Origin of the sequence: Treponema sp. J25, assembly GCF_004343725.1 — a bacterium.
GTDB lineage: Bacteria > Spirochaetota > Spirochaetia > Treponematales > Breznakiellaceae > J25.
In genome coordinates, this window is sequence record NZ_PTQW01000003.1 from 1 (window position 1) to 204,686 (window position 204,686).

The window sequence follows — 204,686 nt, forward strand, 5'->3', positions numbered from 1 at the left end:
GCGGTTTTTAGAGGTGCCCTTTAGTTTTAAATATATTTTATTAGTTCCTATAGCGAATGGAATTACCTATCTCCCTAATCGATGGTGGAAATCCTTTTTTACCGCGATTGTTGTATTATGTTTTATTTTTATTGATTATCAAATTATTTCTATAGGATTTTATACTTTTTCTATAGAAGACTATGTTCATTATTATTCTACTGTTACCACAGCTTATATTCTGGGATTGCGAAATATTTTGTTTTTTATCAGTGAAGCTTTGTTTATAATATTTATTGTTCTTGAATTGCAAAATGTTCTTGAGGAATCACAACGAATTAAAGCTTTGAATAAAGAATTAAAAGAAAACAAAGAGAAGCTTGAATTTGCAAACGTACAATTACAAAATTACGCTGAACGAATTGAAGAAATTGCAAAAATTAAGGAACGGAATCGTCTAGCGAGAGAAATACATGACACTATTGGTCATTATTTAACTGGTATTACATTAGGTCTTACTGCTACAGAAGAGCTAATAAAGCAAACACCTCAAAAAGTAATAGAACAGATCAAACGTTTAAAAGATTTGGCTCAGCAAGGACTTGTTGATATAAGGCGTTCATTAAAAGAGTTGCGACCAGATACATTGGAAAAGGGAACATTATCTTTTGCTATAAACAAACTTGTGAGTGAAATAAATGCAAATACTACTAAAAAGATCTGTCTTAGAATAAATGGTGAGTTGGATAGCCTTACACCTGCTTTAGATGAAACGATTTACCGTATTATTCAGGAAAGTATAACGAATGCAGTACGTCACGGAGAGGCTACTTATATTGAAGTAAAAATCGAAGTAGATGAGAAAGCTGTTCATCTTTCTATTATTGATGATGGCGTGGGAGCATCAGAGATAGAGGAAGGTTTTGGTTTCTACTATATGAGGCAACGTGTATTAGACCATAATGGATTTCTTGAGATTGAAACAGAGCCTGGAAAAGGTATGAGGTTATTTGTATACATTCCTCGTTCTGGAGTTCGCTATCATGATTAAAATTGGTATTGTAGATGACCAGGATATGGTCAGAGACAGTTTAAAAATCTTATTGTCAGCCCAGGAAGATTTTGACGTTGTAGGAATAGGTAAAGATGGCTATGATGCGTTAAGATTAGTTACAAACTTACATCCTGATGTTCTATTATTAGATATTCGTATGCCTATTATGGATGGAGTAGAAGCAACCGCTATGCTTAAAGCCCGTTCTCCTAGTACCTCTATAATCATTCTTACTACTTTTGATGATGATGAATATGTTCTTAATGCTATTTGTAATGGAGCCTCTGGCTATTTATTGAAAAGTGCTGCTATGGATGAACTTGCTAAAGCCATTAGAACTGTTTATGCTGGTGGTAGTCTTATGACTCCCGAAATTGCAACGAAAGCTTTCAGAATGTTTTCAGAAATTGCAAAAAAAAATACAAAGAAAGAGAAACTTGAAAATGATTATATATTACTACCTGAGAATTTGAATAGAACTGAATTAGATATAATAGGTAAAATAGGGAAAGGTTTCTCTAATAAAGAGATAGCTTATGCTCTATCTTTAAGTGAAGGAACAGTGCGTAATTATATCTCAAATATTTTACAGAAAACAGGTCTTCGAGATAGAACACAGATAGCTATATTTGCAGTGCGTCACCATATGGAATAATACTATGAAATTCAATAGTAAACGGGAAAAAATCTTTCTTTTATATTTTATGCTTTCCTCTATAATTTTTATTGTTTGTTATTTTATTTTTTTTACGTACCCGCTGCCATGAGCGCATCTGTACAAGATAAGGAGGTGTGGTAAGCTCGGTGGCGGAGGATACGAGCATGAAGCGATACACCGAGGGTGAGCGACGGGCCCTCCTCGCCGAATTAGGGGCAAGCGGGAAGAGCCTGCGGGAGTTTTGCACAGAGCGGGGCCTTAACCAGAGAACCGTCCAGCGATGGCAGCGGGAAGCGCGCCAGAACGCCGAGCAACATGGCCCGGGCGAACGGCCCGGTTTTCTGCCGGTACAGATAGCAGGCCAGACCAGTCCCCTTCGCTCGAGCGAAGGCGCTCGCTGGTCCTGGAGTAGTCCTGGAATCGAGCGGAAGGGGCCCTTTCCCCGACTCATCATTCAGGGAGGGACTGGGTGGGTGCTTGAGTGGCAGGGGCCGGTAGAACAGGGAGCGTTAGAAGCGGCCCTGCGGGCGGTGGTTGGGGTATGTGGCCAGAGGTAAGCCGGCTGCGGATATACCTCAGGAGCGGGCCGACGGACATGCGCAAGCAGGCCTACAGCCTTGCGGCGCTGGTGGAACAGGAATGGAAGGCACCGTTATTCAGCGGGGACCTGTTTCTCTTCTGCGGGAAGAGTAAGCGGGTCCTCAAGATATTGTACTGGGATCGGAACGGCTTTTGCCTGTGGACCAAACGGCTTGAACGGGGAACCTTCCCGTGGCCCCGGGGACAGAGTGCCACCGAGCCCGTGGTCCTGACCGCTCACCACACAACGCCGGAAGAAGGCCCCCGGGAGCGGGCGGCGACGGATTCGGGGAGACATTGAACGGGTAGAGGTGTTCCACGAGCTTGATGAGGCAGCTCGCGCCTGTCCGTGGTGTGCGAGGGAACGGCCGGTCATCGGGGAAGAGCGGAGCGAAGAGGTAGAGATTATCCCTGCGAAGGTGGTAGTGAAGGTGCATGTGCGGCGGAAGTACGGCCCCTGCACCTGCGACGACTTCATCGGCCACGACGAACCGGCCATTGTCAGCGCACCGGCGCCAGCGAAGATAGCGAAGGGGAGCCAGTATGCCAACAGCACGGCGGCGTTCATCATCGTGAGTAAGTATGTGGATGGGCTGCCGTTATATCGACAGGAAGGGGCGCTCCAGCGGCTCGGGCTTGAGCTGGGTCGGGGGACCATGGCCCGGATGATTCTGCGGGTGAGTGAGGAACTGGAGCCGCTGTGGCGGCGGATGAAGGAGGACCTGCGGTCGTCGCCGGTCCTGGGGATGGATGAGACGGTGACGCAGGTGCTGCATGAGCCAGAGCGGCCTGCGACAAGTCAATCCCGGATGTGGGTTGCCCGGGGCTTCAAAGAGGGGCCTGGGTCGACGGACCCACCTCGCCCCATCATCTGGTTTGAGTATGCCGACTCTCGTTCGGGGGATGTGGCGGCGTCTATCATCGGGAACTTCTCAGGGTACCTGCAGACCGACGGGTACAGTGGCTACAGCCGCATTGGCCGGCGGCCGGAAATTATTCATGTGGGCTGCTGGGCCCATATCCGGCGGGAGTTCTATCGGCTCGTGAGTGAGCAGGGGCCCACCTGCACCGCCGCCGAGATGGTACGCCTCATCCGAAGACTCTATCAGATTGAAAAGGATCTGCGTGCTCGTCTTGCTGCAGGGGAACTTTCCCGGGAGGTCTTTGTGGAGGAACGGAAGGCTGCGACTGCGCCGGTCTTTGAAGAGATTCGCTCGTGGCTTAACCACTGGGAAACGAAGGTCCCGCCCCATAGTCCCCTGGGGTCTGCCATCGCCTATGCCCTGGGGCAGTATCGCCGGGCGATTCGGTATGTGGACCACTGGCTGCTTACCCCCGACAACAACCCCGTAGAGAACGCCATTCGCCCCTTTGTGATTGGCCGCAAGAACTGGCTTTTTCATGACTCCGTGCATGGGGCCAAGGCCAGTGGACGGCTGTATTCCCTCATCGAGACCGCCAAAGCCAACGGCCACGAACCCTATCGCTACCTGTGTCACCTCTTCACTGAGTACGCCCGGGCCTCGGACAAAAGTGCCGCCCTCGACACCCTCCTGCCGTACACCCTCGCCCCGGCTCCTATTAATCAGCCCCAACGGAGTCATGGCAGCGGGTACTTTTCTGAGAATGAAATAGTGCTTTGGAATTCTATTTTTAATTCTGGTTTCTGAAGGATTGTAGGATTTCTTGAAAAAGTCAAATCCGTTAGAATTATTGATTCAAACTGGATACCGGGTTGTTTGCTGTTATCCATGTAAAAATTCCCTATGCAACGAGTTCTTTGTCTAGCAGAAAGAAGGAAGAAATTTGCTCAAAGTTTACTATTTCTTCAGACACAGACCAAAACACAAACCCTTCCTTTCTTGTTTGTGTGCTTGAAATATCCTCTATTGATTTACCGCAACAGGAGTCATGATCAAGAATAAAAAAATAATTATTAATATTCTTTTTCCATAGAATATTCATCTTGATATCCATAACTAATTCTTGATATTGATCAGAATAATAAACTGAGGCATTGTCAATTGCAACAAAATAACAATCTCCCTCAGGTTCATAAAAAATAGCAATCTTTACCTGAGGAAAATAGGTTTGTATCGTTTTTTCTATATCAATAGAAATAAAAAGGTTAGGATCTATCATAAAACAAATTCCTTCTTTCAAGGGATGACGGTAAGTACAGTGTTTAATTCTTGAAGAGATGCTTCCATTTCATCCCTACTAATCATTTTGTCCTTATAATCCGCTTTTATTCGTCGCTGGTATAAATTATCCCAGACATTTAATTTATAAATTTGATTCTTATTTCCTTCCATTAACTATGAGACACTCCACCAAGGCCCGTTGTATAGTACCATGGGAAAAAGGCTTTTCTGTAGCCTTAATTTTTTGTAAAAACTTCTCATAATCGAATTTTTTCTCTATCATATATGCTTTTGCCTTTTGAAAGGCCGCGTAATACGCCCGGCTTGCCCCGGCATTATATGCGCTTATTTCCTCCTTATAGCAGTACTCAGCTATTTGTTCATTTTCTTTAGCTTTCTGATAGAGACTCATAATACCTAGAAGTATTTATTTAAAATCTAATATTGTCAAGCATTTAGAAAAAGTTTTGGTACGAGTAACGCTATGAACCTTTCAATAATTCCCCCTTTTTATAAACATCCCGTAAAAAGTTTCTTTCTATATTCTAAAAACTCCCTATTCTTTTTTTCAACCTGTAAGCGACTTCCTTGGCTTTAGTTCTTATTTCCCCTTAAAAACGCGGAGTACTGCCTCATAATTGGGTTCCTGGGCTATTTCGGGAACCTGTTCGGTGTAGATGACCCGGTTCTCTTCATCGAGCACCACAATTGCCCGGGAAAGGAGCCCTGCCAGGGGCCCATCGATAATTTCTACCCCATAGGCCTTCCCAAAATCTCGGCTCCGCAGGTCCGATAGGGTGATAACTTGATCGATCCCTTCGGTACTGCAGAAGCGTTTTTGTGCAAAAGGTAAATCTCGACTAATGGTCAGGATGACCGTATTGGGAAATTGGGCTGCCTCTTGATTAAAGCGGCGGGCTGAAGCGGCACAAACCCCCGTATCAAGACTGGGAACGATGTTCAGGATTTTCTTTTTTCCTTTGAAATTATCCAGTCTTACATTCTGGAGTTCCCCGTTTACCAGGACAAAATCGGGGGCCCTGCTTCCTATGGCAGGAAGTTCCCCTATGGTATGAATGGGATTCCCTTTAAAGGTGATAGTAGCCATGTCTGCCTCCCTTCTGCGTGTTTACTTATAACATAGCCTTTTTTATGGTGGCTCGTCAAATCATTACTAAAATAGTCTTATTTATAAGCCCCTGTGTATAATGGAACCCCCGTGTATCCCGTGTATAAAGGATTTTTTATTGAAGAGAGGACCGAGGAATGGAGCCCCGTATTAACAAAAGAGGGATTTTACAACTTCTCGCTATAAAGAGAGGTCTTTTTACCAGGGATTCTGCTGGTTTTTTGTGGTACTTTCTGTTAATCTTTCCGATAGGTAGAGTATGAAGATAGAAAGCAAGTGTCATTTTTGTCCCCGCTGCGATGGTCAGGGCTGTATCAATGAACTTCCCGGGATGGGAGGGGTTGGTAATAACGAGAATTTTATTCTTAACTGTAGTTCCTGGCAAAAGTACTATCCCCTGGTAGAGGAGGATACACCGTCGGTACCTCTCAGACTTGCTCCCATGACGGGGGCAATGCAAAATGTGGGGTATGGGGAAGAGGCTCCCTTCTATGGGGACCTTATTGGAGTTGCCCTTGTGGCAGGACTTCGACTTTCCATCGGGGATGGCTACCCCGATGAAAAACTCCTTTCTGGCATAGGGGCCCTGCGCTCCTATGGGGTCAAGGGGGCGGTGTTCTGTAAACCCTATCCGAACCATCGGATTCTGGAACGGTTTGAATGGGCCCGGGATGTGGCGGAATACCTGGGGGTGGATATCGATTCCTATGCTATAAAAACCATGCGGGACCTGGTGCACCTGGAGCAAAAGGATGCCCGGTCTCTCCGGGAATTACAGCGGGCTGCCCATGTTCCCTTCGTGATTAAGGGAATTTTCAAAAAAGAAGATATCGACCTGGTGCGGGAACTGCGTCCCGATGTGGCCTTTATATCTAATCATGGAGGACGGGTAGAAACGGTACGGGGTTCTACGGTGGATTTCCTCGCAGTTTACGGAAAGGAACTTCGTCGTTATTGTGGGGCTCTCTGGGTCGATGGGGGAATCCGGTCTTACCGGGACCTGCAGGTAGCCCGAGTACTCGGTGCCGAGGAGGCCCTGATTGGGCGTCCGGCGGTGACTGCCCTATTAAAACAGGGTGTAGCGGGAGCCCCGGCGGTTCTCCAGGACATCCTGGAACCTCTGGAAGAAGAGGTCCCTTGCCTGGAACCTGAAATATATCGCTGATTGTATAAAAATACAAAAAAACGCATAAAAGCCTTATTAACGCCTCTTTTTATGCATAAATATTCTTGACACTGTATACATATTCTGGTACGTTGAAGTCATGATTCAGGATGAAGTACGACTCACGGCAGAGCTTGCCCAACTGGATATGACAGAAGAGGAACTCCGCCGGGCTCTGCCTGCCATCGAACAGATGCTTGCTTTTTTTGCCGCCATGGATACCTTCTCTCTTGCGGCCCCTCCTGAGGTTTCCCCAGCCAGAGAGGATGCATTGTCCCTTTTCCTCCATGCGAAGGACGCACTGCCGTATGCGGTGTGGAAGAATACCTATGATAACCACCATGCCCAGACCTCTCACACCGATGGGAGCCATCAAACAAGACGCCCCGTAAACCCCACACAGCTTGTGCAACTGGCGGGGGAAACGCGCCATTCTTTTATCGTGGTTCCCAATGTTTTATAAGCCAGGCTGATGAGTTTTCATACAGAAGGTGCGACGGTCCCGCTGGGGCCCGCCAAAGCCAGGTCTATCAGAGGGTTACAACAAAGAAAGGATTATTCCTATGGAACAGGATACATTTGATAGGTACTTTACCCAGTGGGAAGCTCGGATAGGGGCTTTTCTTGAACATCGTCCACCCGGTGAATGGGCCCCGGTTTTTAAAAATGGAGGGGGGTCTCAGGGAAATGTTTCTCCCGGGAGTTCAGAGGTGGAGGCCAGGGCTCCCCTTGCCGGCATACCCTTTGGGGTAAAGGATAATATCGCCGTCGAAGGCTTTCATCTTACCTGTGGTTCCCGCCTTCTAGAGCAGTACCGGGCCCCCTATACAGCGACGGCGGTGGAACGGCTTCTTCAGAAAGGGGCGGTGCCGGTGGGAAAAACTAACCTGGACGAGTTTGGCATGGGGTCTTCCACGGACAACTCGGCCCTCAAACAGACCAATAATCCCTGGGATACCCATCGTGTGGCGGGAGGTTCCTCGGGGGGCTCCGCGGCGGCCGTCGCGGCGGGGCTGGTCCCCTTTGCTCTTGGGTCTGATACGGGAGGGTCCGTCCGACAACCGGCGGCCTTCTGTGGGGTGGTGGGCCTTAAACCTACCTACGGCGCCGTTTCCCGTTATGGCCTTGTGGCCTACGCCTCAAGTCTCGAAGCCATAGGAATCCTGGCGGACACGGTGGACCGGGCCTTCCAGGTGTTTCAGGTGATTCGGGGACCCGATCCTCATGATATGACCACGATGGTAGGCAAAGGTCCTGAACAGGGGACAAGCCCTGCTCCGATGCATTTAATCGAGGATGGCCTTCCCCCTGTCCCGGCGCCAGAAAACCTTCGAATTGGGTATATCGATCCCTCATTGCTTGCCGAAACCTTAGCGAGGGCGGGGGAGAGTCTTGGAACAGGATCTATAGCTTCAGAAACAGAATTGTCCCTTCAGAACTTTCTGGAACAAGAGATAATCGAAGGTTTTGAAGAGACTATAGGCTTTTATCGATCTCTGGGCTATTCGGTGGAACCAGTGACTATCCCGAGTCTTTCCTACGCGGTGGCCGCCTATTATACCATTGCGACGGCTGAGGCGAGTGCTAACCTGGCCCGTTTTGATGGGATCCGCTACGGGATGCGACCTGGTCAGGATGTTCTTGTAGAAAGCCCGGAGGATCTTGTTCGTGCAAGCCGCCGTTCTGGGTTTGGGGACGAAGTGAAGCTGCGAATATTGGTGGGCACCTTTGTGCTCCGTTCGGGCTTTCAGGATCGGTATTATCACCGGGCCCAGGAAATTCGACAGCAAATTCGGAGGGAATTCGATGCGGTCCTTGCCCGGTATGGGGCAATTCTTTTGCCGGTGTTTCCCCGCCGGGCCTTTGGACGCAGTGAAGCGGGGCTTTCCTCTTTTGCCCAGAAGGTGGCCGATGTGTTTACCTGCGCGGCGAACCTGGCAGGTCTTCCTGCCCTGGCTTTCCCTGTTGGCGTCAAAGGAGGCCTCCCGGTAGGGATGCAATTTATGGGCGCTCCTTTTTCAGAGGAGATCCTCTGTGGGCTCGCAAAACTCTACGGTGATCGGCAGGGCTATCCCCACCCTGCGGGATATCAGTCCTTCTGGAGGTAAGCCATGTATCAATCCTTTATTGGGCTAGAAGTGCATATCCATCTTAAAACGGCCCGGAAGGTATTCTGTTCCTGTCGGGCCGCCTTTGGGGATGAACCAAATACCAATATCTGTCCCATCTGCACGGGACAACCGGGGGTGCTCCCCGAACTGAATCCTGAAGCGTTGTGGATGGGGGGCCTGGTTGCCCGGGCTCTGAATTGCCGTATTCCAAACCGGACCTGGTTTGAACGGAAGCAATATTTTTATCCCGATATGCCCAAAAACTATCAGATTTCCCAGTTTGCCTCTCCCCTCGGGCAGGAGGGGTACCTGGATATCGATGTGGGGGGAAAATCAAAACGAATTCGCATCAAGGAATGTCATCTTGAAGAAGATGCGGGCAAGATGATCCACGCGGGCAACGTGAGTCTTATCGATTATAACCGGGCAGGCACGGCCCTCCTGGAGATTGTTACCCAACCGGATATGGAAACGGGAGAAGAGGCGGAGGAATTCATTCAGAGTTTACGCCGCCTTGTTCGATACCTGGGGGTCTGTGATGGCAACATGGAAGAGGGGAGTCTCCGGGCCGATGCCAACGTGTCGGTGAATCGGCAGGGGGCCGGGCTCGGCAAAAAGGTGGAAATAAAGAACCTTAACTCATCCCGTTTTGTTCGCCTTGCCCTGGATTATGAAATTGAACGGCAAAAGGCTCTTCTGGAAGAAGGAAAGCCGGTACGTCAGGAAACCCGACTGTGGAACGAAAACCGGGATCAGACCGAACCCATGCGAAGTAAGGAGAATGCCCAGGATTACCGGTATTTCCCGGAACCGGATATTCCCCCCATCACCTTTGATGAAGAGTTTTACCGTTCCCTGGAGGACGCCCTGATAGAATCTCCCCGGGATCGGAGAATGCGGCTCCAAAAAGAGTGGGGGCTTTCTTTTGAGCAGGCCGATTTTATTACCCAGGAACGAGCCCTGGCAGAGTATTATGAGCAGGCGGTAGGGGCAATACAGGCCGTGTTTGATCCTTCAGGAGAAAAAAAGGGGACCATCCCTTTTGTACCCCCTCAAGAGGACCAGCCCCAGAGAAAAGGGGAAGTGGTACCATCGCCGGCGCTTACCACGGCAAATCTCGCCCGGCGGATCGCCCTCTGGCTTTCTAGCGACGTAAAGCGGATCATTAACCGGGACGGTGTTGCTGTGGAAGATTTATCACACTGGGCACTTACGCCGGCCCGGCTTGCCCAGCTGGTATACCTTGTGGCAGATGAAAAGGTCTCCACAAAGAACGCCAAGGAAACCCTGGAGTTGGTGGTCAAAGAAGATCGGGATCCCCTGGAGATTATTCAGGAAAAAGGATGGGAACGGATTAAGGATCGCAGCCGTATCCGCTCCTATGTGGAACAGGTCTTTACCCATGAGGGGGCTACGGTTCAGGATGCCCGGGATGCCCAAAGGGCGGAAAATCGCAAACGTTACGAGACCCTGGTGGCATACCTGGTAGGAAAGGTCCTGGCCGCCAGTGGGGGCCGCTGTGATGGTACCCTAACAAAAGAAGAGGTAGAACGGTGTTTGCAGGAGGATGGGTCATGCGTGTCTTAGCTCGGGATGTGGCGCAGTATGCCACATCGGATTCCCCTCAACCGATTATGCTGCAAGGCTGGATTCACCGGATCCGGGAATTGGGCGGAGTAAGTTTTATCATTCTGCGGGATCGATCTGGCCTGGTGCAACTGGTGGTGGAAGGAAAGACCGATTATACCCTTGAGTCGGTGATTCAGGTGGAAGGACTCCCCACGAGAAACGACAAAGCCCCCGGCGGAGTGGAAGTCCGGGTGCAGCACAGTACCCTCCTTTCCCGGGCTGAGCCAGACCTGCCCTTCCAGGTAAACGGCGATGTGACCAAAATGGGGCTTGATACCATCCTGGATAAGCGGGTTCTCTCGTTGCGAAACCCCCGGATTAGGGCGATCTTCAAAGTACAGGCCACCATCATCGAAGCCTTTTCTGAGTACCTCCGTTCCCAGGATTTTACCGAAATTAAAAGCAGCAAACTCATTGGGAGCGGCACCGAAGGAGGAACGGGGCTTTTTGAGGTAAACTATTTTGATAAAAAGGTGTACCTGGCCCAGTCCCCTCAATTTTATAAACAAACCATGGTTGCCGCCGGCCTTGAGCGGGTATTCGAGGTAGCCCCTGCCTACCGGGCGGAAAAACACGATACCCCCCGTCACCTGAATGAGTATGTTTCTATGGATGTGGAGATGGCCTTCATTACCAGTGAGCTTGACCTTATCGAGCTTGAACGGGGGCTTCTGGCCCACATCTTTGAACAGGTGGCACGAAAAAATGGACCAGAACTGGAACTCTGGAATGCCCGGGTCCCCGATCCCAACTTGGTGTTTAAGGCCCCCCTCATTGCCCATGACGATGCCCTCGCCCTGGCTTTTACCGAAGCCCAGCAGCATAACCAGGCCCTGCTCGAAGACGAAAAGGCCAGCGCCAAACTGGGCTTTTTCGAGGTAACCCCGGCGGTGGAACGGCTCCTCTGCGCCTGGGCGGGTCGGGAATACGGGATAGAACTGGTGTTTGTGAACCAGTTCCCCCGGAAACATCGGCCCTTCTATACCTATCCCCTGGATGCGACAAAAACCATGAGTTTTGATGCCCTTTTCCGGGGCCTTGAGATAACCACCGGCGGGCGCCGTCAGGAACAGTACCAGGCGCTCCTCGAGGTGTTGCCCCGTTTTGGGCTTACGGAAGAGGGTCTGCGGGATTATCTTGCTATTTTTAAGTACGGTTGCCCTCCCCATGGGGGGTTTGCCATCGGCTGTGAGCGGCTTACCCAAAAGATTTTGGGCCTTGCCAATGTAAAAGAGGCAAGCCTTTTCCCCCGGGATCGCAAGCGAGTAAGCCCCTGAGCCTGCCTGGTAAGTACGGAGCCTTCCCAGGGACGTAAAAACAGGATCCCGTTCTTTCTCTGTCGCTGAAAGAACGAGGCCTGTGGGTTCGTGTTTCCTCCTGTTAGAATATCGAGAATCTGGTCCTGTGCCCGATTTCGGGTACAGGGCTTGCTCGGGGACCCAAAAAGGCCTTTTTCGGCTTGTCAAAAAGGAAGGTTCTCCTCCATCATATCGGTATGAATAATAAAAATTGGGAAAGTTCCCCGGTAGAGCCGGATCTGGTGAATCGGATTTCCACATCCTATGGCATTGAAGCCTCCCTTGCGGCTCGGATTATCGAAGATGTCCTTTTGACATACAGTAAAACATTGGAAGAGTATATTCGTTCCCGCCATATTCAGCTGCAAAAGATGGGTTACAAGAATACTCAAATATATGCTATGATACAAAAGGAGGTTCAGGTTCGTCGCTTCGCCGCCGAACCGCTCAGCCTAAGGCAAATTCGCCGCTATATTTATGGCTAAGAGGGAGGGTATAAGATGCAAAACTTTGTCTTCGAAAATAGAACGAAAATTCTCTTTGGTCGGGGCATGGAACGCCAGGTGGGGGAAGAGGCCCGTCGCTTTGCTACGAAGATTCTGCTGCACCATTCGGGGGGACACGTGGTCCGTTCAGGTCTCCTGGACAAGGTAAAGGATTCCCTTAAGGCTGCGGGGGTCCAGTGGGTGGAACTGGGAGGGGTGCAGCCAAATCCCCGGCTTTCCCTGGTGTATGAGGGAATCCGGCTCTGTAGGAACGAGAAGGTAGGGCTGATCCTGGCGGTAGGGGGCGGTTCGGTGATTGACTCGGCTAAGGCTATCGCCGCCGGGGTTCCTTACGCAGGGGATGTGTGGGATTTTTATGATGGTAAGGGGAGTCCTGCTGAGGCATTGCCGGTGGCGACGGTGCTTACCATCCCCGCCGCGGGAAGTGAAGCAAGTCCGAGCTCGGTGATTACCGATGAACGGGGCCCCTGGAAACGGGGGCTTACCGCCGAATGCCTTAGGCCTGTTTTTTCAATTTTAAATCCAGAACTCACCTTTTCCCTGCCCCCCTATCAGACAGCCTGCGGCATTGTGGACATGCTGGCCCATATCATGGAGCGGTATTTTACCCGGGAAGACCATGTGGAACTGACGGACCGGCTCTGCGAGGCCACGATGAAAACCATCGTCCGGAATGCGCCGGTGGTCATCCATGACCCCACCAATTACCATGCCCGGGCGGAGATTATGTGGGCCGGGACGATAGCGCATAACGACCTTCTGGGTACTGGTAGAATAGGGGACTGGGCCACCCACATGATCGAGCATGAAATTTCGGCCCTCTATGACATTGCCCATGGGGCGGGCCTTGCCATCGTGTTCCCCGCCTGGATGGAATATAACCTCCTCGTGGATGTGCGGCGCTTTGCCCGTTTTGCAGAGGAAGTCTTTGGGGTAGATGGCCTGTTCTATGATCCTGAGCAGACAGCCCGACAGGGAATTCTGCGGCTCAAAGAATTTTACCGTTCCATAGGGCTTGCCCCCTCTTTGCGGGAAGCGGATATCCCCACCGATAAGATCCCTGAGATGGCCCGCAGAGCCGTGATCATGGGGCCCATCGGTGCGTACCGTCGGCTCGATGCCTCCGATGTGGAGGCAATCCTGCGCCTCGCTGCTCGGTGAGAAAAAGGGTCCCCGCGGTTTTACGCCCCGTGGTCCGCTGAAAATAACAGGGAGTCGATTGTGTGTCTTCCCTCCCGCTGAGAAGAAAGGTCTTGATAGGGCCATCACTGTTTTTGCGAGAGAGCGGCGGGGGAAGTCCTTACGCTAAAAATGGCAAGAGGAACGCCCTAGCGCAGTGGCTCCCCCGCGGGGGAAGAAAGGTCTACCCCGAAAAGGGTTTGAATGTTGTTTCGTATCTGGGCTGCGAGCTCTTCGGTGGCCATGCCGTGGATGAGGGCTGCTTCCTCATAGGTGGCATGAATCATCCCGGGGTGGCAGGCCTTCCCCCGGTACGGATGGGGCGCCAGATAGGGGCTATCCGTTTCAAGGAGCAGTCGGTTAAGTGGACAGGCCGCAAGGGCTTCCTGGAGGGGGCCCCTTTTTTTGTAGGTGAGATTCCCCGCAAAGGAGACAAAAAACCCGAGGTCCAGAAAAGAGGAAAGCTCCTCCTTTCCATAGGAAAAGCAGTGGATAACTCCCCGTACCCCTGGTACGGAGCGAAGGATTTCCGCGGTTTCTCTGGCGGCATCCCGGGAATGCACGATGACCGGTACATTATATTCCCGGGCCAGGTAAAGCTGGGCTTCGAATAACTGGTGTTCCTGCTTCCAGATCTGGGGATCCCGATTCCAGTGTCGGTCAAGACCGCATTCTCCGATGGCAATCAGGCGAGGCTTCGGGAATTCCTGGTGGGTTCCAACTGATCCAGGGGAATAAAGCACCCTATCTATGTCCTGTTTAAGGTGTTCTACCTGCTGAGACCAGGTACGGATTGCTTGTTCACCGGGCCAGATACCAGCGCTCAGGTATACTTGAGGATCGGCGGCAAATGCTTCCCACCGGGGAAGCAGGTCCCCTGGGTCGGTTCCCACATCGATGATGAAGGACGGAAAAGGATTCTCGGGGGAAGCCCCCCCCTCAGGAGCAGCATCCGACGATGGCTTTACCAGGGCCTCATATAGATCTGGATGTTTTGTCTTAAGAGCGTACAGGTGGGCGTGGGTATCATAGAAGTTCACCATACTTCTTGACCATAGCAGGTGCTCCTGCTATTATACAATAGTCTAATTCGCCGGGATGGTGGAATGGTAGACACCGGGGACTTAAAATCCCCTCCCCGCAAGGGGGTACGGGTTCAACTCCCGTTCCCGGCAGGAATATTTCTAAATAAAAAGTGGGAACCACCATTTCTCTGTATCCCGGTGGCCTTGAACAAAGAAACGCCGGGGAGACCTTGAGGAAAGGCTCCCTATTTTTTTAAAACGAACAAGCAGTCCCCGGGGGGACTAAAAAAGTAGCACAGGCTTGTTTCGAAGGACCTGGCGAAACGAGCCCGAAAGGTTGAAGGTCGATGAAGATTAAAAGTGCCCTTGCGTCTCTTTCGGTCCGGGTTTTATACGAATCTTTTAATGCGGAAATGCTGGTACGGATCGGTAAGCTCCTTATACCGGGCTATGACATCCATGCCCGTTCGGGGATCCCTGAGAATATTCCCATTACAGCCCAAACCGCCGCGTCCCAGCTTCTGAAAGATGTTCTGGTAGAAGGCCGGTATTTACAGTTGATTGAGCTTTTGCTCCGCATCAACCGGGAAGGTTTTATGGGGCGGGAGTATCCGGTTTGTTATCTCCGGGAACTCTTAAAGGGCATTGCCGCCGAGGGATACCTGTACGATAGTACCAGTGGGCTTTTTATGGAACGGGGAGAGGGCCAGATTACTCCCCACTGGGGACGTCTTATCGAAGGAGAAGAGCTCCAGTTTGTCCTTTTCCGGCTTGATATCGTGCAGAATTCCCTTATTGTTCGAGACAATCCCAAAGAACGGGTTGACCAGGCCTATGGGGAGCTTCGAGAGATCGTCCATAAGGCGGTGTATAAACGGATGGGCCGTGTCTGGGCCTGGGAAGGCGATGGGGCCATCGGGGCTTTTCTCTTTGGAAACAAACATACCGCGGCGGTCTGTGCAGCCATGGAAGTTCTCCACGAACTCTTTTTTTACAATCGCCTTTCTAATCCCCTGGATCGTCCCCTGCAGCTTCGTCTTGCGGTTCATGGGGGCCCCCTCAAATATTCTTTCTACAGTGATGAATTAAAGAGGAATGAGGTGATCCGGGAGATTGGAGAGATCGAAGCCTCCTGTGCAAAACCGGATACTCTGGTGGTTTCAGAAAATGTTTTTATGGATGTGGACCGGATTATCCAGGATCTTTTTGGTCCCCTTGCTTCCTGGAAGGGGTATAAGACCCGATCCTACAGTGTCCGGGTGGGGGAAAGCCGATGATTGTGTATGTGGCTACGGAAAAGGATAATTCCTGTCTTTCCATTAAAACCGCAAAGGGAGTAGAACTTCGTAGTGGGCCGGCACCGAATCATCAGACGGTAGATCTTTCGGGGGTAGATATCCTCTATTTTGATATCGAAAGTTATCCGCTGCCGGCGATTCGAAAAGTGCTTTCCCTGCTCCAGCGGAGGGAAATCACAATTCCCTGGGGTGTCCTTTGTAAAACCCAGCATGCAGAGGATCCGGCGCTGTTCTTTCAGGAAGGGGCCTGCGATTACCTTGGGCCATCCCTGGTGGTAGAAGAGGGCCTCTCGGTGCGACGCCTGAAGCGGGCCCTTTCGCTGGCAGCATACCTTTCGCGGGGAAAATATGCTGAGATCGAAGAAGAGGAAATGCCCGCTGCTTCAGGTAATGAAGGGGAACAAAAAAAATCCTCCCCTCCGTATCGCTTCCCTGGCTGGCAGAAGATACAGGTTGGCTGTACCTATCCCTTTTACCTTGTCTATGTAACCCTGGATCAACAGGATCATATAAAAGAAAGTCTCGGGGATAGCCGTTTCCAGGAATTGCGGAGCGCCCTCCATCGGTTGCTTACCCCCTTAGTTTCTCCTGTAGATGGCCTTCTGTGGATGCAGCGAAACTGCAGTTTCCTTTTCCTGGTGCCTTACGAAGAACGGCGAATCAGCCGTGTCATAGAACAACTGCTGCGATTCTTCCTCAATTTTCCCTTGATTACCTGCGAAGAACTCCACCTGGATAGGCCCGTAGGCCTTATCGCGGCTATCCATGGGGGGGAGCTTCCCTTTGCCCCTCCGGGGCAAACAGGAGCTGTCATTTCAGATGCGGTGAATTTTATCCATCATCTGGGGATGAAACGGGCCGAGGCAGGGCGTCTTACCCTTTCTGCGCCGGTGGTCTCTGCTATTCCGGCCACACTGGGCTCCCTTTTTGTGTCCGCCGGAACCTTCGAAGGGTATGCCCTTACTCAGTCGGTTCGTTTTTTCCCTGAAGGGAACAAGTAGGAAAGGCGGCCATTCCAAAAAGTAAATTGTTGGTTGTGTTCCTTACTCCAGGCGCCGGACCATTTTAAATAGGTCTTCCCGGGAAAGCCTTATCCAGATGGGCCGTCCATGGGGACAGCGGGGCTCCGGTAACTCCAGGGCGGCCGCTGCCAGGGCCTGAGCGGTACGGTCATCAAGAATTTCGCCATCCTGAATCGCCGAGTGACAGGCGAGAGTCGCAATCCATCGTTGAGTAAAGTTTTCCTTTTCCCCTGGCATGCTCAAAAGGTGCTCGATGGTCTTTTCAGGGGAAAGTTTCCAGCAAGAAGGAAGGGCTTCAAGGAGCCAGGTGCCGGGAGCTTCAGGGGTAATAACAAGGCCATAGTGGGCCAGTTCTTGCCGATGGGTCGTAAGAAAGGCGTCGACCGTTTCCGTGTCGGTGGTAAAGGGAAGGGGTACCAGGAGTTCCTGCGGCGGCGGAGGCCGGTCCTGCAGTTCATTGAAGAGGATCCGTTCGTGGGCCGCATGTTGGTCAATGAGGTAGAGGGTGTCGTCCTTTTCTACTATCAGAAAAAGATTGAATAGTTGGCCCAGGTAACGAAAATCTTCGCCGGAAAGGGCGGTTTTCTCCTGCTCCTTCCCCGGAAGGGGTGCAAAGGAGGAGGATCGAGCCAGGAACTGTTCAATCTGTTCAGCCCGTATGAAAGGGTCTCCTTTTCCTGTCCTGCCAGAGGAAAAGAACCTTTCTCCTCCTTCCTCCGGTTTCCCATGGCCAGAAAAACCGGAAGCATCAGTTTTTTCCGTAGACTGAACTGCCAAAAAAGAAGAAGGAGCCTTCTCCTTGTGGAAGGGAGGGCTGGCCTCAAAAAGGACCTGTTCCGCCGGGGCGCTCCCCGTTGTGGCGGCGGTTCCTCCCTGCACATACAGGACATGGCGTCCAAAGAAATCTTGGAGCGTCCGGGTAATCGTATGATGAATGGCCGCAGGGTCTTTAAAACGGACTTCCCGTTTGGCAGGATGGATATTGAAGTCCGCCAGGGCTGGATCGATGTCTATAAAAAGGGCTCCTACCGGATGGGTCCCGTTAGGGAAAAATCCCTGACAACCGTATTCCAGGGCCTGCAGGAGGGCATATTCTTGAATCCGCCGATGATTCGCAAAAACGAACTGATTCCGCCGATCCGAGCGATAGAGTTCCGGTCCGCCAATGATGATATGCACGGAAAAGCCATCTCCTGACCCATATACTTCGTGGAGAAAGGGTTTTTCCCGTTCGCTGAGGAGAATCTGGGAAAAGCGCTCCCGGTATCCTCCCACGGCGGGCAAGAGGGTCTTAAGGGCCCCTTCCTGCAGGAATCGGAATTCCCGTTCGGGGAAGGCCAGGGCCTTATCGCACCACACCTGGTAACAGAGCTGGGCCTCTGCCGGAGGGCGTTTCAGGAATTTTTTTCGGGCCGGAACGGTTTCGAACAGGGCCCGAACCCGGACGGTGGTCCCCCGATTCCGCTGGACAGGCCGGAGTATTGGTTCTTCCCGGGAACGGGTCAAGGGCCCAATTTCAAGTTGCCAGGCCCCGTTCCCATCGGAAGAGGTGATTTCCAGGCGGCTTACGGCGGCAATGGCCGCCAGGGCTTCTCCGCGGAATCCCAGGGTTGTGGTGTGCTCCAGGTCCTCAAGACTCTGGATTTTGCTTGTCGCATGGGGAAGCCAGCAGAGCTGGAGATCTTCCTTTACCATGCCTATGCCATCATCAATCACTTCGATGAGGTCCGATCCTCCACCGCTGATAGCCACATCGATCCGCTGGCTCTTTGCATCCAGAGCGTTGTCCATCAATTCCCGCACCACCGCTGCGGGCCGATCGATGACCTCCCCCGCCGCAATCCGCTGGGCTACTTCCGGAGCAAGGACGTGGATGGTGCTCCCTGAAGGGGCCCCTTTTTCTGGCTTGCTCATGAAAGTTCCTCGTCAAAGAGACCCAATTCTGGCTTTTCTTCTGCCGGGGCCTCCGGGTTATTCATGAGAATTTCGATGCGGCTTTCTATTCTGGCAAGCTCCTTTTCCAGGGAACGGGCCAGTTTTATCCCCTCCTCAAAGGCTTTTAACGCCTCGTCTAAGGGTACATCGGTTTTTCGGATCTTTTCTCCCAGCTGTTCTAGCTGTTTCAGTCGTTCCTCAAAGGATTTTCCTGTTTTACCTGCCATGGTTCCTCCTGTTGTAGACCCTCACCGTTCCTGCTCCGCCGGTGCTTCCATCCTTTCCGCCGTCCTGACGGTGGCGGTAATACGCCCTTCCAGGGGACGAATGGAAAGGGTGTCCCCCACGGCGACCTCTTCATGCTGGCGGATGACCTTGCCGGTCCGCTGATTGACCACCACCGAAAAACCCCGCTCCAGGATCCGCCGGGGATGGGCCGTTTCAAGGTAGTTCAGTTCCCGCTCAAGACGCTGACGGAACAGGCTAAGGCGTTCCTGCATGGCCAGGAGGAGCCCCTCTTTGGCATCGTCAAAACGCACGAGGCGGGGTTGCAGGATGCTGCGGAAGCGGAATTCCAGGTCCTCCAGCGAAAAGGGCCTCAAGAGCAACTTAATCCGTCCTAACCGTTCCTGCATGAGGCGGATAAGTTCGGCCCCCAGTTTTTGTACGTACCGCAGGGCCTCTTCCCGGTTGGCGCTCACCAGTTCGGCTGCCGCCGAAGGGGTAGGGGCCCGCACATCGGCGGCAAAATCGGAAAGGGCCCAGTCGATCTCATGGCCCACCGCGCTGATTACAGGGATATGAGAAGCCGCAATGGCCCGCACCACAATTTCCTCGGAAAAGGGAAGGAGGTCTTCCAGGGAGCCTCCCCCCCGACCCACGATGAGCACTTCTACCAGATCCCATTGATTGGCCTGTTCTATCCGTCGGGCAATGATAGGGGCTGCGTCGGTTCCCTGAACCGGTGTGGGAAAAATGATAATCCGGATTCCCCGGGCCCGACGCTGTAAAATATTCAGAATATCCCGGACCGCCGCACCAGTGGGGGAACTCACAATACCCACCGAAGACGGAAAAGTGGGAAGGGGCTTTTTCTTGGCGGGATCAAAGAGCCCCTCCGCGGCAAGGCGCCGTTTGCGCTCTTCCAACATGGCCAGGATGGCCCCCTCCCCACTGGCTTCTATCGTTTCGCAGATGATCTGATAGGTTCCCCGCTGGGGATACACCGAAAGGCTCCCCCGCACGCGGACCCTGAGACCATCTCGGAGCTCTATCTGGAGAGCCCGCTGACGGTTCTTAAAAAGGACGGCCTGGATCGCCGCCCCTTCGTCCTTAAGGGTAAAGTACATATGGCCCGTACTAGAAGGTCGGTAATTGGAAATTTCCCCTTCTACAATAACGAGGGGGAAAAAACCTTCCAGGCAGGCCCGGATCCGTTCGGTTAATTCCGAAACGGTCCACACCTGGGGGGAAAGGTTTTCTTCTGCTCCATAGCTCATGTCTTCCATTGGGCCTTCCTTGCTCACAAAGAGGGACCCTTCCCCATCGGGCATTTCTGGGGGAACTTTCCACCGGCCTTGTTCCATGGGGGTAGTATACTCCGGGCTTTGCCTATTGGACAATTCCTGATTTGCCGATACAGTAAGGGATATGAATGCCATTGCCATTCTTTTTGCGGGGAACATCACTCCCTATGCTTTTGAACCGTTAGAAAACCGAAACCAAGGGGAGAAGCCTGAAGAAAAAAAACTCCCCCCCGAGGGTTCTGAAAAACCGGGGACCTCCCTTGCCCCTTCTGTTCATGGTAACTCCTCTGTTTCGGCCCTGGAACAAACCCTCGAGCGGGTAAGCCGCTTTCCCTTTTGTGTGAAAATCGCCCTGCTCTGTAGAGAGGCGGATGTTTCTTCCATTCAAAAGGTCCTGAGCCGTTGCGACCTCCCTGTGCCGGTCACGGTACAAGCGGCAGCAACCTGGGACCTGGGATCCCTCTTAGATCAGATGATAGGGCTTTCCCAGGGGATGGATGCCCTCTATTATGCCTGGGCGGATACGCCCTTTATAGATCCCCAACTGGCGGCTTCCATGATTGAGCGGCACCGGAAATACCGGGCCGAATACACCAATAGCGATGGCTGGCCCTCTGGGCTGGCGCCGGAAATCATAGCTCCCGGGATACTCCCTGTACTGCGGGCCCTGTTAAAAGAGGAAAAACTCCCCGTCGAACGGGATAGCCTTTTCCTGGTGTTCCAGCGGGATATCAATGCCTTTGATATCGAAACGGAAATCTCGCCCGTAGACCTCCGGCCCTATCGGCTCAGCCTTTCGGCGGATACCAAACGCAATTATGTTTTGCTGCAGTCCCTGAGTGCGGCGGGACTTACCGGTGCAGCGGGAATAGAGGATCTGCTTATCAGAGAGGGGGAACACCTGCGGACCCTTCCTGCCTTTTACAGTATTCAGATTACCCGGCACTGTCCCCAGGAATGCCGCCTCTGCCCGTACCCCCGCCTGGGGAAGCGCCGGGGTGAGCCCATTACGGCTCAACATGAATCCATGGGACTGGAGCAGTTTACGGCCCTGCTAGACCGGATAGTTGCCTTTAGCGATGATGCGTATATCGATATTTCCTTATGGGGAGAGCCCGCCTCTCATCCTCAGATTAAAGACCTTATCCAGGCTATTTTGGATCGACCTTCCCTGAGTGGTATTATCGAAACCAGTGGTATTGGGTGGGATCCAGCTTTTTTCCCCTCCCTTCGTAGGCAACTGGAACAGGCCGCTCCGCGGCCCTTAGGAAGAAAGCCCCTGTATTTTATTCTTTCGTTGGATTCTCAGGACCCTGCCCGTTATCAGGAACTCCGGGGGCCTGGTTATGAGGAAGCCCAGGAACGGGCCCACCAGGTGCTGGAGCTTTTTCCTGAGGTTACCTACTTCCAGGCCCTTCGCATTCAGGGAAACGAGGATGATATCGAAAGGTTCTATCGGTATTGGAAAGATAAGGGGGGCCAGGTAATTATTCAAAAGTATGATTATTTTTGTGGGTACCTGGAACAAAAACGGGCAGGGGACATTTCTCCGTTGGTACGGCGGCCCTGTTGGCACCTTATGCGGGATATGCATATTTTGATAGATGGGGCGGTGCCGCTGTGTCGAGAAAGTATCGATCCTCCCCTGGTGCTGGGGAATGTGTTTCAAGAAGGTCTTGCAGAAATCTGGGAACGGGGAAATACCGTGTACCGACAACACCTTAAGGGATCCTATACGGGGATATGTAAGGACTGCGATGAGTACTATACCTACAACTTTTAACGACGAACCTCCACCCTATACCGTATTGGGGGGGCAGGAAATTCTTGAACGAACCGGGGTAAGCGCGGTGTTACTCCAGCGGGGGGGGCGCTACATTCGCCGCCTTGTGTTCCAGGAACTACAGGAAGCGGGTTTTGAACAGGTGGTCCTGCTCGAAAATTCCCGCGCTTCCCCTGAACTGGAAGAACTGCTCCATCGTTTCCCCTTTGTTCGCTGTGTCCTTCCCCAAAAAGAGCTTACTCTGGGAGAACAGATCAATCTTGCTGTCCGGGAAGTAAAAACGCCCCTCTTCCTTGTCCTGTGGAGCGATACCCATTTTTCCCAAAAAGGAGGGGCCCTGAGGATCGCTGAACGGTGGGCCCACCATTACCTGGTTCCGCGGGGAGAAGGTGAAACACCAGAGACACCTCTCTGTCTTGTTCCTCTTGTTCAGAATAATCGGTACGAGATTATTCCTACCGTCATGGTCCCCACTTTTTACAAGGGTCGCATCCATACCATTCCGGTGGTTCCTAAAAAGGAGGGAGTTCCGTCTCTTTTCCCTTTTGATGGGATAGGGGTGTATAATCGGGATGCCTTTGTTTCTCTGGGGGGCTATGATGGGACCATTCACAATCCCTACTGGCAGCTTATGGATTTTGGGTTTCGAGCCCATCTGTGGGGGGAGCGGATCCTTGCAACCCAAACGATCCGCATTCACTACGATCAGGATCCACCCACGGTGCATACGACCGCCCAAGATAGTTATCTGCGCTTTTATTTAAAGAATATCGCCCCCCAGTTTCGCAGCGATCATGCCCATCTTCCCTATAGCAGGCTTTTCGAATTCCTAGTAAAGAGCGGAAAAAGCCTTCGGGAAGGGTGGGAATTGTTTCGAGAAATTCGGCGGTGGGTTTTGCAGTATCGGTATCGATTCACCATGGATGCTCGATTTCTTATCAAGTCATGGGAAGAGGGGGTATGAAAAAATCACTTACCACGGGGCTTATCCTGCAGGCCCGCATCGATTCTTCCCGGTTGCCCCGAAAAGCCCTGTTAGATTTAGGGGACAAACCGCTTATCTTTCGGGTGATGGAAGCCCTCCTGCATGTGCCGGTGGAATATCATATTCTTGCCTGCCCTGCTGATGCGGTAGAAGCCTTTCGTCCCCTTGCAAAGGATGCGGGCTTTCACCTTTTTGTGGGAGATAAGGAAAATGTCCTATCCCGCTATGTGGGGGCTGCCCGGGCCTTTGATCTTGATATTATTGTGCGGGCCACAGGGGATAACCCCTTCGTGTTTAGCGATGGGGCTACGCGATTGCTGTATGAGACGATGCGCTGTGGGGCCGATTATGGGGCCTATGGAGGACTTCCCTATGGGGCTGGGGTAGAAGTTGTCCGGCGAGAGGCCCTGGAACGGGCCCTCCGGGAGGCAGAAACGGCCTATGATCGGGAACATGTCTGTCCCTATCTGTATACCCACCCGGAGTTTTTTTATCTTCACCGCCCGCTGGCTCCCCGCCTATGGCGCGATTCCCAGCTTCGCCTTACGGTGGATACCCAGGCCGATTATGAATGGGCCCGGATTCTCTATGAAGCCCTGTCTCAGGATCCTCTGGTGCAACAAAAAACGGAACTGCGGTATACGGGTAAGGTGATTCGCCGGGTTGCCCGGTTTTTAGATTCTGGAGATTCCTCCGCAGGGAAGTTCTCCCTATCTGATGCCTCGGTGCAAGGCGCTTGCGAAAACGGAGGGACGCCCTTTAAAAAGGCAGAATCGGCTCCTGAACTCCCCGAGGGACAAAGGTCTGGGGGCCTGGATAAACCGGTGGTTCCTTCTTCCGCAGGGCAGAGGGGGGCTTTATGAATGATGCGCCCTTGCCCCGGTTGCTGGTCGTTCCCACCCAGGAAAAAGGAAGGGGGGGAGGCCACCTTATGCGGTGTATCCAGGTAGTGGAGGACCTCCGAAAAAGGGGCCTTGAGGTCTATCTCTATGACGCTCCCTCGGAGGTTTCCTCTCTTGCTCCCCTGGATCCTTTTTCTACAACCTGGAGCGCCATCATTCTGGATAGGTTTCAGACAAAGAAAGCAGAACTTTCCTTTTGGCGCCAATGGGGGCCGGTAGTAGGGCTTGATGAGGGAGGGCCCTGCCGGGCTTCCTTCGATTATCTCATCGATATTATTCCGTCCCTGCCTCCCCGGATTCCGCCCAACCTCTTTTTCCCGCAGGCCCTCGGTGTTCCTGATATACGACGTTCCAACTGGCCTGAACAGGCTCCACCCTCTCTTCGGATGTTGGTAACCTTTGGGGCAGAGGACCCCCGGGCCCTTTCGGTGCCGGTGGCCCGTCTGCTTCTTGCATCCCGCTGGGGCTCGGTGACCATCGTAGTTGGTCCCCGGAATCGGCAAGGGGTAGAGAATATACGGCAGGAATTTCCCGATGGAAAGGTGGAAATTCTCTCTGCCCCGAATAACCTTAAGGAACTGCTTGCGGATTATGATCTCGTATTCACCCATTACGGCCTTACCGCCTATGAGACGCTCTTCGCCCGGGTGCCGGTGTTGCTTCTTAATCCTACCCCTTACCACCATCGCCTTGCCCGGTGGTATGGCTTTTATTCCCTGGGGGTAGGGAAAGGGGCCCTCCGTCGGTTGAACTCCCTGGTGCGGGTTTCAGAGAGAGGGCGCTTTTTCTCCCTCTTTTCTCAAAGTGAAAAGGGGCGCCCTTCTGTTTCGACCCCCTTTCCCCAATCTTTCTCGACAACGGAGGTCCCGGCGAGGGATGCCCTGTATCGTAAGGTGTGCACCGCTTCCCGAAGGGTTCTTGAGCGCTGTACAGCCCCTGCAGGTGAGGGACAAGCAGTTTCCTCTGAGGTTGCCCTTCCCGAAGCTGAGCCACCATCTCCCCGTTCCCTCGCCGATCTACTCAGCCGCTGGGTGTTCCCGGGAAAGGGGCGGTGCCCCCTCTGTGGTGGCCATCCTTCTCCAGGGGCCCGGGCACTGGCCCGCTTCCCCGATCGAACCTATTTCCGCTGTGCCTTCTGCGGTATGACCTACATGGTGCGTCCGCAATCTCCGGCGATTCACTACGATGGGGCCTACTTTGGGGAAGAATACAAAAAGCAGTATGGCAGGACCTATTTAGAAGATTTTCCGCATCTCAAAAACATGGCCCGGGCCCGTCTTAACCAGATTATCCTTCTTTTAGAGAGATCCCCGAGAAAAGTGGGGCTGGGAAAGGAGCCTCGGGAAGAGGCGACGATGGAGAAAACGAAGGGAGACGGGGGAAACCCGTCTCGAGGGAAGTCTGGGTCGGTCATCCCCTCAGAACAGCGTCCTAAAGGGCCCACCCTTCTTGATATTGGCTGCGCCTATGGGCCCTTCTTAGATGCGGCCCGGGAAGAGGGCTTTACCTGTTTTGGTATGGACCCCTCATCGGATGGTATTGACTATGTCCAGCACACCCTGGGTATCCCCGCGGCCCGGGCCTTTTTCCCCCAGGAGGATCCCCGTCGCCTCTTCGGTTGTCCCTCCTTTGATGTGATCACCCTCTGGTATGTGATAGAACATTTCCCCAATCTTAAGGAAGTACTTTCCCAGATCAACGCCTGTTTACCCATTGGGGGAGTGTTCGCCTTTTCAACCCCCTCCCTGTCGGGTATTTCGGGGCGTACCAACCTCTCTCGTTTTCTCGAAAGGAGCCCCGCCGACCACTGGACCCTCTGGGACCCCCGGGAAACGGCGGCCTTCCTTGCCCGTTTTGGGTTTAAACTGGTTACAATCCAGAGTACGGGACATCATCCGGAACGCTTCCCCTGGCTCGGACCGGTGGCGGAACAGTCCCTTCCGGGGGCGAAGAATGATAAGGGTGGGCGGGCAAGCTGGGTCTATCGATTCTTACTGAAGACGAGTCGGGTATTGCGTTTAGGGGATACCTTTGAAGCCTATGCGATTAAAATTCGACATCTTGATAACCGATGAGGAAAGGTAGCATGAAACAGGCACTTTTGATTCTTGGCGCGGGCATCCTGCAGGGCCCCGCCATTCGTCTTGCAAAGGAAGAAGGATTATACACAGTAGTGGTTGATGGAAACCCCCAGGCTCCCCTGGCAAGCCTGGCCGATCGATTTGAACCGATCGATTTGAAAGATAAGGAGAGGATCCTTGCCTTTGCCCAGAACATTCAGAAAACGATACCTCTGGCGGGGGTCATGACGGCGGGTACCGATTTTTCTGCTACCGTGGCCTACGTGGCAGAACACCTGGGACTACCGGGCATTCCATATGAGTGTGCTCTGGACGCAAGTGACAAAGAACGGATGCGACGGCGCTTTAAAGAGGCCGGGGTGCCTTCGCCGGACTTTGTGGCCCTTACGGAACTGCCTGCCGCCGATTGGGTTCCCCCCTTCGCTTTTCCCGTGGTGGTAAAACCGGTGGATAACATGGGTGCCCGGGGATGCCGCCGGGCCGATACGGTGACAGAATTGCATGAGGCTATAAGGGGTGCCTTTCCGTATTCCCGCAGTGGCCGGGTTATCGTAGAGGAATACATGGAAGGTCCCGAATATTCGGTGGATGCCATCGTGTATGAGGGCCGGATTACCATCTGTGGCGTGGCGGACCGGCATATTTTTTTTCCCCCCTACTTCATAGAAATGGGGCATACCATGCCTACCGATACGGACCCCGCCCTGGTAGAACAACTGATTGCCGTTTTTTCCCGGGGAGTCCGGGCCCTGGGGATTACCCATGGGGCCGCGAAGGGGGATGTAAAGCTCACACCCCGGGGGCCCATGATTGGGGAAATTGCGGCCCGCCTTTCGGGGGGCTATATGTCGGGCTGGACCTACCCCTACGCATCGGGGGTGGAACCCACCCGGGCGGCCATTCAGGTGGCTATTGGCAGGGCCCCAACGAATCTGGAGCCAAAGCGGTACTGGACCAGCGCGGAGCGGGCCTTTATCTCCATTCCCGGTACCATCCGGGAAATCCACGGCATCGATGCCGCCCGGGCGGTGCCGAATGTGCGGGATGTTTTCCCTCGGGTTGCTCCGGGAGATACGGTCCAGTTCCCTGAAAACAATGTTACCAAATGCGGCAATGTAATTTCTGTTGCTCCCGAACGATCTGAGGCCATAGTCGCTGCGGAGAGGGCGGTGCAGCAAATCCTTATTAGGCTCCGTTATCCTGATGAGAGAACCGAAGCCTTCTTGCAGGATATGGAAACAAGGAATCCAGGAGAAGTCTGCTTTCCTCCTGATGCCTATTCCCTTTCCCCGGATCTTCTCTCTGCTATCAAAAGATTACCCGATCCTTCTTCTCTCTGCCCCTCGCCGGAGGGAACCCTGAATCTTCTGGTTGTTCCCGGTCTGTTGGAGACCGCCGCCACTGATTATGTGGGCCGTTCGCTCCGGGAAGGTCTTGTGGCAGTGGAAGCCTTGACAGGCCTTCGTTTCCGTTTCCGATCATTTACCAATTTTGAGGGGGAAACCTCTGGGGCTCTGGGGAAGCAATTCTGGCTTTCCTTTGTGCGGGGAGGCTATCAAGGGGCAGTGTATTATCTGGATACTCTCCTAAAGTAGGGAGGAAGACCCCATGGGTATACCCGCGGATTACCGCAGCGAATGGTCAGGAAAAGGGATGAGCGTCACTATCCTTGTTTGTGTTTTTCTCTTGTTTGTCATTCCTCTTGCCGCTCAAGAATCTTTTCTTTCTCTTGAAGACACCCTCAGTCGTCTTTCTGCCACGTTTTACTATGACCCTTTAGGAGAAGTGGGGGTACTCGACGTAGCGGGCCATCGCTGTGTTTTCCCTCTGTGGGTTTCTCCGGATAGTCTTGTTGCTTCTCCCCTCGTTCCGGTTATTATCGATGGTGCGACGGTTTTTTATGCGGAAGCACCGGTCTTCCGGCAGGGTAAGCCCCAGTTCCCTTCCAGCTTTGTGGAAACCCTTCGGCAACGAATAGCCGAGCTTGAAGAAGAAGAAAAAAGCCGGTTTCGGATTGCGGCCATCGTTATCGACCCGGGACATGGGGGAAAAGACCCTGGTGCGGTAGGGGAACTTATGAAAAATGGAAAGAAGCTTACCCTCCGAGAAAAGGATATCACCCTTAGGGCGGGGAAGGAACTCTATGGGCTGTTAAAAAAGCAGTATCCCGATAAGCGAATCTTACTTACCCGGGATGAGGATGTGTATGTAAGCCTGGAAGATCGGGTAGCTATTGCCAATTCGGTTCCTTTAAAAGAGCATGAAGCCATAATGTATGTTTCGCTTCACCTGAACGCTTCTTTTAACAAGAATGCCCGGGGCTATGAAGTATGGTACCTTTCGCCTGAGTATCGAAGAAATCTCCTTGATCCCGATCGGTATGGGGATAATAAAGAGATCCTTCCCATTCTTAATGCCATGTTAGAGGAAGAATTCACCACCGAAAGTATTCTTATTGCGCAGGGCATCCATAAGCGTCTTACCGAGGAAGTGGGAGTGCTCCTCCCCTCTCGGGGCATAAAGGCGGCCGAATGGTTTGTGGTACGAAACACCCGCATGCCTGCCGTATTGGTAGAATTGGGCTTTATCACTAACCAACAGGACGCATCGTTGTTGTATGAACAGGAAAGCTTGTCGCGGTTTGTCAAAGCATTGTATAACGGTATTGTAGACTTTACCACTACGTTTGAACGTTCAGGAGGCTTTGTGAATCACAAATGAAGAACATAGATATCCCCACTATCCTTACAGAAAAATCCCGGCATTTTTTAAGGGATCCTCGAAAACGTCGTCTCTTATATATCGTAGTTCTTTTACTGATTGCGCTGTTAAGCATAGGATTTTCCGGAAGAGCCAGGTATCTCGTGGGAGGGTATGTCCCCCCCGGCAAAGAACGGTGGGAAATTCGCTTTATTCAGAAACAAGAAACGATGGAGGAAAATTTGCGTCGTTTTGTAGAAGAATCGCTGCTTGGGCTTCAGATTCCGGAAAGCAGTCCCATCTTTCATTCCGATACTCAACTTGAAACCGTAATGATTCGGGGCAAGAAGGCCTACATAGGCTTTTCCGCTCCTGCGGCGCTTCCTATTTCGTTTCCCCTCTCTTTTGAAAAGCGGGCCCGCTTTTTTTGTAGCTTGGTGCTGAAAAACTTCCCCTTTCTTGAAGAAATCAGCCTATTTATTTCTGGAAATGAGGTGTATACCACAAAAGTTAACGAAAAATTGAGAAAAAGAATTGACAAATAGAAAGCATCTCGTATACTTGTAAGTGTTTAGGTATAATGCCCGATTTTAATAAGGAGCTTTGAATGAAACGGACGTTCATTCTTGTTGCCATCGCGTTGTTTGTGGCGGGAGCCTTGAGTGCCGAGGAAGCCGTTCTTATCGACTTCTCTAAACTAGCGGCGGATATACTCCCTAACCAGGACAACGTACCCACCCAGAACCGTGCGACCATGATGGATTTCTCCAACGTGGCCGGCGGCAGCTTCACCGCGGAGCAGAAGAAGCTCATGAGGACCTCCCTGGCCCTTGCCAATTGGGATGTTATCCTTGCGTCTTCTTCTCGGACAGTTGCAAACGAGGCAAAAAGTTATGCCCTCGAGGCCCCCTCTAAACAGTTTGGAAAGGTAATGGGTGTGCGGATCCATTTCCCGCTTGCTCCCTTTAACTCCTGGGCCCGGATTCAGCCTCCCTTTGAAATTCCTGCGTTCGAGACTATGGCTCAGGTTGCCGATGATGGGACGGTCCAACAGCCCACTGAACAGGATAAGGCCAGCAAGGTAACCCGTTTTGAAAATGGCTATGGGGTGGTAAAGAATGTAGGGGTGATCAAGTCCCTGGCGGTAAATGTGTATGGACTTAATTTCCCCCATGCCTTGTCGGTAATCCTCATTGATTCAGATGGGAATGAGAAGATTATCCCCATGGGATATCTTAAGTTTGACGGATGGGGAGAGCTCCGCTGGGATAACCCGCAGTATGTGGAGAATGTCCGGAATCGGGAACTCCGCTTGTATCCTATTTATCCTAAGTCCACTCCCTTTGTGAAGTTTGGTGGCTTCCTTATTCAGCGGGATGGGGCCCATGAAGGGGGAGACTTCGTGGTATACTTCAAAGATGTCAAGATGATCTACGATAAGGCTGTCCTTGACACTGAACGGGATATCGATGACGAGGCCCTGTGGAACATTATCCGGGATCGAGAAAATGAACGGAAGACCATCGAGATGTCTCGATTCGGCCAGGCCCAGGTACTCCGCTATCTTGAAAGCCAGAAGAAGGCCACGGAGACCGGTTTTACTCCTTCTACAGGGACGAACCAGCAAAACCAATAAGATAGATAAAGCAGTATAAGGAGCGCAAAGAAGTATTTTCTGTGCGCTGACTGTGGAAAAGGCCCTCTTTCCCCAAAAGATTGGGAAGGGGGCCTTTTTTATGAATAGGCATTTTTCTCTCTTTCCGTAAGTGTCCCGTGAAAACATCAGGGGAAAAACCCCCTCAAGGGGTACTTTCTATTTGTTGCGAAGCTTTCAATTATCACATAGAATAGGAATTATGATGAAAACTCCTCCGGTTCTTTTGGAATGGGATACTCTCAAGGATAATTTTTTTCAATTTTATGAACAGCGGCGCCAGGTGACAAGGCTCCTTCAGGAACAATTGGAAGGGGCCTTCCTGCGCTTTTCTCCTCGCCCAACGGTTAAGTCTCGCACAAAGGATTTTGAAAGTTTCTATAAAAAGTATGTTCGGTTGATTCAAAATAATTCGGCCTCGTTGCCTAAGATTACCGACCTTATTGGATTGCGGATCGTATGTACTTTTATTGAAGACGTCCAACTTGTGGAAGATGTCATAAAAAAACTTTTTGTAATTCATGAAATTGAACGGAAGGGTTCCCAGTATTCTTTTAAAGAATTTGGCTATGAATCCACCCATGTGCTGATTCGAATTCCTGATACTCTGATCCAGGAGTATGGTCCCTTAGGATGCGATGTGGCGGAGATTCAAATTCGTACTATTTTACAGGACGCCTGGGCAGAGGTGGAACATGAGCTCGTGTATAAAGCTGAGTTTACCCCTTTTGATGAGCCGATGAAACGAAAGCTGGCAGCGGTGAATGCGAGTCTTTCTCTGGCGGACATTGTTTTCCAGGAAATAAGGGACTATCAGCGCCAATTGAATCGGGAGTTGGATAGGCGGCGAGAAAGTTTTTATAAAAAAGTAGAGGATGCAACGGATCGGGAAATTTTTAAACAAGAAGAAACGTCCGAACTAAAACCTTCGATGTGGTATTCTTTAGAAGGAAGCCGTTCGAGGGAATCTCTGGATGATCTCTTATTAGACGCCCTCTATGCCCATAACCAGGGAAATTTTGAGGAAGCGATCGCCCTCTATACCCGTATTATCGAAACCTCTCCTCCAGTTACGGTAGCCGCAGTAATCTATAAACATCGGGCGATGGCCTATTTTGCCGAGTCCCGGTACGAAGAGGCTATTCAAGACTTTAGTCGAGCCCTGGAACTGGACCCCAAGTCCTATAAGGCTGCCTATTTCCGGGGTATCGTATATGCGGTTCTGCAGCGGTTTACCGAAGCGATAGAAGATTACTCCCGATCCCTTGAGGTAAATCCCTATCAATTTTATGCCCTATATCGGCGATCCCAGGCGTATTATCACCTTGGAGATTATACCCAGGCCCTTTCGGATTGTGAGGCGGCACTCCGGATCCATCCGGATTCAGAAAAGGCCCAGCGGTTTCGTCAACTCCTGCTAAAAAAGATTGAAACCTAGGCTTGACAAAAAAAAGAATATCCGCTATATTCAGCAACGGACAGTGCGATGTAATACAGTGTAAAACAGTGTAGTTTATCGCAAATGTTCACGTCTCCTTCGTCTAGGGGTTAGGACAGCGGGTTTTCATCCCGCCAACAGGGGTTCGAATCCCCTAGGAGATGGCAGCTGCCCGATGATAGCTTGTTCTGTCATCGGGTTTTTTGTTTTAGGATAAGCGGTGTGCTTGTTTAAAAGCACCTTGCCCGGTAGCCAATTTCTTTGTCTACTGAGTAAGTTCCATACCACCGGAAACAAGAAAAAATAATCGGGAAATGGGCAGGGGTTCTGCCAGGAAAATCGGTGCGTTCAGAAAAAAGGTTCTCTCCTACCAGCATTCGTATTCTCCAAACCATGATCAGCGAAGCGGAGGGGAACGAAATTTTTGTGGCCGGCTATCGCGGAAAGGATGGCCTGGTGGAGCAACTCGAGCTTATTTCCCGGGGAAATGAAGCTTCTGTCTTAGCCCTTCTCGATCGCCTTGATGCGGAGGCGGATGTTCTTATTCACAATCACCCATCGGGAAATCTTACTCCCAGTGATAATGACCTGGTGATCACAGAACGGGTCGCTTCGCAGGGCCTTGGTTCCTATATTGTAGATAATGAGGTCCAGCGGGTGTATGTCATCGTAGAGCCCGTTGATAAAAGGGAAAAAAAACTCCTCGATCCCGATATGCTCTGTGGCGCCCTTCAAGAAGGAGGGGCTATTGCTCAATTCCTTTCTCCCTATGAACCACGGCAATCCCAGCTCGATTTGATGCGACTCGTTATCCAGGCCTTTAACACGGACCACCTGTTGGTCGCCGAGGCGGGTACGGGGGTGGGGAAGTCCTTCGCCTATCTTATCCCTGCCATTGCCTATGCAATTGTAAATAAAGAGCGGGTAGTTATTTCTACGGCCACGATAACGCTGCAGCATCAATTATACGAAAAGGATATCCCCCTCCTTACCAGGGCCTTTAAAAAACCCGTAAAGGCCGTGGTAATCAAAGGTCGGAACAACTACCTGTGCCTTCGGCGTCTTGCGGATATGCTTCAGGAGGGGGAATTAGAATTTGCAGGATCCCGGGATGAGATAGAGTCCATCCAGAAATGGGCGGAAACAACGGAAACGGGAAATAAGGCGGAACTTCCCTTCCTCCCTTCTGAAATGCTGTGGGGTCGTATCTGTTCCGAATCGGATCTCTGTAGTGGCCTTCGGTGTGCCTATCGGGATCGCTGTTTTGTGCTCCGTCTGAAACGGGAGGCCGCAACGGCCTTAATCCTGGTGGTTAACCATCATCTTTTGTTTGCGGATCTGGCGGCACGAAAAGAAGGGGCCAGCCTCGATGCCACGGTAGTGCTTCCTCCCTATCGACGCTTGGTGTTGGACGAGGCCCATACGATAGAACAGGGGGCTACGTCGTTCTTTTCTGAAAGCTTTAGCAAACTTACCCTTTTAAAATTGCTGAACCTTTTGTACACCAAGCGGCGGGCACAAAAAAAGGGCCTTGCCCTTCGGCTTGCGACGCACCTTGCGAATGGAGAATCCTGGCTCGAGGAACTTTCCCGTTTGGTGGGAAAGCTTCGGAAGCTGGGGGAAGAGGTGGAGAAAGCCGCTCGATCCCTGTTGGGAGTCGAGGGGACCTATCGCCTGGTGCCCCAGGACTACGAAAATTTTTCTCGTGCCGTGGGCGCTGATCTGGAGGCCCTAAAAAAGACGATTCTTCAACTGGTTGACCATATCCGTGAAGCCCTGGAGGACCAGACAACGGACGATGCAGAAGAAGCCCTGGTGTGGGAACTTCGGGGTATTCTGAGACGCCTTGTGAGTATCGGCGAATTGGTAGGGCGCTTTTTGCGGTATAGGGAAGAGGAAGAAGGGGTTTTTTATCTTGAATTGGGGGGAAACAAAGAAAAGGATAGCTGGGTTTCTTTTTGTGCAAGCCCCCTCGACCTTGCTCCAGTTTTGCAGGACGCTCTCTGGAGTCGTTTTCCCACCCTTGTGTCTGTTTCCGCTACCCTTACCATCGGCGGCTCTTTCCGATATTGGGAACGACGGGTGGGGCTTCAGGAAAAAGGGGAGGAGTCCGTCCTTCGGGGGATATTCCCTTCTCCCTTCCCGTATCAACAGAGGGTTCTCGTGGGAGTGCCTACTGATGCCCCCCTGCCGGATTCCGAAGAATATCACCCTTACCTTATTCGTACCATTGGGGCGCTTTTAAAAAGCTCTGGCGGTTCCGCCCTTATTCTTTTTACCTCCTATGCAACGCTTACGGCGGTTTACGAGGGGTTGCGTCCCCTTCTGGAACAAGAGGGGATCCCCCATATGAAACAGGGGGATGATGATCGCTCCCGTCTTTTGGCTCGTTTTATTGGGGAAACCCAGAGTGTTTTATTTGCCACCGATTCTTTCTGGGAAGGGATTGATGCTCCAGGGGAAACTCTCAGACTTTTGGTTATTACCCGTTTACCCTTTAAAACCCCGAACGACCCCCTCTTTCAGGCTCGAAGCGAATATATCGAGCAACGAGGGGGAAATGCCTTTATGGAATTGTCCCTCCCCGAAGCGGTAATGAAATTCAAACAGGGCTTTGGTCGGCTTATGCGTCGGTCCACCGATTATGGAGCAATTGTAGCCCTCGATGGCCGGCTGCTTAAAAAATCCTATGGCCGAATCTTTTTAAGTTCCCTGCCGGAAACAAAAACCTGCTTTGATCTTACCAGCGAAGTGATAAAAAGGGTGGGGGAATTCCTTGATCGATTCTAAGGTGCTCTTCTAATCTTGCTATTTCCTGCTAAAGTTTCCAGCCCCCATCATATACCTCATCACATAATGAAGGCGGAAACTTCCCTTTCCTTTTGGTCTAATCAATCCCTTACTGGTTTGTTTCTCCATGGCTATCAAAGATAGTTTTCCCCAGTCGGTACGCCGAGAGATCCGCCTGTTTTCTCTGAGTTTCCAGGGCTTCTTTTTCTCGCTCTAATTCGGGGAAAGAATACACAGGTTCGTGTTGCTTGTCTTCGAACTGCACTTCGGGAACACTATAGGTTCCCATTTCTTTGATAATCTTTTCGGTGGTTTCTTTAAGCCGCCGGGGAGCATATTCCTCCGTAGCAGGATGAATGTCGCTGGGGAGAACCCGGCGAGGATTCTCCCAGATTCTTAGATAGGTGGTTTTACGTAGATTCTCGGTTTTGATTTCTTCATTTTTTTCCTTTAGCCGTTGATAACGGACGAGAGGAATGAGATAAAAAAGAACGGAAAACACAAAGGGTACTATTCCCATGCCCCAGAACAGGATCGCCAGGGGATTGGTTCCAAGGCTGTACAAAAGGGCATAGGTAATCGTGTAAAGGTAAGAAAAGCCCCGAAGATGTTCCTGAACAGGAATGCCTACGATCAGGCTGTTCACAAGGAAATAGCCGCCAAACAGTACGTTTACCCCGTTGAGGATAGCAAACCATCGATTCATGGAGGGGGGATTCTTTGAAAAACTATGAAGCCGCTTAATAGGGGTGGTCAATCCACTGCTGTTTTTTTCTATCTGAAGGGTGTTCATAAGGAGTTCTTTAAATTGATAGACCAGTGTCCCCGCTTCGGTTACCTCGGGGGTCCCGCCAAACTGGGCGCAGTAACTTAAAATCTCCGCTTCTGCCTGCTGAGGCGGGCGGCCCGTGAGAATCATAAATTCGGGAAGGGAAATGATTCCCTTGTTAGCCTGAATGTAGGAGAGAACCGCCCGTTTTTCCCGGTTCTCCCAATCCATGTTGGGATCCCCATCGCCAAAAACAAAGGAAAACACCGCCTGATGAAGGGGCCGTCCCCGGGGACGAGGGGGCCGCCGGTCTATTCCGTAGGCCTGGTCAATAGAACGGGTGAGTTCCGAGTAAAACCAAATTCGTATGAAAAGATCGAGTACGTAGGAGATGGCGTAAAAACCACCTATCCCGTTTCCTCGACGGGAACTGGAACGCTCATCACTTGAACCGGATACGGAAATAACGGTGGAGGCAAGAAGGGCAAAAAGGGCGACCACCACAAACAGCACAAAGTAACCAACGAGCATCAGAAGGATCCACATTTTAAAAAGCCAGGTGCCTACCTGGATACTTATTTTTTTTACGCCCTTTAAAAAGGATCGAAGTCGCGCCCTGAGCCCCCGGTATTTGCTTACAAAACCTCTGGGGAAGGAATAGAGAATTTCCCCCGATTCAGTCACTTCGAGTCGACCTGAATACTCGTCTACTATTTGAGGTACCAGTTCTTTTACTTGTTCGAGGGGTAGGCCCGTTCGTGCCGTAAGATCCGCTACGGTACATCCTTTTTTGAATTTCTTGAAAGTCTCCACCAGTTGTTCATAGGCTTTTTTGTTGTTCCGGTCCCCTTTCATGCCTTTGCCTCCATTTTGGATGTTTCTTTACCCCAGAGCCTATTGTTCAACGAAAAACGTTCTTCGTGGATCCCTTTTAAGAGCATAGTGATCCTTTTCTATGATGAAATAAGAGCGCCCAGGGTGATGCTGGAAAAATAATCGTTCACCCGTCGGGTCGCCTCCGCCCAAATTTCGTAGGCCTTGCAGTCGTTAATATTGTGACAGACTCCCTGCTTTTTCTGGGTGCAGGGGGTTAATTCTAGGTTTTCGCCGGCGGCATCCAGAATTTCCCGAATGGTGATCTCCGTAAGGGGTTTAGAAAAACGGAAACCTCCCCCGGGACCTCGCACCGATTCTACCAGACCTGCTTTCCGTAGTTTAAAAAAAATTTGTTCCAGAAATACCGATGAAATTCCCTCTTCTTCGGAAAGACGGGTTATGGAAACGGCTTCCCCTTTCTGACTGAGCCGGGCGAGAGCGATGATAGCCCGAAGGGCATATCGTCCTCGGGTGGTGATTCTCATAGTAATTCCTCATCTTTTCGTGATTGGGGCGTTCTGTATACCTGACCGAATCAGAACACCTTTAGGATACCATAAAGTATTTTAAGAAATTACACAAGGGAGTAATCCTGGAATGGCTGGCATCCCTTTTTGCGCCCCCTCAGGCGAAGAATCTATAGTTGACAGGTGGGTAGGCGACATAGTATGCTCATCCTCATCGATTTTTATCTTGATGGATACTATTATACCGGTGTGCCGGTAAGGAGAAGAAACCTATGGGTCAGGTTAGTAAGAACGCCCGTACCACCAGCGCAACCCAGCGATTTTATTGTTCCTGTGGTGGAGAGATCAAAATGAAGACCATTTTCGAAAATGGGAAAGTAAAGAATGTGGCGGAATGTGAAAAGTGCAAGCGGGTGGAACGTCGTCCGTCTGATTTTAAATGAACCGTGTAAGAAGTGCCCCGCTGTACGGAGGGGCGCTTTCTGAAGAGAGCTTTTATTTATTGACATATATACATTTATTTGATATGCTCAAAGAGCGTGTTGTTTTTATTTCCAGTTCTAAGGTGTGAGGGGGAATCCTTTGGCAAGCAAGAGTACTTCAGCCGAAAAACGACATCGGCAAAGTGAGGAACGACGGCTCAGAAACAAGGCCGTTAAAAGCGCTGTTCGGACCAGTGTTAAAAAATTTGTAGCCGCAGTCCAGAAGAAAGACACTGCAGAGGCAGAGGTCCTTTTGAAAGAAATGGTTTCAAAAATCGATAAGGCTGCCCAGAAGGGAATTATTAAGAAAAATGCGGCGGCCCGAAAAAAAAGCCGGATGCAGAGATTGTTTAATACCCTCAAGAGCGCATAAGAGGGAAGGAAAAAGGGAGACTGTTCTGGGGCGGGAAAAAGAACAGTCTGGGTAAGAGAAACCGATGATCTGGAGGGACGATGGCCGACTATAAGGTTACCAAAGCGGATATCATTGAGTCTATTTTGGAAAAGACCGGTTTAAATAGAAAGGATATCCACCAGGTCATCGATCTTTTTGCTGAAGAGATAAAAAAGGCCCTTGTAGCGGGAAAGGTAGTGGAACTCCGGGGGTTTGGGACCTTTGAGATTCGGGTGCGCAAAGGACGAAAGAAGGCTCGGAACCCTAAAACAGGGGAGACCGTCTCTGTTTCTTCCCATGGGGTAGCGGCGTTCCGGGCCGGAAAAGAGCTAAAACGGGACGTCTGGCCTATTACGGCGCCCCTGTCTGCCCAGGGGGATGGTGGAGAGGGCCAGTGAAATTCCCTGGCTTGGTACAGTGGGGCCGTGGTGTTATCCATCATTTTTTATTGATGGGTAGTAGTGCCCTGTTGTTTACCGCCGCTTTCCCCAATAGTCTGTTTAAGGAAGGTCTTCCTCTCCTTGCCTTTGTAGCGTACATTCCTATCTTTATTCTCATTCAAGAGATTGCGCTCCCGGTGTCCGTCCTGTGGGGGGCGCTCTATGGCTACCTCAGTTACGCCTTGTTTAATTATTGGCTCAGTGTGTTTCACCCCCTGGCCGGAATTGTGGTAGGGGTAATTTATCTTACCTACTTTGCTATCCTCTTTCCCCTCCTAAAACTGAGTGAATATCTTTTCCCCAAAAAATATTATATTTTACAGTGGCTTTTGTGGCTTTCCTATGAGTACCTCCGGACCAAAGGTTTCTTAGGGTATGCCTATGGTATTACGGGGTACTCCCAGTGGAATATGGGCCCCCTGATTCAAATTGCCGATATCGGCGGTGTGTGGCTTGTTTCGGCCCTGGTAGTGTTCCCTTCAGTGTACCTGGCGGCCCTCTATGGACGATGGAACAAGGAACGGTCGGCCTTCAAAATAGGAAAAGACGTCGGGGCCGCTGTTGCTTGGGTGCTGGCCCTGATTGCAACCCTTGTATACGGATATATGCGTCCGCTAAATTATACAGGGGCCCCGGTTAAGCGACTAGCCCTTATTCAGCATAATGCGGATCCCTGGCGGGGAGGCCTTCCTGCCTATCGGCGGAATTTTGAAGTGCTGAAAAGGCTTTCTCTTGAGGCAATCCAGCAGGAGCCCTCCCTGGATCTGGTGGTCTGGTCAGAGACCGCCTTTGTGCCCCGTATTTACTGGCATACTACCTATCGAGATGACCCTGAATCGTATGTCCTGGTAAAGGAACTCCTTGATTTCCTGGCGACCCAGTCGGTTCCCTATGTGATTGGGAATGATGACGCGCGCCTTGAAGTCAATGAGGAAGGGCGCTGGGAACGGGTAGATTATAATGCGGTGATGCTCTTCGAAAAAGGGGAAGAGCAGGGAATCTATCGAAAAATTCACCTTGTTCCTTTTACAGAGCATTTTCCTTATAAAAAGCAACTGCCCTGGGTATACGAGGCCCTGCGTAATGCGGATACCCATTTCTGGAAAAAGGGAACCGAATACACCGTGTTTGAGAGTAGCGGTCTTCGGTTTGCTACCCCTATTTGTTTTGAGGATACCTTTGGATACCTTTCCCGCGAATTTGTTCGCCGCGGTGCAGAGATTATTGTAAACCTTACCAATGATGCCTGGGCCCATAGTCTTGCCTGCCAGATGCAACATGCCACCATGGCCGTTTTTCGGGCTGTTGAAAACCGACGAAGTGTGGTCCGGGCGACGGCCTCAGGGCAAACCTGTGCGATTGACCCCAATGGGAAAATTACCGCTATGGGAGAACCCTTTACGGAGACATACCTCATCGCGGCCGTACCCCTCGTATCGGAGGCCACGTTGTATACTGCCTGGGGAGATTGGGCGGCCTACCTTTTTGTAGGAGCCGCCCTGGGGGGGCTCTTACTGGGGCTGGTTCGGGAAGGTCATCGTTTCTTGACAAGTTCTTTTCGCCGTAGGAAAATAGAATCCTGAAGGTGTATACCAAGGTTGAGCAAGGAAGGAATAATCGATGGAAGCCAAGAAAAAGATCCTTATTGTAGATGATGAACAGATAAACCTCGAATTCTTTGATGTCATGCTTTCTAAACTGGGCTTTGTGGTGGAAAAAGCAGAGAACGGTGTGGAAGCCCTGGAGAAGGTTCGATCCTTTGGGCCGGATTTAATTCTGCTTGATAATATCATGCCGAAACTTTCTGGGTGGGAAGTAACAAAGCTTTTGAAGAAAGATCCCGAATATCATGCCTATAAAGACATTCCTATCATCATGTTTTCTGCAATGGACGATGTGAAAGACAAGGTAGAAGGCTTTGAACTGGGAGTAGATGATTATATAACCAAGCCCTATAACTTTTCGGAAGTGCTTGCCCGCATTCGGGCGGTGCTTCGGCATCGGGAGCTTTTTTCTCAAATTGCGGTTCGAGAATCGCGGCTTAGTTTAACCGAAACCATAAACGAAGAAATGAAAAAATTCCTTAAAAACTGTGAAGAATCGGTAAACCTCCTGGAACAGGCCGTGGATCAGTCCCATGGAGGCGCAAATGGGCTCGAACTGTTACAACAAACGGTGAAGAATGTTACTTCTAACTTTCGAACTAAACTTTTAGAGCTGGATGCGAAAATGCATGCTATTGAGAAACAACATGAACTTTTGCGAAAAAAGGAGATAGAAATCAATACGTTGGAGCACCAATTCCGCAAAAGTTTGCATGCCGATTAATGGGGTATATTCAATAAGGATGATGAGGGGAAAACCCCATCGGAGGGGCCTATGATAGACGAAAAGAAAAAGAAGGTTCTGGAACTTTTTGCAGAGGGTCGGAAGTTGTACAAATTGATGGAATTTTCAAAGGCCCTTTCGTATTTTGTGGAGGCCCTTAAGGTTGATCCTAATGATGGACCTTCGAAGGTGTACTACCTTCGTTGTAAGCATTATATAGAAAATCCGCCCCCTGAAGATTGGGATGGCGTATTTGTAATGACTACTAAATAAATAGGGCGCAAAATGATTAAAAACACCGAACGACAAAAAACTGAAACGGGAAAAACAAGCCTCAGTGAACGGGAAGAACAGGTTACCACCTTTGGAAAGGGGACCCGTTTTGCAGGGGTTCTTCGGTTTAAGAAGACCCTCTGTATTCAGGGGGCTTTTCAGGGAACCATAAAAGGGGAAGGGTCTCTTGTTATTGATAAAGATGCCCATGTAGAGGTGAATGAGTTATCCGTATCTTCTCTTATAGTGCGAGGATTTCTTAAAGGACGCATCTTTGCGGTTGATAAGGTGGATATGCTTCCAGGGGCTACCGTCATAGGGGATGTTACGACGGGGCGTCTTCGAATTGCGGACAATGTAAGCTTTGAGGGCCAGTGTATCATGACGGGTATTGATGAACAGCATCTGGAGATATTTTCCCGTCCCACCGAAGACATTAAGGCGGAACTGAAAAAATATGTTCCCCACCAGGAGGGGTAAATCGCCCGCCCATGAGTAGCTTGTTCCCAAGCAATACTGGTAAGTCCCCGATCATTGGAGCCCCTTTCTTTGGGGGTGCCTTTTGTACAAGGAGACTTGTTCGTAGCCTGGCGCGAAAGCTGGTGGATCATCGGTATACGATGGTTACCGCCGAGTCATGTACGGGAGGATTGCTTGCTTCAGTGTTAACGGAAGTTCCGGGGGCTTCCCGTTTCTTCTGGGGGGGCTATGTGTGTTATGCGGGGGACGCGAAGATATCCCAGTTGGGTGTAGAGAAGCGCCTCCTGGAAACATATGGGGCGGTCAGCAGGGAAGTTGCCGAAGCAATGGCCCGGGGCGCCCTTTCTCGGAGTGGAGCAACCCTGGCGGTGGCCATTACGGGTCTTGCGGGCCCTACGGGGGATGGGTCTGCTACCCCCATAGGAACGGTCTGGATTTCCTGTGCTCTGCGGGAAGGGTTAGTCCGTTCGAAGGACTATGTTTTTTCTGGCTCTCGAAATGCAATTCGCAAGCGGGCGATGCGCAGCGCTCTTTTCCAAATCCTTGACTTGCTACCTTGACAGTGAGGAGTATACGACATATACTATATTTATCCTTCCAGGTGTTGAAAAATCAAAACAGGCGAGTTCATGGGTGCATCCAGATCATAATGTATTGATATGTATGGTAATCCCTCGTTGGTGTTAGTAAATCCAGAACAATGTAGTTCTGTCTATGGAGAATGTGCATGGCTATAATCAGAAAAAAGAAAAAGGCTGAAACCCCATCTGAAGAAGGTCAGCAATTGCAGGAAGAGCTTGATCTCGGGGAATCTACAGAAAAGGAAGAAGGAAGGGAAGAAGAGAGGAATGACTTTTTGGTAGACCCTTCCGGGATATTCCCTTCTTCTCTGGAAACCACGGGAGAGCAAGAAACGTTTTCTTCTTTTTCAGAAGATCATCGGGGGGGAGACGAAGAAATCTCTCTGAGTTCTGAAGAAAATTCTTCTGGGGGCATACAAGAACGGGAATCCCCCGTCACTGCTTCGCCGGCAGATGAAATAATAAACGAAGGGGGAGAATCGGTCCCGCAGGCCCGAGTGGTTGTTCGCACCCGGGGCCGACGTCCCTATGACCGTAGCCAGGGGCGGAGTGCTGCTGTGGGAGGAAACGGCAATTGGAATAATGGTAATGGAAGCGCTTCTTCTGCCACGGGTTCCTCCGTAAGTGCCACCTCCCTTGAAGCTCCTGCGTTCCCTTCTTTTTATCAGCTGCCTATTACGATGCCGGATATTTATGGCAAACCCGAACCCCGGAGCGATCAGGATTCAGGAAAGCCCCGTCTTTCGATCAATGAGCTTACCCGTCTCAATATGAAGGACCTGCGGGAACTCGCGGCTTTCTACGGAATTAGTCACGAAGACATGGTGACATTAAAGAAGCAGGAAATAATCTTTTCGATTCTGAAGGCCCACACCGAACGGGGGGGAATCATTTATGCGTATGGGTCCCTGGAAATTTTACCCGATGGCTATGGATTCTTGCGGAGTCCCCAGAATTCATACCTCCCCGGGCCCGATGATATTTACATTAGCCCGAGTCAAATTCGGCTGTTTGCCCTTAAGACGGGAGACACCGTCTATGGCCAGATTCGCAGCCCCAAGGAAGGGGAACGGTTCTTTGCCATGCTTCGGGTGGAAACCGTAAACTATGATGATCCTTCGGTGGCCCAGAGCCGTATTCCCTTCGATAACCTTACGCCCCTCTATCCCAATCAAAAATTGAATCTTGAAACCACCCCCGAAGAAATTTCTACCCGGATTATTAACCTCTTCTGTCCCATCGGGAAGGGCCAGCGGGCCCTTATTGTGGCACCCCCCCGAACCGGTAAGACCATCATGATGCAAAAAATCGCCAATGCGATTACCCAGAACCACCCAGAGGTTTATCTCATTGTTTTACTTATCGATGAGCGGCCGGAAGAAGTTACCGATATGGAGCGGACCGTGCGGGCGGAGGTCATTTCTTCCACCTTTGATGAACAGGCGACCCGCCATGTGCAGGTGGCAGAGATGGTGCTAGAAAAGGCTAAGCGCCTGGTGGAACACAAAAAAGATGTGGTCATCCTGTTGGATTCTATTACCCGCCTTGCCCGAGCCTATAACCAGACCGTGCCTACGTCAGGTAAAATTCTTTCCGGTGGGGTTGACTCTAATGCTTTGCACAAACCGAAGCGCTTTTTTGGGGCCGCCCGAAACATCGAAGAAGGGGGGAGCCTCACCATCATTTCCACAGCCCTCATCGAAACAGGGAGCCGTATGGATGAGGTTATTTTTGAGGAGTTTAAAGGCACCGGTAATATGGAGATCAACCTGGACCGGCGGCTTTCGGATCGACGCCTCTTCCCTGCCATCAATATTAAAAAGAGTGGCACCCGAAAAGAGGAACTGCTCCTTACCGAAGAGGAACTCCAGAAGATCTGGGTGCTCCGGAAGGTTATCAATCCCATGGATGATATTGAGATCATCGAGCTCCTTATTGACAGAATGAAAAAAACTAAGAATAATGAGGCGTTCCTGCGGTCTATGAATACGGGGACTGCAGCCATAGATTAGTGAGTGTTGTGGAGGACCTATGAAAGAGGGTATTCACCCCAAGTATGAGTTGACCAAGATTACCTGTGCCTGTGGCAATGTGATCGAAACCCGTTCAACCGTTAAGAATATCAATGTGGAAATTTGCTCCGCCTGCCACCCCTTCTTTACGGGAAAGCAGAAATTGGTAGATACCGCCGGTCGTATTGAACGGTTCCGCAAGAAGTTCAATATTAAAGAATAACGTCCCTGTTCTTTGTATTGAAAAATTCCCCCATCCTTGAGTGAAAAAGAGTGGGTGGGGGAAAGATGCTCCTATCGTAAATCGTAAAAAAAGGCAAAAAGTATTTTTCCTTTGTGTTGAAAACGGCGGTCAGTGTTCTTCTGAGTTAGACGTAGCTCTTACCGTTTTTTGTTGGCCCTTTTTCGTTTCTAAAAGATATCGATGAAGGGGTTTTACCTTTAGGATTTCTCCGGCATAAAGAGGTAACAGCGGCGGGGGATTTTGCCGCGGAAGTCTTCATCAATCGTCGTAGTGGTAAGGTCTTTAATGTGTAGGCGAGGATGCCGCTGCAAAAGAGCTTCAGCCTTTAGCTGAAAGTGTCGGGCATTGGTTGAGAACCAGAGGACCCCGCCAGGTGCAAGAATATCAAGGCAGGTCGTAATAAGCGCAACGTGGTCCCGCCGAATATCCAGGACACCTTCCATTTTTTTTGAATTAGAAAAAGTTGGTGGATCCAGAATGATAAGGTCCCACTGAAGGCCCTGTTTCCGGGCTTCTTGTACAAACCGAAGTACATCTGCCCGAATAAGCCGGTGTCGCAGAGGGGGGGGCGGTGACGAGTTTCTCCCGGGGAAAGGAGCCCCATACCATCGTTCATAGGTTTCTACCGGCACGAAGGTCGCTTCAAGCTGATTAAGGGCGCAATTGTGCTGAGCCCACTCCAGGTAGTTCCTGGAGAGGTCCACCGAATCTACCGAAGCGGCCTGGCCTGCCAGGGCATACACAGAAAAGGCGCCGGTATAACAAAAGAGATTGAGCACCCGTTTCCCGCCGGCAATGGAACGAATAAAGGCGCGGCTTTTTCGATGATCCAGGAAAAGACCCGTATCAAGGTAATCTGAGAGGTTCACCTGAAAAAGAAGTCCCCCTTCTGTGACGGTTTGGGTGATGCCCTTTTCGGAGAAACGTTGATATTGTACTGCCCCTCCTCTTCGATTCTTAAGTCGTCGTCGTTGCCGGAGAAAGATATGGTCTTCGGGAATCTGCAAGGCCCGGGCAACACTTTCCTGCATATGCCTGAGCCACAGCGCTTCTTCCTGTTCATCCTTATGATAGGGTCGCTCGTACAGGGCTCCTGCAATCATACCATCATAGAAATCGAGTACCAGGGGAATCTCGGGGATGTCCCGATCATACAAGCGATAGGCGTTTGTCCCAATGCGGCTGGCCCATTTTCGCAGGTGTCGATATCGTTTGAGGATACGATTATAGAGAATTTCCTTTTGATACTCGATCTTATGAGGTGGGTCCCCTTTAGTGCTTTCACAGGAGGACACGCCGGCCTCGGGCGCTGTTCCCTGCTTTTCTTGCAGGGATGGAGGAGTTCTGGGGGGTATTCGTTCTTTGTGCACCGCTTTCCCTCAGAAAAAGGGCCTATTTTTTGGGCTGCATTTGGGCCATCTGAATCATCACGCAGAGCATGGCGTATCCGGAAGAAAGATCTTCCTTTTGAACGACCACGTTTTCTGGAACCTTCAGTTTTACATTGGTAAAATTCCAGATTGCCGTAATTCCCGCCTTTACCAGGATGTCCGTCGTTTCCTGGGCAAAAGCAGAAGGTACCGTAAGAATTGCCATTTTAACACCCAGGTTGCGGATCTGCATTTCCATGGTGCTCACGGGCATCACCGGGACTCCGTGAACGGAGGATCCGATTTTTTTAGGATCCTTGTCAAAGGCGGCAATGATATTAAGCCCATGGAATTGAAATTCCTGATATCCCAAGAGGGCAGAGCCCAGATTACCCACCCCTACGAGAACCGCATCTCGGATGGAATCCCAGCCTAGAAAGTGTTCAATTGCTGTAATAAGGGCATGAACGGGATACCCCTTCTTTGGTTTTCCTACAATACCTGTAATCGCCAGGTCCTTCCGTACCTGGATTGCTTCTAAATTGAGTTCCTCCGCAATCACGGTTCCAGAAATGTACTCAAGCCCGTCCCGTTGGGCCTGCCGGATGATATGAAGATAGGAAGGTAAGCGTCGAATCGAAGGTGTAGCCGGTATTTTTTGATTTCCCATACTGATGTCCTTATATGTCCTTAGTATTGAGTAGTATATCTAAAAATATCACCGTTGTAAATCGATAAAAAAGGGACAAATATGGTGTATGATGCAGATCGGGCAGGATGGTTTACGGGCAAAGCAACAGGAGCGGCCGTGTCGATTCAGGCCGTGACTTATGGGTATCCAGCGGTCAGGGGAAAAGTGTCGGGCCAGGTCCTGTTCTACCTGTTCAGCGGTTTTCCCCTTGCTCAGGCCAAGTCGCCGGCTTACCCGTAGTACATGGGTGTCCACAATAAGGGCCGGTACCCCATAACAGGTAGCGAGGATTACACTGGCGGTTTTGCGACCCACCCCCGGGAGGGCCGTAAGCTCTTCCATGGTGGCGGGGACCTTTCCCCCATGGTCGGCGACGATTTTCTGGGCAAGGGTTACCAGGTATCGAGCCTTGGTGTGATAAAAGCCCGTCGGTCGAATAAGATCCTCCAGTTCTGAAAGGGAAGCATCTGCAAGGTCCGCTGGACCTGGATACCGGGCAAAGAGCTGGGGGGTGATCCGATTAACCATTGCATCGGTACATTGGGCCGAGAGCACCGTAGCCACCAGGAGCTCAAAGGGATTCCTGAAATGGAGCAAGGGCCGGGTATCGGGGTACTGCTGGGTAAGAAGGTCGTATATCTCTTGTAATCGTTTTGCTTCTTGCATTATTATACCTTTCATACCAGGAAAATCGCTGATCCCGAGCGGTGGCAGTTTATCGAAGGAGGGCCTCTTTTTTGCTTGTCCTGAACGGTAGCCCGCCCGCCGAAGGGATCTTCCCTGGGGACTTGTGTATTATATAGTATAAATAATATATTGAAAAGAACCTGATCCCGTGGGTATCCATGGCAGGCTCTGATCGAATATGGAGGAGCGCGGTGTACAGAAGTGTGGATCCCAAAGTAGAATTCCCAAAATTGGAGGAAGAGGTCCTTAAATTCTGGGAAGAGCACGACATTTTTAAGAAGTCTATCGCTCAGCGAGAGGGGGCTGAAGAGTTTGTGTTTTACGATGGGCCCCCCTTCGCAACGGGGTTACCCCATTTTGGGCATTTTGTCCCGGGGACTATTAAGGATATTATTCCCCGCTATCAGACCATGAAGGGGAAGAAGGTAGAGCGCCGTTTTGGTTGGGACTGCCATGGCCTGCCGGTGGAAAACCTTATCGAAAAAGAACTGGGTCTTAATTCTAAAACCGATATCGAACGATATGGGGTGGCTAATTTTAATGAAGCCTGTCGGGCCTCGGTACTTCGGTATGTAAAGGAATGGCGTCGCATTGTAACCCGCCTGGGACGTTGGGTAGATTTCGACAATGACTATAAAACCATGGATCCCGATTATATGGAATCCATTTGGTGGGTTATGAAGACCCTGTGGGAACGGGGCCTCCTGTATGAGGGATACTACATTCTTCCCTATTGTCCCCGCTGTTCGACGGTCCTTTCAAACCATGAATTGAACCTGGGGGGCTATAAGGATGTACACGATCCGGCTATCACGGTACGGTTCAAGGTTACCGGCGCTGGATCAGGAACCGCCGCCGAAAAGGCGGGCTTGGGAAGCCTGGGAAAAGAGGGGGATACCTACCTTCTTGCCTGGACCACCACACCGTGGACCCTTCCTTCTAACCTGGCCCTGACGGTAGGACCGGATATCGAGTATGCTTTGGTCCAGGATGGGCAGGAGCGCTATATTCTTGCGGAGGCCCGCCTGGGAGCGTATTACAAAACCCCTGAGGAATATCGGGTTATCTGGAAAAAGAAGGGCTCTGAACTCGTGGGGCTTACCTACGAGCCCCTTTTCCCCTATTTTGTCAGTGCGGCGGAACAGAACGCCTTCCGGGTGTATCCCGGGGACTTTGTGTCTACCGAGGACGGTACGGGTATTGTGCATACCGCCCCTGGTTTTGGCGAGGATGACCAGCGGGTGCTTCAGGGAACGGGGGTGCCTACTATTTGCCCCGTCGATGCGGAGTGTCGTTTTACCGAGGATGTCAGCGATTACCGGGGACTCTTTGTTAAGGATGCGGATAAGGCGATTATTGAACGTTTGCGGGCAGAAGGAAAGCTTGTAAAGCGGGAGCAGATTCTCCACGCCTATCCCCACTGCTGGCGTTGTTCCAGCCCCCTCATTTACCGGGCCATCAGTTCCTGGTTTGTGAATGTCACCAAAATTAAGGACCGGATGCTCCGGGCAAATCAGCAAATTTACTGGGTGCCGGATCACATTAAGGATGGCCGGTTTGGCAAGTGGCTTGAGGGGGCCCGGGATTGGGCTATCAGTCGTAACCGCTATTGGGGAAATCCCCTGCCTATCTGGAAGTGTCCGGACTGTGGAACCACCATTTGCGTAGGGAGTCGGGAAGAACTGAAGCGCCTTTCAGGACAGGAGGTAACGGATCTCCACAAGCACTTTGTGGATAGTATTACCATTCCCTGTAGTTGTGGGGGAACCATGCGCCGGATCCCCGAAGTGCTGGACTGTTGGTTTGAATCGGGGGCCATGCCCTACGCCCAGAATCATTATCCCTTTGAAAACAAGGAATTCTTTGAGGCCCATTTCCCCGCAGACTTTATCAGCGAGGGGCTCGATCAAACCCGGGGATGGTTCTATACCCTGACGATTCTTGCGGCGGCCCTCTTTGATCGACCGGCCTTTAAAAACTGTGTGGTGAATGGTCTTGTGCTGGCATCGGATGGCAAGAAGATGTCTAAAAGCCTCCGGAATTATACGGACCCCATGGATGTGATTAACACTTTTGGGGCCGATGCGCTACGGCTCTTTTTGATGCATTCGGCGGTGGTAAAAGCCGAAGATCTCCGCTATTCCGATGAAGGGGTCCGGGAAGTCCTGAAGAGCATCCTTATTCCCCTGTGGAACTCCTACAGTTTCTTCGTGACCTACGCAAATATCGATGGTATCCATCCAACGGGGGCCCCCGAGAATCCTTCCAATCCTCTGGATCGCTGGATCCTTTCGGTTTCGGAGGGCCTTGTAGAAAAGGTGACGGCGGCCCTCGATGCCTACGATATGAATCGGGCCATCGATCCGATTGTTGAGTTTATCGATTTATTGAATAACTGGTACATCCGTCGGTCCCGGCGCCGCTTCTGGCGCAGCGAAAACGATCAGGATAAAACCGAAGCCTACGGAACCCTCTATCAGGTGCTCAAAACCTTTACGTTGGTGGCGGCTCCCTTCATTCCCTTTGTGACCGAGGCCATCTGGCAGAACCTTAAAACCGATGGGGACCCCCTGTCGGTGCACCTGGCGGACTTCCCGGTGTCTCAAAAGAGCCGGCGGGATCTTCAACTTGAATACCGGATGCAGGTGGTGCAACATGCGGTTTCCATGGGACGGGCCCTGCGCTACCAGTACAATATCAAGGTGCGGCAACCCCTGAAAACCGTAGAACTGGTGACCCGCAACCCGGAAGAAAAGAAGGTCCTCATTGAGATGGAAGAAATCATCCGGGAAGAGCTGAATGTGAAAACCGTGGTGTTCCGGGATAACGAAGAAGACCTGGTGGAATATCAGGCAAAACCAAACTTCCGGGTGCTGGGAAAAGAGCTTGGTAAGGACATGCAAATCGCGGCCCAGCGCATCAGTGCCTTAAGCCAGCGGGAAATTCAGAGTATCCTGGAAGGCTCGGTCCTTTCCCTGGATATTAATGGCCGGACCCTGGAACTTACGGCGGATAAACTGGACATTCGGCGCCTGGAAAAGGCAAATCTCCGGGTTCTTAACGAGGGAACCCTTACGGTGGCGCTGGATACGGAAATAACCGAAGAACTTGCCCAGGAGGGTGATATCCGGGACCTGGTCCGGGGGATCCAGAATTTGCGAAAAGAAAAGGGCCTTGAGGTTACCGATCGCATTCGTTTGTGGGTGCATGGTTCAGAGCGCCTGGAAAAGGCTTTTCGAGCCTTCCAGAGCTATGTAGCCCAGGAAACCCTGGCACTCGACAGTGTCTGGCAAGCCGTTCCTGGTATGACTGCCATTGAGGCCGGGGACGAAACCTGGCAGGTGGCCCTGGAAAAGGCCTAGGAGCATGAAAGGGCACTTCTTTTTTAAAAGATCAGACAGAGGGCGGGTGATTTCCCGGAACATCCTCTGGACGGTGGGGGCCCTCTGTGGAATCTTTGTGATTTCCTGTGCCACCATTCCCTCCCGCCCCCTTCCCGAAAAGGATCCCTTCGATGTGCTCCTGAACTCTCTCCTTGCTTTACCGCCGGGGGGGCAGTTCTATATGGGGGCCCGGATTGCGGATGCGGCAGGCCTGCGGACAGAAATAGAACGAACCCTTCCCGCTAACGAAAGCATCCGGCAGGGCTTGAAGGTGACGGAACAGATAAGCATGGTCCTGTATGCAGCCGGGGAGGGGCAAAGTGCATGGGTTGCCCTGTTAGAAGGGCGCTACCCCGCTTGGCAAATCAATTGGTCCCTCTGGTGGCATCCTGCATGGAAAAAACGCCGTTCTGCGGAAGGAATCCCCTTTTGGTATAATGCTCAAGAGGGCCTTTCCTTGCAGACAGAGGAGCATACCCTCCTGCTTTCCAATGCTCCTGAGGGGATCCCTTTTAGGGAACTTTTGAACAGGGTAAAGCCAGCGGGGACCTCCGCTCTTTCTATCGGTTCCCAATCTCCAGTACCGGCAAACGCCCCTTCTTCTTATCCCATGCCGGATAAGAAGGCTTTTTCATTTTTTTCTTCCCGTCAAAAGGGAAGGGTGATCCTCATTGGCTGGCTTAATGAACCGTTTCAGACCGTTGCCGCTTCTCTTGAAACCCTCTCGGTTCCTCTTTCCGTACCCATAGAACGGGTTTTCTGGGTACTCGAGGAAATACCCCCGGAGGGTACCGAGAAGGATAGCCCCTATTGCTTGTATCTTGCCCTGCAAACCCCCTCAGTGTCCCATGCACGGGCCCTTTCGGCCCTTCTGCGGCTGTCCCAGCGTTTTGCGGGGACCCTGCCTCTTCCCGGGGGGCCTGGACAGGATCCTCTTGCGCAGCTTCTGATGTCCCTCCTTTCAACAGGGAACATACAACAGGAAGAAACATCTCTTGTTATCGAAAGCAAACCTATTCCTTCGCAGGACATAGCTTTACTTTTTTCTCGCTTATTAGTATATTCTACTTCGAAAAAAACGATTCCATAAGGTAAAGGGGATAAAGCGATGCCAACCTATGAGTACGAATGCAAAAGCTGTGGTCATGTGTTTGAAGCTTTCCAGAATATGAGCGATGCCCCCTTACGGTCCTGTCCCCAATGTGGAAAGGACGTTCGTCGTCTTATCAATGGGGGCACGGGTATTATCTTTAAAGGCTCTGGTTTTTATGTAACCGATAACGGTAAAGGCAAGGGATCTCAAAAAAGCACCTCATCGGAGGCAAAAAAGGATTCCTGTACTTCCTGTGCTGCCGCTTCGGGTGGTGGTTGTGCTGCTGAGGCGGTATAGCCACATAAGGAGAAACAGAAGGGGACCATTCCTTTGGTACCCCCTAGGAACAGCGAAGGCCCTCTACACGGTAACGGTGCCCATCATATAAAAAGGTCCTACTTCCGAACAGTGAAAAGTTGAGGCGGAGGGCCCGTTTTTTATAGAGAGGAAAAAACGTGTCATACGAAAAAATTCCTCTTCTTCCTACAGACAGCGGAGAAGAGGATAGCTTGTTTCTTTCTCTGCTTCTGGATCCCCTCTATATTGAACTGGCCCGTTTGTTTCGGGAAAGGCCCTGGGGCCCCCTTAAAGGGGCAACCCTCTATTCGGTCAGTTCTATCCCTTCTCATATCGAGGCCCTTGCCGCCCTCTGGTATGTGTGGTTTGGAAGGCCCCATCAAACGGTGCTCCAGCGAGGAGATACCAGTTTCCAGGCTTTGTTTCTGTATGATCACTGGACTCTCCAGTGGACAGGCTCAATTTCAAAAGAAACGTTTTTCTCCGAGCCTATCCTGCAAGGGTCCTTTCTCTTTTCTTCTGCGATGGTAGAATTTCGCTATGGGAGTGAGCGCTGGATTGCGGTAAGTCCCGATGGAGAACAGGTGTATCATATTCCCCTGCCGGAAGCGCATCCTTCCCTGTACCTCTGGATGGATGCTCCGGGTGGAGTATCCCTTCCCGACGGGGCTCTAAAAAAAGCCGCCTGGGATTTTGCCCGGGATATGAAACGACGGTTACAGGTTTCCGCAGAACAAGGGGAGAAATTTCAGTGAAAAGAGGGGGGAACCAATGAAAGGAGGAGGAACTCGTCCCCGCTTTTTTTGTGAACACTGTGGCGAGGAGGTTCCCCGGAATGCCCGGGTCTGCCCCCATTGTGGTCGATTTTTTGTTCATGTCCGCTGTCCCCGCTGCGGTTTTGTTGGGGCAGAGGATCTCTTTAAAGAAGGCTGTCCCGTCTGTGGCTATTCGGCCTTACCTATTAATGAAAAGAGACGGGGAAAAGGCTGGTTGCCCTTTGTTCGTTCTTATACCTTTGGTTCTGAAGGCCCAGAGCCCCTTCCCTGGTGGGTGTATGGCTTAACCGTAGCGCTCTTGTTGATAAGTCTTACTATTTTTTTCTGTACCCTTTTTTAGTTCTTCCCTCCTCATCTAAGAACTTACAACTTTTCTCAGGTTCCGGTCTTTTTTGCCGATACTAGAAGTGGGAGGCCTGTCATGAAGATGAAAAAGACCCATAATCCCCACGAAGAGAAGGTGACCCTGTGTCTGCAGCTATTACGAGAAGAAGTCGCCTTAATAGAACGGATTTCTGCAACCCAGGAGATTCTCCGTAGTGCCCTGAGTAATCGGGAATTCGAAGATCTTCATGTCGTACTGGAACGATTACAAAACTATAACGAAGAATTTGTGGCCCTTGAAGAAAAACGAAATACCCTTTTTAAAGAATTGGCCCATGAATTAGAGGTTGATCCTCTTACAACTCCCTTTTATGGGATTGTTTGCCGACTTCCGGAACCAGAACGACGGGAAATTACCGATGCCTATCGGCAACTTAAGATTGGAACCCTTCGGGTGCGCCTTGCCAACGAGACCCTTCAGGACTATGTAACCTTTTCCCGTTCGCTGTTACAGGAAGTATTGCAGGTGGCATTCCCTGATCGGCGGGGTAAAATGTATACCCCCGATGGTAAAGAACGTCATCCGGAGATGCGAAGCCTTATTTTGAATAAAACCCTGTAGGGTAAGTACAACAAGGAGCCCCTCCATGCAGTCTACCTTTATGCCTATAGAAATCGGAAAGCGTTCCCTGGTAGCCCATCAGCAAGGATTAGCGACGGTGGGACACAACCTTTCGAATGCTTCTACCGAAGGCTATTCCCGTCAGCGGGTAGAATTTACCCCCTTTGAGCCCCTGTATCTTCCTGGGCTCAATCGGGAAGAAACGCCGGGCCAGATCGGTCAGGGTGTGGTGGTGGAACGGATCCTTCGAGCCCGGGATGAGCTTTTAGATAAGCGGATTGTGGCCCAGGGGAGTGGAGAGGGGTACTGGGAAACCCGGGATAAGTATATCCTCATGATGGAACGGCTTTACAACGAACCGGCGGATGTTTCCATCCGGGGACGGATGGACGCGTTCTGGGATGCCTGGCAGGAGCTTTCCCTCCATCCTGCCGATGCGGCCCCGCGCAAGGCGGTCCTGGAACGGGGGAAAACCCTTATCGATACGATCCGGGAGCGATATAAGGGGCTTAAGAATCTCCAGAACATGGCGGAAGAGGATATTCAGGGAACCGTTAAACGGATAAACGACCTTTCCCGGCAAATCGCAAAATTGAACGAAGAAATCCAGAAAATTCGGGCCCAGGGCGACAATCCCAATGATTTATATGATCGGCGGGACCTTTTGGTGGAAAAACTGTCTTCCCTTATCAACATTACTACTGATACGCGAGACCCCGATGAGTTTATCATCCATACAGCGGGCTTTGTGTTAGTCCAGGGTCGGATTGGTCGTCAGTTTGATCTTGTCAGCGGTATCGATACGGAGGGCTATTCCCGGGTAATCTGGAAAGAAACCGGAGAAGAGGCCCATTTTGAAAGCGGAAGTTTGGCGGCCCTTTTGGAGTTACGGGATAAAACCGTACGGGATGAAATCCAGAGCCTTGATACGATGACCATGAATTTTATCGACCTGGTGAACGACGCTCACCGGGCAGGGTATGGCATAAATGGAAAAACGGGCCTCGATTTCTTTACCGAACATCCCTTTGTTACCAATGTAAATGGCAATTACGATCGAAACGGCGATGGCCAGTATGATTCTACCTATATTTTCCGTATTACCGGAACCAATAAACTGGAAGAACGGGCCCAGATAGGCCTTGAAGGAACCATTACCCTGGCTGCGGCGGAAGGTACGGTGGACATCCCCTACTATCCTACCGATACGGTGGCCGATGTGGTGCAGCGTATTAATAACGCCGGGGCGGAAGTAGTTGCCCGCCTTGACCGGGAAGGACGTCTTACCCTTAAGGGGACTCCCGCGGCTAATCCCGCCAATCCTGATTTTGTGATTCGATATGTGGCGGATTCGGGCCGTTTCCTGGAAGGCTATGCGGGGATTCTCCAGAACCGGGGGCCGGAAGGGGCCTTCCGATGGGACCAGGCGAATGCGGTTACCGCCCTTCGGGGAGAGAGTGGTTCCTATGCGGTAGCCCCCATAGCTCATCCCTCAGGCTGGATAGAGGTGAATCAGGCTCTGGTAAAAGATCCCTTCTCCATTGCAAGCGGCTATGGAGAAAACGGTAAGCCCGCCAATCCGGGTAATGGGGAAGCGGCCCTGGAAATCGCTCGCCTGCGCAATACGGTGGTTATGGTGGGACGCCTCGGAACCTTCGATGACTATTTTGCCGATGCGGTGGCTCGGGTTGGATTATGGGGAGAACAAAGTGATCGGGCCCTGGAAATCCAGAACCGGATCATGAAACAGCTTAAGGATATGCGGGACTCCATTTCAGGGGTAAATATCGATGAGGAACTTTCTCAGATGATAAAATACCAGCATGGCTATGCCGCGGCGGCCCGTTTTATCAGCACCTTTAATGAAATGCTGGATACTATCATCAATCGACTGGGGGTGTGATAAACCATGAGACGCATTAGCACCGATATGCCCAACAACGATATGCAATTCTATCTTCGGCGGCACGAACAGGATCTTTCTACCTTGCAGACAAAGATGGCCACCCAGAAACGGATTAAGGAACTCCGGGAAGATCCCCTTGCGGCAAGCCATGCGGTCCGCTATGAATCGTACCTTACCCGCCTTAAGCGGTTTGAGCAAAATTCTCTTGCGTCGGTCGATCACTACAAGGTAGTAGATGGGCACCTTCGCCAGGCCGTGGATGTGCTCCAACGGATCAGGGAATTAGCGGTCCAGGGTGCCCATGGGGTGTACACTCAGGGGGATCTTAAAAACATAGCGGTGGAGGTAAATGAATTATTAAAGGAACTCGTGCAGGTGTCGAACGCCCTTGGACCGGATGGAAAACGGCTTTTTGCGGGGGATAAGGCCTTTACCGAGCCCTTCCGCATTGTGGAAGGGACTGCCCCCGGCGGAGGCGAGTCAATGATTGTTAGGGTAGAATATCAGGGGGCGGGGAGTAATCGGCGGGCGGAAATTGCGGAGAACACCACCATCAATCTTGATATTGGAGGGGGAGAAGCCTTCTGGGCTGAACGGATGCAAATTTTTTCTTCGTTCGATGCTACAGGATATCGGGCTCAGGCGGCGGGGGCCTTTTATGTGGATGGGTACCGGGTAGAAGTACAGCCCGGAGACACGGTTCATGCCATTGTGGCAAAGATCAACGAGTCCCCGGCGCCGGTAAAGGCCTACGTGGACCCGGTAACCCGGGGGCTTGCCCTTGAAGGAACTAATCCCCACCTCATTAGGCTGGAAGATGAGCAGGGATCCCGGATATTAAAAGATCTGGGCATTCTCCGGGATACGGCCGATCCGGGGGCTCCCAACTGGCATCCGGCCGCCCGGGTTTCGGGTGGTTCGGTGTTTGATATGGTGATCCGTTTGCGGGATGCCCTTCTTCAGGGAAATACCGATATGGTTGGAAGCCAGGGTATTGGGGGGATTGATCTGGCGCTGGATAATCTGGAAAGCCGCCTGGCGGAACTCGGCAGTCGTCAGGAACGGTCGGAGGTTACCTGGAAGCGCCTGAATGAGGAGATCCCCGATGTGACCGCTAACCTTGCCCGGGTTTCCTCCCTGGACTTTGCTCAGGCTGCGACGGAACTCAGCATGCTCGATTTTGTGCATAAGGCCACGTTGCAGACCGCCGCTAAGATTACACCCCCCACCTTGCTTGATTACTTACGATAGGAGTACCCATGAAAGTAGCAACAAAGGCCTATGGCCTGATTGATGTGGATGAACGACAGCGGATTACCTTCCCCGATGGCTTGTATGGGTTTGAAGGACTCAAGGAATACGTGCTCCTGGATGCGCAGCAGCAACCTTTTTACTGGCTCCAGTCCCTGGATAGTGAACAGGTGGCCTTTATTTTGATAGATCCCTTCTTGTTTCGGCCCGATTATGAACTGGATGTTTCCGATGAGGAACTCCTTGCCATTGGCCTTGCAAGACCCCAGGATGCCCTCGTCTTTGCTATCATCACCATCCCACCGACGGGCGCTCCTATGACGGCTAATCTGCAGGGACCCCTCGTAATAAACCGGGAGAATCATCTGGGAAAGCAGGTGGTGCTGACGGATCCTCGCTGGAAGACCAAGCACGATATTCTGGCAGAACTTGAGATGACGAGGAAGGCCCCATGCTGATTCTTTCACGAAAGGTTAACGAGAAAATCATGATCGGCACCGATATCTCTATTTCGGTGATCGAAATCCGGGGCGATCAGGTAAAACTGGGGGTGGAAGCCCCTGCTGCTGTCAAGGTGTATCGGCAGGAAGTGTTCGATGCGATCATGAGAGAAAACCGGGCGGCCGCCGAATCGGCTCCGGCCCTCCCCAATCTTCCCCTTACGAAGCCGGAAGATCCCAGGGGGGACAAAAACCATTCTTAAAGCGGTGGATCCTTGTTTTCTTCAAAGATACGATTAAACTCTTCGTGGATTGCATAAAACACGTCAAAAAGATGGGGATCAAAGTGTTTGCCCCGCCATTCAGCCATTTTTCTTACCGCCGTAAGGTGATCATAGGCCGGTTTGTAGGTCCGTTTCATGCGGAGGGCGTCATACACATCTGCGATGGTCACAATACGGGCCGCGAGGGGAATCATGGTCCCTTCCAACTGGAAGGGGTACCCCGTCCCATCCCAGCGTTCATGGTGATTCAGGGCAATGTCCCGGGCCATGGGATTGGGGTAGGTGGATAGAATAAAGGCGCCGTTCTTTGTGTGTTCCTTCATGATGGTCCACTCCCATTCTTCCAGGGGCCCTTCTTTGTTCAAAATATCGTCGGGGGTACCGATTTTCCCTACATCGTGCATGGAGGCTAAAAACCCAATATCTTCGATAAAATCCCGATCTACCTCTTCATAGCCTGGTTTATTATAGAGTTCCCGGGCAAGACGGCTTGAATAGTAATTTACCCGCATGATGTGCTTGCCGGTGTCATTGTCTTTTAATTTAGAAGCTTCAAGAAGACTTGCGTAAATACTCTGCAGAATTTTCTTGTTTTCTTCGGTTACATCGTCAAAGAGGATGATAAACTGTTCGGGTTCTTCTTTATTTAAAAGGGCAGGGAACAGGTACAGTTTTGTCTCCAAAGATCCCGCGTCCCGCCGTTTGGTTTTAACAAAACCCTTCCAAGAATAGCCCTGTTTGCCCGTTCTTATATGGAGAAGCATCTCTTTCATTGCTTCTATACCAAGGGCTTTCCCGAAAATATCAGTAAAATAATTTCCTACGAGGGTACAATAGTTGGTAAAAAGGTTTGCACAGGCCCGATTGGTAAAGAGGATGCGGAGTTCCTTATCTACGAGGAGCACGGGAAACATGCTATTGATAAAGGACCGCATACAGAGGGGGATGTTTCCTTCGGCGGGTATACCCGGGGACGGGCTCTCTTCTTCTTCAAGGAATGCTGTTTCTTCTACGGGTTCAAGCATCTCCTCCGCTTCTTCCGATAGGTCCTTCATGGTTTCCTTCCTTTGCCAGTTCCGCATCACTTTTTCTTAAGTACCGGGGGCCCTTCTGGGGATCATCCCCTCTAGGATTAAGTGTATAGCGCTTTTGAGCAATTTCCAGTAGTTCCCGGGCCTTTCCTTTTCGGGCCCCTGGGTCAAGATAACAATTTGTGCCCCCTATTATGTTTGCTTCTCCTTCATAAAAACGGGGGGCATCAGGGCCGGTAAAAAGATAGGGCTGTGGTGTACCCCTAAGGAGTTCTGCAAGATGGGATATCTCTATGTCCAGGTAGGCACTGATGGGGGTTCCCCCTTGATACAGGGCGGTAAAAACCGAGTGCTTTTTGGCGTCTATCAGGGGCACCACCGTTCCTGGCCAGTGTCGATGGGCCCATCCATAACAGTCCAAGGTAGGAATAGCTATGTAGGGAATCCCCAATGCCAGTGCAAAACCTTTTACAGTGGCAAAACCGATTCTGAGCCCGGTAAAAGAGCCGGGGCCCTCCATGCAGCAAAGGAGTTCTAAATCTTCCCGGGGGCACTGGGCCTGGGCCAGCAGGGCATCGACGAGGGGAATAAGACGCTCCGAATGGTGGAGCCCCCCATCAATTTCGGTATACCAGATACCTTTTGCTGTTTGAAGTGCCATCGATAAAATATCTGTCGCCGTGTCCAACGCCAGTATGTTCATAGGAGTTCCTTTATAATTACACCATAAAACGAGGATGGGTAAGGGTGAGTAGCCGGTCCGTTTCTCCTATAATGCTAATATCCACCGAGATTGCTTCTGCTGGCAGTACTTCCTGGATCCGCTCGGCCCACTCAATAATACAGATCCCGTTCCCGTACAGGTAGTCTTCTATTCCTATAGAAAACGCATCATCACTGCCGCGAAGACGATACGCATCAATATGGTAGATGGGCATATCCCCTTCATATTCATTTATGATGGTGTAGGTGGGACTCGTCACGGGTTCCTGCACATGCAGGGCCTCCGCAATTCCCCGCACAAGGGTGGTCTTGCCTACTCCGAGGCCTCCGTATAGTGCAAGCACCTCCCCCTGTGTAAGGCGTTCACCTATCCACCTTCCCCATTGGGTCATCTCTTCAGGGGTGTGCACAGTGACCCGAATCAGGGAAGGCCTCCTGTTTTATCGAGGTGACTGATATGATGCCGTAATTCGCGCAGCAGGGGAAGCAGTGGATATTCTACAGGTTCTATGATCCGTACCTGAATTTCCCGTTTCCCCAGGGGAGTATGTTCCACGGTGAATTCAATCGTCCGTTCGATGGGATTGTGTAACACCTCAAGCACCGCCGTGGCCTGAAAGGAACGGCGGTACAGAATAGGGTGTTCCTTTTTCTCTATATTCTTTATTTCCAGGACTTTCATACTCTATACATACTAAAAGAAAAGAGGGGCTTTTTCAATCCTGGTCGTACTCAAACACCATGGCATTGATGGTATTAAGGGTTTTTCGGGGAATTTTGACAAACTGAATATGCATTACCCCTCCCATGCTCATGGTCTTGTTGGTTCGTACAATTCTTCCTAGGGCCGCCAGGGTTTTTGCCTGGGGGTCTTCAAATTCTATTTTAAGGTACGCGCCGGCGGGAAGGGCCGCGACACTTTTTATGGCACAGCCCCCCGCAGAAACATTGATGATGGTTCCCAGGGAACGACGATCATCCACGATGGTTTTCTTTTCTATTTTTCTTCCTACCTTCCGTTCTTCCACCCGAACAAGAGAAAAGAAGCAGGAAATATACACATCCTTTCGTTTGTAACGACGATTGGGCAGGGCTTCTACGTGGTCTGAATGGGCAAGTTGGAGCCCTTTACCGCGGGGGGTGTCAACCGTATCGATAACCCGGCTTTCGAAACGATACCCCTGGCTCGAACGGGCGTAGAAGGAAAGGGTTACCTTGCTTCCCCGGGGGAATTTAATTGGTGTTCCTACCGCACTCCGGGGGTTTTCTACAAGGAGGTAGTCTCCTCGGGCGGTAATAATCCTCACGGGGTAACTTTCTCCCCGGGGAGAGACAATGGTAGCCGCCATATTATCAGAGAGTTTCCGGGTGCTCGAAATAACAAGCCGTTCTCCCCGGGCAGCTTCTACCCTGTTTCGGATGGCAAAGAGGAGGGCCTTTTGATATGATGCCATCTCCTCTGTTTCGGCGGTTTTTTCGATGTCCCGGTAGGCCTTCTTAAAAAGCCGATCAAGAATAGTAGTGTTCCCTAGAGTTGTTACGGGGTCTGTTATGGAGGCTCGCCTGAAAATCCATTCCAGGAGGGCCTCTTCTTCTCTATCTAATCCATAGGCGGCTGCAGCCCGATGGAGGGCCCAGCGGCTAAAGCGGCGGGGGGCAAGAGTACCACCACCTTTCCCTGTGCCGGTAGAAATTCCATTTTTCCAGATATTATATATCACCAAAATAATAATGAGCACTCCTACAACGGCTAAAAAGATGATGGCACTGCGGGGATCGGATTCTCTAAAGTACACCGATTGAAGAAGCATAGGCGCTTAACTATCCTCTGGCTCGTTTGCCACAAGATATGACCGGAGGGCGGTACACAGTTCACGCACCCGGGGAGCGATTTCATATTCCGCCAGATCCCCCGCAAGAATCGTGTCCTGGTTTCCATAGGCCTGAATAAAATTTTCTAAAAACGTATTTAATTCCTCTATAAAGGCAGGTAAAGCCTTTTCTCCAGTAATAAAAAGATAAAGATTTTGTTGTGGAGGGGTGTACAAATACGAAATCAGACGAAGACATCTTTCGTAGGTTAAACTGAAGTCATGAATTAACTGAGCAACTTCTTTATCTCGTCCGGTTTGAAAGAGGATCCCCACATTTTCAAGACGCGGGGTAAGTTCGGAGAGCTGAGTAAGACAGTCCTGGAGGAGTTTCTCCGCTTCAAGCAGTTCTGTTTCCCGTTCTGTAAGAAGTTCGAGGAGATACTCCCCCATGTGAGGAAGATCCCGAAGTACTTTCACCATATGGTGATATAAAACAGGTTCTTGTCCCTCAATAAGACGGGCTGCAGGGGAATGAATCCATTCCTTAGGATCCCATGTTCCTTGTTGTTCTTGCGCTTTTTCTAGTAATTGTCGGCTATAGCGAAATGCCTTATACAGAAGTTCTCGATTATTAGCTGTTTCTAGATCCAGGGTATGGACCTTTTCTAGCTCCATGGACCAGAGGGAATCAAGACTATCCGCTGTAAGAGAAGTCCCATTTACCCGTATACTGGTAAGGGTCGATCCCTGCATTTCAAAGGATAATTCAAGATTCTGGAGAAATGACCCTAGATTTTCTTCCGTTATATCCGGGACAAGTGTTGAAGTTTCACCATTAATCGTAATCTGCATATTCCCTTCCTTCAGTTTTCCTTATCGGTATACTTATCTGTTGGATTGATTATTAAGTTGCTCAAGAGAATTGGAGGTTTTTTGCATTTGCTGAAGAGCCCCTTCCATTTGACCATACTGGCGACGAAGACTTGCTTCTTTTGCGGCTAGTTGTTTATCCAGGGCTTCTATGCGTTTTTGTTCTTCGCTGATACGAGTGTCAAGGCCTGAGGTTTTAAGGGCGATAATACCGCCGGTCTGGACATACGGCTGGAGGAGCGCATTGAGTTGATAGGCAAATCCCGAATCGATTACCAGGTCCCCATCGGTATCATTGCCAAAGAGTTCTTTTACGGCGGGGAGCCGTTTTGCCAGGGCCTCATCCAGGGTCTTTTCGTCGATTTCCAGGTACCCCCGCAATCGGGCAGGGTCGTAACCCTGGCTACTACCGGCCTTTCGAGCGTCGGTGCTGATACCGATTTGGGCCAGTAGGGCCAGTTCCCGCTCAAGGGACGTGGGGTAACTCGAACTAATGAGCCGCTGAAGGGACGAACGGAGGGTGTTGATGGTAGAGTCTCCCTGGAGGGTCCCCAATTTCTTCTGCATCTCCTCTTGCTCGTCCTTTGAAAGATAGGTGAGTTCCTGGACAATCTTATCATCCGTGCGGGCAAGGACATTCAGTTCTGCCATAAGCCGGTTGTAGTTCCCAACCAGGGTAATAATCGCCTCTTTCGCAGTTTTTCTATCCGGTTCAATAGTGAGTTTTACCGGTTTATCGGAGACTCCCGTGAGGGTAACGGTAACCCCCGGGATAAGATCGTCTACGTCATTTTTGGGACGCCGTACTTCGATGCCGTCCATGGCAAGAATCGCATCCTGGGCAGTAGAGATGGCGTTTTTAGGACGGAGTCCTTCCCGGGCTTCGGGATTAAAGATCCGCAAATTTCTTATTGAAACATCCCGATGGGTGTTTTTATTCTGGATTTCCACTGCACTGATGGCTTTCCCTTCGCTAAAGTCCGTAAGGGGAATTTCCTGGCCTACAAAATCGGTGGAGTCTCGAATAGGAGGAAGGGTTTTTTTTGTCCCATCGGAAAAAACAAGGGTCACTACTGAAAGATCATCGACCCGCGGAGGAACCGGTGGGGGCGTCCACGGAGGAAGGTCCACCGTGGAAGGGTCGTTTTCAATGGTAATGCCCCCATAGGTGATACTCCCCGCGCCGGGGAACTGGGGCCCTGAAGGAGCTTCTTGAACGGTCGAATCCTTGTCCTCTTTTAAAGTGGTAGCAGTTTCATAGGCCAACACAAGCTTCTGGGTCGGTTGAATGGGCGGCGACAGGGTAAACACTTTACTTGTCCCTGCTGAAAAAAGCTGCGGAGTTTCAACGATAGTTCGACTTGCCGAATCGATTCGTTCGACCATTCCTGTGGCAAGGGCTAGTTTTTCACTGTCATCTTTAAAAGAGAGCCGATTGGTGGATCCCGTCACTTTTGATTCGATAAGCAGGGATCGGGTACCCGGTTCTACGGTAACCACATCGGCTCGGAGACGATCTTTCCCTCGCTTGGTGATCGCCTCGGCAAATTCCTTTAAACTCCCCCCCCTAAAAGTAAAACTAAAGGTTTCTTCTCCTATGGTAAACGTATAGGTTCCTTCCGGGATCCGATAGTTTTCCGGGAGAGGATTTGATAGAAAACGATCCGCCGCGGCAAGCTGCTTTACCGTAAACGTACGGGTCTGTTCTGACGCTTCCCGGCGGGCTGTCGCAGTGATAACCGCCGGATCCTGGGAATTAGCAACCCGTTCTGAGAAGGGATTCTGAAAAGAATAGAGGGTGCGGGCCGATTCTCGTACTGTCGAAATACGCCGACCCACATCCTGCCATATGGTTTTCTGAGTTTTGTAGTCTTCTATTGCCTTTTCGGCCCGAACCTTGGGAGCCCGTTCGATCTTCATGAGATCTTCGATGATCTTCTCCGTATCGAACTGGCTCTTTACTCCAGGAATATATATATCCGACATGGGTCCTTCTTAAGGCCCGTTTGAACTTACACGGTTTGATCAAACAAAATTCCTAGGGTTTCCTTGATCCGTTGATGTAGCCGCTGTAGTTCCTCGGGCGGAAGCTCCTTAATCACCTTATCGGTTTGCGCATCAATAACCTTTACAATCACTTCCTCGGTTTTATGGTCGATGACAAAACGGAGCTTCTTGTTAAAAGCCAGACTAATTTTTTCAAGTTCCTGGGCTGTTTCTTCTATTCTTTTTGTTGTTCCCGTGCTCCCCAGCAAGGCTGTGGTACTCGGTGGAACGGTTTCCTGTCCTTCCGTCCCGGTTGCATGGTGGGCCCCTATAAAGGACCCTCGTTCTTGCGGGAGACCTGCCAGGGGATATCCATATCCCACTGGGGTAATTGGTATACCCATAGGCACCTCCCTGTACTTTCTATGTAAGTAAAGAAAAAAGGGGAGGGCGCGAACTCCCCCTCCTTCCTCTCAAAAGGCGACGTCCAGATGTCTCTTGAAAGGGCTCTTTTTTCCTGTTAGCCGAGGAGCTGCAGGACCGACTGGGTCCTCATGTTAGCCTGGGCCAGCATAGCAGTTCCGGCCTGGGACAGGATCTGGTTCTTCGTATAGGTGACCATCTCACTGGCCATGTCTGCATCCCGGATACGAGATTCGGAGGCCTGCATGTTTTCTGCCGCAATGGCGACCCCTTTGGCGGCCATCTCAAAGCGGTTCTGATACGCACCAAGGTCGGCCCGTTGTTTGGAAACCTGCTTCAGGGCGTTATCCACAATACCGATGGCCTGGTTAGCGCTTTCGGGGGTAGCGATAGAGATAATCCCTTCTGCCCCTTGCGCATTCTGGAGTCCCAGAGCCTGGGCGGTCATGGTACCAATGTAGACCCGCTCATTCTGATCCATGTTGGCCCCAACCTGGAACTGCATGATCCGGTTGGTCGCAGAGTTGCGAGCAAAGGCTCCGGTGAGCATGTTCATTCCGTTGAATTGGGCATGGCTGGCGATGCGGTTTACTTCATCCACGAGCTGGGACACTTCCACCTGGATCTGCATGCGGTCTTCGTCAGTGTAGATACCGTTGGCTGATTGGACGGCCAATTCCCGCAGCCGATGGAGGATATCCTGGGTTTCCTGCAGGTAGCCTTCAGTGGTCTGGATAAAGGAAACGCCATTCTGAATGTTCCGTTCTGCCTGGTTAAGGCCCCGGATCTGGCTCCGCATCTTTTCAGATACTGCGAGGCCCGATGCATCGTCCCCCGCCCGATTAATCCGCTGGCCGGAACTGAGCTTTTCGATGCTTTTGGCTACTTCGCTCTGCGTTACGCCCAGCTGGCGGTTGGCATACATGGCACTGATGTTGTGATTAATGATCATATATGACCCTCCTTGAGATAGTACCGCCGGCTATCCTTCGCCGATGGTTGCCCCACGGGATCGCATATTCGGTTGGACCGTCGCGCCACGGCCCACCCTTACGCGATGGGTGGAACGGAAAGCCCGTCGCTCTTCTTACCTCCGCTGAGGATTTTTGCAACAGGCTACCCGTTCTATCCCGTAGTTCCAGGAGGGTATTTGTCAAAGATCTCGCCACTTCTGGCTTTAGGAGGGGACTCCCTAGGGAGTCCCTTCTTTTATGCTACCTTTAATAGTACTACGCTATTGCAGAAGTTGCAAGACCGATTGGGTCCGCTGATTGGCCTGGGCCAGCATGGCGGTTCCCGCCTGAGAGAGGATCTGGTTTTTCGTGTAGGAAACCATCTGGTTAGCCATATCGGTGTCCCGGATACGAGATTCGGCGGCCTGCAGGTTTTCGGCCCCAATATCGATTCCCCGGATGGCGTGTTCCAGACGGTTCTGGTAAGCCCCCAGATCTGCCCGCTGTTTGTTTACTTTCTTAAGAGCTTCATCCAGGGTACCGATAGAACGATTGGCCCCATCAGGTGTCTGCAGACTGATGATGGTTCCATCAGCGGCATTGCGGACCCCGAGCCCCGCAGCGGTCATGGTACCGATGTACACCCGTTCCCGTTGATCCATATTGGCACCAATGTGGAACCACATGGAGGCGGTAACCAGGTTTTCGCCGGTGGGGCGGGCAAAACGACCGGTGAGCATGTTCATTCCGTTGAACTGGGCGTGGCTGGCAATCCGGTCAATTTCGTCCACGAGTTGGGATACTTCCACCTGGATCTGCATGCGGTCTTCGTCGGTGTAGATCCCGTTGGCCGCCTGTACCGCCAGTTCCCGGAGCCGCTGGATGATGTCCTGAGTTTCCTGCAGATAGCCTTCGCTGGTCTGGATAAAGGAAATTCCATTCAGGGCATTGGTCGACGCCTGATTCAATCCTCTGATCTGGCTTCGCATCTTTTCAGATACAGCAAGCCCCGAGGCATCATCACCGGCCCGGTTAATCCGCAGCCCTGAAGAGAGCTTCTCCATGTCCTTGGCGATAGCCGTCTGGGTTACCCGCAGAGAGCGGTCCGCATACATGGCGCTCAGATTGTGGTTGATGATCATATCATCCTCCTTGAATATGATGTCCGGAAGCATCCATGCTTCCGGGTAGAGCCAAACACAAACAAAAGTCTAAAGTTTTATAGTCAACCTCCGATATTCAGAATAAGGGGGCCTCTATCTTTCTTCTGTCTTTTCTGCCCAGAAAAACCCCGTTCTTTGTATCGGCAAAAAAGAGTAAAAACTTTAGAGCTTTCTTTGAGAATTTCTGCGAAAAAAATGGATGTTTAGACTATAGATACGCCCCGGAGGAACGTTTTCTATTTTCCCCTGCGAGCTATGAGAAGTATACTTTCCCATCGCCAGAGAACAGGACCGTGGGTGGCAATGGCTTTGAGGGCATCCAGAATTCCCTGGAGGGCCTTTGGTGGGAGTCTCTGACCTATCCAGCGGCCCCAGCTGGAACGATCTACGTTAAACCAGGTTTCCAGATCCCGATCGGTAAGGAGCCGCTCTTCTTCGTGGAAATGGCTTTCTATCTGGAAGGAAAATCCTGCGGCACCACAACCTGTTTCGATTTCCCTCTGACCCCAGGAAAATTGTGTTTGGGCCCAGAAAGATGCTTCGGCATCAACAAAGGCCTCTTGTGCTGAATGTTCAAGGTTCGTTTCGCGCCATCGTTCTCGGTAGCGATCCAGAAGTTCGGCCAGCCGTTGTCCCCGGGAAGGCAGGGCCTGGATTATGACGATGGTTCCTCGGGGATCAAGAAGGTCCTTGGCGGCACGAAAATACTCGGTAAAGAAGTGCTCTATTTCCCAGCCCGCAGGGAGCTGGAGGGATCGCCAGAGATCCCGACCTATGAGGGCGTCAAAGGTGGCGCAGTCAAAGGTAGCCAGGGCTTCTTCTTTCGAAGGAAGTCGAGGGTAGGGAACGTTCGAGGCACCACCTCCGGAGATATCGACTTTCTCGGGGGCAATCACCAGTAGTCGGGGCTGCTCCTCTTCTCCAAAAAGGGACCCGTACTGGAGCAGCGCCTTTCGGGCTTCTTCACTGCGGACAATGCCTGCGGTAAGCCCTTCGGGGGTGCGGCGGTGGGCTTCCCAGAGGAGCAGCCCCGTGTCGGCGGCGGCCACCAGGACGCGGTGGTGCCGTTGGAGCGTAAGGTGGGAAAACAGGAGATCCCGCTCCTGGATAAGGGTACTGCTGTGGTCGGATTGGATCCGTTTGTACCACCCTTCCCGGTCCCTGGTGGCCGCCGCCCAGGAGAGCCCCTCTGGGGTGGCCCCATCAGGGGCGGCCTCCAGGGCCATGGCGGCCACCAGTTCCCGTCGAGAAAGCACCTGGTCCCGAATGGAAGCCTCATATCCACTGGAAGAGGGGGTGTAAAACACCCGGCCCTGGAGGCCCCGGGGAAGGTACTGCTGGGCCACCCAGTGGTCCCGATAGGCATGGGGATACAGGTATCCCTGGCCATGGCCGAAACCTTCTTTATCGCGGCTACCATCTTTTAAATGGGTGGGGACCTCCGCTTCCTGAGTTTCTACTTCTTTCAGGGCATCAAAGAATGCGAGGGCGCTGTTGCTCTTTGGGGCCGTGGCCAGATACAAAGCCGCCTGGGCAAGGGGAAAGTATCCTTCCGGAAGTCCTATCCGATCAAAGGCCTGGGCACAGGCGTTTACCACGGTGATAGCCTGAGGATCCGCGAGGCCCACGTCTTCACTGGCCAGGATGAGCATCCGACGAAAGATAAAGTCCGGGTCTTCTCCTGCCCGAACCATCCGGGCAAGCCAGTACAGGGCCGCATCGGGGTCGCTTCCCCGCAGGCTTTTGATGAAGGCACTAATGGTATCGAAATGGTAGTCCCCATCTTTATCATACAGGACTACCCGTCTCTGTATGCTCTGTTCTGCCGCGTCAAGGCTGATAAAAATCTCACTTCCCTCCGGTGGGGGCCAGGAGGGCGGGGTGGTTTCCACCGCTAATTCCAGGGCATTGAGGAGACTCCGGGCATCTCCGTTGGCAACCTCTACCAGGTGTTCCAGAGCCCCTTCTTCAAAACGGACCTGCCAGCGGCCGTAGCCCCGTTCCCGGTCCTGGAGGGCCCGCCGGGCCGCCTTCATGAGGTCTTCCTTTGTCAGGGGAAGAAGTTGAAACACCCGGCTCCGGCTTACCAGGGCCCGATTTACCTCGAAAAAGGGGTTTTCCGTGGTGGCCCCGATGAGAATCACCGTGCCATTTTCTACCCAGGGAAGCAGGGCATCCTGCTGGGCCTTGTTCCAGCGGTGTACCTCGTCCACAAAGAGGATGGTCCGCTGGCCGTAGAGCCGTCGCCGTTCATCCGCCCGGTCGATGGCGTCCCGCACATCCTTTACGCCGGAGAGAACCGCGTTCATGCTTTCAAAGGCGCTGCGGGTTGAATTGGCAATGACCCGAGCAAGGCTGGTTTTTCCTGTTCCGGGGGGGCCATAAAAAATAAGGGAAGAAAGCCGGTCCGCCTGAATGGCCCGGCGCAGGAGTCTTCCCGGCCCCACGATGTGATCCTGGCCGAGCACTTCGTCCAGGGTGCGGGGCCGCATCCGATCGGCCAGGGGGGCATTCGACTGTTGTTCCGCCGCGGCGGTGGCAAAAAAAAGGTCATCCATGGGTATATTCAGCCCTTTGGGCGATCCCCGGGAGCCCGGCTATTTACTCCTCCGTGGCTTTTAGGCCCCTCGGGGAGGGTTCCCCCGGGTTTCCTGGATATCTCGGCCCTGGGATGCGGCAGGAGGGCCTGTCACGCTCCCCTTCCGTCTTCCCCGATGAAGGGAACCGCTCCTTTATTGGGCTTCCTCTTTGTTCCAGGTTTGGTCACGGCAAGACCAGAGCCCATCAAGACTCGTAGAGGCAAAGAGCACACCATTTGCCCCATTGGGCCCCTGGTACAGGGCCGTAACCGCCTTCCGTCCCAGGGACTGTTCGTAGGTGTCGTTGTCGCTTACGGTAGTGGGGCTCCCCTCGCCAGGGCTCTTAAAGCTGATGCTGCTTGGCATGGCACCGCTTGAAAGGGTAAGCTCCAGGTACCCCCGGGTGTAGGAAGAGCTGGTATTCACAAAACCGACAAGAAGCAGGTCCGCGGTTGTGTCCGAGGGTGCATACCACAGAGCCAGGGCGCCGGTGAAAAGATAACTGCTATATGAGTACACCTGGCTAAAGGAACTACTATTGCCCACGAGGAGGTAGCCCCCCTCGTAGTCGTCGGTAGTGGCGGTGGCCACCACCTGGGACCCTACCAGAATAAGGCCATTCAGGTTGTAGTCGCTGTTGGTGCTCCCCGAGATGGGGTCATTCACCGAAGAAAGGTTCGAGGTGCTGTAGATCCCCGAGCCTGCAATAGCCAGGTAGTAGGTTGAAGAACCATCGTACACCGCCCCCACGAGGGTGCAGGTAGAAGCAAGGGACCCAAGGCCCGACACGGTGGTAAAGCTTCCTGAACCACTATAATACAGCACCCCGTAGTTCCCATTGCTGTTGTGGCCCCCCGCAAAGAGGTAGGATCCTGCTCCAAAGATGGTCTCCACCCGGCAGCCCGTGGTATTAGTAACTTCCGACCAGGTGCTCCCACTTAGCTGGTACACCGCGCTGGCACTGGTCCCTTCGCCGGACACCACAAGGGCGTACAGGGCGCTATTTGTAGCCGCCACGGCCCGGACGGTGCCCGCCGCCCCGGGCTGGCTTGCCATGAGGCTCCAGGTGGTTCCATCGTATTCCCACAGCCGTCCATTGGCTACATACAGTTTGTTAGATAATTCCACAATCCGGGAGGGGGTCCCTTTAATAATAGCCTCTTTCGGGGCGGTCTCCTTGGAAATTTCGTAAAAAATCGGGTTAAACTTGCAGGAGCCCAGGAATAGGCCCCCGAGGATCACCAGAAAAAGCGGTGTCCTCTGGAAGAGTCCCGGGGTTCTTCGTGGAACCCCGCCACTGCTTGCCAGTACGGGGGACTTTTCATGCCCCCAGGCCCCGGGGCAACGGGTATGTATTGATTCTTTATGGTACATCTTCTTGTGTCCCTTCCCCTGTGTGTTCCAGTTTGTATGTTTCATCTCCCGCTCCCTTAGAAATGATACCGCGCGGCCAGGTTGATGGTTAAGAAATTGCCGTAACTGTTTTTGCTGCTATCGCTTACCCATTGGGGCACCCACCAGTATTCGGCGGAAAGTCCAAAGGACCAATCGGAATTAAAACGCCAGAAGAGGGCCCCCGCCGGCTTTATAAATAGGCCGAAGTAGCCTTCGTCAAGATATCCCTGGTTGGCGGCTCCGATGGTAAGGGAAAGGGGAAATTCAAAGCGTCCAACCACCGGTTGATATCCTATGCGAAATCCAAAGGGAACGATGTAGAGCATGTTTTCGCCCAGGGTGGCCGCAAAGCTTCCTCCCAGTTCTCCTCCAATGAAAAGGGTGGGGGAAAGAAAATAGTTATAGCTCAAGTACCCTGTTCCGCCAAAACCTACCTTGTTGTCCAACAGTCCTTCGGGACCATAAAAAAAGAGAGGTACCGACAGCCCCGCGGCAATCACAAAGGTTTTATCGCCAGGGCTGTACCGTGTAGGGGTATAGCCTTTCCATTCCGATTCTATGGGGAGACTTCCTTCTTCTCCTGACCCTTCCTGATCGGCAGAACCGCCTCCACCTGCCTCCTGGGCCATGGTCATAGGAAGACCTACCATGATCCATACCAGGAAAAATCCTACCAATCGTTGCCAAGTGTACTTCATGGATCTCTGCTCCTTACGTATTTGCTTCGCATGTATCCTTTTTTTATTTTGATGATACCATTGGGCCGGACTTACTCCCGCACCCTCAGGTGGTTTTCGTCAATTTTAGAGCTTCTTTTCCCTCAAGGGAAATAACGATAGCTGTACTATATCCTGGATACCTCCTTTAGGCAATCGGGTAAAGAATTTCCCCCTTTCCTCAGCAATTGGGTCCCCCGCCTATCAAAAAAAACTCACAAAAACCCTTTCCTGCGATGAACAATGAAGAATACGGCCAGCCCTTTACCTTTGTTTCGATTTTTTCGGAAGGCCGGAACGAGAGAAGGGAGTACCACCTCCTTGTCCTTTACCCAGGCTGCCCAGGGGGGGCACTCCTTGTCCAGTTCCCCCCTGTTGTGATAGAACAAGCGTACACAAGCACTCGTTACAGGAGGAACCGATGGCCGCCCAGATTATTGATGGAAAAGAAATTGCCCGGAAGGTCCGGGAGCGTCTTATCCCCCGGGTGGCCAATCTCCAGCAGCAGGGGGTGGCGCCCTGCCTCGCGGTTATTCTTGTGGGTACCGATCCCGCGAGTGTTTCGTATGTTACCGCCAAAGAACGGGCCCTGGCAGAAGTAGGGATGACGAGCCGAGATATTCGGCTCCCCGCCGATACCACTGAGGAAGCCCTTCTTGAACATATCCGGGATTTGAATGGGGATCCGGCGGTGCATGGGATCCTGGTACAGCTTCCGCTCCCGTCCCATATCGATGAAGAACGGATTCTTATGGCTATCGATCCAGCTAAGGATGTGGATGGCTTTCATCCCCTCTCGGTGGGGAACATGGTGCTGGGGCGAAAGACCTTTTTGCCCTGTACCCCCCATGGGGTGCTAGTGTTGCTTCGGGAATTGGGAATACCCACAAAGGGGGCCCATGCGGTGGTAGTGGGCCGATCCAACATTGTGGGCCGTCCCCTGGCGAACCTGCTTTCGGGGAAGGATATCAACGCGACGGTCACGGTTTGCCATACGGGGACCCGGGATCTTGCCTCCTTTACCCGACAGGCGGATATCCTCATCGCCGCGGTGGGGCGTCCCCATCTCATAACCGCTGATATGGTAAAACCGGGCGCAGTGGTGATCGATGTGGGGGTAAATCGGGTTGAGGATCCCCAGAGTAAGAAGGGCTATCGCCTCGTGGGGGATGTGGATTTTGATGCGGTGCTTCAGGTGGCTTCGTACATTACTCCGGTGCCGGGGGGGGTAGGACCCATGACCATTGCGATGTTGCTCCAGAATGTCCTTGAGGCCGCCGAATCCCGGCTGGGGCCTGTTTGCCGGTGAAGCTTCCGGAGTGCAGATATAACACGGTAAGAAGTGCTGGGTCCCAGGGGATCGGTTCTAAAACAAAGGTTACCGCAGCTCTGGATGCGGCCCCGGTCCAGGGCGCTCTGGGAGGGCGAGGTATCTACAATGAAGGATGGAGTAATAGAAGGTTCCTGCCGTTGTACCATGATGGATGTCCAGAATCAGCCGGATGAACGGGATATTCCCCTGGCGAAGGTGGGCGTAAAGGGGGTTCGATACCCCATCACGGTTCTCGATCGGGAGCGGGGGGTGCAGCATACCACCGCCACGGTGGATCTCTTTGCGGATCTTCCCCGTCATTTTAAAGGAACCCACATGAGCCGCTTTATCGAGGTATTAGAACGCCATAAGGCGGATCTTTCCATGCCCCGGTTTCTCCAGCTATTGCGGGAAATTCGGCAGGATCTGGATGCAGAGGCGGCCTTTGGGAGTATCACCTTTCCCTACTTTATCGAAAAAAAAGCCCCTGTTTCGGGACTTCCCAGTTCCATGAGCTATGATTGTCGGTACGAAGGGTGGGTAAACTCAAAGGAAAAACATTTTACCGTGGCGGTATGGGTGCCCATAAGTACCGTGTGTCCCTGTTCCAGGGCCATCAGTGAACGGGGAGCCCATAACCAGCGGGGTATTGTCAAGGTAGAAGTAGAGTTGGGGCCCTTCTTCTGGATAGAAGACCTGGTGACCCTGGTGGAAGGGGCCGCTTCAAGCCCGGTGTATACCCTCCTGAAGCGGGAGGATGAAAAATATCTTACCGAACACGCCTATGATAACCCTAAGTTTGTTGAAGATGTGGTGCGAGATGTGTATATTGGTATCAGGAATCTCCAAAAATTTCCGCGCTTTTCGGTGGAGGCGGAAAATTTTGAGAGTATCCACAACCATAGTGCCTACGCGTATGTATCTTACGGGGGCAAAGGAGTAGACCATGAATGATATTGTTCCTACCAGAGAACTTGCAAAAGATGGTGTGGCTGCCATTGGGGGCATTGCTGGCGGTATTGGACTCCTTATTTTAGGAAGCCTTCCTTCAATTTTTGGTATTGTGGCAGGAGGCGTGGTGGGTCTTATCGGTCTCGGCGCCATGGGGTCCTCTGACCCGTCGGATAAACGGGCGGGATTGGTTGCCCTCTTAGCAGGAGGACTCACGGTGCTTTCTAAAGTGGGCATCTTCGCAGGCCTGGCGAATGGTTTTCTCGGTCTTGCTACGGTGGGCCTCCTGGGCATGGGAATCTGGAAGGCTATAAAATTCTACAAGGGGCTCAAGAGTCGGGCCTAAGCCAGAAAAATAAGAAAACGCCGCATAAGGATAGAAGTACAGGGTGACCTACTTTTTTGAAACCTACGGATGTCAGATGAATGTGGCCGAGTCGGCCGCCATGGAATTTGTACTCAAGGAACGGGGCTGGACACCCTCAGGGGATGCCGAAGAGGCAGACCTGGTGGTGATTAATACCTGTTCAGTTCGGGCAACCGCGGAAAAACGGGTGTTAGGGCGTTTAGCCCACTATCAGGCCCTGAAGAAAAAGCGGCCCTTTACCCTGATGGTAACGGGATGCATGGCCGAACGGTTGGGAGAAAAACTCAAGGAACGGGTTCCTGCCGTGGACTATGTAATGGGGCCGGCGTACCGTTCCCGCTTCCCTCTCATTTTGGAAGCGATAGAAAAGGGCACTCCCTTTGTAGAAACTGACGAGGCTCCCGTGTATCGATTCGCCTCTTCCCATCTAGAAGAGGGGGCCTTCCGCAGTTTTGTACCCATCATGCATGGGTGCAATAATTTTTGTTCCTACTGTATTGTACCCTACGTGCGGGGACGGGAAGTATCCCGGGACCCTGCCTCTATCCTGGAAGAAATTCGCCTCCTTGCGGATCGGGGAGTCCGGGAAATCACCCTTTTGGGGCAAAATGTCAATTCCTATCGCTGGGAAGGGCCCCTGTCGTTCCCTGAAGGGCCGTGGGAATTGCAGGTGTGGCGAGAGGGGCCCCTCACCTTTGCGGGGCTTTTGGAACTGATCGCCCAAACGATTGAGGGAACCCCTATTCGCTGGGTTCGTTTTCTCTCGAGCCACCCTAAGGATTTTTCGCCAGAGGTGATCCGGGTTCTGGCGGAACACCCCGTTTTTTGTCGTCACCTCCATTTGCCTGTTCAACATGGGTCGGATCGCATTCTTTCGGCCATGAATCGGCGGTATACTAAGGGACAATACCTCGATCTTGTGGCCCGTTTGCGAGAAGCCCTGCCAGGATTGAGCCTTTCCACGGATATTTTGATTGGATTCCCCGGCGAAACAGAGGAAGATCTGGAGGCTACCCTCGATCTTATGGAGAAGGTCCGTTTCCTGTATGCCTACATGTACCACTTTAATCCCCGGGAAGGAACCGCCGCGTATAGTTTGCCTAACCGGGTTCCAGAAGAGGTGAAACGGCAACGCCTTGCCCGGGTTATCGAACTCCAGAAACACCATACCCGGGAACAGCTTAAAAGTCGTTTAGGAAGCCCTGTTCGGGTACTTATAGAAGGAATTTCCCGAAAAAATGCCGATGAAGTATTAGGGAGAACCGAGCGGGACGAAATGGTCGTTGTTCCAGGGGATGCGAGTCTTATCGGAACCTTTGGCGAGGTAACCCTTTCCTCTTTGCGGGGAAATACGTTCCGGGCTAAGGAGTTTGTACCATGCCATGGCGATTAGTACGATGGGTGGCTTTTATTGGGGTGCTGGTACTCTTTATCGTTTTTAATATGGGGAACCTCTGTACGATTTCATTTGGGCTTGTTACCCTGCGGGAGGTGCCGGTGTACCTTCTTGTCTTAATAAGTTTTGGTCTCGGAATGGCCGCGGCCTTGCCCTCGGTGTTTGCCGCGTGGGCTCTGGTAAAGTATCAGAATAGTCAAAAAGCCCCAAAAGGGCGGCTTTCTAAAAAAAGAGGTGGCGGCCGGGGGGAAATTTCTACCGTGGCCCGGGAAGGGGATGCTCCCGTTGATGTACAGGGCCGGAGGGAAGAAGAGGATCCCCTTCGTTCGTACGGAATTGATTAGTGTTTTTTGAGGGACCGATGCACCTTTCCATGGTTCCAAGAAAAGACAGGTCCCACTTTTCCTCGGCGCTCTTCCTGTTTTGGGTGGGTATCGCCCTTTGTTCCCTGGATGCGCAGGAGGGGCAAAAAAAGGACCTGGGCTCAGAAACTGTTTCTTCGTCGTCCCTTCCAAAAGTAGAAAATGGGGTAACTTCCCTGTCTTCCCCTAAAGGAAACCAAAGTCTGGCGAATCGGATCCTGGAACTGCAACGCCAAAGCAAAGAGGGCTCCCTTTCTCAGCGACAGGATGCGCTTTTAGAACTGGCCCGGCTGTATTTTCTTGCGGGGAAGCTGGAAGAGGCGGCCCTGTTGTACGAAGAAACCGCCGCATTGAATGGTCCTGGCCGGGATGGAGCCCTCTTCGAGGCGGCCCGATCCCATCTTTTAATGGGGGAGACCCAAAAAAGTCGGGCCCTTCTCCTTAAAATTTCCACCACTGCGGGGGGGCTCTGGAATAAAGCCCAGCTGTTGTTGTTCCTTGGCGTTACCTTCGAATCAGGGGTTGTGGAAAAGGCTTCCCTTGAAAAACTTCTTGGGGATCCAAAACTTTCCGAATATGTTCCGTTTCTGTACTGGTGGTCCTGGTTTATTACCGGAGAGGAAGCGTATCAACGTCTCTTGGTTCAGCAGTATCCTGCCTCACTTTTTTGTACCTTGGCAGATCTTCCCCCTTCAAAGGGCGCTCCCGTAACACTTTTGCCCCGGGCCCTGTGGCTTTTGGGGTCCTCCGCGGCTTTCGCAAGTCAAAATACCCTTGGTGTTCCGATAGAGCTTACTTCATCGCAGGGAGAAATTCCTTCCCGTTCTTATGTCCAGGTGGGTCTTTTTAGCCGCGAGGCAAATGCCCGGGAATTACAGAATAAACTTCAGGGCAGGGGCTTCCCCACTGCCACTATTATTCTGAGGACGATCCAGAATGTACCCTATTGGTCGGTGGTCATTCCAGCAGCACAAGAGGATGTTTCAGCGGTGGTGTTAAAATTAAAAGATGCAGGATACGAGGCCTTTCCTGTCCAACTCCCGTAGTACCTTATTGTTCTATTTTTCTCAATCGCAGGGGGACGAGGTTCATGGTCTGGATTCCCTTACTGGAAAGCTGCACCCGGCTCAATACTAATATGGTCCCCGTTTTCCCTTCTTTCTGTCGTTCTACCTGGTAGACCACTCGAGGGGAAGACCCCGTTTTAGGGTGGAGTTCCAGGAGTTCCGTGGAACCATACTGGAAAAAGAGATATTTGCCTTCCTGGATTTCCTTCCCCTGGGGCCAGAGAAAAGTCCCATCGGCGTTAAAGTGCAGGGAGCCCTCGTTGCCTTCATATTTTTCAGAGACCCACGGTGAAAGGGGCTGGGGAGCTGCTTCTTCATGCTGAGATATTTTTCTGTCGGCGCCGGTCATTTTCTGGTATACTCCATCCCAGCTGTCGGCGACACCAATTTTTATTTTCACATCTTCATAGATCCGGAGGGTAATCGTATCCCCATTTTCAAGATTTACATCGATGAACCTTTTTAAGGTAGTAATAGAGATATTTTGACAGGTAATGTAAAGGCCATAGCGGGTAGGGGATGAATTGGTCCAACTGTATACTTCCTGGGTGCCCTCGGAGTAAAAGATGATTTCTCGACGTTCCGGGTCAAAGTATATGGAGCGTCGACCACTGGTGGCGGATTGTACCGAATACCATAGGCCCTGCAGGAAAGCCTCTACCTTCCCTGGTGTCCCATCCACAAGGTTGCGTAGTTGGCGTTGAACCACCGATTTTCGTTCAATTCGATTTGTCCCTACTCGGACGTACTGACCACTGGAGGGATCCCAGTTATAGATTACTTCGATTTGATCCAGAATATTACTCGATTCCAGGTCCCGGCTCAGGGTGGAAATAGGGAAGCTAGGAGCCCGGGTCAGCCCCATCTCATAGGCTTCGGTGCGTTCGGACTCTTTGATCACGATGGAACCATCCACTGCCAGTTCTGCGATTTTACTAAAAGCGACAGGGGAATTCTTCTCTTTTTTATGGAATACCGTGATGGTCTGTTCCCCCCGGTCGTTGAGTCCCGTTAGAATAGCACAGATGCTCCGATCTCCCAGGAGATCTTTCGTAAAAAGGCGGAGGGTTTGGGGCCTGGTAATGATCGTTGGACTAGACCAGACCTTTTCATAATTTCCGTTGGTTTCGTTAAAATCGATGTACATGAGGTACACCCGGTTTTCGGCATCCCCATTCTTCCGATACGCTACAAGCTGTTCTTCGCTCGGGTCCCCATCGAAATCCTGGGTAAGTACCGATAGGGGAAGTTCTGTAGGAGAGAGGGCTATTTTTACGTTATTGGAGTCTTCAAAGGCAAGTTGTTCCGTGTCTACCGTATTGGCACTGAGAAACTTTTCTGAATCGATGCGGGGGGTGATAACCTTCCCTGTCTGAGAAGGGGAAGGGCCGGATATCTCTTTTTCAGAACCGGTGAGAGCAAAAAATACTACCAGTGCCGCTGTAAAGGCAAAGAAAACCAGGATCACCGAGGTGCCACGGAAGTGTTTCATAAAAATGCCTGCCCATCTTGACAAGAACTATCCCTTAAAAAGGGGCAGTACCCTTTGTAGCACCTTTTGCCGGGTTTCTTCAAGATTATCGGAGCTCTTAAAACCCGCCGCATTTTTATGGCCCCCACCTCCGAATCCCTGGGCGATGCTTGCCACGTTGATAGCCCCTTTAGAACGGAAGGAACAGCGGATTACCCCATCCAGGTTTTGTTTGATAAAAATCGAAACTTCTATATCCCGACTTTTGAGGGGAAGGTTGATAAAATGTTCCGCATCTTCATAGGCGGCTCCCGTTTCCAGAAGATCCTCCTTGGTCATATATTGAAGGGCCACATGTCCATCTCCCTGAATTTCCAGGGTGGAAAGCACTTTTTTCTGGAGGAGGAGGGCCCCAATCGAAGCGGTTTCATATAGAGCCTGATACACCTCAGAAGGAACCGCCCCGGCCTCCACCAGAAAGAGGGCTGTTTTAAAAGTTCTGCTTGTGGTTTTAGGATAAATGAAGGAGCCTGTATCATATACGAGGCCCGCATAGGCCGCCATAGCCCCTACCCGAGAAATAGGAACGTTATAGAGACGCACGAGATCGGTGATGATTTCGCTTGTAGCAGCGGCATCGGTGTCGCTATATACCGGAAGCTGGGTAAGAGGGCTTGGTTCATGGTGGTCAATGATGAAAAAATTTTCCATTTTCTGGAAAAGAACTTCCTGAATGGGGCCTATGTTGTATTCGTCAGAGGTATCTACAATACAAACCCCTGTTTTTTCGGAAGGGAAGGGGGGTACCCCTTCCTTAAAAGCTTTGATATGACCCTCCGGATCCATGAAAAGGTACCGTTCAGGGATGGGATCTGAGTTAAGGATCCATACTTCTTTTTCCAGGGAACTCAGCAACTCCCGTAAAAGGAGTTCTGCCCCGAGCCCATCCGCATCGGGACTCGCATGGGTAGTAATAATAAAGTGGGAAAAGCGATGGATGAAGTCCTGTAACTGCTGTGTATCCGCTTCCATGATTAAACCTGTAATCCCCTTACGGTTGGTGCTGGCGAGACAAAAGGAACCGGGCATACTCCTGAGTGGCCTGACGGGCTTTCTCCCCCGTTTGTTCAGAAAGGATAACCAGTTTCCACCCCGGGTGATCTTCCACCACCGAGTATTGCAGGTACCTCTGGAGCTGAGCTTCGGTGCTATGAGTACGATTCCCGCCGCTGGTGCCCATAATCAGAATGGTAAACACCACATCATCTTCTCGTTGATAGTATTTTCGGAAGAACTGGCGACTTATTTCGAGGGCCGCCCGATAGTTAGCCTCTTCTGGCCGGGGCTGGATCGAATCGAGGAGATTGAAAATTTTGCTAAGATCCTCTTGAGAGGTAAGGGAAACTTCCCCGATTGATTGGGGGGATGCCGTAATAGGGGTTATGCCGATACGATCGCCAGGCACGCCGATTTCTTTAAGAAATCCTTTTAAGAACGCTATCATTGGGCCAAAGGAGTTTCCCATCGCTGGCGAGGTATCAATAAGGAACATGATGCGCACATTCTTTGTTCGGCTATCCTCCGCAAGAAGACGGATAGGAAAGAGTATCGAGAGGCAAAAAAGACCCCAAAAGCAGCCTGCAAAGGCCTTGTACCACCATTTTCTTCTCATATGCACCTACTATACCACAAATTTGCTTATAGTTTACACCAAAAAATAAAAAAACGCTTTACATTTTTCGAAGAATGTTGATAATCTAGTACATAAGGAATGTTACAACGGAATCACCGTTAATAAGGAGTCAGGATATGGGAGCCATTGACCTGCCCAAGAGCCCTAACGTGTTTCATCCGGAAAAGCCGAGTGCTGTCGGTTCACGGAACTCGCTGGCCCAGGAGTACCGGGACCAACAGAAAGAAGTGAACCAACTCCTCGAAGAGGAAACGAATAAAGTTCTCCATCACCTTCAGGCAAAGCTGCCGAAGGAGGTGCTCGAGCGGTTGGACGTGATGGGTGGTTTGAAGGAGAAGTTGTACAACTACTTCAACCAGAACTATCAGAACATGTTTAACCGGTACATCGTGACCGCCGAAGACGAGATGGTCAAGAAGATCCGGAATTATATCGACAAGGAAGAAACCAAGGTCCTTGCTCGATATACCCCCAAGGAAATTGCGGATCTCCTTGACCAGGTTGGTGGGGCCGACAAGTTCAACACCGGTGAAATTGAAAAATCCATCGTGAACATGTATGGTCACCTGCAGGGACACATCCAGCGGGGAGTGAACGACCTGGAAAACCTTACGAACAGCCTGTTGCGGCAAAAGACCGACGTAGGGGCCTTTATCCGGGGCGAAAATGCCTACTCGGTAGTAAAGTGCGCCTTCAAAGACAATATCACCAAGCCAAAGACGGTCTGCGATGTAAAGCTATCGGTGAACATCCTGGATTCGGAACTTATTAGCCCTATTTTCCACTATCAGGTCACCGTAGAGTACCTCATTAAGGATCTCCTTTCCAAACACATCATGGACTGCATCGATAAGGAGATCGAAAAACTCAAGGATGAACGGATCGATCAGGGGCTCGAGGAACTGTCGGATAGCGAGATCATTTTTGCCAAGATGAATAAGGTGGAAAATTACACCGATGATAAGGTAGATGATCCAAAGTCCAAACGCTACTCGATCATTGCCAAGTCCCTCATGGACCGGATCAACGACCTGCGGGCCGAAATCGATCCGGCAACCTTCGATCAGCTCAATATTCGGGAAAATCTGAAGAAGATCATCGACATGGAGAATATCCGGAACCGGGGCTTTAATACCGCGATCAACTCCATCACCTCTATTCTGGATACCTCCAAGATGGGCTATCAGTATATTGAAAACCTCAAGAATGCCCGGGAGCTTATTATTCGGGAATACGAAGATACGGATGTGGCGAACCTTCCCGATGAACGGTACCAGATCCGGCTGAAGTATTACGATAACGCCCAGCTGCAGGAAGAGCGCAAGGCCTACGATGTGCAGATTAAGAGCTTTGAGACCGAAGTGCAGCACCTCTGGGATGTGCTTGAGATGATCTATGAGGACTCCAAGTTCCTTACCCGGATTACGGACTTTAATGACCTCGCGGCCCTCTACAAGAAAAAGATTAAGCGGAAGATTAAGGACCGCACCGGGGATCCTCTCTATGAAGACATTGCCAAGGTGTGGGATGAAGTTTCCTTTATCAAACCCGGCGAGACCGAAGTAGAGCGGATGAACCGAACCTATCTCTACGAAAAAGACAAGATCCGGCATAAGCTGATCATGATGCGGGAAAAGATGAAGACCATGTATGGGTATCAGTATCCCATCCAGCGTCGGGTCATGGAAGAGCGGCTTAACTTCCTGGAAAAGGAATTTAACCGCTTTGATTACATGATTAATCCCTATCATATCCAGCCGGGTCTCTTGCTGGACGTGGATATCACCTCTATCAAGCGGAAAAAGGCAACCCTGGACGGGATGGCGAACGTCCTCAATGAATTCCTCCATGGGGTTTCTAAGGGCTTCCAGGATGCGGCCTTTGCTTCCTTCAGCCGCCGCCGGTCTACGGTACGGCAGGACATTGCCCAGTCCTTTGCAGAGTCTTCGAGCATTAAGGACGCGGTAGATCCGGGTAAAGCCTACCTGGATATGATCAATGCGGAGGAATCGAGCAGCGTGGTTTCTGCTCTGGCGGATTCGGCACCTGCTAAGACCACAGGACGTGGTCGCCCCGCAGCAAAAAAGGAAAGCGCCGCGGTGGTAGATAACACTGGTAAACGAGGACGTCCCCGGCGGAATGCCGAAAAGGGTGATATCCGGGAAGTTTAACCAGTGAATATAAAAATATTGGTGAAACTAATACAAATGGAGAAGTCCTCTGCTGAGGAACTTCTCTAGGAGAAAGAAAGGGAATGTAGAGTGCCAGAGAGGGTTATTTTACGTCCCCTTTTTTGTTAGTGGCCCCTATCCCTATAAGGGCGGAAAAGAATGAGCCGGCCTGCGGGTAAAAAGGGGCCTGTATTAAAAAAAATCCTGAGGAGGTCTTATGGAACAGGTCATGGAAGTTCTTTCAACAAGGGCTGGATTTAATCGGGTAGTGCGGCATATCAAGAGCACGATTTCCTTGGTGGATGCCCTCTCTCAAAAGCAAAACCTGGCGGATTACGTGTATGAACTGGGGACTAAAGGCGAAGAGGTAAGTTCCCAGAGGATAGCCCTGCTTTTGCGGATGCTCCTGGTGGATAAGCTGGGGTATGCCTACGGGGCAGTCAATCTTGAGGATGTTCCAGATTCGCTAAAGACATTGGGAGAGGAATTCCAGAAATGGAAGGCCGTAGACCTGGTGGTGGCCTATTATCATCCTGACATGGATCTCCTCGTGGCAAATCCAAAAGATGAAGATCAATTGCAGCAATTAGAGCCCCTTAAGAAACACGAGTTACTTGTGGTGTATGCGGGTAAATTTGAAAAGGGGTCCGATGAACTCTGTCAAAAAGCGGTAGAAGTTGCCTTGGGCCTTTTTCAAAAAAAGAAGATTGTAATTCCTGAAGCGCTCTATGTGGGCGAATTTGGTATTAAGAAAAAGACTTCTTCTATGCCAAAAGAAACGGCCAAAAAAGAGACGGCTCGGGCCAGCAGTACCCGTAAAAAGAAAGCAACGGAAGGCAAGAAAACGGTGGCCGCGTCTTCTCCCGCGAAAACCCCTGCGCCTGCTACCACCGGTGTGGGACGGCGAATGACTCCCCTCTATTCAGTGGTGGTACAGAACGAATTGTTCCATAATGGTAACGTGGAAGCATGGAAGCGTATCATCGAAAGTTATAAAACGAAGTACCCTGATCTTGAAGTATATATTTATTACGAAGGGGAGCGGATCGTAAATATCAATTCCCTTTTCAAATGGGGGAAGGTAAAACACGGCAGTACTATTCAATTTGCAGTAGCAGGAGAAAATATCCGGGATGTGGCAAAGCTGCAGCGGTACCTTATGCAGGGAGCAAGTCCCCAGTTTGAGGCTTTTCTGAAGGGGCCCGTGAGCACGGTGCTTAAACTTTTTTAAGGCAGGCGAGGACACACCATGGATAATATATATTTTTTTAGTGGTCAGGATAGGCTCCCCAAAACGGTGGATCGAGAACTCCTTGGTATTCGGGGCCGTCAGGCAGTAGAATTTGCGGAACTTGGTTTTCCTATTCTTCCGGGTTTCATTATTGATGCCCGGCTTGCAAGTAAATTGGAATCCGTTGATATTCAGCGGGATATAAAAAAATTACTGGATAAATGTGCTCTTTTCGTGGATAAAAAAATAGGAGATCCTGATAACCCTCTCCTTTTGAAAATTGTGGTTTCTTCGAACCTGGCTATCAGTAACTATCCAACCCTCCATAATTTTGGATTGGTTCGCTCGGTGATCGATGGCTTTGCCCGTTGGGTGGGGAATCAGTTTGCCGCCCATGAGGTTCTTTTCTTAGTCCGGGGCATGCTTAAGATCGAAGAATTACTGGCTATCGCAGAGAACGATACGACCCGCTTGCCTGATGTACAGATGCAACTGCGAAATGTGGAAGGAGAACTCAAGCAGGAGCATCCTGCTCGGGATGCCCTTTCGTATATGAACGAATATGCCCCCTATCTTCCCCTTGGTTTTTTTGACACCGCCGAAGACCAATTGATAAGTGCCCTGCGGCGTATTTCGCGGCTTCTTTCCAAGGATGAACAAAACGATAATGATACGGCCCTGATGGTACAGCCAATGGTGTACGGGAACTATGGCAAAGACTCCTGTTCGGGTTTTTTCTTTTCCCGCAACATTGTAACCGGAGAAAAGAAACTTCAGGGTGAATTCTATCGGGAAAAATTTAATGAAATTGGAGCCCAGGGGCAACCCATAGAAAAGATTGGGATAGATCATCTAAAACAGCTTGAGCAAATAGCCTGGACCCTGGAAGATCGCTTTAAAGAAATTCGTCAGGTCCGTTTTACCGTAGAAAAGGGGAAGCTCTGGCTTATCGAACAGCGACCGGTGGAACAAAAGTCTACCCAGGCGGATATTAAATTGTTGCTGGATCTGGCGAGCCGCAAAGTCGTGGATGAGGCCTACATTGTGAAGGCTATTCAGCCACCGCGGCTCAACGAAATTCTCCATCCGGTGATCGATTTTGCTTCGACCAAGGAACTGCCTAAATACACAGGTGGCATTTCCGGGGCCCCTGGGGCAGCAATTGGTCGGGTGTTTTTTAGTACCGAGGCGCTTCTTGAGGCCCATAAAGTGGCGCTCCAAAAAAATGAGGATGCCCGCTTTATTCTGGTAATGCCCGCTACCTTTGCGGATGATGTTAAGGCCATCGAGGTTGCGACGGGGGTGCTTTCCTGTGAAGGGGGCTATTCGGCCCATGCATCGGTGGTGGCCCGTCAGTACGGAAAGGTGTCGGTGGTGGCGCCGGAAATGAAAATCCGGGGGAAAAAAGCCACGCTGGGGGACCTTTCCTTTGGTGAAGGGGACTACATCACCCTGAATGTTCCCTATTATGGCGAACCATCGGTGTATTTAGGCAAAGCCTCCCTTATTGAACCGGATCCCAAAGAGTCGGGCCTGCTGGAATATATCCAAATTTGTAAGAAATTTGTAAAGCATTTCCATGTCCGGGCCAATGCGGATAGTCCCCGGGATGCGGCTTTGGCTTCTTCCTTTGGGGCCGAAGGGATTGGTTTGTGCCGGACTGAGCACATGTTCTTCCATAAGGATCGGATCAACGTATTCCGGGAGATGATCCTCTCGGATACACCGGCAGAACGGGCGGCGGCCCTTGAAAAATTGGAACCCATGCAGCGGGATGATTTTTATGGCATCTTTAAAGCCATGGCCGGTAAGGAGGTAACGATCCGCTTGCTGGATGCGCCGCTCCATGAATTCCTTCCCCATAACGATGAGGAACTTCAAGCCTTTATGGCATATCTCGAAAAAGCCCGGGGAAAGAAGCCCTCTAAGTCGGAACTCCTTGCCCGGATCGAAGCCCTTGCGGAATTTAACCCCATGCTCGGTCACCGGGGCTGCCGTATCGCCGTCTCTTATCCAGAAATTTACGCCATGCAGGTGCGGGCCATCTTCGAGGCGGCCTACAAACTCCGGGAAGAAAAAATCGATGTGCGGCCAGAAATCATGGTGCCGGTGGTGATGAACGCCTCGGAGGTTAAGCTCATCATTTTTGGGAAAAAGATTGAAGGGAAAAACTATCGCGGGATTGTGGAAATTGAAGAAGAACTGCGGAATCAGCGAGGACTGAAACCCCTTTCCTATCGGGTTGGTACCATGATTGAACTTCCCGCCGCCGCCCTCGGCGCAGGAGAGATTGCCCGGTATGCCCAGTTCTTTAGTTTTGGCACCAACGACCTTACCCAGACAACGCTGGGTATTTCCCGGGATGATTTTACCTCCTTTATGCCCGATTATACCCTGTTCGACCTTTTGGAAGGGAATCCCTTCAGTACCCTGGATCCCCGGGTAAAGGAACTGGTGGCCCTCGCGGTAGAGCGGGGTAAGATGACCCGGCCTGACCTGGTGTGTGGCCTTTGTGGTGAACATGGGGCAAACCCGGCCAATGTGCGGTTCTGTATGGAAGCGGGGCTTGACTATGTGTCCTGTTCCTCCTATTCGGTGCCGATTGCGCTTCTTGCGGTAGCCCAGGCAGAGCTTGAGCGGACTGCCGTAAAGGGCTAGCCTACGGGCTGACCAAAACCGGTGTGGAAAAAGATCCGCTTTTGCTTCATAAGGTAGGAAATCTGCGACCAGGCTTCCCTCTTCAAAGGGAGAGGGAATGCGGGTGATGGGTTGTGTGCTAGATAGATGAGCGGTGGCGCGCCATAGGTGTACCACCGCTATAATGGTAAACTCTTATATTCTATGAATTTGTTTCAGTCTTCATTTCAGTTGCAAAATATTCGGGCCCTGGCCCTGGACCTGGATGGGACCATTTTACATACCGATGCTTCATTAGGAATTTATACGAAGGAGACCCTACGGCTTTGTATTGAAAAGGGGATAACGCTTATTTTTTGCACCGGCCGTAGTCCTGAAGGGGCCGAAGCCTACCGGGCAGCCATCGGCGCCAGTGGCCCTATGGTCTTTTATAATGGGGCCTGTGTGGTAGATGTTCCTGCAGGGGAGGTGTTACAGACCACTCTTCTTGAAAAAGAGGTGGTTCTTGACTGCCTTTCTCTTGTTCGGAAAGAGAACCTTCATTTTCAGGTGTATACCCCTGATAACCGGCTGTACTATGAGAGGGATCGATCGGAAGCACGGGCGTATGAAAAACGGACCGGTGTGCATGGTACGGTAGTTGATATCGAGCACCTTTTTATTGCTCCGCATAGGGGCACCCCTCACGGAAGCTATTATCCCGGGGTTATCAAGGCCATGGTTATTGCTCCACCCGACCGGCTTTCGCTTGTGGAATGTTTTCTTGATGAACGGTATGGCCCCGCGGTTTATCATACCCGCAGCCATGATACGTACCTTGAAATTCTTTCTCCCGCCGTTTCAAAGGGGAAGGCCCTTGCCCGGGCCCTGGAACTCCGGGGGCTTACCAAAGAACAAACCCTCGCCTTTGGGGATGGCGAAAATGACCTTCCCCTCCTCGATGTGGCCGCCTGCCTTGTGGCCCCCGAAAATGCGGATCCCCGCCTTAAAGAGCGGGCCTGCCAGGTGGTGCCTTCCTGTGATGAAGAAGGCCCCGCCCGCTTTATTCGCCAATATGTGCTAAAGACGGAAACCTAGGGGCCCTTTTGCTTTTTAGGAATTAGAACAGGATAAGCTTTGCCCCGATGGTCCAGCGCAGGGGCATGAGGATGTCGTCGATGGAGGGGATGAGGTATTCTTGGCCTGCTTTTAAGGAGTCATAGTAATTAGCATCATATTTCCCTTTGAGCTGACTAAAGCTGGGCCGCACAAAGTTGAACTTGATAAAGAACCCTACTGGTTTAATATTCACACCCAATCCTGCTCCCATGGTAAGATAGGCCGAGGCCATAAGGGGATCGTCATCATCGATATAAGGATCTAGGGCTGAATAACTATTAAGTTGATTCTTGTAGTAGTAGTCATAGGCTACCATCCCTATTCCACCTTCTACAAAAGGATCAAGGAATGCGGCTCCTCCGAGGAAATGGTAAGAAAGGTACAAACATACATCGTAGGTGTAGAGGTCAAACAGGTGATCCTCGTACGTGCCGCTATAATTGTCATAATTATCATAGGTAGCTGGGGGCTGATAATTAAAGCTTAATCCCAATCCCCAGTTTTTACCCAGGATTTCCGCAAAGGCGCCAAAGAACACTCCCTGGCCATTGTTAAAATCCTCAAACACCTGTTTCAGGCTGGGCCAGTTTCCGCTGGCGTCCTTCTGGTAGTACTGGACTCCGCTTAACCCAAAGGTAATTTCCGCAAAGAGCCCCCCTGTTACCAAGGTAAGGATCGTCATTATAAGAATGGTCTTTTTCATGGTTCATTCCTCCATAATAAGGTTCCTTGATGAATAAGGAATCTAGATCCGTTCTCAAATATAGCGCAGGGGATAAAAAAACAAGAGGGGCTTTTACAGTTTTTACAAAGTTGTTTTCTCTCGCCATTTTTATTGAAAAATGTTTTTTCTCCTTATATACTTTGAAGGTAAGCTGTCTCAGGCGTACAAGGAAAGAAATCTTTTTAATTGGCGAGGTATGTATGAAGAATGTTCAAAGGCTTCTTGTTTTTTCTCTGGTAACAATCCTTGCGGCAAGCCTTTTTGCCCAGGCCATGGTCAATCTAACTATCGAGGCAAGCGAAGGCCCTGCCCAGGTCATTTTGAATGGAAAACTCTATGGAATGGCCAATCCCCGGCTTACCATCCGGGTGGCGCCGGGGATCTATGAACTAGTGGTCCGAAAATCGGGGCTCCCCGAATTCCGCCAGCGGATTACCGTCCCTGCCACAGGGCTGGTGGTACAGGCTCCCCTCGGGGCTCCTCAGACCTTGCCGCCTCCCCAAACGGCTCCCCAACCGATTAAACCCCTATACACCTTGTCGATACAGTCTAACGTAGCGGGTGCCCAGGTTTCGGTAAACGGAAGTAATCTGGGAAGCGCCCCTGTCCAGGCAAACGTAGAGGCGGGTACCTATCAGATTCAGGTTACCGCCAATGGATATGAGGTGTACCAGGCCAACATACAGGTTTCGGGGAATACGGTGGTAACGGCTAACCTGAAGCCCTTAAGTGGTCGGATTACCATTAGTGCCAACGTGAATGGCGCCGAGGTGTTCCTTAATGGGGTTCGCGCAGGGGTTACGCCCTTTACAACGGAACTTCCCTATGGGAGCTATAATCTTAAGGTGAGTGCACCGGGATATCAGGACTATACGGCAGGAATTGTTGTATCCGGTCCTCAGAACCTGGTGGTTTCTCTCATCCCCATGATGGGAACCATCCGGGTAAGCATCCCTGCCCCCTACCTGGTGCGGGATCATAAGAATCCCCTCTCCCTTATTGATCTGTATGTGGATGGGGTAAAACAGCGGGATCTTACCGTCCAGGTGGTGGCGGGGACCCGCAAGGTGACCCTCGTGACGGGGGTGATTACCTTTGAAACCACCCTCACGGTGGAGGCAGGACGGACCTATGTTCTAGAACCCACCTTTGGTTTTACGGTACGGCAACAGTAAAACCAAAAATGCCCCAAGGGCATAACGAGGAGAGGGTATGCTTGACTGGATAGTAGTAGGGACCTTCGCGATTCTGCGGAGCCTCATAGGATACAGTACCGGCTATGGGCAGCCTGAGTTTTCTTTTGCTTTTCTGATGTTGGCCCTTATTTCTTTTTTGGTAGTCCTGAGGGCAACCTTCTGGCCCAGCCAAAAGAAGCCGGGATGTTCTCCAAAGAATTCCGTCAACATACTCTCCCTTACTTCTCTTGGGGGGTGGGTGGCGCTCTCTTTTTTGTTTTTCATAGAATCCATCGTTCTTAAACAGGAAGTGCCCGCCGTGTGGGCCCTCCTTGTACTTGCCCCCCTTGTGGTAAGTCCCTGCGAAGCTTCGCCCCGGCCGCTCTTTGCGGCGACGCTTCCTGCCCTCTGTGCGGTGGCTGAGATGAGCGGCGCCTTTGTCGGCGGGGCCTTTCGAGTTACTTCGCTTTTTTCTCTTGTGGGGTCGGTGGGTATGGGGGCGCTTACCCGTTTCCAGGGACAAAAAAAGCGCCTTACCCTGGAAGAGGCCTTACGGGCACAAAAAGAACGGGAGCGGGCCCTGGTTTCTTTACGGGATGCGGAGGTGGAGGTGGCTGCCCGCATTCAGCGTTCCCTCCTTATCGATAGCATTGAAAAGGATTTTCAGGTTAAGGACATTCGGCTGGAAGCGATTACCGTAGCCTCCAATGCGGTGGACGGGGATTTTTATGGAATTATCCCTTACAGTTCCCGAAAACTGGATCTTTTGATTGGGGATGTGATGGGAAAGGGTATTCCCGCTGCACTGGTGGGGGCTGCCTTAAAAGGGGCGTTCTTGAGGAACGCCTTGCAGCTTATCGTGGCAAACCCCACTAAGCTTCCCGAACCGGCGGCCCTGGTAGAGGCGGTTCATCGGGCTTTAGTCGATCAATTGATGGATTTGGATAGCTTTGCCACCTTTCAATTTATTCGTTTTGATAGCAGCACCCACCTTTTAGAATTTGTAGACTGTGGACATACTCCTTTTATTCATTACGACAGGGCACTTGCAACCTGTTGGTTTGTTCAGGGCCTTAACCTGCCGATTGGGTTTACCCCTGAGCAGACCTATTGGCCCTTTGTTGTGCCGTTTTTACCGGGAGACCGGATTCTTTTTTATTCTGATGGGGTAAGCGAGGCAAGTAATGAGCGGCATCAGAGTTTCGGAGAACAGCGCCTTGCGGATATTGTGCAACAGAATGCGTTTCTTGACCCCCGGGAAATGGTGCGCCGCATCCTGAATACGGCGATGTTCTTTGCGTCCAACGAGGGGTTTAAGGATGATGTGACCCTCGTGGCGGTGGCCCTTGAACCGGATGAATCTTTTCATAGTTTCCGTTCTTCCCGGGAATTCTCTTGGGAAAGGGAAAGCATAAAGGGAGTAGAGAATTTTATTTTCCAGATTGCAAAGGAGCAGAACCTGAAAAAAATAACCATCCCTCTACAGGCCTTTGCAACCCATATGGTGAACCGTATATTGCAGGAGACAACGGCCTCTTCAAACGAAGAAAAGAAAGCTAACCTTCCTCAAAAAGAGAAAATTGGGCAGGAAGAACTGGAACCCCTGGAAGCAGATGAGAGCGAAGAGGCCCTTATTCCCTACGAGGGGCCGGAAGAAACGTCGGAAAAACTCGAACTTCGGGCTTACCGGGTAGAAATTATGGGCACTGCCCAGTGGGTGAATCTCCGTATCCTGTATTATGGCGCTCCGCTACCCTGGCAGCGAGGAATGGCTGGTCCCTTATTCTACCCTTCTCATGTCACCAAAGGAGAAGTTTCAAATCCCGCCGATCTTGTTTCCCAATCCCAGGAAAAAACGGGACAGACCGAGCGCTATCCTCTGGAAGGTCTTCGTTCCTGGATGGTGTGCTGGGGCATGGGGGGGCTTGCGATGGTACAGGGCCTATTTAAACGAGAATAGGGTTGTTTTTGGTACCCCTTTGACAAAGAACTGCAAAATATGCCATGCTTTCGCATGGACGCACGCAATATTTTTAGAAACCTTTCACCCATCGATCATCGGTATTCCATTTCTGAACAGGATGTTTTTGAAAAGCTCGTTCCCTGGCTTTCGGAAGAAGCCTCTATCCAGGCCTGCGTAAAGGCAGAACTGGCTTTGATCAAGGCCCATCTTTCCGTCCGGGGACAGGCCACGGCGGAACTTCTCTCTGCTTTGGAAAAAGCCGGAAAAGAGGTAGATCCAGAAGCGGTATACCAGGAAGAGGAAATCACCCACCATAACATTCGAGCCCTGGTGAACGTATTAAAACGGGAGGTGCCCTCGGAGGTGGCTCCCCTGGTACACCTGGGGGCTACCAGTGTGGATATCCTTGACACGGCCCTGGCGTATCGAATTAAGGGGGTAACCCAGGAAGTGGTGCTCCCCTTACTGGCAAAGTTGGAGCTTGCCCTTTGTGAACTCGCTGAACGGGAAGCCGAGACTCCCCAGGTCGGTCGAACCCATGGCCAACATGCGGTGCCAATTACCCTAGGCTTTGCCATGGCCGAGTATGTCTCCCGGCTTGGAAAATCAATTCTGGAAATAAAAAAACGGGTCGGGGATCTTAAGGGAAAACTTGCCGGAGCCGTCGGCGCCTACAACGCCACGAGTATGATCGTTCGGGATCCGGAAGAACTGGAGCGACGTTACCTTGCGGAGTTAGGCCTTGAACCCTCAGAGCATTCCACTCAACTGGTGGAACCTGAATACCTGTTGCGGCTGCTTCTGGAATTCAATGTGGCCTTTGGGATTATTGCGAATCTGGCGGATGATGTTCGGCACCTGCAGCGAAGCGAAATCGGAGAGTTGCGGGAGAATTTTGCGGGTACCCAGGTTGGTTCTAGTACGATGCCCCAAAAACGGAATCCCTGGAACTCGGAACATGTAAAAAGTTTATGGAAAGCCTTCTGTCCCCGGGTGCTTACCTTCTTTATGGATCAGATCAGCGAACACCAGCGGGATCTCACGAACTCTGCGAGCCAGCGCTTTATCGCCGACTATATTGCGGGGTTCTGTCAGGCCATACACCGGATGACGACGGTAATTCAAGGCCTCGGCGTGGATCGGGAGCGGCTCCTGTATAACCTGCGAGGGGGGGCGGCTCTTGGGGCCAGCGCGGAAAGTGAATGGGGCCGCAAAGGAGCAATTGTCGGTGGCGTTCTTGCAGAGCCAGCTTACATTCTGCTTGCGGAAAGTGGCGTTTCCGATGCCCACGAGGTAATCCGGAAAATCACGTTGCAGGCCGAGGAACAGGGGCTGAGCTTTGCCCAGGCCCTGGCAGAGCACCCCGAGGTGCTTCGCCGGATAGGAGAAAAAATGAAGGATCTGGGTCTCGTCGCTTCCGATGCGGAGGTGCTCGCTTTCTTTGAACAGCCGGAACGCTATTGTGGTCTTGCCTCCCGTAAGGCGAAGACCCTCGCCCAGAAGTATCGGTCCCTTATGGAATCGCTCTAAGAGGAGGAAGGAATCTATGTTTCAGGAAGCCTATTCATATGATGATGTGTTATTAGTCCCGGGATATTCGGAGGTACTTCCCCGGGAGTGTGATGTTCGTACTCGTCTCTGTGCGGATATTACCCTGAATGTGCCCATCATGTCCGCCGCCATGGATACGGTTACGGAGGAACGGCTGGCCATTGCAATCGCCCTGGAAGGGGGGACGGGAGTCATCCACCGGAACCTGAAACCGGAGGTCCAGGCGCAACAGGTGGCCAACGTGAAGCGCTTCCTCAATTGGATTATCGATGATCCCGTCACCGTGGAGGTGGGCACCAGTGTCCGGGATGTAAAGCGATTGATGGACGAGCGGCGGGTTTCAGGGATGCCTGTGCTGGATCGGGAGGGGCGTCTGGTCGGCATTATCACCGGACGGGACCTGCGGTTTTGTCGGGATGAATCGCTTCTTGTGGAACAGGTAATGACAAAAAACCCTGTGCTGGAAGAGGGCTCTCCTTCGGTAGCCAGTGCCCGGGAAAAATTTGATAAACACCGGATCGAAAAATTACCAGTTGTCGATAAGGATGGGAAGCTTACCGGTCTTATCACGGTAAAGGATATGGAAAAACATGAGCGTTATCCCCGGGCTGCTCTGGATAAGTACGGACGCCTGGTGGTGGGTGCCGCCGTGTCTCCCCAGGATTACGATGTACGGCTTCCCCTGCTTAAGGCTGCCCGGGTTGACTTTGTCGTCCTGGATACGGCCCACGGCGATTCTCGGTCAGTACTGGAAGCTATCCGGGCCATAAAAGAAAAGTACCAGCTTCCTGTCATTGGGGGCAACGTAGCAACCCGGGAAGGGACCCGCCACCTTATCGAAGCAGGGGCCGATGCGGTTAAGGTAGGCATCGGACCCGGCTCTATCTGTACCACCCGAATTGTGGCTGGCGTAGGGGTGCCCCAGTTTACGGCGGTGTGGGAATGTGCCGAGGAAGCGACGCCCTACAACATTCCTATTATCGCAGACGGAGGTATCAAATTTTCAGGGGATATCACCAAAGCTATTGCGGCGGGGGCGTCGGTGGTGATGATTGGAAACCTCTTTGCGGGCCTTAAGGAGGCCCCGGGCCGGGAAATCATCTATGATGGCCGGATTTATAAGGAATACCGGGGTATGGGAAGCCTGGGGGCCATTCAGGATGGTTCTGGCGATCGATACCAAATCGGAAAAGATGAAACCCCTGTTCCGGAGGGCATCGAAGGCCGGGTTCCCTACAAGGGGGAACTGCGGAATTTCCTGCATCAGCTTGTGGCGGGTCTTAAGAAAGGGATGGGGTACTGCGGCTGTGCCTCAATAGAAGAGTTGAAGAAATACAAGAAATTCGTTAAGATCACCGCCGCGGGCCTCCGGGAAAGTCATGCCCACGATGTTACCATCACCCAAGAGGCCCCCAACTATACCCGGTTATAAACCCACGTTCCTGCACCTCAGCCCTATTTCACAGGCCGGTATAGACCGGCAGGAGCCCAGGTGTAAGGACCGTTGGTTTGTGTCCCCGGTTTGTAATAACCGGGAACCATACCTCTGTAAGGAGTAGCCATGAACGTCGTGGTCATCGGAGCCCAATGGGGTGATGAAGGAAAGGGCAAAATGGTCGATTATCTTGCCCGGGAAGCCCAGATTATTATCCGTTATTCAGGTGGGGCAAATGCGGGGCATACCATCGTTATAGGAACCGAACAGTATGCGCTGCACCTTATTCCTTCGGGAATCCTGTATCCTGACAAAATTGTTATCCTGGGAGCAGGGATGGTCATCGACCCTACGGCACTCTTTGCAGAACTGGAGATGCTCAAGAGCCGGGGCATCGATACGTCGGGGCGGGTGTTCATTTCCGATCGGGCCCACCTGGTGTTGCCCCGGTACATCGAAATTGATAAACAACGGGATAAGGCCAGAAAAAAGCCGATTGGTACCACGGGACGGGGAATCGGTATCACCTATGCCATGAAGGCCGAACGGGATGGTATCCGCATCGCCGATCTGGATTGGAAAGAGAAGATGGATGAACTTGAAGAGGAAGATCGGAAGTTCCTTGCCCCCTATGTGGATGCCCTTAAAGCGATGGCCATCGATCTTCCTTCGTTTTTGGCCTCCCATAAAAACGCCCAGATCCTCTTTGAAGGTGCCCAGGGAACCCTCTTAGACCTTGACCTGGGAACCTATCCCTATGTTTCGAGCGGGATGTCCTGTGCGGCGGGGGCCGCCATTGGGGGGTGCGTTGGTCCTCGTGCTCTCGATAAGGTACTGGGGGTCTTTAAGGCCTATTCTACCCGGGTAGGAAATGGTCCCTTCCCGAGCGAATTCGATCCTCAATCGGAAGGGGAACTGGAACGTTTTGTTCGTGAAACGGGCCGGGAATACGGGGTTACCACCGGCCGACCCCGTCGGTGCGGTTATCTGGACCTGGTGGCCCTCCGGTATGCCTGCCGCACCAATTCCATCGATTCCCTTATCATGACTCACCTGGATGTGTACGACACCATGGAAGAAATAAAGGCCTGCGTGGCCTATCGGATAGGAGAAAAAGTGGTGGAAGATTTCCCCGCCTCTATCGAGGCCCTCAGTATGGCCAAGCCTATCCTCCGGAGTTTCCCGGGCTGGAAAAAATCCCTGAAATCGGTGCGAACCTATCGGGAACTTCCTGCCCAGGCTCGGGAATATATCGAATTTATCGAACGATATTGTGAAACCCCTGTCAGCATCGTTTCGGTGGGGTACGAACGGGAAGAAACCATTATCAGGACGAGTCCGTGGACAAAATAGTTATCCTTGATTTTGGAAGTCAAACAACCCAGCTCATTGGGCGACGTATTCGGGAGTGGGGGGTGTATACCGAAATTTACCCCGGCGATAGCCCCTTGACGGAAGAACTGTTGCATGAGTGCCGGGGTATCATCCTTTCGGGAAGCCCCTTTTCGGTGTACGAAAAAGATGCTCCCCGTCCCGATCCCCGGCTTTACTCCCTGGGGTTCCCCTTGCTGGGTATTTGTTATGGGCTTCAGCGGATGACCGCCGACTTGGGCGGCCGGGTAGAGGCCCTTCCAGAACGAGAATACGGGGCGGTGCGGGTAACCCTGGCATCCAATCTTGACTGGTCCGCTGTTCACCCGGCCGCCCGGGCGCTTCTTTCTCCCCTTATAGAATCCGGCACCTTCACCGCCTGGATGAGCCATGGAGACTCCCTTTCGAGCCTTGCCCCGGGTTTTGTGGAGCTTGCCACCAGTAGTCATGGGTTCCCCGCCATTGTGGCCCATGGGCAAAACCCCTGGTTTGGGTTTCAGTTCCATCCGGAAGTTACCCACTGTGAAAAGGGCTTTGAACTATTGCGTTCCTTTGCCCTCGAGGTCTGTGGGGCAAAACCCCAGTGGTCCATGGCCCAGTATGTGGAAGAGGTGCGGCAGAACCTGGCCCGCCGGGTCGGGAAAGAACCGGTGCTCCTCCTTATCTCTGGCGGGGTCGATTCTACCGTTGCGGGGGCCCTCCTGTTAAAAACCCTGGATCCTGGCCAGGTTCACCTGATGTACTTGGACACGGGACTCATGCGCAAGAACGAGACCACCGTGGTTCGGTCCAATCTGGAACGCCTTGGGGCGCAGCACCTTCATATCATTCATTGTGAGGATGAATTCCTTTCTGCCCTGGAGGGGCTCACGGATCCCGAAGAAAAGCGCCGGACCATTGGTGATTTGTTTATATCGATCCAGGAACGGGAGGTGGCCCGGTTAAAACTGCCGGATACCTATTTTCTTGCCCAGGGGACCTTGTACACCGATCTTATCGAAAGCGGTAAGGGGGTAGGGAAAAAGGCCCATGTCATAAAAAGCCATCACAATGTGCGTAGCCCCCTGGTGGAGGCAAAACGGGCGGCCGGTAAAATCATCGAACCCCTGGATCGCCTGTATAAGGACGAAGTACGGGCCCTGGGGCGTCTCTTAGGGGTAAGTGAAGATGTGGTGCGGCGTCATCCTTTCCCGGGACCGGGCCTGGCGGTCCGAATTCTGGGGGAAGTGACCCGCGAAAAATGCGATATTCTCCGAGAAGTGGACGCCATCTACATAGAGGAACTTAAAAAACGGGGACTCTACGATGCCATCTGGCAGGCCTTTGCGGTGTTACTTCCCATTCGATCCGTAGGGGTGGCGGGGGATGTGCGTAAGTATGGCTATGTGGTGGCCCTCAGGGCTATCACCAGCGAAGACGGCATGACCGCCGATGTCTTCCCCTTCCCGATGAAGGATCTGCTGGAGATTTCTACCCTTATTACCAACACCGTTCCGGCGGTGGGGCGGGTAACCTACGATATTTCTTCGAAACCCCCCGCCACCATAGAGTGGGAATGAGCATGGTCAGCAATACCCCCTTGCGAGACTAGATACGCCCCCTCGTTTCTTTGACAAAAAGGAACTGAGAATGCCAGAAGGGGCGCTTACGTGGAGGGACTCGTTTGCCTTTGTTCGTGAAGAGAAAGAAGTCCCTTGCCTCTTTGGGGGATGGGGGGCTTTTGTATGTATCTCCACGGCGCCCATTTTAAAACCTGGTCTATTCTTACCTCAAGTTCTCGGGTCTTCTACCAGGACCCCGCTCCAGGGGTTTTAAAAAAAGAAGCAGGAGATTGACAAGATATAGTTCTTTATCTATACTTTAGATGTTTTAGTAGATATAAAGAAGGGGCTTATGCGGTATCACTTTGGAGAAAAAATTCGGGCTGTCCGGGAGCGGCGATCCATGACGCTTAAGGATGTGGCCGATCGGGCGGGGGTGAGCGAGAGCCTGGTTTCCCAGATTGAACGGAACCGAGTTTCTCCTGCCATTGATACCCTCCTTGCCCTGGTGGATGCCCTCGATATCGACCTGGAATACCTGTTTTCCGATTTCCGTCGAGAACGGGCGGTCCATGTGGTACGGAGTAACGAGCGGGCCATCTTTACCCGACCCGGGGGGGTACGCTATGAACGGCTTGCCCAACTTGAAGGGGCTTCTCAGGGGATGGATGGGATTGAGGCCTACTGTATTACCCTGGAAGAAGGGGCTAAGACGGGTTCTAAAGAGTATGGTCACCGGGGCTTCGAATTGGGCATTATTCTCGAAGGCTCCGCGGATTTGACCATTGGGAACAAGGTGTACCATCTTGAAGCAGGGGATTCGGCGAGTTTTCGATCCGAAGCTCCCCATGTACTTGCCAATGTGGGAACCGGTGTTTTACGGGTTCTCTGGATTATCACTCCTCCGAAAGGAGAAATAGGAGCGTAGCCAATGAGCGGACAACCAAAAACGCTGGTTGAAAAGATATTCGATACCCATTTGATTGATAAGCCCTTTGGGGAAGCCTGGGTGCTTCGTCTGGATATGGTGTTCTGCCATGAGATTACCACACCGGTAGCCATTAATGATTTAGTAAGCCGGGGCATGGATCGGGTGTTTGATCCTACTCGGATAAAGGCGGTGATTGATCATGTGACGCCGGCGAAGGATTCAAAAACCGCCTTACAGGGCAAGATTCTCCGGGACTGGGCCCGCCGCCATGGTATTAAGGACTTTTTTGATGTGGGCCGTAATGGGGTCTGCCATGCCCTTTTCCCCGAAAAGGGCTTTGTTCGTCCTGGATACACCATTATCATGGGAGATAGCCATACCTGTACCCACGGGGCCTTTGGGGCCTTTGCGGCGGGCGTTGGGACTACCGACCTGGAAGTAGGTATTTTAAAAGGGGTTTGCGCCTTTAAACCTCCCCGGACCATGCGCATCAATTTGAATGGGAAGCTTGCCCCCGATGTAAGCGCCAAGGACGTGATTTTAACGGTAATTGCTACCATTGGTGTGGCGGGGGCCACCGATCGGGTAATGGAGTTTGGGGGGCCGGTTGTAGATGCCCTGAGCATGGAAGGCCGGATGACCCTCTGTAATATGGCGGTGGAGGCGGGGGCCACAAGCGGTATCTGCATGCCCGATATGACTACCGTAGAGTACCTCTGGCCATTTATCGGTCCCGAAGGAGAGGCCCGCTATGGTACGAAAGAAGAGGCCCTGGAGGACTTTAAAAAGTGGTGGTCCGATCCCGATGCTTCCTATGAGTCGGTTATAGATATCGATTGTTCTACGATTCGACCCCTTTCTACTGTGGGATATAAGCCCGACCAGGTGGTGCCAATCGAAAAGATGGAAAAGATTTGGGTTGATCAAGTATATATTGGGTCCTGTACTAATGGCCGTATCGAAGATCTTCGGGAGGCCGCCCGGGTCCTTAAGGGGCGAAAGATAGCGGATACCGTGCGGGGAATTGTGTCTCCCGCAACTCCGGCGGTGTATGCCCAGGCCTTGCAGGAGGGGATCATCCAGATTTTTATGGATGCGGGATTCTGTGTCACCAATCCTACCTGCGGGGCCTGTCTGGGAATGTCTAACGGGGTTCTCGCAGAAGGAGAGGTTTGCGCTTCTACCACCAATCGGAATTTTTATGGCCGCATGGGAAAGGGAGGCATGGTGCATCTCATGAGTCCTGCCAATGCGGCGGCCACGGCGATTGCGGGGTATATTACCACTCCAGAAGCGCTGGGTATAACGTCTAAGGTGTAAAAAGAACAGAGCATCCTGGTTTTTAGCGTTAGTAGATATTGAAGAGTATGGGAAGGAGTTAACCATGAAACAATTTGGTGGTCCCCTGTTGTTTTTAAATAGAAGCGATATCAATACGGATGAGATTATTCCCGCCAAGTACCTCACCGAAATTTCCAAAGAGGCCCTGAAGCCCTATTGCCTTGAGGATCTTAAACTGCCCGATTTTAATCCAAAAACCGATGTGCCGGGAAAAGCGGCTATCCTTACCCGGGCCAATTTTGGATGCGGGAGTAGCCGTGAACATGCCCCCTGGGCCCTTGAGGTAAACGGCATTAACGTGGTGGTGGCCGAAAGTTTTGCCCGTATTTTCCGTCAGAACATGTACAATTGTGGGCTGCTGGCCATCGAACTTCCTGCCAGTACTATTGAGGACCTTTTTAAAACCTTTTATGGCAAACCTACCACCCTGAAGGTTGATATAGAACAGGGCCGTCTTACCTTTCTTTCTGAGGGTGTTTCAAAAGAAGTTAGTTTTACCCTGAGCGATTTTGAACGGGCCCTGGTCAAGGCCGGTGGATGGGTCCAATTCGCGGCCGAGCGCTATTAAAAAGGTATTCCCGTAACCCACAGAGGCGACTGGAACTGCGGTCCCAGAGCAAAGAGGGCGAGCGTGTAAGAGGGAAAAGCCATTTTTTGCAGGAGGATGCCTATGTTTGCGACCATTGTGAACTGTGTAGCGGTATTGGTGGGAGCCCTGTTGGGACTTCTTATAGGACAACGGATTTCTGAATCCTATAAACGGGTGGTGTTCGATGGCATTGGTATTATTACCCTCGTAATAGGCCTTTCTATGGCCCTTCCCAGTCAGCGGATCGTATACCTTGCCCTCTCGCTGATTATCGGTGGCCTGCTTGGAACTGCCTGGGACGTGGATGGGGCCATTCTCCGATTAGGGCAACACCTTGAAAAATGGACATTGAAACGCCATCGTTCTAAAAATGGGGTATCCTCTTCTGATGCGGCCCCACCAGAGGGAAGCAAAGATTTTGGACATGCCTTTTTAAATGCCTCCGTCCTTTTTTGTGTGGGGGCTATGGCCCTGGTAGGCTCTTTTAAGGCCGGTACCGAGGGAGATTATACCCTTATCCTTACCAAGTCCGTCATGGATGGTTTCATGGCTATCCTAATGACGGCCGCTCTGGGAATTGGCGTTGCCTTTTCGGCCTTGCCAATCCTGGTATACCAGGGCCTTCTTACCTTACTTGCAGGCTCGGTGAAACCCTTTGTGAGTTCCCTCATGCTTTCGGAGTTAAGTGGAGTGGGTGGCGCCATGGTGATGATGATAGGGCTTAACTTGCTTTCTCTTAAGACCATAAAGACCGCTAACTTTTTACCGGCCCTCCTGGTAGTAGTGGGGCTGGTATTGTTAGATCCTCTGGTGATTCAGTTTGCCCATCTTGTGGGTATTGGTTGACAAATCCAGAATTCACCCTTACACTAGTAATGTCTGGGGCTTTCCAGACTCTAATAAGATAACCCTATAGGGGAGGTTTTATGGCTAAGGTAGAGCTTAAGGGTGTAAGCAAGGTCTACGAAGGCAATGTCCGCGCCGTAGACAATGCGAACATCACGGTAAACGACAAAGAATTTGTGGTCTTTGTTGGTCCCTCGGGATGCGGTAAATCAACGACACTCCGGATGATTGCAGGGTTGGAAGATATTACCGAAGGGGAACTGTACATCGATGGGGAACTGATGAACGATGTACCCCCCAAGGATCGGAATATTGCCATGGTATTCCAGAACTACGCCCTGTATCCCCACATGACCGTGTATGATAACATGGCATTTGGTTTACGGATTAAGAAGGTGGATAAGGCCGAAATCGATCGGCGGGTCCATGAAGCGGCTCGAATCCTGGACATCGAAAAGTTCCTGGATCGGAAACCGAAGGCCCTTTCTGGTGGTCAACGGCAACGTGTGGCGGTAGGACGGGCTATCGTTCGGAACCCGAAGGTCTTCCTTTTTGATGAGCCCCTTTCTAACCTGGATGCTAAGCTCCGGGTACAGATGCGGGCTGAGCTTTCGGATCTGCACCTTCGTCTGAATGCCACAATGATTTACGTTACCCACGACCAGGTAGAAGCCATGACCATGGCAAGCAAGATTGTGGTTATGAAGGATGGAAAGATCCAGCAGATTGGGTCCCCCCTCTATCTCTATAACCATCCTATTAACAAGTTTGTTGCGGGGTTCATTGGTTCGCCTCCTATGAACTTCCTCAGTGTGAAGGTGCTGGAAAAGAATGGTTCGATTATCCTTGATGAAGGGTCTTTCGAAGTAAAGCCGATGGACGAGCACGTGAAGTATCTTAAAAAATATGTGGGTAAAGAAATATTCTTTGGGATCCGCCCGGAGGATCTTACCTACGTGGAAAGCCCAGCAGCATCTAACAATATCCCCGTTAAAATAACGGTGGTAGAACCCCTGGGGGCGGATATTCATCTCTGGCTTACCACTAAGACCCAGCCCCTCGTAGCTCGCACCGAGCCCCATCATACCTTCCATGTAGGAGATCAGGTGAACTTTGTTCCCCATATGGAAAAGGCCCACTACTTTGATAAGGATACGGAACTTTCCATCTTGGCAGAAATTGAACAGGAGCCTCAGCAATAATAAAAGCCCGGGAAAAGGGTGCTTTTTATAGGAGAAGTAAGGGCTACCCCGAAGGGTAGCCCTTTTTGTTGATCCAGGGCTGATAAATCCATTCTTGTGAAAAACTTTGTTTTAAAAGGAGGGGGTTTTTTCCCCCCCCATTTTAAATTATAGAAAAAAATGGAAGAGAGGCCTTATCTTAAATCTGTTTAAACAAATGATGAATTTTTTGTAAAACACGTAAAAATAATTTGAATTCTTAATTTGAAGTGCTATATTTGTAGTACTATGAGCATGGACGCGGAACAACTACGAACCCATCGGATGGGGACAGAACGGTTTGAGGTTAAAAAGACAACAAAGAAAAAAATAGCTAATTCTTTACATGGAAATCAAAAAAAGAACAAGACCATAAAGGAAGCGGATCCCCTGGCCATGTACCTAAAACAAATTTCCCGTTATCCCCTGCTTTCTATGCAGGATGAGCAGATGATAGGGGAAAAAATTGTTACCCTGCGAAAAAAGATAGAAGACCTAGATCGCCAGTATGCAGGGGATCCTCAGAATGAAGCCTACCGAAAAGAACGGGCTACTCTAGAAGCTTCCTTACGGTCTTATAAAAACAAGATGATAAATTCAAACCTACGGCTGGTGGTTTCTATCGCCAAGAATTATCAGCACCGAGGGCTTTCTCTTCTCGATCTTATTGATGAAGGCAATATAGGTCTTATAGAGGCGGTGGAGCGCTTTGATTATACCCGGGGCTGTCGTTTTTCTACCTATGGAACCTGGTGGATCCGACAGGCTATTATTAAGAGTCTTGCCGACAAGGGACGGGTGATCCGCATCCCTATCCACATGCTGAATACGATCAAGAAGTGCTTTTATGTGGCAAAACAATTAACCCAGGACCTTGGGAGAGATCCCAGCGAAACGGAACTTTCCGAGTATATGGGGGTGTCGTCCCATAAGGTAAAGGAAATCATGGCCCTTTCTCAGGAAACTACCAGTTTGGATACCACCGTGGATGACGAAAACATTACCCGCCTCTCTGATCTTATCAAAGATGAAACCAATGAGGATCCCTTTGATACGGTATTTTCCATGGCCTTGCAGGAAACCCTGGAGGGGGTGCTGTCCCATCTTTCGGAGCGGGAAGTAAAGATTATAAAACTTCGTTTTGGCCTTACCGGGGAAGGGCCCCTTACCCTTGAAGAAACGGGAAAAATTTTAGGCATAACCCGAGAACGGGTACGACAGATCCAGGAAAAGGCTATTATGAAGCTCCGTAACCTTAAACAGTTAAACGATTTTGTTGAACGGGTATAGTCTTCGTCCGCTCTTTACAGTCGTTTGAGGCAGATAAGAAAGAGTTCCATGCAGAGGCGGGCGTCGTCTTCGGCCCGATGGGCCTCTTTTGCTACCAGGCCAAGACTGGCCGCGAGTTCCTGGAGGTTATAGCGACTCTGGTTGGGAAAAAGCTCCTTTGCAAGGATCCGGGTATCTACAATGGCATGGGGGAGCACTGTGTAAGGGGGATGCCACAGGGATCTTTTGGGAGCATCAGAGGAAAAGTCTGCGGGAGAAGGGGTGTTTTTCTCTTCCGGTGAGAATAAGAGCTCTTCCTGCGATGATCTTTGACGTTGCGCTTCCTGGGCAATTCGTTCTAATTCCCCTTGAATGAAGGAAACATCGAAGGGAGCATTGTGGGCTACCAGAATACCCCCTTCGATAAAACGAAGAAAATCAGGCAATACTTCTACTGCCGTGGGTTTCCCTTCCAGCATGGCATCGGTGATGCCGTTGACCTTGCCTGCTTCTTCGGGCATGGGAATGCCCGGGTAGATCAATGTGGAAAAGCGGGAGATAATTCCCCGTTCATCAAATTTTACGGCCCCGATTTCTACGATCCGATCTTGCTTTGGGTCTAATCCGGTGGTTTCGGTATCGAAGGCGATACAGACTTGCTTCCACCGGCCCTGCGTCTGGTCCAGTGAGGGGGAAAAAGCCTCCCCAGCTTTCGTTAGTTCTGGGGAAGCAAAAAGCTGCCCTTTGAGCCAATCGTAGGTGCCCACTAATTACCTATCACTTTTCGGATATCTGCTTCGATAGCCGCTAGTTTAGTTGTAACCGTCACCCGAGCGGCTTCAAGATTTCCATTTTCCACGGGAGCGCAGCAGCTGGCGTAAAATTTTATTTTGGGTTCGGTACCACTGGGTCTGGCACTGACGATAGTCCCATCTTCCAGGAAAAACTGAAGCACATTACTTTTGGGTAAGTCCACAGGGTCGGTTTTCCCCGGTTGATCCGGGTATTTCCATACCGATTCCTGAATATCCCGAACTTTACTCACCCGTATTCCTCCCAGGGTTTGGGGCGGATTCTTTCGATACTCTGCCATGATTCCTGCCATGATTGCAGGTCCCTGGGGGCCTTCAAAGTATTTGGAGATTCCGATTTCTTGCCAGTAGCCGTGTTCCCTGTAGAGTTCCTGGAGACGATCCAGCAGGCTTTTCCCTTTGCTGCGCCAGTAGAGGGTCATCTCCGCCGTAAGGGCCGCAGCGGAAACCCCATCTTTATCCCGGACCTCTGGCTCGATAAGGTATCCGTAACTTTCTTCGGTTCCAAAAACCACGGTGTATCCCTGGCCATCGGTTTCGGTTTTGCGCCAGATATCGGCAATCCATTTAAAACCGGTAAGACATTCAAAGCAAACGGCGCCGTAACTTTCGGCCACCCGTTTTTGCATTCCCGTGGTCACGATAGAATTGATCATGGCAGGTTTGGGCGGCATTTTCCCCAATTCTTTTAGGGAGAGGAAAATATAATCTGCTAACAGGGTACCTAATTGGTTTCCTGTTACCAGTACAAAACTCCCATTTTTGTCGGGAACCGCTATGCCAAGCCGGTCTGCATCAGGATCTGTGGCCATAACCACATCGGCCTTAACCTTTTTTCCCAACTCAAGGGCCATGGTAAGGGCCGCCGCTTCTTCGGGGTTAGGGTAGGCGACGGTGGGAAAATTCCCATCCGGTTCCCGTTGCTCAGGTACGGTGATCACCTGTAGACCAAGACTTCCCAGCACTGCTTCGACATGCAGGGCTCCCGTTCCATGGAGGGGAGTATACACAATTTTTACTTCCCTGGCTTTTTCTTTAATAAGCTGAGGCCGGAAGAGGTGACGCCGTATCATATCCTGATAAGGCTCATCTATTTCTTTGTCAATTATGGAGATGAGTCCTTGAGAAAGGGCTTCGTCTTTATCGAGTTCCCGAATGGTGGTCACCTGGTTTACTTCGTTGATGATCCCCACGTCATGGGGGGGGATAACCTGAGCCCCGTCATTCCAGTAGGCCTTATATCCATTATATTGGGGGGGGTTGTGGCTCGCGGTGATCACCACCCCTGTATCACAATGGAGGGTGCGGATTGCGAAGGAAAGTTCCGGTGTAGGACGAAGGGAAGAAAAAACGTAGGTTTTTATGGCATTCCCCGCAAGAACACAGGCGGTTGCCTCGGCAAACTCTTTAGAGTAGCGCCGACTGTCATAGGCGATAACCGCCGAAAGTTTCCCTGCCCGGTGTTTTTCAGGGAACGTTTTGATAAGGTAGTTTGCAAGCCCCTGGGTAGCCCGTTTTACCACATAGGAATTCATCCGATTAAATCCACCGCCGATGATACCCCGCAGTCCTCCGGTTCCAAACTCAAGATCCCGATAAAACCGGTCTTCCAGCTCTTTCCAGTCTTCTCTTTTTAAAAGATCCTCTACTTCTTGCCGAAAGCGGCTGTCCTGTTCCTCTTGAAGATAGCGGTGGGCCTTCTTTTTTATTTCTTCCTTATCCATAGAATTCCTCCGTTTCCAGTTGGGTAGTAGTATAAAAGGAAAAGGGCAGGGGACGCAAGCCATGGGAACCACCTTTTTATTTTCAGAATATTTATTACAAAATAGGGTTTTTTGTTAAAGAACGGCTTGCATAAGAATCGATATTTTTGGTACTGTAAAACTGAATATCCGAATATTGGAGGCCCTATGACAATACTAGAGATGTTCGAGCAAAGTGGGATCCTTACCCTGCTCGGCATGGGAGTGGTGTTTGGCTTCCTGGTTATCCTTGTTCTTTTTATGAATCTCGTAGCCTGGATTATCCGGCTTCTTGGATGGGATAAGGACGAACAGGAATCCAGTGGTTCGACTGCAGCAGGCGCTGCTTCTTCGGCGGCCGGTGGGGCCGCGGTCGTAGCTGCGATTACCGCTGCGGTGAATGAATATCGTAAAACACATCAATAGTACAAGGAGTTTTGTATGGCAAAGGTTCAATTAACAGATTTAGTACTGCGGGATGCCCATCAATCATTGCTTGCTACCCGGATGACCACTGCAGACATGGTCCCGGCCCTTCCTATGCTGGATAAGGTAGGCTATTTTGCCCTGGAAGGATGGGGTGGAGCCACCTTTGATGCCTGTATTCGTTTCTTAAATGAAGATCCCTGGGAGCGATTGCGGCAGCTCAAAAAGGGACTTCCCAATACTAAAATCATGATGCTCCTTCGGGGACAAAACCTGCTTGGCTATCGTCACTATGCGGACGATGTGGTTAGTAAGTTTGTAGAGGCTGCCGCAAAGAACGGGGTGGATGTGTTCCGGATCTTTGATGCCGTAAATGATCCTCGAAACTTTAAGGCTGCTACCGAGGCGGCTAAGAAAACCGGTAAGCATGTCCAGGCTGCCATATCCTATGCTACTACCCCCTTCCATACTATCCAGTCCTATGTAGATCTGGCAAAACAACTTGCCGACGAAGGAGTAGACTCCCTCTGTATTAAAGATATGGCGGGTCTCTTGAAGCCCTACGATGCCTATGACCTCGTAAAGGCTATCAAGAAAGCCGTGGACTTACCTATTGAAATACACTCCCATGCTACCACGGGTATGTCGGTGGCTACCCTTACCAAGGCTGCCGAAGCAGGGGCAGAAATCCTTGATACGGTAATCTCATCCCTTGCTATGGGAACGAGCCACAGTCCTACCGAAACCATGGTAGAAATATTCAAGGGGACCCCCTACGATACGGGGCTCGATACGAACCTGCTCCTCGAAATTGCGGCCTATTTCCGGGAAGTCCGGAAAAATTATAAGAAATTTGAATCCAGTTTCCTTGGGGCTGATACGCGGATCCTGGTATCTCAGGTACCGGGGGGTATGCTCTCGAATCTGGAGAGCCAGCTCAAAGAACAGGGCGCTTCCGATAAGATCGATGAGGTGCTCAAGGAAATTGCGGTGGTGCAGAAAGATTTTGGCTATCCACCCCTTGTAACTCCTACGAGCCAGATTGTGGGTACCCAGGCGGTCTTTAACGTGCTTTTCGGTCGGTATAATAAGCTTACCGCCGAATCGATCGATCTTTTGGTGGGGCGCTATGGAAAATGTCCTGCACCGAAGAATCCTGAGGTTGTTAAGAAGGCCCTGGAAGCGGCAAAACTGGATAAGGAAATCACCCACCGGCCTGCTGACGATATCCCCAATGAATTTTCTAAATTGGAAGAAGAAACAAAGAAAATCCTGGGGACTTCTACGGTGTCGGTGGAAGACGTCCTTACCTATGCGATGTTCCCCAAAATTGCCCCCGATTTCTTTAAGAAACGCGATCAAGGACCGGTTAAATTTACAGCCGAACCTGAAGCGCCCAAGGTTCCTGCGGCAGCGGCCACCGCGGCAGGACAGGCTGCTAAGTATGTGGTCAATGTAAACGGTGCGGACTATACGGTCATTGTTCGGCCAGAGGGAACCCTCGCGGTAAGTCCTGCTCCTACGGCTGCCGCTGCCCCCGCTCCTGTTGCTGCTCCTTCCGGTGGTCAGGTTATCGAGGCTCCCGTGGCGGGAACTATCATTAAACATGTGGCCAATGAAGGTTCTACGGTAAGTGCCGGCCAGACCATCATGATCATTGAATCTATGAAGATGGAACTGGAAATTAAGTCTACCGGTAGTGGTGCGATCCATTTCCTGGTAGGTCCGGGTACTCAGGTAGCAGCCCATCAGCCAGTGGCAGAACTGAAATAAGGAGAATACGTCGATGCCAGTACTAGCACAGAAAAAAGCCGCCTGGGTGACGAAGGTTGTTCTGGTGATGCTCACCGTCGCCTTTGTATTCTCTTTTATGGGGCGGGTTGTTGCCCAGGCTGCCGAAGGTCAGAGCACTGAAGTGGTAGCGGGTGATGCAGCCGCTTCTTCTGGTGGAAATTCCCAGCCTGCTTCTTTCCATAATCCGGCCGGTATTATTCGGGGAAGCGAAAACATAAAGAAGATTTCCATCGCTGAGTTTGCCAGGAATATTCTGGAGACGACGGGGCTGTATGCGTTTTTTGTAGATTCAAAACAGAAGACAACCCCCGCGGGCGACCCAATAACGGTCTGGGGCTGGGAAGAGCTCTTGATGATTATTGTGGGTTTCGTGATTATCTACCTGGGGGCTGCGAAAGGTTTTGAGCCCCTCCTCTTGATTCCTATCGGTTTCGGGACTGTCTTTGTCAACATTCCCCTGGCAGGAATGGGAGATGCTCCCCATGGCTTCCTCCATATTATTTATGAGTCGGGGGTAGGAAACGAGTTTTTCCCCCTTATCATCTTTATGGGAATTGGGGCCCTTACCGATTTTGGTCCGCTTATCGCAAATCCCAAGACTGCCCTTCTTGGAGCGGCCGCTCAGTTTGGGGTATTTGCAACCCTCTTTGGAGTTACCGCATTTAACTTTATTCCCGGCTTTGATTTCAACCTGAAAGAGGCCTGTGCCATCGGTATTATTGGAGGTGCCGATGGTCCGACCACTATTTACATTGCAACAAAACTTGCACCGCATCTTCTTGCTACGGTGGCCGTTGCGGCCTATTCGTATATGGCACTGGTGCCGGTTATCCAGCCTCCTATCATGAAGGCCCTTACCACAGAACACGAACGAAAGATCAGAATGAAACAATTGCGCCATGTGTCAAAGATAGAAAAGATACTTTTCCCCATCTCGGTATTTGTTCTTTCTATTCTCCTTATTCCATCGGCGGCTCCCCTTATTGGTTGTCTCATGTTTGGAAACTTTATTCGGGAAATTGGGGTGGTGGAACGGCTTTCGAAGACCCTTCAGAATGAATTGCTCAACATTGTTTCCATTTTCCTTTCCCTTGGGGTTGGCAGTCAGATGACTCCCGAAAAATTCCTTAATCCAGCTTCTCTCTCTATTGTATTCCTCGGGCTTTTTGCCTTCGCTATTGCTACAGCGGCGGGAATCCTGGTGGCTAAATTTATGAATCTTTTCCTTAAGGAAAAGATTAATCCCCTTATTGGTTCTGCAGGAGTTTCAGCGGTGCCTATGGCAGCCCGGGTTTCTAACAAGGTTGGGCTTGAAGCGGATCCAGGGAACTTCCTTATCATGCATGCTATGGGCCCCAATGTGGCAGGTGTTATCGGTACGGCCATTACTGCCGGGGTTATGATTGCGGTCTACGGCGGCTGATAACCTACTGAGGAATTGCATATAAGGTGAAGCAAAGGCCATCCCATTATAAAGGGGTGGCCTTTTGTTTTTCAAAAGCGGGTATGGAAAAGGGATAAACGAAAAATATTTAGGTATCAACTGAGATTTTCGTTATGGTGACAAAAGGGGCTTTTTTGCTCTATAGTAGGTTCATGGCAGAAAAACTTCCAAAGCCAGCGTGGATTCGACTTAAAACCAGTGAGGGTCCGCACTGGCACAGGGTAAGAGACACGGTGGAACGCTATGGGCTCCACACGGTGTGTGAAGCGGCCCTTTGTCCAAATCGGGGTACCTGTTGGGGATGTGGCACTGCCACGTTCATGATCCTTGGTTCGGTATGTACGCGGGCCTGTCGTTTTTGTGCGGTCCCTCATGGCAAAAAAGGAGAGCCCCTTCGTTCTGATGAGCCAGAAGCTTTAGCTGAGGCAGTGGTCCAGCTCCAGCTTCGCTATGTGGTGCTTACGTCTGTAGATAGGGACGATCTCCCTGATAGGGGGGCTTCCCACTATGCTTCCTGTATTAGGGCAGTTAAAAAAAGAAATCCCTCAGTTGTGATAGAAGTTCTCATCCCTGATTATCAACAAGAAGAATTAGAGGATATTATCGCCGCAGGACCAGAGGTCGTTGCTCACAATATCGAGACGGTGCCCTCTTTGCAGGGCGTACGGGATAAACGGGCGAGTTATGAAAAGAGCTGTGCCACTCTAAAGATCGCAAAGGACATGGGTGCTTCCTGTACAAAAACAAGCATACTCCTTGGATTGGGAGAGGAACGAGAAGAAGTTCTCTATACGATGAAAGCCCTACGGGCCCTGGGGGTAGATATCCTTGTGCTTGGACAGTATCTCCAGCCAACGGGGCAGCAGATTCCGGTGATCCGTTATGTAGAACCGGGGGAATTTGAGGAATATCGAAGGTGGGCTTTAGAAATGGGCTTTTCTGCGGTGGTTGCAAGCCCCCTTGCTCGGACTAGTTATCAGGCCCTTGAAGTGTGGCGAACAACAAAGTTAGAGAAAGAGGCTGGTTTGTTTTCACAAAAAATAAGCCAGGTATGAGGTAAGACCGAACTTCTAGGGGGCACCTTACAGAGGCAGGATGTTCATGATTTTTTCTTTTGTGGGGAAAAAAGAGAATACAAAATTGATTCGAGGTACCGTCGAGCTTACCTTAGATGGATGTATCAAACATATCCAGATACGGGGAGATTTTTTTATCTATCCCGAAGATGCTCTGGAATATATAGAAAAATCACTTGAGGGCAGTTCCCTTTCTGACGTAGCACGACGATTTTCTTGGGCCCTCGAAGAATGTGGTGCTGAAGCCCTTGGTATTAACGGAGAGGCTCTTCAGATAATTTTACAGGAAGCCTTCCATTCTCAGGATAAGCCGGCTAAGGAGGGTCGATAGTGTCCTATCAGTTTCGTCTTATTATAGATACCCTGCACGATGCATTTTACAACATGGGAATGGATCTCGCTCTTTTAGAATCGGTAGGGCAAAGAAAAACGCTTCCTACCCTCCGATTGTATGGCTGGAAACCCCAGGCGGTCTCTATCGGCTATTTTCAGGGAATCGAAGAAGAAGTGGATATCCCGGCCTGTGAATCTCGGGGAATTTCGGTGGTCCGACGGTTAACCGGCGGTGGGGCCGTCTTTCATGATCAAGAGGTTACCTACAGTATTGTGATTCCCCTTGATCATCCCTTAGCTTCTTATTCTATTCAAGAGTCATACGCTGTTTTGTGCCAGGGAATCATAAAAGCTTTAGAAAAATTGAATATACGAGCCACCTTCGTTCCTATCAATGATATCGTATGTGAAGGAAAAAAGATTTCAGGCAATGCTCAGACCCGAAAAGAAGGTGGCCTATTACAGCACGGGACATTACTTCTTTCTGTCAATGTGGACCTTATGTTCGAATTACTGAAGGTCCCTCAGGAGAAAGCCCGGGGACGGCATATCCAGGAAGTAAAAGAACGGGTTACCGCTTTGGATGTCCTTTTAGGAAGGCCTGTTTCTTTCAGAGAAGCCCAGGAAGTCTTAACAGAAGGATTTGCGGAGGCCCTTAATCTGCAATTTAAACAGGAAGAGCCACAACAAAATGAAATCGAAGAGGCTTACGAACTGGCAAGAACCTTTTTTTCTAGTTCGGAATGGAATTTTAAGCGCCGATAATAAGGTTGATAATTAAGATGGAAGGACTATGAAAAAAACTCAATTTATTTTTTTCTTCCCTTTATTAGTTGGACTTTCGGTGTATCTCGAGAGTCAGACACCAGGCAAAAGGGTCCAGAGTCCTTCTGGTGGAGCTTCTTCTTCTCAGAATGCAGGGGCGCAGAAAACAGTTTTTCCCTTTTTTTTCCTTTACTCTTTCGGTATTACCCCTTCTGAATGGAATCCCCTCTGGCCCGCCCTTTTGCCTCCCGATAGCTTAACGGCTAATAGTCAAGAGCGGTCTTATCTACAGATCACCATTACCGGAAAAGATCTAGAATACCAACTCCGTTTTGGAAAAGATGGGAAACCACTGAAAATTCCCTTTTTTTATGGTGAGTCTTCTCAGTATCTTCAATTTAAATGGGATAGTCAGGGAAATCTTGAAAAACTTTCTCTGAGTTCGAATTCAGGAAAAGAGGAAACCCTGTACCAGGTTATTCAACGGGAGGGAGAAAAAATAGCGGAACTTGTGTATCAGAAAGAAGGGGAAATTTTTTTCATTTATCTTACAATACGTTCTGAAGAAGTCGAGGAAGTCTGGTATACGCCAGAAGGGGATCCTCATATTGTTTTCCGTTTTCTTGGCCCGGCAGGCCTTATCTATAAAATTGAACAAACCTCAGAAGAGGGTACAACAGATTTTCTTGTTCGGGAATATACCAGTTTCTTAAAACCCTCCTTTGAAGCATGGAAGGATACAACCTACGAGGTCCTGTATGCTAAGGAAAATCCCCGCTATGTTCGCATGAAGGCCTTGCAAAACGGTGCTTCTGGGGAAGTGCAAAATCCACCTGGTGGGATGCCTCTTGTGGAGGAGCAGAAAAAAAGCAAGGAAGAACAGTGGTGGTATCAATATGATGAGCGGGGGAGACTGGTACGGCTCGTATATCCTGACAGGGAGTATCGCTATGAATATGAAGATGACCGAAAGGGGCTGTGGGTCCGCTGTAGGATTACGCCCTATATTCCCCGTTTGGGAGGTATGGTTCCCTTACAGCCCATTGAATTGACCCGGGTGATAAGCTACGGCAAGGAGTAACACATCATTATGCAAGATGCTACAAGTTGGCGAGACGTATTATATACAAAAACCTTTGAAGCGGAAATTCGGGGCCTTGAGCGTCGGCGGGCCTATGATCCTTCCTGTTCTATTGAAGATTTACGGGCTACCCTGCAACACCTCTACCATATGGAAGGGGCCGACTGGGGAGGGCGAGGGGAACTTCAGGATATAGTCCTGCGGGCCACCATTGCAGCCTACGAACAGGTTATTGCCGAATGGGAAGTGGAATTAAAAAGAAAAGAAGAATGAGAAGAATAATCCTCCCCTCTTGAGAGGCTTTTTTTTCTTCCTTTTAAGAATTCTTTTCCAATCCCTTTTTCCCAAGATTCCGATGGCTTATCATGTGCTTGAGGAGCCCCATTCGTGATATTCTTTAGCTGAAGCACAAACCACAACACTTCTTAATACACCCGGGGAAGAGGGGCTCCGTCGTAGCTCAACCAAATCTTCCTGAAATGTAGTTTTCGGTCCGCTCATCCTTAGGATTAAAGAAAAGTTCCTTTGTGGGGGCATACTCAATCATTTCCCCATTCAGGAAGAAAGCGGTATAATCAGAAATACGGCCTGCCTGTTGCATGTTGTGGGTTACGATAATAATGGTATACCGCTGTTTGAGTTCTTCCATAAGATCTTCAATCCGGGCCGTCGAAATGGGATCGAGGGCACTGGTGGGCTCATCCATCAGAAGAATTTCTGGTTTTACCGCAATGGCCCGGGCAATACACAGTCGCTGTTGTTGTCCGCCCGATAATGCAAGGGCGCTCTGTTTTAGCTTGTCCTTTACTTCATCCCAGAGGTATACGGCCCTGAGGCTCGATTCTACCAGTTCATCCATGTTGCCGGTGTATCCATTGATACGGGCCCCCCAGGCTACGTTTTCGTAAATGGACTTAGAAAACGGATTGGGCTTTTGAAATACCATCCCGATCCAGCGTCGAATTCTGGTGGGATCCACATCGGGATGATAAATGTTCAGCCCATGAAATAGAATTTCTCCTTCTAATCGGGTATTCGGTATAAGTTCGTTCATGCGGTTAATAGCCCTGAGGGCGGTGCTTTTTCCGCAACCGGAGGGCCCGATAATTGCCGTGACCTTCCGTTTCTCAAAATTGAGCGATACGTTTTTTACTGCCTGGAAATCACCGTAGTAAATGCTTACGTTTTTGAATTCCACTGCATAGGGATACTCTGCATTCGGATCAAAGGTTAAAGTGTTCTGTGCGCTCATTTAGGCTAACCTCTTTTCTTTGCGATATTTGTTCCGTAAAATAATTGCGGTGGCATTTAAAGAAAGCAACAAAATCAATAATACGATAATTGCTGCTGCCGCAGCGTTTTTCCATTCGATCTGGGGGCGACTGGTCCACTGATAGATTACGATGGGAAGGGTGGTGAATTTTGAAAAAATCCCTGAGGGATCCTGGGTTAAAAAGGCTGAAGCCCCTACCACCACAAGAGGAGCAGTTTCGCCGATTGCCCGGCTTATAGCAAGGACGGTTCCCGTAAGAATCCGATCGATACTAACGGGGAGAACATGGTGCCAAATTGTTTGCCAGGTCGTAGCTCCTACCGATAAACTCGAATGGCGTAAGCTGTTGGGGACCGCTTTAAATGCTTCCTGGGCGTTAATAATGATTGTAGGAAGTATGAGGATTCCCAAAGTAAGTCCCGCTGAGAGAATGGTTCTTCCATTAGCGACAGTATTATCGGTAAGAACTCCGAATAGTGCCCCTGAAGTAACCGGTTCGAGGTATCGGACGAATACCGCAAGGCCTAACATCCCATAAATGATAGAGGGGACCCCCGCCAGGTTATAAATATTTAATTGAATAAAACGATTAAGGGCCGTATCGGTGGCGTATTCTTCTAGATAGATAGCCGCTCCAATACCTATAGGGAAGGCAATAAGAATGGCAATCAAAATGGTCAGAAACGATCCAATTAAAGCTCCCCGAATCCCTGAGTGAATAGCCAACGCTTCTTGTGATGAAACAACAAAATTCCAGTTTATCCACGATCTAAATACCAGCCGGCCCTGAGGGAAATTGTTTTCCTGCCATTCCCGTATTCTGGGATATTGGGTTATGCTTTCCCACAGGGACCAGGTTCTCCGTACCTGGGGATTAATAACTTCTTCTTCGATTGTCTCTAAAAGTTCGTGATTACTGCGATCTACAAAGGGTTTTTCATTATCTAATTTTATAAATAAACGCCGGGATATGTTTTGTTGAATGATTTTAACCAAGGTTTCTTTAGGAAGATTTTCGAGCGGGACTCCATTTTGGCTGAGATCTTCTGGGTTAATTTTATTCTCTAAAGCCACATACCCAAAGGCATTGTTTACGATGCTTACAAGAAGAGTTGTTAGGGCAAAAATAGAAAAAAGCGTCGCTATCATAAAAAAGGTAAGCCATCGTTTCCCTTTTTTCTGTCGCTCTTCCAGGCGAAGATCAAATTCCTGTTTCATTCGTAGATCTCCCGATATTTCTTAATGATTCGCCGACTTAGAATGTTCAAACCCAGGGTGATGAAAAAAAGCACGAGGCCGATTGCAAAAAGACTCGTATAATCCAAAGAACCATAACTGAGATCTCCCCCTGAAATGCGTACAATATGGCCTGTCATGGTTTCAGCGGCTTTAAAGGGATTAAACGTGAAATTCGGCCCTGCGCCCGCTGCGAGGGCCACAATCATGGTCTCTCCTACTGCTCGAGAGAGTCCCAGAATAAAGGCTGCCGCAATACCTGAAAAAGCTGCGGGCACTACTACCTGGAGGGTTACCTCTAGTTTTGTGGCCCCCATCGCAAGGGCTCCTTCCCGTAGTGACGTAGGAACTGAACTAATAGCATCTTCACACATCGATGCGATGAGAGGAAGAATAAGAATACCCATAACAAGTCCCGCACTGGCGGTGTTATATACTTCTACGATTTCTTTGCCAAAGATAGATTGAAGCAGGGGGGTCATCACGGTAAGAGCAAAATACCCATATACAACCGTGGGAATCCCTGCGAGGATTTCTAGAATAGGTTTTAAGGTTTCTCGAAGAGTGGTAGGGGCATATTCACTCAAATAGATAGCGGCCATGAGCCCTAAGGGGAGGGCTACCATCATGGCAATGCTACTAGTCATGAGCGTTGCGTTTACCAACGGCCAGATACCAAAATTGTGAATCTGAGGTTGCCATTCAAAGGTCCCGAAAAATTCAGCCAAGGAAACTTCTTTGAAGAAACTCCAGGACTCTCGTACAAGCGTTACTATAATGCCAAGGGTTGTAAAAACAGAGAGGGCCGCACAAAAAAATAGGAAAATATAAATAAATAATTCTCCTATGTGGATTTTTCTTTTTAATGAAAAAGACCCGTTCTCATCTGTGTGTTGCATGTATTTCTCGTCCTATTCAAAAAATACTGACAGGATGTGACATCCTGTCAGTGCTATGTAATCTTCGTTACAGTAAAGGAATTATTTCATTGCTTCAAGCCAGGTCTTCTTTGCCTTAAGAAGCTCTTCTTTGGGTGCGGGGAAGAACCCGTGGGCCTTTACTTCTTCATTTACGTAAGTGAGATAGTAAGCGATAAACGCCGCTACCTGAGGTTTGTTTTTCATGATAGTAGGATCAGAGTAAATGAAAAGGGGCCGAGCGAAAGGTTTGTAAGTTCCTTTGTTTACTGTTTCATCACTAGGAGCAACCCCATTAATAGCTAGTGCGGTAAGTTTATCCTTGTTTTCCGCATAGTAGGAGTATCCAAAAAAACCGATCGCATAGGGACTGCCGGTAATACCCCGTACCAGGACGTTATCATCTTCGGAAAGCTGTAAGTTCTTGGCTTTTAAGAGGGGTTCCTTGTTTTTCTTAAAGGTTTCTTCCACAAAGTAGTCGAAGGTTCCTGAGTCGGTTCCTGGGATAAAGCGGAGAATTTCGTTTTTCGGCCATTCAGGACGTACATCGGACCAGTAAGTTGCGGTGGAGAATATGGCGGCCAGTTCTTCCATAGTAACATCTTTTACAAAGGTGTTAGATTTACTCACGCAAATGGTAAGAGCATCAGTAGCAACTCTAAATTCTACAGGACTTCGGCCAATTGCTTTGGCCCAATCGATCTCCTTTTGTTGAATGGCCCGGCTAGCATTTGCTATATCAGTTTCGCCGGTTTTGCAGAACCGTTCAAAGCCCGCTCCAGAACCAATTACGTCAATGGTAAGCTGATCCTTGTATCCTTCTTTCTTGAAGCGAGCGGCGATGGTTTCAGAAAGGGGTGCAACAGTAGAAGAACCAGCCGTAATGATGTTCCCTTTTACCTTACTGGGATCAACGCCGGGAAGCAGTCCATCCGGATCATCCGATACCGGATCCTGCCAGGGATACTGAAGCTGTACGGCGGGTTTTTGCGCTTGTTGCTGAGTTGTCTGCTGACTACCCTGCTGCTGAGCCCCACTAGCAAAGGTGAGAGCGGTTATCCCTACCAAAAGGGAAACGACACCAATCATCTTTTTCATACCTGTCCTCCTATGAACTCATTAAAAGGAATACTCCTTTTAGGTTACACAAAACCTACCTACCTTCTGTATGGGAAAAGTGAGAGATTTGTTAAAAAATGGTTAATTCTCTGGTGATGTTTTTTATTTATAAGGGGGAATGTAACCTTTTTATGCCTCTACTGTTTATATACTGATAGTTGGTAAAAAACAACTATCCATCTCATTCCTCCTTTCCTTTTTATATGGCTCCCCGGGTTTTCCTCCTTTTACCGGGGAGCTTTCTTTTTTAAAAAATATTTTTGACATCTACCGTAATGTTTTGTATGTTTAATATACCATATGCCCAGAATGGGGGCTGAACACAATGGTAAAGAGGGGAAGTTATGGAAGTAGGTGAGGCGATTGTGCGACTTCGCAGGCTGGTAGAAGCAAGTCATGTGGGCCTGTTTACTACCATAGATCGTCGGAACTATCCCCGAAGTCGTTGGATGACCCCGGTTATTTTTTCTGAGCGGCCTCAACTTCTCTATGCCCTTACAGATCCTCGTTCAAAGAAAATAGAGGATCTCTCTGTTCATAAACAGGTAGAATGGACCTTTCAGAGTACCGTGCTTAATGAGGTAATTTCTTTATATGGCACTGCTACGGTGATTGCTGATCCTGCTCTACGGGAACGAATTATCGTCGAAATAGGTAATTATTTGCCTGTTTTCTGGCGTTCCTTTAATAGCGAACAGATACATAACCTGGTAATCATCGAAACCGAAATAGAAGGTATTTCCTGTTTTTATCCTTTTAAGAACGAGCGGTTTTCCCACCACTTTGGGTGAATGGTGAGTGCTTGATCGCCAAAAAGGGGAAGCCTTTTCCAGTCTTAAAAGCCTCACCTATTGTTAGTTTAGATGTTTTGGCTGAGAAGACTCCCCTGGCATGAATTCGGGAAAGCAGTAAACAGCTATTCCCGTCGTTTGGTCTATTTCGATATAGGCACTCCCTTTCCGGACACAGGCATCGAGGGCCTTTTCTGCTGTTTCAAGAGACACGTTCAGTTCCATCGCTAGTTGGGCGATGCTGATCTTGCCACCCCTATCGGAGGCCGCCTTAAGGGCCTTGACGGGTAAAAGGGGGTCCATGGGAGTAGCTTCGGCCTCTTCTTTTTTTTCTACCCTGCGAAAAAGACTTTTTAACGCCCCCCAACGAACACGTCCACTACTATCTCTTTCTGCTCGGAGAAAAAGCCCTGTTCCAATCAACAAAAAACCTAGGATGAAGGCGGATGGCCCTACCGTAGGTATGGGACGGGGAGCCCAGAAATTCGCTATGTTGAGAATTCCCAGGATGATAAAAAAAATTCCAAAAAAGCGGCCGATTTTCATGTTCTTTCCCTTACTTTTGTAGTATTTTTATAGCATACTTCATGGACCCCTACAAGGAGGGTTGCATGGGAAAAAAAGCAAGCCTTGAAGCAATTATCCGCATCGATTCTCAGTTGAATCAGATCCGTGACGCGGACCTGTTGCTGGAACGGATCCTTTTTGAGGCCCGGCAGGTGGTAGGGGCCGATGCGGGCTCGATTTATGTAAAAGAAGGAGAGATGCTGCAAATCCGGTATGCCCAGAATGACACAAAACAAAGGGAATTGCCGCCTGGTACTAAGTTGCTGTATTCGGTGGTGAAGATCCCTATCAATGAACAGTCCATTGCGGGTTTTTGTGCACTTCATAAAAAAGTGGTAAATGTGGAAGATGCCTATGCCATTCCTTCCAATGCGCCCTATTCTTTTAATTCAAGTTATGATCGCCTTGTGGGGTACCGAACCCGTTCGATTCTTGCGGTTCCCCTCGTAACCCCCGAAAAAAAACTCCTGGGGGTAATCCAGGTAATCAATAAAAAGATAAAGGAAAATGCGGTAGGGCGTTTTACCCAAAAGGATGAGCTTTTTATTTCTCATTTTGCAAATAACGCCACGGTGGCCCTGGAGCGGGCCCTCATGACAAGGACCATGCTTCTCAGGATGATTCTTATGGCGGAGCTTCGGGACCCTAAAGAAACGGGGGCCCATGTTAATCGGGTTGCAGGATATGCGGTCGAAATCTACGAGCGCTGGGCCTTTCGTCATAACGTAGCAAAGCAAGAACGGGAAAAATACAAGGATATTCTCCGTATCGCCGCGATGCTCCATGATGTGGGGAAGGTAGCTATCTCTGATGTAATCTTAAAAAAACCTGGTCCCCTTACCCCAGAAGAGTATAGGATTATGCAGAGTCATACTGTCTATGGGGCCCATCTTTTTGATGATCCCCAATCGGACCTGGACCTGGTGGCCCGCGATATTGCCCTTACCCATCATGAAAACTGGGATGGTTCGGGGTATCCCGGCTGGAGTGCTATTCCAGAGCCGGCTGCTGGCGCTTTAGAAACAGAAGGGGAACAACAACGCTCTGGAGGAAGAAAAGGGGAAGGAATACCCCTGGCCGGACGAATTGTGGCGGTGGCCGATGTCTTTGATGCCCTTATTTCTCGCCGGGTATATAAGGAAGCCTGGGATGAGGAAAAGGTGTATGAAGAAATTCGACGTCTTTCGGGTACAAAGTTCGATCCTGAAATAGTGGAATGTTTTTTTGAAGCCCTTCCTCATATTCAACAGGTGCGACAACTGTACCCTGATGCATCATAAGAAAAGATCTGGGTGCCCACTTTTTTCAGGATGATGCATCGTGAGAAGCCTTATGCTTTGCCAGTTCTCTGTCTAAGGCATCGGCAAGTTGTTTCAATTCCCGCCGGCCGTACTGGGGACGCCGTTCTATTTCAATGCCATCACTGGCAAGCTGGACCGTAAAATCCCGGATAGAAAGGAGTTCCCGGATGTTCTCTTTGCTGTATCGTCGTCCCCGATCATCAAGAACGGTCACATCTTTTTCTATGAGCCGAGATGCAAGGGGGATGTCTCGACTGATCACAATATCCCCCGGTTCTGCCAGTTCTACCAAGCGGTCATCGGCGGCTCCTTCCTGGGGTGGACAGACCTCCATCCGGAGATGAGGACCGATTATGCCCGGAATGGAGCGATTGGCCGCAAAAATTCCGGTGACCTTTCGCCGCTGCATGGTTCTTACAAGGAATTCCCGGGCTAAGCGAGGACAGGAATCTGCATCCACAAGAATTTTCATAAAAACTCCCTATTGGGCATAGCGAAAAAGGCTTTACCTGTTCCCGTTACGTTCGGTTCCTGAGCAGTGGCAGCAACAAAGGCCGACTCCCCTTGATGAAGAACCAGACGTTCTTTATCACTCTTAAGTTCCATTGTGCCGTCCACCACACATATAATAAGAGGAAGCCCCGCAGGAAGTTCCGTGTTATTAAGGTTCCCGGTAACAAGGCCTAATCGAAATTCCTTTGCCTTACTTGGATAAAATAAAAGGGATCCTTTCTGATCTCTGGCGGGAGAGGGAGAAAGAAGGGGAGGATCATAAGGCCGGTTCTCCAGAATCCGGAGCAGTTCTCTCGGGTCCATATGTTTTGTGGTAAGCCCACCCCGCAGTACATTATCCGAGTTAGCCATGAGTTCAACCCCAAATCCATGAACATAGGCATGGAGAATCCCTGAAGGTAAGAAAAGGGCCTGTCCTGCCTCAAGGTCGATGAGATTAAGGTACAGCGGAGCAAGGACGGTGATATCCCGGGGATAGAGATTGATAAAGGATTGTACGGTTTCCCATTCCTTTTGGTACGCCGGTACCTTTTGGGTCAGGGAAGGAAGGGTCCTCGTGTGCAGTTCCCGGAGAATGTCTTGAACTGTTTCCGGCGAAATGGTGAACAGGGCTTGTAAAAAAGCGGTATAGCTTTTTCTTTCCTGTAGGGCTTTTATCGCAGGAAGGAGGGGTGGCATTTCGAGCCACGAAAAAAGGGTCGTAATTTCCTCTTCCCATCGAAATCCGCAGAGGGCTCGAAAGGGTGAGAGGGCGGCGATAATTTCCGGTTTATGATTATCATCTTTATAATTTCGGTTGGCCGCATCTAAGGGGATGCCTTCCTGGTTTTCTCGAGCAAACCCTTCTTCCGCTTGGGCTTTTGAAGGGTGTACTTGAATGGAAAGGGGCTGTTCTGCCGCAAGGAGCTTAAACAAGAAAGGGAAGGTGGCCCCTTCTTTCGCAAGTTCCTTCCCCACATACCATTCCGGGTTTTCTTCAATGAGCTTGGTAAGGGGTACAGGTCCTTGGGCCTTAGTTACCGCAAGAGAAGGGGCCTTCGGGTGGGCTCCCATCCACAGTTCTGCCATGGGCGTGTCCGATGGGGTTGGGAGACGAAGCATGTGAGGTATCCAGAAACGGGAGCCCCATGGATAGGTCTGGATTTGGTTTTGCAAGAAGAGTAGGTGTTCCATATGGTCTCTCGCTCTGTTAGGTTTTCCCAAGGGTCGCTTCGATCCGTTCGATAAGATCCGTTACAATAGAGGCGGCCTTTTCGAGTTCTGCGCTTTCTTTATGTAAGTGCTGATTCAGTTTTCTCTGTGTCTTTTCCAACTCGTCGCAGAGAAGAAGCCCCGCAATAATCGATTGTTTCAGGGGATCCGTTACTCCCGTGTTTTTTTCCACCGAATCAAGAACTGATTGATACCGGGTTAAGAGGGCGTTAAGATATAATGGATCTTCATCTACGGAAATAACAAAGGAGGTTCCGAGCATATCGATCCGAAACCGTTCTTTGGACATAGGTGCGTTAAAAGATATCCAATTCGTTCGAAGAAAAGGAAGTCGTTTTTTGGCGGGTTGCTTCAAGGGCAGCCTGCTCTTGTGCTGCGAGGGCTGCGTCAATCTCGTCGATAGGCTGCGGTTCCTTTTCTGTATCGTTGTTTGAAAGTTTCGGTGAGGAATACGGTCGTTCTCCTGTCCCCGCTACCGGTGATGCAAAAGGTACGTTCCCCCCTTTTCTTTCATCTTGAGGTAAAGGGGCTGTCGAAGAAAGGCCTACGCCAACCCCCTCGCTCTTTTTTTCAGCAGGAGAGGCTGTTTTGGATAATTCTGTTTCGAGCACGTCTTCAAATTGATTAAGACGAGCCAGAGCAGACAGAATGGTGGCCTCAATTTTACCCTGATCTTCTTTAAATTGTTGCACAAGCCGCTCGAGCTCGGTTACCCGTTTTTCGTACCCTTCCAGTTGCTGTTGCAACCGCCGGTTTTCAGCCTGAAGCCCCGCATTTTCTGCCCGCAGGGTCTTCAGGGTTTCGATCACCTTGGAAACCCGGGTTTCTAACAGGGAAACCTGCTCGAGGGTAATCATACCTTATTCTCCCAGAGCGCTTTTTGCTTTGGCTACCACCGCTTTGAATGCCTCTTTGTCCTGGACTGCCAGATAGGCCAGGGCCTTTCGGTCCAGGGTAACCCCTGCTTTAGCTAAACCGTTAATGAAACGGGAATAGGAAATCCCCTCTGCCTGACAGGCCGCATTGATTCGGATGATCCAGAGCCGTCGGAAATCCCCTTTTCGGTCCCGCCGATCCCGGTATGCATAGAACAGGGCCTTTGTTACCGCATCTTTAGCGGCTTTGTAGTTAGAATGACGACGACCCCAATAGCCCTTTGCTAGTTTGAGGATTTTCTTCCGATGATTCTTTCGTTTGCTTCCATCGACTGCTCGTGACATGTCGAAACCACTCCTTTACCCGTAGGGCAATAATTTCTTTCTGATAACGGGTACATTGTCGCTCGACAGGATGCCCGCATGGCGGAGATTCCGCTTCCGTTTGCTGGTTTTTTTCGTCAAAATATGCCGCAAATTCTGTTTTTTATACTTTACCTTTCCGCTGGCGGTGAAGGTAAAACGCTTCGCGGCGCTTTTCTTGGTCTTCATCTTCGGCATAGTGCCATCCCTCTGCTTATTTTTTGGATTTCGGGCTTAAGACCATGGACATGAATCGCCCCTCCATTGCGGGAGGTTTATCCATCACATAGTCCCCTTCAATCCGTTGTAGAACGTCCTTAAGGACATCCAACCCAAGTTCAGTATGGGCAAGTTCCCGTCCCCGGAAACGGACAGTAACCTTTACCTTGTTCCCTTCTGCAAGGAATTCCCGGATATGCTTTGATTTAAAAGCCAGATCATGTTCATCGATCTTGGGCTGCATCCGGATTTCCTTTACCTTTAACTGTTTTTGTTTTTTCTTCGAATCCCGAATTTTCTTTTCGTTTTCGAACTTAAACTTGCCATAATTCAGGATTTTACAAACCGGCGGATTTGCCTGGGGGGCAACTTCCACCAGGTCTAATCCCAGTTCCTGGGCCATGCGAAGAGCCTCTTGGGTTGGAACAATACCCTTTTGCTCTCCATCTTCTCCAATTAAACGAACCTCGCGTACCCGGATCTGTTCGTTGATCCGTAAATCCTTTTCCGACAACTTACCTCCTCGTTGTTATATCCACCACGGGGCAGAAGGATATACCAGTACGCAAAATATAGCAAATAGGGGCTTTATCTGTAAAGCCCCCATCTGTAAAGAATTCCGAATAGTAGTACCTTCGCTCTTGTCATCCCTTTATCGTATGTGCTACCCTTCTGTCATGGCGGTTTTTACATTATTGTGGGTGCCTTTCTTTTTCTTTTTCTATCACTCCCTTTTTGAGGTTTCCCCCGGCGCTCAGAAGAGGGGGGTGATCCTTGCTCTTTTGGGAGGCTCCCTTGGGGCGATTCTAAAGGTGCTTCTCGATTCTTTCGCTGATCCCAGTGGTGGTCCGCTCGGAGTATATTTTCATGGATTTTTTGATGTCATCGTGTTTCCCCTGTTTATTCCAGGGGTTGTGTTTCTTGTGTGTAAGAGGCTTTCTTCGGATGTGTGGATTTCCCCGGCTTCGTTCTCCCTTCTCTGGATGATTCCTGTTTCGTTGCAACGGGCTTTTCTCTGGAGCGGAAACGGAGATCCCGTATATTTAGTTGGGGTTCCCTTATTGTGGACCCTTTTGATTATGGGATTCTGGTTTCTTTTTAATGTGATTAAAGAAGAAATAGGGGTTCCCTATTACCTTGCCTGGGTAGGCGCGGTAATACTTCCTTTTGGCGCTTCTTTTGTTTTCTGGGCGTGGTATCAAAATCAATTCTGGCTAGGGACAGTTCTCTTTGTGGTTCTCGCAGTTCCCGCGGTGCTCCATCTGGTTCAACTCTGGAAACATCCTATTCCGGAACAAGCGTAGGGACTTCTTGTTTATAGCACCCATCGAGTCAGGGAAGTCTCAGGGCTTCGATTTGTTCACACCCGGCTGTGTGAACCGGGCGTGAACCATTATGTAAGGATTATGCTTTTCCTGCAGAACCGAGGACGTTAATATTCTTGTGCATATAGAGCTTTTTGAGTTCGTCCCGGGCGGGGCCCAGGTATTTGCGGGGATCGAATTCGTCGGGTTTTTCTGCGAAAACCTTTCGGATAATGGCGGTCATGGCGAGGCGTCCATCGGAATCGATATTGATCTTGCATACCGCGCTCTTTGCAGCCCGCCGCAGCTGATCTTCCGGGATACCCACCGAATCTTTCATTACCCCACCATATTGTTCAATCATCCGGACATACTCGATTGGTACGGAAGAAGACCCGTGGAGGACGATGGGGAAGCCGGGAATTCGCTTTTCGATTTCCTCTAGAATGTCAAAGCGCAGGGGTGGCGGAATAAGAATCCCATTTGCGTCCCGGGTGCACTGTTCGGGCTTAAATTTGGTGCGCCCATGGCTGGTCCCGATAGAAATGGCAAGGGAATCGACGCCCGTCTTTTTTACAAAGTCCTCTACTTCTTCGGGTCGAGTATAGTGGCTGTGTTCTGAGGAGACATCATCCTCCACGCCTGCCAGAACCCCTAGTTCCCCCTCTACCGATACATAATCTTTTCGAGAATGGGCAAATTCGCAGACCTTTTTAGTAAGGGCTACGTTTTCGTCGTAGGGTAAATGGGAACCATCAATCATCACTGAAGAGAAGCCCGACTCGATACAATCTTTGCAAAGTTCAAAGCTGTCCCCGTGGTCAAGATGTAATACGATAGGAATATCATACCCTAACTCATGGGCGTACTCGACAGCCCCCCGGGCCATGTGGCGGAGCAGGGTCTGGTTTGCATATTTCCGGGCTCCTGCCGAGACTTGGAGGATGACCGGTGACCGGGTCTCAACGCAGGCCTGAATAATAGCCTGGAGCTGTTCCATATTATTAAAATTGTAGGCGGGAATTGCGTATCCACCGGCCATGGCTTTCTTGAACAGTTCAACGGTGTTCACGAGCCCTAACTCTTTATAGCTGATCATAGGCACTCCTTACAAGAAAAATTTACCTGATTGTATGATTATCCCTTCCCTTGGTCAAGGTAAAGATGACAATAGTGGTCAGTCCTCCGGGGTTATTGACCTCTTCATGGAGGACTAACTATGGTTCATGTATGAAATTGAAGGGATTGGCTACCTCAAACATCAGAAACTGGCTTCCGTTCGGTTTTCTCTTAGTAGGATGGGGAGGGGCTCTTTTTTTGTTTATTAGTGCTTCGCCGGTGATTGTGGTCACCGATCAATATGAAGTTACTCTGTATGGCAAAGAACGAATCCAGGCGACCTGTGTGCAGAGTTCCCTGGGAATATGGAAGCCCCTGCGCCTGGTGTATGGAGAACGAGGGGAAGACCCTGAGCGGCTGGTTTTAAAAATAGGATTAGCCGCTCGCCGGCCCGCTTTAGTTCTATTCCCTTCCTGGTTTTACGAAGGGGCCCTGCACTATACGAAGGTGTATCCTCAGGTGCCGGTGGGGATATGGTTTTCGGAGAAAGAACTGGAAAATGAAACAGCCTTCCTTTCATTTCCGGGTTATGTAGGAAGAATTGATTATAGAAAAGATATGGAACATCTGGTGTCTTTGTTTTTGGAGAAAAGCCCGTTAGAGGTGCCTCGCCTAAAGATTGATGAAGAAAGTTGGGCAGGGACTACCGCATCGCAGGTGCAAGCAGCTTTGGGAAAGGCTATTCAAAATCGCTTTCAAACGAAGAAAATCCCATTTGGTGGAACATCCCCTGAATCGTATCCGCCAGATACTGAAACTAATGCCGGTTCTCTATGGATTATGGGTCCTAGTTCGGTAAAGACCCTCGCTGAGAAGGGCTCCTACGTGTTGTATAGCTGGCAGGATCCCCGTTATGTACCCCCTTCGGTGGTAGTTTTGCTTGACGATTCTCGCTGGCCCCATCTTGTCTCCTTTGCGCGGGATATCTGGAAAAGGGAAAGGCAAAAAGGGGAGCGCCAGATCTGGTATACTTCGGTTCAAAGGTTTTTAAAAAAATGAAAAAAAAAGTAATTGCTCATTTGACAAAGGTATAACAAGGTCATATAATCAAACTGTCTACGGTTTCAGCAAAGAATTGGCAAAAGGAGTATAGAATGAAACAAGGCGGTTTCAAAGCTCTTTGCCTGGTGTTGGTAGTAAGTGTTTTACTGCCGGCCATTATAGGGGCGGATGAGAAGGCTGTTAACCTGGAATCCAGGGTAATAGAAAATTTTGATGGATCCTCCGGGTATGAATGGCGGGCAATGGCAAGCAAATTTGCCACCAAAACCGATAAGGAGACGTTCCCCAAGATTGCACTGATAAAAGCCTGGCCTGCGGCGGTATACGGATATAATAAGGAAGGAAAAGATATCCGTAGCCTCGGAATTTGGGGCCGTTTTGATCGCAAAGGGTACAACTGGATTGATGTGTATCCGGTGAAAAAAGGGAGTTCCGACAATGCCCCCGCAGAAATTCCCATGCCGGGAAGGGTTCAGATGCTCGATATGTGGGTATGGGGCTCTAATTTCTATTATTACCTGGAAGCCTATGTGCGGGACTATAAGGGGATCGTTCATATTATTCCCATGGGGGATCTCAGTTTTGAAGGATGGAAGAATCTACGCATCTCTATCCCCGCAAACATTCCGCAGGCGAAGCGTACCTTCCCCAAGCGGCAAGGGCTTTCGCTTGTAAAATTCAGGATCTGGACCCGGCCCACCGAACGGGTTGATGACTTTCAGGTGTACTTTAACCAAATTAAAGTGCTCACGGATACCTTCGAAAGTCTTTTCGATGGGGATGATTTAGCCGATCCTGAAAATGTCCAGCAACTGTGGAATGCCAGTACAACGACCAATGCCAGATAAGGAGCGCCCCATGAAACGAAGTATAGTTCTAATATCTTTAATAGTAGTGGCCGGTTTCCTCTTTTCTCAAGAATTGGGAACCCCCAATCCAGAAAAGGTAGGAATTGAAAGTGCCCAGCAAAAATTAAAGGAAGTTTCGGTTGATAAATTTGAACAGGATGGCTTCTGGGTCCCTTACATGTCCAGCGATGACGGCTTTGTAACGGTGCGCCTCTTTGAAGGGAACCCCGCCGGGAAAGTGCCGCTGGAAGAAGAAAAGAACCTCAATATCCCTGATAAATATGTCCTTGGTGTGCGGGTTGATTTTTTGCGGCGGGCCTATTCCCATTTCTATATACGTCCTTTACGGCCTATTCCTATCGAAGGAATCACCAAAACGATTTCGGTATGGGTGGTTGGACGGAATTATAACCATGTGCTCAAAGTGGTATTGCAGGATTTCTTTGGTCGGGAATATGAACTCTACATGGGTCGCCTTAATTTCCAGGGGTGGAAAAAGCTGACTGTGGCTATTCCCCCTCAGTCTCCTGATGGGAAGAGTGGAATTGTCCAGAGGGATTATCACTATAATAGTAAAATGGGCCTCAAGATTATTGGGTTTAAGGTTGAATGCGATCCCATGGAAGCCTACGGGAGCTATTATATCTACTTTGATGATCTGCGGGCAGTGACGGATCTCTTTGCAGAAGAAAATCGGGATCCCGACGATATGGTTGATACCTGGTAAAAAGCGGTTTGGCACCAACTATCGTTTCTTTGTAGAAAAGGCCCCCAAGGGGGGCCTTTTTTTATTGAACCGGTATCCTTGCTGGGTAGGAGTCCCTGGGTGGTGGGACCCCTTTACTGGACGTAGTTTTTAAGTTCCTCTGCGGGAACCAATTCAAGATAATATAACACTTCGGTAAGTCCCTTTTGTTCTTTACGGACTGTCCGTTGAACCCGATAGGCAATCATCCGATGAGTCTTAAGAGGGAACTCCAGAAGATGCCCATTTAAGTCCACAAGACTATTAAAAGGAAGGGGAGCTTCAATGGCCTGGATATCCCCTTCGGGGTACACCACATAGTATTCTTCTTGATACATGGAGAAATGGTAGCAGTTTTATAGGTAGTTATTCAAGAAATAAAAAGGATATTCCTTACCTCATCTCTCTATTCTCTCTAACCTTCCTCTGAAGACTTAACAATTGTATAGATAAAGGGTGATGTTTTTTTACTATTTATAATCTTTTCTTTTCTTCCTCTTATTGACGATTCATTAGGATGTGCTAATAATGGTGTTAAGTGGGAAATAGTGGGAGAAAGTAGGGAAAAGTGGGAAGAAGATGTTAACCGGCGAGTTTAAAAATGTACTTGATGAAAAGGGACGTCTCATTTTGCCTACTCGCATACGAAATGAACTGCCGGGTAACATGGTGGTGATAACCCAGGGGGTGGATCGCTGCCTTTGGATTTTTACTCCTTCCCAGTGGGATAGCCTTGCTCGAAAGTTGATGGAAAGCACTTCCCCTTTCCAAAGTCGTTCTCGTATGGTTCAGCGGCGTATTATCGCCCCTGCCCAGGAGATAGAAATCGACAAGGCGGGGAGAATCGCGATTCCCCAGAGCTTACGGGAATTTGCCCGGCTTACGAAGGAATGTGTGATTTTAGGAATAGATAAGTATATTGAGGTGTGGGATGCGGATGAGTACGCATCCTATTGGCAAGAAAACGAGGCTGAATTCCGTGGGGCTGCGGAAGAATTAAGTTCCCTTATTCTCTAAAAGGAGGGGGGTGTGGAGGAAAGGGTAGAACCGGGGGATCTCTATACGCATATTCCCGTGCTCCTGGAAGAAACGTTGGAATATCTCGCTCCTCCCGCCAGAGAAGCCCTTCTGGTGGACGCCACGTTAGGAGAAGGGGGACACAGTGTGGCCTTCTTATCTCGTTTTCCCTTGTTACAGGTAATAGGGGTAGAAGTGGATGAACGTATTTTAGCGCGAGCCAGGGAACGGCTTCTTCCTTTTGAGGGACGGATCCAGTTGTATCATGGCTGGTCCCATGATTTTTTTGCTTCCTATCCCCCCTCTTTTGCTCGCCCCGATCGTATCTTAATCGATCTGGGTATCAGTGTGTTTCACTATGAAAAGAGCGGGGGAGGTTTTAGTTTCCGTAAAGATGAGCCCCTTGATATGCGACTGGATCCGACGAACTCCGTCCGGGCGGCGGATCTGGTGAATACTCTTTCAGAAGGGGACCTCGCAAATCTTATCTATCGCAATTCGGAAGAACGGTTTTCCCGTCCTATTGCTCGCGCCATCGTCCAGGAGAGAAGGCGGGCACCCATTCAATCTACCCTGGTACTGGCTGATATTGTTGCCCGGGCCGTTCCTCCGTCGTATCGCTATGGAGCCATACACCCGGCCACAAAGACGTTCCAGGCCCTCCGGATCGAAGTAAATGGTGAACTGTCTCGGCTGGAACTGCTTTTGGAACGGGCCTTTCGAGTGTTAAACAAAGGCGGACGGATGGGGGTGATTACCTTTCATTCCCTGGAAGATCGAATAGTGAAAAATTTTTTTCGCGAAAAAAACAAGGACTGCATCTGTCCTGCAGAGGCGCCGATATGTACATGTAGGGGGAAACGACTTCTTTCTCTGGTGACGCGAAAACCTATTGTTCCTGGCGAACGGGAAATACAGTATAATCCCCCTTCTCGGAGCGCGAAATTCCGGGTTGTAGAAAAACTGGCAGATGAGGATGTGGCGGTATGAAGAAACGGCTTCTGTTATATCTGTGGTCCTTAAGTATTCCCCTACTATTTTTTGTGCAGGTCTGGCAGGCTAATCGGTATGAAAGAATAGTGCGGGAGGTGAACATCCTTGTTAAGCGACAACAGGAATTGATCGACGAAAATAAGCGCTATGTGGCAGCCATAGCGGTTCTTTCTGCCACAGAACGAATAGAACGGATTGCCCGGGAGGATCTGGGATTAGAAAAAAAACGGGCAGCGGATATTATCCAGCTGAGTATTGCCCGGGGGAGGAATCATGATAGCTGAATCTCCTCTCATGAGTATTCGGTCCGTGATGGAAGCCCTTTCCGGGAAAATACTTCCGGAAGCGGTTAATCCCCAGCAAGGTATTAGTTCGGTAACCATAGATTCCCGTAATGTTACTGAGGGAGCCCTCTTTGTGGCCCTGCCAGGAACGGTGACGGATGGGCATGCCTACGTAGAAAAGGCTTTTCAGCAGGGGGCGGTCTTTGCCCTGGTCCAAGAAAATCGGATGGAGCAGTATGGAGCGACCATTGTGGCGGCCGCACGGGGGGCCGGAAAAAATGTGATGGTGGTTCCCGATACACTGCGGGCCCTGCAGGATCTCGCCCGGTGGTATGTGGATCGCTTCCCCCATTTGATTCGTGTAGGTATTACCGGTTCTTCTGGCAAGACGACCACCAAGGAAATAGCCGCAGCCATGATTAGGAGTGAAAAAGTAGTGGTCATGAATGAGGGAAACCTGAATTCTGAAACGGGACTTCCCCTCTCGGTTTTCTCTATTCGTCCAGAACATCAGGTAGGTGTTTTTGAGTTGGGGATGAATAGGGTGGGGGAAATTACTGAGCTTGCCCGGGTGCTGCGGCCCCACATCGCCCTGATTACGAATATTGGCACCGCCCATATTGGGAAGCTCGGGAGTCAGGAAGCTATTGCCCGAGAAAAAAAAGAAATATTTTCCCAATTTACGGGGAGAGAGGTAGCGATAATCCCAGAGTCGGATCCCTTTGCGGCGTTTCTTAAAGAAGGAGTTCGGGGAAGGATTCGGAGTTTTGGCTATCGTTCCATGGTTTCCCTGGGGGAAGTTACCCCCCTGGGGATTGAAGGTACCCGTATTGTGTGGGATGGTGTTCCGGTAATCCTGCCTCTGCCGGGGACCCATAATGTCCTCAATGCGTTGGGGGCGGCGGCCATTGCCCAGGAAGTAGGGATTAGCGCCGAGGGAATCCGACAGGGTATAGCGCAGGTGCGTCCCCTCTTTGGCCGTGGCGAAATTATTAAGGGGCCGGTCACGATTCTGCGGGATTGTTACAATGCCAATCCCGAATCTATGGAGCAGGCTGTAGGATTTTGTGATTCTTTAGAATGGAAGGGAAAGCGAGTATATGTAATTGGATCCATGCTTGAATTAGGTGAAAAAAGCGAAGAAGCTCATCGACAGATAGCTCATGTTTTGGCCAAGTCAAAGGCAGACCGGATTTTCCTTTTTGGAGAAGAAACGGCCATCATGGAACCTATTGTGGCTGCCACAAAAGGTTCTGCGGCGGTAGGGTATACCACTTCTTTTGATGAGCTACAAGAAAAGGTGCGGCGATCGGTGGAAGAAGGAGACCTGGTTCTTCTTAAAGGATCCCGGGGTATGGCCCTTGAACGGTTAACTGAAATCCTAACAGGAGAAAAAAATGTTTTATAAGTTTATATATCCCCTGGTAAAGTATTTTACTCCCCTGAATGTGCTCCGCTACATTACCTTCCGGGGCGCCTATAGTGCTATTACGGCCCTTTTTATAGCCTTCTTGTTTGGGCCTCGAATCATTGAAGCCCTTCGGAAACTCAAGGTAGGTCAGGCAATTCGATCTGATGGACCCCAGACGCATCTCCAGAAGGGGGGGACCCCCACCATGGGCGGAGTTATGATGATCCTCTCCGTGGCGGTTTCGGTTTTTCTGTGGCAGGATTGGAATAATTTTTATGTGTGGGTCGCCTTTTCTGCCTTAGTGGGTTTTGGGGCTATTGGGTTTGTGGATGATTATCTTAAGGTAACCCGAAAGAATTCCGCGGGGCTTCCTGCCTGGGCAAAACTCGTGGGCCAGTTTGCGGTAGCCATCGCTATCGTCATGAGCCTGTATAATTATGGGGATGAACGAATTACCTACCTGTATCTTCCATTCTTTAAAAATCCAGTATTAGACCTGGGGTATTTGTGGATACCCCTGGCGGTTCTTCTTGTGGTGTGGGAATCCAATGCGGTAAACCTGACCGATGGTCTTGATGGGCTTGCAATTGGTCTTGTAATCATGGTGTTCATTGCCCTGGCGGTGATAACCTACCTTTCGGGCCGGGCCGATTATTCGGCATACCTTGGCATTCCCTACTTTGCGGGCTCAGGGGAACTTATGATCTTTTGCCTTGCCATGATCGGTGCCAGTGTGGGTTTCCTGTGGTTTAATAGTCACCCCGCGGAAGTCTTTATGGGAGATGTGGGAAGCCTTTCCCTGGGAGGAGTAATTGCCACTATTTCCCTCATGGTAAAAAAAGAGGTGCTTGTCCTGATTATTGGGGGGGTCTTTTTGCTGGAAGGTATGTCGGTGGTGCTCCAGGTGCTGTCGTATAAATTAACAAAAAAGCGGATTTTTAAAATGGCGCCGCTTCATCATCATTTTGAACTATCAGGGTGGGCCGAAACAAAGGTGGTTATCCGATTCTGGATTATCGGTGGCCTTTTTGCATTAATAGCTCTTTCTACGCTTAAGATCCAATAGGAGGGAAAAAGTGGATCTCAGCATGGAATGGACAAGAAAAAAACAGGGAGTGGACCCTCTATTAGTAAGCACCATTATTATATTCCTCGGTGTGGGATTGGTAACCCTCTATGGGGCATCCTATGGAGCGGGTGAATATTTTTACAAGGATGGTTACTATTTTATTCACCGACAACTGTTGTTTGCTGGGGCGGGGCTGGTGTTTTTCGTCCTTCTTTCCTTGCTGAATCTTGAGATTATCCGACAATGGGTAAAACCTCTGGTTATCTTCTCGTTCATTTTGTGTGTGCTTCCTTTTATTCCCGGTATCGGGGTAGTAAAGAATGGAGCGGCCCGCTGGATTCGCCTGGGACCTGTTGGATTCCAGCCTTCGGAACTGGTAAAACTGGTGATTCCCCTATACCTGGCCCATATTCTGGATAAGAAACAGGATCGCCTTGACGATGTTTTCAGTGTTCTCCTTCCTCCTCTGATTATTCTTTCCCTGTTTTTTGTAATAATTTATCTCCAGAATAATTTTTCTACCGCCTCTTTTATTGTTTTGAATGGGCTCCTTCTTCTTTTCTTAGGGGGAATTCGTCTGCGACATTTTTTGGGGCTGGCGGTCATTGTCGCACCGGTTGCGGTCTTTATGGTGATTACCAAAGAGTATCGACTCCAACGGGTGATGTCCTTTTTACAACCCGAGTGGGACCCCCTCGGTGCGAGTTTCCAGATCCGCTCGTCCCTGGCAACTATCCGATCCGGCGGTATCTTTGGGAAAGGATTGGGGGCAAGTATGCGGGATCCAATACATGTCCCCGAGATTCATTCGGATTTTATTTTTGCATCCTTTGCCCGCGATACAGGGCTCGTAGGAGTAGCACTCTTTTTCATTTTGGTTCTGATATTCCTGGTTCGGGCTTCTCAGATAGCCTTCGATGGAATGAATCCTTTTTCGCGGCTTCTTGCCCTGGGAATTACCACGACCCTGGTAACCCAGATTATTTTGAATGTGGCGGTGGTATCCGCTACTATTCCGGCAACTGGGGTCCCCCTGCCTTTTTTCTCCGCCGGGGGCTCTTCTCTTTTTGTGACGCTAGGTTCCTGTGGAATCCTGGTAAATGTTTCTCGCTATAGAATGATGAGGAAGGGTGCCTATGTCTGATAGTTCTCTTGTGTTTGAAAAAATTGAAAGAGAAGAATCTCATTCCTTTATTGGAGAAGGGCTTTTCCAAAAAGTTGCCTTTTTCTTTATCATAGTGCTGACCATTGAAATCCTCTGGTATGGAGTGTTTTTACCACTCCAACCCTTCCAATCGATTCAGATGAGCCCTCTTGAAGGCTATAGTCGGGAACAGCTCCTTGCGATGGCAGGTATTACGAAGAGCTCTTCTTATTTCAGTCTTTCGGTACCGGCCACGATTCAGGCTCTGGAAAGAATCCCTGAGGTGGAATCGGTAACTGTCCAGAAACAGTTCCCCTCAAGTCTTGTCATTACTATTGTGCCCCGTCACGCGGTGGCAATTCTCTTGCTTTCTGTGGAAAATAAAATTTGTCCTGCCTACGTGGATCGCGAAGGGGTTATCTATAAAATAAAGACATCGGTACAACACCCAGAAACTACGGTGTTTAATCTACCGGTCCTTTCTGGAATAGAATTTAGGGGGGAAAATCCCGTGGGGAGCCGTTTACCCTCTGCCCTGGTACCATTCCTGGCGCGTCTTGAGGTAATTCAGAGGTCTAACCCTCAGTTGTTTCAGTGCCTTTCAGAAATCCGTATCCTGCAAAAGGCCTATGGAAACTATGAACTCGTGCTCTATCCCCTCCATTACCCCATTCGCGTTTTGACCAATCTCCAGTTGAATGAGGAAACCCTTCGGTATATGATATTAGTTCTTGATGTGTTAACCCAAAAGGGCGTTCAGGTATCGGAGGTAGATTTTCGGTCCGGTACGGTGTCATTCCGAGAAAAGGAGGCATCCTCTGGCAACTGATGATGTAATTGTGGGCCTTGATATTGGTACTACCAAGGTCTGTGCGGTAATAGGTGAACTCAATGAACAGGGCTTGCTCGAAATTACAGGAGTCGGCACTGCCCCTTCTACTGGTCTGCGTAAGGGGGTAGTGGTAAATATTGAGGCGACCCTTCGCTCTGTGGCCGCGGCTATTGAGGCGGCGGAAATGATGAGTGGGCGGGAGGTTCATGCCTGTTGGACCGGTATTGGCGGTTCCCATATTGAAGGGCTGAACTCTCGCGGGGTGGTAGCCGTTACAGGAAAGAATCGAGAGACCCGGGAAATTACGAATCAAGATATAGAGCGGGTTATCGAGGCGGCCCGGGCGGTGGTCATTCCCATGGATCGCCAGATTCTCCACGTTATTCCTCAATCTTATATTGTGGATGACCAACGGGGGATCCGGAATCCCCTGGATATGATTGGTGTTCGCCTTGAAGCGGAAGTACACATTATTACCTGTTCTGTCACCAGTGCCCAGAACCTCATAAAATGTGTAAACCGGGCAGGATTTAAGGTTGAAGACCTGGTCCTTCAATCTCTTGCGGCAGGACGGGCTACCCTTACCCAAGAAGAAAAGGAACTGGGGGTTGCCCTGGTGGATTTAGGGGGCGGAACCACGGATCTCCTGGTATATGCGGAGGGGGCGCCCTATTATACCGCCACTATTCCCGTGGGGGGCTCCCAGGTAACCAGTGATATTTCCATTGTAAAAAGTATTCCCTACGAAACGGCGGAGCGTATCAAAATAGAGGCCGGCTGTTGCTGGCCGGGACTCTTTGAATACGATGAAGAAATTATCGTGCCAGGGGTAGGGGGCAGGCCACCAATGCCAATTCCTCGCTCTCACCTGGAAAAGATCATAGAACCCCGGATGCGGGAACTTCTTATGCTGGTAAAGGAAAAGCTGGATAAGCTCCAGTTGTCCCGTCCGCTCGGCGGAGGAGTGGTGCTTACCGGTGGGGGGGCTTTGTTGGCGGGGCTCCCGGAATTGGCGAGCGAATTGTTTAACCTACCGGTACGGATTGGGTTTCCCCTGGCGGTAGGGGGACTTGTGGAAGAATACCGGAATCCCCTCTACGCTACGGCGGTGGGACTTGTCATGGAAGGGTATGATCGGCTGCGTCAACAGAAGGTGGAAGTCCTCAGTGAAGGCCGGGGGAAAGAGCGGAGCCAGCCGTCCTGGATTTCGCGGGTCATAGACTGGGTGCGGCGTGAATTTTTTTAAAAAGGGAGAAGAAGAAAGGGGGATAGCAACTGGTCCTGAGGAAGGAGCCAAAGGGAAAAGGACAAAGATTTTTCCTTAAGCCCTTTACTATAGAATGATAAAAGGAGCCCCGTGGTGCTTTCCTTTGAAGGGGTGCTACGGTGGATGCCTGTGTTGGGGGGGGAATATGGATATAGAAGTGGTAGAAGAGCGAACCTACGGACCAAGCCAGACGATTATCAAGGTTATTGGCTGTGGAGGCGGAGGTTCCAATGCGGTAGACCGGATGATTGCCTGTGGAGTTCAGAATGTGCAGTTTATCGCGGCCAATACGGATCAACAGGTGCTCAATTTATCAAACGCCCCTATCAAGCTTCCCATCGGGGCCCGTCTTACCCAGGGGCTTGGGGCGGGGGGAAAACCCGAGATTGGGGAACAGGCGGCCCTTGAAGATAAGGATATGATCGCCAATGCCCTCAAAGGGGCCCACATGGTGTTTGTCACCGCCGGTATGGGTGGCGGGACAGGCACGGGAGCCGCTCCGGTGGTTGCCCGGATTGCCCGGGAACTGGGGGCCCTCACGGTAGGGGTTGTTACCAAACCCTTTGAATTTGAAGGCCGCTATAAAATGAAGCTTGCTGAAGAAGGGATAGCCAAGATGCGGGATGCGGTAGACACCCTTATCATCATCCCCAATCAGCATCTCCTTAAAATTGTGGATCGCCGAACCCCCATCCAGCAGGCCTTTCTCCTGGCTGATGATGTACTCCGACAGGGAGTGCAGGGTATTTCAGACCTTATTACGGTGCCGGGAATTATCAATATCGATTTTGCGGATGTAAAAAGCACCATGGAAGGCCAGGGCGATGCCCTCATGGGCATTGGAGAAGGTCGGGGGGATAATCGGGCGGTTGATGCGGCGACGAATGCCATTAACAATCCCCTTCTGGATGACTGCCGCATCGAAGGGGCCCAGCGGATCCTTATCAATGTCCGGGGAGGGGAAGATCTGACCCTCACCGAATACGAAGAAATTGTGAACATCATTACCGCCAGTGCGGACGAGGATGCCCAGATTATCGCGGGAACCTGTGTGGATCCTTCTTTTAGCGATCGACTCATGGTGACGGTTATTGCCACCGGCTTTTCGCAGGATGGACGAATGTCCAGTCGGGAAAGCCCCAAAGGGGAAAAGGCTCGACAGGAGGATACCGACTTCATTCGCTTTGAGGAATGGAAAACCTACACGGAACGAAAAAGTGGAAATCTCCAGTTCTTGCTCAATCGGAACTACCGGGAAGATGACCTGGAAATCCCCACGGTGATCCGGGATCAAAAATATTCAGGGGAAGATCGCCTGGGACCTCGAAAAAAGGAGGCCTGAGGTGGAAGAGGGCCGCCAGATTCTCATCCAATACCAGGGTCGCCTTGTGGCGGTGGATCGCCTGTCTCCTCGAACGGTGGAAACCTACGTGCTTGAAAACCGGCGTCTTGTGGAGTGGCTGGAAGCCCAGGGGCTTCCATTGGAACAGGTAAACGGGCAGGATCTGGCGGGTTACCTGGAAAAACGGCGAAGGGAGGATGGCCTTGATGGTCCTTCCATTGCAAAGGCTATCTCGGCGCTCCGTTCTTTTTTCCGTTTTTTGGTGGATAGGGGCCTGCGGTCTGATAGTCCGGCGGACCTCTTAGAACACCCCCGCCCTCGCTACCGCATTCCCCGGGTATTGCCACGGGAACAGGTAGAGGGCCTCTTCAATGCTATCCCTCTGGATACCCCGGGGGGTATCCGGGATCGGGCCCTTTTTGAACTCCTCTATTCCTGTGGCTTACGAGTGTCTGAGGCGGTTCGCCTTAATATGGAAGATGTGTACCTTTCTGAATCGGTGCTTCGGGTGTACGGTAAGGGTTCTAAAGAACGGCTTGTTCCTTTTGGCGATGAGGCTGCTTACTGGTTAAAGCGCTACCTGAAGGAAGCCCGTCCGGTTCTGGTGGGCTCAAGGATATCCCGGAGCCTTTTCTTGAATCGTCTGGGTAAACGACTTTCCCGTAAGGGAATCTGGAAACGGTATGCGGCGTATGCCCGTTCGCTGGGGGTGGGAAGTAAGCTCCACACCCTGCGACATAGTTTTGCCACTGAACTCTTGTGGGGAGGGGCGGATCTCCGGTCTGTGCAAGAATTGTTGGGCCATGCCGATTTGAGTACTACCCAGATCTATACCCATGTGGATAACAGCCTCTTACGGGAACAGCATCGGCGCCATCTACCGAATCTGAGGGGGTACGAAGAATGAAACAACCTACTACTCCCCGCCGGCTGGGGATTTTTCTGGGGATACTGGTAGCAGGGGGGCTGATATTCTGGTTTTACCAGCGATATTCCTCCTGGGGTGCCTTTGCGACCCGGATTGCGGAGATGGGGCCCGCGGGTAGACCCCCTCAAAGTGTTGAAGAACTCCAGAAGGCGATTGCCACCTACGAAGGTCGAATTGAACGCTATGTAAAAGACGCCGCCCAGCTGGGAATCTACTGGAAAATTCTTGCGGTTCGTCTTATGGATAAAAAGATGTATGGGGAAGCCCTGGACGCCCTGGAACGGGCGATTCGTTTCTATCCTGAGGACCCCAGTCTGCAGTATATGAAGGGACTTTCGGCGGCTATCATGGCAAAGTCGACCACAGGAAAAGAACGAAGTGCGTTCTTTTCCCAGGCTGAACAGGCTCACCTGCGGGCCCTGGAGATAGATCCAGCATATCATCGGAGTCGCTATGCCCTCGGGGTGCTCTATGTTTTTGAACTGAATGCCCCCGAACGGGCCATTCCCCATCTAGAAATTCTTCTGGAACAACAAAAAAAGGATGTGGATGCCCATTTTGTTCTTGCCCGGGCGTATTATGAAACGGGGCAATACCGGAAGGCCTTAGACCTGTACGATCGCATTCTTTCGATAACGAAGGTGGCAGAAAAAAGACGTCAGGCAGAGGAAAACAAAAAAATTGTACAGGACCTGCTGAATGAATAAGGATGCACTACTGGCGGCAACCCTACTGCATATTCCGTCGCTTCGGCCATGGGAACGGATACGGTTGTATCAGCAGGTACAGAAAGAAGACCTGGACTGGGAGCGGGTCGGACAAAGGGATGTGGAGTCCTTAGTGGGGCGTCCTCTGGCAGTCCCTTCGTGGAATATGGCAGACTGGATCCACAGGGGAAATCAGGATCTGGAGCGGGCCCTCCGGCGGGGAATTCGCTGGGTTTTGTATGGAGATCCTGCATATCCCCCGCTGCTCCGGGAGATCTCCGATCCGCCCCTGCTTTTGTATATGCGGGGAAGCTTGCTGGATGTGGAGAGACCCTGTGTGGCCATTGTAGGAACCCGGGAGCCAACCCCTGCAGGGCGAAAGGATGCCTATCGGTTAGGGCGGGAATTTGCCTCCGCCGGGCTCGCTGTCGTTTCGGGGCTTGCCCGGGGGATCGATGCCATGGCCCATCGCGGGGCCCTGGATGGTAAGGGTATTACCCTGGCGGTGCTTGGGTCGGGCCTTGATGGGGTCTACCCCGTGAGTAACCGTCCCCTGGCAGAGCGGATTGTCCATGAGGGAGGAACCCTTATCAGTGAGTATGCGCCGGGGGTTCCCCCCTATAAATGGCATTTCCCGGCCCGGAATCGAATTATTGCGGGACTTTCCCGCACCATCGTCATTTCTGAAGCCCCTGAACATTCGGGGGCCCTTATTACTGCCCAGTTTGGGCTTGACATGGGGCGGGATGTGTGGGTTTCTTCCATAAATAAGGAAAGCCCCCGTGGAAAAGGGGCCTGTCAACTGGTCGAGCAGGGGGCCCCCTGGATACACACAGCGGAGGATGTGCTTCATGATTGGCAGATGGTGCCGTAAATCTCCGTGGAGCGAAAGGAACAAGAGATGGTAGAAAAAACAAAAGTAAAACAAAAGAAGACAGAAAAAACAGAGCGGAAAAAGACCCTCGTCATTGTGGAATCCCCCGCAAAGGCCAAGACGATCGAAAAATATCTGGGGACCCACTACGTGGTCCGGGCTTCCATGGGGCACCTCATCGATTTGCCCAAGAGTCGCCTTGCCATTGATGTGGACCACAATTTTGAGCCTGAGTATATCACCGTCCGGGGGCGGGCAAAGATACTCAAGGAATTACAGGGGGAGGCGAAAAAAGCGGATCAGGTGTTCCTCGCCAGTGATAATGACCGGGAGGGAGAAGCCATTGCCTATCATCTGCGGAAAGCCATCGAACCAAAGGCGCCAGAGGTTCCCATAAAACGGATTGTTTTTAATGAAATTACGCCGGTGGCCATTAAACAATCCGTAGAAGCCCCGGCGGATATCGATGAGGCTAAGGTAAATGCCCAGAAGGCCCGTCGAGTCCTGGACCGCCTTGTGGGATATAACCTTTCCCCCCTCCTGTGGAAAAAGGTAAAGAATGGCCTTTCTGCCGGCCGGGTCCAATCGGTAGCCCTCAGGCTTATCTGTGAACGGGAGCGGGAGGTTGAGTCCTTTATCCCTACCGAGTACTGGTCCCTCTCGGCGGAACTGAAGAAGGGTAAGAGCCATCTTCTGGCGGAGCTTGTTTCCTGGAAGGGGGAAAAGGTAGACCTGCCAAACGAGAAGGCCGTAGAAGAACTAATGGCGGAACTTAAGGGAAAAACAGGCCAGGTTATCGAGGTAAAAGAATCGGAAAAGACGATTCGGCCCCGTCCACCCTTTACCACAAGTACCCTTCAGCAAACCGCGGCCAACCGTTTGGGTTTTACAAGCAAGAAGACCATGCAACTTGCCCAGCGTTTGTATGAGGGGGTCAATGTAAAGGATGGTCGGGTGGGGCTTATCACCTACATGCGAACCGACTCGGTGCGGATTTCCCAGACCGCCCTTACGGATGTGCGTTCCTGGCTTTCGGAACACTATCCCCGGGAAGTTCCGGAGAGCCCCCAATTCTATACGGTAGAATCAAAGGCCCAGGATGCCCATGAGGCCATCCGGCCTACCTATGTTCGCTATACCCCTGAGGAAGTGAAGGACTATTTAAGCCGGGATGAATGGCGCCTATATAGCCTTATCTGGGAACGCTTTGTGTCTAGCCAGATGAAGGCGGCCCGGTCTAAGGCCGTCAGCGTGGATATTCAGATAGGAGATGGGGTGTTCCGGGTTTCGGGTTCCAAATTGATAGAAAAAGGCTTTTACCGGGTATTGAATATCCTTGCGCCAAAGGAAGACCGGGAACCCACAGTCCCGGACCTGCAGGTGGGAGAGGAAGTAGAGGTAGTACGGTTAAAGCCGGAACAGCACTTTACCCAGGGTCCGAGCCGCTATACTGACGCCTCTATCGTGAAGGCCCTGGAAGAAAAAGGCATAGGCCGCCCTTCCACCTATGCGCCGATTATTTCGGTTTTGTTGGAACGGTACTATGTAACCCGGGTGAATAAACAGCTTGTTCCAACCCCCCTGGGGCGGATGATTAATGATATGCTCGTGGAATATTTCCCCGATGTGGTGGATGTGGATTTTACCGCTACCATGGAGAGTAAACTTGATATGGTAGAGGAAAATCGCATCCACTGGCCCGACATGATTCGGGAGTTCTATGGGCCCTTTTCCAAAAAAGTGGAGGAGGTCCAGCAAAACCTTGCCTCTTTTAAAGGCTCCCTTGATGAACCCACCGAATATGTCTGTGAAGTCTGTGGAAAACCCATGGTAAAAAAACTGGGGCGTTTTGGGTATTTCCTTGCCTGCTCAGGATTCCCCGAATGTAAGAATACCCGCTCAATTCCCCTGGCAAAATGTCCCCGGCCCGGCTGTGATGGGGATATTGTGGCTCGAAAATCAAAGGGCCGGCGGGGAAAAGAATTCTATGGCTGTACCCGGTTCCCTGCCTGTGATTTTATTACGTACTATAAACCGCTGCCTATCAATTGTCCTAAGTGTGGCCAATTTTTGGTGGAAAAATACGACAAGAAAAACGGTTCCATAAAGGTGTGTATTAATCCCGCCTGTGATTATCTCCATACTGCCGAGGAAGAGGCCCATGCAGCAGAACAGTAAAAGAGTCTCCGCCTATGCGGAACAAAAAAGAGCCCCCCCCATTCCCGATTCTCAGCACACGGTGGTAGTTAGGTCGGGCACGCCGCAGGAAGGGGATGTGCAAAGGGATCGCAACGGAACACCGCTCCAGGATCTTCCCTCGAGTGTGGAAGCATACCTTTCGTATCTTGCTTCGGTGCGGAACGTTTCTCCCCGGACTATAGAAGCTTATCGGCAGGACCTTATCCGTTTTATTCAGTATTGTACTGTTATCGGAAAGGCGGTAGAGCAAGTGGAGAGCCGGGAAATTCAGGATTTTGTGGGAACCCTCAGTGCGGAGGGGGCGGCGGCGGTCAGTATCAACAGGGCCCTCTCTTCTCTCCGGGGCTATTTTCGCTATGTGGTGCGGCACGGATGGCGGCAGGATAACCCCTGTGCTACGATTCGAAACCTCCGGGCACCGAAACAACTCCCTTCGTTTTTATGGGAAGCCGAGATGGCCCAGTTTGTCCGGACCCCTGAACGGGCGGGAATCCTCTGGCCAGAACGGGATAAGGCCCTGATCCTGGTGATGTATTCGGGGGGATTACGTATTTCCGAACTGGCTTCCCTCTGTGTGCAAGACCTGGACCCGGACCTTCGGGGAGGTCATGTGATAGGGAAGGGAAACCGGGAACGGCAATTTTTCCTCTCCGACGAGGCTCGGGAAGCCCTTATGGCCTATCTTCCCCTTCGGGCCAGTCGTATTCCACCGGATACCCGGATCCAGGCCCTGTTCATTAGCAGCAAGGGGCGGGGACTTTCTATACCGGGCATCCGCTGGATCATCGATCAATATGCCCGCCGTTCGGGGATTCAGAAACACATCCATCCCCATGCGCTGCGGCATAGCTTTGCCACCCATCTGGTAAACTCCGGGTGTGACGTTCGGCTGGTACAAGAACTGTTGGGCCATGCGAGTCTTTCTACCACCCAACGGTACACCCATGTGAATATAGAACACCTAAAGAAGGTGTATTTTAGTGCCCATCCCCATGGGCAGCGAACGAGGAAATGACTATGAAGATTCGAAGTACGACGATATTGGCGGTTCGCCGGGACGGTAAGGTAGCCATGGCCGGCGATGGACAGGTCACGGTGGGTGAAACGGTCATGAAACCCAATGCCCGTAAGGTGCGACGCCTTCTTGATGGGAAGGTCCTCTGTGGTTTTGCGGGGGCCACCGCCGATGCTTTTACCCTCTTTGAACGTTTTGAGGTAAAGCTTAAGGAGTATTCGGGGGATCTGGCCAGGGCTGCGGTGGAACTGGCTAAGGACTGGCGTACCGATCGGGCCCTCCGGCGCCTTGAGGCGATGCTCCTCGTGGCGGATAAACAGAAGACCCTGCTTATCTCGGGTACGGGCGATGTGATTGAGCCTGCCGAGGCAGCTCTGGCCATCGGTTCGGGGGGGCCCTACGCCTATGCGGCGGCCCTGGCCTATCTGGATGGAAGCAATCTCTCGGCCCGGGAAATCGCCGAAAAGAGTTTGCGCATCGCCGGTTCTATTTGTATTTATACCAATGATCAGATTGTGGTAGAGGAGCTTGAGTAACACCATGGAAAGTAACCGATATGGTATACAGGAAGCAGATGGGCGTACCAAAGAAATAAGCTTAGCCCGGAGCCTAACTCCACGGCAGATTGTAGCGGCCCTGGATACCTACATCGTGGGGCAGCGAAAGGCAAAACGGGCGGTAGCCGTGGCGCTCCGTAATCGGATGCGGCGACTCGAATTGCCCGAAGATGTGCGGGACGATATTGCGCCTAAGAATATCCTCATGATTGGCCCCACCGGCGTAGGAAAAACAGAAATTGCCCGGCGTCTTGCCAAACTCGCCGGGGCCCCCTTTGTAAAGGTGGAAGCCACCAAATATACCGAGGTAGGCTACGTCGGGCGGGATGTGGAGTCCATGATCCGGGATCTGATGGCCGCGGGTATTCAGATGGTCCGCCAGGAGATGCAGGAACAGGTCCGGGAAGAGGCGGAGAAACGAACTGAGGAGATTCTCCTGGATCTTCTCTTGCCGGGATCGAAGAAGACAACCAGTTCCCCCGCTAACCCCTTGGGGGCCCTCTTTTCAAGTTTAACCGGAGGAGCAGAGAGAGCATCCCCTTCCGCTCCGGGATCCTTCCTTGTTTCGGGGACCGAAGGTGAGGCCCCGGGAAGTCCCTTGTTTGGGGGTGAAGAGGGAGTAAATAAGGAAGCCCCCAGCAGGGAAAAACTCCGGGCCATGCTCCGCCAGGGACTCCTGGAGGATCGCCTGGTGGAGGTCATGGTCCAGCAAAGTCCCCAACTGCCGGCCATGGAAATCCTGGGTGGGGGCAACCTGGAAGATCTGGAAAATAGCATTACTGGCCTCGTAGGCATGTTCGGGGTAGGCAAGAAAAAGAAAGAACTGCCGATACGACGGGCCCGGGAGGTAATATTCCAGGAAGAGGTAGAAAAACTCATCGATCGGGACCGGATGATCGAAGAGGCCCGTCGACGGGTGGAACAGATGGGTATCGTTTTCATTGATGAGATTGATAAGATTGCCTCCCGGGGGGAACGGGTAGGCGGCCCTGATGTGTCCCGCGAAGGGGTGCAACGGGATATTCTTCCCATTGTAGAAGGATCGGTGGTCAATACCCGCTGGGGGCCGGTGGACACCCGGCATATCCTCTTTATTGGGGCCGGGGCTTTCAATGTGAGTAAACCCTCGGACCTTATCCCCGAATTGCAGGGGCGTTTCCCCCTGCGGGTAGAGCTGGAGCCCCTGGGAAAAGAGGAGTTCCTCCGGATCCTTACGGAACCTAAAAACGCCCTTACCAAGCAGTACCATGACCTTTTGGCGGTGGAAGGGGTAGAAATCGAATTTACCCCCGATGCAATAGAACGGATCGCCTCTATTGCTGCCGAGGTGAATAGCAAGCTGGAGAATATTGGGGCCCGCCGGCTTCATACCATTATGGAGGCCCTCTTAGAGGAACTATCTTTTGAGGCCCCCGATATCGCTCCTGCTCGGGTTCCCATTACAGCAGCCTATGTGGATGAAAAACTGCGCCACCTGGTGGTGGATCAGGATGTAGGGCGCTACATTTTGTAGGCCCTGAGAAAGATGCGGAAGTGGTCGGTGGAAGGGAGGACTTATCCATGAAACAAAAACCGCCGATGATAAGAGAAGGAGAGGTGGTATATGACCATACAGAATGATTTTACCAAGACCGTAGACATCCTCCATCGTGCCATGGATGCAAGCCTTATCCGACGGGATGTGATAGCCAATAACATCGCCAATGCGGATGTGCCGAATTTTAAACGCACGGTAGTGAATTTTGAAAGCGAACTTAAGCGGGCCCTGGAAACCGAAAAGCAACGGCCCGCTCTGGAACTCACCCTGACCAACCCCAAGCATATTCCCAATTGGCGGGAACGGGATTACCGGGAGGTCCAGCCCCGACGGGTCCTGGATTATGTGACCACCGCCAAAAATAACGGCAACAATGTGGATCCCGAAGAAGAGATGATGCTGGCCCTGCAGAATCAGCTTATGTATACCCTGATGGCCCAGGCCCAGACTTTCCAGTTTGGACAGATCAATCTGGTGTTGCGTTAGGAGGTAAGCGATGGGGCTTTTTAATTCGATTAACATCGCCGCCAGTGGCATGACCGCCGAACGGCTGCGGTCCGATGTAATCGCCGATAATATTGCCAACGCCAACACCACCCGGACCACCGAAGGGGGACCCTTCCGCCGGAGTCGGGTTATTCTTCGTCCCCGGGCTCAGCAGCCCTACTGGCGAAGTCCCTTCTTGCCTGACATGATGGACGGGGGTATCGCCAAGGGTGTCCGGGTAGTGGGTGTAGAAAAGGATACGTCGCCGCCCCGGCTGGTGTACGACCCCACCCATCCGGATGCGATTAAAAGCGGTCCCCGGGCAGGGTATGTGGAGATGCCCAACGTGAATATCGTTACCGAAATGGTAGATCTTATTGCGGCGTCCCGGGCCTATGAGGCCAATGCGGCTATCGTGAATGGATCAAAAGCCATGTTTATGAAGGCCCTGGAAATTGGGGGGAGGTAATAGATGACCATTTATAAGCCCGAACTGGTAACAGGGGATAAGATCCCCATGGTGGTAACCCACCCGAAGCACCTGGTTCCTAAAACGGGAGAATTCCGGACCAGCGGGACCGCCCTGGCCCAACTGGGAGAAAAGGTTGGAGCAGAGGGGGTGCTCCGCAGCGGGTCCTTTGAGGATGCCATGCTGAAAGCCCTGGATTCGGTGAATCAGGATCAGATTACCAGTGATCAGCTTATGGTGGACATGGTGACCGATCCCGATTCGGTGGACCCCCATGACGTGACCATCGCCATGGCAAAGGCGAACCTCTCGTTGAACATCGCTCGAACGGTCTTAGACCGGGTGGTGAAGGGCTGGAAAGAACTGATTAATACTCGCTAAGGAAATAGATAAAAGAATCGTTCTTCTGGGGAGGGGAACATGATGGAGTTTTTTAAAAAGCTTATCGAGCAGCTCAAGACCCTGTGGGGGAAGTGGACCCTGGTCCAAAAGCTTATCCTCATCGGGATTGTGGTGGCGGCCCTGGTAGGGGTGGCGGTTCTTATCGGTGTTTCGTCGGCCCCTTCGATGGTGCCCATCATCGATGCGCCGATTCGGGATGAAACCGCCCGGGATCGGATCATTACCCGGCTCAACGAGGAAGGGGTGCGGGTCTCTGTCACGTCCACGGGGGTTATCATGGTAAGTGATGAAAAGACCGCCCGTCGGATGCGTTCGATCCTGATCCGGGAAGACCTGATTCCCACAGGCACTGATCCCTGGGCAATCTTTGACCGGGAACGCTGGACCATCACCGACTTTGAGCGCAATGTGAACCTCCGTCGTTCCATTACCCAGATGGTAACCGAACACATCAAGGCCCTGGACGATGTGGACGATGCAAACGTAACCATCGTGATGCCCGAACGGCAACTCTTTCAGGCGGATCAAAACCCTGTAACCGCCAGTGTTATCATCACCCCTCGACCGGGAAGTGATATCACCACGAACCGTAAAAAAATAGAAGGGATTCAGAAGATCCTTAAGTTTGCCGTGGAGGGCCTTAAGGACGAGAACATCGTTATCACCGATCAGAATGGCCTGGTGCTCAACGATTTTGCCGGCATGGCAGACCTGGATCGGCTCGAAATAACCAAGCGGGAACAGCGGCTGGTGCAATCCCTGGAGGCCCAGTACCGGGCGGCGGTGCTCAAGGCGCTGCAGCAGATCTATACCCCCGATCGGGTGCGGGACCTGAACATCAAAATAGAAATGGATATGTCGAAAAAATCGATCCAGACCGAAGAGTTCTTCCCCATCACCTTGAAACCGGACAATCCCGATACCCCCTACGATGACTCGGAAATTACCCCCTCCATTACCCGGTCCCAGTCTTCCTCTACCACCAAATGGGAAGGAACCGGTTTTAATCCCGAAGGCCCGGCGGGGGTGGAGGGCCAGACCCCTCCTGCCTTTAAGGACATGTCCAATCTTTATGGTAAGGTGGAACAGACAACCCTTACCAAGAACGAGGAAATCAATCGGCGCCAGATCCAGGAAGATCGGAGCCCCACGATTAATCGGGTTACCGTTTCCGTGAATATCGATGGACGCTGGAAGCTAAAATACAACGAAAAGGGAGAGCCCATAATCAACCCCGATAACTCCCTGGCCCGGGAATATATTCCCATCCCCGAAGAGGAACTGAAGAAGGCCCAGGCCCTGGTCCAGGATGCCATTGGGTACAACCGAGCCCGGGGGGATTCGGTGACGGTCCAGAATATCCAGTTTGATCGGACCAAGCAGTTTGCCGAAGAAGATGCGGCCTACCTCAGGCGGCGTCAGTTCCAGACTACTATGGTATTGCTGCTTGCGGGAATCGCCCTCCTTCTGTTATCATTTATTATATTCCGGATTGTCAGCAGAGAACTGGAGCGCCGGCGACGCCTGCGGGAAGAGGAACTGTCTCGCCAGCATCAGATGATGCGAGAAAGCGCCCTCCGGCAGGCCGAAGAAGAGGGGGTGGAAGTTTCCATGTCGGTGGAAGAGCGCAAACGGCTTGAACTGCAGGAGAATGCCATCAATATGGCAAAGGAACACCCCGAAGATGTGGCCCAGCTTATTCGGACCTGGTTGATGGAGGAGTAGGGTATGGCAAAGACAAGTACGCCCACCACAGAACAAACTAAAACGCCGGCCACCACGACACCTTCCCATACCACTACCCATACGACTACCGGTAAGAAGGGAAAATCCTCCAAGGAATTGACGGGGCGCCAAAAGGCGGCCATATTCCTGGTTACCATAGGATCGGAAATTTCGGCGGAAATTTTTAAACACCTGCGGGAAGATGAAATAGAAACCCTCACCTTTGAAATCGCCCGCCTTGAAACCATAGAGCCGGAACAGAAGGATGCGGTCCTCATGGAGTTCCAGGAACTCATGATGGCCAGCGAATTTATCACCACCGGCGGTATCGACTATGCCCGGGAACTGTTGGAAAAATCCCTGGGGAGCCAGAAGGCCATCGAAATTATTAACCGGCTTACCAGCAGCCTCCAGGTGCGACCCTTCGATTTTATCCGGCGTACTGATCCCGCCCATCTGCTTAACTTTATTCAGCAAGAGCATCCCCAGACCATTGCCCTTATCCTAGCATACCTGGAACCCAATAAGGCCTCGGTGATCCTTCAGAGCCTTCCCCACGAGATGCGTAGCGACGTGGCCCGGCGCATCGCTACCATGGACCGTACAAGCCCGGAGGTTTTGCGGGAGGTTGAGCGGGTACTGGAGAAAAAGCTTTCCACCCTTTCCAGCGAAGACTACACCGCCGCCGGTGGTGTAGAAAGCATCGTGGAAATTCTAAACCTGGTAGATCGTTCTTCTGAAAAGCAGATTATCGAGGCCCTGGAAGAAGAGGACCCCGAATTGGCCGAGGAAATCAAGAAACGGATGTTCGTTTTCGAAGATATCGTTATGCTGGACGATCGGGCCATTCAGAAGGTGCTTCGGGAAGTGGACTCCCAGGAATTGGCCAAGGCCCTCAAGGCAGTGGATACGGAGGTTCAGGACAAGATCTTCCGGAACATGTCCAAGCGGGCCGCCAGCATGCTCAAGGAAGATATGGAATACATGGGACCGATCCGCTTAAAGGATGTAGAGGAGGCCCAGCAGAAAATCGTTTCTATTATTCGTCACCTGGAAGATACGGGCGAAATCGTTGTGGCCCGCTCCGGGGAAGACGAACTGGTGGTATAAGGTATGGCAAAAACCGTATTTCGCCCGACCGAAATCATTATCCAGCCCAAGCCGGTGGTGTTAGAACCCTTGCCGGGAACGGGCGCCGGGGGAACTGGTGCTCCGCTTGGCGGAGGGGAAAAGGAAGCTCAACTTGAATCGGTGGAAGAGGTCTACACCGGTCCCACCGTGGAGGAGCTTCGCCAGGAGGCAGAGGCCTTCCGGGCCCAGTGGGAGCAGGAACGGGAAGCCATGATTGCCGCGGCCCGGGCGGAAGCGGAAGCTATTGTTAAAGAAGCAGAACAGGCGGCCTTTCAAGAAGTAAAACGAAAAACTGATCAGGCCCAGTTGATTAAGCGCCAGGCTGAAGATGAGGCCGCCCGGATTGTGGCGGAGGCGGAACGGAAGATAAAGGACCTGGAGACTCAGATCCGTTCGACCCTTGAAGAGGAACGGAAGCGGGCCTATCAGGAGGGCTTTGCGGCGGGTAAGGAAGCGGGCTTTGCGGAAGGTAAGGCCGAGGCCCAGCGCCTTGTGGAGCGGCTCCATGTAGTATTAGAGCGGGCCCAGGAAAAACGGGCCGAGATTCTGGCCGAAACGGAGCAGCAAATCATCGATCTGGTGCTCCTCATCGCCCGGAAGGTGATAAAGGTTATCAGCGAAAATCAGCGGAACGTGGTAATTTCCAACGTGGTGCAGGCCCTCCGAAAGGTAAAGGGCCGGGGCGATATCATTATTCGGGTGAATCTTGAGGATCTCAAGGTTACGAGCGAACATATCAAAGAATTTATCCAGCTTATCGAAGGGGTAAAGAATATTCAGGTTGTCGAAGACTCCACGGTAGACCAGGGCGGTTGTATTATCGAAACTGACTTTGGCGAGATCGATGCCCGCATTGCAAGTCAGCTGGCAGAACTGGAGCAGAAGATTCTCGAACTTTCGCCTATTAAAGCCCGGGCCCGCACTACCCCGGTGGATGCCCAATAGAACCCCCGAGGTGCTGAATGGCGGCAACCGAATCAATTATTGAAAAATACCTAGAGGCTACAGAACGACTTGATCCCATTAAATGTATTGGTCGGGTTATCCGGGTCCAGGGCCTTTTGATAGAAAGCCGGGGGCCTCAGGCAATTATTGGCGAACTCTGCCGCATCGATGTACCGAAAGGGCGGGGGGTTATTCAGGCGGAGGTGGTAGGCCTGCGGGGCGAGACGGTCCAACTCATGGCCTTTGAGGATACCACCGGCATCGAGGTGGGCAATCGGGTGGTGGCAACGGGGGAACTCCTTTCTGTGCCTGTTTCCAAGAAACTCCTTGGCAGGGTGCTGGATGCCCTGGGGCGGCCCACCGATGGGAAAGGAGCTATCGAAGCGACCCATTCATATCCCGCTATCGCAGAACCTCCAGACCCGATTAAACGGAAGCGGATTACCCAGCAGGTTGCGACGGGCGTCCGGGTAATTGATGGTCTTTTACCGGTAGGAAAGGGGCAGCGGCTAGGGATCTTTGCGGGCTCCGGGGTGGGAAAGTCTACCCTCCTCGGTATGATTGCCCGCAATACCAGCGCGGATGTAAACGTGGTGGCCCTTATCGGTGAGCGGGGCCGCGAGGTAAACGATTTTATAGAAAACGATCTGGGACCGGAAGGCCTTGCCCGTTCGGTTATTGTGGTTTCCCCTTCGAGTGCCCCTCCCCTTGCCCGGCTCCGGGGGGCTTACGTGGCCACCGCCATTGCCGAGTATTTTCGGGATCAGGGGCTTGATGTGATGCTCCTTTTTGATTCGGTAACCCGTTTTGCCCGGGCCCAGCGGGAAATTGGTCTTGCCATTGGGGAACCCCCCGCAACCCGGGGCTATACCCCCAGTGTGTTCGATTCCATGCCCCGGCTCCTGGAACGTTGTGGAACCTCCGAAAAGGGAACCATCACCGGCTTTTATACGATCCTTGTGGAAGGGGACGACATGGATGAACCCATCGCCGACACGGTGCGGGGAATCTTAGATGGCCACATTGTGCTTTCCCGGCGGCTTGCCCAGCAAAATCACTATCCGGCGGTGGATGTCCTTGCCAGTGTGTCCCGGCTTGCGCCGGTATTGGCCGGGCCGGTAACCAAAAAAGCCGCCGGTTATATCCGACGCCTCCTGGCAACCTATGCAGAGGCGGAGGACCTTATCAATGTGGGGGCCTACAAGATGGGGAGCAACCCCGGTATCGACGAAGCAATAGCAAAAAAAGCTTCCATCGATGAGTTCCTTATCCAGGGAATTGAAGAAAAATCGTCCCTTTCCGAGACCCTTTCCTTTTTAGGGAAGGTGGCAGGGATGGAAATTCCCGACCTTGAAAAGGGACGGTTTTGAAACGTTTTCGCTTTAATCTTGAAAAACTTCTGGAACTTCGCCGCTTTGCCGAGGAAGAGGCCGAACGGGAACTCGCCCGGGCTATTGGAGAACTTTCTGAATTGGAACGGCGGCTTGCTTCCCTGGCGGAAGAACGGGTTCAGGTGGCCCGGGAACGGTTTTCCCATCCCCATTCGGTGGCAGAGCTGCGCCATCTGGAATTATACTTGTTACGATTAGATCAACAGAAGGAAAAACTCCTGGAAGCCATGGCGATTGCATCCCAGAACGTTGAACGGGCTCGCCAGAATTACCTGGAGGCGAGTCGGGATAAACGGGTGGTAGAAAAACTTAAAGAAAAAAAACATTCCCAGTACAGGAAAGAACTTTTCAAAGAAGAAACCCGGCTCCTCGATGACCTCGGGGGAAGGAAAAGACCCCTCCTTTCTGATGCCCCTGAAGAAAGGAGCTTGTGAAAGGGACCGTGCTTTCTGCTTTTCTATACGCCGTCCCCAAAGATCCTTCCCCTCGGGGAAGCAAGATCAGTCCCTGCCGCCTCAAGCGACCGTTAATACTTAAACTCGCTTTCCCCAATGAATTCCCTCAGGATGCTTTGTCCTGGAACGTAATGGCTGGGAATGGGCGCAAAATTTTCCAGAAACGATAGAAGCCGAACCGCCTCTCCATATTCGGGCATGGTGGGTTTTATCGACCGCAGGAGGGGTTCTGCGTATACTTTCAGAACTGAAAGCTCATAATCCAGGGCAGAGTTAAAGGCCACATCGGCACTTTCCTGGAAAGGGAAGATATGCTTTTTTTCTCCCCGTTGAACACTGGGCCACATACGCAGGGTCCCCTGGGCGGAGTTACCCCGGAACTGGTAGTCCCGGACCATTCGACGGATAAGACGGTTATCGCTGGTAGATACCCGGTTATGGTCGTCTAGATTAAGTTGGGTAAGGGCCGAAACATACAATTTAAATTTCTGTTCCCGGGGAATGTGGGGGGTAAGTCGGTCATTTAAGCCGTGAATTCCTTCCACGATCAGCATGGAACGGTTTCCCATCTTGATTTTTCGTCCCCCGGCCCGACGCATGCCGCTCTTAAAATCGTAGGAGGGAATCTCTACTTCCTCACCCTGGAAGAGTGCCAGGAGCTGTTCGTTAAGGTATTCCACATCCAGGGCCTCAAGGCACTCGTAATCGGGTTTCCCTTCTTCATCGAGGGGTGTTTTGTCATGGTTTACGTAATAATCATCAAGACTGATAGGGATGGGATCAATACCAAGCACCTTCAACTGAATGGCCAGGCGCTTGGCGGTGGTGGTTTTCCCCGAACTTGAAGGCCCCGCAATGAGCACCATTTTTACTTTGTCCTGACGCTCGTAAATTTGGTCTGCGATTTCTGCAAGTTTCTTTGCCTGGAAGGCCTCGGCAATTTGAATAAAGTCCTTTATCTTTCTGTTGGCTACCAGGGTGTTCAGGTTTCCTACCGCGTGGACCCCCACAATACGACCCCATTTTTTATATTCTTTATACACCGCAAAGAGTTTGGTGTTTTGTTCTAGTTCAGCCAGTTTCAGGGGCCACCCGGCAGGGGGGTACCGGAGTAATAAGCCCTGTTCATAGGGGAGGAGCCCAAACACTTCCATGAGCCCCGTCCGGGGGAGCAAGGGGGCGATACAGAGATCCATGAAGCCCCGACATTCATTGACGGGAACCAGGGCTTCACTGCGCTGTTCCAGAAGCAGGGCCGTATCGGTTTGTCCCGTTTCCGTAAAGTACCGGAGGGCATCCGCATAGGAGAGGTAAAAGAAACGGATAGGAATATCCTCAGCCACAAGGGCCTTCATGGTTTTTTCAAGACGATCGATTTCTTCTGCGGTGGGGGGCTGTTCATCCCCAAAGCTGTAGTAGTAGCTGTGTCCCAGGGAATGCCCTACATACAGGTTTCGATTAGGGAACACATCCCGTGCCGCAAGGGCGAGGAGGAACGAGAGGGAACGGCGATACATTACTACCCCCTCGGGATCCCGCAGGGTTACCGGTTCAAGCCGGACATTTATCTCAAGGCGATGGGAAAGGGCCACCACTTCATTGTTTGCCTTGGCGGCCACAATGGGGACATCGCTGGGTTCAAAATATTCAAGGAGGCTTTCTACACGGGTCCCATAGGGGCTTCGTATTTCTGTGCCATTTGCAAATTGGATGGTGATTTCATTATTCATAGAAAACCTCCTGAGCATAACAATATCACGAGCCTGAGGGGGAAAACCTTCCCGGGCCTTGCCTTTGTGATAGAAAGCCCTGTAAAAGGGATTCTTTGAGTCTGGTGTAGAGTAGATGATAAGAGGGAAACCTATAAAATTCAAGAACCTCAGGAAAATCTATTATCTTTCACCGAAACAATAGGGTTAGCGTACTCGAGGCTGGGACTGTAAAAAATCAAGGAGCGGTTTTCCCCAAAATGGGGTTACCTGGGAATTCCTCTTTTCTTGCAAGAAAGAATCGTACTGCTTTTTCATAAACTGCTGGATGTTTTCTTTGGCTTCCGGTGAAATCCCTGGTTCTTCAGTGAGCAGTTCTTCGATAAAATCATGGGCTTCCTCGGCTGACCACAGGCTTTCATCGTAACAGGTTAAGGCATACAGGGCCGCGGGGACGCAGTTAATGCTGTGCTGTTTTACAAAAAGAATAGAAGCGCTAATAGCCCGGGCCCCCTGGTGCAGTTCTTGGATATGGGAGGTAAAAAGCTCCTGGTCCTCATGACGGTTCAGGAAGGCCTCGAATTGTTTCCATGCGTGGACCACCACCATCACATGGAGACTCGGAATGCACATCAGATGAGGATCCAGGAAATGAATCAGAATGAAGCGAGGATGTTTTAAATACCGGGGGCGCTGGGTGGTGGAAAGATTGTGCCGGTATACCTCTGCTGCGAAAGAATAGAGCCTTCCCATGGAATCTACAAAGGCTGCTATTTCCTCTTCGGCGGAGGGGCCATACCGATCGAGAAGAAAACCTACTGACCGGATCCAGAAAAAGACAAAGTCCAGGTAGATGTTTACCTTTTCAGGAACAAAGGGAATCTCCTGGTCCAGTGGATGATCTACCTGACTGACTGGAATTTTTCCCCGATGGAGAACCGCCCAGTACTGGAGCCCAAAGAAGTCTCGCAGGGCCCGCCCAAGGCAGCGAAGTCCGGCCTGACGAATTTTTTTATGCTTCAAAGCCTTGAACACAGTGCGCCACACCGAATACTGTGCAATATGTCCTCTGTAATGCATGATAGTGGAAAAGCATAGCACAGTTTATCTTTTTGTGCAGTACCCTCTATAGAAAAAAGTTATAAGTCTGCCGGTTTAGATCGGCGGGGTAAGATTATACGACTTGACAAAGGCGGTACGTCCATGGCACATACAAATATCTCTTGGTCTTGTCTTAAAAGACCCGGATGAGAAGAGCGACATTAGCTCATCAGGATAGAGCAACTGCCTTCTAAGCAGTAGGTAGGGGGTTCGAGTCCCTCATGTCGCGGAAAGTATTTTCTTCCCTCGTTGGATTGTATGGGATTTCGATAAAGAAATAATTCCTTTATAATTGAGACACTCCTCTTTGTCGTGGCGGGTTAAACTTCACTGAACACCGTGGCGGTAAAGGTATACAGTTCCGCTCCCGGCTCTTGATAGGACCCCGGTGGAAGGCCTGCCTTGCGACAGAGGTAGTCTAAAAATTCCTCTCGATTCCATCCTTGCTCTACGGGAACCTGGGGGAGCAAAACCCCCGCCCGGCCCCGATGTATCAGGTAGAGCCCATGATGACCCACCACCACATCCTTCGGGTTGTCGCAGCGCTCAAGGGGAGAAAGGACCGAAATTTCGATGCTACATCGGGGGAGTTCTTCTTCACTCAAGGGCGGGAATCGGGGATCTTCAAAGGCGGCCTCTAGGGCCATGTCCCGCACGGTTTCCTCAAGGGGCCGGACCGCTACCATCCGGCCGATACAGCCCCGGAGGGCCTTTCCCTTTTCGAGGGTTACAAAGGCCCCAGAGGGGGTTTTCAAAGCAGAGGCCCCTGCGGAAACCTGTGAAACAAGGTCCGCCGGATAGGGGAGAATTTCCTGTACGGGGATATGCACCGCCTGGCGCTGGAGGGCCCGTTCGATGGTCCTGCGGGCCAGGGCCAGCAAATAGGTTTTCTCTACCGGAGAGAGTTGCATATCTATAGTATACCATTCTTTTTTCGTTCTGCATAGTTTCTCAGTATATATGAAAAAATATATTTATCACCTTTTCATTTCCCTACCACATCGTTATATTTACACTATAAGCTCGATATAAACCTCTTGGATCTGCTTTTTGAAAAAATATCACGATTTTACAACCAGGAGGATTCATTCTTGATAGGGAGGATGGGACATGCAGGCTGATATTGGATTAGTAGGTCTCGCGGTCATGGGGGAAAACCTGGTACTCAATATGGAACGGCACGGTTATAGGGTGGCGGTGTATAACCGGACCGTCGAAAAGGTTGATGCTTTTGTGAAAACCCGGGGAAAGGACAAAAACATCCTTCCTGCCCATAGTCCGCAGGAACTGGTATCTCTTCTTACCCGTCCTCGGCGGATTATGATGATGGTGAAGGCGGGACCGGCGGTGGACGAAACAATACAGCAAATTCTTCCCTATCTTGAGGCGGGGGATATTCTTATTGACGGCGGTAATTCCCATTATGTGGATACGGAACGGCGGCTCAAGGATCTTTCTGCTCGGGGAATCCGATATGTCGGTATGGGGGTTTCCGGTGGCGAGGAGGGGGCCTTGAATGGACCTTCCCTTATGCCCGGCGGAGACGAGACGGCTTGGCCTCATATAGGGGGGATATTTCAGTCCATTGCAGCCCAGGTTGAGGGGAGCCCCTGCTGCGACTGGATTGGCCCAGGTGGATCCGGCCATTTTGTGAAGATGGTGCATAACGGGATTGAATATGGGGACATGCAGCTTATCGCCGAAGTTTACCAGATATTGCGGGATCGACTGGGCCTTTCGGCGGATGAAATGGCGCCGATTTTTGATGAGTGGAATAGGGGGAACCTTTCAAGCTATTTAATTGAAATTACATCCCATATTCTGCGATATAAAGATGAGGATGGCCAGCCCCTGGTTGATAAGATTCTTGATGCGGCGGGACAAAAGGGAACCGGAAAATGGACGGGTATGAGCGCCCTGGAATGGGGAGTTCCCCTTACCCTGATTACTGAGGCAGTATTTGCCCGATCCCTTTCTGCCCGAAGAGATGACCGGCTAGAGGCCGCTTCGCTGTTGGGCGTCCCCTCTATCCAGCGGTTTGAAGGCCCCCTTCAACCCTACCTTGATGAGGTAGCACTAACCCTGTATGCCGCAAAGATAGTTTCTTATGCGCAGGGCTTCCTTCTCTTGCAAGAAGCATCCCGCAGTTCGGGCTGGAATTTAAACCTCGGGGCCATTGCGATGCTCTGGCGGGGAGGCTGTATCATCCGTTCCCGCTTCTTAGGAAAAATAAAAGAGGCCTATGATCGTAATCTATCGCTATCAAACCTGATTCTGGATCCCTACTTTGCAGACCAGCTTCGTAATGCGGAAGGGGCCTGGCGCCGGATTGTGGCGGATGCGCTGATGCAGGGAATCCCTGTGCCTGCCCTTGCCTCCGGTCTTTCCTGGTATGATGGTTTTCGAACCACCCGATTGCCGGCAAACCTTATTCAGGCCCAGCGGGACTATTTTGGGGCCCATACCTATGAACGGGTGGATACGCCCCGCGGAACCTTCTTCCATACCCAGTGGACCACGAACTCCTGAAAACCTTTTCAATAATAGATAGGAAGGGGTGCCTTGCAGGAGGCGCAGCGATAGGAGCCATGGAAGCCCTCTTCCCCATCGGCGGGTGGTATCTTTTCCAGAGCCACAAGACGAGTATGGTAGTTGTGGCGTTCGATGACCAGGGCTCCGCAGACGGGACAGCGGGTATTGTTGGAGTTGGTCCAGAGATTTCCCACGTACACGTAGCGGAGGATTTTTTGTGCCCCGGTGGCGATGGAAAAGAGAAAGGTCCCTGAGGTAGGAGGAGCCTGGTAGCGATAGGCGGGATGGTATGCCGAAAGATGCCAGGGGATGTGGGGAGAGAGCCGGCCTATCCATTCAGCTATGGCAAGGAGTTCTTCCTCAGTATCGTTTATGCCGGGAACCACCAGGGTGGTTATTTCGGTGTGTACCCCCATTTCATGAGCAAGGGAGATAAAACGGCGGACCGCATCCAGGTCGCCGCCGAGAATGGTGCTATAGGTCTGACTGGAAAAACTTTTTAAATCCACATTAGTAGCATCCACAAGACGGAGAATTTCCCGGGCCGGCTTTTCCTGAATACATCCATTGGTTACAAGCACATTGGCGAGCCCCCGTCGGTGGGCTTCTGTCATGCTGTCTAATAGGTATTCGGCATGAACCAGGGGTTCCGAATAGGTGTAGGCGATGGCCCCGGTGTGGCTTTCTTCTGCCTTCTCACAGAGTTGGGCGGGGGAAAGAAAACGAAGGGGGATCTCCGTCCCTTGCGATATTTCCCAGTTCTGACAGAAGGGACAGCGGAGGTTGCATCCTACAAAACCTACTGAAAAGATAGAGGTGCCGGGGCGAAAATGATAAAGGGGCTTTTTTTCAATGGGATCCACCGCAAGAGAAGAAAGGGCCCCGTAGTAGGGAAGGTCGATTCCTTCTTCTCCTCCCTGTCGAACCTTACAGAGCCCAAAGGTCCCTTGCTTCAGGGTACACTGGTGGGGACAGAGTGTACAGCGGATCCGTTGGTTGTCTTCTCTGGTAAAGAAGCGCCCCTTCTGCATTATGGCAGTTCCTTTTTCAGCCGTTCCCGTACTTTATGAAGATGGGAGAGAAACTGCACTTCATCCTGCACTTCAAAGGGTTCGTGGATAATTCCATGGGCTCCCTTTTTTACCCAGATTTTTACCAGTTGCAGGGTTTCCCCTGTTTCCAGGGCCACCGCCGGAAGCTCTTCCACATAGCTGATATCGGTCACTTTAAACTCAAGAATAGTAGGGCTATCGCCCAGGGGATTGAATACAAAAATCAATTTTTCCTTTTCAAAGGGATGGGGGCGGGGATACCCGGTAAAGGGAACCGTATCTTTCGGAGGACCGCCACTGTAGCGGGTAATCTCAAAAAAGGGCGCAATACCAAGGTAGTGGTCAATAGTCATAGTTACCCCTTTCATCTCGTGCTGGTGATTTTCTGATATACCTTATTTTAATGATAGTCATAAAAAGGGCGATGGACAAGTTTTTATAAAAGTAAAAAGCCCGTAAGATAGGGAGAAACAGGGGACTGTTTCCGAGGAAACGTTACCTTTGCTAGTCATGATGGAATAAAACGGGTAGAATACCCATATGCTTCAAGAAGAACCTCTGTGTTTTGTATTCCTCGAAGATAAACGACTATGGTATCCTGCTTCTTCGTCGGTATGGGATGCGGTAGCGGGGCTTACGCCAGGGGACGTGGCCTTTCTTCGTGGAATGGTGACTCCTGTGGCTATTCCGCTTCACTTTTCAGTATCACCTCAGGAGCATGGGGGGCCCGCCAGCCATATCATTGGGAAGGGAAGTGGGGCTTCCTCTAAACAGGCCTTGTGTTTTCTGGTGCAGGAATCTCATATGCCCCCCGCAATGCAGGAGGGGCGGATCCTCCCTATTCGGACGCTCCTTGCGGAACTTCACGGTTCAGACACCGATGTTCTTTCCCGTTTTTTACGGATCTTTCATTTGTTTCAGTGGCTGGATGTATCCCGCTATTGCGGTCGTTGTGGCGCTCAGAACGAGCTTGCCCCGGACGAGATGGCCCGACTCTGTCCTGTCTGTGGTAGACGAGAGTACCCTCGTATTTCACCGGCCGTTATGGTTGCGGTCACGGACGATGAGGGGCGCCTCCTTTTGGCCCACAATGCCCATTTTCGAGCGGGCCTGTACAGTGTGATTGCCGGCTTTGTGGAAGCGGGCGAAACGCTGGAGGCCGCCGCCGCTCGGGAAGTTCTGGAAGAAACGGGGATTGTTATTGATAGCATCCAGTATGTGGCAAGCCAGAGCTGGCCCTTCCCCGATTCTCTTATGGTGGGATTTACCGCCCATGCCAGGACCACCACCATCCAGGTGGATAACCGGGAGATCCTGGATGCCCGCTTCTATCGACCTGAGGAATTGCCCGACATACCCCTACCGGGGTCCCTTTCCCGGATGCTCATTGAGCATTGGCTGGCCCAGCATACAGATCGTTCCCCTTATCATCAATAATGATGAAGGCCAGAAGATCCTTTACCGTGATACGCCGCACCGCCTCCATCCCCAGTTCGGGATAGTCAAGAATTTCGCAGGCGAGAATGTTTTGTTCCGCTATAAGGGCCGCCACCCCTCCAATAACCCCCAGGTAAAAGCCTCCGTATTTCTTACAGGCCTCCCGCCATTGGCTTGCCCGGTTTCCCTTTGCCAGGGTAATTCGCGCAATGCCCCGGGAAAGCAGTTCCTCCCCGTAGCTATCCATTCGCTGGGCCGTCGTGGGACCGAAACTACCGATGATTTTTCCGGGAGGAGTCGCCGCGGGGCCTCCATAGAGAATAGGATACTGGTACAGGTACTCCGGAAGGGGCTTGCCTGCTTCGATGAGCCGGTGCCAGCGAAGATGGGCCGCATCCCGGGCAATCAAAAGGTCTCCCGAAAGCAAGAGGCGGCTTCCCACGGATAGCTCTGAAAGACGACGGCAAACCCTTTCGATGCCTTCTTCCAGGTTGATGTGGGGGGCCTCAATTTTGTGGAATGAAGGGGCCGGTACGTAGGATTCAGGCTGAGTCTCAACCTGTTCAAGCCACATTCCCCGCCGATCGATATAGCCGAGGAGATTCCGATGGGCGCTACAGGAAACCCCTATCGAGATAGGGCACGAGGCGGCATGACGGGGTAAACGGATAACCCGGCAATCCAGGGCAAAGGCGCTTCCCCCAAACTGGGCGCCTAAGCCTGTTTCCCGGGCTATTTCAAGGATCCGCCGTTCCCAGAAGACATCCCGGAAACAGAGGGGGGCTTCTGGATACGGAGAGGTAAGGGGGGACTGAAAATTTGAAGAGGGGGATGTTTTGGCGGTATTGCTGTTTATGTTAGAAGCTGGGGACCCCTCCAGAGAGGGAAGTCCATCGAGAATTTCCGTGGTAGCGAGTTTTAGAATCCGCAGGTTCTCTTCGGGACTCGTACCGCCCACCACGATGGCAAGCCGATAGGGTGGGCAGGCGGCGGTTCCCAGGGCGGAGATTTTTTCCCGTACAAATCGTTCAAACGCCAGAGGCTCTAAAATACCGGGGGGCATCTGAAAAAAGCCCGTTTTATTTGCCGATCCTCCTCCTTTGGCAACAAAAAGGAATCGATACCGGGGGCTTTCTCCAGAGGAAGGGGTTGCTTCAATATGAATTTGGGCGGGTAAGTTGGTCCCCGTGTCATATTCTTCAAAAAAACTCCGGGGCGCCACTTGAGAGGAGCGCAAATAGTATTTTTCATAGGCTTCCCGAATTCCTTCGCTCAGCCAGTGGGCATCGTCACTTTCAGTACGAATCCCCTCATCCTTCCATGCAAGTACCGTAGCGGTCCCGGTATCCTGACAGAGGGGCAATACCCCCCTGGCGGCGATGGTTGCGTTTTCCAATAGGGCGCGGATAACGATGCGATCGTTTTCGGAACTGTGCGGATCTGCCCACTGAGTTTTGAGGAGATCAAGATGACTTTTTCGCAGAAAAAAGGAAAGCCGATAGAAAGCCTCCCGGGCAAGGTATTGTAGAAGGGCTGGCGAGACAGAAAGAAAGTTTCCCGATACCTGTAGTGATCCTTCGGCTTCGGGTGGCGGAGGGATACGCTCAAAGGAAATATGTTGAAAGGCTTTTTCGATAGCGTTCTGTAATTCCATAACCTTCCTCAATAGCCATCATTTTTGTGATTCCCCCGCCTAAAAAACGCATCCGAGACCTTTGGCGCGTTACGGGGCAATCTCCCAATATCTTTGTCCCTACTATTCATATAACCAGACCACCGTCATAGTTGTTTATATATATTATCAGAAGCAGTGGTCTCATACAATCACTTCTGGTACAATACTACTATGATGACCCATTCAGCGGAACTACGTCTCCTTATTTTGCTCTTTTTTTGCACCGTGCTTATCACCGTAGGGGGCATTTTTTTCATGATGTTCCAGGAACAGAACCGGCTTACCCTGATGGCTGAATATCGGGCTTTTCAGCTTGCGGCCGACCTGAATCGGGCGGTAGAACAGGGAAACCGGGTTTCGGTGGAGCAACTCCCGAATCTTCTGGGTTTTGGAATCTATACTATTCGAGGCGAGGCCCTGTATCGCTATGGAAACGCACCCTCTCAGGTAGATCCCCGGGCGGTTCAGGATGCCCCTCGTATTCAAGGAGATGAAGTTTCATTGCTACGGGCCTTTGGGGGGATGGGACGGATCCGCAACCGTTTCATGATGGCGCCTCCAGATCCCCAAAGGGGAGAGGGAGATGTTGGGAATCTGTCGGAAAACCAGAACACATCCCGGAGGCCCCGTCCTCCTTCTATGATGATGGCCCCGATGGCGGCCCCGCGGCTGGTGTTTCTTTCTTATCGAGTGGCTTCTCTTCAACGAGGGATGTGGACCCTCTATATTCTAGGGAGCCTCCTCCTTTTGGTTCTAATAGGTACCTATGGGTTGTTGATTCAGCTTGCCCGACGGATCGATCTCTATCGACTCGAAGAAGCCCGAAATCGGGAACTCATTACCTTAGGAGAGGCAGCCCGAAGTCTTTCCCATGAGATCAAGAATCCCCTGGGGGTGCTTCGTATACAAACGGCCCTTTTAAAAAAGATGCTCAAAGGACAGGAGGTTGAAAAGCAGGTAGATATCATCGAAGAAGAAATAGATCGAATTAATACCCTTACCGAACGGGTCCGGCAGTATCTGGGAAACCGACAGGCTTCAGTGGAACCTCTTGATATGGGAAACTACCTGCTTCATATGAAGGAACGCTATGGTAATAGTATTGAAGTGTCCCTTCCTCTTGATGCCTGGCCGATAGTAAAAATAGACCGGCAGCATTTGGATCAAATTCTAGATAACCTTATCCGCAACGCCCTCGAAAGTATGGAAGGTCAGGGAGAATCCCTGGTAACCCTTCGCCTTTCAGTCGTGGGTCATAAAAAGTGTCTGATTGAGGTAGCCGATCGGGGACCGGGGATCCCTAAAGATATCGAAGGTCGAATTTATGACCTCTTCTTTACTACAAAAACCAAGGGATCCGGCATTGGCCTTGCCCTGGTAAAAAAACTGCTTTCCCAGTACGGGGGGACAATTTACCACCGTCCCCGCGAAGGGGGAGGTACCCTCTTTTATGTTGAACTCCCCTATGGACGACTGGTCCCGGCGAAAAAAATTGAGCACCAGAAACCGGTACTGGCCTCTGAGAAATAGGAGGTACCCCTGTGAGCGATACGCCTCTTACCGTTCTTGTAATAGATGATGAGCGGAATTTACGGGAATCCCTTAAGCTCTATTTAGAAGGGGAGGATTTCCGGGTACTCCTTGCACCCACCGGTGAAGCCGGCAAGGATGTTCTAGAAAAGGAACGCTGCGATGTGGTGGTGGTGGACCTCAAGATGCCGGGCATGTCGGGTCTTGATTTCCTTCACTGGATGAAGGAAAGTGGCCCCGCTATTCCCCTTATTATGATGAGTGCCCATGGGGATATCCAGGATGCGGTGGAGGCGATGAAAGGGGGTGCCGCTGATTACCTGGTCAAGCCCTTTCATCCGGAAGAACTTGTGGTTCGACTGCGGCGGGTTGTTTCTGATGCCCGGCTTATTTCCCGGGCCCAGGTGGTGGAAGCGGTGCATCGGGGAACGGGGAAAAAGGCAAATGGAAAGGAACACGATGAGGTCTGGCTTGGGGAGAGTCCCCCTATGAAGACCCTGCGGGCCCTTATAGATAAGGTGGCCCCCACCGATTCCACGGTGTTGATTACCGGCGAAAGTGGAACGGGGAAAGAAGTGGTTGCCCGCTCTATTCACCGCTTAAGCAAACGTTCTGACGGGCCCTTTGTTCCCATCAATCTGGGGGGAATCCCAGAAAACCTTTTGGAAAGTGAGCTTTTTGGCTACGAAAAAGGGGCCTTTACGGGGGCAGAGGGACGGAAGGTAGGGCTTTTTGAATTGGCCAGTGGGGGTACCCTTTTTTTGGATGAAATTGGAGACATGCCCCTCCATCTCCAGGTAAAGCTCCTGCGGGTACTCCAGGACCGTAAACTTATAAGATTAGGGGGAAGTCGCCCTATCCCTATCGACGTCCGTATCGTTGCGGCCACCAATAAAAACCTGGAAGAAGCAGTCCGGGAGGGTCAGTTCCGGGAAGATCTCTATTATCGGCTTGCGGTAATCCGCCTTCATATTCCTCCCCTCCGGGAGCGAAAGGAAGATATCCCCGTGCTTGCCCAGCGTTTTACAGAACGTTTTGCCCGGGAATTGGGGCGCTATCCCCGGCGCCTTTCGGCGGAGGTTCTCCAATTTCTGGACCGGTACCCCTTTCCGGGAAATGTGCGGGAACTGGAAAATGCTATTGAGCGGGCCGTTATCCTTTCGGAAGGGGAAGAAATAAAGATAGAGGACTTTAGTTTTGCCGGTCCCTGGCAGGCCTCTCCCCCCGCGTTCTCGGGGATGGAACCTCCCGCAGCGGTTGGTGAGTCCCCGCAGAACCCCTCTGGGCTCGGTGGACTCGAAGGGCGTTCTCTTCAGGAACTGGAACGGGAAGCAATCCGACTTGCCCTCCTTAGAAACGGGGGACACCGGGAAAAGACCGCCCAGGAACTGGGGATTACCCGGCGAACCCTTCTTAACAAAATCCGGGAGTATGGCCTTTAAAACAACGAGAAGCCCCTCCTCCTTTGCATAGTGGAAGATCTCTCGCCGGTGTTTGCGGCTCTTTCAGCCGTTTGTGCCTTTTCTTGCGGTTTGTGGCTTTGCCGGGACCCCTCGATTTTATTGAGCTTCGGGGGAACTTGTTTCCAGAACCTGACGGTCGATCCGGGTGATTTTCCATCGGTCTTTTAAGTAGGTAAGAAAGACCCGATCCTGGCGGCGTACCCAGGAAGTTTCAAGCCTGGTGGGGGGAAGGGGAGTGGAATGGAGGTTGAACTGCCCCGCAGGTTCCTCTTTGGAAGAGGATGGTCCGCCCTCTAAAGGAGCGCTATCTTCCCGTCGTTCCGGATACCAGAAACGGTAGCTAACCCGTCCTACCGCCTCATTTCCCTCCACCTGAAGTTCATCGATGGAAAAATCCGAAATTCCAAACACATGGAATTCCCCCTGCGGTTTTCCCCGCTCCATCCAAACTTCCGGAGGAAGAACGAGGACCTTCTGTTCATAGGCTTCTCGTACCTTGGAAATGACGTAGAAATTCATCACCGCCGTAATATCCTCTTTCCCTGTCTTCCCTTCCACACATGTGGACATCCGTTCGTGGTCCAGGGTGTTAAAGGCGGTGTAATAGGCGGTAAGCACCTCGGCGGGGCTCATCCCTTTTGTGGTGGGACGCTGGGCCTGATCCCGTATAAAGCTAGCAATGAAAAGAGCCAGGGCAACAAGAGAAAGGGCCCCTCCTATGAGGAGTCCCCGATTCCTTCGAAGGAAACGGTTCCCTTTAATCCGTTGCTGCTGGAACCGAAGGTACCGCTCTTTTTCTTTGCGCAGGGTCTCCTGTTCTTTTTCGGTAAGAGGCTTGATGAAAGCCGCCGGTTCGTGGTGGTGTGACTTTTCGAGTATTTCAAGAAGCGCTTCAAGGGAAGGGGCCCTATCACGCTCCTGCCCGGGAAGAGCTTTTTTCACAGGTAGTTCTTCTCTTTCGCTGCCACCGTTGGGAGAGGGAGTAGGCCCTGGCGCTGTTCCCAGCCTTTCTTTTATATCTCTGAGGGGGGTATTTGGGGCCTTTTTTCCTCCGGGGCTCCTGGCTATTGCAGAGTGGGTCAGGGCTCCCTCTATCCACTGGGCCAGGTCCCCATCGATTCCGGGAACCGCCAGGTGTATCGGTTCAAAAAGACCATCCCGAATATCGGCCCGAATCTGGTGTATAGCGTGATCGATCTGGGGAGCGGTCCATTCTGAGAGAGCCATCCCGGGGGCGGCCCCTTCTGTCGTTTGAGTGGGGTGTTGGAGCGTTTCTTTTTGTTTCCCCCTGGATTTTTCGGGTATCGCCATAAAGCGGAATGGAAAGGTCCCTGCCCACAGACGGTAGGCAAGGACCGCGACGGTAAAGGATAGCCCCGTACGGTCGGGGAGATCGGGGTGCTGGTACTGTTCAAGGATCTCTTCTGGCCTTCTGTCGTGTACGCCAGAGCGAAGGCTTCGCTCTCCTAAAGCCCGGGGAGGAAAGAAAACCTTCTCTCCCGGTACTACCAGCACCAGGGGAGGTAGGATGGTCATGTCTTTTATACGATCGGGACAGAGAGCTTCAATATGACGGAGGGCCCGAACATATGAAACAAAAGCGGCCAGGGCTGTTTTGCCTCCCTGGGCGATATATTCTTCAAGGGGAAGCCCCGGCACCTCCCGCCCCCAGATCCACAGGTGGCCATCGATTTCTCGGCTCCCTTCGGGAAGCCAGGGATGCATTTCTCCAGGGGAAAACGAGGGGGCAGTTATTCCTTCTTTCCCAGAAGTGAGGAGTCCCTGTTTTCCTGTCCAGCGAATTTCCAGACCCTGTTGGGTAAGGAGTTCCGCCCCCCGGGTCTTTGCGAAGGCCCGGGGATCCATCCCTGTATCAAAAGCTACTGCCGGCTGTCCATCAATGATGATATGTTCGATACAGGAACGATGCATGGCTACCTCCCTCGGGGTGAATATAGATATTTAAAGTAATCCATGTCGGTGGAAAGGGTTTTACTGAATTGGGGCATGGTGGTTTTGTAAGATTCAATACTGCGCCAGAAGTCGAAGAATTCCGGATCTCGACTGTAGGCCTGGGCATAAATGCGGGTGGCCTCCGCATCGGCTTCGCCCTTAATCTTTTCCGCCTTTTCATAGGCCGCCGAAAGGATAGCCCGGCGCTCGTTTTCGAGTTTCCCCTGCCATTCGGCCTTTTTCCCTTCTCCGTAGGACCGGAAGGCCTGGGCTATCTGATTTCGCTCCTTAATCATCCGGTTATACACGCTCTGGGTAAGCTCATCGGAATATTTAATCTGGCGGGGCACCACATCGATAAGTTCGATGCCGTATTCGGGCACGGTTTGGCGGGCCCGCTGAAGGATCTCTTCTGCCAGTTTGCGGCGACCCTTCTGGACTACCTCATAGGTAACATCGCTTCGGGTAAAGGCGGAAAGTTGTCCCGCGTCCTGTTCCGAACCGAGTTCAAAATTTTCTATTTCCTCTGCTTTGCTCTGGCGGATCCGGTTAGAATTCCGCACCGTTTCTCGAAGCCAGTTTTCGGCTATAACCGTGCGAACCGCCGAATCGATGATATCGTCCAGACGGGAGTAGGCCGCTTCCATGGTCTGGATAGATTCATAAAATTTACGGGGGTCCGCAATTTTCCAGCGCGCCGTCGTATCAACCCAGATGAACTGGTTTTCCTTGGTAGGGATCCGCTGGGGTTCCCCATCCCAGGCCATGATGCGTCGAGGGTACTTTACCACGTCGTCGAGGAAGGGGGTTTTTATATGAAGCCCCGCATTGGTATGCACCGCTACGATCTTTCCTAATTGGACGACGACCGCCTGCTCTCCTTCCTCGATTGTATAGAAGGGACCTGCCAAGAGAAAGGCGATTCCTAACACTACTATTATGATGAGGGTAGTTATCAATGATCTCATTGGACGCCTCCGCGGGTATCAAGATTTTTTAAGGGGAGGAAATTCTGAAAGCGGCGATCAATAAGGGTGGTGCCTTTATCATCTTTAAAGATATTTTCTACCATTTCGTAATAGAGCCGCCGACGGGTAATATCCGGGGCTTTTCGGTACTCTTCGTAGACCGCGTTAAAACGGGCCACATCCCCCCGGGCCATATTTACCCGTTCAGAGGCATACCCCTGGGCTATCTGGATGATTTTGTCCGCCTCTCCCTGGGCTTTGGGAATTTCCGCGTTATAGGCTTCTTTCCCTTCATTGATAAGGCGGTTCATGTCCTGGATAGCCTTGTTCACATCTTCAAAGGCGGCCTGAACCCCCTGGGGGGCACGATATTCTGAAGTTTTACGGTGATCACCGAAATGCCTAGGCCGTACTGCTTAAAGGTGTCATTCATGAGCTGAATTGCCTCTGATTCAATTTCCGTTCTTTGGGGCCCCATCACATCAAGAATGGCCCGATCTCCCACGAGCATGTTCATAACTGACCGGGATACGTCCCGAATTGTAGTGGTCCGCTCTTTAGGGTTTACATTGAAGAGCCACGCCCGGGGATCTACAATACGATACTGGATGATCCATTCCACATCGACGATGTTAAGATCTCCGGTCAACATGGTGGATTCATCGGGAAAGGCTTCCTGGGAATACACGGTGTTCACCCCTGCTTTGAGGGTTCTGAATCCAAACTGTTCGGTTTGAACTACCTTTGTTTTTACTAGGTAATGTTTGTCAATTCCAAAGGGAAGTTTATAATGCATCCCTGGCCCATTGGTGGTAAGGTACTTACCAAAGCGGGTTACCACCGCTTCTTCGGTCTGGTCCACGATGTAAAAACTGGTGCTCATCAGTACTATCACTACAATAATACCAATGGCCAGGATGATGGACGTAGGCCCCAGGAATCTTTTGATGTTTCCTGTGCTATAGGACATGCTGGAATCCTCCTTTCTGTGACTTTAGTTTATGATAAACACAGCGAAGTGTGTTTGTATTTTGCCTTAAAAGGGTGGAGGAAACAACTATTCTCCCTCGTTTCTTCGCCACCAATCCCATTACTCAGAAAAGGGATGCCCAGGAAATTTTACGCACCCGCCTACCTTTACAAGGTATCCCTTTCAATGCTTGTCGTCAAGGAAGAGGAACTTAAAAAAGTTACCGGTGTCTTACCTAATCCTCTCTCCCAGCGGCGATGGGGATTGGGAAATCTTTTCTCCCTTTGAACTCTTTACAGGAAAGGCTCTCTTTGATATACTATTTTTCCACAATTAATACACAGCTGATGTTATCCTGAAGCAGTTTGTTTTCTCAATCAAAGAGGATGAAAGAAAGAGTCTTCAAGATAGAAGGAGTGAGGTATGATATTCCCTCTGGAACAGCTTATTGAATTTGATGGCAATGTCTACGAAATTACCTGTGCGGCTGCCCGGCGGGCGTATCAGCTTGCGATGATGAAAGACCCGGAAATCGAAGCTAATGATGGCAAGGTAGTTTCCCTTGCGGCCCGCCAGCTCTTTACTCGCCAGATCGAATACCGCCTGGAGTCGTAGGAATTTTCATGACCCCCATCCCGGTAGTCATTCTCTTTGGTCCTACCGCTTCGGGAAAGACGGCGGTGTTGGAGGCCCTTTTTGCCCGGGAGCCGCCCCTGGTGCCTGCCGAAGTGGTGAGTGCCGATTCCATGCAGGTCTACCGGGGCCTTGATATTGGAACCGCAAAACCCAGCGCTGCTCTGTGCCGCCGTCTCCCCCATCACCTTATTGATATTCGGGATATCCGTGAGCAGTGGACCGTGGGCGACTTTGTCCGAGAGGCAGACCGGATCTGTGAGGATATCTATCGGCGGGGGAAGCTTCCAGTGGTGTCGGGAGGGACAGGGTTCTATTTAAAACACTTCGTGCTGGGGCTTCCGGCGGCTCCCCCTTCCAGCCAGACTATCAGGGACGAGTTGAAACACGAATTAGCCCAAAAGGGGGCTCCTGCCTTGCTTGCCCAGTTGCAGGCGGTGGATCCGGAGACGGCCTCCCATGTGCATCCCCATGATACCTACCGACTCCTCAGGGCCCTGGAAGTGTATCGGCTCACCGGGAAGCCCCTGAGTGCCTATCCCCGCTATGGGGGGAATGCTCCTCGGCCATCGTATCGCTTTTTGCTGTTGGGTATCCATCGACATCGGGATGACCTCTATCGTCGTATTAATGAGCGCGTGGCCGCTATGATGCAGGCCGGCCTCTCTGCGGAGGTCCAGCGGCTCTGGCAGCAGGGGTACCGGCCAGGGGATCCGGGGATGCGGGCCATTGGTTACCAGGAATTTTTTACCGAGGAGGGGGATCTTCATAGCGATGTGGAGCAGGTGGCTGCCCTTATCGCCCAGCATACCCGGCAGTATGCAAAACGGCAGATTACCTTTTTTAAAAGTCTTTCCGGGGTACACTGGATCAGCGTAGAGGAAGATGAGAAGGGTTTTATAAGCACTATACAACAAAAGATACAGGATTTTGTGGGGACCTCTTCTTTTATGCCTTCAAAAGTTGTTTAGTGAAGAGCCCCTATTGAAGCCCCTTGGATAAGGGGGCCGATCTTTCCCAATACCCCTCCATAATGCCTCTTGACCTTTTACTACCTCCCTGTCATACTATGCAAAGGTTGAAACCGCCGGATCGGGGATCTTTCCTCTGACCATAAGGAAATCCATTTTTTTCAAAGGAGACGCTCAAGTGCCCTGCGGAAGAAAGCGAAAACTCAAGAAAATCGCAACCCACAAGCGAAAGAAGAAGCTGAGAAAGAACCGACACAAGAAGAAGAAGTAGGAATGTGACAGATTGGTACTGTCATGGGCCTGGTTTGTGTTGGTAAAGAGCGTTAAAAACCGCGGACCGCTAGAGTTCCGCGGTTTTTTTGTTTATAATACCATTCTATGAACGAAAAAATTCTCCCCCGAATTCGGGGCCCCCATGAGGTGAAACGCCTTTCCCGGCAGGAACTGCAGCAATTAGCGGAAGAATTACGGCAGGAAATCATCTATCGGGTAAGCCGAAACGGGGGACACCTGGCGAGTAATCTGGGAATCGTAGAATTAACCCTGGCTTTGCACCGGGTATTTGATAGTCCCCAGGATAAGATCATCTGGGATGTGGGACACCAGTGTTATCCTCATAAACTGCTTACCGGTCGCTACCGGAATTTTTCGGGCCTCCGAAAGAAAGAGGGAATCTCTGGTTTCCCCAAACGGTCGGAAAGTCCCCACGATGTGTTTGAAACGGGTCATGCCTCTACCTCGATTTCGGCGGCCCTGGGGATGCTGGTGGCGGAAAGAAGCCGGGGCTCTTCCCATCGGGTTATAGCGGTTATTGGCGATGGGGCCTTAACAGGGGGCCTTGCCTACGAAGCCCTTTCTCATGCGGGACAGCTCCAGATTCCCCTCATCGTCGTGCTTAATGATAATTCCATGTCCATCGGTCCGAATGTAGGAGGAATTTCTAAGCATTTGAGTATGTTAACGATGAAGGCTTCGTACCAGCGCATGAGAAACCTGATAGATCGATGTGTAAAAAGGATACCCCTTATTGGGCAATGGTTATATTTCTGGCTTGTTCGTTTTAAAAACGCCATTAAAATCCTATTTTATCCGCGGAACTTTTTTGTGGATCTCGGCTTTGAGTATGTGGGCCCCATCGATGGACACCACATGCTAACCCTGGAGGAAGTCTTTCGAGACATAAAACAGCTGAATCGGCCGGTGGTGGTCCATGTGGTTACTCAAAAAGGAAGGGGCTACAAACCGGCAGAAAAAAATCCTGCCCAATTCCACGGGATCGGTTCTTTTTCTATCGAAGACGGAATGGTAGAAAAAACGGCGGGCTTTACCTTTACCGATGGTTTTGGCAAAGCCATGGTGACCCTGGGAGAAGCCTGTCCATCCCTGGTGGCCATTACGGCGGCCATGGAAAAGGGAACGGGCCTTACCCCCTTTCGGGAGCGTTTCCCTGAGCGCTTCTTTGATGTGGGGATTGCGGAGTCCCACGGGGTAACCTTTGCGGCGGGCCTTGCGGCAAACGGACTTTTACCGGTGGTGGCCATCTATTCATCCTTCATGCAGCGGGCGGTGGATCAGGTGATCCATGATGTGGCGTTGCAGAACTTGCCGGTTATCTTTGCCCTGGATCGCTCAGGAGTGGTCCCCGAGGATGGAGAAACCCACCAGGGGATCTATGATATCAGTCTCTTTCGGAGTGTTCCCCACATGGCATTGCTGGCCCCTGCCACCGCCGGCGAACTGGAGCAAATGCTTCGCTGGGCCCTGGAGCAGCGGCGTCCGGTGATGATTCGCTATCCCAAGGCTCCCTGTCCTAAAGAAGAAGAGACCTGTATGCAGCCCCTCGAGACGGGGAGGGGGGCCTTTGTGCGGCGGAATGGAGGGGAAGTCTGTCTTGCTTTTACGGGGAGCCTACTGCCAGAGGCGTTAAAGGCCGCGGAGATTCTGGATAAAGAGGGGATTCCCCTCGATCTGTATAATTTTCGCTTTATAAAACCCCTTGATGAAGTACACCTTTTTTCGATAATCAAATCTTATCGGTTGTTTATCATAGCCGAAGAAGGGGTACGGGAGGGCGGTTTAGGAGAGCACCTGGTGACGCGGCTTTCCGAGATAGGAATTGAAACGTCCTGTAAGGTGCTGGGTATCCCCGAAGGACCCCTTCCGCAGGGAACACGTCAGGAACTCCTTTCGCTCTGTGGTCTTGATGGTACTACCCTGGCACAACACATCCATGACTGGTATGGTACAGCCAGAGAATTGCATCGGAAGGTAAGCGGAACATGAATCGGACCATACAGCTTCGGACGGGAGCGGTGCTCGATCTTTCTGGGACCCCCCTCGTCATGGCTATCATTAATACTACCCCTGATTCCTTTTATCCTGCCAGTCGGGCCTTTGCCGAGGATGCCGTCGCCCGGGCCCTGGCAGCGGTGGAAAAGGGGGCGGCCATCATTGATGTGGGGGCCGAATCCACCCGCCCTGGCTCTGACTATGTCCCGGCGGAAGAAGAACTGAAGCGGCTTTTGCCGGTAGTGCGGGGGATTCGTCGGCGTTCGAACATACCCCTTTCCATCGATACCCGTAAGGCTGAAGTGGCCCGGGTCATGTTAGAAGAAGGGGCCGACATCATTAATGATGTTTCGGCCCTGATGGATGATCCTGCTATGTTGCCCCTCTGTGCACAGGAAAAGGCGGTGGTGGTCCTCATGCATAAGAAGGGTATCCCCCGGACAATGCAGGAGGCCCCCTATTACGACGATGTGGTTCAGGAGGTTCATGAATTTTTGTGGGGCGCCGCCCAGCGGGCAGAGGCAGGAGGTATTCCCGCCGAGCGGATAATCCTTGATCCAGGAATCGGCTTTGGTAAACGCCTGGAAGATAACCTGCGACTGTTGGCCCACCTTGAAAAGCTGGGAAATGGGAACTATCCTCTTCTCGTGGGCCTATCCCGGAAATCCTTCGTAGGGGCTATTACCGGTAAGGAGGTGGAACGGCGACTCCCCGGAACGCTGGGGGCTACCGCTGCAGCCCTCTCTCATGGGGCTCGTATCCTTCGGGTCCATGATGTGGAAGAAACGGTAGATTTCGTTCGTTGTTTCCATAGTATCGAAGCAGCACGAAGGAGCCAGGATGATTGAATGGTTTCGCAACCTGAACCATTTGTATAACCTTATTCGACCAGTACTGGACGTTTCCATATTGGCCTTTATCATTTATAAGGCCTATGATCTTCTCGTAAAAACCCAGGCAATTCAGATTATCAAAGGGGCGGGGTTGCTGTTTATTTGCTATGGCCTGGCGTATTTCCTTAAATTGACCACCCTTTTATGGGTTCTTAATTTTCTTGCCCCGGGGCTTTTTATTGCTATAGCTATTGTGTTTCAACCGGAATTACGAAAGATTTTTCTGAGACTGGGGCAGGGGGAACTGTTCCATCTTGCCTCGCAACCAACCCAGACGGTTTTTGAGCCCGTGTTAACGGCGGCGGAGATTCTCTCTAAACAAAAACGGGGAGCCCTTTTTGTTTTTGCCCGCCGGGTTAATCTGCGCACCTACATTGAATCGGGAACCCGCCTGAATGCAGAACTCTGTTCGAATCTCCTCATCACGATCTTTGCCTACGATGGGCCCCTCCACGATGGGGCGGTGGTTATTCAAAATGGGAAAATTCTTGCGGCGGGGTGTTTTTTGCCCCTGTCGGAACAACAGGATATCCGTAAAACCTTTGGGACCCGGCACCGGGCGGCCCTGGGAATTTCGGAGGTCTCCGATGCCATCGTTATTATCGTTTCAGAAGAGACAGGGGCTATCAGTCTTGCCTATGATGGAAAACTGTATTATGACCTTTCCTCCCTTGAGATACAACGGAAATTAACGTTCCTCCTCGAAGGAGAACGGACCACGGAAGAGGAATCCCCTGAGGAATCATACCATGAAACGGCCCGGCGCTAAAAAAAGGATAGAAAAATTTATCAAGGATTGGCCAATCAAGGCCCTTTCTCTGGTAATTGCAATGGTGCTTTTTATGTTTCATCGTCTGAGTATGTTGGAAGAGCGGTACTTTATCGTTCCTCTGGTGGTGGATTCCCATAATGACCTTGTCCCCGCTACTTCCTATCCCCATGTGGTACGGCTCTCGTTACGGGGAGACCCGTCGATTATTACTACCCTCTCGGAAGACAGCCTGGAAGCCTATATCGATATCGATTCATATACCTCCGAAGGAATTTACAAAATTCCTGTCCGGGTTCGGCAGAAAGCTCAGGCTACTCATTTTGAATCCCTCGAGATTCAGCCTGAACCCGCAGAAATCATGATAGGTCTTGAACGGAGCCTTTCGAAATTAGTTCCCGTAACACCCAGTTTTCGGGGGTACCTTGAAACGGGCTATGAACTTGCCTCCTTTCAGATTGAACCGGCCCAGGTGTATGTTGTCGGTCCCCGCAGTAAAGTTGCAGAGATCACCGACGTTACCACCGAAAGTATCGAGCTAACCGGTAGAAAAGAGAATTTCTCGGTAACGGTCCGCTTGCAATCAAAGGATAGTCTGGTGAGTATTAAGGGGAACTCACTGGTTACCTTTAATGCGGTGGTACAACAGTCCCTTATCATTAAAAATTTCGAGAATATTCCTATCATTGTGACGGGGCTTCCCTCATCATTTATTGCGCGGCTCCAGATTAATTACGGTTCTATCAAACTTCAGGGGGCCCAAAAAGAACTAGAAGCCTATACACCGGACTACTCGATTCTTTCGCTGGATTGTTCAGATATCAAAGGGGAAGGCACCTACATTATCCCGGTGACTGTTCAGGTTCCTCCCAATTTTCAGGTGATCCGTTTTGATCCCCTTGAAATACCCGTCGAGGTGGTCCGGAAAGGACGGGAAAACCCATGATTGTGGGAATAGGCATCGATGTGGTGTATGTGTCCCGGCTTGCCCATTGGCTGGATAATCCGGGACTCCTGGAACGCTTTTTCCATCCCCGGGAAATAGAAGCCGCCCGGGCCCGTCGCTCGGGGGCGCTGTTTTCGTTAGCCGCCCGCTTTGCGGCAAAAGAAGCCTTTGGAAAGGCCCTCGGGACAGGACTGCGGGGCATTGTCCTTAAGGATATCCTGGTAGAAAATAATCATAATGGAAAGCCCCATATCCTTGTTTTTGGGAGTGCCCAACGGGCTTTAGAGGAGTGTGGGGCAAACCGGATACATCTTTCCCTGACCCATGAAAGGGATAATGCGATTGCCATGGTGATCCTCGAAAAAATTGAAAAAGACGGGAGTGCTAACCATGCTTCGATTTGCTAAGGCCCCTCAGGAAGAGCGGGAAGTGAAAATTTCGTTCTTTTCAAAAGAACCTATCCGTTGCCCCGTGTGTGATACCTCCTTTCAGCGGGAAGAAATGCTTTCAGGGGGAGGGCGGCTTATTGCGGGGCCCCTCACCGACGAACTCCATCGAAAATATGAGGCCTCTCTAAAATATGGAGCGGTGTATCCCCTTATCTATCAGGTAACGGTCTGTCCCAATTGTTGGTTTGCCGCGTTACCGGATGATTTTCCCCGTCTTCCCCGGGAATCCCGTCTTAAGGCTGAGGATGATCGGGAGGGACGTATCGCTGCGGTGGGACATATTTTCCCTTCTGTGGATTTTACCTCCTGTCGCACCTTAAAATCGGGAACCGCCGCCACCTACCTCGCCCTCCGCTGTTACGATTATTATCCTGGGGAATTTTCTCCCACCATTAAGCAGGGAATTACGGCCCTCCGCTGTGGCTGGCTTTTTGATGAACTGAACGAACGGTATCCCCATCAGCATTATGATTGGCTTGCCCTGCTTTGCAAACGGAAGGCCCGCTTTTTCTATCGGGAAGCGATTAACCGGGAACAGACAGGAAAGGAAGCCCTTTCTGGGCTTAAGTACTTTGGTCCCGATACGGATAAAAACTATGGATATGAAGGGGCCCTTTATCTCATGGCGCTGCTGGAACTGAAATATGGTCCCCGCGAACCGGAAGAAAGCCGCCGCCAGGCCCTGGCGGAATCCCGGCGTACCATTGCTAAAATCTTTGGCCTGGGAAAGTCCTCCCGGGAAAAGCCGGGTCCCCTCCTGGAAAAAGCCCGGGACTTGTATGAGCAAATAAGTGCCGAATTGGAAGATGAGGACGGGGAATAAGCATGGGGAGCCGCAATATCCGTTTGTTAATCGCCTATGATGGGACCGATTTCTCTGGCTGGCAACGGCAAGGTAATGGTCGTTCTGTGCAGGGGGAAATTGAGCGGGCCCTGGAAAAAATACACCATGAACCGGTGCACCTTATAGGTTCAGGAAGAACCGATGCGGGGGTTCATGCCATAGGCCAGGTTGCCAATTTTCATACCTCCATTACGTCTATCCCGGCAGAACGGTTCGTGATGGCCTTGAATGCGCTGCTTCCCCAGGATGTTCGTATTCTCGAAGCCCGGGAAGCTTCTCCCGACTTTCATGCCCGTTTCGATGCCCGCTATCGGACCTACCGTTATTTTTTTGTCTGTGGGCGGCCGGCCCTACCTCAGGAGCTTCGCTATGCTCACCAGTTATGGCGGGTTCCTGATATACGCCTTCTTTCTGCTTATTGTCGGGTGATCCACGGAGAACTGGATTGCTCCCTCTTTGCCAGTGCGGGTGATAGTAGCCTTTCCCGTCATCGATACATCGTGGGTTGTCGGTTTATCCAGGAGGGATCCTACCTGGTGTTTGAAATTACGGCCAATGCCTTTCTCTGGAAAATGGTGCGGTCCATCGTAGGCACCTTACTTTTTTATGAAGAGCGGGGGCTTGCGCCAGAAGAATTTGAGCGCATTGTTCTTCGGGGGAATCGAAAGGAAGCGGGTCCCACGGTCCCGCCCCGGGGCCTCTTTTTATGGCATATTGATTACTATCGAAATTAAGAGAAAAAAGGACGAGGGATGGAACTGCTAAGCCAGAAAAAAGCTGAAGCCCCTGAACAAGGGAAAGTAGTTACGGCAGAAAACGCCAGGGGAGAGCAGAGCATGCCCCTGCAGGGGGAGAATCCGCTTATTGTAGCGGCTGAGGCGGGGAAAAAAATCCTCGAGGCTGGGGGAGAAACCTATCGGGCCGAAGAAATGGTGGTTCGGCTATGTCGGCTCTGGTCCTGTAAGGATGCCGAATGTTTTGCCACCCCCACGGGAATCATGGCTTCTATAACCGGAGAGGATGGCAGAAGTTATGGGGTAGTCCGTCGCATTTCCCGTCGGTCCGTGAATCTCCATAAGCTCGGAGCCCTTATTCACCTGGTAGAAAGGGCGGAACAGGAAAAGCTCGATGAACACCTTTTCTTGTACTTCCTGCATCAATTAGAAATTGCCCAACCCTATCCCCTCCCTGTTTCTCTGGGAGCGGCAGGTCTGAGCACCTTCTTTTTTACCCTTTTGTTTCAGGGTTCCCTCGGAGATGGACTTGCGGCCTTTCTTGTGGGCATAGGAATAAAATTGGTGATGATCCACCTGCAAAAACGGAATCTCCCCGATTTTATTACCCACCTCGTCGGGGGGATGGTTGTAGCCCTCCTTTCGGGGGCTTGTTTTTCCCTCGGATTGGGGAAGCAACTGGATAAAATCATTATCGGTTCTATTATGCTGCTGGTGCCTGGTCTTGCTACGGTCAACGCCATTCGAGATACCATGGCGGGGGACCTGGTGGCAGGAATAGCCCGTTTCGCCGATGCGATTATTACCGCCATGGCCATTGCCATGGGGGTACTCCTCGTGGTGGTGTGGGGGTAGGAGAACTTATTCATGGAAGGAATTCTGTGGGCAGGCCTTTCCAGTGGGGCCTTTTCGATGGTGTTTCAGGTGAGGGGCCGTCATATACCCCTTTCAGCGTTGGGGGGAAGCCTCGGATGGGCCGTGTATCTCCTGGTGTATCGGGAGGCCCATCTCCTCGTGGTAGCCAATCTCCTTGCGGCCCTGGCAATTGCCCTCTATGCAGAAGTAATAGGGGCCTTATGCAAGACCCCTGCTACCACCTATCTGGCCTGCGCCCTTATTCCCCTCGTTCCCGGCGGGGGCATGTATTACACCCTTTCCTATTCAATTATGGGGAATCTTGAAAAAAGTCTTGCCACGGGGTTCGAAACCCTCAGCGCCGCTGGGGCCCTGGCAGGGGGGGTCGCTATTGGCTCGGTGATGGCCCGTCTTTTAAAGGCTCCCCGCGGCGGCTGATGATAACCTTGTCGATCCGGTTTCCATCCATATCGACAATTTCGAACTGAAGGTCCTGCCAGGTGAACACTTCGCCGGTACGGGGAATTTTCCCGCTAATGTCCAGGATGAATCCCGCCAGGGTACTGTACTCTCGGTGATCGGGGAGTTCGTTCCGCTTTCCGAGAACCTCTGCTATTTCGTCGATATTTACGCCTCCCCCGACGAGGTATGAGCCATTTTCCCGTTTGATAATCTCTTCATGGTCCGCATCGGAACGGGAAAGTTCGCCCACGATTTCTTCGATCAGCTGCTGGAATTGAAGGATCCCCGAGAAACCCCCATATTCATCGATGATGCAGAGGATTTCCGTTTCTTCCTGTTTAAAGACTTCGAAGGCCCGAAGGGCCGGCATGGTCTCAGGAATGAACACGGCCTTTTTCATCAATTGGGAAAGGTCGAGACTATTCCCCAAAGCAAGGGCCCGGTACAGGTCTTCTCGGTACAGAATGCCGATGATGTTATCCAGCGATTCCTTATACAGGGGGATAAAGTGGGGTAACTCCTTACCCGATTTCAGAAGGCCCGCCAGATCAGGAATGGAAAGGGTCATATCAATCCCTTCGATTTCTGAACGATGGGTCATAAAGGTGCTTACCGGTCGATCCCCCAGGTAGAAGACCCCTTCCACCATATGCCGTTCCTTTGATTGCACAACCCCTGCCTGTTCTCCTTCGAGGAGGGCGATGCGGAGCTCTTCTTCGGTGATGGGGGGCACGGTCTTTTCAGGGATCCTCAACAGGGTAACGATGAACTGGGTGCTTTTAGAAAGAAGATTTACCAGGGGAGTAAACATGAAGGTGATACCGTTGAGCACGGGGGTAACAAGGAGGGCGATGAATTCGGGATGAGAAAGGGCTATGTGTTTGGGAACCAATTCGCCCAGGACGATAGAAATGTAGGTAACACCCAAAACCATCAGGGTTGCCCCCAGGGCTTCTGCGTAGGGCGCAAGAAGAGGAAGCTGCTGTAGCCCTTCTACCAGGGGGGCGGTGAGGTTCGCTCCTCCCACGGCCCCCGACACAATGCCGATAAGGGTGATGGCAATCTGAATGGTGGAAAGAAAGCGCCCTGGCTTTTCTTTTATGTGAAGTACCCGCTCATAGGACCGTTTTCCCTCCTGAACTCGGGCCTTGATGGTGCTGGTGCGGGAAGATACCAGGGACATTTCGGCCATCGAAAAAAAACCGTTTACCAATGCCAGAAGTACGATGATGAGGAGATTCCACAAAAGGCTTGTATCCATGGACTTATTCCGTCGCGAGGGGGATTTCTTCTTTTACCAGGGGGCGAAGAACGTGGACCCCTTCCTGGCTTGTTTCGATCACCTTGTTTTTTCCATCCGGTGTTTGTTCCCCCAGAATTTGTACCACCGGGAAACGGGGATTTTCCGGGTTTACATCCACCACCTGTCCCCGTTTTCCATTGGAAAGGAGAACGTATAAACCAATGGGATAAATTGACAGGGAATATACCAGGGCCCGCACCACCGTATCATCGTACTGTTTTCCCACATTCTTAAGAAGATCGATCATGCCCGCATAGCCATTCTTGGCGTCCTTGTAGGGGCGGGGGGCCGTCAGGGCCTCATACGAACAGGCTACGGCGATTATTTTTGCATAGAGGCTGATTCTTTCGGCGGTAAGTTTCTGAGGGTAGCCCTCTCCATTTTCCCGTTCGTGGTGTTCCAGAACGGCCACACAGATATTCAAAGGAAAATCGGCGGCCTTCAGGATGTTGTAACTTAAAATAGGGTGAGAAAGGATCGCCTTCCGTTCCTGCACGGTGAGGGGCCTGTTTGCCATGTAGAGCTGGGGTGGCAGTTTCAGCATGCCAATTTCGTGAAGAAGGGCCGCGGTTCCCAGTTCAATGAGTCGATGGTTAGGGAGTTTCAGATACAGCCCGATGACGATCGCAATGATTGTGGAGTTTACGGTGTGAACAACCAGGAAATTCTGTTGTTTTTCGGCGGGTTTCAGGGAACGGAGGATAAATCGTCGTTGCTGCCGCACTATTTCGCAGAGTTCCTTTACTTTTTCTGCGATTTCTTTTGCAGAAAGTTCTTTCTTTGTGGCATAGCGAACAAAGAGGTTCTCCACATATTGAATAAGGTGATGGTAATAATCGCTGGTGCGATTCAACTCCTTTTTATCGTCCTCTTCGGTTTCTTCCGCCCCTTCCTTCGCTGGGGCTTCCTGGGTACTGGCCGAACCAGTTTCTGCGCTGTACTCTGGTCGCAGTTCTCCTTCGGTATAGATTTCTCGAAACTCCCAGTCCAGAAGTGCCTGGATAAGCTCTTGTTTAAAGGGTATCTCCGGTGTGGTAAGAATAAACTGGCCATCCAGGTAGGTCGGCTTTGTAAAGTAGTATCCAGCCGGGATGTTTTTTATCACCATCGATTCCATCTCTTCTTCTGCCCCCGTTGACCCAATGGGTCCTTTCTTCTATCATTTTCGGTAAATATAAGGAGAAACCAATTGAAATTCAAATCACTATTCTTCCTGTTCAATGTATCGCTTATTATATCATTTTTCTTTGTATTTGCCCTCCCCTTTTTTATCCTGGGGCCTTCTTTTGCTCTTTCTTTCTGGCAATCTAACTGGCCCCTCGCCCTCTTTTTTATCATTATTCTGGCTATCCTCAACGGTTTTTACTTTTACAATCGCCCCCTTTTTACCCTGCTTGAACGGGAAGATTGGCCTGCCCTGGCCCACTATCTGGAAGGGCGGATCCTGGATCGCCAGCGATTTTTCCCCTATCTGGTGAATCTGTTGGCCCATACCTATGTGGTCCTTTCTGATTTTACCGGTCTCCATCGGCTCGAAAGCGCCCTGCGCCAGAAAAAGCCCCGGTTGTTAGAAAAGATCGCCCTTATCTTTGGCCTTGCCTATATTCTGGAATCCCGCCACGAGGAAGCGATTTCCTTTCTTTCACGATACCGAAATAACGGGAAAAAAGCCCAGGAACAGTGGATTTCCCTGTATTATGCCTTTTCTCTTTTGTATACCCGGAACTATGAAAAAGCAGGCCCCGTGCTTAGTGAACTCTGTGAACAGGCCTCGGAACCCCTCGTGGTGGCGCTGGCGGCTTACTTTGTGCGGCAGAGTCTCCTGGTGGCATTCCCTGCCGAAAAAGAACGGTGGGAAAACCTGGTTACAAGGGCCCTGCAACGGGTTCGATCCATGGTCCCCGATCGATCCCGATGGGAGCGGGAACTTTCCCGTAACCAGGGAGATCTGGCTATTGCTATCCTGGCTAAACCCCTTGCGGAGGCCGCCCTTCTCATATATACCTGAAAAAAGGTTGAAGGGGCAAAGGTGTAAAGGACTGTCCGTTTTATAAGGGGACAGGATCGGCATGGAGTGATAGCGACGGTGTAAAGGACCGCAAGAGAAACGGTAAAGGGACCCCGGGGATGCCGGGCTGGGGCAGAAAAAAGCTCCGCCAGCGTTAAAAGGATTATCGGAATAAGCGGGCCCCTTTTTTGGGGTAAAGCATTCAGAAATGTATACACTATATTCAAAGAGGAGCAACCTATGAGAAGCTTTGAAAAATCCCACAAGTTAGACAATGTCTGTTATGATATTCGGGGCCCCGTACTCCGGGAAGCAAAGCGACTTGAAGCAGAGGGCTACCGTATTTTAAAGCTGAATATAGGAAATCCTGCGGCCTTTGGATTTACCGCACCGGATGAAATCCTCCATGATATTATCGTGAATCTGCAGAATGCCCAGGGATACTGCGATTCCCAGGGTCTGTTTCCTGCCCGCAAGGCGGTGATGCAGGAGTTCCAGGAAAAGGGTATCATGGATGTTACGGTGGATGATATCTTTATTGGGAACGGCGTAAGTGAGCTTATCATGATGGCCATGCAGGGCCTCTTGAATGAGGGCGATGAAGTGTTAATCCCTGCCCCCGATTATCCCCTGTGGACCGCGGCGGTAAATCTTTCGGGGGGGACCGCCGTTCACTATCGGTGCGACGAGGCCTCGGCCTGGAATCCCGATATCAAGGACCTGGCTTCCAAGATAACCAGTAACACCAAGGCTATCGTGGTTATTAATCCCAATAATCCCACCGGCGCGGTGTATGAGCGGGATATCCTGGAAGCCATTGCCCATCTTGCGGCGGAGCATGGGCTTATCGTATTTGCCGACGAAATATACGACAAAATCCTGTACGATGGGGCTACCCATGTTCCCATGGCTTCTATCAATCCCGATATTCTTACCATTACTTTTAATGGTCTTTCAAAGGCCTACCGGGCAGCGGGATTCCGGTCAGGCTGGATGGTGCTTTCGGGAAATAAAAAGCTCGCCGCAGGTTATCGGGAGGGTCTTGAGATGCTTTCGAACATGCGGCTCTGTGCCAATGTGCCGGCCCAGTATGGCATTCAGACGGCCCTGGGAGGCTATCAGAGTATTCGGGACCTGGTCTTACCGGGAGGACGGCTTAAGGAGCAGCGGGATCTCTGTGTGTCCCTGGTGAATAGTATCCCCGGCCTTTCGGTGGTGCCCCCCCGGGGAGCCCTGTATTGTTTCCCGCGGATAGATACGAAGCGCTTTAACATCACCAATGATGAACAGTTTGTGATGGATCTCCTCCGGAGTCAGCACATTCTCCTGGTCCATGGGACCGGTTTTAACTGGTTTGAGCCGGACCATTTCCGTATCGTGTTCCTGCCGGATACGGCAACCTTGGCGGATGCCCTGGGACGCCTGAAGACGTTCTTGCAGACCTATCGACAGGTCCCCGATGGGATCTGATATTCCGGGGGAACCTAAGGGCTCTGTAAGGGAAGTACTTTCCCCGCTGGTTTCTGGAAATAAAAAAAGACGATGCGCCTGGACGTCGATACGCGCACCGTCTCCATGGGGGATTATCCACCATTACCTTTTGTATCGACCAAAAGGCGTCAGTTCTTTATAGTTTTTGATACGAATTGGTCCCTCTTTTTATACTTCTATCCAGAAAAGGGGAAGGGGAGAACTGGGGGCCTTTCTCAAAGCCTTCTTGGGTGAATCTGAGAAAGGCCCGAGACACCTTTGATGTTTTTACAAAGAAAGATAGGGAGCTAATCGAGTTTTAAGGTAGTTAATCCCCTGCAGGAGGGGGGTCCCCGTACCTGGAGAAAGGGGAGGCTTTTGGATGGAGCCTGATTGCATGTTGAGAGATTCAGAATTCTCAGAACCTTCATTTTGAAGGGATGCCATCACAAAATCTAAAAGAGGAGACAAGGGGCTGGCTTGAGTGTACAGGAAGAATTGATCCTTGCTTTTTGTATGCCCGGGGGAAGGGGTCTGCGTTGTAGGGAAGGGGTGCTGACCGCTTTCGATACAGAGGGGGACCCAGCCTCTTTTTGAGGAAAGCCCTATTTTATCCACGCCTTTTTCAAGATGCTCTAACTCCTGCCAGGCCCTCTGGATCCACTGGCTGAGGATTTTTTCCCGTTCCGACAAAGGGAAGGTTGCTTCGAATTGGGCCTGGGCTTCAACCACCAGTTGTCGCAGGGTTTCATTGATCTTTTGTCGCTGGAGGGGCATGGCGAGGAGCTCTTCAAGGGATCCCTTTTGTAGTCCCCGAATGGCAAGTCCCCGTGAGCTCAGGCTCCGGGGCACTGCCTCAGGATAGTGGGCAAATCGCTCTTCAAACCAGTGGGCATACAGGAGCATCCGCTCGTCGGTCCACAGGGGCTGACCATCCATCGCGTACCGTTGACGGGGGTTCCCGCTCCGCAGCACCTGAAAGAGCTCCGTGGCCTGGGGCCTGAAGCGAAAGGCCCTGGTATGGGTCCGTTCTTCGAACAGGGCCCCTTTGTAATGGGTTTGATAGTCCGGAAAGCCCAGATCAAGTCCCCCAATCCAGAGGGGGTGAGCTCCCGTGTATCGGGCAAAATCCCATGCAGAGGTCGCTACGGAGCCTCCTGCCCCAAGGAGTCCCCGCTGAGCGAGGCTTTGTTCAACCCATAGCCCGAGGGGAGAGGGGGTGTTGCAGAAAAAGGTGGTCCGCCGTTTTGTCCGGAAGACTCCGGGATAGACGGTGGTGTCCGTGATGAGCACGCTTTGTTCAAGGGAGCAGTGGTCCAGGTGGCGGTAATTCCAATACTGAGGGTCCATCACCATGACAAAATCAGGGGCTACTCCTTCTTGAAGCAAAAACCGCAGGGCCGTATCTACTGCGATGATACAACATCGGTCGTAGAGTTCTTTCAGAAAGGGCCGCAGTTCGTCGAGGGACGGCCCTGCCGCAACGATAAGGGTGGGAATCCCCTGGAGCTTCTGGGAAAAATACGTAATACCAGGGGTGTTCTGGATCTCAGGAAGGTTGTGGAGAAGGTTGCTCACCCAGCGTTTCCCGAATTTTCGAAGGGTATTCCGGTTAATACGATGTTTCTGTTCCCAATGGTGCAAAGCCTCAAGGAAAGGGTCATACCATTCCCTGTCAAGAGAATATAAGGTGGGGTTCGTTATAAGGTCTGGGGGGGGCTCCGCAATGGGGTGAAACTGCTCTGCTTCGATGCGACGGAGAATTTCCAGCAATTGAGCCGGCTCTCCTCCTATGATCCAGAACAGGGAGCCCTTTGTTGTTTCTGTCGTTGACAGAAAAAGAGGGGAAAGGTCCACAAGTTCCAGGGCTTTTTGAATGAAGAACCCATGGCGTTCAATAATGATGAGGGGGCGATGGGGAAAGCGCTGGCGGAGCGCCAGGGGAAGGTACCCAAGACCAAAACCAAGCACCACCAGGGGGGCTTCCCTATCTGGGACCGTTGCGGCTATTCGTTCTGCTTCCCGGATAGGATCCCGGGGGGAATGAACATGTTTTCCCTCTATCATAAGGGAGGGATATCCTGAATTGGTGGCAATAAAGCTATGCTGAAAAGAAGGTGGCGTAAGGGGCGTGGTGAAAATCCGGAGTAACTCAGGAAAGCTCTGGGTAAGGGCTCGGTAATTTGCCTCACGCATGGTTATTCTAGCTCCACATGGATAACCATTCCTGGCTTAAGGGGTGTCCCCGGCGGAGGATCCTGTCGCTGGACCCACCCATCGCCTTTTATGTCTATGGTGATATCGTCCCGTAATAGCAAAGGAAGGAGTTGCTTTTTCCCTAATCCCCGTAGGTCGGGAACCGTATCGGTTATCTGGGGCAAGGGGGGGACTTGTAACTGAACGGTTCCGCTATGTTGGACCTGAGGACTGTTCCCTCGAGGAATGGCGAGGTAGTCTGCCAGGGCATCTGCGGCTTCTCGAATAGGAATAGTGGATATTCGGCCGCCGTGAATAGATGGTCCCTTAGGTTTTATAACTACATGATACAGGATGAGTTGAGGTCTATCGATTGGTAAAATGGCAAGACAACTGGCGATATAATCGGTTTTCGAATAGGCCCCTGTTTTGGGATCGATAAGTTGGGCCGTCCCTGTTTTTACGCCGATGGGTATATCCTCTACCCGGGCCCGATACCCGGTGCCACCGGTAGAAGCCGCACTGGCCATGTAACTGCGCAGGAGTCGGGCTGTTTCGGGTTGGAACACCTGTTTCCCCTGGGGTACGTTTTGCTTCAGGATGCTCCCATCGGCGTTAAGAATGCGACTTACTACGGAGGGGGTAAGGAGAAGACCATCCTGGGCGACGGCGGTTGTTGCCTGGAGGACCTGAAGGGCCGAAACAGCGACTTCCTGGCCCATCGCAATAGTCTGTTTTGAACGGGCGGACCATCGTTGTACGGGTCGTAAAAAACCAGCGGTTTCTCCCGGAAGTCCCAGGGGGGTCTTTGCCCCAAACCCAAGATCAAGAAGTTTAGTATAGAAGGCTACCGAATCTACCTGGTCTGACGCATAGGCGGCGCCGGCATTACAGGAATAGGTAATGATTTCCCGGGGATGAACCGTTCCATGGGATCCCATACATTTAATGGTTATGGTTTCTCCACTTCGGGTAGTTTTTTCATATTGACCATTACAGTAAAAGGTTGAACTATCGGTAATGGCGCCCAGGTCGAGCATGGAAGCGATAGAGAAAACCTTAAATACCGAGCCCGGTTCATAGGCAAACTGGGCGATGCGATCCTGTCGTTCTTCTTCTCGGGAAGTGCTAATATCGTTGGGATCAAAAGAAGGAAGTGATACATAGCCCAGAATTTCGCCAGTCCGACTGTCCATGGCAACCATGATTACCCCGTCGGCCTTATTGGTGTCCAGGGATTTCTGGGCTATTTCTTCTAGTATTCGTTGCACCTGAATATCTATGGTAAGAACCACCTGATTCCCATAGGAGCTTCCTTCCTGGGGATACAGGAAACTATCCAGGGCGTATTCGATACCACCAAGGCCATGGTTATTTTCTCCCACAAAGCCGATAAGAGCACTGGCCAATCTTTTTTCCGGGTATATTCTGCCACTTGTGTATTCTACCTTTACTTCCTGCAGTTTGTATTTTTGTTTTACTTCCTCGATAGAACGGGCAGTCACTTCATCGATTCGCTTTTTGAGGTAAACAAAATTATTTTTTGACTGATTGATGATATTTTTTATTTCCCCGGCGGACATATCCAGGAGGGGAGCCAGTAGCTCTGCTGTTTTTGTTGGATCCGTACTGGAAGGTTTCCAGATACTTACGTGGGCAAATTTGGCCTGCACCGCCAGGAGTTTCCCATTTCTATCCATGATTGGGCCCCGTTCTTTGACGGAGGGAATCACTACCTGTTCTATCGGTTTCTCATTGTCTGTCATAAGAAAAATGAAACGGACAAAAAGTCCCCCTAGAAGAAGTATAAGAACACCTAAGACCAATAAGAAACGGGCTTTTGTGGGGACAAGTACCGAATGGTCGTATGAAACTTTTCCCATTATCGTATTCCTACTACTTTTCCCGTAATAAAATCAATCGGTACAGGCCCATAATGACGGGAATCATAGGATACCGCCTTATTATCTCCTTCTACAAAAAAGAAATCATGTTCAGTGAGGCTGATACATCGTTTTACCGCTATTTTCCCCTGCGGTGAGAGAAGCACCACAATGTCCCCTGGATGCGGAGTGGACCAGCGAAGTACATAGTGACGTTGCCAGGGAAAGCGGAATCCATAGGCCAGGCGATTGATAAAAATGATTCTTCCTGGAGGAATGGTGGGGCTCATTGAAGAACCTTCTGTGACGGCTAGATCAAAACAACACAGACGAACTATCAGCGCTACTACAAAGGCGAGTAGTATAAGCCCTATGAGATCCCTGTCCGGCAGGGTAACGTTAGACCGACTCTCCATGGTGTTCCAGTATAATGGACATGGTCCGTTCTGTCGATAAATAGAACATGATGCAAGGATTACTTAAAAAACAGCGGATAGAACATCGGCGTTTCACTCCCCGGCCCATTTCGTTTTCTTCGAAAACCCTTATGCATGGGGTGATTTATAAAAAAAGATCGCCCCTTGTTCTTCCCGCTCCTCGTATGGCACCAACTTTTTCTGATTTAGAAAAACCATCGTTGCTAGGACTTCTTATCGCTTTATCCCTTTTGGGGACCTCCTGTTTTTTTGTTGTCCAGAACCTCAGGGGTTTTTCTCTGGTTTCTTTGCCTTCCCTTACTCTTTTTTATGCTTCCTTAGATCAAGGGATGATAGAAAAAACTACCCATCGGGACATTCAACAACATCTTACTCAGTATGTGTCTCCTCCTCCGGTGTCTCAATCCTTAGAAACTGACGAGGGTTCTCTGGATCTCACGGAACTTTTTTCGTGGAAAACCTATCGAGTTCAGAAGGGAGATACCCTTCTTTCTATTGCGCGGCGTTTTTCTCTTGCCATCGATACGATTGTTTCGGTTAATAATCTCAGTTCTGCCCGACTGTTACGGGTGGGGAGTACCATTAAAATTCCCAATATGGATGGTATTCTGTATACCGTACAGCGGGGAGATTCCCTTTCTCGGATCTCCCGTCAATGGGGGATTCCCATGACGGCTATTCTGGATGCAAACGATTTAGCGAGTGCCACCATTATACCGGGAACGGTCCTGTTTTTGCCCGGAGCTAAAATGAATCCTACCGAGCTTAAGCGGGTACTGGGGACCCTCTTTATCATGCCTATAAAAGGTCGTATTAGTAGTCCCTATGGCTGGCGTGAAGATCCTTTTACCGGTGATCGACGGTTCCATGCGGCCATTGATATAGTGGCTCCCCTGGGAACCCCAGTACCTGCTTCCCGGGAAGGGCGCGTTGCGGCGGTAGGTTTTAACATGGTGTATGGAAACTATGTCATTCTAAGCCATGATGGGGGGTATCAAACGATGTATGCTCATCTGGATAGTGTCAGAATACAAAAAGGGCAAAGCCTTTCCCAGGGCGCGATTATTGGAACGGTGGGCACTACAGGGTACAGTACGGGACCCCATTTACATTTTGGGGTCTTTAAAAACGGGCAGGCAATTAATCCCCTGTCGGTATTACCCTGAAAAATTTTGCACTATCTTGAAAACCCTTGCGTATAGTGCCAAGAAATGGTACAATCACCTTGTTCAAGAAGGGGAGGTCCCATGCGTCAGCTCGTATTTGTTCTTATAGCTTTGTTAGCGGTGGTTACCCTTATTCGAGCTTTTGATACAGAGCAGTCTGGAAAACCAGCAGAGGTACTGCAACGTTCCGAAATAGTGGGAAACCAGTAAATAAAAAAGAAAGGTATTTCTTGCATACCTTTCACAACCGTAGTACACTGTGAAAGGTATGTCCCACGTAAATTCAAAGGTATTTGTTCTGGATACAAATATTTTCATTCATTTCCCCGAAGCGATAGAGTCATTCCGGAATAGTGAAATTGCGATTCCCCTGGTAGTTCTGGAAGAGCTCGATAAATTAAAAACCTATTCGGATCAACGGGGAAAAAACGCTCGGGAAGCGATTCGGTATTTGAATCGGGCAATTCGGGGTGGAGATGTCCGAAAAGGGGTAAAGCTCGATAACGGTTCGGTTTTACGGGTTATTTTTGGGGGAATTAATCACCCCCCGGCGGATCTTCCCCTGGATACCAACGATAACCGGATAATTCTTCAGGCCGCATCGTTGCTTTCCTCGGGTAAAATGGTATTCTTCGTGTCGAAGGATATCAATGCCCGGGTAAAGGCTACGGTGCTTGGCCTTAAAGCGGTGGATTATGAAAAACAAAAGGTAAATGCCGCCACCCTCTACGAAGGGATCCGGGAGATCGAAGTAGGGTCGGATGCTTTTACTGAACTCGTCCAGCAAATTCCCGGGCCATCGAAAGAAATTCTCCTCCCAAACCAGTATGTGTATTTTAAAGAACGGGGGGGAGAACGCACCTTTTTAGCCCGCTATGAAGGAAGTTCCCAGCAGCTCGTTCCCTGTGCTCTTTCGGAAGAACGGTGTTTTGGTATTATGCCCCGGAATGAACGGCAGCGGGCGGCCCTGGACCTGTTATTAAACCCCTCGATACCCTGTGTTACCCTTGTTGGGCGGGCAGGAACGGGGAAGACCCTCCTGGCGATCGCCGCGGCCCTCCACCTCATTCTGGATGAAAAAAAATATGAGCGGGTCCTTATTTCTCGCCCTATCGTTCCTTTGGGGAAGGATATCGGCTATTTACCGGGAGAAAAATCGGCCAAGCTCGCTACCTGGATGGAACCCATTTATGATAACCTGGAGTTCCTCCTTTCCCTGGGTAAACGGAGTACTATTAAAAACATGGACCAGCTTTTTAAAGAACGGCTCTTTGAGGTCGAGGCTATTACCTATATCAGAGGTCGCTCCTTGCCATCCCAATTTATCATTATCGATGAAGCCCAGAACCTGACGCCCCATGAAATTAAAACCATCGTTTCTCGGGTGGGCTATAACTCAAAAATCGTTCTTACCGGGGATCCCGACCAGATTGACAACATGTATCTGGATGCTAATTCAAATGGGTTGACGTATTTGGTAGAATCTTTTAAAGGGAATGCCCTTTTTGGTCATATTACCTTGTTTAAAACAGAACGGAGTGAACTGGCAGAACTGGCTGCCCGCTTGTTGTAATACGGGGGACCTATGATGGATGGGGGAGAGAAAAAAACAGCCCTGTTTCAGACGATGGTAGATACCGCCTGTGAGGGACTTACCCAGGTAGACGCCCGGGCAAAAATAGAACGCCTCAGGCAGATGGAGCAAACCCTTAAGGAATTGGAACAGGAGCTAACCGAAATTCTGGAATCACGATCACGAAAGGAAGACTGTAAAGATGAAGCAAAAGTGGAACGGTAATTCTCTTCTTTTCATGTTTTTTATTGGGGTCCTGACGTGGGGCCAGGGCCTATCTCTTTCTGCCAATACGGTGGTTTCTTTTGAAGGACTCGATCTTTCTTCCCAGGGAGAAATGCTCTTTCGGATCCAGCAGGAAGGCTCCCGGCATACGAAGGGAGAAGCCTGCTACGCCCTTTCTCTTTCGGATCAACTTCTTACGGCCCTGACCGTGTTCCCCGACCGGGATATCACTATCAGTAACGATGGCAAGCGGATATTCCTGCAAAGTTCTTTTGGGGTATATATGATAAATGAAACCCTGGGGCTTCCCCAGCCGCTTGCGGTATATCCGCACGTAGAAGCCACCGTTCCTTTTCTGCCTGGTGAAGGGGATGCTATTGTGCCTTCACCGGATGGAAAGTGGCTTCTTTTTATCAAAGCCCAGACAGCAGCCTTTGGAACCCTCTGTGCCTATCAGGTTGAAAAAAAACAGATCTACGAAATCGCTACGGGAATTCTCCGGGGGGATACGGAGCTTCCCGCACGATGGAGTCCCGACAGCAGGACCTTTGTGTATGAGCGCAACGATCGGCTCTATTATCACTCGGTGGCTCTTCTCGAAGGAAGCTTAGCCATTGATGAACGGTACCGGCTTGTAGGGGAAGGACACATCTCTCGAGTATTCTGGGATGAAGGGGGGAACCTGTATTATATAAAGGGAACCTCGGTATATCGCACCCGATCGGTAGAGCTTTCTACCCGTTCTGTTTATGCGGATTTTCTTCCCATGGGAACCATGGTAGGGACCCTTCCTTTTGATTTCGATGATACCTTTGATTCTTACTGGATAGGTCCCGATGGAAAGGGGATTCTCTTTTTAAAAGATCGAACCCACCTTTTTTATTATCCCCTGCGAAGGGCCCTTTATTACAATACTGAAAATGGATCCTTCCCCTATGTAGCATTTCCCGCATCAACACGGAAGGTTTCTGTATTCTGGTCAAAGGCGGGGATTATTTGGGTGCTCCTTTCTCCTCTTTTTTCTGATGGTGCTTCGTTGATGTATCGCCTGAATCTCCAGGGAACGGGGGGGAATCAGTATTTTACCCCCCTCGAAAAACCCTTTGGAGAAAAAGGGACCCTTTCCCCTGACGAAAAAAAACTCCTCCTCTGGGGAAAGGAGGGAGCCCTTATTCTGGATTTCGAAAAGGGACAGGAACTGGCGCGTCTTAGTAAAGGGGCGATATTTCATGCCCAATGGCTGAGCGACAACCGCTGTGTCTATGTGGAACGAGAAGGGGTATACCAGTATACCCTTGGGGAGCAAAAAACGGAGGATCCCCGCACTTTTGTGGCCCTTCTTTCGGCTTCCCGCTATGGCTTTGATGCTGTTTCTGGGAAAGTGCTGATGGAAGCAGGGGAACGGCGCTATGCCCTGGATGATAAAAAAACAAGATGGATACCCCTTGCCGCCGGGGAAGGACAATTTCGGCAGGCCCAGACAAGCAATGAAACCTATCGGGTGTATCTCGAGATCCAGGAAAGCAGTTATTATCGAAATTTCCCCATGGTTCGTTTTATGAAGCGGGCCGAGACTCGACCGGTTTTCCCAAAATATGAGGCTCCCCGGAAAATGACCAAACCCTATCTTTCCCTGGTGTTCGATCTTATGGAACAGGTAGAAGGGTTGCCGGAGGTCCTGGAGGTGCTCGAACGGTATGGAATTCGCAGTACCTTTTTCGTGAATGGGGAGTTTGTACGTAAATACCCTGAAGCGGCGGCGGACATTGCCCGGCGGGGACACGAAGTGGGAAATCTCTTCTTTGCTCCTATCAATATGGCGGATCGAAAATACACCATAGATGGGGACTTTATTAAACGGGGACTGGCTCGCAATGAGGATGAGTATTTTAAGGCCACCGGCTTTGAATTATCTCCCCTCTGGCATGCTCCTTTTTATGTGGGCTCTTCTCTTATCGAAATGGCTGCTCAAGAGGGGGGGTACCGAACGGTACGGCGAGATCTGGATCCCCTTGATTGGGTGGGCCTGGCTGAACAGAAACGGAACCTCCTGCCCTATCGGGATGGGGGAGAACTCGTGGAGACCATCATATCTCAGGCTCAGCCGGGTTTTGTAATCCCCATTGCATTGGGAAAGAATCCTGAGGGACGCCGGGACTACCTTTTTCAGCGCCTGGATCTTCTTGTCAGAGGATTGAAAAGGGAAGGGTACCAGATGGTTCCGGTCTCCCGTCTTGTGGAAGAGGGATTGAAAAAATAGGGGCTTCCCGTTGCTGGTCCGAAAAAAGTTCAATCTTTACTAGGGGCACGAGAAGTTGTATGGTGGCCCCAGGGAAATATTCCCTTAGCTTCTGAAAAGGCTCTTGAAAAAAAGTATACAGGTATCCATGATACGTCGCCACCAGGGGCCTTTTTCTACCCTTTCTCCACTGATAAGGGGAACTTCGTAGAGGGTCCCTGTGGCATCAAAGAAGCGAAGCCTTCCAATAGGTGTCCCCTGTGGGAGGGGGGCAATAAGGGGTTCCTGATAGTTCAGTTCCCAGTGAACACCGGAAGCCCGCTCACGGGGAACCGTAAACGCCAGGGAGGCTCCCACCTGGGGAGTGATAGAGCGGACTTTTCCTTTCCATACCCGCACTGGTTCAAGGTGTTCTATGTGGGCAAAGAGGGTGGTAAAATGGCTAAAGCCCCACTCTAAGAGGGTACGACTGTCCTGTTCCCGAATGGCAGAGCCTTCTGCCGTAGTTCTCCCGGGACCCCCGAGAAGTACCGCCAGAAGACGGGTATTTCCCCGCCGGGCCGTGACGGCCATGTTGTATCCTGACTCTTGGATGTATCCTGTCTTAAGTCCATCTACTCCCTCGAATTGTCCGAGAAGGCCGTTTCGGTTCTGCTGGATGATGGGGTTAGTGTTACCGGCAGGCCGAGAAAGATTATGCGAAAGGGGATACGAAATCTGCGTTACCCTATGATATTGAGAAAGGGCTTCAGGAAAGATGTTGATATATGCTGCGCAAAAACGGACAAAATCCCGGGCAGTGGTTCGGTTTTCCGCTGAAATGCCAGCGGGTTCCACAAAAAAGGTCTGTTCTAATCCAAGAGTCTTAACCAGGCGATTCATCCCCTGTACAAAGGCCGGTACCGAACCATCGATATGAATGGCCAGGGCTACCGCCGCATCATTACCGGAGGCAACTGCAAGCCCCAATAGTAACTCTTCCACGCTTACCCTCTGTCCTGGTCCAAGGAACATCAGCGAAGACCCCGCTGGCTGGTTAATGGCCCAGCTTTCCTGGGGTGGGGTAAGCACCGTCTTCAGGGAAGTTTTCCCTTCCTGGATGGCCTCCAGCACCCGATACATGGTGACCAGTTTAGTTAAGGATGCCGGCGGAAATGAAAGGTCCGCATTCTTTTCATAGAGAATCTTCCCCGTAGTAGCGTCTATAAGGATCGCCGACCCTGCCTGGAGCAGGGGCGTTTCTTTTATGGGGAACGGAAGGGGTGAAAGAAAGTTTTCCGCCTTTTCGAGGGGAGCCGACGGGACAGGGGAAACTTTTTCTGCCCTGAGGGTCTCCCAGGGAAAGAGGAGCATTCCAACCAAAATCCCCCATGGGACAAGAGACCCGACCATTCTCATGGGATCGCTCCAGAAAGAAAGACTAAAGAGAAAGAAGAGGAGGGGCCCCAGAGCTCCCGGTACCAGAACAACACCATTCCCTCATCATTCTTTGCATGGAGGCTGGCCACGGTTCCCCTCTTGCTATTTTGTGCTTTGCCTGGTTTAAAGCCTCCGGTAGAGGTTAAAAATCTGCCTGTCCTACTGCCCGGGGATAGGGTATCACATCCCGAATGTTGGTCATGCCGGTGACGTACAGAATGAGCCGCTCAAAGCCCAATCCAAAACCCGCATGGGGAACGGTGCCAAAGCGGCGCAGGTCCAGATACCACCAGTAGTCTTCCAGCTTCATCCCCAGTTCAAGGATGCGCCGTTCCAGCACTTCGAGCCGTTCTTCCCGTTCAGAACCACCAATAATCTCTCCCAGCCGGGGTACAAGAACATCCATGGCGCGGACGGTTTTGCCATCGTCGTTCAATTTCATATAAAAGGCTTTAATCTCTTTCGGGTAATCGGTCACAATGACCGGACCGTGGGCTACTTCTTCGGTAAGGTACTTTTCATGTTCACTCTGAAGATCACACCCCCAGGAAGGCTTAAATTCAAAACGATCCGCCTTTTTCTCGAGTTCCCGAATCGCATCCGTGTAGGTCATGTGGGTAAAGCGAGACTGGACCACCTGTTCAAGGGTGCGGATGATACCATTCTGGATCCGGGAATCAAAGAATTCCAGGTCTTCTCTGCAATCTGTAAGGGCCACCGTAAAGAGTTCTTTAAGGAACTCTTCTGCCAATTCCATATCGTCCTCAAGGTGGGCAAAGGCGACCTCCGGTTCTACCATCCAGAATTCTGCTAAGTGTCGGGTGGTGTTGGAATTTTCTGCCCGGAAGGTAGGCCCGAAGGTATACACCCGGGAAAGGGCAGTGGCGTAGGTTTCCGCTTCGAGCTGCCCTGAAACGGTAAGATAGCTGGGCTTACCAAAAAAGTCTTTGGTATAATCCACTGGTTTCCCTGAGCGGGCAAGGCCTTCAAGGTCGAGGGTGGTTACCTGAAACATCGCCCCTGCCCCTTCGCAGTCGCTTGCGGTAATGATGGGCGTGTGAATATACTGGAAGCCGCGGCTCTGAAAAAATTGGTGGATCGCGAAGGCAAGCCTGCTGCGTACCCGTGCAACGGCTCCAAATGTGTTGGTTCGTGCTCGCAGATGGGCTATTTCCCGTAAAAACTCGAAGGAATGGCGTTTTTTCTGTAGGGGATAGCTTTCTGCCGGTGCGGGCCCCACCAGAACGGCCCGGGTCCCTGCCACTTCCAGGGGTTGCCCTTCTGCAGGGGAAGGGACCAGTTTCCCCTCGATGTGAACCGCGGCGCCGGTACTTATTTCTTTAATGGCCTCGCGGCTTGGTTCATCCAGAGGTGTGTTGAGATCGAAGGTACACTGGATACTCCTGAAACAGGACCCGTCATTTACTTCAATGAATACTAGGTTCTTAAGCTCCCGCTTGGTTCGTACCCACCCTTGAACATGGACTTCCTGTCCTTGCGGTTCGAGAGCTAATAGTTCTTTGATAAGGGGATTTTTCATGGTACCTCAGTATATACCATTACTTTAAGGTACTGCAATATTAGGAAACTCTACGTACACTATCCTCGCCCTTGGTGTAACGAGCAAGGGGGCTTATTCCCTTGTCTTGAGGAATCCTCTGAAGATTTTTTCAGATACGTATTGCATAAGTATGCAGAATATGCTTAAATAAGATGCATAAATATGCATTGCAAGGGGGGCCTATGAAGGTGGATACCTATCTGTCGATGGTGCTAGAAAATAACAAAATCGATCCAGAACTCTATGCTAAGTACAACGTCAAACGGGGACTGCGAAATGCGGATGGTACGGGGGTCCTGGTAGGGCTTACCCGGGTTGGGGATGTGCATGGGTATATCATCGATGAGAATGAACGAATCGCGGTGGATGGGAAACTGTACTATCGGGGTATCGATGTAGAAGATATCGTTCGCTATGTGCAGGAAGAACACCGCTATGGCTTTGAAGAAACGGTATACCTGTTGATGTTTGGTCAGCTCCCCACTAAAGAACAACTGGAAGAATTTAACGATTTTCTCGCGGAACACCGGCGCCTTCCCGATAATTTTGCAGAAGACGCTATTATGAAGGCCCCATCGCCGGATATCATGAACAAGCTGGCCCGTTCGGTTCTTACCTGTTACGCCTATGATCCGAACCCCGAAGACCTTTCGTATGAAAACGTCCTCCGTCAGTGTCTGGAACTCATTGCTCGTTTCCCCACCATGGTCGCCTATGCCTATGTGGCCAAGAAACATTACTACGATCATGAAAGCCTCTTTATCCACACCCCCGAGAAACTGTCCTCTACGGCAGAAACGATTCTTTCCCTTATCCGGCCGGATAAAAAATTTACCTCCCTGGAAGCGGAAATCCTGGATCTTGCCCTTATCCTTCATGCGGAGCACGGAGGAGGGAATAACTCTACCTTTGCGGTGCATCTTATTTCTTCTGCCGATACGGATACCTACTCGGCTATCGCCGCAGGGGTTGGTTCCCTTAAGGGCTTTAAACATGGGGGCGCCAACATCAAGGTGATGGGCATGATGGAGGATATCAAAAGAGGCGTAAAAAACTGGGAAGATGAGGATGAAGTAGCGGCCTACCTTATAAAGATATTGAAGGGTGAAGCCTTTGATAGAACGGGGCTCATCTATGGTCAGGGACACGCGGTATACACCAAATCGGATCCGCGGGCAACGCTCCTGCGAGATAAGGCGGCGGAGCTTGCCAAGGAAAAGGGTTTCGAAAAGGAATTTAACCTTTATAGAACGATAGAGAAATTGGTCCCCATTGTTTTCAAACAGGTAAAAGGGGCGGATAAATCGATCTGTACCAATGTGGACTTCTATTCTGGCTTTGTGTACCACATGCTCGGGATTCCCGGTGAACTGTATACCCCACTTTTTGCGGTGAGTCGGGTAGCAGGCTGGTGTGCCCACCGAATGGAGGAAATTATTTCCGGTGGTAAGATTATTCGTCCCGCCTATAAATGTGTGCAGCCCCGACTTCCCTATGTTCCTATGGCTGAGCGAAAATAAAGGTGAGGCTGGGAAGGTTACACTGTTTGTTTCCTGAGTGGCCGATATATAAAAAGAGGAGGGGACAGGCTCCCCTCCTCTTTTTATTTTTACCCAAACCATATCACCAGTTTTTTTGAATCCCGGGTGAAACTTCTTGGGGAGGATCAATAAAAAACCCGTGGTAGATTCTTCTACCACGGGCCCCTCCTTTTGATTGTGGGAAGCAGCGGCACGTTACTACTATACTTCCCTTTTGCCGGGCCGGCTCTGTCCGGCTCTTCCGGCTTTCACCTCCTTTTTATATATGGGGGTGGCCCTGGCTGCGCCGCTGAGTCAGGACCTTTCTTGTGTGCCCTAGGGCACCCTCCCTATTTTCCGTACACAAAAGTATGATTTGTCACCGTAGGGACCAACCCCTGTTCCTTTTGTATTATTCTTCACTTTCCTGTACTCGGAATGCTTCGGCGGCTTTTATTACCTCTTCTGCGATCTTGCCGCTGATCGGTGCGTAGTGGTCAAATTCCACACTGAAAGAACCGGTACCACTCGTCATGGAACGTAGATCGATGGAATAGCGCAGGAGTTCTGCCTGGGGAACCTGGGCCCGAATTTCTTCGATGCCACCGCCGATGGAGTTCTGTCCGAGGATTTTTCCCCGTTTCCCCGAAAGATCCGACATGATATCTCCCAGGTACTTTTCTTCCACAAAAACGGTCAGATTCATGATGGGCTCAAGGAGGGTGGGGCTTGCTTTCTTCATGGCCTCTTTAAAGGCATTCCGGGCGGCCAGCTTAAAGGCCAGTTCCGAAGAATCCACGGGATGTTCCTTCCCATCCACCACCGTAACCTGCACATCCACCACCGGATAGCCCGCCATAACCCCATGTTGCATGGCCTCGAGGACCCCCTTTTCTACGCCGGGAATGTAGCCCTTGGAGATAGCTCCCCCAAAGATGGCATTGATAAATTTGTAGTTTTCTCCCCGGGGGAGGGGTTCGATGTCCAGAACAACCCGGGCATACTGACCGTGGCCGCCGGTTTGCTTCTTGTGGGTATACTCCGCATTAGCTTTTTTGGTGATCGTCTCTCGATAGGCCACCCGGGGAGGCCGGGTTTCGATTTCTATTTTTTGATTGTTACGGATCTTGTCGAGCACAATGGCGATATGGAGTTCCCCCATTCCCCCAATGATCGCTTCTTTTGTTTCCGTATTGTACTCATACCGAAGGGTCTTATCTTCTTCCGTGGCCCGCAGGAGAAATTCTCCCAGTTTATCCTCGTCTTTTTTCTGAGCCGCGTGAACCGCCACCATGTGCACCGGTTCAGGAAGCTTGAGGGGAACAAAGAGAAGGGGATTTACCGGATCGGTAATGCTATCGTTGGTATGCAGGCTTGTTACCTTGGTAATAATGCCCACGTCCCCCGCATACAATTCCCGCACTTCTTCCAGTTTCTTTCCCTGGCACAGATACAACTTTCCTATACGCTCTTTTTTATTTTCCCGGACGTTAAGAATTTCCGAATCCGCCGAAAGTTTCCCCTCGAACACCTTTACCCAGGAAAGTTTCCCCGAAAATTGATCGAATACGGTTTTTACCACCAGGCCCGCAAAGGGTTTGTTTGGGTCGATTTCTACTTCCCGTTCTTCCCCACTTGTTTCCTGGACAAGGTCCCGGGCCGTGCGGGGATCCGGCGCAATGTCGGCCATGATATCGATAAAGGGAATAATACCCGAATTTTTAAGGGCCGATCCACAGAATACCGGAACATACTTATGTTCCGCCAGAGCTTCGATGAGTCCAAGGTGCATCTCCTCTGCGTCCAGGGAGCCCTTGTCTACGTAGTGTTCCATGAGGGTGTCGTCCCCCTCGGCGGCGGCTTCGATAAGCCGTTCCCGCATGGCCCGTACCTGGTCCTGGTACTCCGCAGGGATAGGCCCTTCCTTTTCGAGCCCTCCTTCTTGTACAAAGTAGGCCCGTTCATTGAGCACATCGATGACCCCCCTGTAGGAGGAACCCTTTCCCATAGGGAGGAAGAAGGGGAAGGGATCGATCTTCAATTTTTCTTTTATATCCTCCAGTACCGCTTCAAAGTCAGATCGATCATCGTCCATCTTTGTAATATAAATACCCCGGGGCTTTCCCCGACTGTTCAGGGTTCTCCAGAGTTTTAGCGTTTCGATCTGGACTCCTGCCCGTCCGTCTACCACGGCAATGCAAAGTTCAGTGGCCCGGAGGGCAGAGATTACCTCCCCCACAAAATCAGAAGAGCCGGGGGTGTCAAAGATATTGATTTTTTTACCCTTCCATTCTACATGGCCCAGGGCAGTGTAAATTGAAATTTTTCGTTCGATTTCTTCGGGACTGGAATCGCTGACGGTTTTTCCCGATTCAATGGTTTCAGGTTTCGGAATGACCCCGCCGGCAAAAAGAAGTCGTTCAAACAAACTTGTTTTGCCCGTACCGCCGTGTCCGGCTAAGGATACGTTCTTTACCAGATCCGTGGTGTAGCTCATGGTGGCCTCTCCTCAAGGTGATGCACATCCCCGCGTGAGTGCAGAGGGAACGCCCCTGGCGTTTTTTTCCCCTTGCTCTATGATGAGGCCGACTTGCCGGATTGTCAAGAAAAAGTTCTTTCCGTATTATAAAAACATGAAATCTACCACTTCTGCACAGTACGATGAGTCAAAAATTAAAACCCTCTCTTCGTTAGAGCACATTCGGCTGCGCACCGGCATGTATATTGGTCGATTGGGGGATGGCTCAAATCCGGATGATGGTATTTATATCCTCCTGAAAGAAGTTATCGATAACTCCATCGATGAATACATCATGGGATATGGGGACAGGATTGAGGTTGAAGTCAAGGATAACACTGTTAAAGTCCGGGATTATGGCCGGGGCATTCCCCTGGGTAAAGTGGTAGAATGTGTTTCGGTGATCAACACGGGAGCAAAATATAATGATGAGGTTTTTCAGTTTTCCGTAGGTTTAAACGGCGTGGGAACCAAGGCGGTCAATGCCCTTTCGAGCCATTTTCGGGTCCTTTCTATCCGGGATGGGGAGATGGCAGAGGCGGTGTTCCGCCAGGGGGTGCTCCAGAGCGAACGGCGGGGAAAAATTAAGCTTCCCGAAGGCAAAGAAAGCCCACCCAACGGAACCTATGTGGAATTTACTCCGGACCCTGAAATCTTTGGGTCCTATTCGTTTAACCTGGAATTTATCGAACGGCGAATCTGGAACTATGCCTACCTCAATGCGGGGCTGACCCTGGTGCTGAATGGGAAACCCTACCGGTCGGAGCGGGGGCTTTACGATCTTCTTCTGGAAGAAACGGGCAGTGAGGGCCTGTATGCTATTGGTTACTATAAGGGACAGCGGATTGAGCTTGCCTTTACCCATACGAACAACTACGGAGAAGAATATTTTTCTTTCGTGAATGGCCAGTATACCTCCGATGGAGGGACCCATCTTTCGGCTTTTAAAGAGGGGTTTTTGAAAGGGGTGCAGGCTTTTTTCAAAAAAGAATATAAAAGTGAGGATGTGCGGGAAGGAATTATCGCGGCCATCGCGATTAAACTCCAGAATCCGGTGTTTGAAAGCCAGACAAAGAATAAACTAGGCAATTCCGATATTCGTCCCTGGATTGTGCAGGAAACCCGTACGGCTGTGGAGGACTGGCTCCACAAAAATCCTGAAGAAGCACGAAAGCTGGAAGAAAAGATCCTTTCCAATGAAAAGCTGCGGACCGAACTCAATGTGGTAAAAAAAGAGGCCCGGGAAGCGGCAAAGAAGATTGCCCTTAAAATCCCCAAACTAAAGGATTGTAAGTATCATCTGGAAGATGGGGAAAAGGGAGCCAATTCCACTATTTTCATCACCGAGGGGGATTCGGCGGCCGGTTCCATGGTGGCCTGTCGGGATGTGATGACCCAGGCGATTTTTGCCCTCCGGGGAAAACCCGAAAACATGTATGGGAAAAAACGGACCGCCATCTATAAAAACGAGGAACTCTATAACATGATGATGGCCCTGGGCATAGAAAATGACGTGTCCGGCCTTCGCTATGCCCGCATCGTCATTGCCACCGATGCGGATTTCGATGGCTTCCACATCCGTAATTTGCTGCTTACGTTCTTTCTGAGCTATTTTGAGGAACTGGTGAGTCGGGGCCATGTGTTTATCCTGGAGACTCCCCTCTTCCGGGTACGGAACAAAAAGGAAACCCGCTACTGTTATACCGAAAAAGAACGGGACGAGGCGATAAAGGCCCTGGGCGGTTCGGTGGAGGTAACCCGCTTCAAGGGGCTTGGGGAAATAAGCCCCAAGGAATTTGGCCAGTTTATCGGGCCTGATATGCGGCTTATTCCGGTGACCATCAACAGCCTTAAGACGGTGCCCCAGGTACTGGAATTTTACATGGGAAAGAACACCCCCGAACGACGGGACTACATCATGAAAAACCTGGTGGCGGACATCCAGGTGTAGAGGAACGATATGGCCTATATCAAAAGTATTTTTGAAAAAAATTTCTTAGAGTATGCCTCATATGTCATTAAGGATCGGGCTATTCCTGACCTGGAAGATGGGCTTAAGCCGGTACAGCGGCGTATCCTCCATTCCCTCTTTGAAATGGACGATGGTAAGTTCCATAAGGTGGCCAATGTTATCGGCCACTGTATGAAGTATCATCCCCATGGGGATGCCTCCATCGGGGCTGCCCTGGTGGTGCTGGCAAACAAGGACCTGTTTATCGAGAAACAGGGGAACTTTGGAAATCTTTTTACCGGGGATGAGGCCTCGGCGGCCCGGTATATTGAGTGTCGAATTACCCCCCTTGCTCGGGATGTGCTGTATAACCCCAAGCTTACGCCGATGGTGGATTCCTACGACGGACGGAATAAGGAACCTATCGTGTTTCCCGCCAAGATTCCGGTGGTCCTTGTTCTGGGGGCCGAAGGGATTGCGGTCGGCATGTCCACGAAGATTCTTCCCCACAACATCATCGAGGTGCTCGAGGCAGAAAAGGCCTGCCTTATGGGAAAACCCTTTACCCTCTATCCGGATTTCCCTACAGGGGGCCTCGCGGACGTTTCTGAATATAAAGATGGCAATGGCAGGGTCAGGGTGCGGGCAAAGCTCGACCTTTCGGACCCCAAACGGATTGTGATTCGGGAACTTCCCTATGGTTCTACCACCGAAAGTCTGATTACCAGCGTAGAGACGGCAGCCCGGGGGGGGAGAATCAAAATTCAATCTATTTCTGATTTTACTACCGACCAGGTAGAGATCGAAATAAAACTTGCCCGGGGAGTCTATGCTCCCGAGGTGGTCGATGCCCTCTATGCCTTTACGGAGTGTGAACAGTCGATTTCGGTAAACCTGTTGGTGATCCGGGATGGCTTACCCGTTACCATGAGCGTTACAGAGGTGGTGGAACACCATGCCCGGCAGCTGGTAACGATCCTGACAAAGGAACTGGAGTTGGAAAAGGGAGAACTCCTGGATAAGCTGCACCTGCGAACGCTGGAACGAATTTTTATCGAGGAGCGGATTTATAAAAAAATTGAGGAGATGAAAACCGCCGAGACGGTAATCAAGGCGGTAAAGGATGGTTTTGTTCCCTTCCTCAAAGAAATAGGGAAGCGAGGCGTCAGCGATGAGGATGTGGAGCACCTGCTTAAGATCCCCATCCGTCGTATCTCCCTCTACGATATTAACAAGGCAAAGGCGGAGGTTCAGGAAATCCAGTCCCGACTTAAGGAGATAGAAAAACATCTTAAAAATATTACCGCCTATGCTATTAGCTATCTGGATAGTGTGATCGCTAAGGTTAAGGCAAATGAGGACTTAGGTCGGGGTAAGAGAAAAACGGAGCTTACCAGTTTCGAACGGGTTGATGTGAAAGAGGTGGTAAAACGGGATCTGGAACTCCGCTATGATGGAGAAAAGGGCTACCTGGGAACCGCGGTGAACGCCGGTACAGTGGTGGCCACCGTCTCTCCCTTTGACCGGCTCCTTATTATTCGAAATAACGGAACCTATGTGGTAACCGACGTGCCGGAAAAACTCTTTGTGGGTCCCGGGGCCTGGTGGATTGGTATTGCGGATAAGGAATCTTTAGCTCAGACGATTTTTACCATCATTTATCGGGATCCAGAAAAGGGATATCCCTATATCAAACGGTGCACCATTGAAGGCTGGATCCTGAATAAGGAGTATACCCTTGTCCCCGAGGGCGCTCAGGTACTCCATCTGGATAGTCGCGATTCCTTTACTTTTACGCTCTACTATGTGCCTAAACCTCGCATTAAAATCACTAAAGAGTCCTTTAAAGCCAAAGATTTTCTGGTGAAGGGGGTTAAAGCCCTGGGGGTTCGCCTGGCAGAACGGGAAGTAGAGCGGGTGGAAGTGAAACATTAGGTTGCGTTCCTGGGGCCATTGGCCCCCGGTATGCATCGACTCTTTAGTGCAACTTTCTATGAAAATATACGCCGGGGGTGTCCCCGTTTTGCTCAGTTCCTATCTGTTCAGATTCTGTCGGTTAAGCGACGCTGGAGGCGTTTTCTTTCATTTCGTAAATAAAGCCTGTTTTAAGGCACATATTAAATAATTCTTCGCTCATGACCTCGTCGATTTTTTTTTCATACCCATCTCGGACCCGGATAACCTGAACCACGTAGCCTGTTTCTGTTTTGCGCAGTACATCCAAAAATTCTACTCGACCAGGTTCACACTTAATGCAGTAGCGCTTCATGGATATCCTCCTATGATGAATATCGGATTTTTTTTACCCACCCTTTATGATATAGTAGAGCCATGTTTACCGATGCCCACTGTCATCCCTACGATTTGTCCTGTTGGTATCCGGATGCAGAGGCCGAACGAAAGGCCCTGGGGGTTGCCGCCGCCGCGAGTTCCTGGAACAGGGCAGAGTTGGAATTTCACGAGAAACTTGCTCACGCATCCCGCACCGACGGGGGACCGCCGCTGTTTTTGTGTTTTGGTGTCCATCCCCAGCTCTGTAAAGAAGGGGAGGATGGGGTGACCCAATCTTTTTCAGTTTTGGAACAGGCCCTTACGGAAGGGAAAATAGCTGCCATTGGGGAGGTGGGCTTTGATTTATATGATGATTCCTTCAAAGTGTCGGAAGGAGTGCAGCGCCGTATCTTCGAAGACCAACTGGCCCTGGCCCGCCAGTATTCTCTCCCGGTGGTGCTCCATGTGCGGCGGGCCATGCATCTTATTTTTTCCTATGTGCCTCTTCTTAAAAAACTACCGGCTGTAGTGTTCCATTCCTATTCGGGAACCCCTGGCGAGGCTCTTTCCCTGTTGCAACGGGGGGTGGCGGCCTACTTTTCTTTCGGGAATACCCTCCTTTTGAACCACAAACAGGCCCGGGCAGTCTGTGCGCAGATTCCCGTTGAACGCCTTTTGTTTGAGACCGATGCCCCCTATCAGGGCCAGCGGGGCGCCCCTTATGCATCGTATAGGGATCTCCCCCGGATTGTGCAAGAAGCGGCCGAGCTTAGAGAGGGAAAGGGGGAGGCCCTTTCAGAAGGAGCCTTAGCCGCTCAGGTGGCGGAAAATTTCTTTCGGATTTTTTCTCGAAGGGGATAAAAAACGCTTAGTAAGTGAAAGAAATTGTCGGGATGCTGTTCGGGCAACCTGTATTTCCATCTTGATAGACGTCCCTTACTCAGCAGTAGACAGGTTCGAAACGGTCCTGCACACGCGAAAGGTAGAGGGCCCTTGCTGTGCGCTAATACCCACCGCCCCGGGACTCCTCAGGGGGCGTGCCTGGGCGCCGCTAGAGGGAATTGGGGCCCCGCCCCTTGAAGGTCGCGGAATCCCTAGAGGTCCCAGAGGCTCATCCCTCCAGCTATACTTACAGTTCCTCAATCTCCTCCCGGGAAAGACCGGTAACTCTCATGATAATGTCTATTGACACCTGTTCCTGCTTCATCCGCCGGGCGGTCTCGCGGCGGTTTTTTTCTTCGCCCAGGGC

General features: G+C 51.0%; 192 protein-coding genes, 3 tRNA genes and 1 pseudogene. 133 read left to right on the plus strand and 63 right to left on the minus strand.

Features of this window, described 5'->3' with window-relative positions:
• From C5O22_RS00035 to tnpC, 5 genes are all read left to right on the plus strand, one after another.
• Positions 1-1,030: sensor histidine kinase (locus C5O22_RS00035; protein WP_132778901.1), on the plus strand; the 1,030-nt coding region annotated here is incomplete at its 5' end.
• The gene (locus C5O22_RS00040) at positions 1,023-1,688 is read left to right on the plus strand and encodes a response regulator transcription factor (protein ID WP_132778903.1); all 666 of its coding nucleotides are present in this window, start codon (positions 1,023-1,025) and stop codon (positions 1,686-1,688) included. The genes C5O22_RS00035 and C5O22_RS00040, both read left to right, overlap by 8 nt.
• Before the next feature lie 137 nt (positions 1,689-1,825).
• A complete protein-coding gene (gene tnpA / locus C5O22_RS00045) occupies positions 1,826-2,248 on the plus strand; it encodes an IS66 family insertion sequence element accessory protein TnpA (RefSeq protein ID WP_132778905.1) in 423 nt (140 codons plus the stop codon).
• Entirely contained in the window at positions 2,233-2,571 is a 339-nt protein-coding gene (gene tnpB, locus C5O22_RS00050) for an IS66 family insertion sequence element accessory protein TnpB (protein ID WP_132778907.1), read from the plus strand. The genes tnpA and tnpB overlap by 16 nt, the downstream gene beginning before the upstream one ends.
• A gap of 10 nt (positions 2,572-2,581) precedes the next feature.
• The gene (gene tnpC / locus C5O22_RS00055) at positions 2,582-3,940 is read left to right on the plus strand and encodes an IS66 family transposase (protein ID WP_243692823.1); all 1,359 of its coding nucleotides are present in this window, start codon (positions 2,582-2,584) and stop codon (positions 3,938-3,940) included.
• A 94-nt stretch (positions 3,941-4,034) separates the two neighbouring features.
• Here the strand turns inward: tnpC and C5O22_RS00060 are convergent, their stop codons facing one another.
• From C5O22_RS00060 to tpx, 3 genes are all read right to left on the minus strand, one after another.
• The gene (locus C5O22_RS00060) at positions 4,035-4,412 is read right to left on the minus strand and encodes a hypothetical protein (protein WP_132778911.1); all 378 of its coding nucleotides are present in this window, start codon (positions 4,410-4,412) and stop codon (positions 4,035-4,037) included.
• A gap of 159 nt (positions 4,413-4,571) precedes the next feature.
• Positions 4,572-4,826, minus strand: coding sequence for a HEPN domain-containing protein (locus C5O22_RS00065; RefSeq protein WP_132778913.1), 255 nt, complete (start codon positions 4,824-4,826; stop codon positions 4,572-4,574).
• 189 nt (positions 4,827-5,015) lie between these two features.
• Positions 5,016-5,522, minus strand: a complete 507-nt coding sequence (tpx, locus tag C5O22_RS00070) for a thiol peroxidase (RefSeq protein ID WP_132778915.1) — start codon at positions 5,520-5,522, stop codon at positions 5,016-5,018.
• Positions 5,523-5,802: 280 nt separating this feature from the next.
• On the opposite strand from tpx, the gene C5O22_RS00075 reads away from it, so the two are divergent.
• From C5O22_RS00075 to C5O22_RS00105, 7 genes are all read left to right on the plus strand, one after another.
• Complete coding sequence (locus C5O22_RS00075) at positions 5,803-6,708, plus strand: alpha-hydroxy-acid oxidizing protein (protein WP_132778917.1); 906 nt, start codon at positions 5,803-5,805, stop codon at positions 6,706-6,708.
• 100 nt (positions 6,709-6,808) lie between these two features.
• A complete protein-coding gene (locus C5O22_RS00080; RefSeq protein WP_132778919.1) occupies positions 6,809-7,171 on the plus strand; it encodes an Asp-tRNA(Asn)/Glu-tRNA(Gln) amidotransferase subunit GatC in 363 nt (120 codons plus the stop codon).
• A 100-nt stretch (positions 7,172-7,271) separates the two neighbouring features.
• Positions 7,272-8,816: an amidase family protein gene (locus C5O22_RS00085; RefSeq protein ID WP_132778921.1), complete on the plus strand. Its 1,545-nt coding sequence runs from the start codon at positions 7,272-7,274 to the stop codon at positions 8,814-8,816.
• 3 nt (positions 8,817-8,819) lie between these two features.
• A complete protein-coding gene (gatB, locus tag C5O22_RS00090; protein WP_132778923.1) occupies positions 8,820-10,406 on the plus strand; it encodes an Asp-tRNA(Asn)/Glu-tRNA(Gln) amidotransferase subunit GatB in 1,587 nt (528 codons plus the stop codon).
• Positions 10,394-11,725, plus strand: a complete 1,332-nt coding sequence (gene aspS / locus C5O22_RS00095; RefSeq protein WP_132778925.1) for an aspartate--tRNA(Asn) ligase — start codon at positions 10,394-10,396, stop codon at positions 11,723-11,725. The genes gatB and aspS overlap by 13 nt, the downstream gene beginning before the upstream one ends.
• A 218-nt stretch (positions 11,726-11,943) precedes the next feature.
• Positions 11,944-12,231, plus strand: a complete 288-nt coding sequence (locus C5O22_RS00100) for a hypothetical protein (protein ID WP_132778927.1) — start codon at positions 11,944-11,946, stop codon at positions 12,229-12,231.
• A 15-nt stretch (positions 12,232-12,246) separates the two neighbouring features.
• Positions 12,247-13,413, plus strand: a complete 1,167-nt coding sequence (locus C5O22_RS00105; RefSeq protein ID WP_132778929.1) for an iron-containing alcohol dehydrogenase — start codon at positions 12,247-12,249, stop codon at positions 13,411-13,413.
• Positions 13,414-13,580: 167 nt separating this feature from the next.
• Here the strand turns inward: C5O22_RS00105 and C5O22_RS00110 are convergent, their stop codons facing one another.
• A complete protein-coding gene (locus C5O22_RS00110; protein WP_132778931.1) occupies positions 13,581-14,474 on the minus strand; it encodes a TatD family hydrolase in 894 nt (297 codons plus the stop codon).
• Positions 14,475-14,523: 49 nt separating this feature from the next.
• Between C5O22_RS00110 and C5O22_RS00115 the strand changes: the two genes are divergently transcribed.
• The 3 genes from C5O22_RS00115 (at position 14,524) to C5O22_RS00125 (ending at position 16,755) form a co-directional block, all read left to right on the plus strand.
• Positions 14,524-14,606: transfer RNA gene (locus tag C5O22_RS00115), tRNA-Leu, on the plus strand.
• Positions 14,607-14,803: 197 nt separating this feature from the next.
• A complete protein-coding gene (locus tag C5O22_RS00120) occupies positions 14,804-15,733 on the plus strand; it encodes a hypothetical protein (protein WP_132778933.1) in 930 nt (309 codons plus the stop codon).
• Positions 15,730-16,755: a hypothetical protein gene (locus C5O22_RS00125; protein WP_132778935.1), complete on the plus strand. Its 1,026-nt coding sequence runs from the start codon at positions 15,730-15,732 to the stop codon at positions 16,753-16,755. The genes C5O22_RS00120 and C5O22_RS00125 overlap by 4 nt, the downstream gene beginning before the upstream one ends.
• A 42-nt stretch (positions 16,756-16,797) precedes the next feature.
• On the opposite strand, the gene mutL is transcribed toward C5O22_RS00125, so the two are convergent.
• The 3 genes from mutL to xseA are packed head-to-tail and all read right to left on the minus strand — an operon-like array spanning position 16,798 to position 20,210.
• Positions 16,798-18,690: a DNA mismatch repair endonuclease MutL gene (gene mutL, locus C5O22_RS00130; protein WP_132778937.1), complete on the minus strand. Its 1,893-nt coding sequence runs from the start codon at positions 18,688-18,690 to the stop codon at positions 16,798-16,800.
• Positions 18,687-18,938 (minus strand): exodeoxyribonuclease VII small subunit, encoded by a 252-nt coding sequence (gene xseB, locus C5O22_RS00135; RefSeq protein WP_132778940.1) that lies wholly within the window; start codon positions 18,936-18,938, stop codon positions 18,687-18,689. Before xseB ends, mutL begins: the two co-directional genes overlap by 4 nt.
• A 21-nt stretch (positions 18,939-18,959) precedes the next feature.
• Complete coding sequence (gene xseA / locus C5O22_RS00140) at positions 18,960-20,210, minus strand: exodeoxyribonuclease VII large subunit (RefSeq protein WP_132779265.1); 1,251 nt, start codon at positions 20,208-20,210, stop codon at positions 18,960-18,962.
• A 151-nt stretch (positions 20,211-20,361) separates the two neighbouring features.
• Here xseA and C5O22_RS00145 point away from each other — a divergent pair, with 151 nt between their 5' ends.
• The 11 genes from C5O22_RS00145 to C5O22_RS00195 all read left to right on the plus strand — a co-directional run bounded on the left by C5O22_RS00145 (position 20,362) and on the right by C5O22_RS00195 (position 34,570).
• Positions 20,362-22,020 carry a spiro-SPASM protein gene (locus tag C5O22_RS00145; RefSeq protein WP_132778942.1) on the plus strand — a complete coding sequence of 553 codons (1,659 nt, stop codon included), beginning with the start codon at positions 20,362-20,364 and terminating at the stop codon, positions 22,018-22,020.
• Entirely contained in the window at positions 21,995-22,984 is a 990-nt protein-coding gene (locus C5O22_RS00150; protein WP_132778944.1) for a hypothetical protein, read from the plus strand. Before C5O22_RS00145 ends, C5O22_RS00150 begins: the two co-directional genes overlap by 26 nt.
• Positions 22,981-23,868 carry a cytidylyltransferase domain-containing protein gene (locus tag C5O22_RS00155; RefSeq protein WP_132778946.1) on the plus strand — a complete coding sequence of 296 codons (888 nt, stop codon included), beginning with the start codon at positions 22,981-22,983 and terminating at the stop codon, positions 23,866-23,868. Before C5O22_RS00150 ends, C5O22_RS00155 begins: the two co-directional genes overlap by 4 nt.
• A complete protein-coding gene (locus tag C5O22_RS00160; RefSeq protein ID WP_132778948.1) occupies positions 23,865-25,982 on the plus strand; it encodes a methyltransferase domain-containing protein in 2,118 nt (705 codons plus the stop codon). Before C5O22_RS00155 ends, C5O22_RS00160 begins: the two co-directional genes overlap by 4 nt.
• 11 nt (positions 25,983-25,993) lie before the next feature.
• A complete protein-coding gene (locus C5O22_RS00165) occupies positions 25,994-27,583 on the plus strand; it encodes an ATP-grasp domain-containing protein (protein ID WP_132778950.1) in 1,590 nt (529 codons plus the stop codon).
• 13 nt (positions 27,584-27,596) lie between these two features.
• A complete protein-coding gene (locus C5O22_RS00170) occupies positions 27,597-28,709 on the plus strand; it encodes an N-acetylmuramoyl-L-alanine amidase family protein (protein WP_132778952.1) in 1,113 nt (370 codons plus the stop codon).
• Complete coding sequence (locus C5O22_RS00175; protein ID WP_132778954.1) at positions 28,706-29,233, plus strand: hypothetical protein; 528 nt, start codon at positions 28,706-28,708, stop codon at positions 29,231-29,233. Before C5O22_RS00170 ends, C5O22_RS00175 begins: the two co-directional genes overlap by 4 nt.
• Before the next feature lie 62 nt (positions 29,234-29,295).
• Positions 29,296-30,324 carry a flagellar filament outer layer protein FlaA gene (locus C5O22_RS00180; protein WP_132778956.1) on the plus strand — a complete coding sequence of 343 codons (1,029 nt, stop codon included), beginning with the start codon at positions 29,296-29,298 and terminating at the stop codon, positions 30,322-30,324.
• A gap of 220 nt (positions 30,325-30,544) precedes the next feature.
• Positions 30,545-31,780, plus strand: a complete 1,236-nt coding sequence (locus C5O22_RS00185; RefSeq protein WP_132778958.1) for a tetratricopeptide repeat protein — start codon at positions 30,545-30,547, stop codon at positions 31,778-31,780.
• A gap of 92 nt (positions 31,781-31,872) precedes the next feature.
• A tRNA-Glu gene (locus C5O22_RS00190) sits at positions 31,873-31,944 on the plus strand.
• A gap of 229 nt (positions 31,945-32,173) precedes the next feature.
• The gene (locus C5O22_RS00195; protein ID WP_243692824.1) at positions 32,174-34,570 is read left to right on the plus strand and encodes a helicase C-terminal domain-containing protein; all 2,397 of its coding nucleotides are present in this window, start codon (positions 32,174-32,176) and stop codon (positions 34,568-34,570) included.
• Between the two features lie 109 nt (positions 34,571-34,679).
• Here the strand turns inward: C5O22_RS00195 and C5O22_RS00200 are convergent, their stop codons facing one another.
• Both C5O22_RS00200 and C5O22_RS00205 read right to left on the minus strand, forming a co-directional pair.
• Positions 34,680-36,194, minus strand: coding sequence for a hypothetical protein (locus tag C5O22_RS00200; protein ID WP_132778962.1), 1,515 nt, complete (start codon positions 36,192-36,194; stop codon positions 34,680-34,682).
• 98 nt (positions 36,195-36,292) lie between these two features.
• Positions 36,293-36,700, minus strand: coding sequence for an RrF2 family transcriptional regulator (locus C5O22_RS00205; RefSeq protein WP_132778964.1), 408 nt, complete (start codon positions 36,698-36,700; stop codon positions 36,293-36,295).
• A gap of 254 nt (positions 36,701-36,954) precedes the next feature.
• Here C5O22_RS00205 and C5O22_RS00210 point away from each other — a divergent pair, with 254 nt between their 5' ends.
• The 10 genes from C5O22_RS00210 (at position 36,955) to rpmE (ending at position 43,895) form a co-directional block, all read left to right on the plus strand.
• Positions 36,955-37,125 (plus strand): hypothetical protein, encoded by a 171-nt coding sequence (locus C5O22_RS00210; protein WP_132778966.1) that lies wholly within the window; start codon positions 36,955-36,957, stop codon positions 37,123-37,125.
• Between the two features lie 139 nt (positions 37,126-37,264).
• The gene (gene rpsT / locus C5O22_RS00215) at positions 37,265-37,537 is read left to right on the plus strand and encodes a 30S ribosomal protein S20 (RefSeq protein ID WP_132778968.1); all 273 of its coding nucleotides are present in this window, start codon (positions 37,265-37,267) and stop codon (positions 37,535-37,537) included.
• A gap of 80 nt (positions 37,538-37,617) precedes the next feature.
• Positions 37,618-37,956, plus strand: a complete 339-nt coding sequence (locus tag C5O22_RS00220; protein WP_132778970.1) for an HU family DNA-binding protein — start codon at positions 37,618-37,620, stop codon at positions 37,954-37,956.
• 53 nt (positions 37,957-38,009) lie between these two features.
• Positions 38,010-39,581: an apolipoprotein N-acyltransferase gene (gene lnt, locus C5O22_RS00225; protein ID WP_132779268.1), complete on the plus strand. Its 1,572-nt coding sequence runs from the start codon at positions 38,010-38,012 to the stop codon at positions 39,579-39,581.
• Between the two features lie 37 nt (positions 39,582-39,618).
• Positions 39,619-40,326 carry a response regulator transcription factor gene (locus C5O22_RS00230; RefSeq protein ID WP_132778972.1) on the plus strand — a complete coding sequence of 236 codons (708 nt, stop codon included), beginning with the start codon at positions 39,619-39,621 and terminating at the stop codon, positions 40,324-40,326.
• A 51-nt stretch (positions 40,327-40,377) separates the two neighbouring features.
• Positions 40,378-40,599, plus strand: a complete 222-nt coding sequence (locus C5O22_RS00235; protein WP_132778974.1) for a tetratricopeptide repeat protein — start codon at positions 40,378-40,380, stop codon at positions 40,597-40,599.
• 12 nt (positions 40,600-40,611) lie between these two features.
• On the plus strand, positions 40,612-41,079 hold the full coding sequence (locus C5O22_RS00240; protein WP_132778976.1) for a bactofilin family protein: 468 nt from the start codon (positions 40,612-40,614) through the stop codon (positions 41,077-41,079).
• Between the two features lie 11 nt (positions 41,080-41,090).
• Positions 41,091-41,639 (plus strand): CinA family protein, encoded by a 549-nt coding sequence (locus C5O22_RS00245; protein WP_132778978.1) that lies wholly within the window; start codon positions 41,091-41,093, stop codon positions 41,637-41,639.
• Between the two features lie 167 nt (positions 41,640-41,806).
• Complete coding sequence (gene rho, locus C5O22_RS00250) at positions 41,807-43,672, plus strand: transcription termination factor Rho (RefSeq protein WP_132778980.1); 1,866 nt, start codon at positions 41,807-41,809, stop codon at positions 43,670-43,672.
• A 19-nt stretch (positions 43,673-43,691) separates the two neighbouring features.
• Complete coding sequence (gene rpmE, locus C5O22_RS00255; RefSeq protein ID WP_132778982.1) at positions 43,692-43,895, plus strand: 50S ribosomal protein L31; 204 nt, start codon at positions 43,692-43,694, stop codon at positions 43,893-43,895.
• A 218-nt stretch (positions 43,896-44,113) separates the two neighbouring features.
• Here rpmE and C5O22_RS00260 read toward each other — a convergent pair whose 3' ends face one another.
• The 3 genes from C5O22_RS00260 to nth are packed head-to-tail and all read right to left on the minus strand — an operon-like array spanning position 44,114 to position 46,658.
• Positions 44,114-45,286, minus strand: coding sequence for a class I SAM-dependent methyltransferase (locus C5O22_RS00260; protein WP_243692825.1), 1,173 nt, complete (start codon positions 45,284-45,286; stop codon positions 44,114-44,116).
• A 22-nt stretch (positions 45,287-45,308) separates the two neighbouring features.
• A complete protein-coding gene (locus C5O22_RS00265; RefSeq protein ID WP_132778984.1) occupies positions 45,309-45,956 on the minus strand; it encodes a redox-sensing transcriptional repressor Rex in 648 nt (215 codons plus the stop codon).
• 48 nt (positions 45,957-46,004) lie between these two features.
• Entirely contained in the window at positions 46,005-46,658 is a 654-nt protein-coding gene (gene nth / locus C5O22_RS00270) for an endonuclease III (protein WP_207895316.1), read from the minus strand.
• Positions 46,659-46,855: 197 nt separating this feature from the next.
• Here nth and ileS point away from each other — a divergent pair, with 197 nt between their 5' ends.
• The 10 genes from ileS (at position 46,856) to csrA (ending at position 57,019) form a co-directional block, all read left to right on the plus strand.
• Positions 46,856-50,026: an isoleucine--tRNA ligase gene (gene ileS, locus C5O22_RS00275; protein ID WP_132778986.1), complete on the plus strand. Its 3,171-nt coding sequence runs from the start codon at positions 46,856-46,858 to the stop codon at positions 50,024-50,026.
• A 4-nt stretch (positions 50,027-50,030) separates the two neighbouring features.
• On the plus strand, positions 50,031-51,137 hold the full coding sequence (locus tag C5O22_RS00280; RefSeq protein ID WP_165910352.1) for a hypothetical protein: 1,107 nt from the start codon (positions 50,031-50,033) through the stop codon (positions 51,135-51,137).
• Between the two features lie 18 nt (positions 51,138-51,155).
• The gene (locus C5O22_RS00285; RefSeq protein WP_132778990.1) at positions 51,156-51,437 is read left to right on the plus strand and encodes an FmdB family zinc ribbon protein; all 282 of its coding nucleotides are present in this window, start codon (positions 51,156-51,158) and stop codon (positions 51,435-51,437) included.
• 158 nt (positions 51,438-51,595) lie between these two features.
• On the plus strand, positions 51,596-52,192 hold the full coding sequence (locus tag C5O22_RS00290; protein WP_132778992.1) for a hypothetical protein: 597 nt from the start codon (positions 51,596-51,598) through the stop codon (positions 52,190-52,192).
• Positions 52,193-52,208: 16 nt separating this feature from the next.
• The gene (locus C5O22_RS00295; RefSeq protein ID WP_132778994.1) at positions 52,209-52,553 is read left to right on the plus strand and encodes a zinc ribbon domain-containing protein; all 345 of its coding nucleotides are present in this window, start codon (positions 52,209-52,211) and stop codon (positions 52,551-52,553) included.
• Positions 52,554-52,634: 81 nt separating this feature from the next.
• On the plus strand, positions 52,635-53,159 hold the full coding sequence (gene flgN / locus C5O22_RS00300) for a flagellar export chaperone FlgN (protein ID WP_132778997.1): 525 nt from the start codon (positions 52,635-52,637) through the stop codon (positions 53,157-53,159).
• A gap of 25 nt (positions 53,160-53,184) precedes the next feature.
• Positions 53,185-55,062, plus strand: coding sequence for a flagellar hook-associated protein FlgK (flgK, locus tag C5O22_RS00305; protein ID WP_132778999.1), 1,878 nt, complete (start codon positions 53,185-53,187; stop codon positions 55,060-55,062).
• A 6-nt stretch (positions 55,063-55,068) separates the two neighbouring features.
• On the plus strand, positions 55,069-56,316 hold the full coding sequence (locus C5O22_RS00310) for a flagellar hook-associated protein 3 (RefSeq protein WP_132779001.1): 1,248 nt from the start codon (positions 55,069-55,071) through the stop codon (positions 56,314-56,316).
• An 8-nt stretch (positions 56,317-56,324) separates the two neighbouring features.
• A complete protein-coding gene (fliW, locus tag C5O22_RS00315) occupies positions 56,325-56,774 on the plus strand; it encodes a flagellar assembly protein FliW (RefSeq protein WP_132779003.1) in 450 nt (149 codons plus the stop codon).
• The gene (gene csrA, locus C5O22_RS00320) at positions 56,768-57,019 is read left to right on the plus strand and encodes a carbon storage regulator CsrA (RefSeq protein WP_132779005.1); all 252 of its coding nucleotides are present in this window, start codon (positions 56,768-56,770) and stop codon (positions 57,017-57,019) included. Before fliW ends, csrA begins: the two co-directional genes overlap by 7 nt.
• Here the strand turns inward: csrA and C5O22_RS00325 are convergent.
• The 13 genes from C5O22_RS00325 to C5O22_RS00385 form a co-directional block, all read right to left on the minus strand.
• Complete coding sequence (locus tag C5O22_RS00325) at positions 57,016-58,095, minus strand: HD-GYP domain-containing protein (protein WP_132779007.1); 1,080 nt, start codon at positions 58,093-58,095, stop codon at positions 57,016-57,018. The genes csrA and C5O22_RS00325 overlap by 4 nt on opposite strands.
• On the minus strand, positions 58,058-58,774 hold the full coding sequence (gene tsaB, locus C5O22_RS00330; protein WP_132779009.1) for a tRNA (adenosine(37)-N6)-threonylcarbamoyltransferase complex dimerization subunit type 1 TsaB: 717 nt from the start codon (positions 58,772-58,774) through the stop codon (positions 58,058-58,060). Before tsaB ends, C5O22_RS00325 begins: the two co-directional genes overlap by 38 nt.
• 16 nt (positions 58,775-58,790) lie before the next feature.
• On the minus strand, positions 58,791-59,204 hold the full coding sequence (gene tsaE / locus C5O22_RS00335; protein ID WP_279432180.1) for a tRNA (adenosine(37)-N6)-threonylcarbamoyltransferase complex ATPase subunit type 1 TsaE: 414 nt from the start codon (positions 59,202-59,204) through the stop codon (positions 58,791-58,793).
• Between the two features lie 11 nt (positions 59,205-59,215).
• A complete protein-coding gene (locus C5O22_RS00340) occupies positions 59,216-59,476 on the minus strand; it encodes a hypothetical protein (protein WP_132779011.1) in 261 nt (86 codons plus the stop codon).
• Between the two features lie 34 nt (positions 59,477-59,510).
• Complete coding sequence (locus C5O22_RS00345; protein ID WP_132779013.1) at positions 59,511-60,605, minus strand: flagellar brake protein; 1,095 nt, start codon at positions 60,603-60,605, stop codon at positions 59,511-59,513.
• A 6-nt stretch (positions 60,606-60,611) separates the two neighbouring features.
• Positions 60,612-61,460, minus strand: a complete 849-nt coding sequence (locus C5O22_RS00350) for a hypothetical protein (RefSeq protein WP_132779015.1) — start codon at positions 61,458-61,460, stop codon at positions 60,612-60,614.
• 33 nt (positions 61,461-61,493) lie between these two features.
• Positions 61,494-63,464, minus strand: coding sequence for a flagellar filament capping protein FliD (gene fliD, locus C5O22_RS00355; protein WP_132779017.1), 1,971 nt, complete (start codon positions 63,462-63,464; stop codon positions 61,494-61,496).
• A 26-nt stretch (positions 63,465-63,490) separates the two neighbouring features.
• On the minus strand, positions 63,491-63,868 hold the full coding sequence (locus C5O22_RS00360) for a flagellar protein FlaG (RefSeq protein ID WP_132779019.1): 378 nt from the start codon (positions 63,866-63,868) through the stop codon (positions 63,491-63,493).
• A 116-nt stretch (positions 63,869-63,984) separates the two neighbouring features.
• A complete protein-coding gene (locus C5O22_RS00365; protein ID WP_132779021.1) occupies positions 63,985-64,839 on the minus strand; it encodes a flagellin N-terminal helical domain-containing protein in 855 nt (284 codons plus the stop codon).
• A 282-nt stretch (positions 64,840-65,121) separates the two neighbouring features.
• Positions 65,122-65,982: a flagellin N-terminal helical domain-containing protein gene (locus tag C5O22_RS00370; protein WP_132779024.1), complete on the minus strand. Its 861-nt coding sequence runs from the start codon at positions 65,980-65,982 to the stop codon at positions 65,122-65,124.
• Between the two features lie 257 nt (positions 65,983-66,239).
• Positions 66,240-68,561, minus strand: a complete 2,322-nt coding sequence (locus C5O22_RS00375) for an AAA family ATPase (RefSeq protein ID WP_132779026.1) — start codon at positions 68,559-68,561, stop codon at positions 66,240-66,242.
• 174 nt (positions 68,562-68,735) lie between these two features.
• The gene (locus C5O22_RS00380) at positions 68,736-70,001 is read right to left on the minus strand and encodes a hypothetical protein (protein ID WP_132779028.1); all 1,266 of its coding nucleotides are present in this window, start codon (positions 69,999-70,001) and stop codon (positions 68,736-68,738) included.
• A gap of 11 nt (positions 70,002-70,012) precedes the next feature.
• Positions 70,013-70,675, minus strand: a complete 663-nt coding sequence (locus C5O22_RS00385; protein WP_132779030.1) for a TP0733 family outer membrane beta-barrel protein — start codon at positions 70,673-70,675, stop codon at positions 70,013-70,015.
• A 439-nt stretch (positions 70,676-71,114) separates the two neighbouring features.
• Here C5O22_RS00385 and folD point away from each other — a divergent pair, with 439 nt between their 5' ends.
• From folD to C5O22_RS00415, 6 genes are all read left to right on the plus strand, one after another.
• Positions 71,115-72,002: a bifunctional methylenetetrahydrofolate dehydrogenase/methenyltetrahydrofolate cyclohydrolase FolD gene (gene folD / locus C5O22_RS00390; RefSeq protein ID WP_132779032.1), complete on the plus strand. Its 888-nt coding sequence runs from the start codon at positions 71,115-71,117 to the stop codon at positions 72,000-72,002.
• A gap of 129 nt (positions 72,003-72,131) precedes the next feature.
• On the plus strand, positions 72,132-72,959 hold the full coding sequence (gene folE2 / locus C5O22_RS00395) for a GTP cyclohydrolase FolE2 (protein ID WP_243692826.1): 828 nt from the start codon (positions 72,132-72,134) through the stop codon (positions 72,957-72,959).
• Entirely contained in the window at positions 72,952-73,302 is a 351-nt protein-coding gene (locus C5O22_RS00400) for a hypothetical protein (protein ID WP_132779034.1), read from the plus strand. The genes folE2 and C5O22_RS00400 overlap by 8 nt, the downstream gene beginning before the upstream one ends.
• A 43-nt stretch (positions 73,303-73,345) precedes the next feature.
• Positions 73,346-74,716: a tRNA (N6-isopentenyl adenosine(37)-C2)-methylthiotransferase MiaB gene (gene miaB, locus C5O22_RS00405; RefSeq protein WP_132779036.1), complete on the plus strand. Its 1,371-nt coding sequence runs from the start codon at positions 73,346-73,348 to the stop codon at positions 74,714-74,716.
• Entirely contained in the window at positions 74,701-75,063 is a 363-nt protein-coding gene (locus C5O22_RS00410; protein WP_132779038.1) for a LapA family protein, read from the plus strand. Before miaB ends, C5O22_RS00410 begins: the two co-directional genes overlap by 16 nt.
• A gap of 17 nt (positions 75,064-75,080) precedes the next feature.
• Positions 75,081-76,127 (plus strand): SPOR domain-containing protein, encoded by a 1,047-nt coding sequence (locus C5O22_RS00415; RefSeq protein ID WP_132779040.1) that lies wholly within the window; start codon positions 75,081-75,083, stop codon positions 76,125-76,127.
• A 4-nt stretch (positions 76,128-76,131) separates the two neighbouring features.
• Here C5O22_RS00415 and C5O22_RS00420 read toward each other — a convergent pair whose 3' ends face one another.
• From C5O22_RS00420 to C5O22_RS00430, 3 genes are read right to left on the minus strand one after another with little or no spacing between them, the layout of a single operon-like run.
• Positions 76,132-77,640 (minus strand): pallilysin-related adhesin, encoded by a 1,509-nt coding sequence (locus C5O22_RS00420; protein WP_132779042.1) that lies wholly within the window; start codon positions 77,638-77,640, stop codon positions 76,132-76,134.
• A gap of 27 nt (positions 77,641-77,667) precedes the next feature.
• Positions 77,668-78,708, minus strand: coding sequence for a DHH family phosphoesterase (locus tag C5O22_RS00425; RefSeq protein WP_243692827.1), 1,041 nt, complete (start codon positions 78,706-78,708; stop codon positions 77,668-77,670).
• The gene (locus C5O22_RS00430) at positions 78,671-79,291 is read right to left on the minus strand and encodes a vWA domain-containing protein (protein WP_132779046.1); all 621 of its coding nucleotides are present in this window, start codon (positions 79,289-79,291) and stop codon (positions 78,671-78,673) included. The genes C5O22_RS00425 and C5O22_RS00430 overlap by 38 nt, the downstream gene beginning before the upstream one ends.
• 137 nt (positions 79,292-79,428) lie before the next feature.
• Here C5O22_RS00430 and cfpA point away from each other — a divergent pair, with 137 nt between their 5' ends.
• The 4 genes from cfpA (at position 79,429) to C5O22_RS00450 (ending at position 86,428) form a co-directional block, all read left to right on the plus strand.
• Positions 79,429-81,483, plus strand: a complete 2,055-nt coding sequence (cfpA, locus tag C5O22_RS00435) for a cytoplasmic filament protein CfpA (protein ID WP_132779048.1) — start codon at positions 79,429-79,431, stop codon at positions 81,481-81,483.
• 217 nt (positions 81,484-81,700) lie between these two features.
• A complete protein-coding gene (locus tag C5O22_RS00440; protein WP_132779050.1) occupies positions 81,701-82,714 on the plus strand; it encodes a hypothetical protein in 1,014 nt (337 codons plus the stop codon).
• Between the two features lie 18 nt (positions 82,715-82,732).
• Complete coding sequence (locus C5O22_RS00445) at positions 82,733-85,372, plus strand: putative PEP-binding protein (protein WP_132779052.1); 2,640 nt, start codon at positions 82,733-82,735, stop codon at positions 85,370-85,372.
• Between the two features lie 183 nt (positions 85,373-85,555).
• Complete coding sequence (locus C5O22_RS00450; RefSeq protein WP_132779054.1) at positions 85,556-86,428, plus strand: Cof-type HAD-IIB family hydrolase; 873 nt, start codon at positions 85,556-85,558, stop codon at positions 86,426-86,428.
• Positions 86,429-86,450: 22 nt separating this feature from the next.
• On the opposite strand, the gene C5O22_RS00455 is transcribed toward C5O22_RS00450, so the two are convergent.
• Positions 86,451-87,152, minus strand: a complete 702-nt coding sequence (locus C5O22_RS00455; RefSeq protein ID WP_132779056.1) for a hypothetical protein — start codon at positions 87,150-87,152, stop codon at positions 86,451-86,453.
• Between the two features lie 221 nt (positions 87,153-87,373).
• Between C5O22_RS00455 and C5O22_RS00460 the strand changes: the two genes are divergently transcribed.
• From C5O22_RS00460 to C5O22_RS00515, 12 genes are all read left to right on the plus strand, one after another.
• A complete protein-coding gene (locus C5O22_RS00460; RefSeq protein WP_165910353.1) occupies positions 87,374-88,348 on the plus strand; it encodes a PEGA domain-containing protein in 975 nt (324 codons plus the stop codon).
• A 37-nt stretch (positions 88,349-88,385) separates the two neighbouring features.
• Positions 88,386-90,308, plus strand: a complete 1,923-nt coding sequence (locus tag C5O22_RS00465; RefSeq protein WP_132779060.1) for a PP2C family protein-serine/threonine phosphatase — start codon at positions 88,386-88,388, stop codon at positions 90,306-90,308.
• A gap of 54 nt (positions 90,309-90,362) precedes the next feature.
• On the plus strand, positions 90,363-91,841 hold the full coding sequence (locus C5O22_RS00470) for a lyase family protein (RefSeq protein ID WP_132779062.1): 1,479 nt from the start codon (positions 90,363-90,365) through the stop codon (positions 91,839-91,841).
• A gap of 16 nt (positions 91,842-91,857) precedes the next feature.
• The gene (gene guaB, locus C5O22_RS00475; RefSeq protein WP_132779064.1) at positions 91,858-93,294 is read left to right on the plus strand and encodes an IMP dehydrogenase; all 1,437 of its coding nucleotides are present in this window, start codon (positions 91,858-91,860) and stop codon (positions 93,292-93,294) included.
• Between the two features lie 129 nt (positions 93,295-93,423).
• On the plus strand, positions 93,424-94,650 hold the full coding sequence (purA, locus tag C5O22_RS00480; protein WP_132779066.1) for an adenylosuccinate synthase: 1,227 nt from the start codon (positions 93,424-93,426) through the stop codon (positions 94,648-94,650).
• Positions 94,638-96,227, plus strand: a complete 1,590-nt coding sequence (gene guaA / locus C5O22_RS00485) for a glutamine-hydrolyzing GMP synthase (protein ID WP_132779068.1) — start codon at positions 94,638-94,640, stop codon at positions 96,225-96,227. The genes purA and guaA overlap by 13 nt, the downstream gene beginning before the upstream one ends.
• A 334-nt stretch (positions 96,228-96,561) precedes the next feature.
• Positions 96,562-97,137, plus strand: a complete 576-nt coding sequence (locus C5O22_RS00490) for a helix-turn-helix domain-containing protein (protein WP_132779070.1) — start codon at positions 96,562-96,564, stop codon at positions 97,135-97,137.
• A gap of 3 nt (positions 97,138-97,140) precedes the next feature.
• Entirely contained in the window at positions 97,141-98,460 is a 1,320-nt protein-coding gene (locus tag C5O22_RS00495; RefSeq protein WP_132779072.1) for a 3-isopropylmalate dehydratase large subunit, read from the plus strand.
• 64 nt (positions 98,461-98,524) lie between these two features.
• Positions 98,525-99,049, plus strand: coding sequence for a 3-isopropylmalate dehydratase small subunit (locus C5O22_RS00500; protein WP_132779074.1), 525 nt, complete (start codon positions 98,525-98,527; stop codon positions 99,047-99,049).
• 102 nt (positions 99,050-99,151) lie between these two features.
• Positions 99,152-99,916 carry a DUF554 domain-containing protein gene (locus tag C5O22_RS00505; RefSeq protein WP_132779076.1) on the plus strand — a complete coding sequence of 255 codons (765 nt, stop codon included), beginning with the start codon at positions 99,152-99,154 and terminating at the stop codon, positions 99,914-99,916.
• Between the two features lie 80 nt (positions 99,917-99,996).
• The gene (locus tag C5O22_RS00510) at positions 99,997-101,118 is read left to right on the plus strand and encodes an ABC transporter ATP-binding protein (RefSeq protein ID WP_132779078.1); all 1,122 of its coding nucleotides are present in this window, start codon (positions 99,997-99,999) and stop codon (positions 101,116-101,118) included.
• Positions 101,119-101,391: 273 nt separating this feature from the next.
• Positions 101,392-102,426, plus strand: a complete 1,035-nt coding sequence (locus tag C5O22_RS00515; protein ID WP_486389483.1) for a sigma-70 family RNA polymerase sigma factor — start codon at positions 101,392-101,394, stop codon at positions 102,424-102,426.
• A gap of 14 nt (positions 102,427-102,440) precedes the next feature.
• Here C5O22_RS00515 and C5O22_RS00520 read toward each other — a convergent pair whose 3' ends face one another.
• On the minus strand, positions 102,441-103,091 hold the full coding sequence (locus tag C5O22_RS00520) for a 3'-5' exonuclease (RefSeq protein ID WP_207895318.1): 651 nt from the start codon (positions 103,089-103,091) through the stop codon (positions 102,441-102,443).
• Between the two features lie 80 nt (positions 103,092-103,171).
• On the minus strand, positions 103,172-104,941 hold the full coding sequence (locus C5O22_RS00525; RefSeq protein ID WP_132779083.1) for a phospho-sugar mutase: 1,770 nt from the start codon (positions 104,939-104,941) through the stop codon (positions 103,172-103,174).
• 186 nt (positions 104,942-105,127) lie between these two features.
• On the opposite strand from C5O22_RS00525, the gene C5O22_RS00530 reads away from it, so the two are divergent.
• The 8 genes from C5O22_RS00530 (at position 105,128) to C5O22_RS00565 (ending at position 112,151) form a co-directional block, all read left to right on the plus strand.
• Positions 105,128-105,385 carry an OadG family protein gene (locus tag C5O22_RS00530; protein WP_132779085.1) on the plus strand — a complete coding sequence of 86 codons (258 nt, stop codon included), beginning with the start codon at positions 105,128-105,130 and terminating at the stop codon, positions 105,383-105,385.
• A gap of 15 nt (positions 105,386-105,400) precedes the next feature.
• Entirely contained in the window at positions 105,401-107,158 is a 1,758-nt protein-coding gene (oadA, locus tag C5O22_RS00535) for a sodium-extruding oxaloacetate decarboxylase subunit alpha (protein ID WP_132779087.1), read from the plus strand.
• Positions 107,159-107,171: 13 nt separating this feature from the next.
• The gene (locus C5O22_RS00540; protein WP_243692828.1) at positions 107,172-108,602 is read left to right on the plus strand and encodes a sodium ion-translocating decarboxylase subunit beta; all 1,431 of its coding nucleotides are present in this window, start codon (positions 107,172-107,174) and stop codon (positions 108,600-108,602) included.
• Positions 108,603-108,775: 173 nt separating this feature from the next.
• Entirely contained in the window at positions 108,776-109,678 is a 903-nt protein-coding gene (lipA, locus tag C5O22_RS00545) for a lipoyl synthase (protein ID WP_132779089.1), read from the plus strand.
• A gap of 46 nt (positions 109,679-109,724) precedes the next feature.
• A complete protein-coding gene (locus C5O22_RS00550) occupies positions 109,725-110,030 on the plus strand; it encodes a hypothetical protein (RefSeq protein WP_132779091.1) in 306 nt (101 codons plus the stop codon).
• The gene (locus C5O22_RS00555; protein ID WP_243692829.1) at positions 110,030-110,797 is read left to right on the plus strand and encodes a lipoate--protein ligase family protein; all 768 of its coding nucleotides are present in this window, start codon (positions 110,030-110,032) and stop codon (positions 110,795-110,797) included. The genes C5O22_RS00550 and C5O22_RS00555 overlap by 1 nt, the downstream gene beginning before the upstream one ends.
• A gap of 28 nt (positions 110,798-110,825) precedes the next feature.
• Positions 110,826-111,878: a hypothetical protein gene (locus C5O22_RS00560; RefSeq protein WP_132779093.1), complete on the plus strand. Its 1,053-nt coding sequence runs from the start codon at positions 110,826-110,828 to the stop codon at positions 111,876-111,878.
• 9 nt (positions 111,879-111,887) lie between these two features.
• Positions 111,888-112,151, plus strand: coding sequence for a hypothetical protein (locus tag C5O22_RS00565; protein WP_132779095.1), 264 nt, complete (start codon positions 111,888-111,890; stop codon positions 112,149-112,151).
• A 187-nt stretch (positions 112,152-112,338) separates the two neighbouring features.
• Here C5O22_RS00565 and pstB read toward each other — a convergent pair whose 3' ends face one another.
• The 4 genes from pstB to C5O22_RS00585 form a co-directional block, all read right to left on the minus strand.
• Entirely contained in the window at positions 112,339-113,130 is a 792-nt protein-coding gene (gene pstB, locus C5O22_RS00570) for a phosphate ABC transporter ATP-binding protein PstB (protein WP_132779097.1), read from the minus strand.
• Positions 113,131-114,369, minus strand: a complete 1,239-nt coding sequence (pstA, locus tag C5O22_RS00575) for a phosphate ABC transporter permease PstA (RefSeq protein WP_132779099.1) — start codon at positions 114,367-114,369, stop codon at positions 113,131-113,133. It abuts the gene before it with no gap.
• Complete coding sequence (pstC, locus tag C5O22_RS00580) at positions 114,366-115,286, minus strand: phosphate ABC transporter permease subunit PstC (RefSeq protein WP_132779101.1); 921 nt, start codon at positions 115,284-115,286, stop codon at positions 114,366-114,368. The genes pstA and pstC overlap by 4 nt, the downstream gene beginning before the upstream one ends.
• A gap of 81 nt (positions 115,287-115,367) precedes the next feature.
• Positions 115,368-116,402 carry a PstS family phosphate ABC transporter substrate-binding protein gene (locus tag C5O22_RS00585; protein ID WP_165910354.1) on the minus strand — a complete coding sequence of 345 codons (1,035 nt, stop codon included), beginning with the start codon at positions 116,400-116,402 and terminating at the stop codon, positions 115,368-115,370.
• Positions 116,403-116,767: 365 nt separating this feature from the next.
• Between C5O22_RS00585 and C5O22_RS00590 the strand changes: the two genes are divergently transcribed.
• Positions 116,768-117,214, plus strand: a complete 447-nt coding sequence (locus C5O22_RS00590) for a pyridoxamine 5'-phosphate oxidase family protein (protein ID WP_132779103.1) — start codon at positions 116,768-116,770, stop codon at positions 117,212-117,214.
• 63 nt (positions 117,215-117,277) lie between these two features.
• Here the strand turns inward: C5O22_RS00590 and C5O22_RS00595 are convergent, their stop codons facing one another.
• Positions 117,278-117,760, minus strand: coding sequence for a hypothetical protein (locus C5O22_RS00595; RefSeq protein ID WP_132779105.1), 483 nt, complete (start codon positions 117,758-117,760; stop codon positions 117,278-117,280).
• A 65-nt stretch (positions 117,761-117,825) separates the two neighbouring features.
• Between C5O22_RS00595 and C5O22_RS00600 the strand changes: the two genes are divergently transcribed.
• The gene (locus C5O22_RS00600) at positions 117,826-119,061 is read left to right on the plus strand and encodes an HD domain-containing phosphohydrolase (protein ID WP_132779107.1); all 1,236 of its coding nucleotides are present in this window, start codon (positions 117,826-117,828) and stop codon (positions 119,059-119,061) included.
• Positions 119,062-119,086: 25 nt separating this feature from the next.
• Here the strand turns inward: C5O22_RS00600 and C5O22_RS00605 are convergent, their stop codons facing one another.
• The 7 genes from C5O22_RS00605 to infC are packed head-to-tail and all read right to left on the minus strand — an operon-like array spanning position 119,087 to position 122,778.
• The gene (locus tag C5O22_RS00605; protein WP_132779109.1) at positions 119,087-119,554 is read right to left on the minus strand and encodes a DUF188 domain-containing protein; all 468 of its coding nucleotides are present in this window, start codon (positions 119,552-119,554) and stop codon (positions 119,087-119,089) included.
• Positions 119,551-120,768, minus strand: coding sequence for a mannose-6-phosphate isomerase, class I (gene manA / locus C5O22_RS00610; RefSeq protein ID WP_132779111.1), 1,218 nt, complete (start codon positions 120,766-120,768; stop codon positions 119,551-119,553). The genes C5O22_RS00605 and manA overlap by 4 nt, the downstream gene beginning before the upstream one ends.
• A 16-nt stretch (positions 120,769-120,784) precedes the next feature.
• Complete coding sequence (gene zapA / locus C5O22_RS00615; RefSeq protein ID WP_132779113.1) at positions 120,785-121,096, minus strand: cell division protein ZapA; 312 nt, start codon at positions 121,094-121,096, stop codon at positions 120,785-120,787.
• A gap of 7 nt (positions 121,097-121,103) precedes the next feature.
• Positions 121,104-121,664 (minus strand): cell division protein ZapB, encoded by a 561-nt coding sequence (locus C5O22_RS00620; RefSeq protein WP_132779116.1) that lies wholly within the window; start codon positions 121,662-121,664, stop codon positions 121,104-121,106.
• A gap of 3 nt (positions 121,665-121,667) precedes the next feature.
• Positions 121,668-122,027, minus strand: a complete 360-nt coding sequence (gene rplT, locus C5O22_RS00625) for a 50S ribosomal protein L20 (protein WP_132779119.1) — start codon at positions 122,025-122,027, stop codon at positions 121,668-121,670.
• Between the two features lie 15 nt (positions 122,028-122,042).
• Positions 122,043-122,243 carry a 50S ribosomal protein L35 gene (gene rpmI / locus C5O22_RS00630; RefSeq protein WP_132779121.1) on the minus strand — a complete coding sequence of 67 codons (201 nt, stop codon included), beginning with the start codon at positions 122,241-122,243 and terminating at the stop codon, positions 122,043-122,045.
• A gap of 16 nt (positions 122,244-122,259) precedes the next feature.
• Positions 122,260-122,778 (minus strand): translation initiation factor IF-3, encoded by a 519-nt coding sequence (gene infC / locus C5O22_RS00635; RefSeq protein WP_132779123.1) that lies wholly within the window; start codon positions 122,776-122,778, stop codon positions 122,260-122,262.
• 163 nt (positions 122,779-122,941) lie between these two features.
• On the opposite strand from infC, the gene C5O22_RS00640 reads away from it, so the two are divergent.
• Complete coding sequence (locus tag C5O22_RS00640; protein WP_132779124.1) at positions 122,942-123,568, plus strand: hypothetical protein; 627 nt, start codon at positions 122,942-122,944, stop codon at positions 123,566-123,568.
• A gap of 100 nt (positions 123,569-123,668) precedes the next feature.
• Here C5O22_RS00640 and C5O22_RS00645 read toward each other — a convergent pair whose 3' ends face one another.
• The gene (locus C5O22_RS00645; protein WP_132779125.1) at positions 123,669-124,667 is read right to left on the minus strand and encodes a class II fructose-bisphosphate aldolase; all 999 of its coding nucleotides are present in this window, start codon (positions 124,665-124,667) and stop codon (positions 123,669-123,671) included.
• Positions 124,668-124,798: 131 nt separating this feature from the next.
• Here C5O22_RS00645 and C5O22_RS00650 point away from each other — a divergent pair, with 131 nt between their 5' ends.
• From C5O22_RS00650 to C5O22_RS00660, 3 genes are all read left to right on the plus strand, one after another.
• Positions 124,799-125,686: a hypothetical protein gene (locus tag C5O22_RS00650; protein WP_132779126.1), complete on the plus strand. Its 888-nt coding sequence runs from the start codon at positions 124,799-124,801 to the stop codon at positions 125,684-125,686.
• Positions 125,687-125,781: 95 nt separating this feature from the next.
• Positions 125,782-126,537 carry a flagellar filament outer layer protein FlaA gene (locus tag C5O22_RS00655; RefSeq protein ID WP_132779127.1) on the plus strand — a complete coding sequence of 252 codons (756 nt, stop codon included), beginning with the start codon at positions 125,782-125,784 and terminating at the stop codon, positions 126,535-126,537.
• Between the two features lie 10 nt (positions 126,538-126,547).
• The gene (locus tag C5O22_RS00660; RefSeq protein ID WP_132779128.1) at positions 126,548-127,264 is read left to right on the plus strand and encodes a flagellar filament outer layer protein FlaA; all 717 of its coding nucleotides are present in this window, start codon (positions 126,548-126,550) and stop codon (positions 127,262-127,264) included.
• A 113-nt stretch (positions 127,265-127,377) separates the two neighbouring features.
• Here the strand turns inward: C5O22_RS00660 and C5O22_RS00665 are convergent, their stop codons facing one another.
• Complete coding sequence (locus C5O22_RS00665; RefSeq protein WP_132779129.1) at positions 127,378-127,620, minus strand: hypothetical protein; 243 nt, start codon at positions 127,618-127,620, stop codon at positions 127,378-127,380.
• Positions 127,621-127,861: 241 nt separating this feature from the next.
• Between C5O22_RS00665 and mraZ the strand changes: the two genes are divergently transcribed.
• The 24 genes from mraZ to fliJ all read left to right on the plus strand — a co-directional run bounded on the left by mraZ (position 127,862) and on the right by fliJ (position 151,441).
• Positions 127,862-128,299 carry a division/cell wall cluster transcriptional repressor MraZ gene (mraZ, locus tag C5O22_RS00670; protein ID WP_132779130.1) on the plus strand — a complete coding sequence of 146 codons (438 nt, stop codon included), beginning with the start codon at positions 127,862-127,864 and terminating at the stop codon, positions 128,297-128,299.
• A gap of 12 nt (positions 128,300-128,311) precedes the next feature.
• Entirely contained in the window at positions 128,312-129,289 is a 978-nt protein-coding gene (gene rsmH, locus C5O22_RS00675) for a 16S rRNA (cytosine(1402)-N(4))-methyltransferase RsmH (protein WP_132779131.1), read from the plus strand.
• Complete coding sequence (locus C5O22_RS00680; RefSeq protein ID WP_132779133.1) at positions 129,286-129,576, plus strand: septum formation initiator family protein; 291 nt, start codon at positions 129,286-129,288, stop codon at positions 129,574-129,576. The genes rsmH and C5O22_RS00680 overlap by 4 nt, the downstream gene beginning before the upstream one ends.
• Complete coding sequence (locus C5O22_RS00685) at positions 129,566-130,984, plus strand: UDP-N-acetylmuramoyl-tripeptide--D-alanyl-D-alanine ligase (RefSeq protein WP_243692830.1); 1,419 nt, start codon at positions 129,566-129,568, stop codon at positions 130,982-130,984. Before C5O22_RS00680 ends, C5O22_RS00685 begins: the two co-directional genes overlap by 11 nt.
• Positions 130,974-132,053, plus strand: coding sequence for a phospho-N-acetylmuramoyl-pentapeptide-transferase (gene mraY, locus C5O22_RS00690; RefSeq protein ID WP_132779135.1), 1,080 nt, complete (start codon positions 130,974-130,976; stop codon positions 132,051-132,053). Before C5O22_RS00685 ends, mraY begins: the two co-directional genes overlap by 11 nt.
• A gap of 10 nt (positions 132,054-132,063) precedes the next feature.
• On the plus strand, positions 132,064-133,200 hold the full coding sequence (locus C5O22_RS00695; RefSeq protein WP_243692831.1) for an FtsW/RodA/SpoVE family cell cycle protein: 1,137 nt from the start codon (positions 132,064-132,066) through the stop codon (positions 133,198-133,200).
• Entirely contained in the window at positions 133,193-134,029 is an 837-nt protein-coding gene (locus C5O22_RS00700) for a cell division protein FtsQ/DivIB (RefSeq protein WP_132779137.1), read from the plus strand. The genes C5O22_RS00695 and C5O22_RS00700 overlap by 8 nt, the downstream gene beginning before the upstream one ends.
• Positions 134,019-135,278, plus strand: coding sequence for a cell division protein FtsA (ftsA, locus tag C5O22_RS00705; RefSeq protein ID WP_132779139.1), 1,260 nt, complete (start codon positions 134,019-134,021; stop codon positions 135,276-135,278). Before C5O22_RS00700 ends, ftsA begins: the two co-directional genes overlap by 11 nt.
• Before the next feature lie 166 nt (positions 135,279-135,444).
• A complete protein-coding gene (gene ftsZ / locus C5O22_RS00710; protein ID WP_132779142.1) occupies positions 135,445-136,641 on the plus strand; it encodes a cell division protein FtsZ in 1,197 nt (398 codons plus the stop codon).
• A gap of 1 nt (position 136,642) precedes the next feature.
• Positions 136,643-137,548, plus strand: a complete 906-nt coding sequence (locus C5O22_RS00715) for a site-specific tyrosine recombinase (RefSeq protein ID WP_132779144.1) — start codon at positions 136,643-136,645, stop codon at positions 137,546-137,548.
• Positions 137,545-138,276, plus strand: a complete 732-nt coding sequence (locus tag C5O22_RS00720; RefSeq protein WP_132779147.1) for a tetratricopeptide repeat protein — start codon at positions 137,545-137,547, stop codon at positions 138,274-138,276. The genes C5O22_RS00715 and C5O22_RS00720 overlap by 4 nt, the downstream gene beginning before the upstream one ends.
• Entirely contained in the window at positions 138,269-139,150 is an 882-nt protein-coding gene (gene dprA / locus C5O22_RS00725) for a DNA-processing protein DprA (RefSeq protein ID WP_132779150.1), read from the plus strand. Before C5O22_RS00720 ends, dprA begins: the two co-directional genes overlap by 8 nt.
• A gap of 27 nt (positions 139,151-139,177) precedes the next feature.
• Positions 139,178-141,328, plus strand: a complete 2,151-nt coding sequence (gene topA / locus C5O22_RS00730; RefSeq protein ID WP_132779153.1) for a type I DNA topoisomerase — start codon at positions 139,178-139,180, stop codon at positions 141,326-141,328.
• The gene (locus tag C5O22_RS00735; protein ID WP_132779156.1) at positions 141,312-142,364 is read left to right on the plus strand and encodes a tyrosine-type recombinase/integrase; all 1,053 of its coding nucleotides are present in this window, start codon (positions 141,312-141,314) and stop codon (positions 142,362-142,364) included. Before topA ends, C5O22_RS00735 begins: the two co-directional genes overlap by 17 nt.
• Complete coding sequence (gene hslV / locus C5O22_RS00740; RefSeq protein WP_132779159.1) at positions 142,361-142,900, plus strand: ATP-dependent protease subunit HslV; 540 nt, start codon at positions 142,361-142,363, stop codon at positions 142,898-142,900. Before C5O22_RS00735 ends, hslV begins: the two co-directional genes overlap by 4 nt.
• Before the next feature lie 4 nt (positions 142,901-142,904).
• Positions 142,905-144,434, plus strand: coding sequence for an ATP-dependent protease ATPase subunit HslU (gene hslU, locus C5O22_RS00745; protein ID WP_132779161.1), 1,530 nt, complete (start codon positions 142,905-142,907; stop codon positions 144,432-144,434).
• Positions 144,435-144,524: 90 nt separating this feature from the next.
• The gene (flgB, locus tag C5O22_RS00750) at positions 144,525-144,944 is read left to right on the plus strand and encodes a flagellar basal body rod protein FlgB (protein ID WP_132779164.1); all 420 of its coding nucleotides are present in this window, start codon (positions 144,525-144,527) and stop codon (positions 144,942-144,944) included.
• 10 nt (positions 144,945-144,954) lie between these two features.
• Positions 144,955-145,413: a flagellar basal body rod protein FlgC gene (gene flgC / locus C5O22_RS00755; protein ID WP_132779166.1), complete on the plus strand. Its 459-nt coding sequence runs from the start codon at positions 144,955-144,957 to the stop codon at positions 145,411-145,413.
• A 3-nt stretch (positions 145,414-145,416) separates the two neighbouring features.
• Entirely contained in the window at positions 145,417-145,794 is a 378-nt protein-coding gene (fliE, locus tag C5O22_RS00760; protein ID WP_132779168.1) for a flagellar hook-basal body complex protein FliE, read from the plus strand.
• Positions 145,795-145,833: 39 nt separating this feature from the next.
• Positions 145,834-147,540 carry a flagellar basal-body MS-ring/collar protein FliF gene (gene fliF / locus C5O22_RS00765; RefSeq protein WP_132779170.1) on the plus strand — a complete coding sequence of 569 codons (1,707 nt, stop codon included), beginning with the start codon at positions 145,834-145,836 and terminating at the stop codon, positions 147,538-147,540.
• Between the two features lie 3 nt (positions 147,541-147,543).
• Positions 147,544-148,650 (plus strand): flagellar motor switch protein FliG, encoded by a 1,107-nt coding sequence (gene fliG / locus C5O22_RS00770; RefSeq protein WP_243692832.1) that lies wholly within the window; start codon positions 147,544-147,546, stop codon positions 148,648-148,650.
• A gap of 3 nt (positions 148,651-148,653) precedes the next feature.
• Positions 148,654-149,616 (plus strand): flagellar assembly protein FliH, encoded by a 963-nt coding sequence (gene fliH, locus C5O22_RS00775; protein ID WP_132779172.1) that lies wholly within the window; start codon positions 148,654-148,656, stop codon positions 149,614-149,616.
• Positions 149,617-149,633: 17 nt separating this feature from the next.
• Complete coding sequence (locus C5O22_RS00780; RefSeq protein ID WP_132779175.1) at positions 149,634-150,986, plus strand: FliI/YscN family ATPase; 1,353 nt, start codon at positions 149,634-149,636, stop codon at positions 150,984-150,986.
• On the plus strand, positions 150,983-151,441 hold the full coding sequence (gene fliJ / locus C5O22_RS00785) for a flagellar export protein FliJ (RefSeq protein ID WP_132779177.1): 459 nt from the start codon (positions 150,983-150,985) through the stop codon (positions 151,439-151,441). Before C5O22_RS00780 ends, fliJ begins: the two co-directional genes overlap by 4 nt.
• Positions 151,442-151,533: 92 nt before the next feature.
• Here the strand turns inward: fliJ and C5O22_RS00790 are convergent, their stop codons facing one another.
• Together C5O22_RS00790 and C5O22_RS00795 are read right to left on the minus strand one after the other, a co-directional pair.
• Positions 151,534-153,192, minus strand: a complete 1,659-nt coding sequence (locus C5O22_RS00790; protein ID WP_132779181.1) for a nucleoside kinase — start codon at positions 153,190-153,192, stop codon at positions 151,534-151,536.
• Between the two features lie 186 nt (positions 153,193-153,378).
• Positions 153,379-154,194, minus strand: a complete 816-nt coding sequence (locus tag C5O22_RS00795) for a hypothetical protein (RefSeq protein WP_132779183.1) — start codon at positions 154,192-154,194, stop codon at positions 153,379-153,381.
• Between the two features lie 233 nt (positions 154,195-154,427).
• Here C5O22_RS00795 and C5O22_RS00800 point away from each other — a divergent pair.
• A tRNA-Arg gene (locus C5O22_RS00800) sits at positions 154,428-154,501 on the plus strand.
• A gap of 91 nt (positions 154,502-154,592) precedes the next feature.
• Here the strand turns inward: C5O22_RS00800 and amrA are convergent.
• Entirely contained in the window at positions 154,593-155,183 is a 591-nt protein-coding gene (amrA, locus tag C5O22_RS00805) for an AmmeMemoRadiSam system protein A (protein WP_132779186.1), read from the minus strand.
• Between the two features lie 199 nt (positions 155,184-155,382).
• Here amrA and gnd point away from each other — a divergent pair, with 199 nt between their 5' ends.
• Positions 155,383-156,801: a decarboxylating NADP(+)-dependent phosphogluconate dehydrogenase gene (gene gnd / locus C5O22_RS00810; protein ID WP_132779188.1), complete on the plus strand. Its 1,419-nt coding sequence runs from the start codon at positions 155,383-155,385 to the stop codon at positions 156,799-156,801.
• Positions 156,802-156,809: 8 nt separating this feature from the next.
• Here gnd and amrS read toward each other — a convergent pair whose 3' ends face one another.
• Together amrS and C5O22_RS00820 are read right to left on the minus strand one after the other, a co-directional pair.
• Positions 156,810-157,835 (minus strand): AmmeMemoRadiSam system radical SAM enzyme, encoded by a 1,026-nt coding sequence (gene amrS, locus C5O22_RS00815; protein WP_132779190.1) that lies wholly within the window; start codon positions 157,833-157,835, stop codon positions 156,810-156,812.
• Positions 157,835-158,209, minus strand: a complete 375-nt coding sequence (locus C5O22_RS00820) for a hypothetical protein (protein ID WP_132779192.1) — start codon at positions 158,207-158,209, stop codon at positions 157,835-157,837. Before C5O22_RS00820 ends, amrS begins: the two co-directional genes overlap by 1 nt.
• A 187-nt stretch (positions 158,210-158,396) precedes the next feature.
• Here C5O22_RS00820 and nudC point away from each other — a divergent pair, with 187 nt between their 5' ends.
• Positions 158,397-159,293: an NAD(+) diphosphatase gene (nudC, locus tag C5O22_RS00825; RefSeq protein WP_132779194.1), complete on the plus strand. Its 897-nt coding sequence runs from the start codon at positions 158,397-158,399 to the stop codon at positions 159,291-159,293.
• On the opposite strand, the gene C5O22_RS00830 is transcribed toward nudC, so the two are convergent.
• Positions 159,241-160,947, minus strand: a complete 1,707-nt coding sequence (locus tag C5O22_RS00830) for a fumarate hydratase (RefSeq protein ID WP_132779196.1) — start codon at positions 160,945-160,947, stop codon at positions 159,241-159,243. The two genes, nudC and C5O22_RS00830, sit on opposite strands and share 53 nt — an antisense overlap.
• A 192-nt stretch (positions 160,948-161,139) precedes the next feature.
• On the opposite strand from C5O22_RS00830, the gene C5O22_RS00835 reads away from it, so the two are divergent.
• Together C5O22_RS00835 and C5O22_RS00840 are read left to right on the plus strand one after the other, a co-directional pair.
• Positions 161,140-162,498, plus strand: a complete 1,359-nt coding sequence (locus C5O22_RS00835; protein ID WP_132779198.1) for a two-component system sensor histidine kinase NtrB — start codon at positions 161,140-161,142, stop codon at positions 162,496-162,498.
• A gap of 11 nt (positions 162,499-162,509) precedes the next feature.
• Positions 162,510-163,940, plus strand: coding sequence for a sigma-54-dependent transcriptional regulator (locus tag C5O22_RS00840; RefSeq protein ID WP_132779200.1), 1,431 nt, complete (start codon positions 162,510-162,512; stop codon positions 163,938-163,940).
• Positions 163,941-164,057: 117 nt separating this feature from the next.
• On the opposite strand, the gene C5O22_RS00845 is transcribed toward C5O22_RS00840, so the two are convergent.
• The 3 genes and pseudogenes from C5O22_RS00845 to hflK form a co-directional block, all read right to left on the minus strand.
• The gene (locus tag C5O22_RS00845) at positions 164,058-165,893 is read right to left on the minus strand and encodes a hypothetical protein (RefSeq protein ID WP_132779202.1); all 1,836 of its coding nucleotides are present in this window, start codon (positions 165,891-165,893) and stop codon (positions 164,058-164,060) included.
• Positions 165,894-165,895: 2 nt separating this feature from the next.
• Complete coding sequence (hflC, locus tag C5O22_RS00850) at positions 165,896-166,882, minus strand: protease modulator HflC (protein WP_132779204.1); 987 nt, start codon at positions 166,880-166,882, stop codon at positions 165,896-165,898.
• Positions 166,879-167,765: pseudogene (hflK, locus tag C5O22_RS00855) on the minus strand (FtsH protease activity modulator HflK). Before hflK ends, hflC begins: the two are co-directional and overlap by 4 nt.
• Positions 167,766-168,275: 510 nt before the next feature.
• Between hflK and C5O22_RS00860 the strand changes: the two are divergent.
• The 11 genes from C5O22_RS00860 (at position 168,276) to C5O22_RS00910 (ending at position 177,673) form a co-directional block, all read left to right on the plus strand.
• Complete coding sequence (locus tag C5O22_RS00860) at positions 168,276-168,467, plus strand: DNA-directed RNA polymerase subunit omega (RefSeq protein WP_132779207.1); 192 nt, start codon at positions 168,276-168,278, stop codon at positions 168,465-168,467.
• An 8-nt stretch (positions 168,468-168,475) separates the two neighbouring features.
• Entirely contained in the window at positions 168,476-169,456 is a 981-nt protein-coding gene (gene miaA / locus C5O22_RS00865; RefSeq protein ID WP_132779209.1) for a tRNA (adenosine(37)-N6)-dimethylallyltransferase MiaA, read from the plus strand.
• 378 nt (positions 169,457-169,834) lie between these two features.
• A complete protein-coding gene (gene dxs, locus C5O22_RS00870; RefSeq protein ID WP_132779211.1) occupies positions 169,835-171,739 on the plus strand; it encodes a 1-deoxy-D-xylulose-5-phosphate synthase in 1,905 nt (634 codons plus the stop codon).
• On the plus strand, positions 171,736-172,593 hold the full coding sequence (folP, locus tag C5O22_RS00875) for a dihydropteroate synthase (RefSeq protein ID WP_132779213.1): 858 nt from the start codon (positions 171,736-171,738) through the stop codon (positions 172,591-172,593). Before dxs ends, folP begins: the two co-directional genes overlap by 4 nt.
• A complete protein-coding gene (cdaA, locus tag C5O22_RS00880; RefSeq protein ID WP_132779291.1) occupies positions 172,589-173,407 on the plus strand; it encodes a diadenylate cyclase CdaA in 819 nt (272 codons plus the stop codon). Before folP ends, cdaA begins: the two co-directional genes overlap by 5 nt.
• On the plus strand, positions 173,388-174,353 hold the full coding sequence (locus C5O22_RS00885; protein ID WP_132779215.1) for a CdaR family protein: 966 nt from the start codon (positions 173,388-173,390) through the stop codon (positions 174,351-174,353). Before cdaA ends, C5O22_RS00885 begins: the two co-directional genes overlap by 20 nt.
• A complete protein-coding gene (locus C5O22_RS00890; protein WP_132779217.1) occupies positions 174,350-174,760 on the plus strand; it encodes a holo-ACP synthase in 411 nt (136 codons plus the stop codon). The genes C5O22_RS00885 and C5O22_RS00890 overlap by 4 nt, the downstream gene beginning before the upstream one ends.
• Positions 174,744-175,625, plus strand: coding sequence for a DUF2225 domain-containing protein (locus C5O22_RS00895; RefSeq protein ID WP_132779219.1), 882 nt, complete (start codon positions 174,744-174,746; stop codon positions 175,623-175,625). Before C5O22_RS00890 ends, C5O22_RS00895 begins: the two co-directional genes overlap by 17 nt.
• 2 nt (positions 175,626-175,627) lie before the next feature.
• A complete protein-coding gene (gene truA, locus C5O22_RS00900) occupies positions 175,628-176,380 on the plus strand; it encodes a tRNA pseudouridine(38-40) synthase TruA (protein ID WP_132779221.1) in 753 nt (250 codons plus the stop codon).
• A gap of 18 nt (positions 176,381-176,398) precedes the next feature.
• Complete coding sequence (locus C5O22_RS00905) at positions 176,399-177,235, plus strand: threonine/serine exporter family protein (RefSeq protein ID WP_132779223.1); 837 nt, start codon at positions 176,399-176,401, stop codon at positions 177,233-177,235.
• A gap of 12 nt (positions 177,236-177,247) precedes the next feature.
• Complete coding sequence (locus tag C5O22_RS00910) at positions 177,248-177,673, plus strand: threonine/serine exporter family protein (RefSeq protein ID WP_132779225.1); 426 nt, start codon at positions 177,248-177,250, stop codon at positions 177,671-177,673.
• Here the strand turns inward: C5O22_RS00910 and C5O22_RS00915 are convergent.
• Together C5O22_RS00915 and C5O22_RS00920 are read right to left on the minus strand one after the other, a co-directional pair.
• Complete coding sequence (locus C5O22_RS00915) at positions 177,624-178,958, minus strand: hemolysin family protein (protein ID WP_132779227.1); 1,335 nt, start codon at positions 178,956-178,958, stop codon at positions 177,624-177,626. The two genes, C5O22_RS00910 and C5O22_RS00915, sit on opposite strands and share 50 nt — an antisense overlap.
• Positions 178,959-178,962: 4 nt before the next feature.
• Positions 178,963-180,117 (minus strand): HD-GYP domain-containing protein, encoded by a 1,155-nt coding sequence (locus tag C5O22_RS00920; protein ID WP_132779229.1) that lies wholly within the window; start codon positions 180,115-180,117, stop codon positions 178,963-178,965.
• Between the two features lie 72 nt (positions 180,118-180,189).
• Between C5O22_RS00920 and C5O22_RS00925 the strand changes: the two genes are divergently transcribed.
• Positions 180,190-181,008 (plus strand): hypothetical protein, encoded by an 819-nt coding sequence (locus C5O22_RS00925; protein ID WP_132779231.1) that lies wholly within the window; start codon positions 180,190-180,192, stop codon positions 181,006-181,008.
• A gap of 240 nt (positions 181,009-181,248) precedes the next feature.
• Positions 181,249-182,478, plus strand: a complete 1,230-nt coding sequence (locus C5O22_RS00930) for a pyridoxal phosphate-dependent aminotransferase (RefSeq protein ID WP_132779233.1) — start codon at positions 181,249-181,251, stop codon at positions 182,476-182,478.
• Between the two features lie 288 nt (positions 182,479-182,766).
• Here C5O22_RS00930 and C5O22_RS00935 read toward each other — a convergent pair whose 3' ends face one another.
• Genes C5O22_RS00935 through lepB form a run of 3 tightly spaced genes read right to left on the minus strand, consistent with a single transcriptional unit; the run spans position 182,767 to position 186,973 of the window.
• On the minus strand, positions 182,767-184,674 hold the full coding sequence (locus C5O22_RS00935; protein WP_132779235.1) for a motility associated factor glycosyltransferase family protein: 1,908 nt from the start codon (positions 184,672-184,674) through the stop codon (positions 182,767-182,769).
• Positions 184,675-184,676: 2 nt separating this feature from the next.
• Complete coding sequence (locus C5O22_RS00940; protein ID WP_132779237.1) at positions 184,677-186,557, minus strand: penicillin-binding protein; 1,881 nt, start codon at positions 186,555-186,557, stop codon at positions 184,677-184,679.
• The gene (gene lepB / locus C5O22_RS00945) at positions 186,557-186,973 is read right to left on the minus strand and encodes a signal peptidase I (RefSeq protein ID WP_132779239.1); all 417 of its coding nucleotides are present in this window, start codon (positions 186,971-186,973) and stop codon (positions 186,557-186,559) included. The genes C5O22_RS00940 and lepB overlap by 1 nt, the downstream gene beginning before the upstream one ends.
• 47 nt (positions 186,974-187,020) lie before the next feature.
• On the opposite strand from lepB, the gene C5O22_RS00950 reads away from it, so the two are divergent.
• The 5 genes from C5O22_RS00950 (at position 187,021) to C5O22_RS00965 (ending at position 192,218) form a co-directional block, all read left to right on the plus strand.
• On the plus strand, positions 187,021-188,160 hold the full coding sequence (locus C5O22_RS00950) for a peptidoglycan DD-metalloendopeptidase family protein (RefSeq protein WP_132779241.1): 1,140 nt from the start codon (positions 187,021-187,023) through the stop codon (positions 188,158-188,160).
• Between the two features lie 81 nt (positions 188,161-188,241).
• The gene (locus C5O22_RS13705; RefSeq protein ID WP_279432181.1) at positions 188,242-188,370 is read left to right on the plus strand and encodes a hypothetical protein; all 129 of its coding nucleotides are present in this window, start codon (positions 188,242-188,244) and stop codon (positions 188,368-188,370) included.
• Positions 188,371-188,428: 58 nt separating this feature from the next.
• Positions 188,429-189,733 (plus strand): PhoH family protein, encoded by a 1,305-nt coding sequence (locus tag C5O22_RS00955; RefSeq protein ID WP_132779243.1) that lies wholly within the window; start codon positions 188,429-188,431, stop codon positions 189,731-189,733.
• Positions 189,734-189,745: 12 nt separating this feature from the next.
• On the plus strand, positions 189,746-189,958 hold the full coding sequence (locus C5O22_RS00960; protein ID WP_132779245.1) for a hypothetical protein: 213 nt from the start codon (positions 189,746-189,748) through the stop codon (positions 189,956-189,958).
• Positions 189,936-192,218 carry a polysaccharide deacetylase family protein gene (locus C5O22_RS00965; RefSeq protein ID WP_132779247.1) on the plus strand — a complete coding sequence of 761 codons (2,283 nt, stop codon included), beginning with the start codon at positions 189,936-189,938 and terminating at the stop codon, positions 192,216-192,218. The genes C5O22_RS00960 and C5O22_RS00965 overlap by 23 nt, the downstream gene beginning before the upstream one ends.
• Before the next feature lie 84 nt (positions 192,219-192,302).
• Here the strand turns inward: C5O22_RS00965 and C5O22_RS00970 are convergent, their stop codons facing one another.
• A complete protein-coding gene (locus C5O22_RS00970; RefSeq protein ID WP_132779249.1) occupies positions 192,303-193,595 on the minus strand; it encodes a D-alanyl-D-alanine carboxypeptidase family protein in 1,293 nt (430 codons plus the stop codon).
• A gap of 163 nt (positions 193,596-193,758) precedes the next feature.
• The gene (gene asnS, locus C5O22_RS00975) at positions 193,759-195,156 is read right to left on the minus strand and encodes an asparagine--tRNA ligase (RefSeq protein WP_132779251.1); all 1,398 of its coding nucleotides are present in this window, start codon (positions 195,154-195,156) and stop codon (positions 193,759-193,761) included.
• Positions 195,157-195,359: 203 nt separating this feature from the next.
• On the opposite strand from asnS, the gene C5O22_RS00980 reads away from it, so the two are divergent.
• Complete coding sequence (locus C5O22_RS00980; RefSeq protein WP_132779253.1) at positions 195,360-196,697, plus strand: citrate/2-methylcitrate synthase; 1,338 nt, start codon at positions 195,360-195,362, stop codon at positions 196,695-196,697.
• 412 nt (positions 196,698-197,109) lie between these two features.
• Here C5O22_RS00980 and fusA read toward each other — a convergent pair whose 3' ends face one another.
• Entirely contained in the window at positions 197,110-199,194 is a 2,085-nt protein-coding gene (gene fusA, locus C5O22_RS00985; protein WP_132779255.1) for an elongation factor G, read from the minus strand.
• A 136-nt stretch (positions 199,195-199,330) separates the two neighbouring features.
• Here fusA and C5O22_RS00990 point away from each other — a divergent pair, with 136 nt between their 5' ends.
• Both C5O22_RS00990 and C5O22_RS00995 read left to right on the plus strand, forming a co-directional pair.
• The gene (locus C5O22_RS00990; RefSeq protein ID WP_132779257.1) at positions 199,331-201,166 is read left to right on the plus strand and encodes a DNA topoisomerase IV subunit B; all 1,836 of its coding nucleotides are present in this window, start codon (positions 199,331-199,333) and stop codon (positions 201,164-201,166) included.
• A 9-nt stretch (positions 201,167-201,175) separates the two neighbouring features.
• Positions 201,176-203,101 (plus strand): DNA topoisomerase IV subunit A, encoded by a 1,926-nt coding sequence (locus C5O22_RS00995; protein WP_132779259.1) that lies wholly within the window; start codon positions 201,176-201,178, stop codon positions 203,099-203,101.
• A 121-nt stretch (positions 203,102-203,222) separates the two neighbouring features.
• On the opposite strand, the gene C5O22_RS01000 is transcribed toward C5O22_RS00995, so the two are convergent.
• The gene (locus C5O22_RS01000) at positions 203,223-203,435 is read right to left on the minus strand and encodes a hypothetical protein (protein WP_132779261.1); all 213 of its coding nucleotides are present in this window, start codon (positions 203,433-203,435) and stop codon (positions 203,223-203,225) included.
• Positions 203,436-203,497: 62 nt separating this feature from the next.
• On the opposite strand from C5O22_RS01000, the gene C5O22_RS01005 reads away from it, so the two are divergent.
• Complete coding sequence (locus C5O22_RS01005; protein WP_132779263.1) at positions 203,498-204,298, plus strand: TatD family hydrolase; 801 nt, start codon at positions 203,498-203,500, stop codon at positions 204,296-204,298.
• Positions 204,299-204,686 lie beyond the last annotated feature (388 nt).

Bases quoted from the DNA above. Each gene is read 5' to 3' on its own strand.
- gnd (WP_132779188.1), top strand. From the start codon at position 155,383: ATGCAGGCTGATATTGGATTAGTAGGTCTCGCGGTCATGGGGGAAAAC.
- C5O22_RS00100 (WP_132778927.1), top strand. From the start codon at position 11,944: ATGAATAATAAAAATTGGGAAAGTTCCCCGGTAGAGCCGGATCTGGTG.
- pstA (WP_132779099.1), bottom strand. From the start codon at position 114,369: ATGAAACAGGAATTTGATCTTCGCCTGGAAGAGCGACAGAAAAAAGGG.
- fliD (WP_132779017.1), bottom strand. From the start codon at position 63,464: ATGTCGGATATATATATTCCTGGAGTAAAGAGCCAGTTCGATACGGAG.
- rpmE (WP_132778982.1), top strand. From the start codon at position 43,692: ATGAAAGAGGGTATTCACCCCAAGTATGAGTTGACCAAGATTACCTGT.
- C5O22_RS00350 (WP_132779015.1), bottom strand. From the start codon at position 61,460: ATGCAGATTACGATTAATGGTGAAACTTCAACACTTGTCCCGGATATA.
- amrS (WP_132779190.1), bottom strand. From the start codon at position 157,835: ATGCAGAAGGGGCGCTTCTTTACCAGAGAAGACAACCAACGGATCCGC.
- C5O22_RS00965 (WP_132779247.1), top strand. From the start codon at position 189,936: ATGAAGCAAAAGTGGAACGGTAATTCTCTTCTTTTCATGTTTTTTATT.
- C5O22_RS00590 (WP_132779103.1), top strand. From the start codon at position 116,768: ATGGAAGTAGGTGAGGCGATTGTGCGACTTCGCAGGCTGGTAGAAGCA.
- lnt (WP_132779268.1), top strand. From the start codon at position 38,010: ATGGGTAGTAGTGCCCTGTTGTTTACCGCCGCTTTCCCCAATAGTCTG.
- C5O22_RS00470 (WP_132779062.1), top strand. From the start codon at position 90,363: ATGGACGCACGCAATATTTTTAGAAACCTTTCACCCATCGATCATCGG.
- C5O22_RS00510 (WP_132779078.1), top strand. From the start codon at position 99,997: ATGGCTAAGGTAGAGCTTAAGGGTGTAAGCAAGGTCTACGAAGGCAAT.
- folD (WP_132779032.1), top strand. From the start codon at position 71,115: ATGGCCGCCCAGATTATTGATGGAAAAGAAATTGCCCGGAAGGTCCGG.
- C5O22_RS00720 (WP_132779147.1), top strand. From the start codon at position 137,545: ATGAAACAACCTACTACTCCCCGCCGGCTGGGGATTTTTCTGGGGATA.
- C5O22_RS00105 (WP_132778929.1), top strand. From the start codon at position 12,247: ATGCAAAACTTTGTCTTCGAAAATAGAACGAAAATTCTCTTTGGTCGG.
- csrA (WP_132779005.1), top strand. From the start codon at position 56,768: ATGCTGATTCTTTCACGAAAGGTTAACGAGAAAATCATGATCGGCACC.
- C5O22_RS00165 (WP_132778950.1), top strand. From the start codon at position 25,994: ATGAAACAGGCACTTTTGATTCTTGGCGCGGGCATCCTGCAGGGCCCC.
- C5O22_RS00995 (WP_132779259.1), top strand. From the start codon at position 201,176: ATGGCCTATATCAAAAGTATTTTTGAAAAAAATTTCTTAGAGTATGCC.
- C5O22_RS00085 (WP_132778921.1), top strand. From the start codon at position 7,272: ATGGAACAGGATACATTTGATAGGTACTTTACCCAGTGGGAAGCTCGG.
- hslU (WP_132779161.1), top strand. From the start codon at position 142,905: ATGGAAAGTAACCGATATGGTATACAGGAAGCAGATGGGCGTACCAAA.
- C5O22_RS01005 (WP_132779263.1), top strand. From the start codon at position 203,498: ATGTTTACCGATGCCCACTGTCATCCCTACGATTTGTCCTGTTGGTAT.
- C5O22_RS00265 (WP_132778984.1), bottom strand. From the start codon at position 45,956: ATGGGAAATCAAAAAATACCGGCTACACCTTCGATTCGACGCTTACCT.
- C5O22_RS00455 (WP_132779056.1), bottom strand. From the start codon at position 87,152: ATGAAAAAGACCATTCTTATAATGACGATCCTTACCTTGGTAACAGGG.
- C5O22_RS00295 (WP_132778994.1), top strand. From the start codon at position 52,209: ATGAAAGGAGGAGGAACTCGTCCCCGCTTTTTTTGTGAACACTGTGGC.
- tsaB (WP_132779009.1), bottom strand. From the start codon at position 58,774: ATGAACATACTGGCGTTGGACACGGCGACAGATATTTTATCGATGGCA.
- C5O22_RS00155 (WP_132778946.1), top strand. From the start codon at position 22,981: ATGAAAAAATCACTTACCACGGGGCTTATCCTGCAGGCCCGCATCGAT.
- rho (WP_132778980.1), top strand. From the start codon at position 41,807: ATGGCTATAATCAGAAAAAAGAAAAAGGCTGAAACCCCATCTGAAGAA.
- C5O22_RS00125 (WP_132778935.1), top strand. From the start codon at position 15,730: ATGATTGTGTATGTGGCTACGGAAAAGGATAATTCCTGTCTTTCCATT.
- pstB (WP_132779097.1), bottom strand. From the start codon at position 113,130: ATGAGCGCACAGAACACTTTAACCTTTGATCCGAATGCAGAGTATCCC.
- zapA (WP_132779113.1), bottom strand. From the start codon at position 121,096: ATGTCCAAAGAACGGTTTCGGATCGATATGCTCGGAACCTCCTTTGTT.
- C5O22_RS00205 (WP_132778964.1), bottom strand. From the start codon at position 36,700: ATGAGAATCACCACCCGAGGACGATATGCCCTTCGGGCTATCATCGCT.
- C5O22_RS00280 (WP_165910352.1), top strand. From the start codon at position 50,031: ATGAAAGGGCACTTCTTTTTTAAAAGATCAGACAGAGGGCGGGTGATT.
- C5O22_RS00915 (WP_132779227.1), bottom strand. From the start codon at position 178,958: ATGGATACAAGCCTTTTGTGGAATCTCCTCATCATCGTACTTCTGGCA.
- dprA (WP_132779150.1), top strand. From the start codon at position 138,269: ATGAATAAGGATGCACTACTGGCGGCAACCCTACTGCATATTCCGTCG.
- xseB (WP_132778940.1), bottom strand. From the start codon at position 18,938: ATGGCAGGTAAAACAGGAAAATCCTTTGAGGAACGACTGAAACAGCTA.
- C5O22_RS00150 (WP_132778944.1), top strand. From the start codon at position 21,995: ATGAGTACTATACCTACAACTTTTAACGACGAACCTCCACCCTATACC.
- mraZ (WP_132779130.1), top strand. From the start codon at position 127,862: ATGTTAACCGGCGAGTTTAAAAATGTACTTGATGAAAAGGGACGTCTC.
- C5O22_RS00660 (WP_132779128.1), top strand. From the start codon at position 126,548: ATGAAACGAAGTATAGTTCTAATATCTTTAATAGTAGTGGCCGGTTTC.
- manA (WP_132779111.1), bottom strand. From the start codon at position 120,768: ATGGAACACCTACTCTTCTTGCAAAACCAAATCCAGACCTATCCATGG.
- C5O22_RS00500 (WP_132779074.1), top strand. From the start codon at position 98,525: ATGAAACAATTTGGTGGTCCCCTGTTGTTTTTAAATAGAAGCGATATC.
- C5O22_RS00990 (WP_132779257.1), top strand. From the start codon at position 199,331: ATGAAATCTACCACTTCTGCACAGTACGATGAGTCAAAAATTAAAACC.
- hslV (WP_132779159.1), top strand. From the start codon at position 142,361: ATGACTATGAAGATTCGAAGTACGACGATATTGGCGGTTCGCCGGGAC.
- C5O22_RS00385 (WP_132779030.1), bottom strand. From the start codon at position 70,675: ATGAAGTACACTTGGCAACGATTGGTAGGATTTTTCCTGGTATGGATC.
- fliF (WP_132779170.1), top strand. From the start codon at position 145,834: ATGATGGAGTTTTTTAAAAAGCTTATCGAGCAGCTCAAGACCCTGTGG.
- C5O22_RS00235 (WP_132778974.1), top strand. From the start codon at position 40,378: ATGATAGACGAAAAGAAAAAGAAGGTTCTGGAACTTTTTGCAGAGGGT.
- C5O22_RS00530 (WP_132779085.1), top strand. From the start codon at position 105,128: ATGACAATACTAGAGATGTTCGAGCAAAGTGGGATCCTTACCCTGCTC.
- fusA (WP_132779255.1), bottom strand. From the start codon at position 199,194: ATGAGCTACACCACGGATCTGGTAAAGAACGTATCCTTAGCCGGACAC.
- C5O22_RS00175 (WP_132778954.1), top strand. From the start codon at position 28,706: ATGAAGAACATAGATATCCCCACTATCCTTACAGAAAAATCCCGGCAT.
- asnS (WP_132779251.1), bottom strand. From the start codon at position 195,156: ATGAAAAATCCCCTTATCAAAGAACTATTAGCTCTCGAACCGCAAGGA.
- flgB (WP_132779164.1), top strand. From the start codon at position 144,525: ATGACCATACAGAATGATTTTACCAAGACCGTAGACATCCTCCATCGT.
- C5O22_RS00380 (WP_132779028.1), bottom strand. From the start codon at position 70,001: ATGAAACATACAAACTGGAACACACAGGGGAAGGGACACAAGAAGATG.
- tnpB (WP_132778907.1), top strand. From the start codon at position 2,233: ATGTGGCCAGAGGTAAGCCGGCTGCGGATATACCTCAGGAGCGGGCCG.
- C5O22_RS00075 (WP_132778917.1), top strand. From the start codon at position 5,803: ATGAAGATAGAAAGCAAGTGTCATTTTTGTCCCCGCTGCGATGGTCAG.
- C5O22_RS00145 (WP_132778942.1), top strand. From the start codon at position 20,362: ATGAATGCCATTGCCATTCTTTTTGCGGGGAACATCACTCCCTATGCT.
- dxs (WP_132779211.1), top strand. From the start codon at position 169,835: ATGAACGAAAAAATTCTCCCCCGAATTCGGGGCCCCCATGAGGTGAAA.
- C5O22_RS00950 (WP_132779241.1), top strand. From the start codon at position 187,021: ATGATGCAAGGATTACTTAAAAAACAGCGGATAGAACATCGGCGTTTC.
- C5O22_RS00445 (WP_132779052.1), top strand. From the start codon at position 82,733: ATGGATAATATATATTTTTTTAGTGGTCAGGATAGGCTCCCCAAAACG.
- C5O22_RS00240 (WP_132778976.1), top strand. From the start codon at position 40,612: ATGATTAAAAACACCGAACGACAAAAAACTGAAACGGGAAAAACAAGC.
- C5O22_RS00180 (WP_132778956.1), top strand. From the start codon at position 29,296: ATGAAACGGACGTTCATTCTTGTTGCCATCGCGTTGTTTGTGGCGGGA.
- C5O22_RS00680 (WP_132779133.1), top strand. From the start codon at position 129,286: ATGAAGAAACGGCTTCTGTTATATCTGTGGTCCTTAAGTATTCCCCTA.
- C5O22_RS00905 (WP_132779223.1), top strand. From the start codon at position 176,399: ATGGAACTGCTAAGCCAGAAAAAAGCTGAAGCCCCTGAACAAGGGAAA.
- lipA (WP_132779089.1), top strand. From the start codon at position 108,776: ATGGCAGAAAAACTTCCAAAGCCAGCGTGGATTCGACTTAAAACCAGT.
- C5O22_RS00735 (WP_132779156.1), top strand. From the start codon at position 141,312: ATGCAGCAGAACAGTAAAAGAGTCTCCGCCTATGCGGAACAAAAAAGA.
- C5O22_RS00830 (WP_132779196.1), bottom strand. From the start codon at position 160,947: ATGGAATTACAGAACGCTATCGAAAAAGCCTTTCAACATATTTCCTTT.
- pstC (WP_132779101.1), bottom strand. From the start codon at position 115,286: ATGCAACACACAGATGAGAACGGGTCTTTTTCATTAAAAAGAAAAATC.
- C5O22_RS00790 (WP_132779181.1), bottom strand. From the start codon at position 153,192: ATGAATAATGAAATCACCATCCAATTTGCAAATGGCACAGAAATACGA.
- cfpA (WP_132779048.1), top strand. From the start codon at position 79,429: ATGGGAGCCATTGACCTGCCCAAGAGCCCTAACGTGTTTCATCCGGAA.
- C5O22_RS00040 (WP_132778903.1), top strand. From the start codon at position 1,023: ATGATTAAAATTGGTATTGTAGATGACCAGGATATGGTCAGAGACAGT.
- nudC (WP_132779194.1), top strand. From the start codon at position 158,397: ATGCTTCAAGAAGAACCTCTGTGTTTTGTATTCCTCGAAGATAAACGA.
- C5O22_RS00400 (WP_132779034.1), top strand. From the start codon at position 72,952: ATGAATGATATTGTTCCTACCAGAGAACTTGCAAAAGATGGTGTGGCT.
- ftsZ (WP_132779142.1), top strand. From the start codon at position 135,445: ATGGATATAGAAGTGGTAGAAGAGCGAACCTACGGACCAAGCCAGACG.
- C5O22_RS00665 (WP_132779129.1), bottom strand. From the start codon at position 127,620: ATGTATCAAGAAGAATACTATGTGGTGTACCCCGAAGGGGATATCCAG.
- C5O22_RS00645 (WP_132779125.1), bottom strand. From the start codon at position 124,667: ATGATCAGCTATAAAGAGTTAGGGCTCGTGAACACCGTTGAACTGTTC.
- C5O22_RS00540 (WP_243692828.1), top strand. From the start codon at position 107,172: ATGCCAGTACTAGCACAGAAAAAAGCCGCCTGGGTGACGAAGGTTGTT.
- fliE (WP_132779168.1), top strand. From the start codon at position 145,417: ATGACCATTTATAAGCCCGAACTGGTAACAGGGGATAAGATCCCCATG.
- purA (WP_132779066.1), top strand. From the start codon at position 93,424: ATGAACGTCGTGGTCATCGGAGCCCAATGGGGTGATGAAGGAAAGGGC.
- C5O22_RS00655 (WP_132779127.1), top strand. From the start codon at position 125,782: ATGAAACAAGGCGGTTTCAAAGCTCTTTGCCTGGTGTTGGTAGTAAGT.
- mutL (WP_132778937.1), bottom strand. From the start codon at position 18,690: ATGAGCAAGCCAGAAAAAGGGGCCCCTTCAGGGAGCACCATCCACGTC.
- folE2 (WP_243692826.1), top strand. From the start codon at position 72,132: ATGAAGGATGGAGTAATAGAAGGTTCCTGCCGTTGTACCATGATGGAT.
- C5O22_RS00065 (WP_132778913.1), bottom strand. From the start codon at position 4,826: ATGAGTCTCTATCAGAAAGCTAAAGAAAATGAACAAATAGCTGAGTAC.
- amrA (WP_132779186.1), bottom strand. From the start codon at position 155,183: ATGCAACTCTCTCCGGTAGAGAAAACCTATTTGCTGGCCCTGGCCCGC.
- C5O22_RS00525 (WP_132779083.1), bottom strand. From the start codon at position 104,941: ATGGATAAGGAAGAAATAAAAAAGAAGGCCCACCGCTATCTTCAAGAG.
- C5O22_RS00820 (WP_132779192.1), bottom strand. From the start codon at position 158,209: ATGACTATTGACCACTACCTTGGTATTGCGCCCTTTTTTGAGATTACC.
- C5O22_RS00310 (WP_132779001.1), top strand. From the start codon at position 55,069: ATGAGACGCATTAGCACCGATATGCCCAACAACGATATGCAATTCTAT.
- C5O22_RS00210 (WP_132778966.1), top strand. From the start codon at position 36,955: ATGGGTCAGGTTAGTAAGAACGCCCGTACCACCAGCGCAACCCAGCGA.
- C5O22_RS00685 (WP_243692830.1), top strand. From the start codon at position 129,566: ATGATAGCTGAATCTCCTCTCATGAGTATTCGGTCCGTGATGGAAGCC.
- truA (WP_132779221.1), top strand. From the start codon at position 175,628: ATGGGGAGCCGCAATATCCGTTTGTTAATCGCCTATGATGGGACCGAT.
- C5O22_RS00285 (WP_132778990.1), top strand. From the start codon at position 51,156: ATGCCAACCTATGAGTACGAATGCAAAAGCTGTGGTCATGTGTTTGAA.
- C5O22_RS00595 (WP_132779105.1), bottom strand. From the start codon at position 117,760: ATGAAAATCGGCCGCTTTTTTGGAATTTTTTTTATCATCCTGGGAATT.
- C5O22_RS00585 (WP_165910354.1), bottom strand. From the start codon at position 116,402: ATGAAAAAGATGATTGGTGTCGTTTCCCTTTTGGTAGGGATAACCGCT.
- fliH (WP_132779172.1), top strand. From the start codon at position 148,654: ATGGCAAAAACCGTATTTCGCCCGACCGAAATCATTATCCAGCCCAAG.
- miaA (WP_132779209.1), top strand. From the start codon at position 168,476: ATGACCCCCATCCCGGTAGTCATTCTCTTTGGTCCTACCGCTTCGGGA.
- C5O22_RS00650 (WP_132779126.1), top strand. From the start codon at position 124,799: ATGAAATTGAAGGGATTGGCTACCTCAAACATCAGAAACTGGCTTCCG.
- aspS (WP_132778925.1), top strand. From the start codon at position 10,394: ATGCGTGTCTTAGCTCGGGATGTGGCGCAGTATGCCACATCGGATTCC.
- C5O22_RS00495 (WP_132779072.1), top strand. From the start codon at position 97,141: ATGAGCGGACAACCAAAAACGCTGGTTGAAAAGATATTCGATACCCAT.
- C5O22_RS00230 (WP_132778972.1), top strand. From the start codon at position 39,619: ATGGAAGCCAAGAAAAAGATCCTTATTGTAGATGATGAACAGATAAAC.
- C5O22_RS00780 (WP_132779175.1), top strand. From the start codon at position 149,634: ATGGCGGCAACCGAATCAATTATTGAAAAATACCTAGAGGCTACAGAA.
- C5O22_RS00930 (WP_132779233.1), top strand. From the start codon at position 181,249: ATGAGAAGCTTTGAAAAATCCCACAAGTTAGACAATGTCTGTTATGAT.
- rpmI (WP_132779121.1), bottom strand. From the start codon at position 122,243: ATGCCGAAGATGAAGACCAAGAAAAGCGCCGCGAAGCGTTTTACCTTC.
- C5O22_RS00160 (WP_132778948.1), top strand. From the start codon at position 23,865: ATGAATGATGCGCCCTTGCCCCGGTTGCTGGTCGTTCCCACCCAGGAA.
- C5O22_RS00845 (WP_132779202.1), bottom strand. From the start codon at position 165,893: ATGCATCGTTCCTGTATCGAACATATCATCATTGATGGACAGCCGGCA.
- C5O22_RS00080 (WP_132778919.1), top strand. From the start codon at position 6,809: ATGATTCAGGATGAAGTACGACTCACGGCAGAGCTTGCCCAACTGGAT.
- C5O22_RS00415 (WP_132779040.1), top strand. From the start codon at position 75,081: ATGCACCTTTCCATGGTTCCAAGAAAAGACAGGTCCCACTTTTCCTCG.
- C5O22_RS00970 (WP_132779249.1), bottom strand. From the start codon at position 193,595: ATGAGAATGGTCGGGTCTCTTGTCCCATGGGGGATTTTGGTTGGAATG.
- fliG (WP_243692832.1), top strand. From the start codon at position 147,544: ATGGCAAAGACAAGTACGCCCACCACAGAACAAACTAAAACGCCGGCC.
- C5O22_RS00860 (WP_132779207.1), top strand. From the start codon at position 168,276: ATGATATTCCCTCTGGAACAGCTTATTGAATTTGATGGCAATGTCTAC.
- guaB (WP_132779064.1), top strand. From the start codon at position 91,858: ATGTTTCAGGAAGCCTATTCATATGATGATGTGTTATTAGTCCCGGGA.
- C5O22_RS00895 (WP_132779219.1), top strand. From the start codon at position 174,744: ATGCTTCGATTTGCTAAGGCCCCTCAGGAAGAGCGGGAAGTGAAAATT.
- hflC (WP_132779204.1), bottom strand. From the start codon at position 166,882: ATGAGATCATTGATAACTACCCTCATCATAATAGTAGTGTTAGGAATC.
- C5O22_RS00370 (WP_132779024.1), bottom strand. From the start codon at position 65,982: ATGATCATCAACCACAATCTGAGCGCCATGTATGCGGACCGCTCTCTG.
- C5O22_RS00365 (WP_132779021.1), bottom strand. From the start codon at position 64,839: ATGATCATTAATCACAACATCAGTGCCATGTATGCCAACCGCCAGCTG.
- C5O22_RS00935 (WP_132779235.1), bottom strand. From the start codon at position 184,674: ATGCGTGAGGCAAATTACCGAGCCCTTACCCAGAGCTTTCCTGAGTTA.
- C5O22_RS00375 (WP_132779026.1), bottom strand. From the start codon at position 68,561: ATGGATGACCTTTTTTTTGCCACCGCCGCGGCGGAACAACAGTCGAAT.
- C5O22_RS00505 (WP_132779076.1), top strand. From the start codon at position 99,152: ATGTTTGCGACCATTGTGAACTGTGTAGCGGTATTGGTGGGAGCCCTG.
- topA (WP_132779153.1), top strand. From the start codon at position 139,178: ATGGTAGAAAAAACAAAAGTAAAACAAAAGAAGACAGAAAAAACAGAG.
- C5O22_RS00195 (WP_243692824.1), top strand. From the start codon at position 32,174: ATGATCAGCGAAGCGGAGGGGAACGAAATTTTTGTGGCCGGCTATCGC.
- C5O22_RS00460 (WP_165910353.1), top strand. From the start codon at position 87,374: ATGAAGAATGTTCAAAGGCTTCTTGTTTTTTCTCTGGTAACAATCCTT.
- C5O22_RS00960 (WP_132779245.1), top strand. From the start codon at position 189,746: ATGATGGATGGGGGAGAGAAAAAAACAGCCCTGTTTCAGACGATGGTA.
- C5O22_RS00700 (WP_132779137.1), top strand. From the start codon at position 133,193: ATGTCTGATAGTTCTCTTGTGTTTGAAAAAATTGAAAGAGAAGAATCT.
- C5O22_RS00890 (WP_132779217.1), top strand. From the start codon at position 174,350: ATGATTGTGGGAATAGGCATCGATGTGGTGTATGTGTCCCGGCTTGCC.
- C5O22_RS00430 (WP_132779046.1), bottom strand. From the start codon at position 79,291: ATGAGAAGAAAATGGTGGTACAAGGCCTTTGCAGGCTGCTTTTGGGGT.
- C5O22_RS00955 (WP_132779243.1), top strand. From the start codon at position 188,429: ATGTCCCACGTAAATTCAAAGGTATTTGTTCTGGATACAAATATTTTC.
- C5O22_RS00410 (WP_132779038.1), top strand. From the start codon at position 74,701: ATGCCATGGCGATTAGTACGATGGGTGGCTTTTATTGGGGTGCTGGTA.
- C5O22_RS00565 (WP_132779095.1), top strand. From the start codon at position 111,888: ATGCAAGATGCTACAAGTTGGCGAGACGTATTATATACAAAAACCTTT.
- C5O22_RS00910 (WP_132779225.1), top strand. From the start codon at position 177,248: ATGGAAGGAATTCTGTGGGCAGGCCTTTCCAGTGGGGCCTTTTCGATG.
- C5O22_RS00450 (WP_132779054.1), top strand. From the start codon at position 85,556: ATGAATTTGTTTCAGTCTTCATTTCAGTTGCAAAATATTCGGGCCCTG.
- C5O22_RS00120 (WP_132778933.1), top strand. From the start codon at position 14,804: ATGAAGATTAAAAGTGCCCTTGCGTCTCTTTCGGTCCGGGTTTTATAC.
- C5O22_RS00170 (WP_132778952.1), top strand. From the start codon at position 27,597: ATGGGTATACCCGCGGATTACCGCAGCGAATGGTCAGGAAAAGGGATG.
- C5O22_RS00490 (WP_132779070.1), top strand. From the start codon at position 96,562: ATGCGGTATCACTTTGGAGAAAAAATTCGGGCTGTCCGGGAGCGGCGA.
- C5O22_RS00360 (WP_132779019.1), bottom strand. From the start codon at position 63,868: ATGGGTATACCAATTACCCCAGTGGGATATGGATATCCCCTGGCAGGT.
- C5O22_RS00920 (WP_132779229.1), bottom strand. From the start codon at position 180,117: ATGGAATCGATGGTGATAAAAAACATCCCGGCTGGATACTACTTTACA.
- lepB (WP_132779239.1), bottom strand. From the start codon at position 186,973: ATGGAGAGTCGGTCTAACGTTACCCTGCCGGACAGGGATCTCATAGGG.
- C5O22_RS00060 (WP_132778911.1), bottom strand. From the start codon at position 4,412: ATGATAGATCCTAACCTTTTTATTTCTATTGATATAGAAAAAACGATA.
- C5O22_RS00325 (WP_132779007.1), bottom strand. From the start codon at position 58,095: ATGAAGGACCTATCGGAAGAAGCGGAGGAGATGCTTGAACCCGTAGAA.
- C5O22_RS00200 (WP_132778962.1), bottom strand. From the start codon at position 36,194: ATGAAAGGGGACCGGAACAACAAAAAAGCCTATGAACAACTGGTGGAG.
- flgC (WP_132779166.1), top strand. From the start codon at position 144,955: ATGGGGCTTTTTAATTCGATTAACATCGCCGCCAGTGGCATGACCGCC.
- flgN (WP_132778997.1), top strand. From the start codon at position 52,635: ATGAAGATGAAAAAGACCCATAATCCCCACGAAGAGAAGGTGACCCTG.
- C5O22_RS00440 (WP_132779050.1), top strand. From the start codon at position 81,701: ATGGAACAGGTCATGGAAGTTCTTTCAACAAGGGCTGGATTTAATCGG.
- C5O22_RS00515 (WP_486389483.1), top strand. From the start codon at position 101,392: ATGGACGCGGAACAACTACGAACCCATCGGATGGGGACAGAACGGTTT.
- mraY (WP_132779135.1), top strand. From the start codon at position 130,974: ATGTTTTATAAGTTTATATATCCCCTGGTAAAGTATTTTACTCCCCTG.
- C5O22_RS00980 (WP_132779253.1), top strand. From the start codon at position 195,360: ATGAAGGTGGATACCTATCTGTCGATGGTGCTAGAAAATAACAAAATC.
- C5O22_RS00220 (WP_132778970.1), top strand. From the start codon at position 37,618: ATGGCCGACTATAAGGTTACCAAAGCGGATATCATTGAGTCTATTTTG.
- fliW (WP_132779003.1), top strand. From the start codon at position 56,325: ATGAAAGTAGCAACAAAGGCCTATGGCCTGATTGATGTGGATGAACGA.
- C5O22_RS00185 (WP_132778958.1), top strand. From the start codon at position 30,545: ATGATGAAAACTCCTCCGGTTCTTTTGGAATGGGATACTCTCAAGGAT.
- C5O22_RS00425 (WP_243692827.1), bottom strand. From the start codon at position 78,708: ATGCCCGGTTCCTTTTGTCTCGCCAGCACCAACCGTAAGGGGATTACA.
- rplT (WP_132779119.1), bottom strand. From the start codon at position 122,027: ATGTCACGAGCAGTCGATGGAAGCAAACGAAAGAATCATCGGAAGAAA.
- C5O22_RS00465 (WP_132779060.1), top strand. From the start codon at position 88,386: ATGCTTGACTGGATAGTAGTAGGGACCTTCGCGATTCTGCGGAGCCTC.
- C5O22_RS00340 (WP_132779011.1), bottom strand. From the start codon at position 59,476: ATGAAAGTCCTGGAAATAAAGAATATAGAGAAAAAGGAACACCCTATT.
- C5O22_RS00420 (WP_132779042.1), bottom strand. From the start codon at position 77,640: ATGAAACACTTCCGTGGCACCTCGGTGATCCTGGTTTTCTTTGCCTTT.
- gatB (WP_132778923.1), top strand. From the start codon at position 8,820: ATGTATCAATCCTTTATTGGGCTAGAAGTGCATATCCATCTTAAAACG.
- C5O22_RS00550 (WP_132779091.1), top strand. From the start codon at position 109,725: ATGATTTTTTCTTTTGTGGGGAAAAAAGAGAATACAAAATTGATTCGA.
- C5O22_RS13705 (WP_279432181.1), top strand. From the start codon at position 188,242: ATGCGTCAGCTCGTATTTGTTCTTATAGCTTTGTTAGCGGTGGTTACC.
- nth (WP_207895316.1), bottom strand. From the start codon at position 46,658: ATGAAAGGTATAATAATGCAAGAAGCAAAACGATTACAAGAGATATAC.
- C5O22_RS00110 (WP_132778931.1), bottom strand. From the start codon at position 14,474: ATGGTGAACTTCTATGATACCCACGCCCACCTGTACGCTCTTAAGACA.
- folP (WP_132779213.1), top strand. From the start codon at position 171,736: ATGAATCGGACCATACAGCTTCGGACGGGAGCGGTGCTCGATCTTTCT.
- flgK (WP_132778999.1), top strand. From the start codon at position 53,185: ATGCAGTCTACCTTTATGCCTATAGAAATCGGAAAGCGTTCCCTGGTA.
- C5O22_RS00640 (WP_132779124.1), top strand. From the start codon at position 122,942: ATGGCGGTTTTTACATTATTGTGGGTGCCTTTCTTTTTCTTTTTCTAT.
- C5O22_RS00600 (WP_132779107.1), top strand. From the start codon at position 117,826: ATGGGAAAAAAAGCAAGCCTTGAAGCAATTATCCGCATCGATTCTCAG.
- oadA (WP_132779087.1), top strand. From the start codon at position 105,401: ATGGCAAAGGTTCAATTAACAGATTTAGTACTGCGGGATGCCCATCAA.
- C5O22_RS00940 (WP_132779237.1), bottom strand. From the start codon at position 186,557: ATGGGAAAAGTTTCATACGACCATTCGGTACTTGTCCCCACAAAAGCC.
- xseA (WP_132779265.1), bottom strand. From the start codon at position 20,210: ATGAGCTATGGAGCAGAAGAAAACCTTTCCCCCCAGGTGTGGACCGTT.
- tpx (WP_132778915.1), bottom strand. From the start codon at position 5,522: ATGGCTACTATCACCTTTAAAGGGAATCCCATTCATACCATAGGGGAA.
- C5O22_RS00345 (WP_132779013.1), bottom strand. From the start codon at position 60,605: ATGCTTCTTCAATCGGTGTACTTTAGAGAATCCGATCCCCGCAGTGCC.
- C5O22_RS00885 (WP_132779215.1), top strand. From the start codon at position 173,388: ATGAAACGGCCCGGCGCTAAAAAAAGGATAGAAAAATTTATCAAGGAT.
- C5O22_RS00245 (WP_132778978.1), top strand. From the start codon at position 41,091: ATGAGTAGCTTGTTCCCAAGCAATACTGGTAAGTCCCCGATCATTGGA.
- C5O22_RS00560 (WP_132779093.1), top strand. From the start codon at position 110,826: ATGAAAAAAACTCAATTTATTTTTTTCTTCCCTTTATTAGTTGGACTT.
- C5O22_RS01000 (WP_132779261.1), bottom strand. From the start codon at position 203,435: ATGAAGCGCTACTGCATTAAGTGTGAACCTGGTCGAGTAGAATTTTTG.
- C5O22_RS00620 (WP_132779116.1), bottom strand. From the start codon at position 121,664: ATGATTACCCTCGAGCAGGTTTCCCTGTTAGAAACCCGGGTTTCCAAG.
- C5O22_RS00835 (WP_132779198.1), top strand. From the start codon at position 161,140: ATGATGACCCATTCAGCGGAACTACGTCTCCTTATTTTGCTCTTTTTT.
- C5O22_RS00605 (WP_132779109.1), bottom strand. From the start codon at position 119,554: ATGAAAATTCTTGTGGATGCAGATTCCTGTCCTCGCTTAGCCCGGGAA.